The organism is Micromonospora sp. WMMA2032, assembly GCF_002688545.1.
Lineage (GTDB): Bacteria > Actinomycetota > Actinomycetes > Mycobacteriales > Micromonosporaceae > Micromonospora > Micromonospora sediminicola.
On sequence record NZ_CP024052.1, the window covers coordinates 2304963 to 2529142 of the forward strand.

Annotated in this window: 209 protein-coding genes, 24 tRNA genes and 3 pseudogenes (2 of these 236 cut by a window edge); 114 read left to right on the forward strand and 122 right to left on the reverse strand. The window is 73.4% G+C overall.

Annotation, left to right across the window (positions count from 1 at the left end; all coding sequences use genetic code 11):
• Window positions 1-285: the 5' portion of an aldo/keto reductase family oxidoreductase gene (locus CO540_RS09935; protein ID WP_099161818.1), read on the reverse strand. The gene continues 591 nt to the left of window position 1, outside the view; the window shows 285 of its 876 coding nt (coding positions 1-285); it begins with the start codon at window positions 283-285; its stop codon lies beyond the left edge, outside the window.
• Window positions 286-471: 186 nt separating this feature from the next.
• Between CO540_RS09935 and CO540_RS09940 the strand changes: the two genes are divergently transcribed.
• The 3 genes from CO540_RS09940 to CO540_RS09950 are packed head-to-tail and all read left to right on the forward strand — an operon-like array spanning window position 472 to window position 2132.
• Window positions 472-891, forward strand: coding sequence for a PPOX class F420-dependent oxidoreductase (locus tag CO540_RS09940; protein WP_099161819.1), 420 nt, complete (start codon window positions 472-474; stop codon window positions 889-891).
• A gap of 36 nt (window positions 892-927) precedes the next feature.
• Entirely contained in the window at window positions 928-1518 is a 591-nt protein-coding gene (locus tag CO540_RS09945; protein WP_099161820.1) for a DinB family protein, read from the forward strand.
• A gap of 44 nt (window positions 1519-1562) precedes the next feature.
• Window positions 1563-2132 (forward strand): hypothetical protein, encoded by a 570-nt coding sequence (locus tag CO540_RS09950; RefSeq protein WP_157779095.1) that lies wholly within the window; start codon window positions 1563-1565, stop codon window positions 2130-2132.
• On the opposite strand, the gene CO540_RS09955 is transcribed toward CO540_RS09950, so the two are convergent.
• Window positions 2098-2595: a YcxB family protein gene (locus CO540_RS09955; protein ID WP_099161821.1), complete on the reverse strand. Its 498-nt coding sequence runs from the start codon at window positions 2593-2595 to the stop codon at window positions 2098-2100. The two genes, CO540_RS09950 and CO540_RS09955, sit on opposite strands and share 35 nt — an antisense overlap.
• Before the next feature lie 383 nt (window positions 2596-2978).
• On the opposite strand from CO540_RS09955, the gene CO540_RS09960 reads away from it, so the two are divergent.
• Entirely contained in the window at window positions 2979-4274 is a 1296-nt protein-coding gene (locus tag CO540_RS09960) for a cellulose binding domain-containing protein (protein ID WP_099161822.1), read from the forward strand.
• A 143-nt stretch (window positions 4275-4417) separates the two neighbouring features.
• On the forward strand, window positions 4418-4753 hold the full coding sequence (locus tag CO540_RS09965) for a nucleotide pyrophosphohydrolase (protein WP_099161823.1): 336 nt from the start codon (window positions 4418-4420) through the stop codon (window positions 4751-4753).
• Between the two features lie 136 nt (window positions 4754-4889).
• Here the strand turns inward: CO540_RS09965 and CO540_RS09970 are convergent, their stop codons facing one another.
• On the reverse strand, window positions 4890-6767 hold the full coding sequence (locus tag CO540_RS09970) for an AfsR/SARP family transcriptional regulator (RefSeq protein WP_157779096.1): 1878 nt from the start codon (window positions 6765-6767) through the stop codon (window positions 4890-4892).
• Window positions 6768-7038: 271 nt separating this feature from the next.
• Here CO540_RS09970 and CO540_RS09975 point away from each other — a divergent pair, with 271 nt between their 5' ends.
• From CO540_RS09975 to CO540_RS09985, 3 genes are all read left to right on the forward strand, one after another.
• Window positions 7039-8058: a hypothetical protein gene (locus CO540_RS09975; RefSeq protein WP_157779097.1), complete on the forward strand. Its 1020-nt coding sequence runs from the start codon at window positions 7039-7041 to the stop codon at window positions 8056-8058.
• Window positions 8059-8183: 125 nt separating this feature from the next.
• Complete coding sequence (locus tag CO540_RS09980) at window positions 8184-8735, forward strand: RNA polymerase sigma factor (protein WP_099161826.1); 552 nt, start codon at window positions 8184-8186, stop codon at window positions 8733-8735.
• A gap of 68 nt (window positions 8736-8803) precedes the next feature.
• Window positions 8804-9523, forward strand: a complete 720-nt coding sequence (locus tag CO540_RS09985) for a hypothetical protein (RefSeq protein ID WP_099161827.1) — start codon at window positions 8804-8806, stop codon at window positions 9521-9523.
• A gap of 16 nt (window positions 9524-9539) precedes the next feature.
• Here the strand turns inward: CO540_RS09985 and CO540_RS09990 are convergent, their stop codons facing one another.
• On the reverse strand, window positions 9540-10871 hold the full coding sequence (locus CO540_RS09990) for a cellulose binding domain-containing protein (protein WP_371682296.1): 1332 nt from the start codon (window positions 10869-10871) through the stop codon (window positions 9540-9542).
• A gap of 282 nt (window positions 10872-11153) precedes the next feature.
• Between CO540_RS09990 and CO540_RS09995 the strand changes: the two genes are divergently transcribed.
• The 9 genes from CO540_RS09995 to CO540_RS10040 all read left to right on the forward strand — a co-directional run bounded on the left by CO540_RS09995 (window position 11154) and on the right by CO540_RS10040 (window position 20824).
• Entirely contained in the window at window positions 11154-13094 is a 1941-nt protein-coding gene (locus CO540_RS09995; RefSeq protein ID WP_099161828.1) for a GTP-binding protein, read from the forward strand.
• 48 nt (window positions 13095-13142) lie between these two features.
• Window positions 13143-13574 carry a hypothetical protein gene (locus CO540_RS10000; protein WP_099161829.1) on the forward strand — a complete coding sequence of 144 codons (432 nt, stop codon included), beginning with the start codon at window positions 13143-13145 and terminating at the stop codon, window positions 13572-13574.
• 65 nt (window positions 13575-13639) lie between these two features.
• Window positions 13640-14032 carry a hypothetical protein gene (locus CO540_RS10005; RefSeq protein WP_099161830.1) on the forward strand — a complete coding sequence of 131 codons (393 nt, stop codon included), beginning with the start codon at window positions 13640-13642 and terminating at the stop codon, window positions 14030-14032.
• Window position 14033: 1 nt separating this feature from the next.
• On the forward strand, window positions 14034-16466 hold the full coding sequence (locus CO540_RS10010) for a DUF4132 domain-containing protein (protein ID WP_099161831.1): 2433 nt from the start codon (window positions 14034-14036) through the stop codon (window positions 16464-16466).
• On the forward strand, window positions 16463-17995 hold the full coding sequence (locus CO540_RS10015; RefSeq protein WP_099161832.1) for a hypothetical protein: 1533 nt from the start codon (window positions 16463-16465) through the stop codon (window positions 17993-17995). The genes CO540_RS10010 and CO540_RS10015 overlap by 4 nt, the downstream gene beginning before the upstream one ends.
• A 201-nt stretch (window positions 17996-18196) precedes the next feature.
• Window positions 18197-18748, forward strand: a complete 552-nt coding sequence (locus CO540_RS10025) for a hypothetical protein (protein ID WP_157779098.1) — start codon at window positions 18197-18199, stop codon at window positions 18746-18748.
• Between the two features lie 104 nt (window positions 18749-18852).
• On the forward strand, window positions 18853-19389 hold the full coding sequence (locus CO540_RS10030) for a PadR family transcriptional regulator (protein WP_099161835.1): 537 nt from the start codon (window positions 18853-18855) through the stop codon (window positions 19387-19389).
• Entirely contained in the window at window positions 19370-20011 is a 642-nt protein-coding gene (locus CO540_RS10035) for a GyrI-like domain-containing protein (protein ID WP_099161836.1), read from the forward strand. Before CO540_RS10030 ends, CO540_RS10035 begins: the two co-directional genes overlap by 20 nt.
• A gap of 252 nt (window positions 20012-20263) precedes the next feature.
• Window positions 20264-20824 carry a peptidoglycan-binding protein gene (locus tag CO540_RS10040; protein ID WP_157779099.1) on the forward strand — a complete coding sequence of 187 codons (561 nt, stop codon included), beginning with the start codon at window positions 20264-20266 and terminating at the stop codon, window positions 20822-20824.
• A gap of 119 nt (window positions 20825-20943) precedes the next feature.
• Here the strand turns inward: CO540_RS10040 and CO540_RS10045 are convergent, their stop codons facing one another.
• The 6 genes from CO540_RS10045 to CO540_RS10070 form a co-directional block, all read right to left on the reverse strand.
• Complete coding sequence (locus CO540_RS10045; protein WP_099161838.1) at window positions 20944-21753, reverse strand: SAM-dependent methyltransferase; 810 nt, start codon at window positions 21751-21753, stop codon at window positions 20944-20946.
• A gap of 98 nt (window positions 21754-21851) precedes the next feature.
• Entirely contained in the window at window positions 21852-23099 is a 1248-nt protein-coding gene (locus CO540_RS10050; RefSeq protein ID WP_099161839.1) for a DUF6357 family protein, read from the reverse strand.
• A gap of 7 nt (window positions 23100-23106) precedes the next feature.
• Entirely contained in the window at window positions 23107-23478 is a 372-nt protein-coding gene (locus CO540_RS30875; RefSeq protein ID WP_253866595.1) for a hypothetical protein, read from the reverse strand.
• 229 nt (window positions 23479-23707) lie between these two features.
• Window positions 23708-24232, reverse strand: a complete 525-nt coding sequence (coaD, locus tag CO540_RS10060) for a pantetheine-phosphate adenylyltransferase (RefSeq protein WP_099161841.1) — start codon at window positions 24230-24232, stop codon at window positions 23708-23710.
• The gene (locus CO540_RS10065) at window positions 24229-24762 is read right to left on the reverse strand and encodes a DUF6817 domain-containing protein (RefSeq protein ID WP_099161842.1); all 534 of its coding nucleotides are present in this window, start codon (window positions 24760-24762) and stop codon (window positions 24229-24231) included. Before CO540_RS10065 ends, coaD begins: the two co-directional genes overlap by 4 nt.
• A 282-nt stretch (window positions 24763-25044) precedes the next feature.
• Entirely contained in the window at window positions 25045-26046 is a 1002-nt protein-coding gene (locus tag CO540_RS10070) for a hypothetical protein (RefSeq protein ID WP_099161843.1), read from the reverse strand.
• 63 nt (window positions 26047-26109) lie between these two features.
• Between CO540_RS10070 and CO540_RS10075 the strand changes: the two genes are divergently transcribed.
• Both CO540_RS10075 and CO540_RS10080 read left to right on the forward strand, forming a co-directional pair.
• Entirely contained in the window at window positions 26110-26691 is a 582-nt protein-coding gene (locus tag CO540_RS10075) for a TetR/AcrR family transcriptional regulator (RefSeq protein WP_099161844.1), read from the forward strand.
• 29 nt (window positions 26692-26720) lie between these two features.
• Window positions 26721-27506, forward strand: coding sequence for a DUF5984 family protein (locus CO540_RS10080; protein ID WP_099161845.1), 786 nt, complete (start codon window positions 26721-26723; stop codon window positions 27504-27506).
• Between the two features lie 12 nt (window positions 27507-27518).
• Here CO540_RS10080 and CO540_RS10085 read toward each other — a convergent pair whose 3' ends face one another.
• Window positions 27519-27986 carry an NUDIX domain-containing protein gene (locus CO540_RS10085; RefSeq protein ID WP_099161846.1) on the reverse strand — a complete coding sequence of 156 codons (468 nt, stop codon included), beginning with the start codon at window positions 27984-27986 and terminating at the stop codon, window positions 27519-27521.
• A 33-nt stretch (window positions 27987-28019) separates the two neighbouring features.
• Window positions 28020-28601 (reverse strand): hypothetical protein, encoded by a 582-nt coding sequence (locus CO540_RS10090; protein ID WP_099161847.1) that lies wholly within the window; start codon window positions 28599-28601, stop codon window positions 28020-28022.
• A 141-nt stretch (window positions 28602-28742) separates the two neighbouring features.
• Here CO540_RS10090 and CO540_RS10095 point away from each other — a divergent pair, with 141 nt between their 5' ends.
• Window positions 28743-29570, forward strand: coding sequence for a M23 family metallopeptidase (locus CO540_RS10095; protein WP_099161848.1), 828 nt, complete (start codon window positions 28743-28745; stop codon window positions 29568-29570).
• 126 nt (window positions 29571-29696) lie between these two features.
• Window positions 29697-30878 (forward strand): low temperature requirement protein A, encoded by a 1182-nt coding sequence (locus tag CO540_RS10100; RefSeq protein WP_099161849.1) that lies wholly within the window; start codon window positions 29697-29699, stop codon window positions 30876-30878.
• A gap of 97 nt (window positions 30879-30975) precedes the next feature.
• On the opposite strand, the gene CO540_RS30145 is transcribed toward CO540_RS10100, so the two are convergent.
• The 28 genes from CO540_RS30145 to CO540_RS10230 all read right to left on the reverse strand — a co-directional run bounded on the left by CO540_RS30145 (window position 30976) and on the right by CO540_RS10230 (window position 40995).
• Window positions 30976-31059: transfer RNA gene (locus CO540_RS30145), tRNA-Tyr, on the reverse strand.
• A 15-nt stretch (window positions 31060-31074) separates the two neighbouring features.
• Window positions 31075-31146, reverse strand: a tRNA-Val gene (locus tag CO540_RS10105).
• Window positions 31147-31191: 45 nt separating this feature from the next.
• Window positions 31192-31265 (reverse strand) — tRNA-Asn (locus CO540_RS10110).
• 1 nt (window position 31266) lies between these two features.
• Window positions 31267-31340 (reverse strand) — tRNA-Glu (locus CO540_RS10115).
• 6 nt (window positions 31341-31346) lie between these two features.
• A tRNA-Val gene (locus tag CO540_RS10120) sits at window positions 31347-31418 on the reverse strand.
• Between the two features lie 55 nt (window positions 31419-31473).
• Window positions 31474-31545: transfer RNA gene (locus tag CO540_RS10125), tRNA-Lys, on the reverse strand.
• Between the two features lie 52 nt (window positions 31546-31597).
• Window positions 31598-31670, reverse strand: a tRNA-Arg gene (locus tag CO540_RS10130).
• 1 nt (window position 31671) lies between these two features.
• Window positions 31672-31744: transfer RNA gene (locus CO540_RS10135), tRNA-Ile, on the reverse strand.
• A gap of 27 nt (window positions 31745-31771) precedes the next feature.
• A tRNA-Asp gene (locus CO540_RS10140) sits at window positions 31772-31843 on the reverse strand.
• Between the two features lies 1 nt (window position 31844).
• Window positions 31845-31921 (reverse strand) — tRNA-Ala (locus CO540_RS10145).
• A 5-nt stretch (window positions 31922-31926) separates the two neighbouring features.
• Window positions 31927-32000, reverse strand: a tRNA-Leu gene (locus CO540_RS10150).
• 10 nt (window positions 32001-32010) lie between these two features.
• Window positions 32011-32084, reverse strand: a tRNA-Met gene (locus CO540_RS10155).
• A 4-nt stretch (window positions 32085-32088) separates the two neighbouring features.
• Window positions 32089-32161: transfer RNA gene (locus tag CO540_RS30150), tRNA-Leu, on the reverse strand.
• A gap of 6 nt (window positions 32162-32167) precedes the next feature.
• Window positions 32168-32239, reverse strand: a tRNA-Gln gene (locus tag CO540_RS10160).
• Window positions 32240-32293: 54 nt separating this feature from the next.
• Window positions 32294-32366, reverse strand: a tRNA-Gly gene (locus CO540_RS10165).
• A gap of 15 nt (window positions 32367-32381) precedes the next feature.
• Window positions 32382-32454: transfer RNA gene (locus CO540_RS10170), tRNA-Glu, on the reverse strand.
• 40 nt (window positions 32455-32494) lie between these two features.
• Window positions 32495-32567: transfer RNA gene (locus tag CO540_RS10175), tRNA-Ala, on the reverse strand.
• A 189-nt stretch (window positions 32568-32756) separates the two neighbouring features.
• A tRNA-Trp gene (locus CO540_RS10180) sits at window positions 32757-32829 on the reverse strand.
• A 73-nt stretch (window positions 32830-32902) separates the two neighbouring features.
• Window positions 32903-33034 (reverse strand): hypothetical protein, encoded by a 132-nt coding sequence (locus tag CO540_RS31135; RefSeq protein WP_256386035.1) that lies wholly within the window; start codon window positions 33032-33034, stop codon window positions 32903-32905.
• Between the two features lie 92 nt (window positions 33035-33126).
• Window positions 33127-34719, reverse strand: coding sequence for a nucleotidyl transferase AbiEii/AbiGii toxin family protein (locus tag CO540_RS10185; protein WP_099161850.1), 1593 nt, complete (start codon window positions 34717-34719; stop codon window positions 33127-33129).
• Between the two features lie 59 nt (window positions 34720-34778).
• The gene (locus CO540_RS10190) at window positions 34779-35360 is read right to left on the reverse strand and encodes a dihydrofolate reductase family protein (protein ID WP_099161851.1); all 582 of its coding nucleotides are present in this window, start codon (window positions 35358-35360) and stop codon (window positions 34779-34781) included.
• A gap of 64 nt (window positions 35361-35424) precedes the next feature.
• On the reverse strand, window positions 35425-36264 hold the full coding sequence (locus CO540_RS10195; protein WP_253866597.1) for a helix-turn-helix domain-containing protein: 840 nt from the start codon (window positions 36262-36264) through the stop codon (window positions 35425-35427).
• Window positions 36265-36349: 85 nt separating this feature from the next.
• Window positions 36350-37375 carry a hypothetical protein gene (locus CO540_RS10200; RefSeq protein ID WP_099161852.1) on the reverse strand — a complete coding sequence of 342 codons (1026 nt, stop codon included), beginning with the start codon at window positions 37373-37375 and terminating at the stop codon, window positions 36350-36352.
• Between the two features lie 50 nt (window positions 37376-37425).
• Window positions 37426-37935: a DUF664 domain-containing protein gene (locus CO540_RS10205; protein ID WP_099161853.1), complete on the reverse strand. Its 510-nt coding sequence runs from the start codon at window positions 37933-37935 to the stop codon at window positions 37426-37428.
• A 78-nt stretch (window positions 37936-38013) separates the two neighbouring features.
• Window positions 38014-38187, reverse strand: coding sequence for a hypothetical protein (locus tag CO540_RS30335; protein WP_172967820.1), 174 nt, complete (start codon window positions 38185-38187; stop codon window positions 38014-38016).
• A complete protein-coding gene (locus tag CO540_RS10215) occupies window positions 38184-38402 on the reverse strand; it encodes a hypothetical protein (protein WP_098745647.1) in 219 nt (72 codons plus the stop codon). The genes CO540_RS30335 and CO540_RS10215 overlap by 4 nt, the downstream gene beginning before the upstream one ends.
• A 434-nt stretch (window positions 38403-38836) precedes the next feature.
• Complete coding sequence (locus CO540_RS10225; RefSeq protein WP_099161856.1) at window positions 38837-40048, reverse strand: helix-turn-helix transcriptional regulator; 1212 nt, start codon at window positions 40046-40048, stop codon at window positions 38837-38839.
• Window positions 40049-40128: 80 nt separating this feature from the next.
• Window positions 40129-40995, reverse strand: a complete 867-nt coding sequence (locus CO540_RS10230) for an NAD(P)H-binding protein (protein ID WP_099161857.1) — start codon at window positions 40993-40995, stop codon at window positions 40129-40131.
• 90 nt (window positions 40996-41085) lie between these two features.
• Between CO540_RS10230 and CO540_RS10235 the strand changes: the two genes are divergently transcribed.
• The 5 genes and pseudogenes from CO540_RS10235 (at window position 41086) to CO540_RS10250 (ending at window position 45786) form a co-directional block, all read left to right on the forward strand.
• Complete coding sequence (locus CO540_RS10235; protein ID WP_253866599.1) at window positions 41086-41805, forward strand: TetR/AcrR family transcriptional regulator; 720 nt, start codon at window positions 41086-41088, stop codon at window positions 41803-41805.
• 95 nt (window positions 41806-41900) lie between these two features.
• The gene (locus CO540_RS10240; RefSeq protein ID WP_253866721.1) at window positions 41901-44177 is read left to right on the forward strand and encodes a glycoside hydrolase family 44 protein; all 2277 of its coding nucleotides are present in this window, start codon (window positions 41901-41903) and stop codon (window positions 44175-44177) included.
• A 153-nt stretch (window positions 44178-44330) separates the two neighbouring features.
• Window positions 44331-44603, forward strand: a pseudogene (locus tag CO540_RS31305) (nuclear transport factor 2 family protein); the annotation flags it as partial.
• Between the two features lie 58 nt (window positions 44604-44661).
• Window positions 44662-44769 carry a hypothetical protein gene (locus tag CO540_RS31310; RefSeq protein WP_371682297.1) on the forward strand — a complete coding sequence of 36 codons (108 nt, stop codon included), beginning with the start codon at window positions 44662-44664 and terminating at the stop codon, window positions 44767-44769.
• Between the two features lie 132 nt (window positions 44770-44901).
• On the forward strand, window positions 44902-45786 hold the full coding sequence (locus CO540_RS10250; protein WP_099161860.1) for a class I SAM-dependent methyltransferase: 885 nt from the start codon (window positions 44902-44904) through the stop codon (window positions 45784-45786).
• A gap of 56 nt (window positions 45787-45842) precedes the next feature.
• Here the strand turns inward: CO540_RS10250 and CO540_RS10255 are convergent, their stop codons facing one another.
• Window positions 45843-46793, reverse strand: a complete 951-nt coding sequence (locus CO540_RS10255; protein WP_157779100.1) for a hypothetical protein — start codon at window positions 46791-46793, stop codon at window positions 45843-45845.
• 152 nt (window positions 46794-46945) lie between these two features.
• Between CO540_RS10255 and CO540_RS10260 the strand changes: the two genes are divergently transcribed.
• From CO540_RS10260 to CO540_RS10270, 3 genes are all read left to right on the forward strand, one after another.
• Complete coding sequence (locus tag CO540_RS10260; protein WP_099161862.1) at window positions 46946-47869, forward strand: AEC family transporter; 924 nt, start codon at window positions 46946-46948, stop codon at window positions 47867-47869.
• Between the two features lie 136 nt (window positions 47870-48005).
• Window positions 48006-48800: a hypothetical protein gene (locus tag CO540_RS10265; protein WP_157779101.1), complete on the forward strand. Its 795-nt coding sequence runs from the start codon at window positions 48006-48008 to the stop codon at window positions 48798-48800.
• A 143-nt stretch (window positions 48801-48943) separates the two neighbouring features.
• Window positions 48944-49621, forward strand: coding sequence for a hypothetical protein (locus CO540_RS10270; RefSeq protein WP_099161864.1), 678 nt, complete (start codon window positions 48944-48946; stop codon window positions 49619-49621).
• 265 nt (window positions 49622-49886) lie between these two features.
• On the opposite strand, the gene CO540_RS30880 is transcribed toward CO540_RS10270, so the two are convergent.
• The gene (locus tag CO540_RS30880; RefSeq protein WP_253866601.1) at window positions 49887-50426 is read right to left on the reverse strand and encodes a DinB family protein; all 540 of its coding nucleotides are present in this window, start codon (window positions 50424-50426) and stop codon (window positions 49887-49889) included.
• Between the two features lie 229 nt (window positions 50427-50655).
• Entirely contained in the window at window positions 50656-51012 is a 357-nt protein-coding gene (locus CO540_RS10280; RefSeq protein ID WP_099164694.1) for a nuclear transport factor 2 family protein, read from the reverse strand.
• Between the two features lie 224 nt (window positions 51013-51236).
• On the opposite strand from CO540_RS10280, the gene CO540_RS10285 reads away from it, so the two are divergent.
• Window positions 51237-52340: an FUSC family protein gene (locus CO540_RS10285; protein WP_099161866.1), complete on the forward strand. Its 1104-nt coding sequence runs from the start codon at window positions 51237-51239 to the stop codon at window positions 52338-52340.
• A gap of 49 nt (window positions 52341-52389) precedes the next feature.
• Here the strand turns inward: CO540_RS10285 and CO540_RS10290 are convergent, their stop codons facing one another.
• Genes CO540_RS10290 through CO540_RS10300 form a run of 3 tightly spaced genes read right to left on the reverse strand, consistent with a single transcriptional unit; the run spans window position 52390 to window position 54649 of the window.
• Window positions 52390-53361: an ABC transporter permease subunit gene (locus tag CO540_RS10290; protein WP_099161867.1), complete on the reverse strand. Its 972-nt coding sequence runs from the start codon at window positions 53359-53361 to the stop codon at window positions 52390-52392.
• Window positions 53358-54257 carry an ABC transporter ATP-binding protein gene (locus tag CO540_RS10295; RefSeq protein WP_099161868.1) on the reverse strand — a complete coding sequence of 300 codons (900 nt, stop codon included), beginning with the start codon at window positions 54255-54257 and terminating at the stop codon, window positions 53358-53360. Before CO540_RS10295 ends, CO540_RS10290 begins: the two co-directional genes overlap by 4 nt.
• The gene (locus CO540_RS10300; protein ID WP_091579039.1) at window positions 54254-54649 is read right to left on the reverse strand and encodes a GntR family transcriptional regulator; all 396 of its coding nucleotides are present in this window, start codon (window positions 54647-54649) and stop codon (window positions 54254-54256) included. The genes CO540_RS10295 and CO540_RS10300 overlap by 4 nt, the downstream gene beginning before the upstream one ends.
• Window positions 54650-54892: 243 nt before the next feature.
• On the opposite strand from CO540_RS10300, the gene CO540_RS10305 reads away from it, so the two are divergent.
• Window positions 54893-55456: an NYN domain-containing protein gene (locus tag CO540_RS10305; RefSeq protein WP_099161869.1), complete on the forward strand. Its 564-nt coding sequence runs from the start codon at window positions 54893-54895 to the stop codon at window positions 55454-55456.
• A 30-nt stretch (window positions 55457-55486) separates the two neighbouring features.
• Here the strand turns inward: CO540_RS10305 and CO540_RS10310 are convergent, their stop codons facing one another.
• Window positions 55487-55813 (reverse strand): TraR/DksA C4-type zinc finger protein, encoded by a 327-nt coding sequence (locus CO540_RS10310; RefSeq protein WP_091579045.1) that lies wholly within the window; start codon window positions 55811-55813, stop codon window positions 55487-55489.
• A gap of 9 nt (window positions 55814-55822) precedes the next feature.
• On the reverse strand, window positions 55823-56797 hold the full coding sequence (locus CO540_RS10315) for a YafY family protein (RefSeq protein ID WP_099161870.1): 975 nt from the start codon (window positions 56795-56797) through the stop codon (window positions 55823-55825).
• 55 nt (window positions 56798-56852) lie between these two features.
• On the opposite strand from CO540_RS10315, the gene CO540_RS10320 reads away from it, so the two are divergent.
• A complete protein-coding gene (locus CO540_RS10320) occupies window positions 56853-57593 on the forward strand; it encodes an alpha/beta fold hydrolase (RefSeq protein WP_099161871.1) in 741 nt (246 codons plus the stop codon).
• Window positions 57594-57772: 179 nt separating this feature from the next.
• On the opposite strand, the gene CO540_RS30560 is transcribed toward CO540_RS10320, so the two are convergent.
• Window positions 57773-57889 (reverse strand): nuclear transport factor 2 family protein, encoded by a 117-nt coding sequence (locus CO540_RS30560; protein WP_216642359.1) that lies wholly within the window; start codon window positions 57887-57889, stop codon window positions 57773-57775.
• A 286-nt stretch (window positions 57890-58175) separates the two neighbouring features.
• On the opposite strand from CO540_RS30560, the gene CO540_RS10335 reads away from it, so the two are divergent.
• The 4 genes from CO540_RS10335 to CO540_RS10350 all read left to right on the forward strand — a co-directional run bounded on the left by CO540_RS10335 (window position 58176) and on the right by CO540_RS10350 (window position 62071).
• A complete protein-coding gene (locus CO540_RS10335) occupies window positions 58176-58757 on the forward strand; it encodes a TetR/AcrR family transcriptional regulator (protein WP_099161872.1) in 582 nt (193 codons plus the stop codon).
• 78 nt (window positions 58758-58835) lie between these two features.
• The gene (locus CO540_RS10340) at window positions 58836-59924 is read left to right on the forward strand and encodes a Gfo/Idh/MocA family protein (RefSeq protein WP_099161873.1); all 1089 of its coding nucleotides are present in this window, start codon (window positions 58836-58838) and stop codon (window positions 59922-59924) included.
• Between the two features lie 60 nt (window positions 59925-59984).
• Entirely contained in the window at window positions 59985-60944 is a 960-nt protein-coding gene (locus CO540_RS10345; RefSeq protein ID WP_099161874.1) for an NADP-dependent oxidoreductase, read from the forward strand.
• Window positions 60945-61087: 143 nt separating this feature from the next.
• Window positions 61088-62071 (forward strand): zinc-dependent alcohol dehydrogenase family protein, encoded by a 984-nt coding sequence (locus CO540_RS10350; protein ID WP_099161875.1) that lies wholly within the window; start codon window positions 61088-61090, stop codon window positions 62069-62071.
• 700 nt (window positions 62072-62771) lie between these two features.
• On the opposite strand, the gene CO540_RS10355 is transcribed toward CO540_RS10350, so the two are convergent.
• Entirely contained in the window at window positions 62772-63971 is a 1200-nt protein-coding gene (locus CO540_RS10355) for a helix-turn-helix domain-containing protein (RefSeq protein ID WP_253866603.1), read from the reverse strand.
• Entirely contained in the window at window positions 63958-64128 is a 171-nt protein-coding gene (locus CO540_RS30340) for a hypothetical protein (RefSeq protein ID WP_172967821.1), read from the reverse strand. The genes CO540_RS10355 and CO540_RS30340 overlap by 14 nt, the downstream gene beginning before the upstream one ends.
• 138 nt (window positions 64129-64266) lie before the next feature.
• Between CO540_RS30340 and CO540_RS10360 the strand changes: the two genes are divergently transcribed.
• The 4 genes from CO540_RS10360 (at window position 64267) to CO540_RS10375 (ending at window position 70660) form a co-directional block, all read left to right on the forward strand.
• Window positions 64267-65022, forward strand: coding sequence for a helix-turn-helix domain-containing protein (locus CO540_RS10360; protein ID WP_371682276.1), 756 nt, complete (start codon window positions 64267-64269; stop codon window positions 65020-65022).
• 199 nt (window positions 65023-65221) lie between these two features.
• Complete coding sequence (locus tag CO540_RS10365; protein WP_099161876.1) at window positions 65222-65605, forward strand: hypothetical protein; 384 nt, start codon at window positions 65222-65224, stop codon at window positions 65603-65605.
• Window positions 65606-66618: 1013 nt separating this feature from the next.
• Complete coding sequence (locus CO540_RS10370; protein ID WP_172967822.1) at window positions 66619-69867, forward strand: FG-GAP-like repeat-containing protein; 3249 nt, start codon at window positions 66619-66621, stop codon at window positions 69865-69867.
• Window positions 69868-70021: 154 nt separating this feature from the next.
• Entirely contained in the window at window positions 70022-70660 is a 639-nt protein-coding gene (locus tag CO540_RS10375; RefSeq protein ID WP_157779102.1) for an IS3 family transposase, read from the forward strand.
• A gap of 434 nt (window positions 70661-71094) precedes the next feature.
• Here the strand turns inward: CO540_RS10375 and CO540_RS10380 are convergent.
• Window positions 71095-71166, reverse strand: a tRNA-Val gene (locus CO540_RS10380).
• Window positions 71167-71216: 50 nt separating this feature from the next.
• Window positions 71217-71747 carry a TIGR02611 family protein gene (locus tag CO540_RS10385; protein ID WP_172967823.1) on the reverse strand — a complete coding sequence of 177 codons (531 nt, stop codon included), beginning with the start codon at window positions 71745-71747 and terminating at the stop codon, window positions 71217-71219.
• A gap of 273 nt (window positions 71748-72020) precedes the next feature.
• Here CO540_RS10385 and CO540_RS10390 point away from each other — a divergent pair, with 273 nt between their 5' ends.
• Window positions 72021-72452, forward strand: coding sequence for an SsgA family sporulation/cell division regulator (locus CO540_RS10390; protein WP_053653619.1), 432 nt, complete (start codon window positions 72021-72023; stop codon window positions 72450-72452).
• A gap of 84 nt (window positions 72453-72536) precedes the next feature.
• Here CO540_RS10390 and CO540_RS10395 read toward each other — a convergent pair whose 3' ends face one another.
• A complete protein-coding gene (locus CO540_RS10395; protein WP_099161879.1) occupies window positions 72537-73316 on the reverse strand; it encodes a glucose 1-dehydrogenase in 780 nt (259 codons plus the stop codon).
• A gap of 157 nt (window positions 73317-73473) precedes the next feature.
• On the opposite strand from CO540_RS10395, the gene CO540_RS10400 reads away from it, so the two are divergent.
• Together CO540_RS10400 and CO540_RS10405 are read left to right on the forward strand one after the other, a co-directional pair.
• On the forward strand, window positions 73474-74391 hold the full coding sequence (locus CO540_RS10400; protein ID WP_099161880.1) for an AraC family transcriptional regulator: 918 nt from the start codon (window positions 73474-73476) through the stop codon (window positions 74389-74391).
• Window positions 74392-74398: 7 nt separating this feature from the next.
• Window positions 74399-74854 (forward strand): Rrf2 family transcriptional regulator, encoded by a 456-nt coding sequence (locus tag CO540_RS10405; protein ID WP_098745685.1) that lies wholly within the window; start codon window positions 74399-74401, stop codon window positions 74852-74854.
• On the opposite strand, the gene CO540_RS10410 is transcribed toward CO540_RS10405, so the two are convergent.
• From CO540_RS10410 to CO540_RS31315, 3 genes are all read right to left on the reverse strand, one after another.
• On the reverse strand, window positions 74855-75424 hold the full coding sequence (locus CO540_RS10410; protein ID WP_253866605.1) for a flavin reductase family protein: 570 nt from the start codon (window positions 75422-75424) through the stop codon (window positions 74855-74857).
• Window positions 75421-75687, reverse strand: a complete 267-nt coding sequence (locus tag CO540_RS10415; protein ID WP_099161881.1) for a hypothetical protein — start codon at window positions 75685-75687, stop codon at window positions 75421-75423. The genes CO540_RS10410 and CO540_RS10415 overlap by 4 nt, the downstream gene beginning before the upstream one ends.
• 184 nt (window positions 75688-75871) lie before the next feature.
• Window positions 75872-76012 (reverse strand): putative leader peptide, encoded by a 141-nt coding sequence (locus CO540_RS31315; protein WP_371682277.1) that lies wholly within the window; start codon window positions 76010-76012, stop codon window positions 75872-75874.
• A 185-nt stretch (window positions 76013-76197) separates the two neighbouring features.
• On the opposite strand from CO540_RS31315, the gene CO540_RS10420 reads away from it, so the two are divergent.
• Together CO540_RS10420 and CO540_RS10425 are read left to right on the forward strand one after the other, a co-directional pair.
• Complete coding sequence (locus CO540_RS10420) at window positions 76198-76371, forward strand: DUF4236 domain-containing protein (RefSeq protein ID WP_064498970.1); 174 nt, start codon at window positions 76198-76200, stop codon at window positions 76369-76371.
• A gap of 120 nt (window positions 76372-76491) precedes the next feature.
• Window positions 76492-77010 carry a potassium channel family protein gene (locus tag CO540_RS10425; protein ID WP_099161882.1) on the forward strand — a complete coding sequence of 173 codons (519 nt, stop codon included), beginning with the start codon at window positions 76492-76494 and terminating at the stop codon, window positions 77008-77010.
• On the opposite strand, the gene CO540_RS10430 is transcribed toward CO540_RS10425, so the two are convergent.
• Window positions 76976-77872 (reverse strand): hypothetical protein, encoded by an 897-nt coding sequence (locus tag CO540_RS10430; protein ID WP_099161883.1) that lies wholly within the window; start codon window positions 77870-77872, stop codon window positions 76976-76978. The genes CO540_RS10425 and CO540_RS10430 overlap by 35 nt on opposite strands.
• A gap of 48 nt (window positions 77873-77920) precedes the next feature.
• Window positions 77921-78442, reverse strand: a complete 522-nt coding sequence (locus CO540_RS10435; RefSeq protein ID WP_099161884.1) for a VOC family protein — start codon at window positions 78440-78442, stop codon at window positions 77921-77923.
• A gap of 50 nt (window positions 78443-78492) precedes the next feature.
• Between CO540_RS10435 and CO540_RS10440 the strand changes: the two genes are divergently transcribed.
• Complete coding sequence (locus CO540_RS10440; RefSeq protein ID WP_091583884.1) at window positions 78493-78963, forward strand: MarR family winged helix-turn-helix transcriptional regulator; 471 nt, start codon at window positions 78493-78495, stop codon at window positions 78961-78963.
• Between the two features lie 48 nt (window positions 78964-79011).
• Window positions 79012-80568 carry a tetratricopeptide repeat protein gene (locus CO540_RS10445; protein ID WP_099161885.1) on the forward strand — a complete coding sequence of 519 codons (1557 nt, stop codon included), beginning with the start codon at window positions 79012-79014 and terminating at the stop codon, window positions 80566-80568.
• Window positions 80569-80572: 4 nt separating this feature from the next.
• Here CO540_RS10445 and CO540_RS10450 read toward each other — a convergent pair whose 3' ends face one another.
• Entirely contained in the window at window positions 80573-81922 is a 1350-nt protein-coding gene (locus CO540_RS10450; protein WP_099164698.1) for a cell wall metabolism sensor histidine kinase WalK, read from the reverse strand.
• A gap of 38 nt (window positions 81923-81960) precedes the next feature.
• On the reverse strand, window positions 81961-82617 hold the full coding sequence (locus tag CO540_RS10455) for a response regulator transcription factor (RefSeq protein WP_091579106.1): 657 nt from the start codon (window positions 82615-82617) through the stop codon (window positions 81961-81963).
• Between the two features lie 95 nt (window positions 82618-82712).
• Here CO540_RS10455 and CO540_RS10460 point away from each other — a divergent pair, with 95 nt between their 5' ends.
• Together CO540_RS10460 and CO540_RS10465 are read left to right on the forward strand one after the other, a co-directional pair.
• Window positions 82713-83855 (forward strand): sigma-E factor regulatory protein RseB domain-containing protein, encoded by a 1143-nt coding sequence (locus CO540_RS10460; protein WP_099161886.1) that lies wholly within the window; start codon window positions 82713-82715, stop codon window positions 83853-83855.
• 170 nt (window positions 83856-84025) lie between these two features.
• Window positions 84026-86311, forward strand: a complete 2286-nt coding sequence (locus CO540_RS10465; protein ID WP_172968007.1) for an AAA family ATPase — start codon at window positions 84026-84028, stop codon at window positions 86309-86311.
• A 55-nt stretch (window positions 86312-86366) separates the two neighbouring features.
• Here the strand turns inward: CO540_RS10465 and CO540_RS10470 are convergent, their stop codons facing one another.
• Window positions 86367-86789, reverse strand: a complete 423-nt coding sequence (locus CO540_RS10470) for a hypothetical protein (protein WP_172967824.1) — start codon at window positions 86787-86789, stop codon at window positions 86367-86369.
• Between the two features lie 318 nt (window positions 86790-87107).
• Between CO540_RS10470 and CO540_RS10480 the strand changes: the two genes are divergently transcribed.
• Window positions 87108-87443, forward strand: coding sequence for a hypothetical protein (locus CO540_RS10480; RefSeq protein WP_172968008.1), 336 nt, complete (start codon window positions 87108-87110; stop codon window positions 87441-87443).
• 65 nt (window positions 87444-87508) lie between these two features.
• Here the strand turns inward: CO540_RS10480 and CO540_RS10485 are convergent, their stop codons facing one another.
• The 3 genes from CO540_RS10485 to CO540_RS10495 all read right to left on the reverse strand — a co-directional run bounded on the left by CO540_RS10485 (window position 87509) and on the right by CO540_RS10495 (window position 91363).
• Window positions 87509-88477 carry a sporulation protein gene (locus tag CO540_RS10485; RefSeq protein WP_099161889.1) on the reverse strand — a complete coding sequence of 323 codons (969 nt, stop codon included), beginning with the start codon at window positions 88475-88477 and terminating at the stop codon, window positions 87509-87511.
• A 118-nt stretch (window positions 88478-88595) separates the two neighbouring features.
• Window positions 88596-89372: a DeoR/GlpR family DNA-binding transcription regulator gene (locus CO540_RS10490; RefSeq protein ID WP_098745698.1), complete on the reverse strand. Its 777-nt coding sequence runs from the start codon at window positions 89370-89372 to the stop codon at window positions 88596-88598.
• Window positions 89372-91363, reverse strand: a complete 1992-nt coding sequence (locus CO540_RS10495) for a beta-galactosidase (RefSeq protein WP_099161890.1) — start codon at window positions 91361-91363, stop codon at window positions 89372-89374. Before CO540_RS10495 ends, CO540_RS10490 begins: the two co-directional genes overlap by 1 nt.
• Window positions 91364-91592: 229 nt before the next feature.
• Here CO540_RS10495 and CO540_RS10500 point away from each other — a divergent pair, with 229 nt between their 5' ends.
• From CO540_RS10500 to CO540_RS10515, 4 genes are read left to right on the forward strand one after another with little or no spacing between them, the layout of a single operon-like run.
• On the forward strand, window positions 91593-92924 hold the full coding sequence (locus CO540_RS10500; RefSeq protein ID WP_099161891.1) for an ABC transporter substrate-binding protein: 1332 nt from the start codon (window positions 91593-91595) through the stop codon (window positions 92922-92924).
• Between the two features lie 22 nt (window positions 92925-92946).
• Window positions 92947-93903 (forward strand): carbohydrate ABC transporter permease, encoded by a 957-nt coding sequence (locus tag CO540_RS10505; protein WP_099161892.1) that lies wholly within the window; start codon window positions 92947-92949, stop codon window positions 93901-93903.
• Window positions 93900-94784: a carbohydrate ABC transporter permease gene (locus tag CO540_RS10510; protein ID WP_091579130.1), complete on the forward strand. Its 885-nt coding sequence runs from the start codon at window positions 93900-93902 to the stop codon at window positions 94782-94784. Before CO540_RS10505 ends, CO540_RS10510 begins: the two co-directional genes overlap by 4 nt.
• Window positions 94781-97006 carry an alpha-galactosidase gene (locus CO540_RS10515; RefSeq protein ID WP_099161893.1) on the forward strand — a complete coding sequence of 742 codons (2226 nt, stop codon included), beginning with the start codon at window positions 94781-94783 and terminating at the stop codon, window positions 97004-97006. Before CO540_RS10510 ends, CO540_RS10515 begins: the two co-directional genes overlap by 4 nt.
• 3 nt (window positions 97007-97009) lie before the next feature.
• On the opposite strand, the gene CO540_RS10520 is transcribed toward CO540_RS10515, so the two are convergent.
• Window positions 97010-97387, reverse strand: coding sequence for a helix-turn-helix domain-containing protein (locus CO540_RS10520; protein ID WP_099161894.1), 378 nt, complete (start codon window positions 97385-97387; stop codon window positions 97010-97012).
• 79 nt (window positions 97388-97466) lie between these two features.
• Between CO540_RS10520 and CO540_RS10525 the strand changes: the two genes are divergently transcribed.
• From CO540_RS10525 to CO540_RS10535, 3 genes are all read left to right on the forward strand, one after another.
• The gene (locus CO540_RS10525) at window positions 97467-97877 is read left to right on the forward strand and encodes a RidA family protein (RefSeq protein ID WP_099164699.1); all 411 of its coding nucleotides are present in this window, start codon (window positions 97467-97469) and stop codon (window positions 97875-97877) included.
• Window positions 97878-97994: 117 nt separating this feature from the next.
• A complete protein-coding gene (locus tag CO540_RS10530; RefSeq protein WP_253866723.1) occupies window positions 97995-98387 on the forward strand; it encodes a YciI family protein in 393 nt (130 codons plus the stop codon).
• Window positions 98388-98389: 2 nt separating this feature from the next.
• Window positions 98390-99646, forward strand: a complete 1257-nt coding sequence (locus CO540_RS10535; protein WP_216642388.1) for an RNA polymerase sigma factor — start codon at window positions 98390-98392, stop codon at window positions 99644-99646.
• Window positions 99647-99686: 40 nt separating this feature from the next.
• Here the strand turns inward: CO540_RS10535 and CO540_RS10540 are convergent, their stop codons facing one another.
• Entirely contained in the window at window positions 99687-100259 is a 573-nt protein-coding gene (locus CO540_RS10540) for a hypothetical protein (protein WP_099161896.1), read from the reverse strand.
• A gap of 143 nt (window positions 100260-100402) precedes the next feature.
• Between CO540_RS10540 and CO540_RS10545 the strand changes: the two genes are divergently transcribed.
• Window positions 100403-102592 (forward strand): tetratricopeptide repeat protein, encoded by a 2190-nt coding sequence (locus CO540_RS10545; RefSeq protein ID WP_253866725.1) that lies wholly within the window; start codon window positions 100403-100405, stop codon window positions 102590-102592.
• 67 nt (window positions 102593-102659) lie between these two features.
• Here the strand turns inward: CO540_RS10545 and CO540_RS10550 are convergent, their stop codons facing one another.
• Window positions 102660-104048: a cellulase family glycosylhydrolase gene (locus CO540_RS10550; RefSeq protein WP_099161898.1), complete on the reverse strand. Its 1389-nt coding sequence runs from the start codon at window positions 104046-104048 to the stop codon at window positions 102660-102662.
• Window positions 104049-104410: 362 nt separating this feature from the next.
• Here CO540_RS10550 and CO540_RS10555 point away from each other — a divergent pair, with 362 nt between their 5' ends.
• Both CO540_RS10555 and CO540_RS10560 read left to right on the forward strand, forming a co-directional pair.
• Entirely contained in the window at window positions 104411-105373 is a 963-nt protein-coding gene (locus CO540_RS10555) for a TIGR03557 family F420-dependent LLM class oxidoreductase (protein WP_099161899.1), read from the forward strand.
• A gap of 224 nt (window positions 105374-105597) precedes the next feature.
• Window positions 105598-106233 carry a GAP family protein gene (locus CO540_RS10560; RefSeq protein WP_099161900.1) on the forward strand — a complete coding sequence of 212 codons (636 nt, stop codon included), beginning with the start codon at window positions 105598-105600 and terminating at the stop codon, window positions 106231-106233.
• Here CO540_RS10560 and CO540_RS10565 read toward each other — a convergent pair.
• The 6 genes from CO540_RS10565 to CO540_RS10590 all read right to left on the reverse strand — a co-directional run bounded on the left by CO540_RS10565 (window position 106230) and on the right by CO540_RS10590 (window position 111501).
• On the reverse strand, window positions 106230-107024 hold the full coding sequence (locus CO540_RS10565) for an endonuclease/exonuclease/phosphatase family protein (RefSeq protein ID WP_099161901.1): 795 nt from the start codon (window positions 107022-107024) through the stop codon (window positions 106230-106232). The genes CO540_RS10560 and CO540_RS10565 overlap by 4 nt on opposite strands.
• Window positions 107025-107028: 4 nt before the next feature.
• Window positions 107029-108519, reverse strand: coding sequence for a phosphatase PAP2 family protein (locus CO540_RS10570; RefSeq protein ID WP_099161902.1), 1491 nt, complete (start codon window positions 108517-108519; stop codon window positions 107029-107031).
• A 77-nt stretch (window positions 108520-108596) separates the two neighbouring features.
• Window positions 108597-109598, reverse strand: coding sequence for a YihY/virulence factor BrkB family protein (locus CO540_RS10575; protein ID WP_099161903.1), 1002 nt, complete (start codon window positions 109596-109598; stop codon window positions 108597-108599).
• On the reverse strand, window positions 109591-110598 hold the full coding sequence (locus tag CO540_RS10580; protein ID WP_099161904.1) for a diacylglycerol kinase family protein: 1008 nt from the start codon (window positions 110596-110598) through the stop codon (window positions 109591-109593). Before CO540_RS10580 ends, CO540_RS10575 begins: the two co-directional genes overlap by 8 nt.
• 91 nt (window positions 110599-110689) lie before the next feature.
• Window positions 110690-111265, reverse strand: a complete 576-nt coding sequence (locus tag CO540_RS10585) for a Clp protease N-terminal domain-containing protein (protein ID WP_099161905.1) — start codon at window positions 111263-111265, stop codon at window positions 110690-110692.
• Window positions 111265-111501, reverse strand: coding sequence for an HTH domain-containing protein (locus CO540_RS10590; RefSeq protein ID WP_073836364.1), 237 nt, complete (start codon window positions 111499-111501; stop codon window positions 111265-111267). The genes CO540_RS10585 and CO540_RS10590 overlap by 1 nt, the downstream gene beginning before the upstream one ends.
• A gap of 104 nt (window positions 111502-111605) precedes the next feature.
• Here CO540_RS10590 and CO540_RS10595 point away from each other — a divergent pair, with 104 nt between their 5' ends.
• From CO540_RS10595 to CO540_RS10620, 6 genes are all read left to right on the forward strand, one after another.
• Complete coding sequence (locus CO540_RS10595) at window positions 111606-112406, forward strand: PP2C family serine/threonine-protein phosphatase (protein WP_099161906.1); 801 nt, start codon at window positions 111606-111608, stop codon at window positions 112404-112406.
• Window positions 112407-112473: 67 nt separating this feature from the next.
• Window positions 112474-113040: a TetR/AcrR family transcriptional regulator gene (locus tag CO540_RS10600; protein ID WP_099161907.1), complete on the forward strand. Its 567-nt coding sequence runs from the start codon at window positions 112474-112476 to the stop codon at window positions 113038-113040.
• Window positions 113037-113861 carry an oxidoreductase gene (locus tag CO540_RS10605; protein ID WP_099161908.1) on the forward strand — a complete coding sequence of 275 codons (825 nt, stop codon included), beginning with the start codon at window positions 113037-113039 and terminating at the stop codon, window positions 113859-113861. The genes CO540_RS10600 and CO540_RS10605 overlap by 4 nt, the downstream gene beginning before the upstream one ends.
• A gap of 65 nt (window positions 113862-113926) precedes the next feature.
• Window positions 113927-114757: a universal stress protein gene (locus tag CO540_RS10610; RefSeq protein WP_099161909.1), complete on the forward strand. Its 831-nt coding sequence runs from the start codon at window positions 113927-113929 to the stop codon at window positions 114755-114757.
• 128 nt (window positions 114758-114885) lie between these two features.
• Window positions 114886-117288, forward strand: coding sequence for a phosphoketolase (locus tag CO540_RS10615; protein WP_099161910.1), 2403 nt, complete (start codon window positions 114886-114888; stop codon window positions 117286-117288).
• Window positions 117285-118151 (forward strand): universal stress protein, encoded by an 867-nt coding sequence (locus tag CO540_RS10620; protein WP_099161911.1) that lies wholly within the window; start codon window positions 117285-117287, stop codon window positions 118149-118151. The genes CO540_RS10615 and CO540_RS10620 overlap by 4 nt, the downstream gene beginning before the upstream one ends.
• A 200-nt stretch (window positions 118152-118351) precedes the next feature.
• On the opposite strand, the gene CO540_RS10625 is transcribed toward CO540_RS10620, so the two are convergent.
• Window positions 118352-120700, reverse strand: coding sequence for a heavy metal translocating P-type ATPase (locus tag CO540_RS10625; protein ID WP_099161912.1), 2349 nt, complete (start codon window positions 120698-120700; stop codon window positions 118352-118354).
• Between the two features lie 170 nt (window positions 120701-120870).
• Here CO540_RS10625 and CO540_RS10630 point away from each other — a divergent pair, with 170 nt between their 5' ends.
• Both CO540_RS10630 and CO540_RS10635 read left to right on the forward strand, forming a co-directional pair.
• Window positions 120871-121881 (forward strand): nitroreductase, encoded by a 1011-nt coding sequence (locus CO540_RS10630; protein WP_099164701.1) that lies wholly within the window; start codon window positions 120871-120873, stop codon window positions 121879-121881.
• 92 nt (window positions 121882-121973) lie between these two features.
• Entirely contained in the window at window positions 121974-123641 is a 1668-nt protein-coding gene (locus CO540_RS10635; RefSeq protein ID WP_172968009.1) for a GAF domain-containing sensor histidine kinase, read from the forward strand.
• A gap of 27 nt (window positions 123642-123668) precedes the next feature.
• On the opposite strand, the gene CO540_RS10640 is transcribed toward CO540_RS10635, so the two are convergent.
• The gene (locus CO540_RS10640) at window positions 123669-124307 is read right to left on the reverse strand and encodes a response regulator transcription factor (RefSeq protein ID WP_091096280.1); all 639 of its coding nucleotides are present in this window, start codon (window positions 124305-124307) and stop codon (window positions 123669-123671) included.
• Between the two features lie 183 nt (window positions 124308-124490).
• On the opposite strand from CO540_RS10640, the gene CO540_RS10645 reads away from it, so the two are divergent.
• From CO540_RS10645 to CO540_RS10660, 4 genes are all read left to right on the forward strand, one after another.
• Complete coding sequence (locus CO540_RS10645; RefSeq protein WP_091579194.1) at window positions 124491-125465, forward strand: nitroreductase family protein; 975 nt, start codon at window positions 124491-124493, stop codon at window positions 125463-125465.
• Window positions 125466-125521: 56 nt separating this feature from the next.
• Window positions 125522-126373 (forward strand): AfsR/SARP family transcriptional regulator, encoded by an 852-nt coding sequence (locus tag CO540_RS10650; RefSeq protein ID WP_099161914.1) that lies wholly within the window; start codon window positions 125522-125524, stop codon window positions 126371-126373.
• Window positions 126313-128457, forward strand: coding sequence for a tetratricopeptide repeat protein (locus CO540_RS10655; protein WP_099161915.1), 2145 nt, complete (start codon window positions 126313-126315; stop codon window positions 128455-128457). The genes CO540_RS10650 and CO540_RS10655 overlap by 61 nt, the downstream gene beginning before the upstream one ends.
• A gap of 66 nt (window positions 128458-128523) precedes the next feature.
• Window positions 128524-129525: a hypothetical protein gene (locus tag CO540_RS10660; protein ID WP_099161916.1), complete on the forward strand. Its 1002-nt coding sequence runs from the start codon at window positions 128524-128526 to the stop codon at window positions 129523-129525.
• A 161-nt stretch (window positions 129526-129686) separates the two neighbouring features.
• On the opposite strand, the gene CO540_RS10665 is transcribed toward CO540_RS10660, so the two are convergent.
• On the reverse strand, window positions 129687-130688 hold the full coding sequence (locus CO540_RS10665; RefSeq protein WP_099161917.1) for an NAD-dependent epimerase/dehydratase family protein: 1002 nt from the start codon (window positions 130686-130688) through the stop codon (window positions 129687-129689).
• Window positions 130689-131768: 1080 nt separating this feature from the next.
• Here CO540_RS10665 and CO540_RS10670 point away from each other — a divergent pair.
• A pseudogene (locus CO540_RS10670) lies at window positions 131769-132322 on the forward strand (hypothetical protein).
• Between the two features lie 64 nt (window positions 132323-132386).
• Here CO540_RS10670 and CO540_RS10675 read toward each other — a convergent pair.
• The 3 genes from CO540_RS10675 to CO540_RS10685 all read right to left on the reverse strand — a co-directional run bounded on the left by CO540_RS10675 (window position 132387) and on the right by CO540_RS10685 (window position 134363).
• Window positions 132387-134033 (reverse strand): PKD domain-containing protein, encoded by a 1647-nt coding sequence (locus CO540_RS10675; RefSeq protein ID WP_099161918.1) that lies wholly within the window; start codon window positions 134031-134033, stop codon window positions 132387-132389.
• A 173-nt stretch (window positions 134034-134206) separates the two neighbouring features.
• Window positions 134207-134278, reverse strand: a tRNA-Val gene (locus CO540_RS10680).
• 12 nt (window positions 134279-134290) lie between these two features.
• Window positions 134291-134363, reverse strand: a tRNA-Gly gene (locus tag CO540_RS10685).
• A gap of 148 nt (window positions 134364-134511) precedes the next feature.
• Here CO540_RS10685 and CO540_RS10690 point away from each other — a divergent pair.
• Complete coding sequence (locus tag CO540_RS10690; RefSeq protein ID WP_091579214.1) at window positions 134512-134754, forward strand: DUF6458 family protein; 243 nt, start codon at window positions 134512-134514, stop codon at window positions 134752-134754.
• Between the two features lie 86 nt (window positions 134755-134840).
• Here CO540_RS10690 and CO540_RS10695 read toward each other — a convergent pair whose 3' ends face one another.
• Window positions 134841-135659, reverse strand: coding sequence for an isocitrate lyase/phosphoenolpyruvate mutase family protein (locus CO540_RS10695; RefSeq protein WP_099161919.1), 819 nt, complete (start codon window positions 135657-135659; stop codon window positions 134841-134843).
• A 70-nt stretch (window positions 135660-135729) separates the two neighbouring features.
• Here CO540_RS10695 and CO540_RS10700 point away from each other — a divergent pair, with 70 nt between their 5' ends.
• A complete protein-coding gene (locus CO540_RS10700; protein WP_216642360.1) occupies window positions 135730-136710 on the forward strand; it encodes a helix-turn-helix domain-containing protein in 981 nt (326 codons plus the stop codon).
• A 49-nt stretch (window positions 136711-136759) separates the two neighbouring features.
• On the opposite strand, the gene CO540_RS10705 is transcribed toward CO540_RS10700, so the two are convergent.
• The 3 genes from CO540_RS10705 to CO540_RS10715 all read right to left on the reverse strand — a co-directional run bounded on the left by CO540_RS10705 (window position 136760) and on the right by CO540_RS10715 (window position 137025).
• A tRNA-Val gene (locus CO540_RS10705) sits at window positions 136760-136834 on the reverse strand.
• A gap of 13 nt (window positions 136835-136847) precedes the next feature.
• Window positions 136848-136918 (reverse strand) — tRNA-Cys (locus CO540_RS10710).
• A gap of 34 nt (window positions 136919-136952) precedes the next feature.
• Window positions 136953-137025 (reverse strand) — tRNA-Gly (locus tag CO540_RS10715).
• A 276-nt stretch (window positions 137026-137301) separates the two neighbouring features.
• Here CO540_RS10715 and CO540_RS10720 point away from each other — a divergent pair.
• Window positions 137302-137904, forward strand: coding sequence for a TetR/AcrR family transcriptional regulator (locus CO540_RS10720; RefSeq protein ID WP_091583912.1), 603 nt, complete (start codon window positions 137302-137304; stop codon window positions 137902-137904).
• A gap of 60 nt (window positions 137905-137964) precedes the next feature.
• Here CO540_RS10720 and CO540_RS10725 read toward each other — a convergent pair whose 3' ends face one another.
• Entirely contained in the window at window positions 137965-139155 is a 1191-nt protein-coding gene (locus CO540_RS10725) for an alkane 1-monooxygenase (protein ID WP_099161920.1), read from the reverse strand.
• 283 nt (window positions 139156-139438) lie between these two features.
• On the opposite strand from CO540_RS10725, the gene CO540_RS10730 reads away from it, so the two are divergent.
• Entirely contained in the window at window positions 139439-140797 is a 1359-nt protein-coding gene (locus CO540_RS10730) for a glycosyltransferase family 2 protein (protein ID WP_099161921.1), read from the forward strand.
• A 6-nt stretch (window positions 140798-140803) separates the two neighbouring features.
• Here the strand turns inward: CO540_RS10730 and CO540_RS10735 are convergent, their stop codons facing one another.
• Window positions 140804-141646 (reverse strand): hypothetical protein, encoded by an 843-nt coding sequence (locus tag CO540_RS10735; protein WP_099164702.1) that lies wholly within the window; start codon window positions 141644-141646, stop codon window positions 140804-140806.
• 189 nt (window positions 141647-141835) lie between these two features.
• Between CO540_RS10735 and CO540_RS10740 the strand changes: the two genes are divergently transcribed.
• From CO540_RS10740 to CO540_RS10755, 4 genes are all read left to right on the forward strand, one after another.
• Entirely contained in the window at window positions 141836-142504 is a 669-nt protein-coding gene (locus tag CO540_RS10740; protein ID WP_099164703.1) for a methyltransferase, read from the forward strand.
• 9 nt (window positions 142505-142513) lie between these two features.
• Window positions 142514-143677: a cytochrome P450 gene (locus CO540_RS10745; RefSeq protein WP_099161922.1), complete on the forward strand. Its 1164-nt coding sequence runs from the start codon at window positions 142514-142516 to the stop codon at window positions 143675-143677.
• 175 nt (window positions 143678-143852) lie between these two features.
• Window positions 143853-144785 carry an ABC transporter ATP-binding protein gene (locus CO540_RS10750; protein ID WP_099161923.1) on the forward strand — a complete coding sequence of 311 codons (933 nt, stop codon included), beginning with the start codon at window positions 143853-143855 and terminating at the stop codon, window positions 144783-144785.
• On the forward strand, window positions 144782-145603 hold the full coding sequence (locus CO540_RS10755) for an ABC transporter permease (protein ID WP_099161924.1): 822 nt from the start codon (window positions 144782-144784) through the stop codon (window positions 145601-145603). Before CO540_RS10750 ends, CO540_RS10755 begins: the two co-directional genes overlap by 4 nt.
• A 15-nt stretch (window positions 145604-145618) precedes the next feature.
• Here the strand turns inward: CO540_RS10755 and CO540_RS10760 are convergent, their stop codons facing one another.
• The 4 genes from CO540_RS10760 to CO540_RS10775 are packed head-to-tail and all read right to left on the reverse strand — an operon-like array spanning window position 145619 to window position 149811.
• Complete coding sequence (locus tag CO540_RS10760) at window positions 145619-146296, reverse strand: response regulator transcription factor (RefSeq protein ID WP_099161925.1); 678 nt, start codon at window positions 146294-146296, stop codon at window positions 145619-145621.
• On the reverse strand, window positions 146293-147906 hold the full coding sequence (locus CO540_RS10765) for a sensor histidine kinase (protein WP_099161926.1): 1614 nt from the start codon (window positions 147904-147906) through the stop codon (window positions 146293-146295). Before CO540_RS10765 ends, CO540_RS10760 begins: the two co-directional genes overlap by 4 nt.
• A gap of 37 nt (window positions 147907-147943) precedes the next feature.
• Window positions 147944-148669, reverse strand: a complete 726-nt coding sequence (gene bioD / locus CO540_RS10770; RefSeq protein WP_091579249.1) for a dethiobiotin synthase — start codon at window positions 148667-148669, stop codon at window positions 147944-147946.
• Window positions 148666-149811: an 8-amino-7-oxononanoate synthase gene (locus CO540_RS10775; protein ID WP_099161927.1), complete on the reverse strand. Its 1146-nt coding sequence runs from the start codon at window positions 149809-149811 to the stop codon at window positions 148666-148668. The genes bioD and CO540_RS10775 overlap by 4 nt, the downstream gene beginning before the upstream one ends.
• A gap of 144 nt (window positions 149812-149955) precedes the next feature.
• On the opposite strand from CO540_RS10775, the gene bioB reads away from it, so the two are divergent.
• From bioB to CO540_RS10790, 3 genes are read left to right on the forward strand one after another with little or no spacing between them, the layout of a single operon-like run.
• A complete protein-coding gene (gene bioB, locus CO540_RS10780; RefSeq protein ID WP_091579258.1) occupies window positions 149956-150951 on the forward strand; it encodes a biotin synthase BioB in 996 nt (331 codons plus the stop codon).
• 7 nt (window positions 150952-150958) lie between these two features.
• A complete protein-coding gene (locus CO540_RS10785) occupies window positions 150959-151174 on the forward strand; it encodes a hypothetical protein (protein ID WP_099161928.1) in 216 nt (71 codons plus the stop codon).
• Window positions 151175-151177: 3 nt separating this feature from the next.
• On the forward strand, window positions 151178-151684 hold the full coding sequence (locus CO540_RS10790; protein ID WP_098745743.1) for a GNAT family N-acetyltransferase: 507 nt from the start codon (window positions 151178-151180) through the stop codon (window positions 151682-151684).
• Window position 151685: 1 nt separating this feature from the next.
• Here the strand turns inward: CO540_RS10790 and CO540_RS10795 are convergent, their stop codons facing one another.
• The 3 genes from CO540_RS10795 to CO540_RS10805 all read right to left on the reverse strand — a co-directional run bounded on the left by CO540_RS10795 (window position 151686) and on the right by CO540_RS10805 (window position 157882).
• Entirely contained in the window at window positions 151686-152210 is a 525-nt protein-coding gene (locus CO540_RS10795) for a GNAT family N-acetyltransferase (RefSeq protein ID WP_099161929.1), read from the reverse strand.
• 131 nt (window positions 152211-152341) lie between these two features.
• On the reverse strand, window positions 152342-154777 hold the full coding sequence (locus CO540_RS10800) for a non-reducing end alpha-L-arabinofuranosidase family hydrolase (protein WP_099164704.1): 2436 nt from the start codon (window positions 154775-154777) through the stop codon (window positions 152342-152344).
• Window positions 154778-155011: 234 nt separating this feature from the next.
• The gene (locus CO540_RS10805; RefSeq protein ID WP_099161930.1) at window positions 155012-157882 is read right to left on the reverse strand and encodes a glycoside hydrolase family 9 protein; all 2871 of its coding nucleotides are present in this window, start codon (window positions 157880-157882) and stop codon (window positions 155012-155014) included.
• Window positions 157883-158312: 430 nt separating this feature from the next.
• Between CO540_RS10805 and CO540_RS10810 the strand changes: the two genes are divergently transcribed.
• On the forward strand, window positions 158313-159878 hold the full coding sequence (locus CO540_RS10810) for an aldehyde dehydrogenase family protein (RefSeq protein ID WP_099161931.1): 1566 nt from the start codon (window positions 158313-158315) through the stop codon (window positions 159876-159878).
• Between the two features lie 286 nt (window positions 159879-160164).
• Here CO540_RS10810 and CO540_RS30890 read toward each other — a convergent pair.
• Both CO540_RS30890 and CO540_RS10820 read right to left on the reverse strand, forming a co-directional pair.
• A pseudogene (locus tag CO540_RS30890) lies at window positions 160165-160709 on the reverse strand (N-acetyltransferase family protein); the annotation flags it as partial.
• Window positions 160710-161278: 569 nt separating this feature from the next.
• Window positions 161279-161983, reverse strand: coding sequence for an amino acid-binding protein (locus CO540_RS10820; protein WP_098745747.1), 705 nt, complete (start codon window positions 161981-161983; stop codon window positions 161279-161281).
• Window positions 161984-162133: 150 nt separating this feature from the next.
• Here CO540_RS10820 and CO540_RS10825 point away from each other — a divergent pair, with 150 nt between their 5' ends.
• Together CO540_RS10825 and CO540_RS10830 are read left to right on the forward strand one after the other, a co-directional pair.
• Entirely contained in the window at window positions 162134-163207 is a 1074-nt protein-coding gene (locus CO540_RS10825) for a phosphotransferase family protein (protein WP_099161932.1), read from the forward strand.
• Window positions 163208-164419: an acyl-CoA dehydrogenase family protein gene (locus CO540_RS10830; protein ID WP_099161933.1), complete on the forward strand. Its 1212-nt coding sequence runs from the start codon at window positions 163208-163210 to the stop codon at window positions 164417-164419.
• 30 nt (window positions 164420-164449) lie between these two features.
• Here CO540_RS10830 and CO540_RS10835 read toward each other — a convergent pair whose 3' ends face one another.
• The 6 genes from CO540_RS10835 to CO540_RS10860 all read right to left on the reverse strand — a co-directional run bounded on the left by CO540_RS10835 (window position 164450) and on the right by CO540_RS10860 (window position 171085).
• Window positions 164450-165496, reverse strand: coding sequence for a LacI family DNA-binding transcriptional regulator (locus CO540_RS10835; protein ID WP_098745752.1), 1047 nt, complete (start codon window positions 165494-165496; stop codon window positions 164450-164452).
• An 83-nt stretch (window positions 165497-165579) separates the two neighbouring features.
• Window positions 165580-167013, reverse strand: a complete 1434-nt coding sequence (locus CO540_RS10840) for a GH1 family beta-glucosidase (protein WP_099161934.1) — start codon at window positions 167011-167013, stop codon at window positions 165580-165582.
• On the reverse strand, window positions 167010-167906 hold the full coding sequence (locus tag CO540_RS10845) for a carbohydrate ABC transporter permease (RefSeq protein WP_099161935.1): 897 nt from the start codon (window positions 167904-167906) through the stop codon (window positions 167010-167012). The genes CO540_RS10840 and CO540_RS10845 overlap by 4 nt, the downstream gene beginning before the upstream one ends.
• A 9-nt stretch (window positions 167907-167915) precedes the next feature.
• On the reverse strand, window positions 167916-168896 hold the full coding sequence (locus tag CO540_RS10850) for a carbohydrate ABC transporter permease (RefSeq protein ID WP_099161936.1): 981 nt from the start codon (window positions 168894-168896) through the stop codon (window positions 167916-167918).
• A 121-nt stretch (window positions 168897-169017) separates the two neighbouring features.
• Window positions 169018-170331 carry an ABC transporter substrate-binding protein gene (locus tag CO540_RS10855; RefSeq protein WP_099161937.1) on the reverse strand — a complete coding sequence of 438 codons (1314 nt, stop codon included), beginning with the start codon at window positions 170329-170331 and terminating at the stop codon, window positions 169018-169020.
• Between the two features lie 208 nt (window positions 170332-170539).
• Window positions 170540-171085, reverse strand: a complete 546-nt coding sequence (locus CO540_RS10860) for a plasmid pRiA4b ORF-3 family protein (protein WP_172967825.1) — start codon at window positions 171083-171085, stop codon at window positions 170540-170542.
• Window positions 171086-171235: 150 nt separating this feature from the next.
• Here CO540_RS10860 and CO540_RS10865 point away from each other — a divergent pair, with 150 nt between their 5' ends.
• Both CO540_RS10865 and CO540_RS10870 read left to right on the forward strand, forming a co-directional pair.
• Entirely contained in the window at window positions 171236-172021 is a 786-nt protein-coding gene (locus CO540_RS10865) for a pyrimidine reductase family protein (RefSeq protein ID WP_099161939.1), read from the forward strand.
• Window positions 172022-172284: 263 nt separating this feature from the next.
• Complete coding sequence (locus CO540_RS10870) at window positions 172285-172686, forward strand: hypothetical protein (RefSeq protein ID WP_099161940.1); 402 nt, start codon at window positions 172285-172287, stop codon at window positions 172684-172686.
• Here CO540_RS10870 and CO540_RS10875 read toward each other — a convergent pair whose 3' ends face one another.
• Window positions 172687-174318 (reverse strand): hypothetical protein, encoded by a 1632-nt coding sequence (locus CO540_RS10875; RefSeq protein ID WP_099161941.1) that lies wholly within the window; start codon window positions 174316-174318, stop codon window positions 172687-172689.
• A gap of 219 nt (window positions 174319-174537) precedes the next feature.
• Between CO540_RS10875 and CO540_RS10880 the strand changes: the two genes are divergently transcribed.
• The 9 genes from CO540_RS10880 (at window position 174538) to CO540_RS10920 (ending at window position 185241) form a co-directional block, all read left to right on the forward strand.
• Window positions 174538-176286: an ATP-binding protein gene (locus CO540_RS10880; RefSeq protein WP_091579317.1), complete on the forward strand. Its 1749-nt coding sequence runs from the start codon at window positions 174538-174540 to the stop codon at window positions 176284-176286.
• A 12-nt stretch (window positions 176287-176298) separates the two neighbouring features.
• On the forward strand, window positions 176299-177447 hold the full coding sequence (locus CO540_RS10885) for an exonuclease SbcCD subunit D (protein ID WP_098745758.1): 1149 nt from the start codon (window positions 176299-176301) through the stop codon (window positions 177445-177447).
• On the forward strand, window positions 177447-179921 hold the full coding sequence (locus CO540_RS10890; RefSeq protein WP_099161942.1) for an AAA family ATPase: 2475 nt from the start codon (window positions 177447-177449) through the stop codon (window positions 179919-179921). The genes CO540_RS10885 and CO540_RS10890 overlap by 1 nt, the downstream gene beginning before the upstream one ends.
• A complete protein-coding gene (locus CO540_RS10895) occupies window positions 179918-180880 on the forward strand; it encodes a hypothetical protein (RefSeq protein WP_099161943.1) in 963 nt (320 codons plus the stop codon). Before CO540_RS10890 ends, CO540_RS10895 begins: the two co-directional genes overlap by 4 nt.
• Entirely contained in the window at window positions 180880-181737 is an 858-nt protein-coding gene (locus CO540_RS10900; protein WP_099161944.1) for a spermidine synthase, read from the forward strand. Before CO540_RS10895 ends, CO540_RS10900 begins: the two co-directional genes overlap by 1 nt.
• Window positions 181738-181819: 82 nt before the next feature.
• The gene (locus CO540_RS10905; RefSeq protein WP_091579334.1) at window positions 181820-182521 is read left to right on the forward strand and encodes a sigma-70 family RNA polymerase sigma factor; all 702 of its coding nucleotides are present in this window, start codon (window positions 181820-181822) and stop codon (window positions 182519-182521) included.
• Window positions 182518-183300 (forward strand): anti-sigma factor, encoded by a 783-nt coding sequence (locus CO540_RS10910; RefSeq protein ID WP_099161945.1) that lies wholly within the window; start codon window positions 182518-182520, stop codon window positions 183298-183300. The genes CO540_RS10905 and CO540_RS10910 overlap by 4 nt, the downstream gene beginning before the upstream one ends.
• Window positions 183301-183503: 203 nt before the next feature.
• Complete coding sequence (locus CO540_RS10915) at window positions 183504-184157, forward strand: hypothetical protein (protein WP_099161946.1); 654 nt, start codon at window positions 183504-183506, stop codon at window positions 184155-184157.
• Between the two features lie 169 nt (window positions 184158-184326).
• Window positions 184327-185241 carry a DNA-3-methyladenine glycosylase gene (locus CO540_RS10920; RefSeq protein WP_099164705.1) on the forward strand — a complete coding sequence of 305 codons (915 nt, stop codon included), beginning with the start codon at window positions 184327-184329 and terminating at the stop codon, window positions 185239-185241.
• Window positions 185242-185245: 4 nt separating this feature from the next.
• Here the strand turns inward: CO540_RS10920 and CO540_RS10925 are convergent, their stop codons facing one another.
• Window positions 185246-185752, reverse strand: coding sequence for a DUF1990 family protein (locus CO540_RS10925; RefSeq protein WP_253866610.1), 507 nt, complete (start codon window positions 185750-185752; stop codon window positions 185246-185248).
• Between the two features lie 47 nt (window positions 185753-185799).
• Between CO540_RS10925 and CO540_RS10930 the strand changes: the two genes are divergently transcribed.
• Window positions 185800-186285, forward strand: coding sequence for a GNAT family N-acetyltransferase (locus tag CO540_RS10930; protein WP_099161948.1), 486 nt, complete (start codon window positions 185800-185802; stop codon window positions 186283-186285).
• Here CO540_RS10930 and CO540_RS10935 read toward each other — a convergent pair.
• Window positions 186260-186682 (reverse strand): SRPBCC family protein, encoded by a 423-nt coding sequence (locus CO540_RS10935; RefSeq protein ID WP_099161949.1) that lies wholly within the window; start codon window positions 186680-186682, stop codon window positions 186260-186262. The genes CO540_RS10930 and CO540_RS10935 overlap by 26 nt on opposite strands.
• A 112-nt stretch (window positions 186683-186794) precedes the next feature.
• Window positions 186795-187007 carry a hypothetical protein gene (locus tag CO540_RS10940; RefSeq protein ID WP_091579363.1) on the reverse strand — a complete coding sequence of 71 codons (213 nt, stop codon included), beginning with the start codon at window positions 187005-187007 and terminating at the stop codon, window positions 186795-186797.
• A 135-nt stretch (window positions 187008-187142) separates the two neighbouring features.
• Here CO540_RS10940 and CO540_RS10945 point away from each other — a divergent pair, with 135 nt between their 5' ends.
• Together CO540_RS10945 and CO540_RS10950 are read left to right on the forward strand one after the other, a co-directional pair.
• Complete coding sequence (locus CO540_RS10945; RefSeq protein ID WP_099161950.1) at window positions 187143-188255, forward strand: ATP-dependent DNA ligase; 1113 nt, start codon at window positions 187143-187145, stop codon at window positions 188253-188255.
• A 19-nt stretch (window positions 188256-188274) separates the two neighbouring features.
• Window positions 188275-189879, forward strand: a complete 1605-nt coding sequence (locus CO540_RS10950) for an alpha/beta hydrolase (RefSeq protein ID WP_172967826.1) — start codon at window positions 188275-188277, stop codon at window positions 189877-189879.
• A 15-nt stretch (window positions 189880-189894) separates the two neighbouring features.
• On the opposite strand, the gene CO540_RS10955 is transcribed toward CO540_RS10950, so the two are convergent.
• A complete protein-coding gene (locus CO540_RS10955) occupies window positions 189895-191163 on the reverse strand; it encodes a YncE family protein (protein ID WP_099161952.1) in 1269 nt (422 codons plus the stop codon).
• A gap of 172 nt (window positions 191164-191335) precedes the next feature.
• On the opposite strand from CO540_RS10955, the gene CO540_RS10960 reads away from it, so the two are divergent.
• Entirely contained in the window at window positions 191336-192484 is a 1149-nt protein-coding gene (locus tag CO540_RS10960) for a CdaR family transcriptional regulator (RefSeq protein ID WP_099161953.1), read from the forward strand.
• Between the two features lie 7 nt (window positions 192485-192491).
• Here CO540_RS10960 and CO540_RS10965 read toward each other — a convergent pair whose 3' ends face one another.
• The gene (locus tag CO540_RS10965) at window positions 192492-192968 is read right to left on the reverse strand and encodes a potassium channel family protein (protein ID WP_099161954.1); all 477 of its coding nucleotides are present in this window, start codon (window positions 192966-192968) and stop codon (window positions 192492-192494) included.
• A 71-nt stretch (window positions 192969-193039) separates the two neighbouring features.
• On the opposite strand from CO540_RS10965, the gene CO540_RS10970 reads away from it, so the two are divergent.
• On the forward strand, window positions 193040-193492 hold the full coding sequence (locus CO540_RS10970) for a GNAT family N-acetyltransferase (protein WP_099161955.1): 453 nt from the start codon (window positions 193040-193042) through the stop codon (window positions 193490-193492).
• Between the two features lie 18 nt (window positions 193493-193510).
• Here the strand turns inward: CO540_RS10970 and CO540_RS10975 are convergent, their stop codons facing one another.
• The 6 genes from CO540_RS10975 to ligD form a co-directional block, all read right to left on the reverse strand.
• The gene (locus CO540_RS10975; RefSeq protein WP_099161956.1) at window positions 193511-194224 is read right to left on the reverse strand and encodes an ABC transporter ATP-binding protein; all 714 of its coding nucleotides are present in this window, start codon (window positions 194222-194224) and stop codon (window positions 193511-193513) included.
• Window positions 194224-195216, reverse strand: coding sequence for an ABC transporter ATP-binding protein (locus CO540_RS10980; protein WP_091579393.1), 993 nt, complete (start codon window positions 195214-195216; stop codon window positions 194224-194226). The genes CO540_RS10975 and CO540_RS10980 overlap by 1 nt, the downstream gene beginning before the upstream one ends.
• Window positions 195216-197930 carry an FtsX-like permease family protein gene (locus tag CO540_RS10985; RefSeq protein WP_099161957.1) on the reverse strand — a complete coding sequence of 905 codons (2715 nt, stop codon included), beginning with the start codon at window positions 197928-197930 and terminating at the stop codon, window positions 195216-195218. Before CO540_RS10985 ends, CO540_RS10980 begins: the two co-directional genes overlap by 1 nt.
• 40 nt (window positions 197931-197970) lie before the next feature.
• Window positions 197971-201132, reverse strand: coding sequence for an ABC transporter permease (locus tag CO540_RS10990; RefSeq protein WP_099161958.1), 3162 nt, complete (start codon window positions 201130-201132; stop codon window positions 197971-197973).
• A 134-nt stretch (window positions 201133-201266) separates the two neighbouring features.
• Window positions 201267-202016 (reverse strand): hypothetical protein, encoded by a 750-nt coding sequence (locus CO540_RS10995; protein WP_157779105.1) that lies wholly within the window; start codon window positions 202014-202016, stop codon window positions 201267-201269.
• 27 nt (window positions 202017-202043) lie between these two features.
• Entirely contained in the window at window positions 202044-203069 is a 1026-nt protein-coding gene (gene ligD / locus CO540_RS11000; RefSeq protein ID WP_099161960.1) for a non-homologous end-joining DNA ligase, read from the reverse strand.
• A gap of 47 nt (window positions 203070-203116) precedes the next feature.
• Between ligD and msrB the strand changes: the two genes are divergently transcribed.
• The gene (msrB, locus tag CO540_RS11005; RefSeq protein WP_091579416.1) at window positions 203117-203527 is read left to right on the forward strand and encodes a peptide-methionine (R)-S-oxide reductase MsrB; all 411 of its coding nucleotides are present in this window, start codon (window positions 203117-203119) and stop codon (window positions 203525-203527) included.
• Window positions 203528-203533: 6 nt separating this feature from the next.
• On the opposite strand, the gene CO540_RS11010 is transcribed toward msrB, so the two are convergent.
• Complete coding sequence (locus CO540_RS11010; RefSeq protein ID WP_091579420.1) at window positions 203534-203809, reverse strand: isoamylase early set domain-containing protein; 276 nt, start codon at window positions 203807-203809, stop codon at window positions 203534-203536.
• Between the two features lie 153 nt (window positions 203810-203962).
• Here CO540_RS11010 and CO540_RS11015 point away from each other — a divergent pair, with 153 nt between their 5' ends.
• From CO540_RS11015 to CO540_RS11035, 5 genes are all read left to right on the forward strand, one after another.
• Complete coding sequence (locus CO540_RS11015; RefSeq protein ID WP_091579424.1) at window positions 203963-204223, forward strand: Prokaryotic metallothionein; 261 nt, start codon at window positions 203963-203965, stop codon at window positions 204221-204223.
• Window positions 204224-204281: 58 nt separating this feature from the next.
• Entirely contained in the window at window positions 204282-204860 is a 579-nt protein-coding gene (locus CO540_RS11020; protein WP_099161961.1) for a redoxin domain-containing protein, read from the forward strand.
• Between the two features lies 1 nt (window position 204861).
• Window positions 204862-205785, forward strand: coding sequence for a cytochrome c biogenesis CcdA family protein (locus tag CO540_RS11025; protein ID WP_099161962.1), 924 nt, complete (start codon window positions 204862-204864; stop codon window positions 205783-205785).
• A gap of 9 nt (window positions 205786-205794) precedes the next feature.
• Entirely contained in the window at window positions 205795-206241 is a 447-nt protein-coding gene (locus CO540_RS11030) for a GNAT family N-acetyltransferase (RefSeq protein ID WP_099161963.1), read from the forward strand.
• Between the two features lie 114 nt (window positions 206242-206355).
• Entirely contained in the window at window positions 206356-207462 is a 1107-nt protein-coding gene (locus tag CO540_RS11035; protein WP_099161964.1) for a lytic polysaccharide monooxygenase, read from the forward strand.
• A gap of 93 nt (window positions 207463-207555) precedes the next feature.
• Here the strand turns inward: CO540_RS11035 and hemQ are convergent, their stop codons facing one another.
• Genes hemQ through hemE form a run of 3 tightly spaced genes read right to left on the reverse strand, consistent with a single transcriptional unit; the run spans window position 207556 to window position 210760 of the window.
• Entirely contained in the window at window positions 207556-208257 is a 702-nt protein-coding gene (hemQ, locus tag CO540_RS11040; RefSeq protein ID WP_091579442.1) for a hydrogen peroxide-dependent heme synthase, read from the reverse strand.
• A complete protein-coding gene (hemG, locus tag CO540_RS11045) occupies window positions 208254-209660 on the reverse strand; it encodes a protoporphyrinogen oxidase (RefSeq protein WP_099161965.1) in 1407 nt (468 codons plus the stop codon). Before hemG ends, hemQ begins: the two co-directional genes overlap by 4 nt.
• A gap of 8 nt (window positions 209661-209668) precedes the next feature.
• Window positions 209669-210760, reverse strand: coding sequence for a uroporphyrinogen decarboxylase (gene hemE, locus CO540_RS11050; RefSeq protein ID WP_172967827.1), 1092 nt, complete (start codon window positions 210758-210760; stop codon window positions 209669-209671).
• A 173-nt stretch (window positions 210761-210933) separates the two neighbouring features.
• Between hemE and CO540_RS11055 the strand changes: the two genes are divergently transcribed.
• Complete coding sequence (locus tag CO540_RS11055; RefSeq protein WP_091579455.1) at window positions 210934-211500, forward strand: DUF3000 domain-containing protein; 567 nt, start codon at window positions 210934-210936, stop codon at window positions 211498-211500.
• A 78-nt stretch (window positions 211501-211578) separates the two neighbouring features.
• Here the strand turns inward: CO540_RS11055 and CO540_RS11060 are convergent, their stop codons facing one another.
• Window positions 211579-212409, reverse strand: coding sequence for a hypothetical protein (locus CO540_RS11060; RefSeq protein ID WP_099161967.1), 831 nt, complete (start codon window positions 212407-212409; stop codon window positions 211579-211581).
• Between the two features lie 52 nt (window positions 212410-212461).
• Complete coding sequence (locus tag CO540_RS11065; RefSeq protein WP_099161968.1) at window positions 212462-213982, reverse strand: trypsin-like peptidase domain-containing protein; 1521 nt, start codon at window positions 213980-213982, stop codon at window positions 212462-212464.
• 235 nt (window positions 213983-214217) lie between these two features.
• Between CO540_RS11065 and CO540_RS11070 the strand changes: the two genes are divergently transcribed.
• From CO540_RS11070 to CO540_RS11085, 4 genes are all read left to right on the forward strand, one after another.
• Window positions 214218-215540 (forward strand): ribonuclease D, encoded by a 1323-nt coding sequence (locus CO540_RS11070; protein ID WP_099161969.1) that lies wholly within the window; start codon window positions 214218-214220, stop codon window positions 215538-215540.
• Between the two features lie 118 nt (window positions 215541-215658).
• The gene (locus CO540_RS11075; RefSeq protein ID WP_099161970.1) at window positions 215659-216855 is read left to right on the forward strand and encodes a thiolase family protein; all 1197 of its coding nucleotides are present in this window, start codon (window positions 215659-215661) and stop codon (window positions 216853-216855) included.
• Window positions 216852-218915, forward strand: a complete 2064-nt coding sequence (locus tag CO540_RS11080; RefSeq protein ID WP_099161971.1) for a 3-hydroxyacyl-CoA dehydrogenase NAD-binding domain-containing protein — start codon at window positions 216852-216854, stop codon at window positions 218913-218915. The genes CO540_RS11075 and CO540_RS11080 overlap by 4 nt, the downstream gene beginning before the upstream one ends.
• A gap of 184 nt (window positions 218916-219099) precedes the next feature.
• On the forward strand, window positions 219100-219885 hold the full coding sequence (locus CO540_RS11085; RefSeq protein ID WP_099161972.1) for a hypothetical protein: 786 nt from the start codon (window positions 219100-219102) through the stop codon (window positions 219883-219885).
• Between the two features lie 55 nt (window positions 219886-219940).
• Here CO540_RS11085 and CO540_RS11090 read toward each other — a convergent pair whose 3' ends face one another.
• From CO540_RS11090 to CO540_RS11100, 3 genes are all read right to left on the reverse strand, one after another.
• Window positions 219941-220327, reverse strand: coding sequence for a VOC family protein (locus CO540_RS11090; RefSeq protein WP_099161973.1), 387 nt, complete (start codon window positions 220325-220327; stop codon window positions 219941-219943).
• Between the two features lie 226 nt (window positions 220328-220553).
• Window positions 220554-223094, reverse strand: coding sequence for a malectin domain-containing carbohydrate-binding protein (locus CO540_RS11095; protein ID WP_099161974.1), 2541 nt, complete (start codon window positions 223092-223094; stop codon window positions 220554-220556).
• A gap of 207 nt (window positions 223095-223301) precedes the next feature.
• On the reverse strand, window positions 223302-224180 hold the 3' portion of the coding sequence (locus CO540_RS11100) for a cell wall metabolism sensor histidine kinase WalK (protein ID WP_172967828.1). It continues 279 nt past the right edge of the window; the window shows 879 of its 1158 coding nt (coding positions 280-1158); its start codon lies off the right edge, out of view; it ends in the stop codon at window positions 223302-223304.

Here is a 224180-nt window from a genome sequence, read left to right on the forward strand (position 1 = left end):
GTCCCGGCGGGCGCCGACCTTGGTGACGATGTGCAGGTCGTCGGGGTACGGCGCGAGCGCCTCCCGGATGATCTCGTTGGTGACGTGCGGGCCGTAGAAGTCCGCCGTGTCGATGTGCCGGATGCCCAGCTCGACGGCGGTCCGCAGGACGGCGACGGCGGCGTCGCGGTCGCGGGGTGGCCCGAACACGCCCGGGCCCGCCAACTGCATCGCGCCGTAGCCGACCCGGGTGAGGGTGAGGTCCCCGACCTGGTAGGTGCCGCCGGGGAGCTTGTCGCCGGTCATGGGTTCCCTTCCGCGTGCCGGAGTCTCCGGCCGCACCCCGAACGGTGCCCGCCGGCGGCCGGCGCAACCAGGCACCGCCCATCCTGGGACCGGCGGGGCCGGGACGGGCGGCCGCCGCGCATCCCCAGCGGCGGGCTCGACCGGTCCGTACAGTGCGAAGACAGCACCGTCGCGAAGAGGAGAGCCATGTCGAAGCCGCCGCTGCCCGAGCCCGCCGTCGCCATGCTGCGCAAGCCGAACCCCGCCGTCATCGCCACCCTGCGCCCCGACGGTCAACCGGTCTCCGCGGCCACCTGGTACCTGTGGGACGACGGCCGGATCCTGGTGAACATGGACGAGGGCCGTCGCCGGCTGGCTCACCTGCGCAACGACCCCCGGGTCACCCTGACCGTGCTTGACGAGCAGGGCTGGTACACCCACCTGAGCATCATCGGGCACGTGGCCGAGCTGCGCGACGACGTGGACCTGGCGGACATCGACCGACTCGCCCGGCACTACACCGGCAACCCCTACCCGCGCCGCGAGCGGGCCCGGGTCAGCGCGCTGATCGAGGTCGACCGTTGGCACGGGTGGGGTGAGCTGAAGGACAACAGCCAGGTGGGCTGACCCACGGTGTCCGACCCGTGCGCGAGACTGGCGGGCATGGCTGACCTGGGCGACGTGAAGAACGCACTGCACCTCTATCTTCGGGAGACCCGCGAGGACCTGCTCTGGAAGCTCGACGGGCTGAGCGAACGCGACGCCCGGCTCCCCCGCACCGCGACCGGCAACAACCTGCTGGGCATCGTGAAGCACTGCCTCAACGTCGAGGCCGGCTACTTCGGGCCGACCTTCGGCCGGGAGTTCCCCACCCCGGGCGAGCTGGTCCCGATGGAGGCGTACGACGCGGATCCGCAGGCCGACTGGTACGCGCGGGACGACGAGACCAAGGACGGCCTGATCGACCTCTACCGCCGGGTCGCGGCGTTCGCCGACGAGACGATCGACCAGCTCCCGCTGGACGCGCCGGGGCAGGTGCCGTGGTGGCGACCCGGCCGGCAGGCCGTGACGCTGCACCGGATCATCACCCACGTCACCGTGGACCTCGCCCGGCACGCCGGCCACGCCGACATCCTGCGGGAGCAGCTCGACACGGCGATCGGCCTGCGGGAGACCAACACCAACGTCCCCGACGAGTACGACTGGCCCGCGTACGTCGGCAGGTTGACCACGCTGGCGGACCGGTTCGCCTAGGAAATCGGCTGGCGTGCCCGGCGGGGCTGGGTCACTCTGGCGGGGTGATCCTCATCCAGCGGGTTCGGGTCCGGTGGCCGGCCGCGGCGCGCGGCGCGCCGGCCGCGAACGCCCGGCGCGGCCTCAACCAGCCGGTGGCTCTGCCCCGGGAGCTGCCGGAGGCCGAGGTGGTGATCCACGACGTCCTGGTCGACGAGGCGGACGGCTACGCGCCCCGGCACGAGGTGCTGGCCGGCAGCCCGGGTCGCGCGCACGCCGTCGGTCTGTGGCTCAGCCGCCGGGAGGTGACGGTCGGCGTCGACCGGCTGCCCACCTGGACGGCCTACCCGCACCCGCGCGCGTCGAGCCACCTGTTCGCGCTCGCGCCGGGTCAGGTGGGCCGCTACCGGGCCAACTTCCGGTTCACCGGCTGCTCGTGCAGCCCGAGCTGGTACTTCGAGGACTGGGTCGTGCACGTCAGCCACGGCTGGGTGGACCGCGACCACTTCGAGCGGGGCCAGCCGGAGCGCGACCTCGACCACCGCGTGCATCTCTACGGCGGGACGGGCCGCCCGGCACGCCGGCCGTGCCCGCCCGCGCTCACCGGGGTGTCAGGAGCCCTCGTCCGGCCATGAAGGCACGCAACGTCTCGTCGTCGCCGACGGACATCAGCCGGCGCGGGATCACGGTGGCCGGCATCCGGCCGACGTAGACGATCCAGAACTCCGGCGTCTCCTCGACCCGGGCCACGCCGTCCCAGGCGATGCCGCCGGACTCCGAGCCGCTGCGCATCATGATGTTGTCGTCGGTGATGTCGTAGCCGCCCTCGACGGCGTAGCCGGCGGAGCGGCGTCGGGCCCGCCACCGCACCCACGGCGCGTAGAGCATCGACAGCACGCCGCCGACGAGCAGCGCCAGCCAGAGCGTCGAGAACCGGTCGCCCCACCCGGACGTCCGGGCGACGACGAGACCGAGCGCCCCGACCGCCGCCAGCACGGCGCCGATCCGGCCGAACCGGCGCAGCCGGACGCCGCTGAGCACGGCGGCCACGCGGCCCGGGTAGGCGGGGTCGGCCGGGACGGCGAAGCGAATGTGCACGCCCGAACGATAACCGCCCAGCGGGCCGCACCGACCGCCACCCGGATCCTGTTATCGCTCACACCTGCCCTGCTCGCCGCCGGGGCGGTTGAGTATGTTATCGATAACCTGCTATCTTTTGGCGCGGGAGCGCCAGGGCACGCTCCCGGTCACCCGCCACTCGGCACGGCGCTTCGAGGAACCTGCTCTCGCCGCCCGACCGACCGGCCGATGACCAGTCCGGGCCGATCCGCCGTTGCCAGCCGCCACAGGTGGCCGCCGGACGCGTCAGGCCCCGGCCGCACGCCCACGCCTCCACGCCACCTCGCGGGCGATCCCGGCAGCGACGGACACCCCTGCGCGCACCGCCGGCACCACACCACCCCACGGCACGGAGGCAAGCAATGGTGAAACGTACACAGCTCCTATCGTCCCTGGCCGCGGCGGCCGTCCTCCTCGCGGCGACCGCCGGCGCGCTGAGCGGCGGCCTCGGCGGCGCGGCGGAGGCCGCGACGAACGGCACGCTCGCGGCGACCGCGGGCTGCGGCAAGGCCCCCACGCTCACCAGCGGCACCCGCACCATCACCAGCAGCGGACAGAACCGCAGCTACATCCTGCGGATCCCGGACGGGTACGACCGGAACCGCCCCTACCGGCTGATCTTCGGTTTCCACTGGCTGAACGGCTCGGCGAACAACGTCGCCTCCGCCGGCTACTACGGGCTCCTGCCGCTGTCGAACAACAGCACGATCTTCGTGGCGCCGCAGGGCATCGACAACGGCTGGGCCAACACCAACGGCCGGGACCTGACGCTCTTCGACGACATCTCCCGCCAGGTCGAGAACGACCTCTGCGTCGACACGACCCAGCGCTTCGCCCTCGGCTGGAGCTACGGCGGGGCGATGAGCTACGCGGTCGCCTGCGCCCGACCGACAGTCGTCCGCGCGGTCACCGTGCTGTCCGGCGCCAACCTCAGCGGCTGCAACGGCGGCAGCCAGCCCGTCGCCTACTTCGGCATCCACGGCATCTACGACAGCGTGCTGAACATCTCGATGGGCCGGTCCCTGCGCGACACGTTCGTCCGCAACAACGGCTGCACCGCGCAGAGCCCGCGCGAGCCGAGCCGCGGCAGCCTCACCCACGTCACCACCACCTACACCGGCTGCCGGGCCGGATATCCCGTGCAGTGGGCCGCCTTCGACGGCGACCACACGCCCAGCCCGGTCGACGGCTCGCCCAGCCCGAACGACTCCCGGACCTGGACGTCGGCGGAGATCTGGCGGTTCTTCTCCCAGTTCGAGTCCACCACCCCGCCCACCACCACCCCGCCGACGACCACGCCCCCGACCACCACTCCCCCGACCACCACGCCGCCCACGACGCCCCCGCCGACCGGCGGCCCCTGCGCGGCCACGTACCGCAGCGTCAACACCTGGCCGGGCGGCTTCCAGGGCGAAGTCACCGTGGCCAACACCGGCACCGCCACCCTCAACGGCTGGACGGTCCGGCTGACCCTGGCCGGCGGCCAGGCCATCAGCAGCCTCTGGAGCGGCGTCAACACCGGCACCACCGGCACCGTCGCCGTCCGGAACGCGCCCTACAACGGCACGCTCGGCCCGAACGCCTCGACGACGTTCGGGTTCACCGCAACCGGTGACGGCGCCACCGCGCCGAGCGGCCTGACCTGCACCAGCCCCTGAACGTGCCTCGTCCCCGGTGCCCTGCGGGCACCGGGGACGGGTCACCTACCGCTTGGCAGGCCAGAAGACGCGGACCGAGCCGCCCTGTCGGCATCGAGCAGGCAGCAGCACGTCGGCCGGCGTAACCGCTGTAGGTTGCGCAGATGGATCTTGAAAGTCTGCGGCTGAGGGCCGTTGCCATCGCCGACTCCTACGATCGTCACAACATCGCAGCGGGCCGAGCGGTGTGGAACACCGGCGACCTCGCGTTGGGGTTCGTCGGTGACGTCGGTGACCTCGCGAAACTTGTCATGGCTGTCGACGGACGCCGGGAGATCGCCAACGCTCGTGAACGGCTCGGGCATGAACTGGCCGATTGCCTGTGGTCGATCCTCGTCCTCGCGGACCGGTACGGCGTCGATCTGGCCGCCGAGTTCGCTCGAATGACCGCCGGAATCGAGGAGCATCTCGGGAACCGTCGACCGGGCGAATCCGACTAGCGGTACACCCGTCACGGTGCACTCTGGTCGAGCGCCTCGTACTCGGCTAGCGGTCACACCAGTTCCGGGTGCGGGATCCTCCTAGAGTTCGATCCGGACCGAGGCAAGGCCGTCACACCCGGCGGCCCTCTTTCGATCATCGTCCGGCATGCACCTGCGTCGGGTCGACGGTCTGCCGTCCGCGCACGCGAAGCGCCCGCCTTCGACGCCGCCTCCGCTGGACCGACTCGGCACGGTCGTTCGCGTACTGCCGGAGCAGTTCGTGAAAGGTGAACCGGTCGGGCACGTGTTCGTTGATCAGATGGGCCGCAGCCAGTTCGTCCAGCAAGGGTGCCACCTCCGCCGGGGTGGCGGCGCTGAGCGAGGCGGCCACGGCAGCGGCGAAGTCGGTGCCCGGCGCTCGTCCGAGCAAGCGGAACAGGCGTCGGGCTTCGGCGGACACCGACCGGTAGGACAGATCGAAGGCCTCGCTGACCGCCGTTTCTCGGTCCCCGTGCTGCGAGAGGACAGCGAGCCGGTTGCCGTCGCGAAGCTGGGCCACCCGGTCGGCGATGCCAAGGGTCGGGCGGCAGATGAGGTCGGCGGCGGCAACCCGCATCGCCAGGGGTAGATAGGCGCAGGCCTCGGCGAGTTCGGCGGCGGCACCGGCCTCGGCGCGGACACGGTCGTGGCCCAGCAGGCGTTCCAGCAGCATCTGAGCCTCCCCGCTGGTCAGCACGTCCAGGGTGAGGTGATGGGCACCGTCGCGGGCGACCAGTCCACCGAGTCGGTCACGGCTGGTGACCAGCACCAGGCAGCCGGCGCTCCCGGGCAGCAGTGGACGGACCTGGTCGGCCGACCGGGCATTGTCCAGCAGTACCAGCACCCGCCGGCCGGCGAGAACGGAGCGGTAGCGCGCCGTAGCCTCCGCCAGGTCGACCGGCACCTGCGTGCTCGGCACACCGAGCGACCGCAGCAGCTCGCCGAGCGCGCCGATCGCGCGCGTCGGCGGGCCGGCAGCGTACCCCTGCAGGTTCAGGTGCAACTGCCCGTCCGGAAAACGCCCGGCCGCCCGATGCGCCCACTGCACGGCGAGCGCCGTCTTGCCGACCCCGGCGGTGCCGACGACTGCGACCACCGTGCAGGCCGCCGCCTCCCGGGCCGCGAGCGCCACGGCGTTCAACTGGTCGAGGCTCTCCGACCGGCCGGTGAACGCCGCGACCGCAGGCGGGATCTGAGCCGGTCTGGTGCCGGCGGCGGACGGGTGATCGGTCCCGGTCGCGCTCGTCGTGACCGGACCTGCCCGCAGAATGCTCAGGTGGACGGCCTGGAGTTCACCGCCCGGCTCCGTGCCGAGTTCGCCGAGCAGCCGTCGGCGAATCTGGGCGTAGAGGTCCAGCGCCTTCCCGCTGCGCCCGGTGCTGTGCAGGGCTCGCATCAGCGCGGCGAGCAGGGGTTCGTCGAAGGGGTGCTGTGCGACCAGCTCGACCAGCGGGCCGACGACCGGGGCGCCGACGCCGAGCCGCAGCTCGGCGTCCGCCCATGCCACTGTCGCCTCCAAATGCTGCTGACACCAAGCTGCCCGCGTTCGCGCCGCCCACCCACCGCGAAGATCGATCAGCGGCGTTCCCCGCCACAGGTCCAACGCCTCACGCAACACCATCGCCCGCGCCGCAGGGCCGGAGGTGTCCCGCATGCCCGTGGCGACCAACCGCCGGAACCGGTGCACATCCACCAGGTCGGGGTCCACGTCTAGCGCGTACCCCCCTGGACGCCGGACCACCAGGGCGCGTTCCGCGCCGGCGACCGCCGCCCGTTCCAGCACCCTGCGGAGCCGACTGACGTACGTGTAGACGGCATTGCGGGCATCGAGCAGCGCCCCATCGGCCCAGACCCGCTCCGTCAGGTTCGCCACCGTGACCGTGCGTCCCGCCTCGGCCAGGAGAACCGCCAACACGAGCCGCTGCTTCGTCGACCCCAGGTCGACCGCGGAGTCGGCCAGGTGGAGGCCCGACGGACCGAGTAACCGGAACATGCCCACCCCCGTGACGCATCGTCCGTCACCGATACTTTCACACGCGTCCGACACTGTCCGGCCCTTTCGACGGCGACCCGGAGTCGGCTAACCGACCGCGCAGACGTACGCGCGCCGCGTGCAAGGGTCCTGCAAGACGACGTCAAGGCAGCACGTCCACCATGGATCCAGCACGGTCCGACGACAGGGCCCGGACCGGACATCCTCGGCGTCCGCCGCAGCCGAGCAGACCGAAGCGGCGATCACACCCTCTACGGAACGGGGACGAACGATGCTCGAAGCACAGGGTTCCGAACGGCCACGACGGCTCCTCGGCATGGCGGCGGCCACCGCCGTGCTGGTGTCACTCGCCATGGCCGGCTCCGCGCACGCCGACGCCGTCACGGGAGCGGGCGCGACCGTCACACCCACCACGACGATCGACCCGGACCAGCAGTACGCGGACTATCTGGCGACCCGGCGGCCCGACGGTAGCTGGCCGGGTGCGCCCGACCCGGGCGTCAAGGCGAAGAGCCCGGTGACCTCTCTGCACACCTACCCGAAGCTCACCGACCGGCAGCTCGCCGGGATGCGCGGCCGGACGGGCGAGGTGGCGACGATCGATCCCGCGGTTCAGGCCACCGTACAGACCGTGCGGGTCACGAAGGACGCCACGATCGTGCAGACCTACCTGCCGGTGCCCGGGGTCACGCCGGACCAGCTGGCCGCCGGCCTGCGTGCGCAGGGGCACGGCGACGTGCGGGTGACCCGGTCGTCCGACTTCTCGACGACGGCTCCGAGTTCCTGCTCCTACGGTAGTGCCCGGACGGTCACCTGCCCGGTGTCGTTCTGGCGGAACAACGGACACGAGGACCCGATCGTCCGGTTCAACGACCACTCCGGCTCCAGCTGGCCGGTGAGCAAAGCGGTGCCCAAGTGGAACCAGGTGGCGAACATCGACAGCTGGTACTACTGGAACAGCTGCCCGTCCCTGGCCGGCGCCCGGTGCGTCGACGTGTTCTCCGGCAACTACGGCGCCACCGGCTGGGTGGGCCGGGCGACGCGTACCTACCCGTCCGGCGCGACCAGCGGCGCCTTCGCCGAGTCCGGTCACCGCATCCAGCTCAACGACTACTACTCGCCCACGACCTTCACCCGCAACAACGTGGCCACCCACGAGGTCGGACACACCCTCGGCCTGGGTCACAACGTGTTCAGCAACGACGTGCTCTACTACGTCGCGAACACCCGGGAGGACATCGGCGGTGAGAATCCCGTGCTTCTCGCCGGTCTCTACTCCATCACCCGCTGACCGGTCCGTGCGGGCAGGCGCGCGCCGGCCCGCACGTTCGATCCGGGACCGGGGTGTAACGCTCCCGGCGGAACCGGACATCTCACGGTAGGTGCGTCCAGCGAGGGTTGAAGTGAGGCGAGGGCATGCGGGCGACAGACGGTACGGCCAGCCGCGGCAGCCCTCGCCTCGACCGCGCCGGGTTCGAACGCCTCTACGCGGCGCACTACGAGCTGATCATGAGGTACGCGCTTCGCCGTGCGCCGTCCCCCGACGACGCCGCAGACGTGGTGGCCGAGACCTTCCTCGTCGCCTGGCGTCGCCAGGACCAGGCGCCCGACGGGTCCAGCGCGCGACTCTGGCTCTACGGCATCGCGCGTAACGTCCTCGCCAATCAGGCGCGCGGCGCCCGGCGACGCGAGCGGTTGAACGCTCGGCTCCGCGCCGGCGTGGCCAAGAACGGCCACGACGCCCGTCCGGCCTCCGCGATCGCCGGCACCCGGATCGCCATCGCCCGCGCCTTCGGCCGGTTGAGGGCCGACGACCGTGACCTGCTGACGTTGGTGGCGGCGGAGGGTCTGAGCGCGGGCGAGATCGCCCGCGTCCTGGACTGCACCACCACCACCGCCCGGGTACGCCTGCACCGGGCCCGGGCCCGGTTCGCCCGCGAGCTGGCTGCCGAGGGCCTGCCGGTGTAACGCCGCGGCCAGCCCGGACATGAACAGGTGTCGAGGCCGACCGCCCTCGGCGGACAGGAGGGTTCCCGATGACGCGCAGACGCGAGCGCCTGGACGAGTACGTCCGGCAGGCGACCCGTCTCGACAGCGACCGATCCGCGCTGCTCACCGACGAAGAAGCCAAGCAGGCCATGTTCGACAAGATCAGCCGGATGGGTGTCGACGACCGGCCACCAGTCCCCCGCGCCCGGGCTCGGCGCCTCGTCGGCCCGGTGGCCGTCGCGGCGAGCGTCGTCGTCGTGTCCGTGGGGGTTCTCGCATGGAGTGGCCTGACCGGCCCCGACGGCCGAGCGCCGCTGGCGACGTCCGGCCCGTCCCGGTCGACCCAGCAGGCGCCGGCTCCGGCCCGGCAGGGTGACGCGTTCGTGCCCGGTGTGGCGACCTCATGCCTTGAGGCCTACAGCCGGGCGACCCTGGCGGGCCGCGCATTCGCCTTCGACGGCACCGTGCTCGGCGTCGCCGATCGGCCGGCCGACGGCGACGGATCCGACCCGTACGTGTCGGTGACCTTCGCCGTCACCCGCTGGTATCGGGGTGGGCAGGGAGATCGGACCACCGTCGCGATGTTCCCGCCCGACGAGCGCGCCTCCGAATCCGGCAACGGCTACACGATCGGCTCGCGGCTCCTCGTCTCCGGCGAGGACCGCTGGGGCAGTGCCCGGCTGCGCGACCCGGTCGCCTGGGCGTGTGGCTTCACGCGCTGGTACGACCGGGCTGACGCGCGACTCTGGGAACAGGTCTTCCGCTGAGGCTTCCCTCCCGGCGTCAGCAGCCGATCCGGCTGGACCCGACCGCGACGTCGTCGTACCAGAGGGTGTCGGCCCCGCCGCCGTAGCTCTCCCAGCCCAGCTTCAGGTCGGTGAGCTGCGGTCGCCACGTGCGGTTGTACCACTGGCCGTCGATGTCGTGCGTCGGCACGCCGTCGGCGGTCAGCCCGGTGACGGCGGCCCCGTCCAGCCAGGTACGGAGCTGCCCGGCCGCGCCGTCCACCATGAACTCCAGGCAGGCCCACCGGTTGGTGGGCAGCGGGACGCTCTGCGCCACCCCGGCCGGGCTCTGCTCGGGCAGCGTCGCGTCGTCGGACGCGCGGTTCCACTGCAGGGCCCCGTTCTGGCCGCCCATCCGCAGGTCCTTGTTGCCGTCGGCGGCGTCGGTCATCGCGATCATCGTGGTGTGGTCGGTGGGTTGGGCGGTGGTGTGCCGGACCCAGATCCGGCCGTAGCGCACGTTGCCCAGGCCGACGAGGTTCCGCGTCGACCGGATGAAGACGTGGTTGCAGTATCCGGCGGCGCCGGTGATCCGGATCGCCCGGCTGCCGCTGTGCGTGGTGCTCGTGTCGACGGTGGCCGTGCCGGCGCCGGAGCAGTCCGGGTTGACCACGGTCCAGTCGCCGGACGGCGTCGAGCCGGTCTGGGTCTCGAAGCCGTCGCAGAGCACCGCCCCGGCGCACCCGGTCGGCGGCGGGGGCGGCTCGGTCGTGGGCGGGACGGTCGTGGGCGGCGCGCTGGTGGGCGGGGCCGTGGTGGGCGGGGCGGTGGTGGGCACCGTCGTGGTGGGCGCTCCGGTCGGCGTGGGCCCGACGCCGTTGCAGGCCACGCCGTTGAGGGCGAACCCGGTCGGCGTGCCGCCGCCGGTGCCGTAGGTGCCCTGCACGCCGAACTCGGTGGAGCCGCCGGCCGGGATGCTGCCGTTGTAGGACAGGTTGCGGGCGGTGACCGTGGCGCCGGACTGGCTGACCGTGGCGTTCCAGCCGTTGGTGACCCGGTCGTCCCCGGCGTACGTCCAGGTGACGGTCCACCCGGAGACGGCGGTGTCGCCCGGGGAGACCTTGACGGTGGCGGTGAATCCGCCGGGCCACCGGTTGGGGTGTAGTCGACCCGGCAGCCCTGCGCGGCCGAGGCCGGGCCGGTGAGCACCGCCGTTCCGGTCGCGGCCACGGCGGCGGCCAGTGCGGCGACGACCGCCAGGGTCGGGGCGGGGCGGGCGCGGAGAATCGTCATGGGAAGTCCTTCTGCGTCGAGCGGGCGGAGGCGGCGCGGCGGCGCGCGTCCGGCGGGGACGCGGTGCGACGACGTGCCCTGGGTGCGGCGCGGCGATGCGCCACGGCGACTGGTCGGTGCGTACGACCGACGTGCCCGGCTCGGGGTGGACCTGTCAGCCGCCGACGGCCCGGTCACCCGGGCGTCGGCGGCGCCCACCGACAATCTATTTACCGTCGCCTATCGAATCAAGCGGTCGGCTATTTCGGTGGACCGGCGGCGTCCGACCGTGCCAGCCTGACCCGGAGACGGGCCGAACCGACCGACGGGAGCACGGCGATGCGAGGACTCGAAACCTTCCCGCCCATCCGGACGCGAGCTTTCGAGGACCCGTCGACCCATGCAGACCGTCAACCTCGGCATCGTCGCCCATGTCGACGCCGGTAAGACCAGCCTGACCGAACGCCTGCTGCACGCCACCGGCGCCGTCGACCGGCTCGGCAGCGTCGACGCCGGCACGACCCGGACCGACACCGGCGAGATCGAACGTCGCCGGGGCATCACCATCCGCAGCGCGGTCGCCCCCTTCCGGGTACGCGACCGCCAGGTCAACCTGCTCGACACCCCAGGCCACAGCGACTTCGTCGCGGAGGTCGAACGCGCGCTCGGGGTGCTCGACGCGGCCGTGCTGGTGCTGTCGGCCGTGGAGGGGGTGCAGCCGCACAGCCGGCGGCTCATGCGGATCCTCCGGTCACTCCGGCTGCCCACACTGATCTTCGTGAACAAGATCGACCGGGTGGGCGCGCGCACCGACGAGCTGGTCGCGGACGTGCGCCGGCTGCTCACCCCGGCCGTCGCCCCGCTGGGCACGGTCCGCGCGCCCGGCACCCCCGGGGCGACCGTCCGGCCCGACGATCCGGGGTACGCCGACCGCGTCGCCGAGGTCCTCGCCGACCACGACGACGAGCTGCTGGCCGCCCTGGTGGACGACCTGCCGCCCGGGAAGGACCGGATCGACGAGGCGCTGCGGGCGCAGACGGCAGCCGGGCTCGTCCACCCGCTGCTGTTCGGCTCGGCGCTGTCCGGCGCCGGCGTACCGGAACTGTTGGACGCCGTCGTGTCCCTGCTCCCCGCGTCCCCGCCGGCCGAGCCCGCGCCGCGGGCCCGGGTCTTCGCGGTGGAACGCGACGCGGGCGGTGAGCGGGTGGCCTACCTGCGCTCCTACGGCGGGCAGCTGCGGGCGCGGCAGCGCGTCGTCGCGTACCGCCGGGAGCCGGACGGCCGGACCACCGCGACCCGCGCCCGGATCACCCGGCTCGACGTGGCCGGCGCGACCGCCGACCACACGGGGCCGGCCACGCTGACCGCCGGGCACATCGCCCGGGTCACCGGCCTGACCGGGGTACGCCTCGGCGACCAGCTCGGCAGCCCGACCGGCCTGGACGGCCGGTCGCACTTCCCCGCGCCCACCCTGGAGGCGGTGGTCCGACCCCGTGACCCGGCCCGGTCGGTGGCACTGCACGCCGCGCTGCTGGACCTCGCGGACACCGACCCGTTCCTGCGCACCCGGGTGGCCCCGGAGGGCGGCACGAGCGTGCTCCTCTACGGCGAGGTGCAGCGCGAGGTGCTGGCGGCCACGCTGGCCGAGACGTACGGGATCGAGGCGGAGTTCGAACCGGGCCGGATCGTGCACGTCGAGCGGCCCACCGGCACCGGAACGGCGGTGGAGATCATCGGAAACGGCTTCTTCGGCACCGTCGGCTTCCGGGTCGAGCCGGGCGCCGGGGTCGACTACCGGCTGGAGGTGGAACTCGGCTCGCTGCCGCTGTCGTTCCACAAGGCCATCGAGGAGGCCACCCGGGCCGCCCTCGACCAGGGCCGGTACGGCTGGCCGGTCACCGACGTCCGGGTCACCCTCACGCACAGCGGCTACTGGTCGCCGATCACCACGGCCGGGCACTTCCGGGACCTGGCGCCGTACGTCCTGATGCAGGCGCTGGCCGAGGCCGGCACCCGGGTCTTCGAGCCGTGCCGCCGGTTCGAGGCGGAGGTGCCGGCCGACCGGCTCGGCCCGGTCACGTCGTACCTGGGTCGGCTCAGCGCCCGGGTCGACGGCGCCGAGGAGACCGCGGCCGGCTGGCGGATCGGCGGGGTGCTGCCGGCCCGGCTCGAACCGGAGGCGCAGCGGCGGCTGCCGGACCTGTCCCGCGGGGAAGGACTGTGGTCGTCGACGTCCGGCGGCGACCGGCCGGTGTCCGGCGACCCGCCGTGCCGGCCCCGCACCGACGGCAACCCGTTCGACCGGCTGGCGTATCTGCGCTTCCTCGCCCGACGGTCCTGAGTACGCCGACTCATGCCCGTCGCACCCGGACCGTCCAGGCTGGACCGCATGTCCTCGGAAGCGGTCGGCACGGGCCGACGGGGTGGCCCGGTCGTGGCGTTCCTGGTCCTGCTCTGGGTGTGCGCGCTGATCGCGACGGCCGTGTGGTGGGTGGGCATCGGCCTGGAGCAGTGGAGCGTCAGCTACGGCGACCAGCCCGGCGAGTTCCAGGCCCTTCAGCGCCGGGCGAGCCTGGCCCTGCTGGTCGGCGCGCTGGTGGCGACCGCCGGGCCGGCCCTCATCGCGCTCGTCGCCTACCACCTGCGGCTGGTCCGCACCGCGGTCGTCTTCCTGGTGCTGACCGTCGTGATCGCCGTGCCCGCCGTACCGTTCGCCGTGCTCGCCGGCCGGGACCTCGATCCGGCCCCGGCGACGACGCCCGGCCCGCCCGGGCACTGCGTGGAACACAGCGGCGGCGACACCCGCTGCCCGGGCGGCTGACCGGACGTTTTCGTCGGACCCGCGTGCCATGATCCCGCTCACCCCAGGGCGAGGAGCACGGCGCGATGGCCACGGTGACGGTTCGGGACGAGACAGCGACGGGCAGGGCGATCGACCAGTGGCCGTTGACCGGCCTGCCGGAGCGCATCTCCGCGCGGGAGCTGGTGCGGTTGCGCGTCCGCGAGGAGGTCGCGCGGTTCAACGCCGCCCAGGCCGACCTTTTCCGGGGCTTGGTGCGTCCGACCGACGCGGAGACGACGTTGAACGGCTACCGGGTCGGCCGGGGCCGGCGGCTGGACTGGGAACGTCAGGCGGACGCGGCCTGCGCCGCCTTCGCCCGCAACGGCTTCGTGCTGCTGCTCGGTGACCGCCAGGTCGAGGACCTGGACGAGGAGATCGACCTGCGCGCGGATCCCGAGGTGGCCTTCGTGCGGCTCGTTCCCCTGGTGGGTGGCTGAGGTGGCCCGCTGGTCACGGCTGCTTCCCGCGCTGAGCGCGGCGGACCGCCGGACGGTGGAGACCGGCCTGGTCGACGCGGATGCCCGGATCCGGGCGGTGCTCCGGAGGACGGCCACCTACTACTGGGGAGCGTCGGTGACCCGCACATCGGAGTGGGCCGTCACCGAGTCGTGGTCGGCCGAGCGTCGCCGCCGCGCCGCGCTGGCCATGCACCTGGAGGCGGCGACCGGCTCGACTCCGACGGCGCTGAACGACGTCCTGCGGAATCTCGCAGAGGGCGGGCCCGACTGGACCCGGGCGGATCTGCTGTGGTGCCTGGAGGTCGCCGGCCGGGGGCACGGCTATGACGACGGCGCCGACCTGGAGCTGCCGGCGACGATCGCCGCGCACCTGGCCCCCGCCGACCTGGCCGATCTGGTGCCGGCGCTCTCGGCCCTGTTCGACGACCTCACCGCGCGCCACTACCCGGCGGCAGGCCCTCGACGCCGGGTCGTCACGCTGATCGGGGAGGCGCTCGACCGCGCCACCGGTTGTCGCGTGCCGTCCTGGTTGCTGCACCACGGGGACGAGTTCGGCCCGCTCGTGCGTGCCGGCCTGGGCGACGTCATCGCCGCGCCGGGCGTGCCCGAGCTGCTGGCGCACTGCGCCTCGCTGGACAAGCCGGCGGCGTCGGCGCGATGGCTCCGCGTCCTCGACCAGCACCTCAGCACCGCGACCGACGGGAGCGGGGCGGTCCGCGCGATCCTGGAGGCGTTCGCCGCCCACGGGCGGTCCGTGCACGACGACTCGGACCGCCTCCTCCGTGGCCTGGTCTGGGCGCTGTCGCGGGAGTCGGACGAGGCGGCCACGGATCTGCTGGCCGCGGTCACCGCCGCCGCCTCGGCCGCACCCCGCCAGGCGTCCGGGTTCCCGCACGCCCAGCGCACCGCGATCGCGGCCGTGCACCTGCTCGCGGGGCGCGACGGTGAGGCGCCGGTGCGGACCCTGGCGCGGCTCGCGGCGACCGTGAAGAACAAGGCGGTGCGCGCCCGGGTGCAGACCGCGCTGGCCGGCCTCGGCGCCCTGCGGGGATGGTCGCTGAGCGAGGTGATGGAACTCGCCGTCGACGACCACGGGCTGGACCCCGACGGGAGCCGGCGCGTCCAGGTCGGCCCGTACGAGGCAATGGTGCGGGTCGAGGGCGAGAAGGCGCGCCTGACCTTCGCCCGCAGCGGCACCGCGCTCAGGGGCGTCCCGGCGGCGGTCAAGGAGACCCACGCCGACGAGCTGAAGCAGCTGCGCGACCTGGTGAAGGGCGTCAACGCGACGCTGACCGCCGAGCGGCAGCGGGTCGAGGCACTGCTGTCCGAGGATCGCACCTGGGCCCACCCGGACTGGGTGTCCCGGTTCCTGGACCACCCGATCACCGGGACGTACGGGCGGCGGCTGATCTGGGAGACCAGCACCGACGGGAGTGACTGGTCGGCGGGTGTGCCCCGCCAGGACGACGACGGGTGGGCGATCGTCGGTCTCGACGGGCGGCCGGCGCGCGGGGACCGCGTCCGGCTGTGGCATCCCGTCCGCGCCGGAGTGGACGAGACGCTGGCCTGGCGCGAACGGGTGCTCGCGACCGGCCTGACGCAGCCGTTCAAGCAGGCCTTCCGCGAGGTCTACCTGCTCACGCCGGCCGAGGAACGGACGAGCGCCTACTCCAACCGGTTCGCCGCGCACATCCTGCGCTACCGCCAGGCGAACGCGCTCATGCGCGCCCGCGGCTGGCAGGCCGGCTACCTGGGCACGTGGGACGGCGGCTACGACAGCGAGGCCACGAAGCTCTTCAGCGGCGGCGCGTGGCGGGCGTCCTTCCACCACCAGCTGGTCGACACCGACGATCCGCGCGACTACGACGTGCACCACTGCTCCACCGACCAGGTGCGCTTCGCCCGCCACGACGGCACGACCTGGCATGCCGCACCGGTCACGGACGTACCGCCGCTGGTGTTCACCGAGGCGATGCGGGACGTGGACCTGTTCGTCGGCGTCACCTCGATCGCCACCGACCCGCAGTGGGCCGACCGCGGCGCGGACCGGTTCCGGGACTACTGGCACCGCACCGTCGTCGGGGAGCTGACCCCGTCGGCGCAGGTGCGCCGGGACGCCCTGGCCCGACTGCTCCCCCGCATGGCCATCGCCGGCCGGGTCACCCTCGCCGACCGCTACCTGCACGTACGCGGGAACCTGCGCGGCTACCGGATCCACCTCGGCTCGGGCAACATCATGATGGAGCCGAACGACGCCTACCTGTGCATCGTCCCCGCGCGCGGGGGGACCGGGCGGCTGCACCTGCCGTTCGAGGACGATCCGATGCTGTCGACGATCCTGTCGAAGGCGATCATGCTCGCCGCCGACGACTCGATCACCGACCCCACCGTGCTGCGGCAGCTCGCCGCATGACCGCCTGGGCGCGACTGCACGTCGACTACTGCCAGTACCAGGTGATCACCGTGCCGGGTGCGCCCGGTACGCCGATCTACACCGTCGGCGACGACCTCCTGCACGTGGGCGGGCCGCATCAGGTCACCGGCTTCTGCGGCGTCCACACCGCACCGATCGAGGCACGCCTGCGTGTCCGGTCCGGGCCGCCGACGCTTGTCGACTCCGGTTGGGACGCGGTCAGTGAGGCAACGCTCTGGAGCCCGAGCGGCCGGTTGTCGGTCGTCGGCCTGATGGGCGGTGTCGCGGACGCCCTCGTCGACGTCGCCGTTCCGCGCGGGCTGATCCGGGTGCGCATACACGCCCGCCACCGCCTGCACGAGACGGTACGCACCGACGACGACCCGCCCGAGCAGCACGAACTGCACGTCTGGGCGGTCGGCGAGGAGACGCCGTGGCGCACCGTGCGGGCCGACCCCGGCGCGCGCGGCTGGGAGCAGAAGCCGGCGAAGGCCGCCGAGTGGGCGATGCTGTCCCTGGTGCCGCGCCCCTCCACCCGGCCGGCGATCCTGCCCCCGCTCCCACCCGACCCCTACGAGGACGACACCGGCCTGGCCCGGGTGACGGTGGTCCGCCACCGGCCCGGCCCGGTGGACCTGCCGGTCGGCGTGCTCCCCGTCGGTGACCTGGAGGTGCGCCTGGAGCGGATCGACGCGGAGACCCTCCGCTGGTCGTGGGCGAGCGCCGAAGAGCCGATCTTCCCCGAACCGCTGACCACGTTGCCGGACGACGAGCCCACCACCGTACGGCTGACGACCGGCCCCGACGGGGTGACGCTGCGGCACGAGGGAGTGCGGGGCCGGCACGCCGCCGCCCTCGGCCTGATCTGGGACCACCTGCTCGACGGCGACGGGACGTACCCGTGGGTCGAGACGCTGCGGGCGCGGGCCGCCGAGGCGACCGCGCGCGCCGAGAAGCACCGCCGGTTCCGGGCCGCGCAGGAGGCCGAGCGGTGGGGTGGCCCGCCGCCGACGGGTCGTCTCCGCGGCCTCGCCGCCCGGGCGCAACCCCTGGCGCGGATCGACCGCCGGTTGCTCGACCGCCTCGACGCGCTGCCCGCCGCCGGTCAGCGGGAGGCGGCCTGCTGGGCGGCCCGGCACGCGATGCGGGTTGCCGGGCTGGAGCAGCTCGACTGGATCGCCGACGCGCTCGCCGCCGCCGACGCCGGCCGTCCGCTCCCCCCGGCCTTCACCGAGCAGCACGGCGCCGCCGCGTTCCGGCGCATGCTGTCCGACCCCGAGGCGCCCCGCACCACCGTCCCGCTGCGCCCGAACCCGAAGACGTTCGGCGCACAGGGTGTCACCGAGATGCTCCAGCAGGCCGCCGCGCTGCCCGCCCTGACCGCCTTGGCCGACGACGACCCGCTGGCCGCCGCGATCGACGCCTTCTACAACGCGGCGGTCGCCCACGGGGACGACCGGGACCGGTTCCTCGCCGAGGCGCACACCGAGCTGCGGCGGGGGGAGACCGTCGACCGGGCCGACGTCTAGTCCTCGGGGTGCGCCGGCCCGTCGGGGCCGGTGGCTGCCGCGCGGACAGCCTCGGCCTCCGTGTCCTCTACCGCTCCGATGTCGACCGACTCACTCGTCTAGGCTCCGCCTTGATCACCTTTCGAGAGGGGCGCCATCGTGACGACTCACCGAACCGGGACGGCGCGCGCCGCCGGCGTGACCGCCTCCCTGCTCGCCGCCGTGCTCCTGCTGGCCGCCGCCTGCACGTCGCCGGCGCCCGGTACGGACGTCGCGTCGTCGGCTTCCGCTCCACCGGCCTCGGCGAGCGCCTCGCCCTCCCGGAAGCTGTCCGCGCCGACCACGCTCCTCGGTCTCCCCAAGACGACGAGCAGGGGTCTGTACGGCGCCGCCATCCAGCAGTTGGAGCAGCTCAAGCGCGAGGTCGGCCAGGCGACCAGCGCGATCGGCGAGGCCTACGAGGACGGCACGGCCGATGGGGACATCGTCTTCGTCAGCGGAGCGTCCGGAACGATCGGCGATCCGGCCGGCGTCCTGGAAAGGGCGCTCAGGCCGTACCGCATCACCAAGGTCACCGCCGTCGATGCCGGCGCACTCGGAGGTGAGGCACGCTGTGGGCGCGGACGAACCGAGGACGGCAGTTACCTGACCACGTGCGGCTGGGCCGACCGGGAAACGGTCGGCGTGGTGAGCTTCACCTCGTCGGGGCCCCAGACCGACCACACCGCCGACTTCCTCACCGTGCGGGACATCGTGAGCCGCCCGACCGACTGACTGACGACGTCGGCCGACGCCTCCGTCCCCGTCCACTCCGGACGACGCCCCTCGCCTGCCCAGGAGGGCCACGCGAGCCACTATTCCAGTGCTAGAGTATTGGGGTGGAGCTGACCCCCGCCGAGCTGACCGTCCTGGGCCTGGTGGTCGAACGGCCGCAGCACGGCTACGACCTGGAGCGGGTCATCGAGCAGCGGGGCATCCGGCAGTGGGCCGACATCGGGTTCTCCTCGATCTACTACCTGCTCGCCAAGCTGGAACAGCGCGGCCTGCTCCACGTCCCGGAGGCACCGGCCGCCGCCAGGTCCCGCCGCGTCTTCCACCCCACCGACGAGGGCCGCCGGGTCGCCGCGCAGAACACGCTGGCGGTCATCGCCGAGGCACGCCCGCACCCGCAGCCCCTGCTGGTCGGCGTCGCCAACCTGGCCCTGCTCACCCCGCAGCAGTACGAGCAGGCGCTGCGCACCCGGCTGACGCAGCTCGACGGCCGGATCGCCGCGGTCCGCGCGGCGCAGCACGCGCAAGGCTCCCTCCCGCGCGCGGCCCGCGAGGTCTTCTCCTACTCCCTGAGCCTGATGCAGGCAGAGAGGCAGTGGCTCGCCCACCGAGTCCAGGTACCCGATGACGAACCCGACCGCTGAGAAGATCGACTTCAAGAAGACACTCGACGCCTACCGCGCGCCGCAGGGCCGGTTCCGGCTGGTCGAAGTGCCCGACATGCGCTACCTCATGATCGACGGCCACGGCGACCCCAACACGTCACCCGCCTTCACCGAGGCGATCGAGGCGCTCTACCCGACGGCGTACAAACTGAAGTTCGCCAGCAGGCGTGCCCTCGGGCGTGACTACGTCGTCCCGCCCCTGGAGGGTCTGTGGTGGGCCGAGGACATGACGTCGTTCACCACCGCACAGCGGAAGTCACAGTGGAACTGGACGCTGATGCTGATGGTCCCCGACTGGATCGCGCCACAGATGGTCACCGACGCCGTCGAGCAGGCCGGCGCCAAGAACCCACCGGCCCGCCTCGACGACGTCCGCCTCGAAACGCTGTCCGAGGGGCGGTGCGTGCAGACGCTGCACGTCGGGTCCTTCGACGACGAGGCCGAGGTGCTCGACCGACTGCACCACGAGTACGTCCCCGGCAACCGGCTCCGCATGACCGGGAAGCACCACGAGATCTATCTCAGCGACTTCCGCAGGGTCGCACCCGACAGGCAGCGCACCATCCTCCGGCAGCCGGTCGCCCCCGCCCCGGCGAGCTGACCGCCGGAGGTGATCCGCTCGACCGTTGCCCGGGCCGGTTGGCGAATCGATGTGACGCCCCCTTGCGTTCGCCTCCGACGAGAGGAGGACCCTGGTCGCCGCTTGCCGACCCCCGCCATGAACAATAAACATCAACTCGTGCCAATAGGGCATATCAGTGGTATCCATGCTGTGGCGAAAAAGCTGCCCCCCACGCCTTCGGCGGATGCGATAACCTCCGCCACACGCTATACGTCACGAGGGGATGTTTACGTGAGCGTTCTTACCGCCATTCGTCCAAGGAGTATTCGGCTGCTGGCAGCCGCTGTCACCGCGGTCCTGGCCAGTGGCTTGATCCACACCCCAGCGGCCCATGCCTCCGTCTCCTACGGCTACATCTCGGGAGCCAGCACCGTCACCGACGACTTCGGGGACGAAGGCACTCTCAAGCGCGGTGGGAGCTACGCCTACACCAATGCGACCGCGCTGTGGCAGTGGATTCTGTACGCCGAGGGACTCATCAGCAAGAGCGGCATCGACTGCCAGTTCGGGCCGGGCACCGAGACGGCCACGAAGCAGTTCCAGTCTCGCTATGGCCTCTCCGCCGACGGCGTGGTCGGACTCAACACCTGGAAGACGGCAGACAACCGGTTGAGCCTCACCGACTCCTCGTATCCAGAAGCGGACGTGGTCACCTACACCGGCAAGAACGGCGGCAAGGCGGTGTTCAACCGCGCGAAGGCGGGCGAGAGCTACTACTCGTTCCGCGTCGACCCGTACAACTGGGCGGGAGCCGCGTACTTCGCCGCCTCCCGGTACTGCGGCGGATTCTGATCATCGTGGTGCCTGGGGTGTGGGTGTCCCACATTCCAGGCACCACATCATCGCGGACCGGCTTTACCACCGAACGCTGGATATGGACTGCCGCGGCGGCGTGAAGCAGTCCTCTGCGGTCACGGCTTGCGGGCGACCCCGCAGTAGCCGTCCACGACGGCGGTCGGCTCGCTCTCCGGTCGCCACCGGCCGAGCGGAACGACACCCGGCTCGACGAGGTCGAGGCCGTCGAAGAACGCCGCGAAGTCGGCCACCTCACGCAGGTGGTACGGCACGGCGCCGCTCTCGTTGTACTGCCGGTGCGACTCGATCACCCGCTCGCTGGTGGCCGTGCCGTCGGACATCGCCAGGAAGCTGCCGGACGGCAGGGTGGAGACCAGGGCGCCGACGATGGCCCGCGCCTCGGCCGGTTCGCGCACGTGGCCCATGACACCGAGCATCATCAACGCGATCGGCTCGCCGAAGTCCAGCGTCTCGGAGGCGCCCTGGACGATCTTCTCCGGGTCGCGCAGGTCGGCGTCGACGTACCGCGTGGCGCCTTCCTGGCTGCTGGTCAGCAACACCCGGGCATGGGTGAGGACCATCGGGTCGTTGTCGACGTACACGATGCGCGCCTGCGGCGTGATTCCCTGAGCGACCTGGTGGGTGTTGTCGGCCGTGGGCAGACCGGTGCCGACGTCGAGGAACTGGCGGACCCCCGCCTCGCCGGCGAGGTACGTCACCGCGCGGCGCAGGAACGCCCGCGAGTATTGCGCCGCCTCCACGATCTCGGGGAAGACCGCCCGGACCTGGTCGCCGACGGCCCGGTCCGGAGCGAAGTTGTCCTTGCCGCCGAGCCAGTAGTTCCACACCCGCGCCGAGTGGGGCACCGTCGTGTCCAGCTTGGAGGCCAACTCCTCGACGGGCTGGTCGGCTCGCCCCTGCGACATGTCGTTCTCCCCCAATGGCTCGCGGCGTCAGGGCCGTAGCCTAGTGCCCCACCGGCGGGCGGTGGGGGTGTGCTGGTGGCGACGGCCGGTCTCCGGGGCTAACGGGCGTCGCGCCGACGACGCACGCGCTCGAACTCGGCGACGTCCGACATCCAGGGCCCGTGCCGGTCGAGCGCGGCGCAGCCGCCGCGGACGAAGGCGCTCACCATGTTCCGGTATCCGCCGATCCCGTCGACCAGGCTGTACTCGACCTGGTACTGCGGATCCGACCCGGCCTCTCCGGATCGCACGGTCGTGATCCGGGCGACGGAGTCCGCGTAGAAGTGCAGCTGGATCCCCTCACCCATCTCCTCGTCCTCGATGGTGAACACCTCGTTGTCGCCGGCGGAGCGGTCGGCGACGAACTCCCAGAACTCGCCGGAGGCGGTGCGCGGGCCGTCTCGTCGCCACTTCTGCTCGCCGCCCTTGTCGTCGGTGAACGTCAGGGCCGTCTTGGCGCCGTCACCGACGTCGGTGTGGTCCTCGGGGTCGTCCGCCGGGATGCTCCTGGAGCGGTCCGCGGCCTCCGAGCACATCAGAAAGCTCACCGTACGCACCACGTCGTCGACGAGTTCGGGATGTGCCCGGCGCACGGCCGCGTCGACCGTCGCCGCCATCCGATCCCAGTCGCGCTTGTCCGTCACCCGGTGTCCCCGCCTCGGATCGAGGCCGATCCGCATCCCGGCGCACGCCCGCTCCGCCGAGGCGATCACACGCATGACCTGGGGCAGCAGTGCGGGGTCGACGGCATCGGGCATCCGCCGTGGCACCGTCGCGCCGTGCAGGTACTGGCCCGTGTATCTCAGGATCGCCGCGTCGAGCGGCCCGAGGACCGTGCCGTGCGCGGCGCGACGGCGGTTCGCGTGATGTTCCTGGGCACGTCTCTCGTTCGATCCCTCGGTCGCCGCGCGCATCGCCTGGCAGACCTGACCGCGCTCCAGCAGAGCGATGTCGGCGCCATGGGCCACCGGCCGACTCCGGTCCCACGGGATACGCCGGAACAGCGCGTCGACGTCCGCCGGCGCGGCGAGCAGGACCGGGTCCAACAGGGCGACCGCAGCGTCCTCGTCGAGCCGGCCGCGGGTCCCGGCGGCGTCGCACAGCGGAAGGACCGCGCTCCACAGCAGCAGGTGCCGGGCCAGGTCCTCGCGGATCACCGCAAGATGGGCCTCGGAGATCGGGACGGTGAACTCGCGAGGTTCATGGTTGGCGTCGGCGCCGGCGGCGAGCATCAGCTTCAGCTGGCCGTCCTCGTGGATCACCTTCGGAATCCAGCCGCTGCCGCGCGTGAAGACGATGTTCCTCATGATCCGTTCACGCCCACCGGGCGCATTCGGCGTCGAGGCGTGGTTCGGCGCGGACCCAGACCTCGCCGCCGGTGGCCCCGGCCGGGGCGTCGACCCGTTCGAGACCGAGGAACTCGATCAGCTGGAGCAGTTCGGCCCGTTCCGCACGGTCTTCGTCGAGACCGTGCGAGTCGAAGAAGATGTAGAACTGGTCGGTCGGGTCGACGTAGCCCGAATCCGCCCAGATCCGGAACACCTCGTCCATCGCCGCGGCTTCCGTCGTGATCATGGCAGCGCGGGCGGCGCCGCGGGCCTCCGGTGACGCGTCGAGGTCGGAGAGGTCGGAGAGCCACTGGCCGAAGTGGTCGAGGCCGGCGTATCCGTTCTCGAAGAACAGCATCGCGCCCGAAAGGTAGCGGTTGCCCCTGTCCTCCCGGAGGTGTTCCGACCGAGGTGGGTGCCCATCCTCGATCCGGGAGATCACCCCCTGCCCGGGCTTGAGTATCAGACTCTGCCTCGCCGGTTCGTCAGTGATGGTGTAGGTGTCGGACTCTCGTTCCCGGACGAACGCGGCGAACGCCTCGTATGCCTCCTGAGCGTCACCCACCGAGACCTGTTGACTGGCGCCGTCACCGGCGGCGAAGACGAACTGCTTCGGTCCGGGACTGTAGGGGCGGGCCATGTGCGTCCTTCGTTCGCGTGTCCTGGCTCCGCGAGCGTAGTGCTGTCGACGAGACCGCGACCAGTTCGGGCAGCGCGGGCAGAAACACCGTGGGAACGCCGAGCGACTGGTTCATCGCGGCGAGCCGGTACTCGGCCTGGAGGTCGGTGGTGTTGCGCAGGCCGCGAACGATCACCCCTACCTCGTGGCTCCGGCAGTAGGTGGCGGTCAACCCGCTCCAGGCCGCCACGGTGACCGAGGTCCAGCCGGCCGGCAGGGCGGCCCGGACAGCGGCCGCGCGTTCCTCCTCGCTCCGGCCCGGATGCTTGGCGCTGTTGACCGCGACGAGCACCACCAGCTCGTCGAAGAGGTCACGCGCCCGGCGCACCACGTCCAGATGCCCGGGGGTGACCGGATCGAAGCTGCCCGGGTAGACAGCACGCACCCGTACGCGACCGACGCCGGGTGCCGCCGGATGCGGTTCGGCCGTCACGACCCCAGCACCCGCCGCGCGTCGTCGATGACCCGCGCCGAGGCGAGCGGAGCCCAGGAGGCGAACAGGTCGCGGAAGTAGACGCCGTGCCGCTCGGCGATCCCCGGATCCTGCTCGATCACGTCCAGTTCGTTGACGATGCTCAGGTCCACGAGTGCCCGGAGCCGATCCGGATCCGGCGTCCGCACCTGCCCGGTGAAGCGGTCGACCACCTGGCCCGTCTCGGCCAACGTCCGCCAGCTGCGGCTGCGGTCACAGGCGCCGTACAGGTGGACGAGTTCCTCGGCGCCCGGGCCGACCAGGTCCCGCAGCACCGCGCGGTCGGCCCGATCGAGCAGGGCGAGGTCGAACCCGTCGGTGCCGTAGGCGGCGTGGGTGAGGCCCGCGGCCCGGACCTCACCGCCGCGACCGAGCACGGTGAGCCGCTCGCCCACCCGGCACAGATGGGCATAGAGGGTGCCCCCGGGATGCGCGATCCGGTCGGCGCCGCGCCGGCGCAGCCAGTCCCGCACGTCCCTGTCGGTGCTCATGGCCCGACTGTAGGTACCGGCCGTCGGATGCACCGGCCCGGAGCGTGGGCGATACGTCACAGCACCTGGACGACCACGATGTGCGTGCGGGTTAGGGAGTTCTCGTACCGCCTCCGCACGCTGGCACCGTCAGACGAGGGCGGTCAGCTCGGCACGGTGGGGTGGGTCGGCGCCGGCCCGCGTGCAGGTGACCGCCGCGACCCGGGAGGCCCGGTCGAGCACCTGCCGCAGTCTCCCCTCGTTCAGCTCACCGACCGCCGCGGCCGGTGGGCGCCCTCGCGCTCATGCCGCCCGACGGGAGCGTCCGTAATCGGCGAGGGCGTGGAACGCGGACTTGGGGGTCCACGAGCCGTCCGGCAACACCCGCACGATCCCCCGCGCGGCCAGGTCGTAGTCGTGCTCGGGGTCGCCGGTCGTCGGCAGGTGCCGGTTCGCGAACGTGTACACGAACGCCGCCTCCGCCCCGCCGGCCTCGTAGTCGCGCAGCAGGTCGACGACGTAGCGGGCCTGGCCCTCCTCGTCGCGCTCCAGCTTCCGGGTGAGCGCCGCCGCTCGGCCGTGGTCGTCGTAGGTCACCGGCTCCGTCGCGCCCGCGACGTCGGCCGCGCCCCGGTACGTGCAGCAGCCGAACTCCGTCGCGGCGTACGGCTTGCCCTGCCCCACGGCCGCCGCCAGACTCTGCGGGAATGCCTCGGCGTTGGTCGCGTCGCGGTAGCCGGCGTCGCTGGCGATGATGTCGAACGGCGCCCAGTCGACGTCCTCCAGCGGGATCGAGGCGTAGCCGACAGGGCCACCGAAACGCTCGCGGACCGCGGGTACCGCTCGCGCGAGGAAGTGGCGTACCGCGGCCCGGGCGGCCGGGACCGCCTCCCGCATCCGCATCGGGTCGGTGAACAGCGCCATCCGCTCGGCCAGATCACGGCCGGGGAGGAAGCCGTCGGTGAACATGGAGATCTCGGAGCCGGTGAGGTACACGACCGAGGCGCCGCCACGCCGCAGCCGCTCGGCGCGCTCGGCGCCGTCGAGCAGGAACTCCAGGAGCTGGTCGCGGTCGAGCCCGTTGGTGAACGGGCAGTACCACACCTCGAGCCCCGCCTCGGCCGCCAGCCGCGCGGTCAGCTCCAGCCGGTCCTGGACGCCGCCGGTGATCCGTACCGCGTCGCAGTGCAGCTCGTCGCGGATGACCCGCAGGTCGCTCCGTACGGTCTCGGGGTCGAACGGCTCGTGGGTGGTGGACCCGGCGCTCACGAAGCCGGTGTCGTAGTTCATGCCGAAGACGCGCATCAGCCAACCCCTCTCCAAGGTACGCTGCGTACCCTACAAGGTACGGCGAGTACCCTGCAAGACATGAGCACGCGGCGTCGGGGTGAGGAACTGGAACAGGCGATCCTGCGGGCCGCCGCGGAGGTGATGCGCGAGTCCGGATACGCGGGCATGACGATGGACCGGGTCGCCGCCCGCGCCGCAACCAACAAGAACGCCATCTACCGCCGGTGGCCGCACCGGGCGGCGCTGGGCATCGCGGCGTACCGCCACCTGTCCGACGCCGCCCTGCCGAACCCGGACACCGGCACGCTGCGCGGCGACGCGCTGGAGATGTTGCGGCGGGCCAACGAGACGTGGTCGTCGCCGCACGGAGCCATCCTGCGCGGCCTGCTCGCCGCCGCGGCCGACGACCCGGAACTGCTCACCCTCATGCGCGCCCGGTCCGGCGCCGACGCCATGGACCTGGCCTGGATCGCCATGCTCGAACGGGCCGTGACCCGGGGCGAAGCGCCGGCGGCGGCCGTCCGCCCCCGGGTGGCGACCACGCCGATGATGCTGCTCCGCGCCGAGTACGCGATGCGGGGCATCCCCTCGGTCCCCGACGAGGTGCTCGTCGACATCGTCGACGAGGTGTTCCTGCCCCTGGTACGCGGTCGCGGCTGACGCGACGCCGGCCGGTGCATACTGCCTCGGTGATCACGTTCCGGTTCGCGCTGTGCCCCCTGGACGAGGTGTCGCCGTGGGGCGGCGACCGGCCGACACTCCACTGGTTCGGGCTCACCGAGGGCTGGTACTGGCTCGAAGCCGGCGGGCGGGAGCTGCTGCGCCGCACCCGGCACCCGGGACCACTCCCCTACGTCGACCACTACCTGGCCCGGCTCTGGGAGGACGTCATCGCCCTCACCCCCGAGGTACGGGAGCCGGTGCCCGCGGATCTGGTGTCCTTCATCGAGTCCCGTCGCGGGCAGTGGACCCGCGACCCGTTCGAGTTCGAACCGGAGGACCACCGGACCATCGGCGGCGACCCGGACCGGCCCGACCACCCCGCCGTCACGGCGGCGATCTGGCACGGCGAGCACCACCTGGACCTCGGATACCTGCGCAACCCACCCCGGCTCCGGTTCTGGCGCACCCTCCGGGACGACCGCGACGAGGTCACCGTGGACTGGCGGCACGAGGACGACGGTGAGATCGGCTTCAGCGCCGGGCCCGCGGTCCGGCTCCGCGTCCCGACCATCGCGTACCTCGAGGCCGTGCACACCCTCGACCGCGAGCTGATGGACGCCATGGGACAGCGGGTCGAGGAGCTGGAACGCCGCGGTGGGCTACCGGGCGTCGACCTCGACCCCGTCCAGTTACGACGCGAGCACGAGGACCGGCGGCACTGGCTCTCCCGGAACCTCGACCGCCGCCCGACGACCGACTGGGCGGCGGTCCGCCGCGGCGCCCGCCTGCTGCTCGCCGCGCCGCACCCCTGACGTGGGCGGCCGTCACCCGGCGAGGTGGCCGGTCGCCCTCAGCAGCGCCTTGGTGAACCGGCTGAGCTCCACGCCGGGCAACTCGTCCGGGGCGAACCACCGCAGCTCGCTGATCTCGTCGTGATCGGGGACCGGTGCACCCTGCGCGACGCCCGCCCGGTAGACGGCGGTGACGTAGGCGACCCGGTCGCCGTTGGGATAGGTCACCTCGTAGTCGGCGCCGCCGAGCACGTCGAGCAGCCGAGGCTCGCCGATCCGCACGCCGATCTCCTCACGGATCTCCCGCACGGCCGCCTCGACGGGCGATTCGCCGACGTCGACCGCGCCGCCGGGCACCGCCCACCCGTCGTGGTGCCCGGCATGGCGCACCAGCAGGATCCGTGCGTCGTCGTCGACGACGACGATCGACACCGACGGCATCTGGATCAGCTCATGGCCGATCACGGCGCGCAGCCGGGCGAGATACGGGGACATGGCCATTCCGGCACGGTAACCGTCGGGACCCGCCCCGCGTCAGGCGTCGGCCGGGCGGTACTCCACGCCGTCCACGCCCGGCGTGACGACCGCGGCGTACCGCCGGCCGGCGGTGACGTCGTGGTCCTCGTCGACCTCGAAGCCGATGAGCGCCCGGTGGATCGGCACCTCGCCGTGCACGGCCACGGCCACGTCCGCCAACCACCGGTCGAGCGCACCGCGCCACGACAACGACTCCGCGCCACTGGACTCGTCGAAGGGGTAGCCGCCGATGCGATCGTCGACGCGCACCAACGCGCCCAGCGGCAGGTAGAGCTCCAGCGTGTCCACGTTTTCGTACCGGAACAGGAAGCCGCCGCAGACGACCCGGGCACCCGAGGGCAGCGTCAGCGTGGCGAGGAGGTGACCGTGCTCGTGGAGGGCGGCCACGCCGGGTTCGGCCGGCGCGAACCCGAACCCGTCGGCCCGGCGGACGTGGCAGCCGTGGACGCCGGCGGCGCGCCACAGCGCCCGGAGGGCCCGGTCGACGGTGTCGTCGTCGGCCGCGCCGAGAACCAGGCAGAGTTCGTAGAAGCCACCCGTCCAGTTCTCGTCGTCGCTCATGTCGTCCGCGCTCGTCACGCCACCACGATCCCCGATCCGGGCGTCGCCGTCACCCTCGTCACCTCCACCGCTCGGGCCACCGTGGAGCGCCGGGACCGCTCAGGGAGTGATCCGGGAGAAGCCCTTGCCGCTCATCGGGAGGAGCCTTACCTTCCATTGATGGTCATCGGTAGTCAACCGCACGGCCCTCCTCGGGAGGCCGGTCACGGCGAGCTGCGGCCCGAGGACCTCGGCGGCATCGCCTACCTGCGCGGGCTGTCGAGGCGGGGCTTCCTCACCGGCGCCGCGTTGGCGGCGTCCGGGGTGTCGGCCGCCTTCGTCCTGCTGCCCGACTCCGCTCGGGCCGCCGGAAGCTACCTGCGACCCTGCGGCAATGTGCGGATATCGAGCTCGTGGCAGGACCACCGGAACCGGACGCCGCCGTCGGGTGAGCCGGGCACCGACTACGCGGTCGGCACCGGCACTCCCGTCCGGGCCGCGGCGAACGGCACGATCCGCCTGGTGAAGGCCGACACCTCCACCGCGACCGGGCGCGTCGTGGGGATGGCCCACGACGACGGGAACTACACCCGGCACCTGCACCTGTCGACGATCGCCGTCTCCCCCGGCCAACGCGTGTCGCGAGGCCAGACCATCGCCTACTCCGGCGCCTCGGCCAACGGCAGCGACTCCGGGGTCGGACCGCACGTGCACACCAGTCTCTGGCTGAACACCGGCAGCCCGACGAACTTCGGCGCGACGGTGGATTTCGAGAACCACGTCGGCGACGCCCCCAACCCGAGTTCCCCCGACCAGGAGGTAGATGACGTGTTCATCGCGAATGTGCGAGGCAACTGGTACCTCGTCGTCCCCCAGGGCACCGCCAAGCCACGGGCAGTGGTCCTCGGTGGCGACAGCAACGCCGCCGCCTCCGGCCTCCCCGTCCTGAACTTCACCTGGGATCCGTCGATCAACGCGCTCCGGGCGGCGGTCGACGGCATCGGCTGACGCCGCCCGGCACGTCACGGAAGCCACCGCCCTGTCGCACCCGACCCGGCGGGAGGCCCTCAGCAGCCGCTGCCGCATGTCAGAATGCCCCCAAACCTGGAGCAGAGCTGCAGAACGGGCGAGCCGATGACGACAGGCAGGGCGACTGAGCTGCTGCGTAGACCCGGGGGTCCGCAGCGGGCCACATTCCTGGAACTCTTCTTCGACCTGGTGTTCGTGCTCGCGCTCGCCCTGCTCTCCCGCAGCCTGGCCGAGGATCTCGGGTGGAGCGGCGCCTTCCGGGCACTGGTGCTGCTGGGCGCCATGTGGTGGGTCTGGTCGAGCACCGCGTGGCTGACCGACCGGACCGACCCGCAACGACCGGTCATCCAGGCGCTGGTCATCGCGACCATGGTCGGCAGCCTGGTCATGGCGGCCGCGGTCCCCGAGGCGTTCGGCGACACCGGCCTGATCTTCGCGGGCGCCTACGTCGCCGTCCAGCTCAGCCGCGGGATCGTCCTCACCGCCGTGCTGCGCGGCCACGAGCTGCAACGCAACGCCATGCGCGGGCTGTTCTGGTACGGCCTGTCGGCGCTGCCGTGGATCGCGGGGGCGCTGGTGCACGGTACGGCGCGGGGCGCGCTCTGGGCACTCGCGGTGCTCCTCGACCACACGGCCGGCAGAATCGGCTTCCCCACCCCCGGCGCGGGGCGCATCCCCGGCCGTGACCTCGTCATCTCCGGCGAGCACCTGTCCGAGCGCTACCGGCAGTTCTTCATCATCGCTCTCGGCGAGCTGATCCTGGTCACCGGACTGGCGCTGAACGGCAGCGGCTTCGCACCCGCCGGGGCTGCCGCGTTCGCCGTGTCGATCGCGACCACCGTGCTGCTGTGGCGGATCTACATCTACCGCGCCGGTGAGGTCCTGGCGGAGGCGATCGTCGCGTCCGCCGACCCGGTCCGCCTCGCCCGGTCGGCGTCCTACACCCACCTGACCATGGTGGCCGGCGTGGTCGTCACCGCCGTCGGCGGTGAACTCGTCATCGCGCATCCGCTGGGACACACTCCACCGGCCTGGATCGCCGTCCTCCTCGGCGGACCCGCGCTGTACCTGGCCGGGCGCGCCCGCTTCGAACACGCGGTGTTCGGCCGGGTGTCCCGGTCCCGACCGATCGGCGTGCTCGCGCTGGCCGTCCTGGCACCGGCGATGCTCCTCGTGCCGCCGGTCGTGGTCGCGGCCGCCGCCGCCGTCGTGCTGACCGGGATCGCCCTGTCCGACGCGCACCGTGCCCGCGGACTACCACCCGAGCCGCCGTCACCGCCGGACTAGCCGTCGGCGTCGGATACGGCGCTTCGACCGCTCGTCGCGGAGGTGGCGGGTCGGTGCGCCAACAGTGGATGGCCGGGTGGAAGCACCCGCGAAGGCGTGGGAGCGGAGAGATTCGAACTCACTCAGCGCGAACGCACCGGCTTTACAGGCCGGCCCACCTCACCGTCGGTGGCGCGCTCCCTCGGCCGCAGGCCGGTGCCCGCGGAAGGTGTCGAACCTCCGACCCCCTGGATGTGAACCAGGTGCTCTTCCGTTGAGCTACGCGGGCGTACGCGGAAGGGGTGGGATTCGAACCGACGAGCCCCCTCCATCGCTCCGGCGACTGGACTCGAACCAGTACCTGTACGGATCAACAATCCGCTGCCCTACCGTTTGGGCGACGCCGGAATGGTCGCGCGTGCGGGACTCGAACCCGCTTCACCAGCGTGAAAGGCTGGGGGCCTACCCATGACCGAACGCGCGTCCGTGTGCCCCGAGCTGGTGTCGAACCAGCGGCCTTCGGCTTGTCGAGCCGACGCTCTCCCGCTGAGCTACCGGGGCGAGGCGGGATGTCCGGCCCACGACCGACGGCCGGGCGGCGTGGACCACGACGTCGTGCCTCCGGGGAATTCCGACATCCCGACCCGCCGGTTAAGAGCCGGCTGCTCTTCCTCTGAGCTACGGAGGCGTGCGGTGAGGGAGGGAGCCGAACGCCGCCGACCGCGCCTCGTCTCGATGCGTGCCCCCGGCGCGATTCGAACGCGCGACCCCTGGATTCGTAATCCAGTGCTCTGTCCGCTGAGCCACGGGGGCATGGTGTCGTCGGGCGGGCCCGAACCGCCCCTTCCTCATCAGGGAAGCGCTCTGACCAGCTGAGCTACGACGACCTGGCGGCTCGGCCACCTCTGCGTGCGCGCCCCGTGCCGGGATCGAACCGGCGACCCTCCGCTCGACAGGCGGATGCTCTCCCACTGAGCCAACGGGACCTGGTGGAGTCGGGCGGAGTCGAACCGCCGGCCTCTTCGGTGCGAACGAAGCGCTGCTACCACCTGAGCTACGACCCCATGCGTACCCGGAGCGCGATTCGAACGCGCACTGTCCCCGCCCTGAACGGGGTGCCTCCTGCCGTTGGGCTACCCGGGCATGTACTGCGTGCCGACGCCCGGCCTCGAACCGGGGGCCTCTCCGTCATGAGCGGAGCGCTCTGGCCAGCTGAGCTACGTCGGCGCGGTGCCCTCGGCGCGAGTCGAACGCGCACTGGCGACGTCCTCAACGTCGGGCCTCTGCCGTTGGGCTACGAGGGCGTGGCGCTCCCGGGCCAGGATTCGAACCCAGCTCTCCGCATCCAGAGTGCGGCGTCTTGCCGACTAGACGACCCGGGAAGGGTGGCCGGCGGGTCGCGGTCCCGCCGGCCGGTTTCAGCACTGCTTTCCGCGAGCGGCCGGCGGGCATCGAACCCGCTTTTTCGGTTTGGCAGATCGGCGTGTCCGCCGAGTTCACCACGACCGCATGGCATGTCCTGCGTAGGCCGTACGGGACTCGAACCCGTAACCGTCCGGCTGAGAACCGGATGAGCTGCCAATTGCTCCAACGGCCCGTGGAAAACCCTCCCCGGTTGCCGGGAGGGCATCCGAACGTGGAGAAGAGGGGAATCGAACCCCTGACCTCCGCCCTGCCGAGGCGGCGCTCTACCAGCTGAGCTACAACCCCATGGTCCGGGACCAGCGAGTCGAACGCTGTTTCTCCCGCTCCCAAAGCGGGCGGGTTACCGTCTCCCTCGTCCCGGAGGGTATTGCCCCCCGGCCGGCCTGCCTGTACGGGCGCCGGCCGGGGTCTAACCATGCCATCCACTGTGGAATTGAGAATCAACGACGCCTCCGGCCAGGGCCGGGACGAAAGCAGGGGCGACAGGATTCGAACCTGCGACCTTCGGTTTTGGAGACCGGTGCTCTACCAGCTGAGCTACGCCCCTGTGCGGTTGTCCGGGTAACGAAAAAGCCGCCCTGTCCCGGTCGGGGTGGGCGGCTTGTAAGCTTCCGCTGGCGCTATTCGCGCCGCCACCCCGGCTTCCAGTTCTGCTCGCTCGCGCACAGATCGTGGGCTCGCCCGATCGCACGCAGCACGACACCGCCGCGCGGCATGAGCCGCATGGTTTCGGTGGAGGCGTACTGCTGCACGGGGAACTCCTCGGTTCGAGCCGGTTGACCTTGCCGTTTTACGGTAAGGCCGACGTCCGCGGAAGGCAAAGGATATTCCGAAGCGATGCTCATCAACCTCGTGAGGTGCGCGACGCTCGGTCCAGGGCGATGGCCAGGCGGCGTCTCCATGCCTCGGCGTCGCTGGTGACATCGGGATACTCGTCGACGAAGTTGTCCCAGTCGACGTCCCAGGCGAGCACGGAATCGGCCGTGAAGTCGTCGGCTTCGGCCCCGAGTTCCGGCCGCAGCAGGTCGCGTACGAGTTCGAGGTCCACTGCGGTGTGCTCGGCTAGCAGCACGGCGTCGTAGAGATCCTTTCCCTGGGGGTACATGTCGGTGGCGAGCCACATGAGTTTCCACGCCAACGACATCTCGGCACTCGCCGCCCTCAGCGGGCGGTCGACGCCGTCGAGCCGGATCGTGGTGGGTTGCAGGGGAAGGTGTTCGTTGAAGACGAAGTCGGCCTGCACTGATGCGGTCAGGCCGTCGTCGGTGACGCACGGGAGGACCAGGCGTCGTCCGTCGGCGCGTTCGTAGGTCCAGATGTCGCTCGTCTGCACGTGGTCCGGGTCGAGGCCGGCGCCCGGCCGGGCACGCAGGGCGGCAAGGATGCCGGCGAGCATGGCCTCGGCCTCGTCGCTCTGGGCGCTCATCGAGGGTGGGGTCACCACGAAGTCGACGTCGCCCGGCTCCCGGGCGGCGGGTCCGAACCATGCGGACATCGTGACGCTGCCCCGCAGGACCAGGTGGGCCGCCCAGGACGTGTCAGCGATGACGTTGAGCATGTGTCGCATCGCGGTACGACGGGCGGCGTACCACCGTCGACCCGCATCGGGATCGGTGAAGACCGGTTCGCCCGCGCGGTAGGCGTTGCCGTACTGCTTCAGGGCGGGGTCGAACGCGGCCCGTTGCCGTACGCCGGGCCGGACCGGCAACGGCTGGTAGGTGTCGGGATAGCCAGGGGTGCCGGCGGGCGCCGAGCGCATCCTCTCTTCCCTGGCCAGATGCGATGCGCCTGGTCGGGACTGCGTCAGCCAGCCGGCGTCGAGTTCGGTGCGGTCGTCGAACACGACGTACTCCTGCTCGACGGCGAGCACCTCCCAGCCGGAGCCCCGCAGGGCCGCGATGAGAGCGTCCAACCGGGCCCGGGCGCGGTCCCGCCCGATCCGGTGGCACCGCTGGGTGACGAACCGCTCCTGACGTCCGTCGTCGCGTGCGCGGCGGGCGTTGCGGGACAGCCGCGCGCCGTGCTGCTCGGCCACCGCGGTCACTGCCACCAACGTAGGAACGCCTGCGGGAAGCAGTAGCTTGACGTGGTGTTCGAAATACCGCTCAGCGGGCTGCGCGAGCGCCTGCTCGTCGATGACCGGAACGCCGGCGGACCACGGGGCGGCCTCGATCTTCGTCCGCACGATGTGCAGACCGGCTGCCCGCAGCCGTGTCCTCCACCGCTCGGCGGCATCACGCTGCTGGTGCAGAGAACCGGAGCCCACGAGAGTGATCATCGGCTGGGACGCGACGCGGCCCCGGTCCAGCAGGACATGCGTGTACTTCAGCCCGTGGTGCTCGGCGAAGTCCGCCAGCCTGCCGGCGTCTCCCTCGTAGGCGGTGAGGTGGACCTCGAAGTCCCCACTGACGTCGCTGGTGAGACCCGGTTCGGACACGCCGTCACGGTACGCGCACGCCTGCGGTGGCTGCCATCAGGATCCACCCGCTCGGGTCGTCAGCGGCGGACCCGGTAGCGCAGGTGGAGCACCCGGCTGCCCTGCACCACCTCGTCCGGACCCTCCAACAGGTGCTGCGCGTCGACCGACCCGAAGAAGCGTTTGCCGGACCCGAACACGACGGGTACGACGTCCATGCGTACCTCGTCGACCAGGCCCGCGGCGAGCACCTGGCCACCGACGTCACCGGCGGCGACCTCGACCGTGCGCTCCCCCGCCAGCTCCTGCGCCGTGGCCACGGCCGCCTCCACGCCGTCGACGAAGTGGAACGGCGCGTCGGGGTTCCAGCCGTCGGGCGCCGGCCGGTGCGTCACGACGACCACGTGGTCGATCCCACCCGGAGGCTTTCCGTCCCAGCCGTCCGTCAGGTCGAACACGTGCCGGCCGACGACCGTCACCCCGATCCGGTCCCAGTACGGCCGGGTGTAGTCGTAGGACGTCTGCGACACCGTCAGCCCACCGCCGGCGTCCAACGGGACGTCACCACTGGTCAGCCACTCGAACAGCGGCCCGGGCTGGTCGTTCTCGTCCGCGACGAAGCCGTCGACCGACACCGAGCTGTACATGACGACTGTGCCCACGGGGTCTCCTCTGCTCGGGGACGCCTCAACCTAACGTGTCGTGGGCTGCCGCTCTTGTAGGAAATCAATCGGCCGGCAGCGGCCAGCCGTCCAGCACGTGACCGGGATGTTCGCGCAGGAACCGCCGCCGGACCTCGACGTACCGGGTCGGCGTGAGCCCGGTGAACGCCCGGAACTCGTGGCCGAAGTGGGCCTGGTCGAAGTAGCCGGCGCGACCGGCGAGGTCGCCCCAGTCGACCGGTTCGGCGGGGTCGATCGAGAACACGGCGGTGGCGAAACGGTGGGCGCGGGCCAGCCGCTTCGGCGTGACGCCGACGAGGTGCTTGAACCGCTGCGCCAGGTGGGTGCTGCTGACCCCGGCTGCCACGCTCAGGTCGCCGATGGCGACCGCTCCGCCGGCCGCCGCGATGACGCCGCTCGTCCGGCGCACCAGCGCCAGCCCGGCGGTCTCGCCCAGCCGTCGCGTCAGCTCCTCCTCGAGCAGCGTCAGCATCTGCTGCGGCCCGGCCGCCGTGGCCAGCCGGTCTCGCAGCTCCGCGACGGCGGGCCGACCCCAGACCTGCTCGATCGTCACCGGCCGGTCGCACAGCTCGACGGCGGGCATCGGCAGGAACGGCGCCAACCCCCACGGCTTGACGTGCGCGCCGACGGACCGGGTCCGCGGCGGATAGCTGAACTCCAGCGCCCGGGTGGGCGTGGTGACCACGCAGCCGTCGGCGTACTCGGTCGTCTCGATGTCGGCGCCGGCGCGGATGCGGAACGGCGCACCGAGGTTGACGATGAGCAACGCCGCCGGCATCGGCGGCAGCGTCAGCCGGGCGTACGGCGGCGCACCCTCCAGGTAGTAGAGGTCGTCGATCAGCTCGTCCAGCGGCGGTCGCGGCACTCGGGACACGTACTCCACGCCCACAGCATCGCCGACATCGCGCGCCGGGGCGGTCCAGCCGCGCCGCCGCCGGGGCACGTCGTCGCGGGCTGCGGGCGGTCGTTCACGCCTCGGCGAGGGTGACCCGGACGGCGAGCAGGTCCCCGGCTGCGTCGCGATCGACCTGGACCGGGAAGACCCCGTCACCCCAGCTGGTCATCGCGAACAGGATCTGCGCGTCGCCGAGGGCCAGGGTCCCGCTCTCCGTGTCGCTGGCCCGCACCTGGCGCATCACCTCCCAGTGGTGTGAGTGTGGCCGGAAGTCCACGGCCAGCTTGCGACCGGGCTCGGCGTCGCGCCAGGCCTGCACGGTCGTCGCCCGCCGCAGGGCCGAGCGCAGCGGCAGGTCCGTCCAGCCGTAGCTCCCCTCGTCACCCGGTGCGGCCAGCGGTTCGGCGGTGAACTCCCGGGCCGCCGTCGGGGCGTCGACACCCCAGAACGCGACGTCGGCGAGACCGTCCAACGGCTCCTCGTGGCGCCACGACGCGAGTGCGTCGGTGTCGGCGAAGGCCAGCCGAGCCGCGTCGACACCCACCATGCCCACGTCGACCGTGGCGGCGACGGGCGCGTCACGGACCCGGACGATGATCTGGGACCAGCCGTCCCACGGCCCGTCGGAACGTTCCGCCTGCACCGGGACGGTCCCGGCGGGAAGACCGTCCACCGCCACCGCGGGCATCCCGAAGACCCGGAAACCCGGCTGGCGTTCCACCGCGCACCGCCGCGCCCGCTCCCGGTGCGGCACCTGCTGTTGCGCGCGCTCCACCGCAGCCGTCCACCCGTGCTCCCGGCAGTGATCGCCGAACCGTTGCGCCCAGCTGTCGCCGTGTGAGGCGGGGATGTCGTAGTGGTACCGCCCGGGCCGTACCGGGAACGACGCCCCCGCCGGCTCGGCGTCCGGGCCGACCACCTCGTAGTCGGCGGACCCGGCGACCTCAGCCAGCAGGTCCGGATCCTCGAATCCCAGACCGCGCGGGTCGAGCTCGTTCGGCGGCCTGCTTCCCGACCACATGCCCAGCATCCCGCCGTCGATGATGACGAGTTGGCCGGACGGGCACCGAACCTCGCCGAGCGTGACAATCTCTCCCATGGCGCGGCAGTCTATGCAGCCGCCGGCACGAGCAGGGGCGACTGAGCGCGCTACTCGCCGACCGGCCCAGCGGCGAGCTCGGCTACGACGTCGAGGTGCCCGAGGTGACGGGCGTACTCCTGCACGAGGTGGAACAACACGCGTTCCAACGTCGCCGGCGCCGCGCCGTCCCACCTCGGACCGGGAGCGCCCACCGTCGTCAGGTCGTTGCTCGCGACCACGGAGGCGGTGTGTGCGCCCTGGGCGCGGAGCGACGCCGTCAGGCTGTCGCGTGTCTCGTCGGGCGCCACGTGCCACCGGTCCCCGCGCCGGTCGCCCCAGGGTTCGGCGATCTGGTTGCCCTCGAATCCCCACTCGATCCAGCGAAGCTCGACGTAGCGCAGGTGTTTGAGCAGTTCGAGGGGGGTCCACCCGGAGGGAAGCCGGCTGCGCCGCACCTCGTCGTCGGGTAGTGCGTCCACCTTGGACAGGAGGGTCTCCCGGAAGAAGTCCAGGTATCCCAGGAAGACCTCGTCGCGTCCCGATGCGGGAGTCGTCGGTGCGGGAAAGGGCATCGCCATGACGCCATTGTCCGCCTGCCGCGCCTCCGGTGTCGGCGGAGCCGTGGACGATCGCGCCCGTGGCAACGTCTACTGGCGTCAGACGAGCCGCTGGACACGTACCTTCGGCCGCTCGTTGCGGAGGTGGCCGTGCTTGTGCTGGCGTACCTGCTCGTCCCAGACCTCCTGGTCGTAGTCCGGGTCCGGCGGGATCCACCGGTGCGAGCCGTCGCTGTAGTGGAACCGCTCGTCGCCGGCCCGCAGGATGCTCACCGCAGCCACCCCAGGAAGCGGCGGTGCAGCAGCCCGGCCGGCATCCAGTGCAGGTCCTGCGCCGCCCGGGCCAACTGCGCACCCATGTACAACGCCAGCGACACCCGCGCGCCCGCGAACTCCGCCCGCAGTTCCCGCCGCCGCGTCTCGCACGGCCAGGGAGCCGCGCACCCACCACAACTCCACACCGGCAGGACCGGCCCGTGGGTGCTCACCCGCGACCTGCGAGCAGGGTCGCGGTGAGCAGCCGCGCCTGCCGGCTGGTCACCTCCAGGCCCTGCAGGTGTACGCGCAGGATGCGCTGCTCCTGACCCCTCACCGCTCCTCCCCCGGCCAGTGCGCGACACCGATCGGAACGCGGTGCCGGACCCGACACGGCAGTTCGTCGCCACAGCGGCACACCCACCGCCACCGCCGCCACGACCACGCCGGCCGATGCCGCCGCGCGAGAGTCAACGCCGTTGCCGAGAGGTACTCGTCGTACGAGACGCGCCGCACGTAGCCTCCCCGTCGTCACGAGGGCGGCCCTCCGCCCTCGAAGCTGAGAGGGACGCGGCGACCAGGCGACACCCGCACCGCCCGCCGCATCCCGTGAGCAGCAAGCTACGGTGTGTGGCGGGGCGGAACGGGTAGGGTTCGTACCCCTGTGTCAGGACAGGAGCCCGACCTTCACTGCGAGGTCGCGGGCCTCGTCGCGGGTGGGGCGCGGGCCGTCGAGCAGGTCCACGGTGATCTGGCGGGCGTACCCGTTGAAGCGGATCGTCTCCGGGGCCGACTCGTACGCCCGCCGCAGCGTCGCGACGGCCGTCTCCCGGTCGCCCTTGCCGTAGTGCGCCCGCGCGATTTCGATGAGGTGGCGAGCCCGTCGCGGCCGTGACGGGATGGCCGACGAGTCATGGCGGCCGGCCTGCCGCACCGCCTCGCCTGACTTCTGCAGCTCCACCGCGACCGTCACCGCGTGAGCGCCCATGATGACCCGGGAGAACGAGGTCTGCGGCTGGTAGAACTCCTGCGGCAGGCGTTGCGCCACACGGTCGGCGCGATCCCAGTACCGCCAGGCCCGACCCTCCTCGCCGGCACGGGCGGCGGTGTAGGCCGCCTCGAAATTCAGCGCCCCCCACAGAGCCAGCAGGTTCGTGTTCCCGTCGGCGATGCGCGGCTCCAGGGCCGACAGCACGTCCAGCGTCACCGCCGTCGCGGTGTCCCAGTCCCCGGCGTCCCGATGCACCTGGCACAGGAACCACCCCGCGACAGCCAACGCCTCCGGGTCGCCGGACTCCTGCGCCGCCACCATCGACCGGTCCGCGACCCGCCACAGCAACTCGGCAGCGGGCTGGTAGGCGAGGAACATCTGCGTCAGCCCGAATGTCTCCGCCACCAGGGCCTGCGCCTCCCGACGCTCTTCCCCCTCGTACGCCAGGGCGGCGCGCTGCACGTCGCGCAGCAGCCCCGGCAGCAACCCGCCCAGCACCGTACGGTGATCGGACGCCTGGTGGCGGGCCCGCCATGCCGTCGCAAGCCGGTCCCGCAGGCTCGTCAACGACTCCGCGGACGTCTCGCCGGAGAGCACGAAGCGGTTCACCGCGTCCCGAACGGAGGCCAACGCCGGATGCTCCGGCCCGTTGACCACGGCGGACCGGTCGCTCAACTCACCGGCCAGCACCGACACCTCGACCTTCAGGGCGCGCGCGATGCGATCCAGCATGTGGATGCGAGGCGGCAGGATGCGATCGGTCTCCACCGCCTTGACCCACTCGGCGCTGCGGCCCACCAGGCCGCCGAGCACCGCGCGGGTCTTCCCGGACCGCTCCCGGTAGACCTTCAACCGCTGCCCGAAGGTCAGTTCCGGCAAGGATTCCATCCTGGACCTCCTCGTCGCGCGCACGCGCCAACGGCACCCGGGCGCCGTTCACCAACGCTACCCGACCGGTCGTCCAACCCTCAGGGGCGAGCGGCGAGCATGCGCCGCAGCGCGGCGCGGACGGACTCGGCCGGGCGGTCGATCAGCGTCTCCAGCGTGGGATCGGTGACCATGAACTCGCCACGTCGCGCCGCCCGGAACATGCCGAGGTTGAACTCGGCGGCGGCGCGCGGCATGCCCCGGGACACCGCCGCCCGTACCCATTCCTCGTCGTCCACGACGACGCGGGTCACCTCCCGGCCGGTGACCTCGCTCGCGACAGCGGCGACCGCCGCGAAGTCGAGCGTCGACGGGGCCGTCAGCGGCGCGGTGGGGCCGGCCGCGACGGAGTCGTCGGTGAGCAGGACGGCGGCCGCCGCCGCGAGGTCGTCGTGGCCGGTCCAGGAGACGGGCCCGTCGGCCGGGAGGGCCAGTCGGCCGGTGGCCGGCGCCTCGTCGAGGTAATAGCGGAGGGTGCTGGAGTAGAAGCCGTTGCGCAGGGCGACGTGGGGGATGCCGGTGGCGGCCAGGTGCTCCTCGGTGCGCGCGTGGGTGATCATCGGCGGGAACAGCGAGTCGGTCGACGCGCCCTGGTGGCTGGTGTAGAGGATGCGCTGCGCTCCGGCCGCCGTCGCGGCGTCGATCGCGGCGATGTTGGCCCCGGTCGCGGCGGCCCCCCGGATCGCGGCACTGACGATCAGGACCTGGTCAGCACCCTCGAAGGCGTCCACGAGGGTGGCGGGGTCGGTGAAGTCGCCGCGGCGCACCCGGACGCCGCGGGCCTGCAGTGCGGTGGCCTTCGCGACGTCGGTGACGCTGACCCCGACGGCGGCGGCGGGAACCCGCCGCAGGACCTCCGCCACGATTCGTGAGCCCAGGTGGCCGGTGGCGCCCGTGATGACGATCATGCTTGCTCCCAGGAGGGGTTTCCGTTGCTAACAGGGATGACGGTAGCAGAGATAACCTCAACGCTAACAGGTCGCTGTTACCATTGGTACGTGGAGCTTGCCGAGAGGACCGACGCCCGGTCCCGGATCGTCACCGCGGCCGCACGGATCCTGCGGGAGCAGGGGGCCCGCGCCGTGACCACGCGCGCCGTCGCGCAGGCGGCGCAGGTGCAGGCGCCGACCATCTACCGCCTGTTCGGCGACAAGGACGGCCTGATCGATGCCGTGGCCGAACACGTGATGGCCACCTGGGTGGCGGCGAAGGCGACCGGCGGGCCGCACCACGACCCGGTGGTCGACCTGCGCGCGGGCTGGCGGGCACAGATCGAGTTCGGGCTGGCCAACCCCTGGCTGTACGAGCTGATGACCAACCCCGCGCGGGCGGAGCAGTCCCCGGCCACCACGGAAGGCATCGAGGTGCTGCGTGCGAAGGTGCACCGGCTCGCCGCAGCCGGGCTGCTGCGCGTGGACGAGCCGCGAGCGGTCGCGATGATCCACGCGGCCGGCACCGGCACCGTACGCGCACTGCTCGGCATGCCACCGGACCGACGCGACCTCGGCCTGGCCGACCAGATGTTCGACGCCGTCGCCGCCAGCATCCTGACCACCGCCCCGGCGGCTCCGGCGAACGACGTGGGCGCCATCGCGGTCACCTTCGCCACCGCGCTACCCGGCCTGCCCGGCCTCACCGACGCCGAGCGGGCGTTGATGGGCGAGTGGCTCACCAGGGCCCTGACGACACTCCATCAGGGACAGCACCGGGCCAGCTGATCGGGCGCCCGATCACGGCATTGACTCGGGGCCGGGAAGGCGCAAGCCTATGGAAGCGCTCCCATCGTCGAGCTTCTATTCGCGTGAGGGAAGGAATGCTCGTGCGTCCCACCACCGCACTGCTCCCGGTCGTGCTGGCCACGGCCCTCGGCGGCCTGGCCCTGCCGGAGCCCGCCCTGGCCGCGGCCGGCCCGGCGCTGGCCGTCGACACCACCGCCAACCGGCACCCGATCAGTCCGTACGTCTACGGCATGAACTTCGCCGACGAGGCCCTCGCCCGGGAGCTGCGGCTGCCGGTGCACCGGTACGGCGGCAACGCCACCACCCGCTACAACTTCCGCAACGACACCACCAACCGGGCCTCGGACTGGTACTTCGAGAACATCCCGAACGACAACCCGGACCCGGGCAGCCTGCCCAAGGGGTCGGAGAGCGACCGGTTCGTGCAGCGGAACAAGGCCACCGGCGCCGCCACGGTCATGACCGTGCCGATGCTCGGGTGGATCGCCAAGGACCGGGCGAAGGCGTGCGGCTTCAGCGTGGCCACGTACGGGCCGCAGCAGTCCACCGACCCGTGGGCGCCGGACTGCGGCAACGGCAGGAAGCCCGACGGCAGCCTGGTCACCGGGAACGACCCGGAGGACACCAGCGTCGCGGTCGGTCCGGAGTACGCCACCGACTTCGTCAACCACCTCAAGGGGCAGTTCGGCGCCGCCGCCGACGGCGGCGTCCAGTTCTACAACCTGGACAACGAGCCGGACCTGTGGCACTCCACCCACCGCGACGTCCGCCCGACGGGCCTGGGCTACGACGAGCTGCGCGACCGCACCTACGCGTACGCCGCCGCGATCAAGGCGGCCGACCCCGGCGCGAAGACGCTCGGTCCGGTCGGCTGGGGCCTGAACTCGATCTTCTACTCGGGGCTGGACCAGGACACCTGCTCGCGCACCGGATGCTGGTCGAACCCGCCGGACAAGGCCGCGCACGGCGGCCAGGACCTCGGCCCGTGGTACCTGGACCGGATGCGCGAGTACGAGCAGCAGCACGGCGCCCGGATCCTCGACTACTTCGACATTCACCTCTACCCGCAGCAGTCGGGTGTGTTCGGTGACGCCGCCGGCGACGCCGACACCCAGGCGCTGCGGCTGCGCTCGACCCGCCAGCTCTGGGACCCGACGTACGTGGACGAGAGCTGGATCAACCAGCCGGTCCGCTTCATCCCCCGGATGCGGGAACTGGTCGACCAGCACTACCCGGGCACGAAGATCGCGATGACCGAGTACAACTGGGGCGGCCACGGGTCGCTCAACGGCGCGCTGGCCCAGGCCGACGTGCTCGGCATCTTCGGCCGCGAAGGGCTCGACCTGGCCACCCTCTGGACCGCACCCGGGGCCGACCAGCCGGTGGCGAACGCCTTCCGCATCTACCGCGACTACGACGGCAGGGGCGGCGCGTTCGGTGAGACCTCCGTCAAGGCGACCAGCGCCGACCAGGGCAAGCTGGCCGTGTACGCCGCCGAGCGCGCCGCCGACAAGGCACTCACCCTGGTCGTGGTCAACAAGACCGGCGACGACCTGACCAGCCCGCTCACGCTCACCGGCGTCTCCGCCGACACCGCCCAGGTCTACCGCTACAGCGGGGCCGACCTCGCCGGCGTCGTCCGGGAGGCCGACCAGCCGGTGACCGCCGGCGGCCTCACCGCCACCTTCCCGGCCAACTCGATCACCCACCTGGTGCTGCCGCGCGGCACCACGCCCGGCGACACCACCGCGCCGACCGCCCCCGGCAGGCCGACCGCCGGCACGGTCACCGCCGACAGCGTCGCCCTGACCTGGACGCCGTCCACCGACGACACCGGCGTGACCGGCTACGACGTGCACCGGGTCGACGCCACCGGCACGGTGAAGGTGGGTGGCGCCACCGGCACCTCGTACACCGTGAGCGGGCTGACCCCGGACACCTCGTACACCTTCGTGGTCACCGCGCGTGACGCGGCGGGCAACGTCTCGACGGCCTCGCCCGGCCTGACCGTGCGGACCGCGCCCACCGCCCCGACCGGCCGCTGCACGGTCGGCTGGACGGCGAACAGCTGGCCCGGCGGCTTCACCGCCACGGTCACCATCAGAAACACCGGCGCCACCGCCATCGACGGCTGGAAACTCGCCTTCGACTTCCCCACCGCCGGCCAGAAGATCGGCCAGGGCTGGTCGGCCACCTGGAAGCAGAACGGCACCAGCGTCACCGCCGAGAGCATGACCTGGAACGGCAGGCTCGCCCCCGGCGCCACCACCAGCATCGGCGTCAACGGCACGTGGAGCGGCACCAACCCGGCGCCCGCCGCCTTCACCCTCAACGGTCAACGGTGCGGCTGACCTGAGACGACTCTGCTCCGCCGGCGCTACCGGCGGAGCAGAGTCGGGCGGGCCCGACTCCCGGCCCCGAACGCCGAAGATCGACATCGGCTGCTGCCTCCCCGGGTGGGTGATCCGGGTTAGCGCTGCTCACGGCCCGGGTACGACGAAAAGATGACGACCGACCAGGCGAAGCAGGATCTGCGGGAGCTGATCGAGGAGCGCGTGGCGGCAGTGGCGCGCCGGGACGCCGAGGCGCTTGCCGCCCACCAGGCCGCGGACGTGCTGGCCTTCAACGTCCTGCCGCCGCTGCGACTACGAGGTGCCGACCAGGTGGCGCCCCAGACCCGGGCGTGGTTCGACGCATACGCCAGCGGCCCGGGCTACGAGGTCCGGGACCTCCAGGTCGACGCCGACGGCGACCTCGGCTACTGCGCCTTCCTCTACCACGTCACGGGACGGTTGCAGGCGGGCATGGACGTCTCCATGGGTACGCGCCACGCTCGTGTGCCGCCGGCGCGACGGGCGGTGGGTGGTCGTCCACGACCACGAGTCGATTCCGTGGGACCCGGAGACAGGTCAGGGTCTGGCCGGCCTCGATCCCGACGCGTGACGACGCGCTCGGCACCCTGCCATCGACCCAACCGCCAGGTCGCGGCCGAGACCCACCGGACCGGTACGCACGCCCGGCCAGCCGGGTGGGCACGGGCCGGTACGACACGTGGTCCGGCACTATCGTGACCCGATGACGACCGACAGGTGGGCCCGGTGGCTGTCGGCGCGCCGAGACGGCGGCGACGCCACCCTGCGCGCCCGGCACGCCACCGACCTCGCCGGGTTCCGCGACGGCGTTCTCGACCGGGCCGACCTGAAGCCCGACGACGTCCTCCTCGATGTCGGATGCGGCACCGGACTGATCGGGTTCGGTGCGCTCGACCGTCTCGGCCCGGACGGCCGGGTCATCTTCAGCGACGTCTCGCCGGACCTGCTCGACCAGTGCCGGCGGACCGCCGACGGCGACGAGCGGTGCCGCTTCGTCCAGGCGTCGGCCGAAGACCTCGCCGGCGTCGCCGACGCCTCCGTCGACGTCGTCACCACCCGGTCGGTGCTCATCTACTCCGACCGCAAGGCCACCACGTTCGTGGAGTTCTTCCGGGTGCTGCGGCCGGGCGGAAGGCTCTCCCTCTTCGAGCCGATCAACCGCTTCGCGCTTGAGCACCGCCCGGAGGATCTGTTCGGCTGGGGTGGCACGCCGGTCGACGACCTGGTGGCCAAGGTCAGCGACGTCTACCGGGGTCGGGCCGCAGCGGCCGAGCGGCCGATGGTCGACTTCGACGAGCGCGACCTCGTCGCCTGGGCGCGGGCCGCGGGTTTCGAGGCGATCGAGCTGGACTACCGCGCGCAGCTCGACGTGCCCGGCGAGCCGATCGGCGACTGGGAGGCGCTCAAGCGGACGGCCCCCAACCCCCTGGCCCCCACGTACGGCGAGGCCATTGCCGCCGCACTGAGCGGCGACGAGCGCGAGCGCCTCGACGCGTGCATGACCGCCCTGGCGGCGGCCGACACGCCGACGCGGCGCACGGCGGCCACGGCGTTCCTCCGCGCACGGCGTCCCGACCGGAACCGCTGAGACATCCCGCGCGTCACACCGCACCCACCGACCCGACCGACAGGGGCGGACACCTGTCAGTCGCGGCGCCCGTCGGTCAGGTGCACGTGACGTAGTCCCGGGCCGAAGGCGGCCACATGCCCGACGGTGCCGTGGTGCGGTTGCGACGGCGTGAAGCGGCCCTCGTCGACGGCGATGTCGTAGGCGCCCCCGATGGCGTACTCGGCCAGGGTCCCGGTCAGCCGGTGCCCGCCCGCCCACGCGAGTCCCGCGTCCAGGGTGTCGAACACGCCGGAGGCGTATCGGGCGCGGTCACCGTGGAAGACCCAGACGGTCGACCGGAGTCGGCCCAGCTGGTCGTCGGTCGGCCTGCGGCGCAGTCCCTCGGGGGTGAACGAGAACGAGTCGGGGAAGCTGCCGGACCGGTGACGTACGGCGAGGAGCACCGGTTCGGGGTGTACGCCTTTGAGCCCCTCGCTGCTGGGGACCTCCGCGAAGGCGTTCCACAGGTGGAAGCAGATCAGCTCGTGGGCGGGATCGGCAGTGGTGTAGGCGAGCGTCTTGGCGAAGAAGGGGTTGGCTCCGCCGATCCACAGCGACGGCGGCCCGAACGTCTCGACGACCTCGGACAACGTCCGGTCCCGCGTGACCCAGTCGCCGACATCCGTACCCAACCGCCGGAACTCGGCCTCGGACAACGCCCGGTCCAGTTCGAGCCAGCCGAGGCGGTCGGCGATCTCCGCGTAGACCGAGGCCGTGGCGTCACGCAGGGCATCGGCCGGAAGGACACCGCTGTAGGCGCCCCGGACACCCGTCGGGGCGAACGCGTCGCGGTCGCGCAGTCCGTCGCACTCCGCCCACCATCGATCCAGGCAGCCGTCCACGGCGGCCATCGCCTCCAGCAGAAGCCGTTCGGCCATCTCGTCCCTGCCGTACATGCCGGGGCGACGCAGGACCCCGTTCACCTGCGTCAGGTGGTGTCGCCGTGCCTCGTGGAGGCCGGATCCGTAAGCTTCCGCGCTGCTCATCGTCGCCGATCATGACACCTCGACGAGGTCCGACCACGCGTCGGTCGGCAGGTCGATGACATCCTCGCCCGGGTGGAGACTGCCGCCTGCTTCCTCGACCCGTACGCCCGCCGGTCCCCGGGCCCGCGCGACGCCCGCCCGACGGTGACCGCATGAGCCTGGTGTCGGCGTTCGTACCGATCTGGGTCCTCACCGCGATCGGTTGGGCGGCCTGTCGGTGGGGCCTGCTGGGTGAGGCGGCCGCGTCGGTGCTCGGCCGGTTCGTGTTCCATCTGGCGATGCCGTCCGCCCTGTTCCTGGCGCTGTCCCGGATGCCGCTCTCCGGGTTCGCCAACCGCTCGCTGCTCGCTTTCGCGGTGAGCACGGTCGCGGTCGTCGGGCTGGGGTGGGTCGGCGCGAGCCGGCTGTTCGGTCGCACGCCCGGCGAACGGCCGATCTGGGGCATGGCCGCCGGGTACGTGAACTCCGCGAACCTCGGCATCCCGATCGCCACGCAGGTTGTCGGCAGCGTGTCGTTCCTGGCGGAGGTGGTGCTGCTGCAGGTGCTGGTGGTGACGCCGGTGATCCTGGTCGCCCTGGACCGGCACAGCGACCCGGCCGGGCGGGTACGGGTCCGTCGTATCGCCTCCCTGCCGGTACGCAACCCGGTGATCCTGGCGTCGCTGCTCGGCGTCGTGTGCTCGGCTGCCGGCCTGCGCCTGCCGTCGGCGGCCGACGCGTCGCTGACCCTGCTGTCGGGCGCCGCGGTCCCGGCTGCCCTGGTCGCGCTCGGCGCGTCGCTGCACCGCCCGGCGCCGTCGCGGGCCGAGCCGGCCCAGCCCGCCGAGCTGGCCGTGATCGCCGCGCTGAAGCTCGTCGTCCAGCCGGTCATCGCGTACGCGGCCGGGCTGGCCCTGCACCTGTCCGCGCCGCAGATGCTCGCCGTCGTGGTGTGCGCCGGCCTGCCGACAGCGCAGAACACGTTCATCTACAGCCAGGAGTACGGCGTCGGCGAGGCGGTGGCCAACCGGGCGGTGGTGGTGACCACGACGCTGTCGCTGGCCACCCTGGCCGCGGCGGCGTCACTGCTCGGATAGGTCCGGCAGCGGCCGTCCGGACGACGGAGCCGACCCGACCGTGGCGACCGCCTTGCCCCACGCCGGCCGGGACGGGCAGGCTTGGCAGATGTCCGCCGTGATGGCAGGCCGCCGTCTGCCGACCCTCCGGCGTACCGTGACGCACCCTGCTGTCTGGTCGGTGCCGGCGATGGCGCTGTTGGTGTTCGTGGCGATGCCGTTCAACGACGGGTTCTACAGTTTCTGGGTCAACTACGACGCGCAGGGCGACGCACAGCAGTACGAGCTGCTTCACACCACGCGCATCTTCCGATACACCTCCGGCGTCCTGTGTGGGCAGGCGTTGGCGTTACTGGCCGGCGCCGCCCTCGCCGTCCGGAACACGCAGGCGAGAGCGCTGGCGGTGGCAGTCCCGCTCGCGGTGCTCCTGGCCGGGGTGGCCGCCGCGGTCGCGTACCCGCTCGCCCGGGCCCGCGAGGGCATCTTCTTCACGACCGGTGCGCTCGACGACCCGGTCCTGGTGCGGGCCCTCCTGGGCGAGGTGGCCGCGTACCCGCTCTACGCCGCCGCCGGCGTCGGCCTCGGCACGCTGCTCGGGAGACGCCTGCGCCGACCCGCGACGCGCTGGCCGCTCGTGCTGCTGTTCCTGCTCGGCTGGTTCGCCGCCACCCTGACGGGGCTGCTGCAGGACGACCGGTTCGACGCGCCGTCCGGGCTGTTGTGGGTCGTCCCGCCGATCGCGGCCGGCACGGCGGTCGCACTGGCCGGACTGTCGACGGATGTCTGGGCCGTACCTCCGGTGGTGGTGGGCGATGGGGGGCGCGGCGCCGGCGTCGCGCTGCTGGTGAGCGCCGCCGCGTACGCCCTGGGGTTGAACCTGTTCGCCCGGTGGGCCCGTCGACGGGCGTTCGCGCGGACCGACCGGCTCCCCCCACGGCAACCGGACCACTGATCAACGAACGGGCCGACCAGCCGTTATCAGTGGCGCCCGCGGAGCGACCCCACGGGGTTGACGGCTCGGCAGCTCGATGCGCACGAGTCCCGGTCCGAACAGGGCCACGAGGTCGGCGGGCGGGGACGGTACTCTGCGGCCTCGTGAACGCCTTGCTGCGACGGTTCGTCGAGCTCGTCGAAGCCGACCTGACAGCCGCCGGCTTCGTCCGCCGAGGGCTGGTCTTCCGGCATTTCCACCCAGAGGGCAACGGGATTGCGCTCGACATCCAACGCACCGCCGCGCTGGGGGGTGAGGTCGAGTTCTTCATCAATGTCGGGGTGCTGCTCGCACCGCACCTGCGGTACTTCTTCGGAGCGGACGATCCGCTCCGCGACGCGACGCCGCACCACGGCGTCTGGCGTCATCGCCTGGTGGCGACCGACGACGGCGCGGCGATGCCCGACCACAGGTTCTCGCTGTCCGCCCAAGCCGACGTGGAACGTGCCGCCGCCGTCGTGCAGACCTGGCTGGCGCGGAACCTGCCCCGCATGGAGAGCTGGCTCGGCGACGTCGAGGCGATGCTCGCCGCCATCGAGGAGGACCGCGAACGAGCCGCCCAGGCCCGCGCCGAGCAACTCGCCTCCGGCCGGTGGCGGGCCGGCCGTTGGCCGGACGGGACGTGGAGCGGCGCCGTCATCCGCGCCTACGCGCACGCCGAGCGCGGCGACGTGGACGCAGTCGCGGCCGAGACCGCGAGCTGGCGCGTCGGCGGCCCCGACTCGTTGGCCGCCGACGCGCTGGCGATCGCCCACCGGCGTCGTGCCGATCGGCAGGGATGACCGTCGACGTCGGATGCGGGACCCCCCGCCGACGGCGATGAGCCGTGCAGCTTCATTCAGGCGCCGCCCGAGGACCCTGCCGGCGTCACCCCGCATCCACCGTCGAGCGGCGATCGCGGTACGGGCGGACGCCTGTCAGTCGCGACGGCCGTCGCTCAGGTGCAGGTCGGCGGCGTGACGATGCTCGATTCTGCTTCACCGCCGTTCCTCGCGGTGAGGTCGCACCCGGACGGCGCTCCTTTCGCTGACCCACCGCCCCGATGGGTCACAGGCCGGTTCGCCCATCGATGCACTCGCGCAGAAGGTCGGCGTGGCCAGCGTGCCGCGCATACTCCTCGATCACATGAAGAAGTACGTCGCGCGTGGCGTGGCTGCCACCGTCGGCCGGTACCTCGCGGCCCAGGTCGGCCTCCTCGAGGGCGTCGAGCCATTCATCCGCCTTGGCGATCTCGGCCTTCCAGGTGGCGAAGGCGTCCTTCACCACCGCCGGGTCGGGGTCCGCGCCCCCGAAGTCCCAGTCTGGGTCGTCCTCGTGCTGGTAGAGGCACGGTGCGTCGGTCCGCCCTTGCAGCACACGCTGGAACCAGTGGTTCTCCATCTGAGCCAGATGGCGGACCAGGCCGAGCAAGCTCAGGGTGCTGGGCGGCACCGAGCGTCGACCGAGCTGCTCGGCGTCCAGTCCGTCGCACTTCATCTCTATGGTGAGACGGTAGTTGCCGAGGTACTCCCGGTAGGTCGCCTTCTCGCCGACGGGCTCACCGAAAGTCCTGGGATCGTCCCCGGGGGCGGTCCACAGTTTACTCACGGCGCCACCCCATCGTGAGCGGACCGCACCGGTCAAGCGAGTTGCGGTGCACCAACCTCGACAGCCGTTGAAGGAACCGATCGCCGCTCGCTCATCGCTGGAAGCGGCCTCGTCGTGCCGCGTGCGCCGGCGGAGCTTGATACTTCCTTCTGGAGGAAACACAGCAAAACATGATTCGCTGCCCAGTGAGGGCAACGCCGTGGCCACACCGAGGACCCGCCGAACAGGCTCACCGGACCGGGGCGAGGGTGGCGGCCAACACCCGCCAGTTGCCGTCCTCACGCACCCACAGCCGGGTGTAGAGCAGCCGCGCGGACACCACGGCACCGCCCTGCACCGCATCGACCACAGCGACCGTGCGGGTCACCCCGGTCTCACCGTCTTCCTGGACGTCGAGCGACTCCTCCACCAGGTTGGTGATGCGCAGGGCCCCCGAGCGATAGCTCTCCAGGTCATCGTCCTTCGAGAAGATCGACCCGTCCGGTCCCGCAGCCACGACCCGGGGGTGCAGGAGCGCGTCGAGGGAATCGACATCGCCCCCGCGCTGAGCGGCTTGCAGCTGCCGTTCCGCAGCATGGAGATCCATCGACCGATCCTCTCCAGCGCCCCGCACCGGGACAAGGGGTTCGCTCGCGGCAGAACGCCACCGCGTCATGATCAAACACGGCGCGTTCGCCACCACGGGGTGCGCGGCCGGTCGGCCGCCCGCCGCCTGAGCGATTGAGCAGGTCACGGGCGGGGTAGTGGGCTTCCTCGCAGAAGATCGATCGGCGGCCGGTCCCGGTCCGCCCGGCGAGAGGACCACCACCGGTGCGGACATGGGGGCGCGACGCCGTCGCGCGGTTGCGGGGCGACGGGATGACCGTGATCGAGCTGACCAGCGCCGCGGTGGTCGCCTGGATCGTGGCGGCGGTGGTGATCCGTCACCCGGACCCGTTCTTCGCCCCGACCGCCGCGCTCGTCGTGCTCGGCGAGTCCCGCGGGCGACGGCTGCGGCAGACCGTCGAGATCCTGCTCGCCGTGGCCGCCGCCGTGCTCGCCGCGGAGCTGCTGGTGTACGCGCTGGGCCCGGGCACCGGCACGGTCCTGCTGGTGCTGGTGCTGACCACCACGACGCTCGTGGTGATCGGGGCCCGACGTGCCCTCGTCGTGCAGGCCAGCGTCTCGGCCATGTACCTGGTCGTGGTCGCCGCGCCCAGCGGGACGCTGATGCCGTTCCGCTTCGTCGACGCGCTCATCGGCGGCGCGGTGGCGCTGGCCGCCAGCCAGGTGATGGCCGCCCGTGACCCGCTGGAGCCGCTGGTGGCGCAGGCCCGGCGCAGCTACACCGACCTGGCCGACCTGCTCGACCAGGTGAACGCGGCGCTGCGGAGCTGCGACGAGGACGCCGCCCGGGACGCGCTGGACCAGGCCCGGCAGGTGGACGACTGCGTCGCCCACCTGCAGTCCGCCGTGCTCGCCACCGGTGAGACGCTGCGGCTGGGACTGCGCCGCCGGCACCTGGGCAAGCTCGTCGAGGTGGAGGCGACGCTGCGGCAGCTCGACTACGCCGCCCGCAACATCCGGGTGCTGGCCCGCGCCGGCGTGACCCTGACCCGCCGGCACACCGCCACGCCGCCGGAGCTGGCCGCCGCGATCGGCGCGCTGACCGCCGCCGTACGGTCGGCCGGGGAGGCTCTGGCCCGCGACCTCAGCGGCGCCGACGCGGACCGGCACGCGCAGCAGGCCGACGCGGCGGCCCTGGAGGCGGTCCGGATCGCCGCGGGCCTGCTGCGGACCGACCCGCCGCTGCCGGTCACCATGATCGTCGGACAGATCCGGGCAACCGCGATCGACCTGCTGCGCGGCGTCGGCCACGACGACACGACGGTGCTGGACCGGGTGGACGAGGCGCTCGGTCTGAGCCGGGCGTGACACCCGGACGCTGGGTCAGGCTTCCCCGGAGCGATCCTCGGTCAGGGCACTAGACCATGCGGCGCCGCACCCGCCACGCCACCACCCCGATCAGGACCGCGGCGACGGCGACGAACAGGGCCGCCTCGATGAGCTGGAACGTCCAGAACCGGTCGGCCGGGTGGTAGACCCCGAACTGCTGGATGCCCCGCTCGTGCAGGAACTGGTTGAGGTTGGTGCCGGCCCGGTCGGCGGCGCCCTCCAGTTCGGCGTACTCGGTGCCGCTCAGCCTGCGCCCGGTCGCGTCCGCGTAGCCGTGGTCGATGGTCCAGTCGGCGAAGCTCGGCAGGTGCCCCGCCCGGTCCGTCGCGCCGCCGACGGGGACCGGCTCCATGCTGGTCAGCGGCGTGGCGTACGCGGGACGGGCCAGCAGCGCCACCGACATCCGGGCGGCGAGGAACGCCCCGAACGCGACGCCGAACGCGGGCAGGCTGCGCCGCAGGATCGCCCCGGCGGCGGTGGCGACGCCGAAGGCGAACAGCGCGTACGCCACCGGGACGACTCCCTCCAGGTCGAAGGCGTCGTACTGGAACCGCCCCTCCCACGCGTCGAACGGCTGACGGAACCAGGTGAGCACCGCGGTGAACATCCCGGTGAGCGCGACGGTGACGCCGGCCAGGGCCGCGAGCTTGGCCGCCAGCCAGCGCATCCGCGGCACGGCCTGCGTCCAGGCGAGCTGCCAGGTGCCGTCCTCCAGCTCCCGCGCGAGCAGCGGCGCGCCGAGGAACGCACCGATGACGACCGGGACCAGGTAGAAGGCGGCCAGGAGGTTCTCGACGTAGCCGTACTCCTCGTCGAGCCGGCGGAAGGAGGCCGCGCAGGCGTCGGTGCCACCGGCCTGTCCCGCACAGCGGGCGGCACCGCCGGGGAACAGGTCGTGGGCCTGCGTCCCGAGCACGAGCAGGGCGATGCCGAACACGCCGACGAGCAGACCCAGGACGCAGACCTCGGTCCGGTGCTGGCGCCAGATCAACCACGTCACGCCGCCACCTCCGAGGTGACCGGGGCGCTCGGCCCGGACGGCCGGCGCAGGTACGCCAGCACCAGGTCCTCCAGCGCGACCGGTCGGGCCTGCCAGCCGGGCGCGGTCGGGAGCCCACCGTCGCGTACCAGCAGGGTCGTGTGCCGGTCGCTGTGGACGGCCTCCACGACGGCGCCGGCCCGGTCGAGGTCGGTGGCCGTGCGCGGACCGACGAGCAGCCGGTGCTCGGCGAGCAGGGTGTCGATGTCACCGGTGAGCGTGACCCGGCCCTGGTTGAGCACCACCAAGTGGTCGCAGACGCGCTCCAGCTCGTGCACGACGTGGGAGGAGAACAGGACGGTCACCCCGCCTTCGGCCACCGCGCCCATGAGGACCTGGAGGAACTCGTGCCGGGCCAGCGGATCGAGGCTGGCCACCGGCTCGTCGAGGACGAGCAGGTCCGGGCGCTTCGCCAGGGCCAGGGCCAACGCGACCTGCGCCTGCTGCCCGCCGGAGAGCGTGCCGGCCCGGCGGTCGAGCGGGATGCCCAGCTTCGCCAGCCGGCGCTCGGCCAGCCCCTGGTCGAACCGCAGGTTGCAGGCCCGGCCGAAGCGGAGCAGCTCGGCGACGGTGAAGCGCCTGTACAGCGGGTGGTCCTGGGCCAGGAACCCGACCCGGGACAGCGTCTGCGGGGTGCTGGCGGTGACGTCGTGGCCGAGGACCTCCACCGTGCCGGTGCTCGGCGCCAGCAACCCGACGACCAGGCGCAGCAGCGTGGTCTTGCCCGCGCCGTTCGGCCCGACCAGGGCGATCACGCCGCCCGCCGGCAGGGCGAGCGTGCAGTCGCGCAGCGCCCAGCCCTTCCGGTACCGCTTGCCCACGCCGTCGGTGCGCAGCGCGAACCCGGTCGCTGTCACGCCACGTCCTCATTCCTGGTCTGCTGGTGGACGGACGTGAAGATCGCGTTGACCGCCTGCTCGTCGAGGCCGGCCGCGTAGGCGCGGCGCAGCCAGGCCGCCAGGCCGCGACGCAACGACGTGTACGTCGACGCCGGCATCGCGGCGGACTGCTGCTCGTTGACGAACGTGCCCTGGCCGGGCCGGCCGGTGACCAGGTTCTCCTGCTCCATCTGGCGGTAGGCCTTGGCGACGGTGTTCGGATTGATCGCCAGGTCCTCGACCACCTCGCGGATGAGCGGGAGGCGGTCACCGGGCTGGAGGAAGCCCAGCAGCACCGCCTGGCGGACCTGCTGGACGAGTTGCAGGTACGGCGGCACGCCGGAGTGGGTGTCGAGCCGGAAGACGAACACGGAACCCCCTACTGCTTTACTAGCACCATAGTAAAGCAGCAAATGGCAGGTCAAGGGGGGCGACGTACCCGCACCGCGGACCAGGAGGGCCGAACCTGCGGCGCGCAACGAGTGGATCGGCGGATGCTGTCTGCCGGCCGGATCGGCAGGCCATACCCTTGACCATGAGCACGGCATCCTCCGGCACGTCAGACGCTCGGGCTCGACCGGTCCACGCTCGTTGCTCGACTCGAAAGGCACACCATGCCCGGCACCACCGCACCCGTCACGTACCTCATCGTGGACGGGGAGAACATCGATGCCACTCTCGGCAACAGTGTTCTGGAGCGCCGGCCGGCCCCGGCGGAACGACCCCGGTGGGAGCGTCTGCGGGACTTCGCGCAGGACACCTGGCAGCAACCGGTGAAGGCGCTGTTCTTTCTCAACGCCTCGGGCGGCGGTCTGCCGATGCCCTTCGTCCGGGCCCTCCTGAGCTTGGACTACCGGCCCGTTCCGCTCGCGGGATCCGCGGATCAGAAGGTGGTGGACATCGGCATCCAGCGGACGTTGGAGGCTATCGCCCGGCGCTCGGGCAATGTGATGCTGGCCAGCCACGACGGCGACTTCCTGCCGCAGATCGACGACCTCCTACGAAGTGATCACCAGGTTGCGGTCGTCGGGTTCAAGGAGTTCCTCAACGCCGGCTTCGCCGACCTGCCGGGCCTGCAGGTGTTCGACATCGAGGAGGACGCGGGCTGCTTCACCAACGTCCTTCCCCGGGTTCGCATCATCGACCTGGACAGCTTCGATCCGGAGCGCTTCCTGTAGGCCGGACGGCATCCGCGGACCCTTGACGGCTTACGCGCATTTGATGCAGAAGCGGGCGAACGGCCGCGCGGCGAGCCGTTCCTCGCCGATCGGCTGCCCACATCGCTCGCAGACGCCGTAGGTCGCCGCGTCCACCCGACGCAGCGCGTCGTCGACGTCGGCGATCCGCTTGCGCGCCCCGGCCAGCAGCGCGGTCAACTGGGCGCGTTCGAAGCCGATGGTGGCGCCCTCCGGGTCGTGCTCGTCGTCGGCATTCGAATCCCGCGACGCCAGGAACAGCGCCTGCAGATCCTGGGCCAGCGTCGCCGCCTCGGCCTCCGCCCTGGCGCGCAGCCGCAGCAGTTCGTCCCGGACCATAAGGGCAGCCTAACGACCACCGGCCCGCACGTCGTCGGCGTCGGTGAGCAGTCGGGCGGCCAGGGCGCGTACCTCGTCCCTGAGTTCCTGCGGCCGGTCGATCGTGAACGGCCAGCCGAGCCCGGCGAGCATCTGCGCTGCCCCGTCGAGCCGTTCGACCCGGGTGGTGAGGCGCGCTCCGCCGGGCACCTCGGTCAGCGCGCCGACCGACGGCGGGATCCGTCGCCGCGCCTCCTCCAGGCTGGTGTGCAGGACCACGGAGATGTCGTGCGCGTACGGCACGGCCGCCAGACCGGCGAGTACCTGCGTGGTGGGATCGAAGCCGGCCGGGACGTCGAACCTGCCCTGGGTGGGGCGGGCCGTCCCGATCCGGTCGAGCCGGAACGTCCGCACGGCCCCGCGGTGGTGGTCGTGACCGGTGACGTACCACCGGCCGGCGTGGAAGACCAGCCCGTACGGGTCGAGCTGCCGCTCGCCGGACCGGCCGCGCCAGCTGGTGTAGGTGATGCTCACCGGTTGCTGGTGTCGGGCCGCTTCGGCGAGCACCAGCAGCACCTCGATGCCGGGCGGGGCGGACCTGGGGATCGGTGCGGTGAAGTCCACGGTGCCCAGCAGTGAATCGATCCGCCGGGCGAGGACGGCCGGCAGCACCCGGCGGATCTTCGCGGTCGCGCTCTCGGCGGCCGCGCCCTCCGTGGTGACCAGCCCCGCCCGGGTGGCGGCGACGAGCCCGAGCATGACGGCGACCGCCTCCTCGTCGGTGAGCATCAGGGGCGGCAGCTTGTATCCGGGCGCGAGCCGGTACCCGCCGTAGCGACCGCGCCGGGCCTCGACCGGGATGCCGAGGTCGGCGAGGTGCGCGGCGTAGCGGCGGACCGTGCGCTCGTCGACGCCCAGCCGACCGGCCAGGTCAGCGACGGTGAAGCCGCCACCCGCCTGGAGGATCTCCAGCAGCGCGAGCACCCGCGCGGTGGGCCGGGCCAAGTTCGACTCCTCATCCGGGCGGAATCTGTCCGGTATTGATCGTAGCGTGGCACGCATGACGACATTCGTACTGGTTCCCGGGTTCTGGCTCGGCGCGTGGGCCTGGCGCCCGGTCGCCGCCGCCCTGCGTGGGCAGGGCCACGAGGTGTATCCGCTGAGCCTGACCGGCCTGGGCGAGCGCGCCCACCTGGCCCGCCCGGACATCGACCTCGACGTCCACGTCACCGACGTGGTCAACCTGCTGCGCTACGAGGACCTGCACGACGTGGTCCTCGTCGGGCACAGCTACGCCGGCGCGGTGGTGACGACCACCGCCGCCGACCGCATGACCGACCGCATCGCCCAACTGGTCTTCGTCGACACCGGCCCGTTACCCGACGGGGCGGCGAACGACGACTTCAACCCACCCCAGGAGCGTGACCGCAACGCGGCGCTGGTCGCCGAGCACGGCGACGGCTGGCGGCTGCCACCCCCGCCGTGGGCCCAACTGGCGGCGGCAGCAGGTGTGGACGACTCGGTCGTCGCGCTGCTCGACGAGCGGTCGGTGGCCCAACCGTGGGCGACCGCCACCAGCCCGGTGCGGCTCACCGGGGCGTGGGAGAAGCTGCCCCGCCTCGGCGTGCTGTCGAGCTTCACCGCCGAGCAGGCACGCGGGATGGCCGGCGCCGTGCCGCTGTGCCGACACATGGCCGGCGACTCGTGGCGCTACGAGGAACTGCCGACGTGGCACTGGCCGATGCTCAGCCGACCGGCCGAGCTGGCCCAGATCCTGCACGACGCCAGGCCGACGGCATAGCCTGCGCGTGTCGTCCCCCAGAAGGTTGCGGCCCGTGGCCACGAGACCCGGCGGCGGGTTCGCGGCCACGGGCACGTGGGTGGGTCAGCCGCTGACGAGCTTGCTGGCGTACTGCGGATTGGTGCAGTCCCGCCAGGCGGCGATCTTCCCGTCCCGGATCTCGTAGATCGCCATGTTCATCACCGGCGCCAGTTGAACACCACGTCGGGGTGCAGGTACGGGGCGAGGCGGTCGGCGTCTCTGGTGTTGAACGCCTCGACGAACTCACGAATGAGGGTGCCGTTGTTCGGTGCCATGTCGAGTTCCTTCACTACTTGGCGGGGTGGGTGGCGCCGTTGAACACCGGCGGGGCGTAGCCGGCGGGCTTGTCGCCGATACCGAGGCCGGGGCTCACCACCCAGGACCGGGCTCATGTGGCGCTGGCAGAAGGCGATCACCGACGGCATCCGGCACATGCAGTCGACCGGTGACATCGCCCCGGACCTACGCGCCGGCGCACCCACCAACTGAGGGTCTGGCGGCCAAGGGTGGGCGGAGCCACAATTCTTTGTCGGTCGTTCCAGTTTCCCGTACGGTTGGCGCATGGCTCGCACCCGGGAGTTCGACGTCGACGCGGCGGTGGCCGCGGCCATGGAGGCGTTCCGGCGCCACGGCTACGAGGGGACCTCGATCCGCGACCTGAGCGAGGCAACCGGCCTGGGCAGCGGCTCGATCTATGCCGCCTTCGGTAGCAAGGAAGGGTTGTACCTGGCCGCGCTCGACCTCTACCGGCAGCGGTACGCGACGCCCCTGATCGACATGCTGCATTCGGGCAACAACGCCCGGGAGGTGATCCGCGAGGTTTTCGTCGCCGCCGTGGATGAGATCGCCCGGGACGGGAAACACCGGGCATGCCTGATCGTCAGCGCCACGGTCGAGCGGGCCCGCGACGACCTGCGGGTCGCCGAGCGGCTCCGGTCGACCACCCGTTCGCTGGAGTCCGCCCTCTTCGACGTGCTCGCCGAGGGACAACTGCGGGGTCAGATCCGCGCCGGACGCAGCGCCTCGGACCTCGCCGCCTTCCTGGTCACCAGCCTTCAGGGCCTACGGGTGATGGGCGGGATCAACCCCGACCGGTCGGCCCTGATGCGTTCCGCCGAGGTCGCGCTGAGCTGCCTGGACTGACCCAGTCAGGGACAGGTGTCCCTTTTTCATGGCCGAATTCTGTAACGATCACTCAAGATAGTTGATGGAGGATAGAGGATGAAACAGACAGGTGTGGGCATCATCGGGCCCGGCGCGTGGGCGTCGGTCTCGCACCTGCCGGCGATCGCGGCGTCACCGTCCTTCGACCTGCGCGCGGTCAGCACGTCCCGGCGCAGCTCGGCGGAGGCCGCGGCGGCCAGGTACGGGGTGCCCGGATACGACGACCACCGCGACCTCATCAACCACCCCGGAGTGGACCTGGTGGTCGTCGCGGTGCAGGTCACCCAGCACTTCGAGCTGATCTCGGCGGCGCTCGAGGCGGGCAAGATGGTCTACAGCGAGTGGCCGCTCGCCAACGGCCTGGCCGAGGCCGAGCGCCTCGCCGAACTGGCCCGCCAGGCCGGCGTCCGTACCGTGGTCGGGCTTCAGGGACGCTACGCCCCCGAGGTCCGGCACGCCCGTGACCTGATCCGGGACGGATACGTCGGCGAGGTGCTCGGCACCACCCTGGTCGGCTCCGGCATGGTGTGGGGCGGGGTGGCCAACCGCAGCCAGGCGTACTGGTTCGACAACACCAACGGCGCCACCCCGCTCACCTCCGCCACGCTGCACGCCCTCGACCCGGTGCACGTCGTCCTCGGTGAGTTCGACAAGGTCGCGGCCAACCTCGTGGTGGCGCGCAAGGAGACGACGATCGCCGAGGACGGCACCCGGATCCCCGTCACAGTGCCCGATCAGGTCGCCCTGATCGGCACACTCACCTCCGGCGCGGCCGCCTCCGTCTTCTACCGGGGCGGCGCGTCGCGCGGCGACAACCTCCGATGGGAGATCAACGGCAGCGACGGCGACCTCGTGCTGACCTCGGACTGGGGCAACATGCAAGTCGCCCAGCTCACCCTCGCCGGTGGCCGCGGCGCGGACACCACCGCCACCACCATCGAAGTCCCCGCGTCCTACTCGGACGGGATCCCCGCGGATCTCGCCCGCACCCCGGCCGGAAGCGTCGCGCGGCTCTACGCGCAGTTGGCCCGCGACCTGGCCGACGGCACCCACACCGTGCCCGACTTCGCGCACGCCCTCAACCGGCACCGACTCATCGACGCCGTCGAGCGCTCGTCGGCCACCGGCATCGCCCAATCCCTGTAGCGACCACCCGGCGGCCAGCACCCCGAGGCGCCGGCCGCCTCCAGATCTGGAGCCAATGACATGAGAGCGATCGGACTGCTACGGCACGGCGGACCGGACGTACTGGAGGTCGTCGGACGGCCCACCCCGCACGCCGGACCGGGCGAGGTCCGGATCCGGGTACGCGCCGCGTCCGTCAACCCCGCCGACACTCTGATCCGGGCCGGCGTCACGCCCATCCGGCAACGCGGAACCGAGCCGGTCATCCCCGGCCTGGACGTGGCCGGCACCATCGACCAGATCGGTCCCGGCACCGACACCCGCCTCGCCGTCGGCGACCGGGTGATGGCGATGGTCAACCCCACCCGCCCCGCCGGCGGCGGTTATGCCGAGTGGGTCGTACTTCCCGAGTCGTGGGTCGTCCCGGCACCGGTCGGGGCGAGTCACGCCGAGGCGAGCACCCTCCCGATGAACGGGCTCACCGCCCTGCACGCCCTGGACCAGCTGCACCTGGCGGAGGGCAGCACGCTCGCCGTCACCGGCGCGGCCGGGGCGGTCGGCGGCTACGCCGTACAACTGGCCAAGGCCGCCGGACACCGGGTTCTGGCCGACGCCGCCCCACGGGACGCCGATCTCGTCGCGTCGCTGGGCGCCGACAGCGTCGTCGCCCGCGGGCCGGGGGTCGCCGATCGCTTCCGCGCGCTCACCGCCGAGGGCGTCGACGCCGTCGTCGACGCCGCTGTCATCGGCGCGCCGCTGCTCACGGCCGTCCGCCGCGGCGGCTCTCTGGCGTACGTACGCGGCGGGCCGGACCAAGCGGCGTTCGAGCGGGCGGCCGCGACGAGCGGCGTCACCCTCGTCCACGCCCACGTGCACGATTACGACGGGCGACGCGACAAGCTCGACCTGCTCCGCCGGCTCGCCGACGAAGGACAGCTCAGCCTCCGGGTCGCCGACACCTTCCCGCCGGAGCAGGCGGCGCAGGCCCATCGGCTCCTGGCGGCCGGCGGCGTCCGAGGCCGGCTCGTCATCGAGTTGTGAGCCGGCCGGCGAGTTGGTCGGCGCGGCCCCGGACCGGTATCGCATTCCGGTGGCAGACCTCCTGGGCGCCGGTACTGTTCGTGCGTACCCTGCCCGACGCCGCCGGCGCACCCCCATCAGGAACTGGAAGGAGAGGTAGCAACATGCGCGCGGTAGTGCTCAAGGAATTCGGCGCCCCGCTGGTCCTGACGGAGATCGAGAAGCCGGTACCAGGTCCCGGACAGGTACTGGTCCGGGTCGCGGCGAGTGGCGTCAACCCGCTGGACACCAAGATCCGAGCTGGAAAGGCCGCCCATGCCCGGGTGCAGCCGCCGGCCGTACTCGGTCTGGACCTGGCCGGTGTCGTGGCGGAGGTCGGCCCGGAGGTCACCGGCTTCGACGCCGGTGACGAGGTGTACGGGCTGACCGGTGGCGTGGGTGATCTTCAAGGGTCGCTCGCCGAGTACGTCGCCGTGGACGCCCGGTTGCTCGCCCGAAAGCCGGAGTCGCTGAGTCTGCGCGAGGCGGCAGCTCTGCCGCTGGCCGTCATCACCGCCTGGGAAGGGCTGGTGGACCGGGCGCGGGTCACGGCAGGCCAACAGGTACTGGTGCACGGCGGCGCCGGCGGCGTCGGGCGGATCGCCCTCCAGCTCGCCCGCGCCCGCGGCGCCGAGGTCTTCGCCACCGGATCGACCCGAAGCTTGGAGACCATCGCTCGGCTCGGGGCGACTCCGATCGACTACACGAGCACGACGGTCGAGGACTACGTCACCGAGTACACCGGCGGCGAGGGCTTCGACGTGGTCCTCGACACCGTCGGCGGCGCTGGCCTGGACCTGTCTTTCACCGCGGTACGCACCTACACCGGCCGTGTCGTCAGCATTCTGGGGTGGGGTACGCACAGCCTCGCGCCGCTGTCGTTCCGTGGTGCCAGCTACTCCGGAGTCTTCGCCCTGCTGCCGATGCTGACCGGCAAGGGACGCGAGCACCACGGCGAGATTCTGCGCGAGGCGGCCGTCCTGGCTGACCAGGGAGCGTTGCAGCCGCTCGTCGATCCACGGCGGTTCACCCTCGCCACGGTGGCCGACGCCCATGCCATCGTGGAGGGCGGCACAGGTACCGGCAAGATCGTGATTGACGTCGGGTGACGAGGCGCCTCGAACTCTTGACGTCGGATTGACGTGACCCAGCGGATCACCACACGATCGGCTTCGCCTCGACCGCCGCCGGGGTGGTCGACAGCGTCGATCGCACCGGCCGGCGCGCCGTCGTCACCGGTGGCGGAGCGGGCATCGGGATCAAGACCCGACGGGCGTTGGCCAGTGCGGGCGGCAGCGATGGTCCTGGCCGTGCGCCGTACCAGTGCGGGCGAGCAGGCCGCCGCCGAGGTCACCGACAGCACCGGACCTGGCCGACCAGGATTCGGTACGCCACTTCGTGGCCGGCCAGTACGGCAGCCGCAGAGACGCACTCAAACGCCTCGGCGACTCACTCGGCCGCTGACGGAACTGCTGTACGCAAGCAGAAAGGCCACCGCCCGAAGCTGGGAGGTGGCCTTCGACCTGCGTGGGCGATACGGGGATCGAACCGGTGACCTCTTCGGCCGAAGAAAAGCCAGCCCGCAGGCGGCAGGTGTGAAGCGAGCGACCCCGACCACCGCCTCGAAGATCCTGGCTGCAGACCATGATCTCCGGCCACCATGAAACAAGTCGGTGTGAACTCTCGGCGAGCAGATTGGATCGGGCTCGATGCGAGGTCAAACGGCCTGCTGAGGCGCTTTTCGGCCTGGTTCGGCTGGCACGGTTGCTGTACTTCACTGCTGTACTCCTCATCCGCGTGTAGCGCTGCTCAGCCGACCCCGAGCGTGGCGGCGAGCTTCGCGATCGTGGTCGGCGCGCGCGGGTCGCGGGCGACCTCGGCGAGAATGTCCCGGGCGACAGGCCGGTGCGTGATCTCGGCCGGCGCGGTGCGCTCGGCCTCGGTCAGCATGCGAGCCGCGTTGCCCACGTCCCCGGCATGCAGGTGGGCCCGGGCGATGCCGAGCAGGTGCGCGGCGCGGTGTTCGGCGGGTAGCCACCGCCAGCCGGAGCGCGTGGCGGCCTTCTCGTGCCAGGCGATCGCCTCGTCGGTGTCGCCGTTCTCCACGGCCACGGCGGCGCGAGCCAGGTCGACGGCGGTAGGCCCGAATCCGGTGCGGTAATGGTCGTACCCGTCGCCGACCCGCTCGGCCATACCGGCGGCCTCGTCGAGAAGTTCGCCGGCTGCGGACTCGCTGCCGTCCTGCGCCGCGGCCAGACTGGCCTGAATGAGCAGGGTCCCGCACAGGGACAACTCCGCCGGCGTGCCGTGCTCGATCACGGATGGAGCGATCCGGTACGCGGCACTGAGCATCACCGACCTCGCCGCCCGAGCCCGCCCGAGCGCGCGCAACACCTGCCCGAGCTGGACGGCTGCGGCGGCCACCAACTCCCGGTCGCCGGTGGCGGCGAGCATCGCCCGGTCGGCGGCCAGCCACGCCAGCTCAACGTCACCGAGCTTGACCAGCAGCGCGGCGGTGATCCGATAAGCCTCCACCAACGATGCCCGGCCCGCTTCCGGGGCCTCGGCGTGGGTGCGCTGCGCGTTGACAAGCAGGGTGGGCGCCAGGTCGATCACCTGCGGGTACCGGGCGTACTGAAACGTCGTCCACGCGTACCCCACATCCCGCAGCATCCGATCCACCGGCACCACCGGGCCGCCCGCTGGCTTGCCCAACGGGATCTCGTAGCGGGACAGCGCCGCCCTGATCCGCTCGACGCCGTCGCCGCGACCCGTCGCCTGGGCCGGGGCGCCCTCCTGGCCGACAAGCGCGGCGGTGTCGATGCGGAGCACGCGGGCGATCTCCTGGAGCGTGGACAGCTTGTCCAGCGACCGGACGCCGCGCTCGACCTTGTCGACCCAGCTCTTCGACTTGCCGAGCCGGTCGGCGAACACCTGCTGCGACAACTTCCGCCGACCCCGCCAGTACGCCACCCGCCGCCCGACCGGCAACAACTCAACGCTGCCCACGACGCCACCGCCGATCCGGTACGGCTCGCGTGGTCTCCTCCACCGGAGTTCGGTCCACCTCCGCCTCGGCCAGTAGCCGCCGCTTCGCCGCCTCCCGCTCGGCCGCCTGGATCTGCTCGCCCCGGCTCACCGCCGACTCGTCGCCCTTACGCGGCATCCCCACTCCTCCGCCAGTAGAAGCGGCGGCACGTCGACCGTCGCGAATCCACAATGACGTCGAGATGTCATCTACTGCGACGGCACAAGAGCCGACAATCAGGTCACTTAGCCGGCGACATTAGGACGACACAGCGCTATGGTGGCAGTCATGGCCGCCCCCAACACCGCCCTGCGGGCCGTCCGCACCGGGATGCGCATGAGCCAGGACGACTTCGCTCGCGCTCTCCAGGCCGCCGGCCACCGCGTCGGCGAACCCAACGACGCCAACAAGAGACTCGTCCAGCGATGGGAGTCCGGAGCAATCGCCGCGCCCCGCCCCGTCTACGCCCGCGCCCTGGAGGTGGTTACCGGGCTACCCATCTCACTGCTCGGCTTCGACGCGGTGCCCGGCGGGCATGTCGCCGACGACGACCACGGCGGCCACGATCTGACCTCGCCCGTGTCCAGCCTGGCCACCCCGACAGCCAAGCCCACGACGGTCCATCAGTCCTACGAAGGCGTGTGGCTCAGCCGTTACCAGTACTACTCCAGCGGGCGGGGAGACTCCTTCGCCGGACAACACTTCGTGGTGCTGCTCCAGCACGGCGATCGGCTCACCGCGCGCAGTCTGCCTGGCTCGGCGTCATCGTCTCTCTCGCTGGACCTGACCGTGGACGGTGCCGTCGTCACCGGCACCTGGGTAGAGCAGACCGACCCCACCGGCTACTACCGCGGCGCGCGATACCACGGGGCAATCCAACTCATCGCCGAACCGACCGGTCGACGGATGGCCGGAAAGTGGATCGGCTTCGGCAAAGACATGGACGTGAACACCGGCCCGTGGGAACTCGTCTTCCGCGACGTCTCGACGTCCAAGGCGACACTTGATCGCTACAACACGACGGCGACGTAGGTCACTGCTGATCCGGGAGCCCTTGGCCTCTCGCTTCTAAGTCCTGGGCGCATCGTCCGGGCTGGTTCGCATGTGTCTGTGACCTCGGGCAGAGGTCTGCCGCTGTCCTACTGAGTCCCTTTACGTCCGGCCCGGTTGCTGTCGCCGTTGCTGTCGAGCGCAAGAAGGCATCCGCTGTTGCGGCCGGTAGCCTCCGAGCGTGCGATACCTCAGCCGGTCCTTCCTCCTTGGCACGCTTCAGCGCAGGAAGGAGGTCGAGCAGTTCCTCGGACCCGCCACGCTGAAGGGCATCGAAGGCATCCGCTGGGTCTCGATCTGGCCGTGGCAAGGCGGCTACAACCTGTCAGTCCATGACGTGCAGGACCTGGACGACGAAGACTCCCGGGACCTGTCGGTGTTCCCGCCGCTTGACCCAGAAGGCGAAGACGACCCCGGACCTGGCCGCATCATCGGGCACGTGCAGGACCCGGCCGAAGCGCTGGAACTGGCAGAGCGCACGACCGGGGCGTCGCCGCACCGTTGGGTCAACCACGGGGTTGCCGGAGAGGACTATGCGGACTTCGTCCGAGCCAGGAAAACCTGACTCAGACGTTGAAGCGGAACTGAGATGCAGTCTCCCGTGACCTGCGCCGACCCCGCTCCGCCATGCTGGCCTCGTGCCGTCTCGGGCTCACGTCATAGGTCGTTGATTGCCGACGTTTCACGCTTGTCAACGCTGTCTTGCGCCCCGTGTGTGTCCCAAGGCCGAGGAGTGGTACGTCCTCCAACGGCGGAAGCCCGCCGCGGCCATCCCCCCGCCCACCGCGCCCAGCATCGCCTCGTTGAAGGGCCCTGGCTGCGCGACGTATCCCAAGGCGACCATGAGTCCGGTCCCTGCCGCCGTCACGCCCGCAGCCAGCGAGGCGACGCAGAGAAGGAGTCGGGCACGCATCCCATCAGTAGAGCGGGTCATCACGACCTCGCTGCAAGCCCGCTGCCCTCGCCCCGGCCGCTTGCTGTCGCCGCTGCTGTCGATGACCTGTAACGGCCCACGCCCAGCCAACCCCGGGGTGGCCCGTCTCCCTGTTGCGGCCATTTGAGCAAGAAGCCGGCGAGCGGCCCTCGCTCTGTCCAATCATCGCGGACAGGGCTAGCAACTCCATGGCTTCCGCTGCAGCTCAGCCATGCTGGGGTCAAGATCCTATGCTTACGACCATTTGATTGATCTTGTCGGACTTTAGCCGCTTCTCGTCTTCTCTGAACCATTCTCTGGCGCTTTCATATGGCAATCTGCCCGGATACATCCGTAGTCGCGGTTCAGCTAGGCAGAGGGGCCAGACCCAAGCGTGGATTACCCACCCACAGGGGCAGCGAACGACAAATTTGACTGCTACAGTCCGCGTCCAGATCGTGGTTGCACCGACCAAGGGACGAGATATGAGAGCTAGAACCCCGCAGCTTTTCGCGGTGGCGGCTTTTGCAGTTTCACTGATTGGGCTGACACCGCCGTCATCAGCCTCCGCCACGCCTACACCCGGAAATGCTAAGGCGAAGGGCTGCAGCAAAAAGGGTGGAGCCGCTGGAAAGGCCACTTCGGCTGCGAACCTCAGCGCCGCCATGGCCAAACTCGCCACCGCCGGTGCACCGGCCAGTGAAATCCTCCAATCGCTGGCACAAGACTGGTGTCTCGAGCAACTTGCAATGCCGAAGGCCGAGTCACGCAGCATCCAAGGGGACGTTATGATCAATAGCGTTTCCTTGTGGTTCGATCGCCAAACGATTCCCAACCGATACTATGCAACAGCCAGTTACACATGGCGGAATATCGGCTACGCCGACGATGAATATGACTGGGATTGCCGGGGCGACAGCGTTGGCAACGCAGACGGCTTCGCGCTCCGAATCGACAATCCGGACGGAGAAGGAGGATATGCAAATTTCACAAGCTCCGCAACCATTTGGGGCAACCCGAATTTAGACCATTATATCGACGATTACGGGTTCAAAGCACTTGATGCGAACGGCGGGGATCCGCTCGAAGCTGACGTATACGGGCGCGCCTGGTACTGGCAGGATTTCAACCGAGCCGTACGTGACGAACTAGGCCACTGCCTGGGGAACCCACTGCCCGTCGATCTTGAATATGTTGACCATAACTCGTACGGCGGCAACATCGTCAACGGATTCGATCTGCCGAGCGGGGATTGTCGGCGCGCCAGTGCCAGAGCTCGAATGACGCATACCCGAGACGATGCGAACATTAACGGTTTCGGCCTGAGTGCTCCATTTGGATTTCAAGTGAGCATTGCCAACCAGAGCAATTCTATCGGCGCCGAGCAGCAATCTAGCGAGATTGTAATTTGCCCGAACGGCAACGGTGGCGGGGGCGGGGGCGGCGGGGACGGCGGCGGCGACGGCGGAGGAGGTGGCAGCGATCCGCCGCCGGTTCGGGGTGATTTCGACGGCGACCGCCGAGTGGACATCATCGCCCGCCACGCTCAAAGCAAGGACCTACACCTGTATAAGGGCAACGGAGCCGGCGGCTTCCAGTCCGGCACCGGCAGCGCCTTCAGCAACGACTGGAAGGCCTTCGACACCATCTTCTCCCCCGGCGACTTCAGCGGCGACGGCAGGCCAGACGTCATCGCCCGCAACGCCCAGACCAAGAACCTGCACCTCTACAAGGGCAACGGAGCCGGCGGCTTCCAAGGCGGCACCGGCGGGGTCTTCAGCAACGACTGGAAGGCCTTCGACACCATCTTCTCCCCCGGCGACTTCAGCGGCGACGGCAAGCCAGACATCATCGCCCGCAACGCCCAGACCAAGAACCTGCACCTCTACAAGGGCAACGGAGCCGGCGACTTCCAAGCCGGCACCGGCGGGGTCTTCAGCAACGACTGGAAGGCCTTCGACACCATCTTCTCCCCCGGCGACTTCAGCGGCGACGGCAAGCCAGACATCATCGCCCGCAACGCCCAGACCAAGAACCTGCACCTCTACAAGGGCAACGGAGCCGGCGACTTCCAAGCCGGCACCGGCGGGGTCTTCAGCAACGACTGGAAGGCCTTCGACACCATCTTCTCCCCCGGCGACTTCAGCGGCGACGGCAAGCCAGACATCATCGCCCGCAACGCCCAGACCAAGAACCTGCACCTCTACAAGGGCAACGGAGCCGGCGACTTCCAAGCCGGCACCGGCGGGGTCTTCAGCAACGACTGGAAGGCCTTCGACATCATCGGCGAGGGGGGTCGAAGCAGTCGCGACGATTTCGACGCCGACGGAAAAAATGACATTATCGCGCGCACCGCGAGCACCAAGAACATGCACCTCTTTGCCGGCGACGGATCCGGCGGATTCCTGCCAGACACCGGCACCGTGTTCGGGAACAACTGGTACGGCTACGACACCATCTTCTCCCCAGGCGACTGGAACGGCGACACCAAGCCAGACATCATCGCCCGCAACGCCAGCACCAAGAACATGCACCTCTTCGCCGGCAACGGATCCGGCGGATTCCTGCCAGACACCGGCACCGTGTTCGGGAACAACTGGTACGGCTACGACACCATCTTCTCCCCAGGCGACTGGAACGGCGACACCAAGCCAGACATCATCGCCCGCAACGCCAGCACCAAGAACATGCACCTCTTCGCCGGCAACGGATCCGGCGGATTCCTGCCAGACACCGGCACCGTGTTCGGGAACAACTGGTACGGCTACGACACCATCTTCTCCCCAGGCGACTGGAACGGCGACACCAAGCCAGACATCATCGCCCGCAACGCCAGCACCAAGAACATGCACCTCTTCGCCGGCAACGGATCCGGCGGATTCCTGCCAGACACCGGCACCGTGTTCGGGAACAACTGGTACGGCTACGACACCATCTTCTCCCCAGGCGACTGGAACGGCGACACCAAGCCAGACATCATCGCCCGCAACGCCAGCACCAAGAACATGCACCTCTTCGCCGGCAACGGATCCGGCGGATTCCTGCCAGACACCGGCACCGTGTTCGGAAGCAACTGGTACGGCTACGACCTTATCGGGGGCGGTGGACGTCTGAGTGCTATCGATTGGAGTGGCGACACCAAGGCCGACCTCATCGCCCGCAACGCCACCACCACGAATCTCCACCTCTTCGCCGGCAACGGCAGCGGAGGCTTCCTGCCCGGCACCGGCACCGAGTTCGGCTTCAACTGGGGCGCCTACGACACGATCGTCGCCGTAGGCGACTGGAACGGCGACACCAAGGCCGACCTCATCGCCCGCAACGCCACCACCACGAATCTCCACCTCTTCGCCGGCAACGGCAGCGGAGGCTTCCTGCCCGGCACCGGCACCGAGTTCGGCTTCAACTGGGGCGCCTACGACACGATCGTCGCCGTAGGCGACTGGAACGGCGACACCAAGGCCGACCTCATCGCCCGCAACGCCACCACCACGAATCTCCACCTCTTCGCCGGCAACGGCAGCGGAGGCTTCCTGCCCGGCACCGGCACCGAGTTCGGCTTCAACTGGGGCGCCTACGACACGATCGTCGCCGTAGGCGACTGGAACGGCGACACCAAGGCCGACCTCATCGCCCGCAACGCCACCACCACGAACCTCCACCTCTTCGCCGGCAACGGCAGCGGAGGCTTCCTGCCCGGCACCGGCACCGAGTTCGGCTTCAACTGGGGCGCCTACGACACGATCGTCGCCGTAGGCGACTGGAACGGCGACACCAAGGCCGACCTCATCGCCCGCAACGCCACCACCACGAACCTCCACCTCTTCGCCGGCAACGGCAGCGGAGGCTTCCTGCCCGGCACCGGCACCGAGTTCGGCTTCAACTGGGGCGCCTACGAAAAGATCGCCAGCTAGCCGAAGGAAGAGCGACGTCCCCGTCCAGCTGAGAAAGCTGGACGGGGACGTCCTGCTGTTAGCGACGTTTATGTGTGTCATGCCTCCGCTGTCCAGACGCGGCGTATCGGTCGGCTTTTTTCGCCTCGGAACTCGACCCGACCCGGCGACGGTCGTGACGCTCGTCGACGAGCTGAAAGACCGCTTCGGGGTCGAGCCCGTCCTCCGGGTCCTCAACATCGCGGTGTCGACCTACTACGGCTGGCTCGCCCACACCGCGAACCCGTCCGCGCGGCGACGCGAGGACGCCGACCTGGCGGTCGAGATCGCGGAGACCCATGACGTCTCCGGCGGCACCTACGGCAGCCCAAGGGTGCACGCGATGCTGCGCCGCCAAGGCCGACACGTGGACCGCAAGCGGGTCGAGCGGTTGATGCGCGACGCTGGCCTGCAAGGGGCGTTCCTGCGCAAGAAGTGGCGCATCCCGTCCACCCGGTCGAACCCGAGGGCGACACCGGCTCCGGACCTGGTGAACCGGCAGATCACGGCTGCGGCGCAGAACCGGTTGTGGGTCGCTGACGCCACCCGCATCCCCTGCGGTGTGGGTGTGTTCTGGCTGGCCGCGGTGCGGGATGTGTTCTCCAACCGCATCGTGGGCTGGCGGTGCTCCGACCGCTGCGACACCGACCGATCCTCGGCGCCCTCGAATATGGCATCTGGTCGCGCGACGTCCGTGACGGCCAGGGGGAGGACTACGCGGACTTCGTCCGGGCCAGGCACTCCTAACTCAGACGTTGAAGCGGAGCTGGGATGAGTCCTCCCGTGACCTGCGCCGGCCCGTTCCGCATGCTGGTCCCGTGCCGTCTTGGGCTCACGTCATTGGCGGTTGGTTGCCGACGTTTCACGCTGTCTTGTGCCCCGTGTGTGTCCCAAGGCCGAGGAGTGGTACCTCCTCCAACGGCGGAAGCCCGCCGCGGCCATCCCCCCGCCTACCGCGCCCAGCATCGCCTCGTTGAAGGGCCCTGGCTGCGCGACGTATCCCAAGGCGACCATGAGTCCGGTCCCTGCCGCCGTCACGCCCGCAGCCAGCAAGGCGACGCAGAGAAGAAGTCGGGCACGCATCCCATCAGTAGAGCACTCAAGCGCCTCGGCGAATCCCTGAGCCGCTGACGAGAACTGCTGCGCAAAGCTGCTGTACGCAAGCAGAAAGGCCACCTCCCGTTGCCGGGAAGTGGCCTTTGACCTGCGTGGGCGATACTGGGATCGAACCAGTGACCTCTTCGGTGTGAACGAAGCGCTCTCCCGCTGAGCTAATCGCCCTCAGCGCGCATGACTCTACCCGATCGAGGGCCCGGACCAAAAACCGGGTCTCAGTGCGTCGCGAGGTAGTGCATCGCCCGCGCCACCACGTCGATGCCGAGGCTGTACTTGAGCGACAGCCACACCACCACCGACACGAAGACCAGGCCGACGGCGCCGAGCACGAAGCGGACGCCGAGCGACCTGCTGGTCACCCAACGCGTCCAGGAGTTGACGTGTCGGCGGGTGAACGCGAGCAGCCGGCGGGCCCAGTGGAACTCGACGGCCCAGACGCCGAGGCCGGCGATGACCAGCAGCCAGCCGGGGCCGGGCAGCGGGATGAGGGCGATGCCGACGGTGACCACGAGGGCGCCGAGGATGCCGATGAAGACCTTGAGGGCGACGCGGCCGGTGGGGTTGGCGCGGATCAGCTCCAGGGTGGTGTGCAGGCGGCCTCGCCAGCCCCGCCTGCGCTCCGCCAGAGCGCCCTGCGAACGCCCGTCGACCGACACCTCGTACCCCCGCCTTTTGGCTGCTCGGGCCGCACCTTTCGGCGATTCGGCCCTGGTCCGCGCCGTCACCGAGGATCCCCTCGTGACCATTTCCACCCCCAGTGTCGCCCGGGACCGTCACCCCTGCTGACGACTGGACGTTACCGGAGTAAGTCGACGACTGAACCACCCGTTGCCGGGCGGGACGACGGAGTGGGCGGAACCGGAAATCCTACAAGGGTTCTCACGTTCCCGAAGGCTTTCCGACCCCCTTCCCACCACTGGGTGAAGTCAGCGTATGGCGGAGCGTAGCCAGGAGCAGCACCTGAGTATGGGAAAAGCGGGACACGCGCGTTCCGCAGCGGTGCCGGGGGGAGAACGTCCATGAGTGTCATCCGACCGACGACCGTAGAGGTCGAGACGTCGCTAAGGCTCGTCGCGCCTGACGCCACCGCCTTGCCGGTGCGTGCCAGCCTGCGTTACGACCCTGCTGACCCGTATGCGGTCCATGTCCTGTTCCATGCCGAGTCCGCCGGCGGCGAGGCGGTGAGCTGGTCGTTCGCCCGCGAACTGCTGGTCACCGGGCTCGACGAGCCGGCCGGCATCGGCGACGTCCGGGTCTGGCCGTGGGCCACCCCGCGCGGCGACTTCGTCGCGCTCGCGCTGTCGTCCCCGGACGGCAACGCCCTGTTCGAGGTCCCGCGCAGCGTGCTGGTGCGCTTCCTGCGCCGGACCTACGTCGTCGTCCCGCGCGGCCGTGAGGCCGAGCACCTGGACGTCGACACCGCGGTGACCCGGCTGCTCGCCGGGCGCTGACACGGCAACCACCCGGGGCCGCGCGGATCTGCCGAGTCCGCGCGGCCCCGGGCCGTCTCACCCCGGGGGTACGCCGCCGCGCGCTCAGCCGTGCGTGGTGATCCCGCCGTCGACCGGGATGACCGCGCCGGTCAGGTAGGCGCCGGCGCGCGACGCGAGGTAGATCGCGGTGCCGGCCATGTCCTCGGGGCGCCCGATCCGGCCCAGCGGCACCTGCTGCTCGATGGCCGCGCGCGACTGCGGGTCGTCCAGCGCGAACGCCATCATCTTGCTCTCGAACGGGCCGGGCGCGATCGCGTTGACGGTGATCCGCTCGCCGGCGAGCTGGTGGGCCAGGCTGCGGGTGAGCATGTGCACGGCCGCCTTGGTGGCCGAGTAGGCATACACCTCCATGAACGGCACCCGGATGCCGTCGATGGACCCGATGTTGATCACCCGGGCCGGGTCGTCGTCGGCGGCGGCGGCGGCGCGCAGTTCGGGCAGCAGCGCGGTGGTGAGCCGGAAGACGGCCTTGACGTTGACCGCCCAGAGCTTGTCGAACGCGCCTTCCGGGTATTCCTCCAGCGGCGCGCCCCAGGTGGCGCCGGCGTTGTTGACCAGCACGTGCACCCGGTCGTGGCGCTGCCGCACTGCCTCGGCGAGGGCGAGCGCGCCCTCGTCGCTGCCCAGGTCCGCCGGGATGGCCTCGCAGTGGCCCTCGGCGGAGAGTTCCTTGGCCACCGACTCGCACACGTCGGCCTTGCGCGAGGAGATGACGACCCGGGCGCCGGCCCGGACGAAACCGCGGGCGATCATCAGCCCGATCCCCCGCGAGCCGCCGGTGACCACCACCGTCTTGCCGTCGACCGAGAACAGATCCGTCATGCGCATCCCATCGCCGTCGCCCGGGCCGCGGACCGGTCCCCCGGCCCGGGCCTTACCGATCGGTAACCTAACCGCCGGGCGTGCGCGCCGACAAGAGCGGCCCGAGCGGGGCGAAAGCGTCGAGATGCAACGTGCCGCCGGGCCGGTTACCGTCGGGATGATGGTCACTACCGGTCAGCCCTCCCCGGCCACCCGCACCGGCCTGTCGGAGCCCCGCCTCGGCACCGACGAGATCGTCACCGGCGCGCTCGACGACCTCACTGCCGACCGCGGCTGGCCCCGGCCGGTCCTGCTCGACCGGGACGTGTTGATCCTGGTCACCCACGGACACGGCACCGCCGAGCTGGACTTCCGGGCCGTGCCCTGCCGGCCGGGCACGCTGCTGCGCGCCCACCCCGGCCAGGCGCTGCGCTGCGTCGGCACGCAGCTGGACGCGACGGTGGTGAGCTGGGGGCCGGACGCGCTGCGCGGCCTCGACGTCGACCCGGACGCGGTGCCGACCCACCGGCAGCTCGCCGGCGAGGACGAGGACGCGGTGATCGGCGAGGTGAGCCAGCTGGCCGTGGACGCCGACCGGCACGCGCTGGTGCCCGCCGCCGCGGCGCTGCTGCGCCACCAGCTCGCCGTGCTGCTGCTGCGGCTGAGCCTGCTGCCGCACCCCGACCGGTCGCCCGCGCCACGGGCCGAGGCGGAGACGTTCCGGCGGCTGTGCCGGGAGGTGGAACGCGGCTACCGGGACACCCGCCGGGTCGAGGACTACGCCGCCCGGATCGGCTGCTCGGTGCGTACCCTGACCCGGGCCTGCCTGGCGGTGACCGGCCGCAGCGCGAAGCAGGTGGTGGACGAGCGGGTCGCGTTGCAGGCCTGCCGGCTGCTCGCCGCCACCGACGAGCCGATCGCCCGGATCGGCCGGCGGCTCGGTTTTCCCGAGCCGACCAACTTCGGGCGCTTCTTCACCCGCGAGGTCGGGGTGAGCCCGGGCGCGTTCCGGGCCGGCCGGGAACGGCCGCTGCCCGTCCGTCTGGTGCGTCCCCGCCCGCCCGCCGACTCCCCCGCGCCGGCCGGCCGGGCATGATGGCACTGTGCAGATCTCCGCGCGCGGCGACTACGCGGTCCGGGCAGCCCTGAGCCTGGCCACCGCGTACCCCACCCTGCTGTCCACCCAGGCCATCGCGGCGGAGCAGGACATGCCCCGCAAGTTCCTCGAAGCGGTCCTGGCCGACCTGCGCCGGGCCGGGATCGTCCGGGCGCAACGCGGCGCCGAGGGCGGCTACACCCTCGCCCGCCCGCCGCGCGAGACCACCATCGGGCAGGTGTTGCGCGCCGTCGACGGCCCGCTCGCCGGGGTCCGCGGGCTGCGCCCGGAGGAGACGCGGTACGAGGGAGCGGCGGAGAACCTGCCCCGGCTCTGGGTGGCGGTGCGCGCCTCGGTGCGCCGGGTGGTCGACGAGGTGAGCCTGGACGAGCTGGTCAGCGGCCGGCTACCGGCGCACGTGCGCAAGCTGACCGCCCAGCCGGACGCGTGGGAGCCCCGCTGATCACAGCGTGCTGACCACCTCTTCATAGGGCAGCCGGGGCAGCCGCTCCCGGCAGGCGTCCGGCGGTTGGGCGCCGTGCTCGCCGGCGCCCAGCGCGAGCGGTTCGCCGAGCAGGATGGTGTGGTCGCCGGCCTCGATCCGCCGGACCACCCGGCACAGCAGCACGGCGAGCGCGTCGCCGATCAGCGGCACGCCGAACGGCCCGGTGGTCCAGCCCGGGTGGGCGGTGAACCGGTCGATGCCGCTGGTGGCAAAGATCTGCGCGATCTCCTGCTGCCCGGAGGCGAGCAGGTGCACGGCCACGTGCTCGGCCTGCTCGACGGTGGGCCAGCTCGACGACGTGCGGCCGAGGCAGACCGACACCAGCGGCGGGTCCAGCGACACCGAGGTGAACGAGGTGGCGGTGAAGCCGGCCGGCGGCAGGTCCGCCCGCATCCGGTTGCCGCGCAGGCCGGGCGTGGTGACCACGGTGACCGTGGACGCCTGCCGGCGCAGCAGGCCGCGGAACGAGTCGACGTCCACCGGGCGCAGCTCGACGGTGCCGGCGTCGGGGCGGTCCACGGTGGTCACGACGCCACCAGCTCTCGGGTGACGTGGACGCTGGCCGGTCGGGGCAGGCCGTAGTGCTCGCGCAGGGCGCGCCCGGTGTATTCCGATCGGAACAGCCCGCGTCGGCGCAGCAGTGGTACGACGTGATCCACGAAGGCCTCCAGTCGGTGGGGTAGCAGCGGTGGGATGACGTTGAAGCCGTCGGCGGCGCCCTGGGTGAACCTGCGGGGTGAGCCGTTCCCGGCGGGCCGGCCGGAGAGTTGGGCGAGGGCGTGCTCGGGCACGATCAGCGCCTCCAGTTCGTCGGCGAGGGCACGGGCTTCGGACTCCGTACCCCCGATTACCGGTGCGATACCGGGCCGGACCTTGACCAGATCGGGGCGTTGGCGGCGACGAGGGGACGCCGGGGTGTGGCGAGGGAGAGCGTGGTGAGGTCGGCCGGCGGAGAGGGAACGACGAGCGCTCGGCTCAACAGAGCGCGCTCGCGTGCCGGACCAGGTCGACGTGCACGCGAGCGGTGAGGAGAAGCTCGTTCCGCTGCGACATGTCCTCATGCTGCCGGCCGCTCTCTCCGCCGGTCAACGCCCTTCCAGTCAGTGAGACTTTCATCGCTGGCTTTGTTACGAGCCGTCGCCACCAGCATTTACCACCCCTTAACACCTACCCGTTAAATAGAGATTGTGCCGGGCGGTGGGCCCCACCGTCCAGAGCGGATCCGACCGGGTTTCGCGGAACGTCGATCCGGGCATGTTCGATGCCGCAGAGGCAGGGAGACGAAGAAGGAGGCACCCCCGATGGGCGTCCAGTTCCGCAAGCGCAAGAAGTACGGACCGCTGATCCTCCACTTCACCCAGAACGGGTTCTCCTCGTGGAGCATCAAGATCGGCCGTTGGTCCTGGAACTCGAACACCCGCGCCCACCGCGTGGACCTTCCGGGGCCGCTCTCCTGGAAGCAGGACAAGGCCTGACGGTCCGCGGACCGTTACGACGAAGGGGACGCCGGCGGTTCGCCGGTCGTCCCCTTCGTCGTCCGGGCCGGGTTCGCCGTTCGGCCGCCGACGAGGACCCCCCGACGGAACAATCTCGACATGGCGGATCTGACCCTGCGGCGGATGCGGCGGCGGGCCGTCGCGGCCTGCGTGCTGATGCTGGTCGGCTACTTCCTGGTGCCGGTCGAGGCGGACCCGAACGGGCTGCGGCTGGCCCTGCGGTCCGCCGGCACGCTGCTGCTGGTCGCCGTGGTCGCGTTCCTGGTCACCGGCCAGGTCCGCCGCCAGCTCACCCGCGAGCAGCCGACCGGCCGGGAGGAGGACCGGGCGCTCACCCGGCTCGCCGTCGCGCTGATCGCCGGGCTGCTGGTCTTCGCGTTGGCCGACTACGTGGTGGCGGACACCCGGCCCGGTGAGTTCGTCGGGCTGCACACCCGGATCGACGCGCTCTACTTCGCGCTGGCGACGCTCACCACGATCGGCTACGGCGATGTGCACGCCCAGGGGCAGATCGCCCGGGTGGCCGTCTGCGCCCAGATGGTCTTCAGCATCGGCGTGGTCGCCACCGGCGCGTCCGTGGTGGTCAGGCAGATGACCCAGCGGGCCGGGCGACGCTGACCCGCACGTCGCCGCCGAGCCGGCCGTGCTCCGGGTCGCGGGTCACCGCGCCGGCGGCGAGCATCGAGGCCAGCGCGCGGTTGGCGTCGGCGGGCCGGTAGACCGTGTCCGTCGCGGCGAAGCGGCGCAGCTCGCTGACCGTCAGCGGGCCGGAGCGCTCCAGCTCGGCCAGCAGCTCGCGCCGCAGCGGGCCGGGCTCGGGCTCCAGCGAGATGTCGAGCAGCCGGCCCTGCGGATCGGCCGGGTCGCGGTAACGCACCCCGGCGTATTCGTCGACCGCCCAGAGCGCCTCCTTGACCGCCTCCAGGCCCCGGTCGGAGCCGGTGGCGTAGCCGAGCAGCCGGGCCGGCCCGTCCCCCACCAGCTCGACCTCGGTGACCAGCGGGAAGCCGGCCGCGGCCAGCGCCGGGCGCAGCGACCGGCCGGGCGCGGTGACCAGCAGCAGCTCGGCCGGGCGGCCGGACGCGGCGGCGGCCAGCAGGGCCGGGTCCGGCTCGGCGCCGTCGACGAGGGTGAACAGCGGCGCGCCGGCCGCCCCGGCCGCCTTGAGCGCCACCGGCAGCCGGTCCGGCGAGCCGGGCACCACGTGCACGGCGACGTCGCTCGGCAGGTCGACCTCGGCGGCGCCGAGGCGCGCCGGCAGGTCCGGGTCGGCGTCCGCCAGCACCAGCACGGTCAGCCGCCGCCCGCGCAGCCGGTCGGCGAACTCGGCCACCACCCGCAGCGCCGCCTCCGCGCCGACGGCGGAACCCCCGGCGTACGCGAGCGCGAGCGTGGCCCGCCGGGCCCGGTGCAGCGCCGCGGGGAGCCAGTGGTCGAGCTGGCGGACGAGCAGCTCGCGCAGGACGGCGTCGGTCGACATGGTGCCGTTTCTACCGCACCCGGGCGGCGTGGTGGCCGCGTACCCCGGTCAGGCCGGGACGGAGATGCCCACGCCGCCGCGGGTCTGGCCGCCGTAGCGCTGCCGCTCGCGGTCCAGGTCGAGCCGGCCGATCCGCTTGCGGGCGGTGAGCGCGGCGTCGTCGAGCAGGGCGGCCGGGACGATCCAGACGATCTCGAACTCCAGCCCGTCCGGGTCGCGACCGTAGAGACTCTTGGTGGTGCCGTGGTCCGACGTGCCGACCAGCGCGCCGGCGGCGGCCAGCCGCTCGGCGGTGGCGCCCAGCTCGTCGAGCGTGTCCAGCTCCCAGGCCAGGTGGTAGAGGCCGACGGTGGCCCGGCCGGCCTGCGACGCCCCGGCCGCCGCGCCGATCTCGAACAGCCCGAGGTCGTGGTCGTTGGTGGAGTCGGGCGCCTGGAGGAAGGCGGCGCCGCGGAAGCCGTCCGGCGTCATCGGGACCCGGCGGAAGCCCAGCACGTCGCGGTAGAAGGCGACGCTGCGCTCCAGGTCACTGACGTAGAGGACGGCGTGGTTGAGCCGGTGGATTCCCATGGCTCCGACGGTACCCCGGTTTGGTTGAGCGTTCAACAACCGGCGTTATGATGGTCGTCATGACCCGGTGGCTGGAACCCGACGAGCAGCGGACCTGGCGCGCCTTCCTCACCGCCTCCCGGGCGCTGATGGAGACGCTCGACCGCGAGCTGCAACGCGACGCCGGCATGCCGCACGCCTACTACGAGATCCTGGTCCGGCTCTCCGAGGCCCCCGACCGGCGGCTGCGGATGAGCGACCTGGCCGACGCCACCGGCTCCTCGCGCAGCCGGCTCTCGCACGCCGCCGCCCGCCTGGAGGCCGCCGGCTGGATCCGCCGGGAGGACTGCCCCACCGACCGACGCGGCCAGCTCGCCGTGCTCACCGACGACGGCTTCGCCACCCTGGCCGCCGCCGCCCCCGGCCACGTCGAGGGGGTACGCCGGCACCTGTTCGACGCGCTCAGCCCGGCCCAGGTCGACCAGCTCCGCCGGATCAGCGAGACGCTCGCCGCCCACCTGACCGGATCGGGACCAAACTGATCCACTCCGGGGGTTGTACTTACCGTCGCCGGATGAGCACGATGGGGCGTGTCCTCCGGCTTCGCTGACCTGACCGTCCAGGCGCACCACCTGGTGTCCGAAGGCGACCTGACCGGCGCGCAACGGCTGCTCGCCGAGGCGCTCAGCGACGCCGACCCCCGCCCCGCCAACGCCTCCCCCGAGCTGGCCGACGCCGCCGGCTTGCAGGCCCGGCTGCTGGTCGCGCTCGGCGAGCCGCACTCCGCCCGGGGCTGGGCCGCATTCGCGTACGCGGCAACCACCCGGCTGTTCGGCCGATCCGACGAGCGCACCGTCACCGCCGCCGCCACCCTGGCCGCGGTGCTGCACCGGGTCGGCAGCGACGCCCGGGCGGCCCGGCTCTACTCCGACGTCATCATCGAGCTGACCGCCCGCGACGGGCCGGAGTCCCAGCGGGTGCTGGCCGCCCACGCCGACCTGGCCACCGTCGAATACGCGCGCGGCCAGTGCGAGGTGGCCCGCGACCGGCTCCAGGACGCGTGGGAGCTGCACCGCGAGGTCTACGGCGACGGCCACCCCAGCGGCATCAAGATGCTGGCCAAGCTCGGCGCGATGGAACGCGACTGCGGCCGGTACGCCGACGCGCACGAGCACCTGGCGCTCGCCGAGGACCTGTGCCGGGCCCACCTGGACTCCGACGACCCGCTCGCCGGGCAGGTGGCCGGGCTGGCCCGGGCCGCCGCCGACCCGGACCACGTCTGCCCCGCGCCCGAGCCGCCCGCCCCGGAGACCCCGGTGGTGCCCGCCGCCCGCGTCCCCCCGCCCACCGAGGGTCCCCCCGACCTGCCGCCCTACACCCCGCCCGCGCTCGACGACCCGGTCCGGACGCCGCTCTACCACCCACCGGGCCGGGGCGCCGACGCGGCGCACGTGCCCACGCCCCGCACCCCGCCCGAAGCCGACGGCGACGCGTTCGACGACTACCCGTGGCCGCCGGAGGACCCGGTCGACCAGCCGTGGCGGCCCGGCGAGGACGCGCTGCCCCCGACCGTGGTCGGGCTCACCGACGACCCGCCGCCGGGCGTACGCCGGGTGCCGCCGGCCGACCCGCCCGGGCCGCCGTCGCGCTACCTGCCGGTGCACGTGCCCCGGCCGCCCGCCGCCGAGCCGCGCGCCCGGCCCTGGCTGCCGCTGGCGGTGCTCGGAGTGGTGGTGGCGCTGCTGCTCGGCACCATCGCGGTGATCGCCGGGGTGTCCCGGGTGGACGACGCCCGCGACACGCCGCCGCCCGCGTCGAGCGGCCCGCCGGCACCGAGCCGGCCCGCCCCGACCACGCCGCCGGCCGCCTCCCCGGGCACCCCGCCCGGGCGGCTCGCGCTCACCGACCGGCGCGACAGCATCGTGCTGAGCTGGACCTACCCGACCGGCGCGGAGGGCCCGGTGGTGATCGCCGGGGGCCGCTCGGGCCAGCCGCAGGGCACGTTCGCCACGCTGCCGGCCGGCTCCACCGACTACATCGCCTACGGCCTCGACCGCACCACCGACTACTGCTTCACCGTGGCGCTGGTCTGGTCCACCGACAGCGTCGCGCGGACCGGGCCGGTCTGCACGAAACGGCGCCGCTGACGCCTCACTCCGGGTCCGGTTCGGCCAGCGCCGGCAGGCGTACCGTCGCCCGCAGCCCGGGCGCGACGGCGCCCGGCGTCGCGTCCGTCAGCTCGACCGTGCCACCGGCCCGGCGCACCAGCTCGCGCACGATGGCCAGGCCGAGGCCCGCGCCGCCGGCGTCGCGGGCCCGCGCGTCGTCCAGCCGGGTGAACCGGGCGAACACCCGCTCCCGGTCCGCCGCCGGGACGCCCGGCCCGTCGTCGGTCACCGTGACCAGGTGGTACGCCCCGGCCGGGCCGGTCACGGCCAGCTCCACCGCGCCGTGCGCGTGCCGCAGCGCGTTGTCCACCAGGTTGACCAGCACCCGGCGCAGCTCCCCCGGATCCCCCTCGACCCACCACGCCCCGTCCGGCACGACCAGCCGCACCGGCGGGGACGGGTAGCGGGCGGCCACCGTGCGCAGCAGCCCACCCAGCTCCACCGGACCCACCGGCGACGGTCGCGCCGCCTGCTCGTCCAGGCGGGCCAGCAGCAGCAGGTCGTCGACCAGGCGGCCCAGCCGCTCGGTGTCGGCCAGCAGGTCGTCGGCCACCGCCGGCCAGTCGGTGTCGCCGCCGAGCCGGCGGGCCACCTCCAGCTCGGTCCGCATGTTGGTCAGCGGGCTGCGCAACTCGTGCGCGGCGTCGGCGACGAACGCCCGCTGCCGGTCCCGGGACGCGGCCAACCGGTCCAGCATGTCGTTGAGCGTCACCGCGAGCCGGTGGATCTCGTCCTGCCCGGCCGGCACCGGCAGGCGTTCCGTCCCCGCCCGGCCGGTGATCTCGGCGGCGCCGCTGCGCAGCTCCTCCACCGGGCGCAGCGTCGCGCCGACCACCCGCCACGCCACCACCGCCAGCCCGGCCACCAGCAGCGGGAAGCCGACCAGCAGCAGGTTGCGCACCACGTGCAGGCTGTGCCGGACGTCGGAGAGCGACTTCGCCACCAGCACCGTGCGCGGCTCCTGGGGCGTGCCGGCCGGCACCGTCACCACCCGCACCGGCCCGGACATGCCGACCCGCTGCCCGTCCACCACCAGCCGCTGCCGCTGCCCGGGCCGCAGCTCGTCCGGGCCGAGCATCGGCACCAGGCGGTCCGCGTCGATCGACGCGGCCCGGATCCGGGCCTGCCCGTCGACCACCTGCACCCGCAGCTGCCCGCCGGCCACCGGCAACGGGTCCGGCAGCGCGTCCTCGGCGGTGAGCAGGGCGACCGCGTCGGCGGTGCGCAGCGCCTCCTCGTCCACCGACCGTTGCAGCGTCCAGCCGAGCGCGCCGAGCAGCAGCGCGCCGCCGAGCGCGAACCCGAGCACCAGCCCGAGCACGCCCAGCGCCAGCAGCCGGGCCCGCAGTCCCAGGCGGCGCAGCGGGCGGATCACGTGGCCAACCGGTAGCCGGCGCCCCGGACCGTCTCCAGCCGCTCCCGGCCGATCTTGCGGCGCAGGTAGCCGACGTAGACCTCCACCGCGTTCGGCGCGGTGTCGACCGAGGCGTCCCAGACGTGGTCCAGCAGCTCGGTCTTCGACACCACCTCGCCGGCCCGGCGCATCAGGTAGTCGAGCAGCGCGTACTCGCGGCTGGTCAGCACCACCTCGACGTCGTCCCGGGTGACCCGCCGCCGGGCCGGGTCCAGGCGCAGGTCACCGACCGTCAGCACGGCCGGCCGCCGGGGCGCGCCGCGGCGCAGCAGCGCCCGCAGCCGGGCCAGCAGCACCACGTACGAGAAGGGCTTGGTCAGGTAGTCGTCGGCGCCGCAGTCCAGCCCGTCGGCCTGGTCGTACTCGCCGTCCTTGGCCGAGAGCATCAGCACCGGCAGCCAGCGCTGCTCGGCGCGCAGCCGGCGCACCACCTCGTAGCCGGAGAGGCCGGGCAGCATCACGTCGAGGATCATCGCGTCGTACTCACCGTGCCGGGCCGCGTCCAGCCCCTCCGGGCCGGTGCCGGCCACGTCGACCACGAAGCCCTCCGCCGACAGGCCCCGCCGCAGCGCCGCGGCGAGCCGCGTCTCGTCCTCCACCACCAGCAACCGCACCGGTCCAGGGTGCCACCATGGGGTCACCCGTAGGGGATCTCCTCAGCGTCGTCACAGCGACGATCGCGCAGCATGGAGCGCAGGAGGTGCACACTATGTCCGTGATGAAGAACCGCGCCGTGCTGCGCTGGCTGGTCCCGGTGACCGCGGGGGTCGCCGTGATCGGTGGTGGCGCGGCCGTCGGCACGTTCGCCGCCGGCGCCGACCCGGCCCTGCCGCCGCGCAGCGCGGCCCAGCTGCTGGAAGACCTGCGTACGTCCCGCCTGGACGGGCTCTCCGGCACCGTGGTGCAGCGCGCCGACCTCGGTCTGCCGCCGATCGCCGCGCTCGCCGGCCAGGCCACCGGCAACCAGCTCGCCGGCCTGGTCTCCGGCACGCACACGCTGCGCGTCTGGTACGGCGGCGAGGACCGGCAGCGGCTCGCCCTGGTCGACACGCTCGGCGAGCAGGACGTGCTGCGCAACGGGCGCGACGTCTGGACCTGGAACAGCCGGGAGAACACCGCCGTCCACCGGAAGCTGCCGGCCGACGGCAAGGACCTGGCGTCCGCGCCGGCCACCCCGGCCGACGCCACCGAGCAGGCGCTGGCCGCGATCGACCCGACCACGGCGGTGACCGTGGGCCGCTCGGCCACGGTGGCCGGTCGGGACGTGTACGAGCTGGTGCTCACGCCGCGCGACAAGGCGTCGCTCGTGCACCAGGTGCGGATCGCGCTGGATGCCAAGGAGCACGTGCCGCTGCGCTTCGAGGTGCTCGCCGACGGCGCCGACGAGCCGGCGTTCGAGGTGGCGTTCACCCAGGTCGACTTCCGGACCCCGGACGCCGACCAGTTCCGCTTCAACCCGCCGCCCGGCGTCAAGGTCACCGAGGCGCCGGCCGACGAGCGGCCCGGGCCGGCCGGCCGGATGCCCGGTGCGCCGGGGGCCGGCAAGGCCACCGGCGGGGCGGACGCCGACCGCCCCGACGTGCGTACCGTCGGCACCGGCTGGACCACCGTGGTGGTCGCCAAGCTCGACGAGGCGCTCGGCGCGGGCGCCGGCGGCGCGAAGGCCGGCAAGGACGCGCCGGACGCGGAGATGCTGGGCCGGGTGCTCGGTGACCTGCCGAAGGTCAGCGGCGACTGGGGTAGCGGCCGGCTGCTCAGCGGCAAGCTGTTCAGCGTGCTGCTGACCGACGACGGCCGGGTGCTCGCCGGGCTGGTCACGCCGGAGCGGCTCTACCAGGCGGCCAAGGGCTGAACCGCCGCGCTCGGGGCCCGGTCGGCGGACGTCGACCGGGCCCCGAGCCGTGTCCGGGCTTGGTCGGGTGGCGGGCGACGCGCTATCTTTCTCAGTTCAGGCACAAAAAAGGAATGGCTTTTGAATGCCATTCCTGCGGCAATTTTAGTCAATGAGGAGCCGGCTTGTCAATGCACTCCGACGTGGCGGGTGACCTGCACCAGGACGACGAGATCGGTCGCGAGCAGGAGTACGTCTCGATGCTCTACGACCGGCTGGACGGCATGCGGGACCAGGCCGCCCGCCGACTCGACGAGGAGTTGCGCCACACCGGCGGCACCCAGCAGGCGCGGTCGCAGCGCGACGCCACCGTCGCGATGTACGCCGACCAGGTCGAGCAGTTCTCCGCGGTCGAGTCCGGCCTCTGCTTCGGCCGCCTCGACGGCGACGACGGCACCGCCCGCTACATCGGCCGGATCGGCATCTTCGACACCTCCGGCGACTACGACCCGCTGCTGATGGACTGGCGCGCCCCGGCCGCCCGCCCGTTCTACCTGGCCACCGCCGCCAACCCGCAGGGCGTACGCCGGCGGCGGCACCTGCGTACCCGCGAGCGCAAGGTCACCGGGCTCAACGACGAGGTGCTGGACATCACCGCCGCCTCCCCCACCGCCCACGAGGAGGTCACCGGCGAGGCGTCGCTGCTCGCCGCGCTCAACGCCGGGCGTACCGGCCGGATGCGCGACATCGTCGAGACGATCCAGGCCGAGCAGGACCGGATCATCCGCGCCGACCTGCCGGGCGTGATGGTGGTACAGGGCGGGCCGGGCACCGGCAAGACGGCGGTGGCGCTGCACCGGGCCGCCTACCTGCTCTACACGCACCGGCAGCAGCTCTCCACCCGGGGCGTGCTGCTGGTCGGCCCGAACGCCACGTTCCTGCGCTACATCTCCCAGGTGCTGCCGGCGCTGGCCGAGACCGGCGTGCTGCTGCGTACCCAGGCCGATCTCTTTCCCGGGGTGCACGCCCGGCGCGTCGAGCCGGCCACCACCGCCGCGCTCAAGGGCCGCGCCGTGCTGACCGAGGTGCTCGCCGCGGCGGTCCGGGACCGGCAGTGGGTGCCGGCCGAGCCGATCGCGATCGAGCTGCCCCAGCGCGAGGTGCTCACGCTCGACCCGGAGACGGTCCGCCAGGCCCGCGACCGGGTCCGCCGCACCGGCCGGGCGCACAACCTGGCCCGCGCGCTGTTCGACATCGAGATCGTGCACGCGCTCGCCGACCAGGTGGCCGAGCGCATCGGCGCGGACCCGCTGGGCGGGGAGAACCTGCTCTCCGAGGCGGACCGGGCCGAGATCCGCCGCGAGCTGCGCGAGGAGCCGGAGATCCGGGCCGCGCTGGACGAGCTGTGGCCGGTGCTCACCCCGCAGCGCCTGCTCGCCGACCTGTTCGCGTCGCCGGAGCGGATCGCCGCCGCCGCGCCGATGCTCACCGACGCCGAGCGGGCCGCCCTGCACCGGGAGCCCGGCGGCTGGACGCCGGCCGACGTGCCGCTGCTGGACGAGGCCGCCGAACTGCTCGGCGAGGACGAACGCGCCGCCGCCGCCCGCCGGGAACGGATCCGCGCGATGGAACGCGAGTACGCCGAGGGCGTGCTGGAGATCTGGCGCGGCTCCCGCTCGATCGACGTGGAGGACGAGGCCGACGGCGGTGAGATCCTCGGCGTGACCGACCTGATCGACGCCGCCCGGCTCTCCGAGCGGCAGGAGGAGTCCGACCGGCTCACCACCGCGCAACGCGCCGCGGCGGACCGGACGTGGGCGTTCGGGCACGTCATCGTCGACGAGGCGCAGGAGCTCTCGCCGATGGCCTGGCGGCTGCTGATGCGCCGCTGCCCGAGCCGGTCGATGACCGTCGTCGGGGACGTCGCGCAGACCGGCGCGCTGGCCGGCACCCCGTCCTGGGACGAGGCGCTGGCGCCGTACGTGGCGGACCGGTGGCGGCTGGAGGAGCTGACCGTCAGCTACCGCACCCCCGCCGAGATCATGGCGGTCGCCGCCGACGTGCTCGCCGAGATCGACCCGGCCCTGCGCCCGCCCCGCTCGGTACGCGCCACCGGCGTACCGCCGTGGGACCGCACCGTCGCGGCGGCCTCGCTGGTCGACGCGCTGGTCGAGGCGACCGCGGAGGAGGCGTCCGGGCTGGGCGACGGGCGGCTCGGCGTGATCGTGCCGACCGGGCGGGTGACCGAGCTGGGGGCCGCGGTCGTCGCGGCGCTGCCCGAGGCGACCGTCGGCGAGCAGCCGGAGCTGGCGAACCGGGTGGTGGTGCTGACCACCGAGCAGGCCAAGGGGCTGGAGTTCGACTCGGTGCTGGTGGTGGAGCCGGAACGGATCGTGTCCGAGTCGCCGCGCGGGCACAGCGACCTCTACGTCGCGCTCACCCGCGCCACCCAGCGCCTCGGCGTCCTGCGGACGTAAGGAAGGGCCCCTCCTTAACGCATCCGGTAGAGGAGGGGCCCCTTCTTAACAACTGTCAGCCCGGGTTGGCGCCCTCGTCGGTGAAGTTGCCGACCTGGGCGCCGCTGGCCGAGGCGTCACTGGTGGAACCGCCGGACGGGGTGCTCATCCCACCGGTCGTGGCGTCGCCGGTGGTGGTCGGCGCCACCTTGCCCGGGTGCCGCTCCGGCTGCCGGGCCACCCGCCGCACGCTGGCCGGGCCGGCGGTGCCACCGGTCGTGGTGACCGCGCCCTGGCCCCGGGTGGGGCCGCCGTCGCGCAGCACGGTCGGGTCGACCGGAACGTGCGCCGGGTCGTCCGGATCCGACTCCTGGATCATCCGCTCCACGTCGGTCTGCGGCACGGTGACCTCGTCGAGCGCGCCCTCGCCGTACACGCCGCCGGCGACCCGCTGCTCGGCCTGCCGGGCGGCGTCCTGCCGCATGTCGTCCTCACGCACGTCAACCACCTCGTCGCTCCGGTGTCGGGTGTCAGTGATGCGTGCCCGAGGGCCGGTGGCTGAAACCGGCCCACCCCCGGTGGCGCCGGATATACGCCCCGCTGTCCGGTTCCCCGCCGGGGCGACGACGGCCGGGCACCCGGCGGTTAGCTTGTCTCCGGGGTCGGGTAGTCGGAGGGTGCCCCCGCCACAGAGCGCGAACCGTGCCGTGGCCGACCTGCGGTAGCGGGGCGAGGGTGTGCAGGTAACGACTCATCAAATCCTGAGGAGGACCAGATGAGCACGCAGGCTGCATCCACCAGGCCGATGAACCGGCCGATGTCCGACGTCCAGAACCGGTCGAGCATGCAGGACACGTCGACCCGTCAGATGCCGTCGATGCACGACGGCCACCGGGAGCAGATGCCCAGCCCCGGCACCGAGACGAAGCAGGCGTTCCTCACCACCGAGTTCTGGGTGTACGCCGCGGCCGTCGCGGTCGTCGTGATCGCCGCGTTCTGGCGGGGCGCCGCCACCAACGGCCTGAACATCAACAACCCGAACCAGGCCTGGTGGTACCTGACCGCGCTGACCGGCGCGTACCTGGTCAGCCGGGGCCTGTCGAAGGCGGGCAGCGCGCGTCGCTCCGGCAAGGAGCGTCGAGGCCGGCACTGACCCGCACGGTCACGCCAACGGCGACGCCCCCGGGACCTGCGTCCCGGGGGCGTCGTCGCGTGCCGTCACTCCTCGCCGAAGTCCCCGCCGTCGTCGCCCTCGAAGGCGTCCTCGAGCATCTCGCCGGCGACCAGACCGCCGGCCATACCGAGCGCGGCGCCGGCCATCATGCCGCCCATCCCGGAGCCCCGGTGACCGTGGTGTCCCGGGTAGCCGTGGTGGCCGTGCGGAGCGCCGAAGCCCTGGGCGCGCAGGCCGCCGTAGCGGGACGTGGTCTCGCGCAGCCAGCCGTCGACCACCTGGGTCCAGTCGGTACGCGCGGCGTCGCTGTGCGGGATCGAGTACCGGCCGAAGGCGTCGTGCCCGGCGCTGAGGAAGCCGCCGCGCTTGTCGCACTCCAGGATCACCTCGACGCCCTGCTGGCTGGTCACGAACGTCAGCTCGACCTCGTTGACCGTCTGCGCGTACTGCGGCGCGGCGAAGAACTCGATCTCCTGGTAGAACGGCAACGTCTGCGGGACCCCGTGGATGTGGCCGCGCTCCAGGTCGGCGTGCTTGAACCGGAAGCCCAGCGCCTGGAAGGCGTCCAGGATCCGCTCGTGGATCGGCAGCGGGTGCACCGACACCTGGTCCAGGTCGGACTTGTCCACCGCCCGGGCCACCGCCAGCTCGGTGCGCAGGCCCATGGTCATGCCGCGCAGCCGCTGCCCGTAGACGTCGGTGACCGGGGTCTCCCACGGCACCGGCATCTGGAACGGGATGGCGAGCTGCTGCTTCGGGGCCAGCTCGAACGCGCCGCTGACCGGCATCCGGTGGAACTCCATGACGCCGGCGTACTCGGTGTCGCCGCCCTCGATCTCGACCCGGGTGACCAGGCCGAGGGTGATCTGCTCGATCCGCGCCGGAGCGTCGCCGCCGACCAGGTTGACGTGCCCGTCCAGGGCCAGGCCGGGCCGGGTGTTCGGGTTGGTCAGCACGGTGTCGACGCTCGGGCCACCCACGCCGAACGCGCTCAGCATCTTCTTGAAGACCATCGCAACTCCGCTTCCGCCGTAGGCGCGCTCCACCCTGGAGCACGCGGGCCGTGCAGGGCACCCTAAATGGGACGGCTGAGAAGTGCCTGAAAGCGGACGGGACGCGCCGCCGGGACGCTCAGTCGGTGGGGACGACGATCAGTTCGCCCACCTGCTCGCCGAGTTGACGGCGGGCCTCGACCGGGAGCCCACCGTCGGTGATGAGCACGTCGGCCTCCTCCAGCGGGGCGATGGTGGCGATGCCGATGGTCTCCCACTTCGTGTGGTCGGCGAGTACGACCAGCCGGCGGGCGGCGCCGATCAGGCGGCGGTTCACCGCCGCCTCCAGCAGGTTGGGGGTGGTGAAGCCGGTGCGCTGGCTCATCCCGTGCACGCCGAGGAAGAGCAGGTCGACGTTGAGCGCGGCGATGGCGGACTCGGCGACCGGGCCGGTCAGCGCGTCCGACGGGGTCCGGATACCGCCGGTGAGCACGACGGTCTGGTCGGCGCGGGGATTCTGGTAGAGCGCGTCGGCGACCGGGATCGAGTTGGTGACCACGGTCAGCCCGCGTACCTCGGCGAGCCGGGCGGCCAGCGCGGCGGTGGTGGTGCCGGCGGAGAGCGCCACGGCCATGCCCGGCTCGACCAGCCCGGCGGCCCGCTCCACGATGGCCTGCTTCTCGGCCCGCTGTCGGGCCGACTTGGCCGCGAAGCCGGGCTCCTCGGTCGAGCCGGGGCCGGCCAGCGTGGCCCCGCCGTGCACCTTGTCGACCAGGCCGCGTTCGGCGAGCACCTCCAGGTCCCGCCGGATGGTCATGTCCGACACGCCGAAGCGGCTGACCAGGTGGCTGACCCGGACGCCGCCGCGCTGGCGGATCAGTTCCAGGATGGCGCTCTGCCGTTGCTGGGCCAGCATCAGACCTCCACCTCGCGGACCACCGCCACCTCCCCCGCCGGCACCACCAGCTCACCGTCGCACCGCTCGCCGCTGAGCAGCTCGACACCGGTGGCCGGCAGCCGGGCCGACCCGTCGGTGTGGTTGACCACGAACAGCCAGCTCCGCTCGGCCGAGCGGCGGCGGACCACCTCCACCCCGGCCGGCGCGGCCACCGGTGGCCGCACGCCGGCCTCGGCGAGCAGCCGGGCCACCAGCCGGTCGGTGGCCGCGTCGTCGAGCCGGGTGCCGACGTACCAGGCGGCGCCCGCGCCGACCGCGTGGCGGGTCAGCGCCGGCACGCCGGGCAACGGCCCGTCGGCGTACGCGGCGAGCACCTCGGCGCCCTCGGCGTGCAGCCACTCGGTCCACACGTCGGCGCGGGCGCCGTCGTCGAGGCGGACCGTCTCGCCGGCGCGCAGGGGGAAGAACTCCTCGGTGCGTACGCCGAGCAGGTCGCGGAACGCGCCGGGGTAGCCGCCGAGCCGGATGTGGTCGTGCTCGTCGACGATGCCGCTGAAGTAGGTGACCAGCGCGGTGCCGCCCGCCTCGACGAAGCGGCGCAGCGCGTCGGCGTCGGCGTCGCGGGTCAGGTAGAGCGTGGGCGCCAGGACGAGCCGGTAGCGGGACAGATCCGCCGACGGGTGCACCACGTCGGCGGTGACCCCGGCCCGCCAGAGTGCGCCGTGCAGCGCGGCCAGCCGGTCGGTGTAGGTGACGTCGACGCTCGGGTGGGAGTCGAGTTCCGCGCCCCACCAGGCCTCGTAGTCGAACAGCAGCGCGACGTCGGCGTCGACCCGGCTGCCGCGTACCTCGGCCAGCGCCCGCAGGTCGGCGCCGAGCCGGCGGACCTCGCGGAACACCTTGGTGTCCGGCCCGGCGTGCGGGACCAGCGCGGAGTGGAACTTCTCCGCGCCGGCCCGGGAGGCGCGCCACTGGAAGAAGAGCACCCCGTCGGCGCCCCGGGCCACGTGGGCGAGGCTGTTGCGCCGCATCTGACCGGGCGTCTTGGCGATGTTGCGGGGCTGCCAGTTGACCGCGCTGGTGGAGTGCTCCATCAGCAGCCACGGCGCGCCGCCCGCCACGCCCCGGGTCTGGTCGGCGGCGAGCGCGAGGTTCACCTGCGGTTGCGGGTCGGCGGCGGTGAGGTAGTGGTCGTTGGCGACCACGTCCACGTCCGACGCCCACGAGTGGTAGTCCAGGTACTTGATGCCGGTGCCGATCATGAAGTTGGTGGTCACCGGCTGCGGGACGAGCCGGTTCAGCAGCTCCCGCTCGGCGCGTAGCTGGGCGCGTTGCTCGTCGGAGGAGAAGCGCAGGAAGTCCAGTTGCTGCGTCGGGTTGGCGAACGTCGGCGCGGCGCGCGGCGGGTTCACCTCGGCCCAGTCGTGGTAACGCTGGCTCCAGAACGCGGTGCCCCAGGCGGCGTTGAGCGCGTCCAGGTCGCCGTAGCGCTCGCGCAGCCAGCGCCGGAACGCCTCGGCGCTGACGTCGCAGTAGCAGTGCACGTTGTGACAGCCCAGCTCGTTGGAGACGTGCCAGAGGACGACCGACGGGTGTGCCGCGTAGCGCCGCGCCACCGCCTCGACCAGGCGGAGCGAGCGGTCCCGGAACACCGGTGAGCTGGGGCAGTACGCCTGCCGGCCGCCGGGCCAGAGCACGGTGCCGTCGGCACGCCGGGGCAGCGTCTCCGGGTTCCGGTGGGCCAGCCACGGTGGCGGGCTGGCGGTGGCGGTGGCCAGGTCGACCCGGATCCCGCCGGCGTGCAGCAGGTCGAGCGCGCGGTCGAGCCAGCCGAACTCGTACCGGTCCGGGGCGGGTTCCAGCAGGGCCCAGGAGAAGATGCCGACCGACACCAGGTTGACCCCGGCCTGGCGCATCAGCGCGACGTCCTCGGCCCACACCTCCTCGGGCCACTGCTCCGGGTTGTAGTCGGCGCCGTACCAGATGCCCTCGCCGTGCCAGTTCCGCATGACAGCAGAGCGTGCCCCCGGCCGCGACCCAAGTCAACACTTTCCAACATCGACAAAAGTTACAACGTTTACCGACTCTTTCCCCTGCCACAGCTCGGTTATCGCCGTCCGTTTGCCCTCTTGACAGCGCCGAGCCAAGGGGTAGCTTCAACCGCCACCGGCTATTTCTGTTCGGACATGTGGATTCTCGGTGAATCTCGTAGCGCACCTCTTCCACGCAGGAGGCACAATGTCCCGTCCCCGCTCGCAGGCCGAGTACCTCGCCCGGCTCGTACCCCCCTCCGTCGCCGGCCTGAACCGGCGCTCCCTGCTGGCCGGCGCGGCCGGCGCGGGCGCGCTGCTCGGCACCGGCCTGCTCGCCGGCTGCGGCGACTCCGACTCCGGTTCCGGCGGGGACGCCAAGAGCGTCTCGCTCGGCTCGAACCAGTCGGACCCGAAGCCCAAGGACGTCGTCGCCAAGGTGATGGACGGCTTCAAGACGTCCTCCGGGGTGACCGTCGCCGTCAACACGGTCGACCACAACACGTTCCAGGAGAACATCAACAACTACCTGCAGGGCAAGCCGGACGACGTGTTCACCTGGTTCGCCGGCTACCGGATGCGGTTCTTCGCGGCCAAGGGCCTGGCCGGTGACCTCAGCGACGTGTGGGGCAAGCTCGACGGCTACTCCGACGCGTTCAAGAAGGCGTCGACCGGCGACGACGGCAAGCAGTACTTCGTGCCGGCGTCCTACTACCCGTGGGCGGTCTTCTACCGCAAGTCGGTCTGGCAGCAGCGTGGTTACCAGGTGCCCAAGACGCTGGACGACCTGAACACGCTCGGCGCGCAGATGAAGAAGGACGGGCTGAACCCGATCGCCTTCGCCGACAAGGACGGCTGGCCGGCGATGGGCACGTTCGACGTCCTCAACCTGCGGATCAACGGCTACCAGTTCCACATCGACCTGATGGCCGGCAAGGAGGCATGGACCTCCGACAAGGTCAAGAAGGTCTTCGACACCTGGGCCGGCCTGCTCCCCCTGCACCAGCCGGACTCGCTCGGCCGCACCTGGCAGGAGGCCGCCCAGTCGCTGCAGCAGAAGAAGAGCGGCATGTACCTGCTCGGCCTCTTCGTCGGCCAGCAGTTCAGCGGCGCCGACCTGGAGGACCTGGACTTCTTCACCTTCCCCGAGATCGACTCCACGATCGGCGCGAAGGCCCTGGACGCGCCGATCGACGGCTACATGATGGCGCGCAAGCCGAAGTCCAAGGACGCGGCCACCAAGCTGCTGACGTACCTGGGTTCGAAGGACGCCGCGAACATCACCGTGAAGAACGACCCGAGCACGCTGGTCGCCAACAGCGGCGCGGACACCGCCGGCTACACCGCGCTGCAGAAGAAGGCCGCCGAGCTGGTCGGCTCGGCCACCGAGATCGCCCAGTTCCTCGACCGGGACACCCGGCCGGACTTCGCCTCCACCGTGATCATCCCGGCGTTGCAGCAGTTCATCAAGGACCCGAAGGACATCAGCGGGCTGCTCACCAGCGTCGAGAACCAGAAGAAGTCGATCTTCACCAGCTGACGGCGGAAGGGGGAAGGACATCATGTCCGACCTGCCCCTGATCCAAGCGGATCGCGCCGTGCCGCCGCCGGCCGCGACCACCACCACCGGTGGTCGCGGTCGCCGGCTACGGCTCCTGTCCCGCACCGACCGCGTGGTGATCACGCTGATGGTGCTGGTGCCCCTGCTGCTCGTCACCGCCCTGGTATGGCTGCCGGCGGTGGCGACCGTGCTGCTCTCCGGCACGGACTGGGACGGCATCGGCCCGATCGGCGAGATCGACTGGGTCGGGTGGAAGAACTACGACGACGTGGTGAACATCTACCCGCCGTTCGTCCCCGCGGTGCAGAACAACCTGCTCTGGCTGGCCGCGCTGTTCGTGGTGGCCACCCCGTTCGGCATGTTCCTCGCCGTGCTGCTGGACAAGGAGCTGCGCGGCAGTCGGTTCTACCAGACCGCGCTCTACCTGCCGGTGGTGCTGTCGCTGGCGCTGATCGGCTTCGTCTGGCAGCTCATCTACAGCCGGGACCAGGGCCTGCTCAACGGCGTGTTCGGCGGCGACACCGACTGGTACGGCGACCCGAACGTCAACATCTGGGCGGTGCTGGTGGCCGCCGGCTGGCGGCACGTCGGCTACATCATGTTGCTCTACCTGGCCGGGCTCAAGGGCGTCGACCCGTCGCTGCGCGAGGCCGCCGCGGTGGACGGCTCCTCCGAGACGAGCACGTTCTTCCGGGTCGTGTTCCCGGTGATGCGCCCGATCAACATCATCGTGCTGGTGGTGACCGTGATCGAGTCGCTGCGCGCGTTCGACCTGGTCTGGGTCATCAACAAGGGCCGCAACGGGCTGGAGCTGATCTCCGCGCTGGTGACCCAGAACGTGGTCGGCGAGGCGAGCCGGATCGGCTTCGGCTCGGCGCTGGCGACGATCATGCTGATGGTCTCCCTGGTCTTCATCACCATCTACCTCTGGACCGTGATGCGGGAGGACAAGCGATGACCGCCGCCGTCTCCACCGGGCGCCGCCGGCCGCTGCGGCCGGCCCGGGTGGTCCTGCACCTCTTCCTGGGTACGGTCGCGATCGGCTGGCTGTTCCCGATCCTCTGGGCGGTGCTGACGTCGTTCCGCTCCTACGAGTACACCGCCGCCAACGGCTACGTCTCGCTCGGCGGGTGGACGATCGACAACTACGTCACCGCGTGGCGGACCGCCGAGTTCGGCAAGCACTTCCTCAACTCGGTCTACATCACCGTCCCGGCGGTGCTGCTCACGCTCTTCCTCGCCTCGTGCGTGGCGTTCGTGATCGCCCGGTTCAGCTGGAAGCTCAACATCGCGCTGCTCGGCCTGTTCACCGCCGCGAACCTGCTGCCGCAGCAGGCCCTGCTCATCCCGCTGTTCCGGATGTTCACCGAGATCCCGCTGCCGGCCTGGATGAGCGACTCGGAGCTGCTCTACGACAGCTACTGGGGGCTGATCCTGGTCAACGTCGCGTTCCAGTGCGGCTTCTGCGTGTTCGTGCTGAGCAACTACATGAAGGCGCTGCCGCACGAGCTGTACGAGGCCGCGATGGTCGACGGGGCGAGTGTGTGGCGGCAGTACTGGCAGGTGACCATGCCGCTGTGCCGGCCGGCCCTGGCCGCGTTGGCCACGCTGGAGGTGACCTGGATCTACAACGAGTTCTTCTGGGCCACCGTGCTCATGCGTACCGGCGACAAGTTCCCGGTGACCAGTTCGCTGAACAACCTGCGCGGCGAGTTCTTCACCGACAACAACCTGGTCTCGGCCGGCTCGGTGCTGGTCGCGGTCCCCACCCTGGTGATCTTCTTCCTGCTCCAGAGGCAGTTCGTCCGGGGCCTGACGCTGGGAGCTTCCAAGGGATGACGATCGTCCACCTGCGCCGCGCGCGGACCAGCCTCGTGCTCGACGCGCGCGGACCGGGCCTGCCCCGGGTCGTGCACTGGGGCGTCGACCTCGGGCCGCTGCCCGCCGAGGACCTGCCCGCGCTGGTCGACGCCACCGTGCCGCCGGTGGTCCCGAGCAGCTTCGACGCGCCCACCGTGCTGTCGCTGCTGCCCGAGGCGAGCGCCGGTTGGAGCGGCCGGCCCGGCCTGGCCGGTCACCGCGACGGCCGGGACTGGTCCACCTCGTTCCGCCTGGTCGACCTCGACGTACGCGACGAACGCGCGACGCCACCCCCCGGCGGCACCGCGGCCGTCGGGCCCGAGCTGTTAGGAGGGGCCCCTTTACCTGCACCAGGCGTTAACAGGGGGCCCTTCCTTTCCACCGTCGAGGTGCGGGCGGTGGACCCGGGGGCGGGGTTGCGCCTGACCGTCGAGATCGCGCTGGACGCGGCGGGGCTGCTGACGCTGCGACACCGGCTGCGCAACGACGGCGACGGACGCTACGAGCTGCGCGAGCTGACGCCGGTGCTGCCGGTGCCGGCGGTCGCCACCGAGCTGCTCGACCTCACCGGCCGCTGGTGCCGGGAACGCGCGCCGCAGCGGCACCCGTGGCCGATGGGCGCCTGGGTACGCGAGGGACGGCACGGACGCACCGGGCACGACGCCACGCTGCTGCTGGTCGCCGGCACCCCCGGCTTCGGCTTCGGGCACGGCGAGGTGTGGGCGGTGCACACCGCCTGGAGCGGCGACCACGTCACCGTGGCCGAACGTCGCCCGACCGGCGAGACCACGCTCGGCGGCGGCGAGCTGCTCGCCCCCGGCGAGATCGTGCTGGGGCCGGGCGAGGAGTACGCCTCTCCCCTGCTCCACGCCGCGCACTCGGCCGACGGGCTGGACGGGCTCAGCGACGTGCTGCACACGCACCTGCGGGCCCGGCCGGAGCACCCGCGCACGCCGCGACCGGTGACGTTGAACGTGTGGGAGGCGGTCTACTTCGACCACGACCTGGGCCGGCTGCGGACGCTCGCCGACCGGGCCGCCGAGGTGGGGGTGGAACGCTTCGTGCTCGACGACGGCTGGTTCCGCGGCCGGCGCCACGACCTCGCCGGGCTCGGCGACTGGTGGGTCGACGGCGAGGTCTGGCCGGACGGGCTGCAACCGCTGATCGACCACGTCCGCGCGCACGGCATGCAGTTCGGGCTCTGGGTCGAGCCGGAGATGGTCAACCCCGACTCCGACCTGTTCCGGGCCCACCCGGACTGGCTGCTCCAGGCGCCCGGCCGGCTGCCGCCGGAGTGGCGGCACCAGCAGGTGCTCGACCTGGTCAACCCGGACGCGTACGCGTACGTGCTCGGCCGGCTCGACGCGGTGCTGCGCGAGCACGACGGCATCGCGTACCTGAAGTGGGACCACAACCGGGACCTCACCGAGGCCGGGCACGCCGGCCGGCCCGGGGTGCACGCGCAGACCGTGGCCGTCTACCGGCTGCTCGACGAGCTGCGCGCCCGCCACCCGGGCCTGGAGATCGAGAGCTGTTCGTCCGGCGGCGCCCGGGTCGACCTGGAGATCCTGCGCCGCACCGACCGGGTCTGGGCGAGTGACTGCAACGACGCGCTGGAACGGCTGTCCATCCAGCGCTGGACCGGCCTGCTGCTCCCGCCGGAACTGATCGGCACGCACATCGGGCCGGAGCGCTCGCACACCACGCACCGCGTGCACGACCTGGGTTTCCGGGCGGTCACCGCACTCTTCGGCCACCACGGCATCGAGTGGGACATCACCGCGATCGACGCGACCACCCGCGCTGAACTCACCGCCTGGGTGGCGCTGCACAAGCGGCTGCGTCCGCTGCTGCACGGCGGCCGGGTGGTCCGGGTCGACCACCCCGACCCGGCCGTGCAGGCCCACGGCGTGGTCGCCCACGACCGCTCCGCGGCGGTGTACGCGGTCAGCCGGCTGGCCACCTCCGCGGCCCAGGTGCCGGGTGCGGTGCGGTTGCCCGGGCTGGACCCGCACCGGCGCTATCGGGTCCGCCCGCCGGCCGGGGTGCCGGAGCCGGCGCTGCTGGAGCTGACGCCCCCGGCCTGGCTGGCGTCCGGCGCGGGGGTGACGCTGAGCGGGTCGGTGCTGGCGTCGGTCGGTCTGCAACTGCCCGCCCTGCACCCGGAGCAGGCGTTGCTGTTGGAGGCCGTCGCCGCCTGAGCGTCAGTCCTCCGCGGCGTCGAACGCCTGCCGGGCGTTCTCGATCTGCGGCATGTGCGCGTCGGCCCACTCGAGGAGGGCGTCGACGGGACCGCGCAGCGTCTTGCCCAATGGGGTGATCCGGTATTCCACCGCGACCGGGCGGGTGGCCACGACGCGGCGTTCGACGATGCCGTTGCGTTCGAGTCGGCGCAGCGTCGCGGTCAGCGACTTCTGGGTCACGGCCGGAACGGCGCGGCGCAGCTCGTTGAAGCGGCACGGCCGCTCGCACAGCTCGTTGAGGATGCTGAGCGACCACTTGTCCAGCACCTGGTCGAGCAGGTCGCGGTGGGGCGCGTCGATCCGCAGCTCACCGGCCCGAGGGGCGGTGGTATCGCGCATGAAACCAGGTCTCCTTGAAGTGTCCTTCGTCAACTAGGTATCAATGGTAAACCTCAGCGATTCCACCAGAGGAGACATGATGCCGGTCATCCGTTTCAGCCCCGAGGGTCTTCAGCCGCACACGCCCTACCACCACGTGGCGGTGTCCACCGGGTCGCGCCACATCCACGTCAGCGGTCAGGTCGCCCGACGGGGCGACGGCACGCCGGTGGCGCCGGACGACCTGAGTGGGCAGGTCGCGCAGGTGCTGCGCAACACCGGCCGCGCCCTCGCCGGCGCCGACGCCTCCTTCGCGGACGTGGTCCGGCTGACCTTCTACGTCACCGGATGGACGCCCGAGCGGATCGGGCCGTTCATGGCCGGGATCGAGTCGGTCGCCGAGGAGCTGGATCTGCCCCGCCCGCTGCCGCCGGCCTCGCTGATCGGCGTGGAGCACCTCTTCGAGCCCGACGTGCTCGTCGAACTGGAGGCGACCGCGATCACGGGGTGACCGGACCTCCCCGAACTTCTTCGGCGGCGGATGTCGAGAACCGGGGTGGCGGCTTCTACCGGAGGGTGCAGGCACCGACAATCGGTGCTCGGGCGTGAGGAGCGAGACGTGAAGTACATGCTGCTGATGCAGTTCAGCGCCGCCGGGGCCGAGTTCCCGTCCGTCGACACCTGGACGACGGAGGAGTTCCGGGCCCACATCGACTTCATGGGCGAGGTCAACGCCAAGCTCGTGGCCGACGGGGAGTTCGTGCAGGGCGAGGGGCTGGGCGGGCCGCAGCAGGCCCGGATCGTGCGGGCCGGCGCGAACGGCGCGCCGGTGGTCACCGAGGGCCCGTTCGCGGAGACCAAGGAGTTCCTGGCCGGCTTCTGGATCGTCGACTGCGAGACCCCGCAGCGGGCGGCCGAGATCGCCGCGTTCATCTCCACCGCGCCCGGCCCGGGCGGACGGCCGCTGAACATGCCGATCGAGGTGCACCCGGTGATGTCCGGCCCGCCGCAGGAGATGTGACGCTGACCGACCACGCCGTCGAGGACCTGCTGCGCGAACTGGCGCCGCAGGTCCTCGGCGTGCTCGCCCGCCGGTTCGGTGACTTCGCCACCGCCGAGGACGCGGTGCAGGAGGCGTTGCTGGCGGCGACCCGGCAGTGGCCCGCCGAGGGGATGCCGGAGCATCCGCGCGGCTGGCTCACGCAGGTCGCGTACCGGCGGATGATCGAGCTGGTGCGGGCCGAGACGGCCCGGCGCGACCGGGAGGAACGCGCGGCCCGGCGCTCCGGCGGCGACCGGCGGACCGCGCCGGCCGCCGACGAGCCGCTGACCGGCGAGCGGGACGACACGCTGGTGCTGCTGTTCCTCTGCTGCCACCCGACGCTGAGCACCCCGTCGGCGATCGCGTTGACCCTGCGCGCGGTGGGCGGCCTGAGCACCGCCGAGATCGCCCGGGCGTTCCTCGTCCCCGAGGCCACCATGGCGCAGCGGATCAGCCGGGCCAAGCAGCGCATCCGCGACTCCGGGCTGCCCTTCCGGATGCCCGAGCCGGCGGACCGGCAGGCACGCCTGGCCGCCGTGCTGCACGTGCTCTACCTGATCTTCACCGAGGGGCACACCGCCAGCCTCGGCGACGACCTGCGCCGGGTCGACCTCTCCGAGGAGGCGGTCCGACTGACCCGGGAGATGCGCCGGCTGCTGCCCGACGACAGCGAGGTGGCCGGGCTGCTCGCCCTGATGCTGCTCACCGACGCGCGCGCCGCCGCCCGGACCGGCCCGTCGGGCGAGTTGATCCCGCTGGCCGAGCAGGACCGCTCCCTTTGGGACGCCGCCGCGATCGCCGAGGGGACGGCGCTGGTCACCGCCGCGATGGCCCGGGGGCCGGTCGGGCCGTACCAGCTCCAGGCCGCGGTCGCCGCGCTGCACGACGAGGCACCGAGCGCGGCGGACACCGACTGGCCGCAGATCCTCGCGCTCTACGGCGTGCTGGAGCGCCTCACCGGCAGCCCGGTGGTGGCGCTCAACCGGGCCGTCGCCACCGCCATGGTGCACGGCCCGACCGCCGGCCTGGACGCGCTCGCCGGCCTGGCCGGTGACTCCCGGCTGGCCGGCTCGCACCGGCTCGACGCGGCCCGCGCCCACCTGCACGAGATGGCCGGCGACCGCGACGCCGCGGTGACCCACTACCGCGCCGCCGCCGCGCGGACCACCAGCCGCCCCGAGCAGGAGTATCTCCAGATGCGCGCCGCCCACCTGGCCACGCCAACCCCTCGGCGCTGATCCAGGAGTTCGCGTCGGGCCGCAACGAACTCCTCGAGCGTCAGGCCGTGGGGCGGGGGGTGGTGGCGTCGCGCAGGGCCAGGGCGACGGTGGCGAACAGGGCCGCGCCGCAGCCGACGCCGGAGACCAGGGCGACCGTGGCGGCGCTGCCGCCGAGCGCGTGGACCAGGAAGCCGGCGATGCCGAGCGCGGTCATCACGGCGCCCAGCCAGTGGTAGCGCGGCATCCGCCAGACCGCGGCCAGGCCGAAGAAGTGCACACCCACCACCACCGCGACCCAGGCGACCGCCACGGCGGGCCGGTCCAGCACGTTGTTGATCACGGCCAGGCCGCCGAAGAGGGCGACCGCCTCCAGCGCCACCACGAGCCAGTAGCGGCGGTCCATGAAGCCCGCCGCCTCCTGTGCCGGGGCGGGCGTCTCCCGGCGGGCCACCCGGAACAGGCCGACCAGGAGCAGCGCGGCCACCAGCAGACCGGCCACCCGCACCACGAGCGGCCACGGCGCGGGCAGACCACCGCTGTTGACCAGGACGAAGACGGTCCCGAACGAGATCGCCACCAGCGAGCCGATCACGAGCCCCGACGGTCGTCCCCTGGTCCCCGGCGTGCTCATCGTGTCCCCTCCCGACGATCGCGCCGGCCGGTCGGCCCGGCGCGCGGCAGATCGTACGGCAGGCCGTGCCCCACACCCGCATCTGCGACCCGAACTCCTCGATCACACCGCTTGGGAGCGGTGGGTACGGTGCGGTGGTGTCCATGCACTGGGGACGGTGGTTGCGGCGAGGGCTGCTGGTCGTGGTGGTCGGGTCGACGGCGGCGCTCATCGGCTGGTCGCTGGTGGCCGACGGCAAGACGCCGGTCGCGGTGGTCTCCGGTGCGCTGGCCGCGCTGGCGACGATGTTCGTGCCGCCCCTGGTGACGGCGCTGAGGCCCGGCCGGACGTCGCACCGGAGTGGTCCCGCGCCGTCGCGCGTGTTCGGCGCGGTGCCTCGGGTGGCATGGCACTTCCAGCCCCGGCCGGCGGAGGTCAGGGCGTTGCGGCGGGCGCTGAGGAGCCAGGGCCGGGCGGCGTTGGTGGCGCTGGCCGGGCAGCGCGGGGCGGGCAAGTCCCAGTTGGCCGCCGAGTACGCGCGGCAGTGCGTCGCGGACGGCTACGACCTGGTGGCGTGGCTCAACGCCGAGGGCGGCGCGACGGTCGAGCTGGCCCTGCTGGCCGAACATCTCGGGCTCCGGACCGGGGCCGAGCAGACGCCACCCGAGTTGGCCACGGCGGTGACCCGGTGGCTGGGCGACGGCGACCGGGCCCGCCGGTTGGTGGTGTTCGACAACGTCGACGACCCGGACGCGGTCGCGCCGTTCCTGCCCGGACCGGGTGGTGCGACGGTGTTGATCACGAGCAACCGGCAGGAGTTCGCGGCCATGCCCGGCGTGACCGTCGTCCCGGTGGGACTGTTCAGCCCCGAGCAGGGGCGGCGTTTCCTGCACGAGGCGACCGGGCTGCCGGACGGCGGGGACGCCGGCGAGGTCGGTGAGCAGTTGGGCTGGCTGCCGTTGGGCCTCGCGCAGGCCGCCGCGTACATCGTGCGCAACCGGCTCTCGTACCGCCGTTATCTGGCGGCGTTGGACGGGCAGGATCTCGACGCCACGCTGCGCCGGCAGGCCGGCACCGACCATCCCGGGGTGCTCAGGGCCACGCGGTTGAGCGTGGCCGGGCTGACCGTCGACGATCCCGACGGAGACGCGGTACGCCTGTTGACCGTACTGGCGCTGCTGTCGCCGGACGGCGTCAGCCGGGAGATGCTCGTCGCCGGCGCCGACGGGCTGGGCCTGACCGGAGGGGTGGGGCGGGCCCTGGACCTGCTCGCCGGGGCGTCACTCGTCACGCTCGGCGGTGTGGTGGAGGACGAGCGGGGTCGCGACCGCGTGGTCGTGACCGTCCACCGGTTGACCGCCCGGGTGATCCGCGAGCTGGCCAGCAGGGCGGATGCCACCCCACCGCTGGCGGACGCGGTCGCCGCCGCGACCGGCCTGCTGGACCGGCTCACCGGAGCCCTGCCCTCGGTGCAGGTCGCGCGCCGCCGGGCCGAGGTCGACGAGCTCGTCGCGCACACCCTGGCGCTGCGCGAGCACGCCACCGACGTCCCGCCGCTGAGTCAACTCGGCTGGGCGGCCGGTGCGTTGCAGGCCGCCGGCGACCTCGTCCGTGCCGTGACGCTGTCGGAGCAGCTGCTCGCCGACCACGAGCGCGTTCTGGGCGCGGAACACCCGGACACCCTCAGGTCCCGTAACAGCCTCGCGATCGCCTACCGGGTGGCCGGCCGCATAGACCTGGCCGTCGCCGCGCACGAGCGGAGCCTCGACGAGGTCGAGCGGATCCTCGGCCGGGACCACCCCGAGGCCTGGGCTTCCCGCAACAACCTCGCCGTCAGCTACCGCCTGGCCGGCCGCGCCGAACAGGCCGTCACCCTGCTCGAGCAGACTCTCGACGAATTCGACCGGATCCTCGGACCCGACCATCCGAACACCCTGAAGGCCCGGGGCAACCTCGCCAACGCCTACGGATCGGCAGGTCGCATCGAACAGGCCGTCGCGATGCACGAGCGGAACCTCGCCGAGGCCGAGCGGATCCTCGGACCCGATCACCCGGACACCCTGAAGTCCCGCAACAACCTCGCCAACGCCTACCGGGCGGCGGGCCGCGCCGAGGAGGCGATCGTCCTGCACGAGCAGACCCTCGCGGACCGCGTCCGGGTCCTCGGACCCGATCACCCGGACACCCTGAAGTCCCGCAACAACCTCGCCAACGCCTACCAGAAGGCGGGCCAGGTGGATCGCGCCGTCGCCCTGTACGCGCAGACACTCGCGCACTGCGAGCGGGTCCTGGGACACGACCACCCCCTGACCGCCACGGTTCGTCGCCGGCTCACCCGGTTGAGGCGACGTTAGCGCCGCCCTCGCCCACCGGACCGGTGGCCGGGCCCGTGCGGGCCCGGCCACCGGCGTACCGAGTCGGTCAGCTCGCGGCGCAGGTCACCGCGGGCACGGCGTTGGTGCCGTTCCAGCTGGCGATGAAGCCGAAGCTGGTGCTGGCGCCGGCGCCCAGCCGGCCGTTGTAGTCCACGTTGCGGGCGGTGTACGCCGACCCGCTGTTGCTGACCGTGGCGTTCCACGACTGGCTGACGGCCTGGCCGTTGGCGAACGTCCACTTCGTGGTCCAGCCGGTGATCGCGGCGGACCCCGCGGTCACCTTGACCTCGCCCTGGAAACCGCCCTGCCACGAGTTGACGACGGTGTACGTGGCGGTGCAGCCACCGGCCGGCGGGGGCGTGGTGGTCGGCGGCGTGGTCGGGCTGGGGCTGGTGGTCGGGCTGGGGCTCGTGGTCGGGGTCGGGCTGGTGGTCGGGGTGGGCGAGCTGCCGGCGAAGACGGACGCCTCCCGGGCGGTCGCGGCGATGCCGTTGGCCCCGTTGAAGATGCGCTGACCCCAGCTGGTGAGCTGGGCCGGGTTGAAGCCGGTGGTCATGTCGAGGTACTCGACGCCGCCGCCGTTGCCGCTCCAGGACCAGCCCAGGTAGCCGATACCGTTGGCCTGGCTGTAGGACATGATCGCGTCCTCGTCGGGGTTGCCGTCGGAGTGGTTGAACCCGAACTCACCGACCACGATCGGCAGCCCGGCGGAGCGGAACCGCCCCAGGTAGTCGCTGATCTCGGCGGCGGTGTCGAAGACGCCGTACATGTGGATGGAGAAGACGGTGTTGCGCTGCGGGTCGGCGTTGAACACGGTGCCGGCGTTGTCGCGCATGGTGAACGACCAGTCCTGGCCCCAGTTCGGCCCGTCCACCATGATCGTGTGGGTGAGGCCGCCGGCGCGCAGCCGCTTGATCGCGTTCGAGGTGTCGGTGGTCCAGGCGCTGTAGCCCTGGTTGCCGAACGGCTCGTTGCCGATGTTGACGATGACGTACTTCTCCTGGCCCTTGAGCACGTCGGCGATGCTCAGCCAGTAGTCGGTGGCCCGGGCCAGCGTGGTGGCGGCGCCGTCCTCGCCGTAGCCGGTGGTGTCGTGCACCTCCAGCACGCAGATCAGCCGGTTGGTCTTGCACAGCGAGATCACGTTGGCCACGTCAGCGGCGCTGTTCTTGGTCCAGCGGTCGCCGCTGCCCAGCACCACCCGGACCGTGTTGGCGCCGAGCGCCTTGATGTTGGCGAACGAGCTGGTCTGCTGCGGGTACCAGGTGTGCGCGTGGTTGACCCCGCGCATGACGAACTCGGTGCCGTTGGCGTCGTAGAGCCGCCCGTTCGAGACGGAGAAACCGGCGGCGGCGTGCGCCGGCTGCCCGAAGGCGAAGACGGCGGCGAGGGCCGTCAGCAGGGCGGCGCCCGCGACGGAGAGCATCTTCTTCATGGCTGTCCTCAGGGGAAGGTGTCACCCCGTGCCCGAGCGGGGGTGCGGTGATGGTGACGAGGCGGTGGCGGCTGAGCCCGACAGCCGCGCCCGTGACTCCCGGCGGACGCCGGCATCAGCGTAGGCCGATGGGACGCGGAAGGCAACCGGTTAAGTCCTGCGGCGACCCGTGCCGTCACGGGCCGCCGCAGGGGCGGTCATCCCCACCACAGGATGGTGCGCCGTCCCGGTCTGAACCGGTTAAGCCGGACTGTAGGCAGCATCCGACGCGGCGTCAAGACGGTCGCCCGGGAAGCGGACACCCGGGTTGATCCGCCTGAGGCGGGGTATCCGGAGACGATCCACCCGGAAGGAGATGCGCCATGGTGAACGTCGGCTACACCCTGATGTGCGAGCAGGCCGGCCCGAAGGAGCTGGTGGACCACGCCATCCGCGCCGAGGCCGCCGGCTTCGACCACTTGGTCATGTCCGACCACTACTACCCCTGGCTGGAGTCGCAGGGCCACTCGCCGTACGCCTGGTCGGTGCTCGGCGCGGTCGCGCACGCCACCAGCCGACCCGAGCTGCTGTCGTTCGTCACCTGCCCGATCCGGCGCTACCACCCGGCGGTGGTGGCGCAGAAGGCCAGCACCATCGGGGTGCTCTCGGACGGTCGGTTCACGCTCGGCCTCGGCGCGGGCGAGAACCTCAACGAGCACGTGGTGGGCGGGTGGCCGCATGTGCAGCAGCGGCACGAGATGTTCGAGGAGGCGCTCCAGATCATCCGGCCGCTGCTCAACGGCGAGACGCTGACGTTCTCCGGCAACCACTTCGACGTGCCCGACGCGTACGTCTGGGACCGGCCGGAGCGCCCGGTGCCGATGGCGGTGGCCGCGTCCGGTCGGCAGTCGGCGACGCTGGCCGCCGAGTACGCGGACGCCATGATCGCCACCGACCCGCTGTCCCACCTCGTCGACATGTACGACGAGGCCGGCGGCGCGGGCCGTCCCCGCTACGGGCAGGTCGCCATCTGCTACGGCCCGGACGAGGCCGAGTGCCGCAAGATCGTGCACGACCAGTTCCGCTGGTTCGGCATGGGTTGGAAGGTCAACGCCGACCTGCCCGGCCCGGACGCGTTCGCCGCGGCCACCCAGTTCGTTCGCGAGGAGGACGTGGCCGAGGGCATCTCCTGCGGCCCGGACGTCGACCGGCACGTCGAGGCGTTCAAGAAGTTCGTCGACGCCGGGTTCACCCACGTGGCGCTGGTCCAGGTGGGCGGCGACAGCCAGCCGATGTTCCTCGACTGGGCGCAGGAGGAACTGCTGCCCCGGCTGCGCGAGCTGTGACCCGCTCGGGCGTTGCCGCGGCACTCGCGGCAACGCCCGAGCCTGCTGCGAGGAGCTGATGTCATGCGTATCGGAAACACCGAGATCCGACCCGCCGGCGGCGGGTTCGGCTGCCTCCTGATGATCCTCTTCTCGATCGTCGCGTCGGTGGTGCTCACCATCCTGCTCAACCTGGTCCTGTAGAAGCTCCCGCTCCGGCCCGGCGGCGGCCACAGAATGTGGTCATGAACCTGCTGAGCGTGCTGCCGCTGGCCTTCGTGATGGTCGCCGGGCCGCAGGTGGTGAGCGCGATCTTCCTGGCCGCCAGCCGCGATCCACGCCGCAGCTCGGTGGCCTACCTGGCGGGCGCCACGCTGGGCATGCTGGTCGCGCTGACCGTCTGGTACGGCGTGTTCCGGCTGGTGCGACACAGCGCCGGCAACGGGACCAGGGACAGCGGCAGCCGGCACCTCATCGACTGGATCGTGCTGGCGCTGCTGCTCGTCCTCATGGTGATCACGTTCCTCCGGCGGAAACGGAACCAGCCGCCGGGCTGGATGCGCAGGCTGGAGGACCCGAAGCCCGCGTTCGCGTTCGGCCTGGGCGTGGTGCTCTTCCTCGCCATGCCCAGCGACGAGGTCACCATGGCCTCGGTCGCGGGCAGCCTGGCCGGGCACGACAGGCCGTGGTGGCACCTGCTGCCGTTCCTGGTGCTGACCGTGCTGCTCCTGGCGCTGCCGCTGCTCGCGCTGGTGCTGCTCGGCGGCCGCGCCGAACGGATGCTGCCGAAGGTCCGCGACTGGTCCGACGCCCACTCCTGGATCATCAGCGAGCTGGTCATCCTGATCTTCGTGGCGATCGTCGGGTCCGACCTGGCCTAGGGGTCCAGGTCCAGCTCGACCACCACCGGGTAGTGGTCGGAGGCGGCGTCGGCGTCCCCGCCGCGCACCACCCGCACCGCGTGCACGCGCCCGGCCAGCGCCGGCGTGGCGAGCAGGTAGTCCAACCGCATCCCGGCGAACTCCGCGCCGCCGTGGCGCGTCGGCACGGTCCACCCGCCCGGCTCGTCGCCGCCGGATCGCGGCCAGAGGTCGACCAGACCGCCGTCGAGCAGCCGGGCCACCGCCCGGGTGTCGACCGTCCGGCCGTCGCGGCGCAGGTGCCGCCGCCGGTACGGGGTGGCGAGCCCGGCCAGCCGTGCGGTGTGGTCGACGGCCGGTTCCAGCGTGTTCAGGTCACCGGCGAGCAGGGCCAGCGCTCCCCCGGTGCGCCGCACCGCAGCCGCCAGCCAGTCCGCCTCCATCCGCCGCCGGCCGCCCGAGTAGGGGTCGAGGTGGGTGCTGAACACGGTCAACGGCCCCGCCCCGGTGGCCACCTGGACCCGGGCGGCGGCGTGGTGGAACGGTCGGCGCACCCGACCCGAACGCAGCACCCGCAGTGGTGGCCGGACCAGCACCGCCACCGGCTGGCCGAAGCAGGACCGGGCCAGGTACGGCGCCAGGCCCATCCGCTCCGCCAGCCCGGGCAGGGTCCGGTCCAGGCCGCGCAGCTCCTGCAGCGCCAGCACGTCCGGGCGTTGCGCGGCGACGACCGAGACGATCCGGTCCCGGCGGTCGGTGCCGTCGCGGTCCCGACCACCGGTCCGGATGTTCCAGGTCATCACCCGCAGCATCGGGTCAGTCCGGCCGGCCGGCCTTGGCCAGCTCGTCGTCCAGCTCGTCCACCTGCTCGGACTCGATCGCCGGCCGGTTGCCCTCGTGCACGTCGGCGTTCGGCCGGATCACCCAGTAGAGCAGCGACAGCCAGAGCGTGCCGAGCAGGATCGCGCCCATGAAGTCCGTCGGGTGGTGCATCCCCCGGTACATCCGGGAGGTGGCCACCCCGACCGGCATGATCACGGCCATCGCCACGAACAGCCACCGCCACCACCGGTCGGTGCGCGGGAACACGATGATCGCCATGGCGACCCAGAGACAGATGGTCGCCGCGATGTGCCCGGACGGGAACGACGAGGTGGGCATCTGCCCGTCCAGGTTCTCCACCGGCGGGCGCGGGCGCTCGACCACCCGGGCGGTGGCCAGGAAGAGGCTCAGCTCACCGAACATCGCCAGCACCACGAAGAGCACCGGTCGCCAGCGCCGCCACACGGCCAGCACGATCGGGCAGAACACCAGCGAGACCAGCAGGATGGCGTGGGTGTCGCCGAACTTGCTCCACCACCAGCTCAGCCCGGTGAGCGCGTCGGTGTGCCGGGCGGCGAACCAGCGCGGCACCTCGGTGTCGAGGGTGGCGAAGAAGGTGCCCTTGGCGTGGTAGCTGACGTACATCCCGAACGCGTACAGCGCGCCGAAGACGATCACCCAGCCGACCAGCAGCTCGGCCACCGCCGAGCGGGGGTGCTCCAGCACCTTCTCCTCGGCCGGGGCGGGCGCGATCTCCTCGCCGGCCTCCGGCTCCAGGCCCTCGGTCAGCGGCGGCACCGGCCGGCCGCGCTCGCGCCGCCAGAGCCGGAACGCGTACGCGGTGACGCCCAGCCAGGCCGCGCCGAGCAGCCAGCCGCCGAACACGTCCGAGACGAAGTGCACGCCCAGCGCGATCCGGGTCAGCCCGACCAGGAAGATCAGCACGGCGGCGATGGCGATGGCCGGCTTGCGCCACCGCGGCGACATGGCCGGCAGGAACACCAGCAGCAGCGCGCCGTACGCGACGAACGAGCCGAGCGCGTGACCGCTGGGGAAGCTGTTGCCGGGGGCGCTGGCCACCGGTACGTCCACCACCGGGCGCAGCCGCCCGACCAGCGCCTTGAGCGACGGGTCGAGGATCAGGCCGCCCACGCCGGTGACGATCAGGTAGACCGCCAGCCGCGACTGGCGGCGGATCAGCAGGCCCACCACGGCGATGGTGATCAGCCAGATGAGCACCGGTCGGCCGCCCAGGTCGGTGATCGCCTGGAGCACGGTGACCAGCGGGCCGTGCGGCGCCACCAGGTTGTTGAACCACTCGGCCGCCTCGTGGTCGGCGTGCTGGAGCGGGCTCCAGCGGAACCGGACGAGCATGAGCAGCACACCGAATGCGACTCCCGCGCCGGCCACCGCGAGCAGGCCCACCAGGCTCCGCTCGGCGAAGTGGCCGAGCGGCCGGCGCCCGGTTTCCTTGACCGCGGTCACACCGCACCTCCCTCGTTCTTCTGCGAGGCGCGCTGTACCCGATCCGCGTGCCTCGTACACGCCGCACCGGCGCGGCGTCAGAGCGCGGTCATCTCACCGGTGTCGAGCAGCTCCTCACGCTGCGCCTCCGGCTCCCACAGGTCCGGCTGGGCCGGCTCCTCGACCCCGATCCGCATCGCCTCCAGCTGGGCGGCGAAGGCCAGCCCGCCGAAGAGCGCCATCCCGGTGAGGTTGGCCCAGAGCAGCAGAGCCATCATGCCGGTCAACGCGCCGTAGGTCTGGCCGAATCCGCCGCTGTACTTCACGTAGGCGGCGAGCAGCAGGCTGGCCAGCCACCACAGCGCGATGGCGATGCCGGCGCCGAAGAAGAGCCAGGACAGACCGGGCTGCTTGCGCCGGGGCGCGTGCCGGAACAGCACCGCCACGGCGAGCACGGTCAGGCCGAGGCTGAGCGGCCACCGGACCACGTCCCACACCACGGTGGCGACGTCGCCCCACTCGTAGTGGCGGCGCACGGAGTCGCCCAACGCGCCGCCGCCGACCAGGATCAGGAAGCCGAACAGCGCGGGTACGCCGGCGAGCAGTGCGAGCACTGTGGCGCGCACGTACTTGGGGAAGGCCGGGCGGTCCCGCTCGACGCCGTAGATCCGGTTGGCGCCGCGCTCGATCTGCGCCATGGTGGTGGTCAACGCGACCAGCCCGGTGAGCAGGCCGAGGGTCAGCGCCAGCTCACCGGCGTCCTCGGTGCGGTCGGTGTCGGCCAGCAGCTCCTGCACCATCGACTCGCTCTGGCCGGGCGTGATCGCCAGCACGGTGTCGGCGACGACCTTCCCGCCCTCGTCCACACCCAGGTCGGTGATCAGGCCGGTGAGCGCGATCAGGAACGGCACCACGGCCAGGCAGAGCTGCAACGCCAGGGCGCGGGAGTGGCTGAAGCCGTCGCCGTAACGGAACCGGATGAAGGCGTCGCGCAGCAGGCACCAGCCGCCGTGCCGGCGCAGCGTGTGCCAGGCGTCGTCGGCGGAGAGCTCGTCGGAGGTCATCAACCGGGTCTCGGGGACCAGCTTGGTGCTACTCACGGCGCGCCTCCTCGATCAGCTGCTCACCGCGTTCCGCCGCCGCGTCGGCGTCCACCGCCAGGTCGGGGTCGTCCGCCGGGCGCGGCACGCAGAGCCAGAGCGACTCGGGCCGGATGGTGGCCGTCAGCGAACGGCCCGGATCGATCAGGTCGCCGTCGAGCTGCCGGGGCTGCGGACGGTTGCCGGCGATCTCGACGGTGCGGGCCCGGAACACCTCCATCCGGGGCACGCTGCCCCGCCGGCGCACCAGCGCCCAGCCCATGGCGAGCCAGTGGCCGAGCGTGCGCGGCGTCAGCACCGCCACGTCGAGCCAGCCGTCGTCCGGCTCGGCGTCGGTGAGCAGGCGTACGCCGCCCTGGAGGCGGCCGACGTTGGCGACCAGGACCGAGCGGGCCCGGCGGCGCAGCGGCGGGCGGCCGTCGATGCGCACGGAGACCCGCATCGGCCGGTCCCGCAGGTGTCGGGCGGCGCCGACCAGGTAGGCCGGCCAGCCGATCCGCTTCTTGGTGGTCTCGGAGGTGGAGTCGAGCATCTGGGCGTCGAAGCCCATCCCGGCCATCACCGCGAAGCACTGGTCGCCGACCACGCCGACGTCGAGGCGGCGCATCCCGCGCTCGACGGCGACCTCCAGCCCGGCGGCCAGGTCGTTGGAGAGGCCGAGGTTGGCGGCGAGCAGGTTGCCGGTGCCCTGGGGCAGCACGGCCAGCGCCACGTCGGTGCCGGCGAGCGCGGTCACGCAGGCCATCACGGTGCCGTCGCCGCCGCAGGCGAAGACGACCTCCGCCCCGGCCTTGACCGCCTCCTCCGCCTGGCCCCGACCCGGGTCCTCGACCGTGGTCTCGTACCAGGTCGGCGCCGGCCAGCCGGCGGCGTCGAGCGCGCCGTCCACGATCCGCCGGAACTCGTCCAGGTCGGCCACCTTCACCGGGTTGACCACCACGGCCGAGCGCGGCGTGCGGTTCTCCGCGGTCACCGGGCGCTTGTCGTCTGCACCGTCCACGGCGCCAGTGTGCAGGACGCGGGGCGCGGCGGCGACCCGGCGGAGGCGGACGTTGCGAGGACCGCAAACAGGTTTGGGATCCGGCCCGGCCTCAGGCCGCCTCGCGCAGCGCCGCCTCGACCCGTCGCCGCAGGTCGTCGAGGTCGACCCCGGCCTCGGTCAGGGTCAGCGCGGCCAGTCCGTCGCCCTCCCGGAGCAGGCCGAGCAGGATGTGCTCGGTGCCGATGTGCCGGTGGCGCAGTCGCAGCGCCTCACGCAACGACAGCTCCAGCACCTTCTTCGCCCGGGGCGAGAACGTGCCGACGTGGGGCCGGCGCCGCCACCAGCGGCGCGGGCGCGGGGCCGCCGCACGCAGCGCGTCGGGGCCGAAGGACTCCTCGATCCGGGCCACGATCGCGGCGAGGTCGATGCCGATCTCGCGCAGCGCCGCCGCGTCCGCCGCGCCGAGGCCGTCGACGCCGTGCGCCGCGTGGCGGGCCACGGCCGCGCGCAGGTCGTCGGCGGTGACGCCGGCGGCGGCGAGCAACCGGACCGCCAGGTTGTCGCGGTCGGCCAACACCCCGAGCAGCAGGTGCTCGGTGCCGACGGGGCGCCGGCCCTCGGTCCGGGCCTCGTCGATTGCGTGGTGCACGACCGCGCGGGCCCGGTCGGTGAATCGTTCGAACATCACGCCTCCCAGCTTCCGGGCACCGCCGGTCGACCGGCGTGCTTCTTGTGGACCGCCTGCCGGCTGACCTCGAGGGCGTCGGCGATCTCCTGCCAGGACCAGCCCTGTCGTCGGGCGTTGTCGACCTGGACCACCTCGAGCCGCTCGAGCAGCCGGCGCAGGGCGAGCACGGCCCGCAGGCCGACCTTGGGGTCGGTGCTGCCGGCTGCCGCCGCGAGTTCCGTCGCCTGACTCATGCTGTCAATGTAGGTTGACAACCCGCCCCGTGTCAACCCTGGTTGACGGATGACACGGCCGCGACCTGCCCATCCGCGACCCGGGCCGGTGCTACCGTCCGCTGGTGTTCCGCCGCCGTCCGCTGGACCGGCCGGTCGAGGCCGCCCGCCGGCTCACCGCCGGGCGGCTCACCCTGGAGATCGCCGGGGGCAGCGTGGTCGGGCACCGCTACCCGGAGAACTACGACGTGCTGCACCTCGACCCGGAGCTGCCGCTGGCCGTGGTCTGCGACGGCATGGGCGAGGGCGAGGGCAGCCGGGTGGCCGGCACGACCACGGCGGAGACGTTCGTGGCCCAGGTCCGCGCCGGGTGGCCCGCCGTCGACGCCGCCGGGCTGCGCGCCGCCGTCGCCGAGACCCAGCGGCGGGTACGCCGGGCCGGCGCCGGTCGACCCGGGCTGACCGGGTGCACGCTCACCGCGCTGGTGGTCGAGCCGGACGGCAACCAGGGCTGGCTGGCGCAGCTCGGCGACTCCCGGGCGTACCGGCTGCGCGACGGGCTGCTGGAGCTGGTCACGGTGGACCACACGATGGCCTGGCTGGGCCTGCTGCACGGGTGGTGGCCGGCGGACTCCCCCGAGGCGGCGCGGGCCCGCTACCAGCTGCTGCGCTACGTCGGGCACCCGGACCGGCCGGAACCGGACCTGCTCGCCGTGCCGCTGCGGCGGGGGGACACCTGGCTGCTCTGCACCGACGGGGTGAGCGACCAGCTCGGCTACCACCGGCTGCGCGACCTGCTCGCCGCCCGCCGGGACCCGGCACGGACCGTGCGCGCCCTGCTCGCCGCCACCCTGGACGCGGGTGGCGACGACAACGCCACCGCCGTGGTGCTGCGCGTCCACCCCGCCCTGCCCGCGCCGCGCTGATCCTCCCCACCCCGGCGTGACCGGGGACACGTGTGACGGCCTGACATTCTGTGCAAGACTTGTCAGCATGTCGAACGACCGGCTGGAGACGATCCTGACCGCCGCGTACGAGTGCTTCACCCGGCACGGGATGCGGCGCACCACCATGGACGACATCGCGGCGGCCGCCGGGATGTCCCGGCCGGCGGTCTACCAGTACGTGCGCAACAAGGACGACGCCTACCGGCGGCTGGCCGAGCGGCTCTTCGCCGACTCGCTCGACCGGGCCCGGCGGGTGGCCGACGCGCCCGGCGGCGACCTGGCCGAGCGGGTGCACGACGTGCTCGCCGCCAAGCTGGAACTCACCCTCACGCTGCACCGGGAGAGCCGGCACGCCACCGAGCTGCTCGACGCCAGCGGCAAGCTCACCGGCGACCTCGTCGACGCGTACACCGCCGAGCTGACCGACCTGGTAGCCGCCACGCTGGCGGACGCCGCCGGGCCGCGGGCCCGCGCGGTGGCCGACGTCCTCGTCGCGCTCACCCGCGGCCTGGAGGCCGACCTCACCGACCCCGACCTGCCCCGACGGCGGCTGCGCGACGGCGTCGCGCTGGTCGTCGCGGGCCTGCCCCGACCTCAGGGAGACCACAGATGACCGCCGTCCTGATCACCGGCACCTCCTCCGGCATCGGCCGGGCCACCGTCCGCCGGCTCGCCCGCCGCCCCGACCTCACCGTGTACGCGACCGCGCGCAAGGTCGACGCGATCGCCGACCTGGCCGACGCCGGCGCCCGGCTCCTCCCCCTCGACGTCACCGACGAGGCCTCCATGCGCGCCGCCGTGGCCGCGGTGGAGGCCGCGCACGGCCAGGTCGACGTCCTGATCAACAACGCCGGCTACGGCGAGTACGGTCCGGTCGAGGAGACCCCGATGGACCGGGTGCGCGCCCAGTTCGAGACCAACGTCTTCGGGCTCGCCCGCCTCACCCAGCTCGTGCTGCCCGGCATGCGCCGGGCCGGCCGGGGCCGGATCGTCAACGTCAGCTCCATGGGCGGCCGGCTGGTCTTCCCCGGCGGCGGCTACTACCACGCCAGCAAGTACGCGGTGGAGGCGCTCTCCGACGCCCTGCGGCAGGAGGTGCGCCCGTTCGGCGTGGACGTGGCGATCATCGAGCCGGGTCTGATCCGCACCGGCTTCGGCGCGGTGGCCGCGTCCTCGCTCGGCGCCGGCGCCGACAAGACCGGCCCGTACGGTCGGATGGTCGCCGCGGTGGACGCGGCGATGGCGAAGTCCTACCGCAACCCGCTGCTCGCCGCGCCGCCGGAGGCGGTGGCCCGGGTGATCGAGCGGTCCGTCGTCGCCCGCCGCCCGCGCACCCGCTACCTGGTCACCGCCGCCGCGTGGGCGATGGTGCACACCCGCCGGCTGCTCGGCGCCCGGCTCTTCGACGCGGTCAACCGGCTCCAGTTCCGCTGACCCGGTCCGGCCGGCCCGGCCCCACGACTACGGTGGGGAAAAGCGCGGTCGGGAGGTGAGCCGGGATGGCCGCACCGAGCCACGGCGCGGTGGTGGTCGGCGTCGGCCGGTCGGCGGAGGACCTGACCGTGGTCCGGACGGCCGCCGGCGAGGCCGCGGCCCACGACCGGCCGCTGCACCTGCTGCACGCGTTCAACTGGGCCGCGTCCACCGGACCGGCGCCGGCCGGCGGCACCCGCGTCGACGCGGAGAACCTGCTGGAGAAGGCCGGGCAGGTGGCCGCCGACGCCGCGCCGGACGTGCCGGTCAGCGGCGAGATCGTCGAGGGCTCGCCGGTCGAGGCGCTGCTGCGGGCCGCCGACGCCGCGTTCCTGGTGGCGCTCGGTGACGGCGGCATGGCCAGCTGCCCCACCTGCGTCCCGGCCGACGCCCCGGCGGTGGAACTGGCCTCCCGGGCCGGCTGCCCGGTGCTGGTCGGGCGCACCGAGGCGGCGCCGCCCGGGCCGCTGCTGGTCGGCTACGACGGCTCCCCCGGCTCGCGGGCCACACTCCGCTACGCCTTCGACTGCGCCGAACGCCGGGGGGCCCGGCTGCTCGCCGTCCGGGTGGTCGAGACGGACCGGCACGACGGCGACGACGGCCTGCTGGAGGAGGCGGTCAACCGGCACGCCGTACGGCATCCCCGGGTGGCCGCCGCCTGCCAGACCGTCCGCGGCGATCCGGGCGAGGTCCTGCTCGACCGGTCCCGGTCGGCGCAGCTCGCACTGGTCGGCGCGCGCGGCGACGGGCCGGTACGGTCCACACTGGGCGCGGTCAGCCAGGCCCTGCTCTACCACTCGCCGGCCCCGCTGATCGTCGTACGGGGTGTCGGCGACGACGCCGGGGACGGGCCATGACGCCCGCGCGAGGCGGGACCAACGGCCCTGACCGTCCACCCCGGCGGAGGGCCAGGCTGGACCCGCCGGGGACGACGATCCCGTCCCCGAGTGGCAGACGACCCCGAGCCACGAGAGGCCAACGCAGCATGGACACCGCTCTCGACCTGCACAGCCCCCTGACCGAAGACGAGCTGCGCCGGCTCGACGCCTACTGGCGGGCGGCCAACTACCTCACCGTCGGGCAGATCTACCTGCTCGACAACCCGCTGCTCCGCGAGCCGCTCAAGCCCGAGCACATCAAGCCGCGCCTGCTGGGCCACTGGGGCACCAGCCCCGGTCTCAACCTGCTCTACACGCACCTCAACCGGGTCATCGTCGACCGGGACCTGTCCGCCATCTTCGTCACCGGCCCCGGCCACGGCGGCCCCGCGCTGGTCGCCAACACCTGGCTGGAGGGCACCTACAGCGAGCTGTACCACCACATCCCCCGGGACGAGGCCGGCATGCAGCGGCTGTTCCGGCAGTTCTCGTTCCCCGGCGGCATCCCCAGCCACGTGGCGCCGGAGGTGCCAGGTTCGATCCACGAGGGCGGCGAGCTGGGATACGCGCTGAGCCACGCCTACGGCGCCGCGTTCGACAACCCGGACCTGCTGGTCGCCTGCGTGATCGGCGACGGCGAGGCGGAGACCGGCCCGCTCGCCGGCAGCTGGCTGTCCACCGTGTTCCTCAACCCGGCCCGGGACGGGGCGGTGCTGCCGATCCTGCACCTCAACGGCTACAAGATCGCCAACCCGACGGTGCTGGACCGGATCCCCACCGACGACCTGCTCGACCTGATGCGCGGCTACGGCCACCAGCCGTACCTGGTGGAGGGCGACGACCCGGTGGCGGTGCACCAGTTGCTCGCCGCGACGCTGGACCGGGCGGTCGACGAGATCGCGGAGATCCAGCGCCGGGCCCGCTCCGGCGGCGAGGTCGAGCGTCCCCGCTGGCCGATGATCGTGCTGCGGACGCCGAAGGGCTGGACCGGCCCGGCGGACGTCGACGGCAAGCAGGTCGAGGGCACGTTCCGTGCCCACCAGGTGCCGATCGCGGAGGTGCGCGACAACCCGGCGCACCTGGCCGAGCTGGAGCGCTGGCTGCGTAGCTACCGCCCGGAGGAGTTGTTCGACGCCACCGGCGGCCCGGTGGCCGAGCTGGCCGCGCTGCCCCCGACCGGTGACCGGCGGATGAGCGCCAATCCGGTGGCCAACGGCGGCAAGCTGCTGCGCGACCTGGACCTGCCCGACTTCCGGGACTACGCGGTCGAGGTGGAGGAGCCCGGCGGCACGGTGGCCGGGGCGGCCGGCGCGCTCGGCCCGTGGGTGCGCGACGTGATCGTCCGCAACCCGCAGACGTTCCGCCTGTTCGGCCCGGACGAGGTCGCCTCGAACCGGCTCGGCGCCGCGTTCGAGGTCACCGACCGCGCGTTCGTCGGCCGCCGGCTGCCCGGCGACGACCACCTCTCCCCCGACGGCCGGGTGATGGAGGTGCTCTCCGAGCATCTCTGCGAGGGTTGGCTGGAGGGCTACCTGCTGACCGGCCGGCACGGCCTCTTCACCAGCTACGAGGCGTTCATCCACATCGTCGACTCGATGGTGAACCAGCACGCCAAGTGGCTCAAGGTGACCCGCAAGATTCCCTGGCGGGAGCCGGTGGCCTCGCTGAACTACCTGCTCTCCAGCCACGTCTGGCGGCAGGACCACAACGGCTTCTCGCACCAGGACCCGGGCTTCATCGACCACGTCGTCAACAAGAAGGCCGAGGTCGTCCGGGTCTACCTGCCGCCGGACGCCAACACGCTGCTCTCCACCATGGACCACTGCCTGCGCAGCCGGCACTACATCAACGTGGTGGTGGCCGGGAAGCAGCCGGCGCCGAACTGGCTGACCATGGACGAGGCGGTCCAGCACTGCCGCCGCGGCCTGGGCATCTGGGACTGGGCCAGCACCGACGACGACGCCGAGCCGGACGTGGTGCTCGCCTGCGCCGGCGACGTGCCGACGCTGGAGACCCTCGCGGCGGCCGACCTGCTGCGCCGCCACCTGCCCGACCTGAAGGTCCGGGTGGTCAACGTGGTCGACCTGATGCGCCTGCAACCGCCGTCGGAGCACCCGCACGGGCTGCCGGACAACGAGTTCGACACCATCTTCACCCGCGAGCGGCCGGTCATCTTCGCCTACCACGGCTACCCGTGGCTGATCCACCGGCTCACCTACCGCCGGGCCAACCACGACAACCTGCACGTGCGCGGCTACAAGGAGGAGGGCACCACCACCACGCCGTTCGACATGGTGATGCTCAACGACCTGGACCGCTTCCACCTGGTCATCGACGTCATCGACCGGGTGCCCGGGCTGCGTTCGCGCGCCGCGCACCTGCGTCAGGAGATGGTGGACACCCGCCAGGCCTGCCGCGACTACACCCGCCGCTTCGGCGAGGACGACCCGCGGGTCGCCGAGTGGCGTTGGATCCGGGAGACCGACCCCGCGGTGCGGAGTGCCGAATGAGCGACGACGAGATCCTGGTCGGCTACGACGGGTCCACCGACGCGTCGGTGGCGCTGGACTGGGCGCTGGACGAGGCGGGCCGCTCCGGTCGGCCGGTGCGGCTGGCGTACGTCTTCGAGTGGTTGACCGTGGCCGGGTGGATCGGTCCGGGCGTGGCCCCCGGGGTCTGGCCGGACGAGACGGCCCGCCGGCAGGTCGAGGAGCTGGTCCGCAAGGCGGCGGCGGACGCCGCCGCCGAGCGGCCCGGCCTCACCGTGCACGGCGAGGTCTTCGACGGGCCGCCCGCGCTGGTGCTCCAGGAACGCTCCGCCGAGGCGGGGATGCTGGTGCTCGGCAGCCGGGGGCACGGCGGGTTCGGCGGACTGCTCGCCGGCTCCACCGCGGTGTCGGTGACCGCGCACGCCCACTGCCCGGTGGTGGTGGTGCGCGACGGCCAGGCCGCCACGTCGGGGCCGGTGGTCGTCGGCTCGGACGGCTCCCCCTCGGCGCTGCGGGCGCTCGGCTTCGCCGTCGAGCGGGCCGCCCAGCGCGACGTGCCGCTGCGGGTGCTGCGGGCCTGGGAGCCGCCCGGCGACCGCTGGGTGCCGCCGGACTTCGACCCGGAGGAGATCGCCGCGACCGAACGGGCCGCCGCCGAGGCGGAGCTGGCCCCGTGGCGGGAGAGCTTCCCCGACGTGCCGGTGGAGATCGAGGCGGTGCCCGGCAGCGCGGCCGCGCTGCTGGTGGAGGCGAGCCGGCCGGCGCAGCTGGTGGTGGTCGGCAGCCGGGGCCGGGGCGGGCTGCGCGGCATGCTGCTCGGCTCGGTCAGTCAGCAGCTCATCCAGCACGCGCACTGCCCGGTGGCGGTGGTCCGCGAGCCCTGATCCGCCGGTGCTCGGACCCGGGACGGTGCCCGTGGGCACCGTCCTCACCGTGCGTGCGGCCCGAGCGGGGGGACGGCCCTTCTCAGCGATATGACTGTGAGGCATGAATATGACCAGCAGTCATATCGCTCGCGGGGCGTGCCCTCTCCGCGCGGACGGCCGCGTGCCGGGACGGCCACGCCGCACCGCCGGGGTGACCGTCAGCGGTCGGGGGACGCCTCACCGTCGGACGGGTTGAGGGAGAAGTAGTCCTCCTCCTCCTGGGCCAGGTGCAGCCGCAGCACCGCGTCCAGGCCGTAGAGCGCGGCCAGCAGGTCGGTCACCTCCTCGCGGCGCAGCCGGCCGTCCGGCGACGCCGCGAGGTGCCCGCCGATCCGCTCCACCAGCCGGGCGATCTCGATGTGTGCGCGGCTCATCGTCGAGGTCGCCTCGTCGCTGCCCAGCGGCCCGGCCAGGGCCGGGTAGAGCTGCCGTTCCTCGGCCGCCTCGTGCGGCAGCACCTCGTCGACCAGGCGTCGGTGCACGTCCCGCAGCGCCGGCACGCACCCCGGGTCGTCCGGGCGGGTGGCGACCAGGTCGGCGGTGTCCCGCAGCCGGGCCAGCACGTCCCGGACGCCGCCGTGCTCGCCGGAGTACCGGTCGAGCAGTTCCCGGGTGTGCGGGGGGACCTCGCGCCGCCGCAGGCCGCCACCGAGAGCGCGCAGCGCGTTGAGGATCACCAGCACGTCGATGCCCTCCTGGAGGAACGCGCCGGCGACCGGGGGCAACCGGCCGGCGGCGGCCACCAGCATGGCCAGCACGGCCAACCCCATCCCGACGGTGGCGCTCTGCACCGCGATGCGGCGGGCGTACCGGGCGATCTCCACGGCGTCGGCGAGCCGGTCCAGCCGGTCCACGGTGAGCACCGCGTCGGCCACGTCGGCGGAGGCGGTGGCCCCGGTCGCGCCCATCGCCACCCCGACGTGCGCCTCGGCCAGCGCCGGGGCGTCGTTCACGCCGTCGCCGACCATCACGGTCACCGCCCGGGCGGACTCCTCGCGTACCCGTTGGGCCTTCTCCCCCGGCGAGCAGCGCGCGATCACGTCGTCGACGCCCACGACCTGCGCCACCTGGGCCGCGGTGCGCGGCCGGTCGCCGGTCACCATGACCAGCCGGCTCAGCCCCGCCTCGCGCAGCCGCCGCACGGTCCGCCGGGCGTCCGGGCGGACCGGGTCCTCCAGCAGGATCGCGCCGAGCGGACCGCGCTCGTCACTGACCCAGACGGTGGACAGGCCGGCCCGCTCGGCCCGCTCCCGGGCCCGGTCCGCCCACTCCGGCGGCTCGCCGGCGAGCTGGCCCACCCGGACCAGGCGGCCGTCGACGTGCCCGGTCACCCCGCGCCCCGGTTCCTCGGTCACCCCGGTCGGCTCGGCCAGCGGCACCCCCCGCTCGCGGGCCTGCCGCACCAGCGCGGCGGCCAGCACGTGCGGGGAGAGCTGCTCGACCGAGGCGGCCAGCCGCAGCACCTCGTCCCGGTCGCCGCCGGGCGCCACCACCGTCTCCGCGGCCCGGGGCCGCCCCGCGGTCAGCGTGCCGGTCTTGTCCAGCAGCAGGGTGCGGGCACGACCGAGCTGCTCCAGCGAGCCGCCGTCGCGCACCAGCACGCCCCGGCGGGCCACCCGGGACAGCCCGGAGACCACCGCGATCGGGGTGGCCAGCAGCAGGGGGCACGGGGTGGCCACCACCAGCACCGCCACCGCCCGGACGAACTCGCCGGAGAGCAGCCACGCCGCGCCGGCCAGCAGCAGGGTGAACGGAACGAACGCCGCCGCGTACCGGTCGGCGAGGCGCACCATCGGAGCCTTGCGGGCGGTCGCCTCACCGGCCAGGCGGACGATGCCGGCGTACGTGCTCTCCGCCGCGTTCCGACGGGCCCGCAGCCCGAAGCCGGCGCCCGCGTTGACCACGCCGCTGGCCACCTGCTCGCCCGTCGCCCGACCGACCAGCCGCGACTCGCCGGTCACCACGGACTCGTCGAGCGTGGCGGGCTCCTCCACGGTGCCGTCCACCGGCACCACGTCGCCGGGACCGACCACCAGGCGGTCACCGGCCCGTACCGCGTCCAGCGGGACCACCTCGATCCCGCCGTCGGCGGTGCGGCGGCGGGCCTGCCGGGGCGCGCGTTCCAGCAGCGCGCGCAGGTCGCGGGTGGCCCGGCGCCGGGCGTACTCCTCCAGCGCCTGCCCGGTGGCGACCATCACGGCGATCACCGCGCCGGCCAGGTACTCCCGCACCAGCAACGCGCCCAGCAGCGCCAGCACGGCGATGACGTCGACGCCGAACTGCCGGCGCCACAGCTGCCGCAGCGTGGTCCAGACGGCCGGCGCCAGGGCGACCACGGTGACCGCCGCCCACACCAGCCGGGCCGCGCCGGGCGCCCCGGCGAACCAGAGCGCGACCCCGGCCAGCACGGCCAGGGTCAGCAGGGCCAGCGGGGCCCACTGCACCCAGGCCCGCCGCCGGGCCCGGGCCGGCCGTTCGGGTACGCACTCGGGCGCTTCGGTCCCCACGTGCCGATCGTCTCAGCGTCGGCGCGGGCCAGGTAGGGCGAACCGGGCGATCCGACAGGTCGAAGGGCCCCGTGCGGGCCGGCCGGGCATGACCGAGGATGGAGCGGGCAACCCCACCCGGGCGTCCCGGGTGTCAGGCACGATGGGGAGAGACAGGAAAGGTCGTGACGATGAGCCACGAGACGCCGGCTACCGATCGCCCGCTGACCACCGCGCTCGCGGAGGCCGCCGGAATGGCCGGCCACGCCCCCTCGGTGCACAACACGCAGCCGTGGCACTGGACGGTCCTGCCCGACGCGCTGGAGTTGCGGGTGGTCCGGGAACGGCACCTCAGCGCGATGGACCCGGAGGGCCGCCTGCTGGTGGTCAGCTGCGGCGCGGCGCTGCACCACGCCCGGACGGCGCTGGCCGCCGAGGGCTGGACCCCGGTGGTGGAGCGGCTGCCCGACCCGAACCAGCCCGACCTGCTGGCCCGGATCACCGGGCTGCGGCACACCGGCGCCGACCCCGACGCCATGCACCTCGTGCAGTGCATGCGGGTGCGGCACACCGACCGGCGGCCGGTCAGCGACGAGCAGATCCCCACCGCCGCACTTGGCGACATCGACCGGGCCGCCACCGCCGAGGGCGTCAACCTGCAACTCCTCGACGACATGCAGAAGATCGAGCTGGCCGGCGCCGCCCAGCAGGCCGCCGCCGTCGAGGCGGACAGCCCGGAGCTGCGCGAGGAGCTGGCCTACTGGGTCAACCGGGCCGGCACCGGCACCGGGCTGCCGCCGGAGGTGCTGCCCGACCAGCCGGCGCAGACCACCGTGCCGGGCCGCGACTTCGGCCACCCTGGATCGCTGCCGATCGGCCCCGGCCACGACAAGGCCGCCGTCTACGCCATCCTCTGGGGCGCCGAGGACGAGCCGCTGAGCTGGTTGCGCGCCGGCGAGGCGCTCTCCGCCGCCTGGCTGGCGGCCACCCGCCACGGGGTGTCCCTGGTGCCGCTGTCCGGCGTGGTGGAGGTCGACGGCACCCGCGAGGTGCTCCGGCAGATGCTGGCCGGGCTCGGCTTCCCCTACCTGAGCATGCGGCTCGGCGTGGCCGACCCGACGCACGCCGGCCCGCCGCACACCCCGCGCCTGGAGGCCGCGCAGACCGTCGACACCTCGGCGGTACGCGACCAGCTGTCCTGACGGGCTCGTCGGCGTACGTCACCGGGCGATAGCATCGCCCGGTGACCGCCGCACCGAACCCCCGGCACGAGCACGTCACGCCGTCGCTCGGGCTGACTCCGCTGTCCCGGGTCCGCCTCGACGAGCTGCTCCAGGAGATGCTCGACCGCGTCGGCGAGGTGGTGACCAGCCGGGAACGCCTGCGTGCGCTGCTCGACGCGGTGGTGGGCATCGGCTCCGACCTCGACCTGCGCAGCACCCTGCAACGGATCGTGCAGTCCGCGTGCGACCTGGCCGGCGCCCGCTACGGCGCGCTCGGGGTGATCGGCCCCGACCGGATGCTGCACGACTTCATCGTCCACGGGATCAGCCCCGAGCTGCACGCGAAGATCGGCGAGCTGCCGCACGGCCGGGGCGTGCTGGGCCTGCTCATCGACCACCCGAAGCCGGTGCGCATGCCGGACATCACCCAGCACCCCAACTCGTACGGCTTCCCCCCGCACCACCCGCCGATGCACAGCTTCCTCGGCGTCCCGGTGCGCATCCGCGACCACGTCTGGGGCAACCTCTACCTGGCCGAGAAGCAGGGCGCCGCCGAGTTCACCGACGACGACGAGGAGATCGTGGTCGCGCTCGCCGCCGCGGCGGGCGTGGCGATCGAGAACGCCCGCCTCTACGCGCTGGCGCACCGCCGCGAACGCTGGCTCGCCGCCGCCGCCGAGATCACCTCGGTGCTGCTCGGCGAGGTGCGCCGCACCGACGCGCTGACGCTGGTCGCCCGCCGGGCCCGCGAGGTCGCCGAGGCCGAGCTGGCCCTGGTGCTGCTCTACGACGAGGACGAGGCGCAGTTCACCGTCGAGGTGGTCGACGGCACCGACCCGGTCGCCCGGGAGTTGGTCGGCACGGTGCTGCCGGCCGACGAGACCAGCTTCGCCGGGGCGGTCACCGAGGGCCGGCACGAGCAGGTCGACGACCTGGCCGCCGCGGCGCCCTGGCCCCGGCCGGTGATCGCCGGCCCGGCGGTGGTGTCCCCGCTGGCCGCCGCCGACACGCTGCACGGCGTGCTGGTGATCGCCCACCGGCCCGACCACGGCCCGGCCGCCGACGACGACCTCGCCCTGCTGGCCAGCTTCGCCGGGCAGGCCGCGCTGGCCATGGAACGGGCCCGCGGGCAGGAGGAACGGGAACTGCTGGTGGTCCTGGAGGACCGCGAGCGGATCGCCCGCGACCTGCACGACGTGGTCATCCAGCGGCTGTTCGCCACCGGCCTGCAACTGCAGAGCGGGGCGATGAACGCCCGCCCCGAGGCGGCCAAGCGGATCAACCAGGCGGTCGACGACCTGGACGCCACCATCCGCGACATCCGCCGCACCATCTTCGAGCTGCGCACCCCGATGAGCGCGGCGCTGCGCACCGAGATCCGCGAGGCGATCGAGGTGGCCGCCGAGTCGCTGGGGTGGCGACCCGAGCTGGAGCTGGTCGGCCCGATCGACAGCGCCGTCCCGGACGAGCTGCGCCCCGAACTCACCGCCGTGCTGCGCGAGGCGCTGTCCAACGCCGTCCGCCACGCGCACGCCGACCGGGTGGCGGTGCGGGTGGCGGTGGACGCCGGCCGGGTCGACGTCACGGTCACCGACGACGGGGTCGGCTGCGACCCGGAGGCGGCCCGCAGCGGCCTGGTCAACCTGCGGGAGCGGGCCGAGCGGCTGGGCGGGGAGTTCACGCTGCGCCGGGCGGAGCCGCACGGCACCGAGCTGCGCTGGGGCGTCCCGCTGGACTGACCGGGGCGTCCCGCCGGTTGACCGGGGTCAGTGGGTCTTGCCGAGCAGCCGGGTGGCCAGCACCGCCGCCTGGGTGCGCCGCTCCAGACCCAGCTTCGCCAGCACGCTGGAGACGTAGTTCTTCACCGTCTTCTCGGCCAGGAACATCTTGCCGGCGATCTCCCGGTTGGTGAGCCCCTCCGCCACGTACTCCAGGATCCGGCGCTCCTGCTCGGTGAGCGACTTCAGCTCCCGCGGCTGCTCCACGCCGCTGCGGATGCGCTCCAGCACCCGGGTGGTGATCGCCGGGTCGAGCAGCGACTGTCCGGCCGCCACCCGGCGGACGGCGTCCACCAGGTCGGTGCCGCGGATCTGCTTGAGCACGTAGCCGGCGGCACCGGCCATGATCGCCGCGAACAGCGCCTCGTCGTCCTCGTACGAGGTGAGGATCAGCCCCTTGATCGACGAGTCGACGGCCCGTACGTCCCGGCAGACGTCGATGCCGTTGCCGTCGGGCAGCCGGGCGTCGAGGATCGCCACGTCGGGGCGGAGCGCGGGGATGCGCCGCGCCGCCTCCTGGGCGAGGCCGGACTCGCCGACCACCTCGATGTCGCCGCTGCTCTGCAGCAGGTCGGCAAGGCCACGACGGACGACCTCGTGGTCGTCGAGCAGGAACACCCGGATCATCCGTCCTTTCTACCGGCTCCCCCGCACCCGCGCATGGGTCGAAGGTCCCGACCGTCCCGCGTCGCCGGGCCGGTCGGACCTCCTCAGGTGGGGACCTCCGGCCCTGCTCACGGCCCACGGCGGTGACGCACCGTGGGGGTGGACCGACCGGCCGGCCGGGCACCGCACGGAGGGAGCACGACCATGACGACCGGATACACCGTCCCGCAGCTGCGGGCCGCGGTCGCCGACGCGGTACGCGCGCCGTCGCTGCACAACACCCAGCCGTGGCGGTTCCGGCTGCACGACGGCGGCATCGAGGTCGCGGTCGACCCGCTGCGCGGGCTGCCGGCCACCGACCCCAGCGGCTGGGGCGCGCGGATCGCCTGCGGGGCGGCGCTGTTCAACCTGCGGCTGGCGCTCGCCGTGGCGGGCACCCCGGCCACGGTCCGGCTGCGCCCGTACCCGGCCGACCCCGACGTGGTGGCCCGGCTGGTGCCCGACGTGCCGCGCCGGCCCACCCCGACCGAGCAGAGCCTGTACGCGGCGATCGGCCGCCGGTTCAGCAACCGGGCCCCGTTCTGGCCCGACCCGGTGCCGGCCGAGGCCCGCTGGCGTCTCGGCGAGGCGGCCCGGGCCGAGCAGTGCTGGCTGGAACTGGTCATCGGCACCAGCGCGGTCAACGCGCTCGCCGAGGTGGCCCGCAGCGCGCACCGGGTGCTGGAGCGCGACCCGGCGTACGTGGCCGAGCGGGTGGAGTGGATCCGCTCGGAGCCCTCGCCCGACGGGGTGCCCGCCGTGGCCGGCGGGCCGCAGAGCGAGCCGCAGGACCTGCTGCCGCAACGCGGATTCGGCGGCCGCAACCGCGCCCCGGGCCGGGACTTCGAGCCGGAGCCGCTGGTCGCCGTGCTCGGCACCGCCGGCAACACCGCCACCGACCAGGTCGTCGCCGGGCAGGCGTTGCAGCGGGTGCTGCTCACCGCCACCGACGCCGGGCTCAGCGCCTCGATGCTCTCCCAGCCGATCGAGGTCCCGGCGGCGCGGGAGGCGCTGCGGCTGTCCCTGGGCCGCTTCGGCACCCCGCAGATGGTGATGCGGGTCGGGTACGGCCAGCCGGGCCGCGCCACCCCGCGCCGCCCGGTCGAGGAGGTGCTCGACCTGCCGGTCGTGCCGGCCTGACCCGCGCCACCCGACCGCAGCGACAGCGGTCGATCCGGTGGTACGGTGACGCCGGCATGGTCAGTTATCGGATCCTGGGCCCGCTCGAGGTGACCCGGGCCGGGCAGCCGGTCCCGCTGCGCAGCCCCCGACAGCGGACGGTCCTGGCCGTCCTGCTGGTGCACGCCGGCCGCGTCGCCTCGCTGGACGTGCTGCTCGCCGCGCTCTGGGGCGACGACCCGCCGGAGACCGCCGTCGGCCAGGTGCAGACGCTCATCTGGCGGTTACGCGGCGCGCTCGGCGACGCCATCGACACCCGACCCGGCGGCTACCGACTCACCGTCGCCCCCGGCGACCTCGACGCGACCGTGTTCACCGCCACCGCCGCCGAGGCCGCCGCGTTGGCCGCCGCCGGGCAACCGGCCGAAGCGTCCCGCCGCTACGGCGACGCGCTCGACGCCTGGCGCGGGCCGGTGCTGGCCGACGTGCGACTGCCCGCCCACCCGGGGGTCGCGGGCTTCCACGCCGCCGTGGCCGAGCTGACCGAGCAGCGACTCGCCGTCGAGCGGGACCGGATCGACGTCGAGTTCGGCCTCGGCCGGCACGTCGAGCTGATCCCCCGGCTGCACCGCATGGTGCGCGACGAACCACTCCGGGAGGAGCTGCGGGAACGACTGATGCGGGCGCTGCACCGGGCCGGCCGGCGGGCCGAGGCGCTGGAGGTCTACCGGCAGGGTCGCGCCGCCGGTGTCGCCGCCCTGGGCCTGGAACCCGGCCCGTCGTTGCGGGCGCTGCACGGGCGCATCCTCGACGGGGACCCGCTGCCCGACGACGCCGGCCCGCCCCCACCCCCGCCGCCCAGCTGCCGATGGACGCTCCCGACTTCGTCGACCGGGGCGAGGTGGCCGCCGGCCTGGTGGCCCGGCTGACCGCCGAGCCGGGCACCGCGCCGCGGGTCGTCGCCGTGTCCGGCGTCGCCGGCGGCGGCAAGACCACCCTCGCCGTCCACGTGGGACACCGGGCCCGGGCGGCCTTCCCCGACGGGCAGCTCTTCGTCGACCTGCGTGGCGGCGGCGAGCCTCTCGACCCGGGCGCGGTGCTCGGCCGGTTCCTCCAGGCGCTCGGCGAGGAACCCCGCGCCGTGCCCGCCGGCACGGACGACCGGGCCGCGCTGTTCCGCGCCCGCACCGCCGGGCGACGACTGCTGGTGGTGCTGGACAACGCGGCCGGCGAGAACCAGGTCCGCCCCCTGCTGCCCGCCGAACCGGCCTGCGCGGTGCTGATCACCGCACGCCGCCGGCTCACCGCCCTGCCCGGCGCCGTCCACGTCGACCTGGGCATCTTCACCCCCGAACAGGCCGTGGACCTGCTCCGGCACGCCCTTGGCCCGGCCCGGGTGGCCGCCGAGCACGCCGACTGCCTGCGCGTCGCCGAACGCTGCGGCCACCTGCCGCTGGCCATCCGCATCGCCGCCGCCCGGCTCGCCGCCCGCCCGCACTGGCCGGTACGGCGGCTCGCCGACCAGCTCGCCGACGAACGCGCCCAGCTGGACGTGCTGCGCACCGGCGACCTGGCCGTCCGGTCCAGCCTGGCCACCAGCTACCAGGAGCTGACCGCCGAGGAACGCCGGCTGCTGCGCCTGCTCGGCGCGGTCAACCTGCCCCGGGTGCCACCGTGGGCCGCCGCCGCCCTGCTCGACCTGCCGCCGGCCGCCGCCGAGGAACTCACCGAACGGCTGGTCGAGGCGCGGCTGGTCGACGTCGACCCGACCGGCTACCGGCTGCACGACCTGGTCCGGGCGTACGCCGGAGAACTCGGCGCCGTGGAGGAGCCGGCCGAGGTTCGGCGGGCGGCGCTGGGCCGCCTGGTCGGCGGCTGGCTCACGCTGACCGACGAGGCGTACCGGCGTACCCCTGGCGGTTTCCGGCGCGGCGCGGCCGGCACCGCCCCGCGCTGGTCCGGATGGACGCCGGCCGGCCTGGAGGTGTTGCTCGCCGACCCGGTGGCCTGGTTCGAGGCGGCGCGCGGCCACCTCACCGGCGCGGTCCGCCGGGCCGCGTCCGCCGGGCTCGACGAGGCCGCCTGGAACCTGGCGAACACCCTCGGCCGCTTCCACGAACTGCGGGAGCACCTGGACGACTGGGACGTCACCACCCGCCTGGCCCTCGACGCGTGCGAGGCCGCCGGCAACGAGACCGGACGGGCCTGGCTGCTCCGCGCCCGCGGCGAGCGACATCTCAACCTGGACCGGCTGGACGACGCGCTGGACTGCCTCGACACGGCGCTGGCCGGCTTCGAACGGCTCGACGAACGGGCCGGGCAGGCGTTGGCGCTCCGCGCCGCCGGCACCGCGCACCGGCTGCGTCACGACGACGCGGCGGCGATGACCGCGCTGGGCCGGGCCGAGACGGTCACCGTCGAGCTGGGCGACCTGACCGGGCAGGCGCAGGTCCTGTTCGGACTCGGTGCCGCGCACCGGGTGGCCGGGCGCGCCGGCGCGGCCGAGAGCGCCTTCCGTGCCGCGCTGGGCCTGTTCCGCCGGCTCGACGACCGGTTCGGTGAGGCGTACACCTCCACCAGCCTGGCCCTGGTCCTGGGTCGCGACGGCGCGGACGCGGACGCGGCCCGCCTGCTGCGCCGGGCGCTGGCGCTCTGCCGGGAGCTGGGCTACCGGCGGGGCGCGGCCATCTCCCTGGGCCACCTCGGCGACCTGCACCTGCGCACCGGCGAGTACGACCGCGCGGTGACCGAGCTGACCGAGGCGGTCGCGGGCAGCCGGGAGGTCGGCGACGGCATCGGCGAGCTGATCGCGCTGCGCCGCCTCGGGGCGGCCCACCTCGCCCTGGGCCGGCTTCCGGCGGCCCGGTCGGCGCTGCACGGCTGCCTGGCCCTGTGCCGCGAGCACGGCGAGGACCAGGAACGCGAGCGGGCGCTGCGGCTGCTCGGTGAGGCCGGGGCCCGAACCGGGGACGGCGAGGCGGAGCGGAGCGCGAGCGCGGTGAGAGCGGGGTGAGAGGACCAGGCGGCCGGCGGACGGCACGGTGAGGGCCGAACCGCATCGGACCAGGGGAGGCTCCCGATGACCGACCGCATCACCACAGCACCGGCCGACGCGACCGGGATGTCCCGTCGTCGGTTCCTCGGCGGCGTCGGGGCGTCCGCCGCCGCGCTGGGCGCCGGCGGCGTGCTCGGCGCCGCCACGCCGGCGTCCGCCGCCTACTACATGAAGTGGGGCGCGGTGGTCTCGCCGGGCAGCGCGACCAACAACATCGACTTCGCCCGCAAGGTGGACCTGCTACGCCGGATGCGCCCCCAGACCGCCCGGATCTCGATGTTCTGGGGCGACCCGAACCGCCGCCAGTTCAGCGACGGGCAGCTCGACGCGCTGCGGGGCACCGGCCTCACCGAAATGATCATCCAGTCCTCGGAGGATCCCGACCCGGGCCTGGCGCGCCGCCAGTTGGACCTGCTGCTGCCCTACGTGGACGCGCACCCGGACACGCTCTTCGTCTGGGAGATCGGCAACGAGCCGGACTGGCACCAGCCCGACAACCCGTGGCTGGCCCGGTGGAACCGGCTGGCGACCATCCGCGACAACAAGCCGGCCCAGGACCGGGGCAACCTGCTCTGGGCGATCAACATGCCGGCCGGGCGCTGGAACGGCGACGGCTCCGGGTTCACCTTCGGCAGTTCCGGACGCTGGTTCGACGCGTTCGTCCGGGACACCGGCGACGGGCTGGGCGCGCTGCTCACCGGCCCGTACCGCCCGGACGTGGCCACCGTGCACTGCTACAGCTCCAGCTATCTGACCCGGGGCGCGGACGGCGGCGGCGAACGCAACCCGTACAAGATGATCGACTACGTCCGGGGTTGGAACCCGGGCATCAGCATGAAGATCACCGAGGCGGGCATCGACGGGGCGAAGTCCGACCGCGGCTACCGCTACGTCAACTTCGGCTCGTCCGTGGCGAACGAGACGTCCGGGCAGGTGGACAGCGTCTGCTTCTACGGCCTGCCCCCGGCCGAACGGGAGTACGGCATCTGGGAGGCCGAGGCCAGCCAGGTCGGCACCCACCCCTAGCGGCCGTGTCACGGGCCGGCCGCGGACCGGCCGGCTCCGGTGACACGGACCCCGGGGCGCGCCGCCGGGTGCGACGGCGGCGTGCGGGGAAGCGGCGGGGCCGCCGGGACCCGGCCCCGCCGCACCCGGCCCCTCGACCCGGGGTGACCGGCAGGTGCGCGTCAGACCGCCGGGGTGGCCAGCAGCGCCGCCTCCCGCTCGGGAGCCAGACCCACCGGCGCGCGCGCCGGCCGACCCGCCCGGGCCGGGACCCGGCCGACCTCGCGCAGCCACCGCCAGGTGTCGGCGACGGTCTCGGTGACCGGCCGGCAGACCAGACCCGCCGCGTACGCCCGCTCGACGTCGCGCTCCTGCAACCAGCGGTACTCGTGCCCGCGCGGCACCCAGATCGGCAGGTCGTTCCACGGCTCCACGCCCGCCGCCAGGATCGGCTCCGGCCGCGTCCAGCGCAGCGTCGCGCCCGACCCGGTCACCGCCACCGCCGCGTCGAGCAGCTCACCCATCGTCGCGTGCCCGGTGCGACCGACCACGTTGTACGCCCCGCCGACGCCCTCGACCCCCCGATCCAGCATCCACACCGCCAGGTCGCGGACGTCGACGTACTGCACCGGGAGGTCCCGCGGCCCCGGTGCCAGCACGTCGCCGCCCCGCGCCACCCGGTGCAGCCACCACGGCAGCCGTCCGATGTCCTCCCCCGGGCCGAGGATCAGGCCGGCCCGCACCAGCAGCGCCCGGTCCCCGAACACCCGCACCGCGGCCCGCTCCCCGCCGGCCTTGTTCCGCGGGTAGTCGCCGTCGTCCGCGTCCGGCTCGGCCGCCACGGTCGGCGCCTCCTCACCGGTGCCCAGTCCCACCGGCGGCGCGTACACCGAGCCGCTGGAGACGTAGACGTAGTGCGGCACCGCCCCGACCAGGGCCCGCGCCGCGTCCCCGACCGCCCGGGGCGCGCCGTCCCAGGTGTCCACCACCAGGTCCCACTCGCCGCCGGCGAGCGCGGCCAGACCGTCCGGCGCGGTGCGGTCACCCCGCAACCGGTGCACGCCGGCCGGCACGTCCCCGTGGATCCCCCGGTTGAACACGGTCACCGACCAGCCCCGGCGCACCGCCTCGGCCACCACCGCTCCACCGACGAATCCCGTACCACCCAGCATCAGCAGTCGCATGCGTCCCAGCCTGCCCGCCGGTCCCCCGTTCCGGACAGCGCGTCTGCCAACGGCAGAACAGGGGATCACGCCCTCCACCCACGCCCACCGGACGGTGACCTTGCCCGGTCCGGGCGGCGTGCATCCCGGGGGCCTGCGGCACCGGCACCTGCCGGCCGTCCGCCCGGGACGTCTCCGCACACGTCTGCGCCCCCTTCCCTCCCACCGCCCGGCGAGGGCGGGACGCCACATCCCCGCCCCGCCGAGATCTTGGAAGGAAACGGCCCCCAGAGGGGCCCCGAACTTCCAAGATCTCCCGCAGAAACGGACACCCGCACACAAGTCAGCGCCCGTGGGCACGGATGGGCCGCCAGGTCGGGGAGGTAGAGGGGTCGGTGGGGCCGTGATGCCGCCACCTCCCCGCGATGGAGTCGATCAACCCAAGCATGAGGATCGGAAAGGGTGCGTCGGTCAGGAGACGGCGCCGGTGGAAAGGAGTGGGTGTCTCCCGGGCCGGGACACACCACGTGGCGTTCCACTAACGGGGTTGGCGGGCGGTGGGTGGCACGTGGTGGGTGTCTGCGGAGCCGGGACACACCCATGCTGTTCCACTCGTGAGGTTGGCGTGCGATGGGTGGAACGTCATGGGTGTCTGCGGGGGCGGGATGGACCCATGGGGTTCCACCGACGGGCTCGGCGGGCGGTGGGTGGAACGTCATGGGTGTCTGCGGGGTCCGGATGCACCCGTGATCTTCCACCCGCGCGGCCCGGGTGGGGTGGGGTGTCCGGTTCGGTGGTGGTGGGCGGCACCCTGGGCGCGGAATCGTCGTGGGCTGGGTGGCGTTGTAGACGGGTGAACGACCGAGCAGGCGACCCCCCGAGCCGCCCTGCCCCCGGCGGGGAATGACGGCGGGCCGCCGGTCGTTACACATCATCCCGGCGCCGCGACGAGGCCCCCGCCCCGCGAGCCAGCCGGACACCCCGGCCCCCGTGAGCAGGCCCCCCGGCCCCGCGAGCGTGCCGGACCCCCCCAAGACTTTTTCGAGCGCCTGACGGTGCCCACACCCCCCGGTGTGTTGACCCCCGAATGGAGCCCCTCTGATGAACACGATCCTGCGTAAGAGCGTTCTCGGTATTGCTGGTCTGGCCTTCACCGGTGGTGTGTTCGCCGGTCCGGTCGCCGCCCACGCCGACACCCCGCCCACGCCGCCGCCGGTAAGCCCGTCGCGGTTGCCAGCGTGCAGGGTGAGCAGTCCCGCATCACTCTGAACGACGAGCAGACCGCCAACGCCAAGGCGATCATCGCCGCGACGAAGAAGGCCGGCCTGCCGGAGCGGGCCGCGGTCATCTCGATCGCCACCGCACTGCAGGAGTCGAAGCTGGAGAACCTCGGGCACCTCGGCGACAAGAATGACCACGACTCGCTGGGCCTGTTCCAGCAGCGCCCGTCCTCGGGTTGGGGCACGCCGGAGCAGATCACCGACCCCGAGTACTCCACCCTGGCCTTCCTCAAGGGCCTGAAGCAGGTCGACGGCTGGGACAAGATGCCGCTGACCGAGGCCGCGCAGACCGTCCAGGTCTCCGCCTACCCCGACGCCTACGCCCAGTGGGAGAAGCAGGCCACCGACATCGTGGCCCAGCACTGGACCAAGTAAGACCAACGCGAAAGGCCGGCACCCCGAACCCGGGGTGCCGGCCTTCGCGCGTACCGGAAACGGGTCAGGCCGGCGGCAGGACGAACGTCCACGTGGTGGTGGTCGTGCTGGCGGCGGCGGCCGTGGCGGTCAGACCGCCGTAGCTGCCCACCGGCACGCTGCTGCCCGAATCGGCGAGCAGCCCGGTCACCCGGCCGCCGCCGCTCTGCGAGCTGTTGCTGCGGACCGCGACGCCGGCCGGCGGAGTGAGGCTGGTGGAGGTGCCGTCGCCGTGCAGCCAGTACGACACGGCCCAGCTCTGCGCGACGGTCACCGGCGCGTACGGGGTGATCCGGCTGGCGCTGCTGGCCGGGTCGGTGGCCCGGGCGAAGACCGGCGCGCCCGGCCGGACGCCCCGGTAGGCGGCCACCACCAGGTTGCCCTTCGCCTGGCCGTCGAGTGTCACCTTGACCGGCGTCCCCGCGTCCCCGGCGACCGCGGTCTTCGACCAGGCGGTCGTGGTGGCGAAACCGCCGTCGAGCCGGTCCAGACGGGTCCAGCCGGTCACGCCGGTCGGCTCACCGGTGCCGGTGTGGGTGTTCTGGCTGAGCAGGAGCAGCAGCGTGTCACCCGGCTGCACCGACGCCGGGACGGTCACCGTGTGACTGGTCCAGTTGGTGTTCGCGGTGGCCTGGCCGACGAAGGAGATCCGCTCGGCGACCGGTGCGACGGTGACGTCGACGGTCGCCGTGCCGGTGGCGCCCCGGTCGTCGGTGACCGTGAGCGTGACCGGGTAGGTGCCGGCCGTCGCGTACGTGTGGGAGGTGGTCGGCACGGAGACGGTGTCAGCGGTCCCGCCGTCGCCGAAGTCCCAGCGGTGGTCCTGGATCGCGCCGTCGGCGTCGGTGGAGCCCGCGCCGGAGAACGTGCACACCAGCCCGGAGCAGGACGGCGCCAGGTCGGCCACCGGCGCCTGGTTGGCCGGACCGCCGGAACCCTTCAGAATCTTGATGTAGTCGATGTCGCCGGCGAAGTAGTCGCAGGTGACCTTCGTACCGTCGCACTGGCTCTTGCCGCCGACGGAGACCTGCCACGTGTTGGCGATGGTGCCGGTCGGCCCGTTCAGCCGGCTGGTGCGGACACCGTCGACGTACATCTCCACGTACGCGGACGTGCGGTTGCAGGTCACCGTGTGCCACTGGCCGTCGGCGATCGACACTCCGGTGTAGCCGGTGCGCGAGGCGCCGTCACCGCCCCGGAACAGGCACCTCGGCTTGCCGGCGGGCGCCTCGAACTTCCAGTAGCCGCCGACCGCGTTGCCCTGTCCCTTCTGGAGGATGTTGCCGAAGGAGTGGGTGGTGCGGTAGCGGATGGTCACCGAGAAGTCCCCGGCGTCGGGGTTGAAGTCGGTGCTGTGCGGCACCAGGTCCACGTGCTCCGGCACGTACTCCTGGTCGGGCGGCAGGTGGGTGGCGAACCGGTGGGCGGTGGCGCCGGCGTAGAGCGCGCCGGTGACGACCTCGCCGCCCACCGCGCCGTGCCGGCCGTTGCCGCTGCTGTCCCTCAGCACGGTCGACGACGCCGGCTCGTCCATGCTCCAGAACGCCACGGTGCGGGTCGCGGTGGCCTGCGCCGGCGCGGCCCCCACCGTCACCCCGGCCGCCGCGACGACCACCGCCACGCCCAGCCGGGCGGCCGTGCGCCGCCATCGTCCCTGCCCGATCGTCCCCATGTGACCGCCTCCCTGCGTATCGGGCCTCACCCTGACACGCGGCGGTCGAGCGCTCCATAACCCGCACGGTGGACCCGTACCGGGTCCTCGGTGGGATGGGGTGACCGATGTGGCCGGTCTTGTCCGGCCGGTGGGAGATGTCCGCCGGTCGAGCGGCGGTTGGGGAGAACGAGTGGGCGATACTGGGTTTGAACCAGTGACCTCTTCCGTGTCAAGGAAGCGCGCTCCCACTGCGCCAATCGCCCGGGCGGTTCGCGAGCGGACGACGGGATTCGAACCCGCGACCCTCACCTTGGCAAGGTGATGCGCTACCAGCTGCGCTACGTCCGCGTCGTCACCGGCTGCGCCGGCGACGGAGGAAACTCTACCCGATGCCAAGATCGCCCTGCGGCAGCCCCCCGGCCGCGGTGATTGCGCTGCTCGACCCCGGGGTACTGGGCGATGCGACAGCACAACCATCCCCCCGAAGGAGGCTGTCATGGGTATCGGTACGAGCATCTTCCTGATCGCGGTCGGCGCGATCCTCACCTTCGCGCTCAACGCCAACGTCGGCGGGGTCGACCTCGACGTCGTCGGTTGGATCCTGATGGCGGCCGGCGTGCTCGGCCTCATCATGACCACGCTGGTCTGGGGCCGGCGCCGCCAGGTGGTCACCACCACCGAGCAGCCGGTCGAGTACCGCCGGGTCGAGGAGCGCCGGGACGTCGCCCCGCCGATGTGAGGCGAGCCGGGGGCCGACGGAGCTGATCGGTCCCCGGACCGGCCCGGACGGGGGCGCCAGGTGGCGCCCCCGTCCGCGTGCCGGGATCAGTCCCGCATCAGCTCGTTGATCGTCCCGTAGTCGAGCGCATCGGCCAGCGCCCCGTACGTGCCGTCGCCGAGGGCCTCCACGGCCGCGCGCCGGGCCACCGCGTACGCCGCCTCGGCCACCGCCGAGCCTAGGCTGACCCGGGCCACCCCGAGACGCGCCAACTCCGCCACCGGCGGCGCGCCCGGCCCGGCCAGCACGTTCAGGGGCGCGGGGATTGCCGCCACCAGCGCCGCCACGGTCTGCGGGTCGACCGTCCCCGGCACGAAGACACCGTCCGCGCCGGCGGCCAGGTAGGCCTCGGCCCGCGCCACGGTCTCCGGCACCCCGCCGACGCCCCGGAGGAAGGTGTCCACCCGCGCGTTCAGGTACAGCGGAACGCCGGCGCGGTCGGCCGCGGCACGGACCGCGGCGAGCCGGGCGCACTGCTCGTCGACCGGGCGTAACGCCCCACCCCCATCGTGCCGGGCGTCCTCGACGTTGACTCCGACGGCGCCGGCCGCGAGCACCGCGGTGACGGTCTCGGCGACGTCGTCGGGGCGGGCGCCGTACCCGGACTCGATGTCGGCGGTGACGGGCAGGCGCACCGCGGCGGCGACCCGGCGGATCACGTCGACGGCGGTCTCCCGGGCGAGCGCGTCGCCGTCGGGCGCGCCGCGACTCCACGCCACGCCGGCGCTGGTGGTGGCGACCGCGCGGGCGCCGGCGGCGGCCACGATCCGGGCGCTCGCCGCGTCCCAGGCGTTGACCAGGACCAGCGGCTCGCCGGGTACGTGCAGGCTGCGGAACTGTCGGGCTCGGATGTGCTGTTCGTTCACCCGGTCAGTCTCGGTCGGGGTCGGCCGGTCGCCGTATTGTTTCAGTCCTGGCTGAAACGAAGGGGGCGGTGTGGTCGCGATCGGCCTGTCGGCGGGCGCCGTGGCACGGGTCCGGTTCGCGCTGTCCGGCCTGTGGGAGGTGATGGCCGGCGTCCGGGTGCTCCGCGATCCCGGCCGGCACGCGATCCACCTGCCCTGGGCCGCCCGGGTCCGGCCGCGGTTGGCCGACGCGGGGCTGCTCGACCCGGAGGCCGGCCTGCTGTGGCGCCTGGTGCCGGCGGCCCCGGGCTACCTGCCGGACTTCCTCACCCCGCCGCCGGCCGGCCTGGACCCGGACCTGGCCGAGGAGCTGGCCACGCTGCGCGCCACCCGCCCCGAGGTGGTCCGCGCCCACCTGGACCTGCTGCCCGGTCCCCGCCCGGCGGTGGTGGCCGCCCTGTACGCCGATCCGGTCGCCGGGCTGGCCCGGCTGGCCGCCGAGATCGACGCCTACTGGCGGCTGGCCGTCGCCGACGACTGGCCCCGGATCCGGGCGGTGCTCGACGCGGAGGTCTTCCACCGGGCCCGCCGGATGGCCGAGGACGGCACCGCCGGCCTCCTGAACGACCTGCACGAGTTGGTCCGCTGGGAGGGCGACGCGCTGCTGGTCAGCCAGCGACACTGCCCGGCGCCGGACGTACCCGAGGGGGGTGGTCTGGTCCTGGTGCCCTCGGTGTTCGTCTGGCCGTCGGTGCTGAGCATCGCGGCCGGGGACGTCTCCCAGCTGGCCTATCCGGCGCGCGGTGTCGGCACGCTGTGGGAGACCCCGGTGCGCGCGCCGGACGCGCTGGGCGCGGTGCTGGGCCGGGGCCGGGCGCGGCTGCTGGCGGCGCTGGACGCGCCCCGGTCGACGACGGAGCTGGCCCGACGGACCGGGCTCTCCCCGGCCGGGGTGTCGCAGCACCTCACCGCGCTGCGGGCCGCCGGCCTGGTGGTGACCCGGCGCCAGGGCCGGTCGCTGCTGAGCAGCCGGACCCCGGTGGCGGAGGCGTTGCTGGGCGCGTCGGCCTGACGGAGGGAACGAGAAAGGCCGTGTCGAGTGTTCGACACGGCCTTTCCGATGGTGGGCGATACTGGGTTTGAACCAGTGACCTCTTCCGTGTCAAGGAAGCGCGCTCCCACTGCGCCAATCGCCCTCGTCAACTGCCGAGGTGGAGACGGGATTTGAACCCGTGTACACGGCTTTGCAGGCCGTTGCCTCGCCTCTCGGCCACTCCACCGAGGTTGCCCCCGACATGCGTGGCGGCATCTCCGAGCGGACGACGGGATTCGAACCCGCGACCCTCACCTTGGCAAGGTGATGCGCTACCAGCTGCGCTACGTCCGCACGCCCCCGGTTGTTTTCCGGTGACGGATGAGAACTTTAGCCGAGCCCGGGAACGGTTGCCAAATCGGGTCCCCTCCCGGCGCGTCCGGGCGGTGAGCACCGAACTTCCCATAGAGCTTCCTAGGAGCCTGGGCAATCAGCCGCGGAGTCGGCCGAGAAGCGCGTCCACCTGCGGATCCAGGCCGGCGGGTGGAGTGTCCGGCATCCGACTGTCCCACCGCCGACCGGCCGCTCCGGTAACTCCTCGTGGTCATTCGGATGGGTTACGGTAACCGCGTGACGAGACGTGCCGCCGAGATCCGCCTGGACGCGCTGCTGCGCACGGCCTGCGAGGTGATCGCGGAACGAGGGCTCGCCAACACCCGCACCGCCGACGTGGCCGAGGCCGCCGGGGTGAGCCAGGCGCTGGTGTTCTACCACTTCGCGACGAAGGACCGGCTGCTCGCGCAGGCCTTCGCGTACGCGGTGGAGCAGGACCTGGCCCGGCTGGACGCGGTGCTCCGCTCCTCCGCCCCACCGCTGGCGAAGCTGCGGCGGATGCTCCGGCTCTACGCGCCGACCGGCCGCTCCACCTCCTGGTCCATGTGGATCGACGGCTGGTCCGAGTCGCTGCGGACGCCGGAGCTGGAGAAGCTCTCCCGCCGGCTGGACCTGCGGTGGCGTCAGGACCTGGCGTCGGTGATCAGCGACGGGGTCGCTGACGGCACCTTCGACTGTCCCGACCCGGCCGGCGCCGCCTGGCGGATCAGCGCGGTGATGGACGGCCTGGCGGTGCAGCTCGCGGTGCACGAGCGGGTGATCACCCGCCGGCAGATCGCCGAGTGGATCCGCCTGGTCGCCGCCCGCGAGCTGGGCCTGGAACCCAGCCAGCTCGACTGAGTCGCCCAGACCCCGAGTTCGCGTCCGCGTCACACCGGAACGCGGACGCGAACTCCCCGGTCACCCCTGGGAGCGCGGGGCGGGCGCGGGGGGTTCCGGGAACGCGGGGCGGGCCGAGGGCCGGGAGAGACGGGCGCGGGCCGGCGGGTGGACGTTGGCCGCGGAGAGGTCGCCGTCGTAGTGGGCCAGCACGCGGTGGTCCATGATCCGGCGCCAGACCGGGGGCACCAGCGCGGCGACCACCATGGTGGCGTAGCCGGCGGGCAGCTGCGGCGAGGCGTCGAAGCTGCGCAGCGTCTGGTAGCGGCGCAGCGGGTTGGCGTGGTGGTCGCTGTGCCGCTGGAGCTGGAACAGGAAGACGTTGGTGACCGTCCGGTCGCTGTTCCAGCTGTGCCGGGGATCCACCTTCTCGTAGCGGCCCGCGGCGGTGCGCTGCCGGGCCAGCCCGTAGTGCTCCAGGTAGTTGACCACCTCCAGCAGGGAGAAGCCGACCACCGCCTGGAGGACGAGGAACACCAGCACGCCGGGGCCGAACGCCACCGCCAGCACGGCGTAGAGCAGCACGGTCATGGCCCAGGCGTTGAGCACGTCGTTGCGCCACGTCCACGGGTTGCGGCCACGCAGGCGGAACCGCCCGGTCTCCAGCCGCCAGGCCGAGCGCAGGCTGCCCCAGACCGTACGCGGCCAGAACGCCCAGAAGGTCTCACCCAGCCGTGAGCTGGCCGGGTCCTCGGGGGTGGCGACCCGGGTGTGGTGGCCGCGGTTGTGCTCGACGTAGAAGTGCCCGTACCCGGCCGGCGCCAGGGCGATCTTGGACAGCCAGCGTTCCGCCCGCTCCCGCTTGTGCCCCAGCTCGTGCGCGGTGTTGATGGCGATGCCGTCCACCACCCCGACGGTGGCGACCAGGCCGGCGGCCGCCCACCAGGAGAGCCCGCCGCCGGCCCACACGGCGCAGCACAGCACCAGGGCGGCGTACTGGGCGGGCAGGTAGAGGTAGGTGAGCCAGCGGTAGTAGCCGTCCGCCTGCAACGCCGGCACCGCCTCGTCCGGCGGGTTCTCCCGGTCGTCGCCGATCAGCAGGTCGATCACGGGGATGAGGCCGAAGACCACGGCGGGGGTGAGCCACCAGGCCCACCCCGCGTCCGTGGCGTGCCAGACCGACCAGGCCACGAACGGCAGCACGGGGACGAGCAGGGCGAGCGGCCAGAGCGGCTTGCGGGTGTCCCGCCACGGAACGGTGTCGGTGCGCATCAACGGACTCCGATCGGTCGACTCCTGAACCGACTGTGGCAGCCGTCACGCATTTTTACAAGAGCGAGTTTTTTGTAAAGCGGATCACCCCTAGCGACCCCTACCTTCAGTGACGGTTAACTATGCGTACGGTTATCGTCGGACCATCCCGGAGAGCGCTCCCGGCCCCACCCCACGGCCGGCCCTTCCCGCACGCCCGCGCCGGCGGCCCGCAACGTACCCGCCGCGCCCGTGGCCCCGGCGGCGCACGCCCGCCGCGGTCCGACGAACGGAGACCGAACGCATGTCGCTGCAGACCACCGGCACCCCCGAGCTGAGCGTGGTGATGCCGACCTTCCAGGACCCGCACTGCCTGGAGCTGACCCTGCGGGCGCTGGCCCGCCAGACCCTTCCGCCGGACCGCTTCGAGGTCGTCGTGGTGCGCGACGGCGGATCCCCCGACGGCTACCCGGAGGCGCTGGCCGCCGGCGCGGGCCTGCGCCTGCGGCTGGTGGAACTCGCCGAGCGGCGCGGCCGCGCGGGCGTGCGCAACGAGGGCGTCCGGCACGCCGCCGCGCCGCTGCTCGTCTTCCTCGACGCCGACTCCTGGTCCCTGCCCGACCTGCTGGAACGGCACCTGGCCCACCACCGGGAGCCGGGCCACCCGGAGGTGCTGATCGGGCGCCGGGACGACATCGGGCTGGCGCACCTGCCCGCCGTGCTGCGCGACGACCCGGCCGCGATCCCCCGCCTCTCCCCGCACGGCGGTGACATGCGGTTCCCTCCCGACGGCGTGCCGGACCAGCGGCGGGACTGGCTGGAGGTGGGCTGGACCGTCGCGTACACCCACAACATCTCGCTGAGCCGGGAGCTGTTCGACCGGGTCGGCGGCTTCCGCGAGGAGTTCGCGCTGAGCTACGGCATGGAGGACATCGAGCTGTTCTACCGGGTGGACCGGGCCGGGGTGAGCTTCGGGTACGACGACGACGCCCGCGTCGTCCACCTGCCGCACCACCGCAACATGGGTCGCAACTGGGCCGAGATGATGGCGAACACGCGCTCGATCACCGCGCTCTACCCGTGCCTGGAGTGGGAGTTCCTCAGCGTCATCGTCGGCCCCGAGGCGGTCAAGCGGATCCTGCTCTTCCGCTCGCTGGTACGCGACTGCGTCGAACAGTCGACCTGCGCGATCGGACCCGCCGTGGCCCGGCTCGCCGACCGGCTCCCCGGCCCCCGGGTGCTCTGGGTGGGCACCGGGTCCGCCGACGCCGGACTGAGCGCGTCCGCGATGACCTTCGACTACGCCGCGCCGGTCGGCCCGACCAACTTCCACCTGATCGGCCTCGCGCCGCCGCTCGCGCCGGGCAGCCTCGACGCGGTGGTCAGCGTGGACTTCTGGCGCTACCTGCTCTGGCCGGAGCTGTGCCAGTTCGTCAACTCGTCGCTGCTGCTGGCCGGCGAGGTGCACCTGGTCGCCACCGACGCGAGCGCGCCGCAGATGTGCGCCACCGACGCGGACACCCTGGCGTACCTCGGTCGGTCGCTGGCCGCCGAGTTCGCCGTCGAGCGGCAGGAGGTCGCGGGGCTGGGCACGGTGCTGTCGCTGCGGCCGGCGGCGACCGTCGGCGCGCCCGCGTACGCCGGGGCGGCGGCGTCCGGCTGAGGCCGGTCAGCGCCAGCGTCGTCGGGTCCGCCGCCGCTCGAACGACGGCGGCAGGTCCTCCTCCACCCCGTCGGCGGTACGCAGCAGGCGGCGCATCCGCAGCAGGAGTCCGGCCCCGAGGAAGAGCAACAGGCCACCGAGCAGGAAGGCGGCCTGCACCACGCCGAACCCTCCGGTGGCGGCGACCGGACGGCCGGCCGCGCCCGGCGGTGGCGGCTCGACCACCGCCGCGTCGGTCGGCTCCTCCGTCACCGGCTCCTCGGTGGCCGGCTCCTCGCTGGGCGGGTCGGTCGGCTCGGCGCTCGTCGGGGTCGGCTCCGGCGTCGGCTCGGCCGCCTCGCCCACCACCTGGCGCGAGGCGGTCCGCCGGGCCAGCAGCCGCGCCTGCGGGTCGTACACCTCCGCGGCGAAGCTGACCCGGCCGCGCCCGACGTCCTCGGCGAAGGCCACCCGGTAGCGGGCGGTCACCGTACGCCCCGGACAGAGCACCCCCGGATCCAGCTCCCGGTCGGTCAGCCGGGCGGTGTCACCGTCGGCACGGATCTCCAGCGGGAACGAGCCGGTCTCCTCGACCCGGTCCACCTTCACCTGGTCCAGCCGCAGGCCGTCCACCCGCAACAGCATCGACCAGCGCACCTTGACGCACTCCGAGCGGGCGCCCCGGTCGGACCGGGACACCACCGCGGAGAGCGTCTCCACCCGGTCGCCGGCGGTGAACTCGTCGGGCAGGCCGCTCAACTCCGTGGAGAACGCGGCCGCCGCCCGTGCCGGCGCCGCCCCGCCGTAGCCGGCTCCCGCCAGACAGGTCAGCACCAGCCCGATCCGCAGCGCGTGCCGCCACCCGCTCACCACGCCTCCCTCACCTCGGTCGTATCCACCCGCAACGCTAGGAGCGGGCCCGGCCGGCCGGTAGACGGGCGTGTTCGCACCGGTCGTCAACATCGAGGGTCCCTTTCACCGAGGGTGGTGAACCGGTCACCGTCGACCGGCGACACGCCCGGGATCGGCGCGTCGACCGCGGTGGGACACAATCGGTCGGTGTCCGAACTGTCCGCCGCGTTCGTCCGGCTGCACGCCCGCCTGGCCCCGGTCGCCTTCGTCCCCGAGGTGCGGTTGCACCAGGCCGACGAGCCGATCGGCCTCTGGGAGCTGACCGAGGGCGAGTTCCGCAGCGCCCAGCCGCCGCCGTTCTGGGCCTTCGCCTGGGCCGGCGGCCAGGGCCTGGCCCGCTACGTGACCGACCACCCCGAACTGGTCACCGGCCGCCGGGTCCTCGACCTGGCGTCCGGCTCCGGCCTGGTCGCCATCGCCGCCGCCCGGGCCGGCGCGGCCGCCGTCCGGGCGGTCGAGGTGGACGAGCGGGCCGTCGCGGCGGTCGCGCTCAACGCCGAGGCCAACGGGGTACGCGTCGACGCCGAACTCGGCGACATCCTCGACTCCGACGCCGGCGACGCCGAGGTGGTGCTGGCCGGGGACGTCTTCTACAGCGAGGCGATGGCCCGCCGGATGCTGCGCTTCCTGCTCCGGGCCGCCCGGGCCGGAGCGCGGGTGCTGGTGGGCGACCCGGGCCGGGCGTTCCTGCCCCGCGAGCGTTTCCACGAACTGGCCGCGTACGACGTGCCGGTGTCCGAGGCGCTGGAGAGCGTGCGGGTGAAGCGCACCACCGTCTGGGAGCTGGACCCGAAGCCGCCGGGAGCGCGCCGGTAGCGTCGGCGCGTGCTGTTCCGGGGCTGGGGGAGGTCCGTCGACGGACCGTGGCCGGACCTGGCCACGGTGGTCGACCACGTCGGCGTGCCGCACCTGGTGGTGACCCGGCACGCGCTGGTGCGCCGGGTGCTCGCCGACCCGGTGACGTTCCGGCCGGACAACGCGCTCGACGCGGTGACCCCGATCCCGGTGGCCGCGCTGCGGGTGCTCGCCGGGCACCGGTTCCGGTTGCCGCCGACGCTGGCGAACAACGGCGGCGCCAGCCATCCGGAGATCCGGGGCATCGTCGCCGACGCGCTGCACCCGCACCGGGTGGCCGCCCAACGTCAGTGGCTGACCGCGCTGGTCCGCGAGCGGGTGGCCGGGCTGACGGCCGCACTCGACGCCGGCCGGCCGGTCGACCTGTACGCCGACCTCGCCGCCGACCTGCCGCTGCTGGTGCTGGCCCGGCTGGTCGAGCTGCCGGACGCGCCGGTCGGCGCGGTCAAGGACTTCGCCCGGGCCGCGCTGGAGCTGTTCTGGGCGCCGCTGGACGCCTCCCGACAGCTCGCGCTGGCCGCCGAGGTGGGCCGGTTCCACACCGTGCTGCGCGGGTTCGCCGCCACCGGGGGCGGGCTCGCCGCGCGCCTGCGTACCGCCGGGCACTCCCCCGACGTGGTGGTCGGCGCGCTGTTCTTCCTGCTCGTCGCCGGCCAGGAGACCACCTCGCAGTTCCTCACCCTGCTGCTGCACCGGCTCGCCGGCGAACCGGCGGTACGGGCCGGGCTGCGCGCCGGCGAGATCGGCGTGGACGACGTGGTCGAGGAGGGGCTGCGGCTGGAGCCACCGATCGTCACCTGGCGGCGGGTGGCCGCCGTCGACACCTCGCTGGGCGAGACGCCGGTGCCGGCGGGCACCAGCGTGGTGGCCTGGCTGGCCCGCGCCGGCCGGGACCCGGCAGTGGTCGCCGCGCCCGGCGAGTTCCGCCCGGGGCAGCCCGGTTCCCGCCGACACCTGGCGTTCGGCGCCGGCCCGCACCGCTGCGTCGGCGCCCAACTGGCCCGGATGGAGGCCGCCGTGGTGGTCGCCGAGGCCACGCCGCTGCTCGACGGTGTGACAGTGGTCCGTCCACCGTGGTGCCCGGACAACCTCACCTTCCGGATGCCGGACGCGTTCGTGGTCCGCCGCGCCTGACCCTGCGGCGTTCCGCGCCTGACCCTGCAGCGTTCCGCGCCTGACCCCGCGGCGTTAAGAGGGGGCCCTTCCTCTACCGGAGGCGTTAAAAGGGGGCCCTTCCTTACAAAAGTCAGGGGGCGCCCCCGTCCTTCGACAGCGGCGCCGCTCCGCCGCCGCCGCATAGCGTCCCCGCATGATCACACTTCGTGGGTTGACGAAACGGTTCGGCGGGGTGACCGCCGTCGACGGCCTGACCGTCGAAATCCGCCCCGGCCAGGTCACCGGGTTCCTCGGCCCGAACGGCGCCGGCAAGTCCACCACCATGCGGATGGTGCTCGGCCTGGACCGGCCCACCGCCGGGACGGCGCTGGTGAACGGCCGGGACTACCGCACCCTGCGGCACCCGCTGTACGAGGTCGGCGCGCTGCTCGACGCCACCGGCGTGCACCCGGCCCGGTCCGGCGCGGCGCACCTGCGGGCGATGGCGCGCAGCAACGGCGTACCGGCCCGGCGGGTGGCCGAGGTGCTCGACCTGGTCGGCCTGGACGACCGCGCCGCCGGCAAGCCGGGCCGGGCGCTGTCGCTGGGCATGGGGCAGCGGCTCGGGATCGCCGGCGCGTTGCTCGGCGACCCGCCGGTGCTGCTGCTCGACGAGCCGGTCAACGGGCTCGACCCGGACGGCGTGCGCTGGATCCGCGGGTTCACCCGGCGCCTCGCCGACGAGGGGCGCACCGTGCTGATCTCCAGCCACCTGATGAGCGAGATGCAGCAGACCGCCGACCGGGTGGTGGTGCTCGGCCGGGGTCGGCTGGTCGCGGACGCGCCGCTGGCCGAGCTGATCGCCGCGCGACCCGCCGCCGCGGTCCGGGTACGCGGGCCCGAGCCGGCCGCGCTCGCCGCGCTGGGCGAGCGGCTGACCGCCGAGGGCGCCACGGTCACCACCGACGGGGACACGCTGACCGTGGCCGGCAGCACCGCCGGCCGGGTCGGCGACCTCGCGTACGAGCGGGGGGTGCGGCTGCACGAGCTGACCCCGATCGCGCCCTCCCTGGAGGAGGCGTTCCTGGAGCTGACCGCCGACAGCGTGGAGTACGCCGCCGGCCCGACCGGAGGCGGAACCCGATGACCACGCTGCCCACGCTCGACCCGACCCGCCCGGCGTCCCGACCGGCCCCGGCCGGCCACCCGCTCGCCGGCGCGGTGGCCGCCGAGTGGACGAAGCTCTGGTCGGTCCGCTCCACCTGGTGGACCCTGCTGGCGGCGGCGCTGACCATGGCGGCCACCAGCGCCCAGCTCGCCATCTACGCGGTCAACGCCAACACCGACGACGACCCGACGGTGAACCCGGGGGTGCTCGACGTCGGCGAGGTGGTGGCCGGCTCGCTGGAGCTGACCCAGTACGTCGTGCTGGCCCTGGGCCTGTTCGCGATCACCAGCGAGTTCGCCACCGGCACCATTCGCACCACGCTGCGCTGCACCCCGTCCCGGGGCCGGGTGCTCGCGGCCAAGGCGCTCGTGGTCGGCGCGGTGACGTTCGGCGTCGGGCTGCTGCTCGGCGTCCTCGGCGCGGTGGTGGCCCGGCCGGTGCTGGGCGAGTGGGGCCGGGCCCCGCTCGGCGGCACCGTGGCGGACGTGTTCGCCTGCGCCGCGTACCTGGCGTTGCTGGGTGTGCTGGCGCTCGGGCTGGCCGCGGCGCTGCGCGGCGCGGTGCTGACCCTGACCGTGCTGTTCGCCGCGCTGATGATCGTGCCGCTGTCGTTGCAGGAGCCGGAGATCACCGTGCTCACCCGGATCGCCGACGCGTTCCCCGGCGTCGCGGGCAACCACTTCCTGGCCGGGGACACCGAGCCCTACCCGGCGGCCGTGGGGCTGCTGCTGCTCGCCGGCTGGGCCGCCGCCGCGCTGGCGCTGGGCCGGTGGGCGCTGGCCCGACGCGACGCCTGAGCGGGGCGGGGCTGGTCAGCCGGACGGCGGGACCAGCCCCGCCTCGTACGCGAGGATCGCCGCCTGCACCCGGTTGCGCACGTCCAGCCGGGTGAAGACGCTGGTCAGGTAGCTCTTCACGGTGCCCTCGACCAGGTGCAGCCGCCGGGCGATCTCGGCGTTGGACAGGCCCGCCCCGACCAGCGCGAGCACCTCCCGTTCCCGGTCGGTCAGCCCTGCCAGCCGGTCCCGCGCGTACGGGGCGCGGGCGAGCCGGCCGCCGCTGAGCTCGATCACCCGGCGGGCCACCCGCGGCGACAGGTACGCCCCGCCGTCGGCGACCGCCCGGACGCCGGCCAGCAGCTCCCTCGGGTCGCCGGACTTGAGCAGGAACCCGGCGGCGCCGTGGCCGAGCGCCCGGGCGATCAGGTCGTCGTCGCCGAACGTGGTGAGCATGACCGCGGCGGTCTCCGGCACCAGCCGGCGGATCTGCGCCGCCGCGCTCAGCCCGTCGCAGCGCGGCATCCGGACGTCCAGCAGCGCCACCCGGGGGCGGTGCGCGCGGACCAGCTCGACCGCGGCGTGGCCATCGCCCGCCTCGCCGACCACCTCGATGCCCGGATCAGCGGCCAGGATCGCCCGGACCCCGGCCCGGACCATCGCCTCGTCGTCGGCGAGCACCACCCGCAGCGGGCGCCCGTGGTCGTCGCTCATTCCTCGATCCGCTCCTTGCTGGTCAGCCGCCCGTCGGTGAAGCAGAGTCGCCAGGTCGCCTCGGCGAACGGGAAGTTCCCGTCGGTGTAGAACTCGCAGCCCGGGGCGGCGCCGGTCGCCGGCGGGTCGGCCTGCCGGCGGGGCAGCCCGAGCGTGTCGCGCTGCTCGCCCAGCCGCAGCCGGTCGTAGCCGGACCGGTCCAGCACCGCGCCGGCCGTGGCCATCGGGTAGTAGACCAGCGCGAGCGCCAGGGCCAGCCCGGCCGGCACGCCGATCGCGACGAGCAGGCTGCGCCGCAGCCGCCGGCGCGCCTCCCGCAGCCGCGACGCCGCGTCGCCGGGCCGGTCGTGCCGGTGCGGCCCGTCGACCGCCGCGCCGCCGACGTCGCCCTCCCGCCGGCCGTCGTCGAGCCGGGCGGCGGTGGGCACCGGGCCTCCGGTCGGCGTGGCATCGGTGACCGGGTGGGCGGTGGGCGGGGCGGCCGAGGTCAGCGGGAGACGGGCGGTGACCGCCCACCCGCCGTCGCGGGAACCGGCGTCCAGGAGGCCACCGGCGAGGCGGACCCGCTCGCGCAGCGCCAGCAGCCCGGAGCCGTGCGACGCCGGTCCGGGCAGCGCGGCGGCCGGCGGCGGCGGGTTGACCACCACGACGGTCACCGTGTCGACGCCCCGGTCCACCGTCACCGTGACCGGGGCGCCCGGGGCGTAGCGGGCGGCGTTCGTCAGCGCCTCCCGGACCACCCGGTGCACGGCGTGCGCCACCAGCGGCGGCAGGTCGGCGTCGGCGGGCCCGGCGCGCAGGTCGACGGTCATGCCGGCGTCCCGGGCGCCGTCGACCAGGTCGGTGACGGTCTCCCCCGGCGGACGCAGCGGGCCGGGCCGGTCCTCCCGCAGCAGCCCGATCACCTCGTGCAGCCGCTCGGTGGCGGCGGCGACGCTGGCCCGCAGCTCCCCCGCCGCCGCCCGGTGGGCGCCGGGCAGGTCCGGCGCCAGCTCCAACGCGCCGGCCCGCAGCGCGATGAGGCTCAGGTCGTGCCCGAGCGAGTCGTGCATGTCCTGGGCGATCCGGGCCCGCTCGCGCAGGCGTACCCGCTCCACCGCGGCCCGCCGCTCGTCCTCGGCGTGCCGCCGCCCGGCATCGGCGAGCGCCCGGTGCTGCCGTCGCAGCCGACCCAGCAGCCAGGGGAACACGCCGGCGAAGAGCAGCACCGAGGCGAGCTGGAACCAGACCGCCGGCTCGGTGCCGAGCAGCCCGAGGTTGAGCCCGGTGCCGGTGACCGCGATGGCGGCGAACACGACCGCCGCCGGGGCCGCCCGGGCGCTGCGCCGCCCGGCCAGGTAGCCGAAGACCGGGATGGCGAACACCACGTTGCCGTCGACCAGCGAACCGGCCACCACCGCCAGCACCGCCACGAGCGGCCACCGGCGAGCCACCACGACCGAGCCGGCGAGCAGCGCAAGCACGACGGCCAACAGCGGCACGTCGTACGGCTGCCATGGCGGGCTGAGCCGGGCCGACGTCGCCGGCGCGGCGAGAACGGCCCAGAGCAGCAGGTCACCGGCCCGGCGTCGGGCCGCGGGCGACAGCGGGCGCGGTTCCACGGCGGTCACGCTACCCACCGCTGGGAGGCCCGGACACCGACGAAGGTCAGGTCTCCTCGGCCCACGCCCGCCAGTCGTCGAGCACGCCGTAGAGGGCGGGGGTGAGCCAGCCGGGGGCGGACCGGCGGAACACGCCGGGGTCCATGCCGCCGGCGCCGGCCGGGACCGCGCCGAGCAGGTTCGGCACCAGCTCGGACAGGTTGAGCCAGTGCACCAGCTCCGGCTCCGCCGGCCAGGCGCCGATCACCACGCCGGCCGGGACGGCCCGCCGCTCCAGCGCCTCCAGCGTCAACGCGGTGTGGTTGAGCGTGCCCAGGCCGGCCCGGGTCACCACCACCGCCGGCGCGCCGAGCGACACGGCCAGGTCGGCCACCGTCCAGGGCTCGCCGGACGGGCGCAACCCCATCGGTACGAGCAGCCCGCCGGCGCCCTCGACCAGCACCAGGTCGTGCTTGTCGGCCTCCTCGCGGATCGCGTCGACGGCGGTGTAGAGCTCCAGCGGCGGCAGCTCGGCGACCCGGGCGGCGGCGAGCGGGGCGAGCGGGTCCGGGTAGCTGGCCAGCGTCCGGCCGGTGAGCGGGGCGGCGAGCCGGGTCACCGAGTCGACGTCGCCGGGCTCACCGGTGGCCGTACCGGTCTGGCCGGGCTTGACCACCGCGACCCGCAGGCCGGCGGCCTGCGCGGCGGCGGCGACGGCCGCGGTCACCACGGTCTTGCCGATCTCTGTGTCCGTGCCGGTCACCAGCACCGGTCCGGTCCAGCCGTCGCTCATGAGACCTCCCGCGCACACGCCACGATCACGTCCAGGGCCCGGGCGAAGTCGGCCCGGTCCACCCCGGCGCCGATGGTCAGCCGCAGCCGGGACCGGCTGTCCGGCGTGGACGGGGGTCGGAAGCAGCCGACCGCCACACCCCGGTCGCGGCAGGCGGCGGCCCAGGCGGTGGCCGCCTCCGGGCCGGGCGCGGTCACCGACACCACTGCCGCGTCCGGCGCGGAGACCGACAGGCCCGCCTCGCCCAGCACCCGCACCGCGAGCGCGGCCCGGTCGGCCAGCTCGGCGCGGAGCGCGTCCCCGGCCCGGGCCAGCCGCACCGCGGCGCGTACCCCGGCCGCCACCGCCGGCGGCAACGCGGTGTCGAAGATGAACGTGCGCCCGGTCTCCACCAGGTGCCGGACGAACTCGGCCGGCCCGGCGACCACGCCGCCCGCCCCGCCGAGCGCCTTGGACAGCGTCGCCGTGACCACCACGTCCGGCGCGCCGGCCAGCCCGGCGGCGGCCACCCCGCCGGCCCCGGCCGGACCGGTGACGCCGAGCGCGTGCGCGTCGTCGACCAGCAGCAGCGCGCCGTGCCGGCGGGCCACCGCGTGCAGCCGCGCGAGCGGGGCCAGGTCGCCGTCGACCGAGAAGACCGACTCGGTCACCACCACCGCCGGTCGGCCCGGCGCGGCGGCCAGCGCCGCCTCCACCGCCGCCACGTCCGCGTGCGGCGTCACCACCGTCTCCGCGCCGGAGATGCGGCAGCCGTCGATCAGCGAGGCGTGGTTGTGGGCGTCGGAGACGAGCAGCGTACGCGGCTGCGTCAGGCCCCGGACCGCGGCGAGGTTGGCCAGGTAGCCGGAGGAGAACACCAGCGCCCGGTCGACGCCGAGCCAGCCGGCCAGGTCGTCCTCCAGCGCGTGGTGCAGGTCGGTGGAGCCGCGCACCAGGCGCGACCCGGTGGCGCCCAGCCCGTACCCGGAGAGGGCCCGCGCGGCGGCGGCGGTGACCTGCGGGTGGGTGGCCAGGCCGAGGTAGTCGTTGCCGGCCAGGTCGACCACGGCGTCGTCGGCGGCCCGCGGGCGCAGCGTGCGGGTCAGACCGGCCCGGGCCCGCAGCTCGGCCCGGCGGTCCAGGGCCGCCAGCCAGTCCGCCACCTGCCGTCCCCTCCCGCCGACTCCCCGCCCCGCCGGGCGCTTCCGCGGGGCGAAGTTACCACCCGGGCGGACCGCCCCGGCGTGGCGCGGTCCCGGCTCGCCAGCGGTTTCCCGGTGTCTCGGCGGCCTGTTAGGTTACGAGCCATGCCAGAGATCCTCGACCAGGCCCGGACCCGGGTGCTGGAGAACGGCGTCGGCCTCGACGAGGCCGGCATCCTCGCCGTGCTGAACCTGCCCGACGAGCACCTGCCCGCCGCCCTCCAGCTCGCCCACGAGGTCCGGATGCGGTGGTGCGGCCCGGAGGTCGAGGTCGAGGGCATCGTCTCGCTCAAGACCGGCGGCTGCCCGGAGGACTGCCACTTCTGCTCCCAGTCCGGCCTGTTCACCTCGCCGGTGCGCTCGGTCTGGCTGGACATCCCGGCGCTGGTCGAGGCCGCGAAGCAGACCGCGGCGACCGGGGCGACCGAGTTCTGCATCGTGGCCGCCGTGCGCGGCCCGGACGCCCGGCTGATGACGCAGATGCGCGAGGGCGTGGCCGCCATCCGCGCCGCCGTCGACATCCAGGTCGCCGCCTCGCTCGGCATGCTCACCCAGGAGCAGGTCGACGAGCTGGTCGAGATGGGCGTGCACCGCTACAACCACAACCTGGAGACCTGCCGCTCCTACTTCCCCAACGTGGTCACCACGCACTCCTGGGAGGAGCGCTGGGAGACGCTGCGGATGGTCCGCGAGTCCGGCATGGAGGTCTGCTGCGGCGGCATCCTCGGGCTCGGCGAGACGGTCGAGCAGCGTGCCGAGTTCGCCGCCCAGCTCGCCGAGCTGGACCCGCACGAGGTGCCGCTGAACTTCCTCAACCCGCGTCCGGGCACGCCGCTGGGTGACCGCCCGACGGTCGAGGGCAAGGACGCGCTGCGGGCCATCGCCGCGTTCCGGCTGGCCATGCCGCGCACCATCCTGCGCTACGCGGGCGGCCGCGAGCTGACCCTCGGTGACCTCGGCACCCGCGAGGGTCTGCTCGGCGGCATCAACGCGGTCATCGTCGGCAACTACCTGACCACGCTGGGTCGGCCGGCGACCGACGACCTGAAGCTGCTGGAAGACCTGAAGATGCCGGTGAAGGCGCTCTCGGCGACCCTGTGAGGCAGCGGTGACCGAACCCTCCCCCGCCACGGCCCTCCCCGCCGCGCTCTGGTGCGACAGGTGCGGCGAGTCGGTCGCGGCCGGCCCGCACCCGGCGTGCGCGGCGGCCCGGGCGCTGGAGCCGCCGCGCTGGTGCGCGTCCTGCCGGCGGCGGATGAAGGTGCAGGTCGTGCCGACCGGCTGGTCGGCGGTCTGCGTCGAGCACGGCGAGCGGCGGGGCTGAGGCGTGCTGCGGGGACGGGCGGTGACGCTGCGACCGGCGACGGACGAGGACGTGCCCGCGCTGGCCGCGATCCGGGCCACCCCGGAGGTGCGCCGCTGGTGGCGCGGCGGGGACGACCTGGTCGAGGCGGTCCGCGCCGACCTGGCCGACGAGGCGCTGACCGTCTACGCGATCGAGCACTCCGGCCGGCTGGTCGGCGCGATCCAGTGGTACGCCGAGACCGACCCGGACTACCGCCACGCCAGCCTGGACATCTTCCTCGACCCGGCGGCACGCGGCGCCGGGCTGGGCGGGGACGCCGTGCGCACGCTGGCCCGGCACCTGGTCGACGAGTACGGCCACCACCGGTTCACCATCGACCCGGCGGCGGCGAACACGGCGGCGATCCGCGCGTACGCGAAGGTGGGGTTCCGCCCGGTGGGCATCATGCGCCGCTACGAGCGCGGGGCGGACGGGCGTTGGCACGACGCGCTGCTGATGGACCTGCTCGCCGAGGACCTGCCCGGCTGAGTCAGCGGGTGGCGATCCAGTACCGGCGCAGCCGGCCCAGTTCGGTGTCGCGGACGTCCTCCAGCACCCCGCCGTGCCGCTCGATGGTCCGCGCCGAGGCGGTGTTCTCCACGTCGCAGGTGACCAGCACCGGGTCGATGCCGCGCCGGGCCGCCTCGGCGAGCGCGGCGCCGAGCGCGAAGGTGGCCAGCCCGCGCCGCCGGGCCGAGGGGCGCACCCCGTAGCCGATGTGGCCGCCGGCCCCGCGCAGGAAGTCGTTGAGGCGCAGCCGCAGCGAGATCGCCCCGAGCACCTCGTCCTCCTCGACGATCCACCAGTAGAGCGCCGGCACCATGCCCTCTGGCAGTCGGGACTCGTCCTCCCCGGCGCGCAGCCCGTCCACCCATGCGGCGAAGCCGGCCGGGGTGTCGACGTCGTCGGTGGGGCGCAACCCCGCGCCGTCCTGGTGCACGCCACGCCCCCACTCGTCCCGGGCGGCCAGCCAGGACCGGTGCAGGCGGATGGTCGGGGTGATCAGCTCGGGCATGCCGGGAGGCTACCGGGGTGGCCGGTCGGCGATCGCCCCGAATTCGGCCGTCCGGCCGGGACGTCACCCGTCGGACAGCGTGCCCGGCACCGCACGGGTGCCGGGCACGCTGTCCTCGGACGGTGTGGCACCTAGCGCTGGAGGGTCAGCACCGCCGGCCGCCACGGCAGCAGGTTGTAGTCGCCGCCCGCACTCGGGTTCTTGCCCTGGTACAGCAACTGCAGGTTGCAGGCGTCGACGGTCTTGGTCTGGTCGGGGTTGGTGCGGACCAGGTCACCGTGGCTGATGTCGTTGGTCCACGTCGCGCCGCTGTTGGCCTTGCCGGCGAAGGGGTTGCTCTCGCTGGCCGCCTGCGGGGTCCACGTGCCGCTCAGGCTGCTGGACGTGAACGACCGGAAGTAGCGTCCCTGGCTCCCGATCGCCTCGACGATCATGAGGTACTGGTTCTGGCCCGCCACCTTGTAGACCTCGACGCCCTCGAACAGGTTGTTGGTCGAGTCGGTCATGATCGTCGTGTAGCTCGAACCGAAGCTGCCCGGGAAGTTCCCGAGCGGCATGCTCGACCGGTAGATCTTGCCGTTGTCCCCGGCGAAGAACAGGTACATGTTCTGGTCGTCGCCGATGAGCGTCTGGTCGATCACGCCGTACGGGGCGTCGGGGAGGGTGGCGGTGGAGAGCGTCTGCGCCGAGGACCAGCCGTTGGCGTTGGTCGGGTCGCTCGACGTCTTGTAGCTGAACGAGGTCGGTCCCCACTGGTACGCCAGCACCCAGATGTTCTTCGGCGCGAAGTAGAGCAGCGTGGGCGCCACCGTGCCCTGGCTCATTCCGGTCTGGCTGGCCGAGGCCATGTCGGACCAGTTCGTGAACAGGCTGAAGTTCATCGAGCCGTACTGGCCGCTGCTGTTGACGTTCGACCCGTAGACCAGGTGCTTGCCGTTGTAGACCACGTTGGTGAAGTCCTTGAGCGAGACCCAGCCGTTCTGCGGGTTGGTCAGCGCGCCGGTCGACGACCACCGGTAGGTCGACGGGAGCGCGCAGCCGCCCGGCGGGGGCGAGGACGGCGGCGGGGAGGACGGCGGCGGCGTGGTGCCGCCGAAGTCGGTCCGCCACTGCTGGTTGGATTGCCCGTGGCAGTCGTAGAGCTGGATCTGCTGGCCGTTGCCGGTGCCCCAGACGTCCAGGCACCGGCCGGACTGCACCCCGCTGATGGTGCCGTTGGCGTTGACGTTCCACTGCTGGTTCGACTGGCCGTTGCAGTCCCAGATGATGATTCCGGTGCCGTTCCCGGTGGCCGCGCCGTTCGCGTCGAGGCACTTGCTGCCGTAGACCATCAGCTGCTTGCTGGAGGTGTACGTCCACTGCTGGTTGGACTGACCGTTGCAGTCCCAGAGCTGGACGCGGGTGCCGTTGGTCTGGGTGGCGTTGGGCACGTCGACGCACCGGCCCGACTGCGCTCCGACGATCCGGCCGGCGCCACCGCTCGGCGGCGGCCCGGTGGTCGGCGTCGTGGTCGGTCCGGAGGTCGGTGCGGCGGCGTTGAGGGCGTTGAGGACCGAGGTGTACGCGGCCTTCTTGTTGCCTCCGCCGTCGAACAGCAGCGGGTTCTCGCCCGAGCGCCAGGAGTCGCTGTCGCGCACGCCCCACACCGTGATGCCGATGCAACGCGGCACGTTCAGGCACGCCTGGGTCAACCCGGCGTACTGCGAGGTGGAGGCGTTGGTGACGTCGACCTCGGTCAACGCCACGTCCACACCGAGCGCGGCGAAGCTCGACAGCGTGGTCTGGAAGTTGCCCGGCAGGGAACTACCGCCGGTGAAGTGGGTCTGCAACCCCACACAGTCGATCGGCACACCACGGGACTTGAAGTCCTGGACCATCCGGTAGACACCCTGCGTCTTGCCGTACGACCAGTTCTCGATGTTGTAGTCGTTGTAACACAGCTTCACCGACGGATCCGCCGCCCGCGCCGTACGGAACGCCACCTCGATCCAGTCGTTGCCCGTGCCCTGCAGATTCGAGTTCCGACGACTGCCGTCCTCGTTGAACGCCTCGTTGACCACGTCCCACGCGGCCAACTTGCCCCGGTAGTGACCCATCACCCCGTTGATGTGGTCGATCATCGCCTGACGCAGGTTGCCACCGCTCAGACTCTGCATCCACCCCGGCTGCTGCGCATGCCACGCCAGCGTGTGACCCCGCACCTTCAGACCACGCTGCGTCGCCCAGTTGTAGATCTGATCCCCGGAGCTGAAATTGAACTGACCCCGCTGCGGCTGCGTCGCGTCCGGCTTCATCTCGTTCTCAGCCGTGATCATGTTGAACTCACGACCCGCGATCGTGCTGTACGTCGAATCGTTCAACCGACTCGCCGCGATCGCCGTGCCGAAGTAGCGACCCGACTGCGCCGCCGCCGCACCCAGCGTGCTCGCCGCGGCGTTCGCCGACGGCATGACGACCGCGACCGCGGCGGTTGTCACGACGCCGACCACGCCGGCGAGCAGCGCTCTGACGGCGGGCGACCGCCGCCGCCTGTTCCCGCCACGGGGAACGAATGGGCTGATTGCCACCTTGGCCTCCTCACTGGCCCGCACCCGGGCCGTCGGAGTGCCTACGACCGGACGCCCTGGTTAAAGATCGATTAACATCGATGCTTACATCGGGTCCCGGTCCAGGACAACAGGTTTCGGAAAAGTTTCGGAAAGGTGTGCGCCGGGCCCCCGGTCCCGCGCCGCAGGACAGGCGGCGTGGCGTGGTCGGCCACCCGGAGTACGGTGAACCGACCACGCTCGCCGGGCCGGCGCTCAGGAGACGGCGCAGGCCGTCCCGTTGAGGGTGAAGGCCGACGGCCTCGGGTTGGTGCCGGTGTGGGTGCCGTTGAAGCCGAAGCTCGTCGACGCACCCGGCGCGAGGGTTCCGTTGTAGGACAGGTTCGACGCCGTCACGGCCGCCCCGGTCTGGGTGACGTTCGCCGACCAGGCCTGCCCGGCCTTCTGCCCGCTGCTCGGGAACGTGAAGGCCAGCGTCCAGCCGTTGATCGCGGTGGTGCCGGTGTTGGTGACGGTGATGTTCGCGGTGAACCCGGTGTCCCAGGTGTTCGCCGTCCAGGTCACCGCGCAGCCGCCGCCGGTCGGCGGGGCCGTGGTGGTGACCGTGACCGGCGGCGAGGCCGGCGAGATGTTGCCGGCCGCGTCCACCGCGACCACGGTGAAGGTGTACGCGGTGGAGGCGGTCAACCCGGTCACCGCCAGCGTGGTGCCGGTGGCGGAGCCGACCAGGACGGTCCCGCCCCGGTAGACGCGGTAGCCGGTGACGCCGACGGCGTCGGTGGCCGGGCCCCAGGTCAGTGTCAGGCCGGTCGGGCCGATCGCGGAGGCGGTGGGCGTGCCGGGCGCGGTCGGCGGGGTGGTGTCCGGCGCCGGGGCGGCCGGCGTGGTGACGGTCAGCGCCGCCGACGACGCGGACCGGTTGCCGGCGCCGTCGAGGGCCCGCACGGTGAACTGGTACGTCCGCTCCGGCAGCAGCCCGGTCACGGCCAGGGTGTTCGTGGTGGCGGTCCGCAGCACCAGCGCGTCGCTGCCGGTCTGGGCCTGGGTGACCTCGTAGCCGGCCAGGCCGCTGCCACCGGTGTCGGTGGAGGCGGGCCAGGTCAGGGTGAGGCCGGTGGACGTGACGGCGGAGGCGACCGGGGTGCCGGGGACGCTGGGCGCGGTGGTGTCCGGAGTGGCCGGGCCGGGCTCGTCACCCCAGACCCGCACGCCGCCGGACCAGAGCGGAACCTTGCGGTTCGGCCCGGCGGTGGCCTGGTACGACGGGTCGTTCGTCGGGTCCCAGGTGCCACCCTCCGGCACGCCGATCTTGAACTGGACCTCCATCCGGTGCTGCGACTGCCCGGCCGGCGCGATGGTCCAGCCGGTGCAGTCGACCTCGACGTACCAGATGTCGCCGGAGAACTGCTTCGCGGTGGACGGCGACGGGCAGCCCTGGGTGTAGCCGGGCGTGACGGTGACCGGTCCGGTGCCGTCGGGCCGGAAGTAGTAGCGGAACTTTCCGGTGGTGAGCGCCCGGGCCGGGAACGCCGACTTGTTGTAGACGATCGCCTTCAGCCCGGTGGCGCGCGGCTCGGCCTGCATCACCGTGGTCTCCACGGTCAGCTCGTCCAGGTCGGGCGTCTCGGCGGACGGGAAGCCGGCGCGCGGGCTGCCGCCGTACTCGTTCGTCAGCCGGGCCAGCGCCGAGGTGAAGCCGGCGTTGTAGTCGGTGGCCACCTCGTTCATCACGTAGTCCGACCGGCTGTCGGTGTACGCGTCGTTGGCCGCCGACGGGCCGCCGACCAGCGCGCCGTAGAGCACGTGCCGGGTCTCGGTGGGCACGGTCTGGCTGTCCCACCAGGAGCCGTGCGCGGTGCGGTGGTGCGGGTTCTTCGGCGCGTTGTTCCCGAACCCGATCATGTAGCTGGAGTTGCGCGGGTTGTCGCCGAGCGCGTAGTTGACCTGCCGCACGGCGAAGTCGTGGTAGCGCGCCTTGCGCGTGGTGTCGGTGGTCCGGTCGCTGTAGACCAGCGCGGCGAACGCGGTGTTGGCGGCGTAGCGCAGCGCGCCCCAGGAGTCGAGCACCGCCATCCCGCCCGGCGAGTACGGCACCTTCTGCCCGTTGACGCCGACGGTCCAGTAGTCGAGCCACCGGTTGGCGTCGTCGACGTACTTCTGCTTGCCGGTCAGGTTGGCCAGCAGCACGTACGCGCCGAACTGCTTGTTGTCCCAGGCGATGGTCCACTTGTAGGAGCGGGTGGTGGACTGCGGCTCGGTGCCGAGCCGGTCGTACTCGCTCTCCGCCTTGGCCAGGTAGGTGGCGTCACCGGTGGCCCGGTAGAGCCAGATCGCGCCCCAGACCAACTCGTCCTGGTAGCCGCTCCACGACCGGTAGAAGCTCGTCGCGTCGGTGATGCACTCGTGGTAGCTCTTGCGCACCGTGTCGGCGAACGTGTAGAGCTGCTTGGCGTGGCCGAGCAGCTTGTCCGCGTAGGCCGCGTCGGTGGACCGGAAGACCATCGACGAGGCGGCCATCGCGGCCGCCGTCTCCCCCGCCAGGTCCGCGCCGCCACAGCTCGCATCGATCTTGTACGCGGGCCGCGCCATCGGCATCACCTCGGCCGGACCCCACCACTTGTGGTCGTCGTCGCCCTTGCCCACCTGGCCGTAGAGGACGTTCGGCGCGGGGTGCGCCTTGACGAAGTAGTCGTTGACGAAGCGCAGGTTGTTGAGCAGGTGCGTCAGCTGGCCGGAGGCGACGTACCCGTCGCGGTACTCGACCGCGCCCCAGGCGAGCATGGTGGCGCTGAACGCCATCGGGAAGCCGAACTTCACGTGGTCGCCGGCGTCGTACCAGCCGCCGGTCAGGTCGACGCCGACGTCGGCGCCGTCGGTGAGCCCCGAGTCGCCTCGCCAGGAGACCCGGTTCCAGGAGGGCTTGCGGCCGGACTGCTGCGCCTCGTAGAAGAACAGCGACTTCTGCAACGCCTCGGCGTAGTTGAACGCGGGCGCGGCCTGCGCGGCGGCGGGCGCGGCGGCGGCCGGGAGCGGGGCGACGGTGGCCAGCGCGGCCACCAGCGCGGCGCCGGCGGCGAGCCACCGGCGGGACGGGCGACCGCGCGGCGGCGGGGTCGGTCGAAGCATGGCGAGCTCCTGTGGAGGATGCCGCACGGCGGCCCGGACCGGCGGGGACGTGCCGGCCGGACCGCCGCGCAGTGGTGGTGGTGGGGTGGACCGCGGAGGCGCGGGAGCGCTCCCATGGATAAGCGACAATGTAACGGCGTGCGCGGCGGTTTGGGAAGACGGACGGCGGCGGACCCCGGCCGCCCTACCCGTCGGTAACCCCGATGGAGATGAATCACATCATCGATGTCCATGATTGGGTTGCAGGCGTATCCGCAGCTCAGAGTCAAGCCGGCGACACCCGCGCCGAGCGCGGAGACCGACGGGAGGGGGCCTCGCGTCCTGGCATACGAGCGTACGGTTGCCCGCCCGATCGGCCCCGCGGGACAGTACGCGTCACCAGCGGTGCCATCGACGCCGCCGCTCCCCCGGACAACCTGAGGAGATCGCGATGGCCCTTCGACTCGCCGACGGCACCTCCTGGTCCGACACCCTCGCCCGGGCCGTGGCCGCCACCCCCGAGGCCTTCGACACGAGCGCCGACGGCGGCGCCACGCTGCACAACCTCGTGGAGGGCCAGTGGCGGGCGCTCGGCACGCCCACCGCGGTCCGCAGCCCGGTCGACAACACCACGCTGGTGAACCTGGCCCGGCTCGACGCCGACGCCGCCCGGGCCGCGGTCGCCCACGCCGCCACCGCGCACCGGGAGTGGGCCCGGACCCCGCTGGCCGAGCGCAGCGCCCGGGTCACCGACGCGCTCGACGCGCTCACCGCGCACCGCGACCTGCTCGCCCTGCTGCTGGTCTGGGAGATCGGCAAGCCGTGGCGGCTCGCCTGCGCCGACGTGGACCGGGCGCTCGACGGCGTGCGCTGGTACGTCGGTGAGATCGAGCGGATGCTCGCCGACGGCCGCGAGCCGCTGCCCGGCCCGGTCAGCAACATCGCCTCCTGGAACTACCCGATGAGCGTGCTCGTGCACGCCGAACTGGTGCAGCTCCTGGCCGGCAACGCGGTCATCGCCAAGACCCCGTCCCAGGGCGGCGCGGTCTGCCTCACCGTCGCGCACGCGCTGATGCGCCGGGCCGGGCTGCCCGCCACCCTGGTCTCCGGCAGCGGCGAGGAACTGTCCGAGGTGCTGGTCCGCGCGCCCGAGATCGGCGCGGTGGCGTTCGTCGGCGGGCGCTCCAACGGCGGCAAGGTCGCCGCGGCGCTGCTCGACTCCGACAAGCGGCACTTCATCGAGCAGGAGGGCCTCAACGCCTGGGGCATCTGGAACTTCTCCCAGTGGGACACGCTCGCCGCGCACCTGAAGAAGGGCTTCGAGTACGGCAAGCAGCGCTGCACCGCGTACCCCCGGTTCGTGGTCCAGCGGGACCTGGTCGACGAGTTCCTCGACATGTACCTGCCGGTCGTCCGCTCGGTCCGCTTCGGCCACCCGCTCGCCGTCGGCGACGACTGGTCGGCCGGCGACCCGCTGCCGGAGCTGGACTTCGGCCCGCTGATCAGCGCGGCCAAGGCCGACGAGCTGCGGCGCAAGGTCGACGAGGCGGTACGCGGCGGCGCCGTGCCGCTGCACCGGGGCAAGCTCGACGGGGCGCCGTTCCTCGACGGGCAGGACACCTCGGCGTACGTGGCCCCCGCCGTGCTGCTGGCCCCGCCCGGCCGGTCCCGCCTGATGCACGCCGAGCCGTTCGGCCCGGTGGACACCATCGTCGTGGTGGACACCACCGACGAGCTGCTGGCCCAGATGAACGCCTCCAACGGCGCGTTGGTCGCGTCGCTGGCCTGCGACGACGAGGAGCTGGCCGGCAAGCTGGCGGTCGACCTGCAGGCGTTCAAGGTGGGCATCAACAAGCCCCGCTCCCGGGGCGACCGGGACGAGCCGTTCGGTGGCCGGGGCGCGTCCTGGAAGGGCGCGTTCGTCGGCGGCGACCTGCTGGTCCAGGCGGTCACCGTGGGCGGCGACCGGCGCCTCTACGGCAACTTCCCGGACTACAGCAGCTACCCGGCCACCTGAGCCGTCCCGACACACGAACGGGGCCCCCGCACCGGGGGCCCCGCCGTGTCACCGTCCCCCGCATCGGGAGTCGGTCCGGGTGGCGCACTGGGCGCCGGTTGCGGCCGTCCGGTCGGGCCCCTCGGGCGTGCCGCGCCGTTGCGGCTCACCTCCGTGGTCGGACCGGACGACCGTCAGCTCAATCCGACCGCTGCGCCGGCACGACCGCACCGGCGCCCGCGCCGCGACCGGCCGTCGCCGGTCCGCCGGTCACCGCGCCCGCCGTACCGCCGGGCGCCGGCCACCCGGCCGTCGCCGGGACCAGCGGGAGCGTCGCGGTCAGCACCGCGCCGTCGCGCTCCACCGCCACCGGCCGGTCCAGCCGGCGCAGTGTCCGCAGCATCGGGGTGTTCTCCGCCTGCACGTGCAGCAGCACGGCGGCGTAGCCGGCCCGCTCGGCGTGCCCGACCAGGCGGCGCAGCAGCGCCGAGCCGAGGCCCCGGCGCTGCCAGTCGTCGCGCACCAGCAGCGCCGCCTCGGCCTCGTCCCCCTCGCCGAGCAGGTTGGCCATGGCCACGACCGGCTCCGCCGCCCCGCCGGAGCCCGCCGTGGCGAGCACTGTCACCCCCGGGCCGGCTCCAGCAGTCGGCGCAGCCGCGCCGGCGACGGGTCCGCCGCCCCGCTCAGGTAGCGCCGCTGCCGGCTCCGCGCCGAGCAGGCCGCGTGCAGCTCGCGTACGGCCGGCACGTCCTCGACGGTGGCCGGCCGCACCGTGACCTCCGCGCCGTCCGGCAGCACCAGCGTGACCCGGTCGACGTCCCGACGGGCCAGGGTCGCCGCCAGCTCGACCAGGGCCTGCGCCCGGGCGTACTCGGCCGGGGTGAAGCTCGGCTCCCGGCGGCGCAGCTCATAGCCGCCGCCCGCCGGGTCGGTGAGCAGCATGGTGGTGCCGCCCACGCCGCCGGGCGCGGCGGCCGGGGTCGGGCGCCAGGTCACCGCGTCGGCGCCGAGCAGCGTCCGCAGCGTCGCGCCGGCCGCCTCCGGGTCGCGCACCAGCCGGCCGGCCAGGCCGAGCACCCGGGTCGGCTCGTCGGCCAACCCGCGCGCCTCGCTGCGCGCCACCCAGCAGTCCCGGCCCCGACCGCGCTCCACGGCGGCCCGCAGCTCGGCCTCGGTGACCTGCTCGGGCGCGTCGACCAGGAAGTCGTCGACCGCGCCGACCTCGGTGGTGTGCACCTGCACGGTGAGGATGTTGACCCCGCGCAACGCGAGGCTCGCCGTGAGCACCGACAGGTAACCCGGCCGGTCGTCCACGGTGGCTCGGATCCGCCAGAGCGCCATGGTTGTCTCCCTTCCTCACCCCCGACCCTGCCGGCCGCCTGTTGCGCCCCCGTTGCCCCCGGGTGACGCGGCGCGACCGGTCAGGTGATGGTGGTCACCGGCGGCGCGCCGACCAGGTCCAGCCGGTCGCCGAGGATCACCGCGCTGGCGCGGACCAGCTGGGCCAGCCGGTCCACCTCGGTGGAGTGGAACCCGGCGGCCGCGAGCGGTTCGCTGTGGTCGCGGGCGACCACCAGCACCAGGCCGGCCCGACCGAACGGCGCGACCGCGTAGTGGTGCCCGTCCGGCGCGGTCAGGGCGCGGGCCCGCAGCGGGGTCACCTCGGGCAGCCGGGGCGGGCTCGGGGCCCGCCAGCTCGCGTGCCCGACCGTGGCCGTGCCGCACTCGCCGCTGCGCGAGGCCCAGTCCAGCGGGACCACGGCGGCCACCGCCCAGTCCGCCGCGAGCAGCCCGGGCACGGCGTCCACGAGCGTGGCCACCCCGTCGGTCGGGTTGGCCGCCACCTGGGCGAGCAGCTCGGCGTCCTGGCCGGTGGTGGTGGGCGCGCCGATCGCCCGCCACACCCCGTCCACCCGGACACCGGGGATCGCGGCCAGCCCGGCGAGCAGCCGCTCCACCCGCGCCGCGCCCGGCCAGACCACGGTGAAGTCGTCGACCGCCCGCCCGCCGAGCCGTTCCAGGACCACCACCTGCACGATGTCGGCGCCGGAGACGCCGAGCGTCCGGGCCACCTGGCCGAGCGTGCCCGGTCGGTCCGGCAGGGTCACCCGAACTCTCAGCAGCATGTCTGATCCCCTCCGCTCGGCGGGCCGGCCCGACGGCCGGCAGGCTGGGGCCCAGCCTGCCGGCTGACCATTTCGCCCCCGTTGCAGCGGCATGTCCCGGCGGGAAAATCCGACCTTGACAAGAAAGCTGAGCTGCCATCAACTATTCGGATGACCGATCCGGCCGTCGACGCTGCCCGGCCCCCGACCGGTCCGGCCCCACGCGGGCTCGACCTCGACCGGCTCGCCGCCCACCTCGCCACGCACCGGCCGGATCTGGCTGGGCCGCTGTCGGCGCGGCTGATCGCCGGCGGCAAGTCCAACCTGACCTACCTGCTGCGCGCCGGTGACCGTGAGGTCGTGCTGCGCCGGCCGCCGCTCGGGCACGTGCTGGCCACCGCGCACGACATGGCCCGCGAGCACCGGGTGATCTCGGCGCTCGCCCCGACCGGGGTGCCGGTCCCCGAGGCGCTGCTGCTCTGTCCGGACGACAGCGTGATCGGCGCGCCGTTCTACCTGATGGCGAAGGTCGACGGTGAGGTCTACCGGCGGCGCGAGCAGACCGACGCGCTCACCGCCGACCAGCGGCGTGACCTGGCCATGGCGATGATGGACACGCTCGCCACCCTGCACCGGGTGGAGCCGGCCGAGGTCGGGCTGGCCGACTTCGGCCGACCGGAGGGCTACCTGGCCCGGCAGGTGCGCCGCTGGGCCGGCCAGCTCGACCGCTCCCGCAGCCGCCCGCTGCCCGGCATCGACGAACTGCGCGACGCGCTGGCCGGCAGCGTGCCGGAGGGCGCGAACGCGGGTCGGATCGTGCACGGCGACTACCGGCTGGACAACCTGCTCGCCACCGTCGACCCGGTGGCGGTGCGGGCCGTGCTCGACTGGGAGATGGCCACGCTCGGCGACCCGCTCGCCGACCTCGGCCTGCTGCTGACCTACTGGGACGTGCTCGGCGACAGCGAGCAGGCCGAGGGCAACCCGGTGGCCGACGGCATCGGCCCCCGGGCCGGCTTCCCCACCGGCGCCGAGTTGATCGAACGCTACGCCGGCCGCAGCGACGTGGACGTCGGCCCGCTGCACTGGCACGTGGCGCTCGGCTGTTTCAAGCTGGCGGTGATCTGCGAGGGCATCCACTACCGGCACACCCTCGGGCAGACGCTCGGCGAGGGGTTCGACCGGATCGGCGAGATGGTGGCGCCGCTGGTCGCGCACGGTCTGCACGCGGTGAGGGAGAAGTAGATGGAGTTCGCGTACGACGACCGGACGGTCGAGCTGCGGCAGCGGCTGGAGGCGTTCCTCACCGAGTGCGTCCACCCGGCCGAGCCGGTGCACCACGAGCAGGTGCTCGCGGCCGGCGACCCGTGGGCCCGCCCGCCGGTGATGGACGAGCTGAAGGCCGAGGCGCGGGCCCGGGGGCTGTGGAACCTGTTCCTGCCCGACGCCCGTTACGGCGCCGGCCTGACCAACCTCCAGTACGCGCCGCTGGCCGAACTGACCGGCCGCAGCCCGCACCTGGCCCCGGAGGCGCTCAACTGCGCCGCGCCGGACACCGGCAACATGGAGCTGCTCGCCGAGTTCGGCTCGGACGCGCAGCGGGAGCGCTGGCTCGCGCCGCTGCTGGCCGGCGAGATCCGCTCCGCGTTCTGCATGACCGAGCCGGAGGTCGCCTCCTCGGACGCGACGAACATCGCCACCCGGATCACCCGCGACGGCGACCACTACGTGGTCGACGGCCGCAAGTGGTGGTCGTCCGGGGCGATGGACCCGCGCTGCGAGATCTTCATCGTGATGGGCAAGACCGACCCGGACGCCGACCGGCACCGCCAGCAGAGCATGATCCTCGTCCCCCGGGACACCCCGGGCGTGACGGTACGGCGCGGGATGACCGTCTTCGGCTACAGCGACGCCCCGCACGGCGGGCACGCCGAGATCGACTTCACCGGCGTCCGGGTGCCGGCGGAGAACCTGGTCGGGGCCGAGGGCACCGGTTTCGCCATCGCCCAGGCCCGCCTCGGTCCCGGCCGGATCCACCACTGCATGCGGCTGGTCGGCATGGCCGAGCGGGCCCTGGAGCTGCTCTGCCGGCGCGCCCTCGACCGGGTGGCGTTCGGCCGCCCGCTCGCCGAGCAGGGCGTGGTGCGGGAGTGGATCGCCGAGTCCCGGGTCCGGATCGAGCAGGCCCGCCTGCTGGTGCTCAAGACCGCCTGGCTGATGGACACGGTCGGCAACAAGGGCGCGCACACCGAGATCCAGGCCATCAAGATCGCCACCCCGGCCATGGCCGAGTGGGTGATCGACAAGGCGATCCAGGCGTACGGCGGGGCCGGCGTCAGCCAGGACACCCCGCTCGCCGCGCTCTGGGCCCAGGCCCGGACGCTGCGCCTCGCCGACGGCCCCGACGAGGTCCACCGGGCCTCCCTGGCCCGCCGCGAACTGCGCCGCTGGTCCTGACCGCCCCGGCCGCCCGCGCGGCGGTCGGGGTCAGGCGGAGGCGCGGTGGATGAGCTCGGTGTCCAGCAGCACGTGCGGCGAGGGCACCTCGTCGCCCCGGATGCGGGAGACCAGCAGGCGGGCCATCTGCCGGCCCATCTCCTCCACCGGCTGGAACACCGTGGTCAGCGGCGGCTCGGCCTGGCGCGCGATCGGGGCGTCGTCGAAGCCGATCACCGCCACGTCCTCGGGGACCCGCCGGCCGGCCTCGCGCAGCGCGCGCAACGCGCCGAACGCCATCAGGTCGGAGGCGACGAAGACGGCGTCCAGGTCCGGGCACGTCTCCAGCAGCCGGCGCATGGCGGCGGTGCCGCTGCCCTCGCTGAAGTCCCCGTACCCGATCAGCCCGGGGTCGACGGTGCCCCCGGCGGCCCGCACCGCCTCCTGGTAGCCGGAGAGCCGCGCCAGGCCGGCGCCCATGTCCTGCGGGCCGGCGATGGTGGCGACCCGGCGGCGCCCCTGGGCGAACAGGTGCTCCACCGCCTGCCGGGCCCCGCCGACGTTGTCCACGTCGACGAACCACGCCGGCTGCGCGTTCGGGTGCAGCATCCGGGCCGGCCGGCCGCCGAGCACCGCGGGCAGGCCACGCTCCTCCAGCAGCGTGGGCAGCGGGTCGGAGTCGTGCAGGGAGAGCAGCAGCACGCCGTCGACGTGCTGGTTGGTCAGGTGGTGCTCGACCCGCTCCCGCTCGATCGGCGACTGCACCATGGCCAGCCAGAGCTGCATGGGCGTCTCCACCAGCCCGGAGCTGACGCCCCGGACGATGGCCGCGAAGAACGGCTCGGTGAAGACCCGCTCCCCGGACTCGGAGACGACCAGCGCCACCGAGTCGGTCCGCTGGGTGACCAGCGCCCGGGCGGCCCGGTTGGGCACGTATCCCAGCTCGGCGATGGCCTGCTGGACGGCGGCCCGGGCCTCCGGGCTGACCTGCGGCGAGCCGTTGACCACGCGGGATACCGTGCCGCGCCCGACGCCGGCGCGGGCCGCGACCGCGTCGAGGGTCGGGCGCCCGAGCGAGCGGGTGCGCTGCGTTGTCATCGTCTGTGCTCCTCCGACGGTCGGGCTGGCCCGGCACCGATTGAGGCGTCGGTGCCGGGCCGCCCGTTACTGGCTGGCCCAGCTTATTGTGCGGCCAGGCCGTTGCGTCGGATCACGTCGGCGTACCACCTGGCGCTGGACTTCGCGATCCGGGCCTGGTTGTCGTAGTCGACGTAGACCATGCCGAACCGCTTCGTGTAGCCCCAGGCCCACTCGAAGTTGTCCATCAGTGACCAGGCGAAGTAGCCCTTGAGCGGCACCCCGGCCTCGATCGCGGCGTGCGCCGCGCGCAGGTGCGAGGCGAAGTAGGCCAGCCGGTCCGGGTCGTCCACCTCGCCGTCGGCCACCGTGTCGACGAACGCCGACCCGTTCTCGGTGACGTAGAGCGGCAGGTCGGTGTACTCCCGGTGCACCCGCTCCAGCGTCTCCACCAGGCCCGGGGCGTCGATCTCCCAGTCCATGTCGGTGACCGGCACGCCACGGGTGACGAACCGCACGTCCTCGCTGCCCGGCCAGCAGGACGGCGCCCGCCAGTAGGGCTCCGGCTCCGCGCCCTCGACCGGCGCGGCGACCACGTGCCGGCTGTAGTAGTTGACGCCGACCATGTCCAGCGGGGTCGAGATGGTCGCCAGGTCGCCGTCGCGGACGTGCCCGAGGTCGGTGATCCCGCGCAGGTCGGCGACCAGGTCCGCCGGGTACGCGCCGCGCAGCACCGGGTCCAGGAAGAACCGGTTCGCCAGCGCGTCGATCCGGCGGGCCGCGTCGGCGTCCGCCGCCGACCCGGAGGCCGGGGTGACCGGGTAGAGGTTCACCGTGATGCCGAGCTGCGCCTGCGGGCGGGACGCCCGCACCGCCTGCACGGCCAGGCCGTGCCCGAGCATCAGGTGGTGCCCGGCCCGGACCGCGTCCCCGCCGTCGCTGCGGCCCGGCGCGTGCACGCCGGAGCCGTAGCCGAGGAACGCCGAACACCACGGCTCGTTCAGCGTGGTGAAGTACGTCACCCGGTCGCCGAGCGCGTCGGCGACCAGCTGCGCGTACTCGGCGAACCGGCCGGCGGTGTCGCGGGCCGGCCAGCCGCCGGCGTCCTCCAGCGGCTGGGGCAGGTCCCAGTGGTAGAGCGTCACCCACGGCTCGATGCCGTGGCCGAGCAGCTCGTCGACCAGGCGGTGGTAGAAGTCCATCCCCTCCTGGTTGACCCCGCCGGCGCCGCCCGGCTGCACCCGGGGCCAGGACACGGAGAAGCGGTAGGACCGCAGCCCCAGGTCGGCCATCAGCCGCACGTCGTCCGGCATCCGGTGGTAGTGGTCGCAGGCCACGTCGCCGGTGTGCCCGGCCACCGTCCGACCCTCGGTGTGGCTGAAGGTGTCCCAGATCGACGGCGTACGGCCACCCTCCGCCGCGGCGCCCTCGATCTGGTACGCGGCGGTGGCCGCGCCCCAGAGGAAACCGGGCGGGAAGGTCAGGGCCGGGCCCCCGTCGAGGACGCCGACGGCGGGCGGGCTGGCTGGGTTGCTCACGACTTGACGGCGCCTTCCATGATGCCGCCGATGATCTGGCGGCCGAACAGAACGAACACGACGAACAGGGGCAGGGTCGCGATCAACGTACCGGCGAAGATCTGCGAGTTGTCGGCGAAGTAGGCGGTGTTGAGGCTGCGCAGCGAGATCTGGACGGTGGGGTTGGACGGGTCGGCCAACACCACGAACGGCCAGAAGAACTGGTTCCACTGTTCCATGAAGGTGAGCAGGCCGAGCACCGCGGCGGCGGGCCGCAGCGCGGGCGCCACCACGTGCCAGTAGACCCGCCAGGTGGAGCAGCCGTCCACCCGGGCGGCCTCGATCAGCTCGTTCGGGACCGCCTGTTCGGCGTACTGGCGCATCATGAAGATCCCGAAGCCGCCGATGAGGAACGGCACGGTCACCGACGGCATGGTGTTCAGCCACTCGAGCTTGGCCATCAGGATGTAGAGCGGGAGCACGCCGAGCTGGATCGGCACCATCATCGAGGCGAGGATGATCAGCAGCAGCGCGTTCTTGCCCCGGAAGCGGAGCTTGGCGAACGCGAAGCCGGCCAGCGAGCCGAAGAAGACCGTGGCGACGGTGATCGTCCCGGAGACCAGGAACGAGTTCAGCAGCCCCTTGACGATGTTGGCGTCGCCGTTGGCGAGCACCCGCTCGATGTTCTCGCCGAGCTTTCCGCCGGGCAGGAACGGCGGCGGCCAGGAGTTGGCCGCGTCGTTCGTCCGGGAGGCGATCACGATCATCCAGTAGAACGGGAACAGCGACAGGATCACGCCGAGGACCAGGCCGAACCAGGTGAGCGGGCTGGCCTTCCAGAGCCGCTCGGCCTGGTGGGTGGCCTTCGCCGGCGCGGTCGGCCGGGTGGGTGGGCGAAGCGTGGTGGTCGTCATCTCGTCACCTCACTTGTCGGAGCTGATGCGGCGGGCCAGCAGGTAGTTGACCGTCGACATCAGCGCGATGAGCACGAAGAGCACGAGCGCGACCGCCCCGGCGTACCCCCACCGGAAGCGCTGGTTCATCACGTCGAGCAGGTACATCGTGATGGTCTGGAACTGCCCCTCCGAGCCGCCGGAGAGGCCGCCCGAGCCGCTGGTGAACAGCAACGGCTCGGTGAAGAGCTGGAGCCCGCCGATGGTCGAGATGATCAGCGTGAAGATGATCGTCGGACGCAGCTGCGGGACGGTGATCGACCAGAACTGGCGCCGCCGGGAGGCCCCGTCCAGCGCCGCGGCCTCGTACATGTCCTTGCTGATCGACTGCATGGCGGCCAGGTAGATCAGCGCGTTGTAGCCGACCCAGCGCCAGTCGACCATGGTGGAGATGGCGAACCAGGAGGCGAAGCGGTTCGCCCGCCAGTCGATCGGGTCCAGGCCGATGCTGTCGAGCAGCCAGTTGACCAGGCCGAAGTCCTTGGCGTAGATCATCGAGAAGATCAGCGCGACCACCGCGGTCGAGGTGATGATCGGCATCGCGATGGCCATCCGGAAGAACGTCTGCGCGCGCAGCTTCCGGTTCAGCGCGTTGGCCAGCATCAGCGCCAGCAGCAGCTGAGGCACGGTGGAGAGCACGAACATGCCGAACGTGTTCACCACCGCGTTCCAGAACTGCGGGTCGTCGGTGATCAGTTCGACGAAGTTGTCCAGCCCGACGAACGAGATCGTCGAGTTCAGCGGGGACCGGTCGGTCAACGCGATCCAGACCGTGTACGCGATGGGATACGCGCTGAACACCGCGAAGATCAGGAAGAACGGCAGGACGTACAGGTAGGGCGAGTACTTCAGGTCCAGCTTGGTCGCGGAGGCGGCGCGACGGTGCGCGGGACGGGCGGCGCGCGGCGGACCGGGCTCGGGCGGCGCCGTGGCGTGCAGGTCGAGGCTCATGGGGAGTCCTTCTCCTCGGCCGGCGTCACCCGCCACACGGGCGACGCCGGGCTCTGCGGGCACCGCGGGTGGCGCCGGCAGCGCGGGGCTGCCGGCGCCACCCGCGGGCGGCTCAGCCGGGTCACTTACCGGCGGCCGCACCGTTCTTCAGGGCCGCCTGCCACTGCTCGTCGGCCGACTTGCCCTGCTCGACGGCGCGCAGCGTGTTCTCCACGGCGGTGCGGACCGCGTTGTTCTTCGGGCCGAGGTAGACCGGCTTCAGGTCGGTGGCGCCGGCGGCGAAGATCTTGCCGACCGGGGCCTTGCTGAAGTAGTCGTTGGTCGAGTCGGCCACGGCCGGGTCGGTCAGCGCCTGCGGGTTCGACGGCAGGTTGCCGACCGCCTTGAACGCGCCGATCTGGCCCTGCGCGCTGGTCAGGAACTTGGCCAGCTCGGCGGCCTCCTTCTGGTGCTTGCTCGACTTCGGCACGCCGAGGAACGAACCGCCCCAGTTGCCGCCGTTGCCCGGGGCCTTGGCGACGTCCCACTTGCCGGCCGCCGCGTCACCGGCCTGACCCTTGATGACACCGGTCATCCACGCCGGGCAGGCGATGGTGGCGAAGGTGCCGTTCTTGAACCCGGCGTTCCACTCGTTGGAGAAGGACTGCAGGTTGTTCGACAGCCCGGCGGCGATCATCTTGGTGGTCAGCTGGTAGGCCGCCTGCACGTCCGGGTTCTGGTCGATGACCATCTTGTTGCTCTTGTCGTAGTACGTGTAGCCGGTGCCCTGGCCCGCGATCTGCATCAGCACCACGTTGTAGAAGTTGGTCGCCGAGTCGACGAACTTGTGCTTCTTGTCGGCGGCGGCGAACTTCTGGCCGGTGGCGATGAACTGGTCCCAGGTGGGCCAGAGGGCGCCGACCTGCTCGCGGTCGGTGGGCAGGCCGGCGGCCTTGAACAGGTCGCTGCGGTAGCACAGCGCCATCGAGCCGACGTCGGTGCCGAGGCCCAGCACCTTGCCGTCGGGGGTGGTGCCCTGCTCCCACTTCCACGGCAGGAAGTTGCCCTTGAGGTCGTTCGCGCCGTGGTCGGCGAGGTTCACGAACTTGTCGGCCTGCGCGTAGAACTGGACGATGGTGCCCTCCTCCAGGGCCACCACGTCGCCGGCGCCCGACCCGGCGGTGATCTGCTGGGTCAGGCGGGTGTTGTAGTCACCCAGGCCGAGGCCCTTGCCGCGCTCCTGGATCTTGACGTTCGGGTGGTCGGCTTCGTACTGCTTGTACAGCTCTTCGTAGCCGAAGCCCTGATCGCCGAAGACGTCGACGACCAGGGTCACCGGACCGCTGCTGTCGCCGCTGTCCGACGAGTCGTCGCCGCAGGCGGTGGCGGTGGCGAGCACCGCGACGGACGCGAGCGCGATGGCCGCGAGCTGCCGACGGCGGATTGGGACGCTCATCCGAGACCCCTCTTTCGGTGGTGAGGCGATATCTGTGTGGTGGGGGGTGCGTGTCGCGCGAACCGGAGGAGGCAGGGATGAGACCGACGCCACTCGCGGGAGCGCTCCCATGAGATTGCCGGCAGGTGTCAGGGGTGTCAATAGACCGGTGGGAGCGTTCCCATTTCGTTACCGCGTCATCCCCCGGGCCGGAATCCCGGGGGCGCGGTCAGCAGCAGCGGCGCAACAGGACGGTCGCGCGGTCCGGGTCGAACCCGGCCGGATCGAACGCCGGACCGGCCCACTCCCGCATGGCCGGGTGCTCGGGATGTGCCGGATCGGCGAGCGCGGCCAGCAGGACGGCATAGCCGCCCGGGCCGCCCACGTCCTCCGGCGGGCAGGCCCGCTCCCCGTCCAGACAGACCGGGTAACGCTCGTCCGGGTCGGCGGCGCAGACGTCCTCCACCACCAGGTCGTGCTCCCACCAGTCGCCGAAGTCGTAGGTGTAGCGGAACCGGTCGCCCTTGCCCACCACCGCGTCCAGCCGGACGTCCAACTCGTCGCGCAGCGCCAGCTCGCCGTCCGGATCGGGCTCGCCGTACTGCCGCCCGTCGACGTCGAACGAGTGCAGGTGGCAGTCGCGCCAACCCATCGCGTGCTGGAGCACCCGGTGCAGCCGGTCCAGGGTGTAGCCGCCGGGCACGAGCACCCGCCGCCACACCGGCGGCCGGACCCCGGCCAGCGACACCATCAGCTGGAAGATCTGACGCGACACGCGGTCCCATCCTTCCTCGGCATAGGCTGCCGGCATGATCTGCCGAGCCTGCCGGGAGCGGCGGCACGACGACTGTCCTGGCCGGAAGTGGTGCGACTGCCAGCACCGTACCCCCGAACCCACCCCGCCGGTCACCGGTCCGGCCGGCGAATGAGCGTCGGAAGCCCGATCGAACGGATCTGGCCCGCACCCGTCACCGGCGCGCTGACCGACCCGCAGCTCACCGCGCTCTACGGCCGCGCCGACCACCCGCACCTGCGGGTCAACTTCGTCGCCAGCGCGGACGGGGCGGTCACCCTGGACGGCTACTCGGCCGGGCTCTCCGGCGAGCCGGACAAGCGCGTGTTCGGGCTGCTGCGGATGCTCTGCGACGGCCTCCTGGTGGCCGCCGGCACGCTGCGCCACGAGGGCTACCGCGCGGTCCGGCTGAGCGCCGAGCGACGGGCCTGGCGTCGCGAGCGGGGGCTGGCCGAGTTCCCCACCCTGGTGGTGGTCTCCGGCTCGCTCGACCTCGACCCGGCCCAGGCCTGCTTCGCCGACGCCCCGGTCCGGCCGCTGGTGCTCACCCGCTCCGGCGCGGAGGCACCGGCCGGACTGACCGAGGTGGCCGACCTGCTGCGGTGCGGCGACGAGCGCGTCGACCTGGCCGCCGGCCTGGCCGAGCTGCGCCGTCGCGGCCTGGGGCAGGTGCTCTGCGAGGGCGGACCGCACCTGTTCGGCGCGCTCACCGCGGCCGACCTGGTCGACGAGCTGTGCCTGACCGTGGCGCCGCTGCTCGCCGGCGCCGGACCCGGCCGGATCACCGCCGGGGACGGCAGCGTCCCGCGCCACCTGCCGCTGCGCCACGTGCTGGCCGCCGGCGACGGCACGCTGATGCTGCGCTACGCCCGCGACCCGGGCGACCCGCCGCCCGCCGGGGCCGCACCCGCCGCCTGAACCCGGCCCGCCGCCGGGCCGGGGCCTGCTCGGGGACGAGGCGCTGACCGCGCCCACGGACGGGAGCGGCCCGCCACGTCCGCACCGGGCGCCCGCGCCGGCCCGGGTACGACGAGGTGGCGGGCGCAGCCGGACGGCCCCGGTGATCCGCACCGGCCGCGGGCACACTCCCGGGGAACCGGCCGGCACCGCCCGGACCCGGGGGCGCCGGCGGGTGCCCGGACCTGCCACCCGGCCGGCCGTCCCGGCCCTAGCCTGGGGCGATGGGGGTCACGGAGCGACTCGACGCCGGTCCGCCGGGCCGACCGCTGCTCGCCGCCGGGCTGCTCACCGCCGCCGGCCTGGTCGACGCCGTGTCGGCCTGGGTGCACACCGGCCACGCCCGATTCGCGGTGACCACCGCCGACGGGGTCTACCAGGTCGACCTCGGTGGCTGGGCCGAGGCACACCTCGCGGTCGGCGCGGCGGTGCTCCTCGCCGGGCTGGCCGTGTTCACCGGGCAGCGCTGGACGGTGCCGCTGACCATCTGCTGCGTCCTGCCCGCGGTCGCGGTCGACCTGCTGCTCCTGCCGTACGCGCCGGTCCGGACGGTCGTCGTGGTCGCGCTCGACGGGGCCGCGCTCCGGCTGCTGCTGCGCCACCACCGGATGCCGCGGACCGGGTGATCAACGCGGTTGGCAGACCCGGCCGGTCCGCGCCGGGTCCCCCTCCCGGGTGGCCGACCACACCGGGTTGTCGGTGAGCAGCAGCGACGGCGCCTGCCAGGCCGCGCCGAGCCGCTGGAGCAGGTCGTACTCCCGGCGTGGGTGGTCGACCGGTTCGCCCGCCAGGAACCGGATCACCTGGTCCTGCACGGCCCGCTGACCGACCAGCCCGCCGTGGAACGCGGGTTGCTGGTAGACCGGCACGTGGGTGTACTCGCCGGGCGGCGCCTCCGCGGCGCTCACCGTGGGCAGGAAGGCGATCATCCGGACGCCCGGCACCGGGCAGAGCGTGCGGTTGCGGTAGAACGCGGCGTCGACGAGCATCGACCGGACGAACTCCTCGTCCGGGTAGTCCTTCACCGGTCGGGGCAGGTTGGCCAGCCAGAACAGCGCCCGCAACTGCCAACCGGTGGCCACGCCCCAGCCCTCGTACCCCGGGGGTGGGTAGTAGGTCCGACCGGCCTGCACCAGCGGGCTGAACATCACCACGGCGGTCACCGGCCCGCGCGGCAGCTTGTCCAGGAAGGCGCGGGCCACCATGGCGCCCTCGCTCTGCCCGACCAGCGCGATCGGCCGACGCGTCCGGCGGTGCAGCGCCTCGACGTGCGCCGCGAGCAGCGCGGCACTCGCGTCCAACGACTGGTGGGTCGCCTCCGGCCGGTACGGCAGGGGCCGGCCGGAGCGATCCAGCCCCCGGTAGGAGAAGCGCTCCACCCGAGGGTCGGCCGCCGGTTCCCCGTCCCACCGCGAGTCGTGCCCGCCGAGCACGATCACCGCCTCGCGCACCCGGTCGGGCAGTCGCTGGGACAGGACCGGCGGACGCCACGGGCCCCGCCCGCCGGCGGCGACGCCGATGAACGACTCGGCCCAGACCGCGCCGACCACGGCCAGGGCGATCGCGATCGGCGCGGCCGGGAACCGGGGCAGGTGGACCCGGGCGGGCAGCGCCGCGGCGGCCACGGTCCGCAGCCAGAGCAGCCCGTTCGCCACCCCGGCCAGCCCCGCGAGCGGCACCGCCCACCAACCGGGGACGCTGGAGATCAGCGCGCCGGCCAGGGTGAGCACCGCGAAGTTCAGGGTCGACCAGCCGAACAGCTCGATCGTCGGCAGCCCGCGCCACCAGCGGTCCACCACCCCGGCCCGGGCCAGGAAGGGCGCGGTGAGCAGCATCGGGCCGAGCGAGGCGAACAGGTACCAGGACAGCGCCACCGCGGAGAACGCGACCGAGAGCGCGGCCCAGGGCGACACCACCGCGGCGGCCACCACGGCGACCTCCAGGTTGCGCCGCAGCAGCCAGCGCCGCGACGGTCGCGGCGCCGTGTCCGGCCAGGCCAGCCACGTCAGCAGCGCGGAGAGCAGGCCACGGAGCAGCACCAGGGCGACCAGCCCGGCCCAGAAGGTCAGCCACGAGTCGTGGTAGACCAACAGCCACCGCAGGTCGTGGTACGAGTCGTACGGCCAAACGGCGGTGACCTGCGGCGCCATCCCCCGGGCGGCGTGGAACCGGACCGCGACCAGGACCGCCTCCTCGACCGCCGGCAGGGACACGGCGAGCGCGAGCAGCCCGACCACCCGCCGTCGCGTCGACCACACGTCCGCTCCCCCGCTCTGCCGCTCCTCTGCAGGATCTCCCGCCGATCGGCGGGGTGGGGCGGGAATGGCACGCACCGTGGTCGGCCGGATCCGCGTGGCTACCGCCGGGCGCACAGCCGGCGTGGCGTCCGCCGCGTCGCGTGGCAACCTGTCGCATCCCTCAGGCAGGATGCACGACGTGCACCGCCAACGGTACGACCAGCCGACCGGAGACAGCCGATGACCGACGACCAGCTCGACGGGCCCGGCGAGGGGGTCGGCCGGGTGCTCGGCACCGCCGACGCCACCCCGCTCACCTTCTGGACGGCCGTCGCCCCCGGCAGCTACCTGCAACTCGACGACGTGGTGGTGACCCGCCGCGAGCTGCCCGACCGCGAGCCGGTGACCATCGCCGGGGTGGTGACCCAGGTGCGCGCCCGGCACGAGGGGGCGCAGTTCGACTCCGACGTCTTCGCCATCGCCGACGGCACGCTGCCGGCCCAGGTGCAGGAGGCCGCCGAGGTCACCACCACCCGGGTCGACCCGGAGTTCTACGTCCCGCCGACCCCCGGCGCGGTGGTGCACCGGGCCGAGGGTGACGCCCGGGCCCGGGCGCTGCACTTCGACCGGATGGAGCGGCGGATCCCGATGGGGATGGGCCGTGACGGGGTGCCGGTCTACCTCAACGCCGACTTCCTCGACGGCACCCGGGGCGCGCACGTGTCGATCTCGGGCATCTCCGGTGTCGCCACCAAGACCAGCTTCGCCACCTTCCTGCTCTACTCGGTGTTCCGCTCCGGTGTGCTCGGCGGCGACGCGGTCAACGCCAAGGCGCTGATCTTCAACGTCAAGGGCGAGGACCTGCTCTTCCTCGACCACCCGAACAGCCGGCTCGACGACCCGACCCGCGCGGCGTACGCGAAGCTCGGCCTCGACGCCGGCGCATTCCCGGACGTGCGGGTCTACGCGCCGCCCCGGGTCGGCGACTCCTCCGGCACCCCCGACGTGAGCAGCCGGCTCACCGGCGTGGACAGCTTCTACTGGACGCTGACCGAGTTCTGCGCCGACCGCCTGCTGCCCTACGTGTTCGCCGACGCCGACGACGAGCGCCAGCAGTACACGATGGTGGTCCACTCGGTCGCCGCCCACCTGGCCCGGTACGCCCAGCCGGCCGACGGCGGGGTGAGCATCGACGGGGTGCGGCTCGGCTCCTACGCGGATCTGGTCGACCACGTGGTCGAGCAGCTCAACGACGACGAGACCCGGGGCGACTGGGCCGGCAGCGCGGTCGGGCTGGGCACCGTCAACGCGTTCGCCCGCCGGTTGATCGGCAGCAAGAAGGACCTGGGCAGGCTGATCCGGGGCGACCTGGCCACCCGCCGCCCGCACTCGATCAACACCGCGGAGAGCGCCCAGGTCACCGTGGTCGACCTGCACAACCTGCCGGACCGCGCGCAGCGCTTCGTGGTCGGCGTGACGCTCAAGAGCGAGTTCGAGCGCAAGGAGAAGGCCGGCACCGCCAAGCCGTTGCTCTTCGTCGTGCTCGACGAGCTGAACAAGTACGCCCCGCGCGAGGGCTCGTCGCCGATCAAGGAGGTGCTGCTCGACATCGCCGAGCGGGGCCGCTCGCTGGGCGTGATCCTGGTCGGCGCGCAGCAGACCGCCAGTGAGGTCGAACGGCGGATCGTCACCAACTCGGCGATCCGGGTGGTCGGCCGGCTCGACCCGGCCGAGGCGTCCCGCCCGGAGTACGGCTTCCTCCCGCCCGCCCAGCGGCAGCGGGCGCTGCTGGCCAAGCCGGGCACGATGTTCGTCAACCAGCCCGACATCCCGGTGCCGCTCTGCCTGGAGTTCCCGTTCCCGGCCTGGGCCACCCGGGTCTCCGAGGCGGGCCGCGCCCCGTCGGAGACGCTACGGTCGATCACCCAGGCCGCCGACCCGTTCGCGGTGGTCGGTTCCGGCTCCTCCGACGACGACATCCCGTTCTAGGCGGCACCCACCATGAAGATCCTGCACACCTCGGACTGGCACGTCGGCAAGGTCCTGAAGGGGCAGTCCCGGGCCGAGGAGCACACACAGGTCCTCGCCCAGGTGATCGACATCGCCCGGGACGAGCGGCCCGACCTGGTCATCGTCGCCGGTGACCTCTACGACACCGCCGCGCCGACGCCGGAGGCGACCCGACTGGTGACCCGGGCGCTGACCGCGCTGCGGCGTACCGGGGCCGACGTGGTGGTGATCGGCGGCAACCACGACAACGGCGCGGCGTTGGACGCGCTGCGGCCGTGGGCCGACGCCGCCGGCATCACGCTGCGCGGCAGCGTCCGGGAGAACCCGGCCGAGCACGTCGTCGACGGGGTGACCCGCGACGGCGAGCGGTGGCAGGTCGCCGCGCTGCCGTTCCTGTCCCAGCGCTACGCCGTCCGCGCGGTGGAGATGTACTCGCTCACCCCCGCCGAGGCCAACCAGACCTACGCCGACCACCTCGGCCGGGTGCTCGGCAAGCTGGCCGAGGGGTTCACCGAGCCGGACCGGGTGCACCTGGTCACCGCCCACCTCACCGTGGTCGGGGCGAGCACCGGCGGTGGCGAGCGGGACGCGCACACCGTGCTCGGCTACGCGGTGCCGGCCACCGTGTTCCCCGGCAACGCGCACTACGTGGCCCTGGGCCACCTGCACCGCTCGCAGCGGGTCGTCGGGCCCTGCCCGATCCGCTACAGCGGCAGCCCGCTCGCTGTCGACTTCGGTGAGCAGGAGAACGTCGGCTCGGTGACGATCGTGGAGGTGACCGCGACGACCGCCGCCCGGATCCGGGAGGTGCCGGTGCCCGGCGCGGTGCCGCTGCGCACGGTGCGCGGCACCCTCGCCCAGCTCGCCGAGATCGAGCCGCCGGAGGGCTGGCTGCGCGTCTACGTCCGGGAGCAGCCCCGGGCCGGGCTGCGCGAGGAGGTGCAGGAGCTGCTGCCCCGGGCGCTGGAGATCCGGATCGACCCGGAGCTGGTGCCGACGCCGGGCAGCGGCACCCGCACCGCCCAGCGGGCCGGCCGCTCGCCGCGCGACCTGTTCGCCGACTACCTGGGCAGCCGCGGGCACGCCGACGAGGACGTCCGGGAACTCTTCGACGAGCTGCTCGAGGAGGTCGACCACTGATGCGCCCGATGCGACTGGACATGGCCGGCTTCACCGTCTTCCGCGACGAGACCACCGTCGACTTCACCGACGCCGACTTCTTCGCGCTGGTCGGCCCGACCGGCTCCGGCAAGTCCACGGTGCTCGACGCGATCTGTTTCGCCCTCTACGGCACGGTCCCCCGCTGGGGCGGGGCGCGGGGGCTGGCCAACGCGCTGGCGCCGTCGGCGACCGAGGCGCGGGTCCGGCTGGTCTTCGAGTCCGCCGGCGACCGCTACGTCGCCACCCGGGTGGTCCGTCGCGACGGCCGGGGCACGGTGAAGACGGCCAACGCCGGGCTCCAGCTCATGCCGCCGGGGTTCGACGTCACCAAGCTCGACACCGGGCTCAGCCCGGAGGACCTGGGCGAGGTGGTGGCCGGCACCCCGGCTGAGATGGAGCAGGCGGTGCTGGACGCGGTCGGGCTGCCGTACGAGCAGTTCACCTCCTGCGTGGTGCTGCCGCAGGGGCAGTTCGCCGACTTCCTGCACGCCAAGCCGGCCACCCGCCAGCAGATCCTGGTCAACCTGCTGGGGCTGGGCGTCTACGAGGAGGTCCAGAAGAAGGCGGTCGAACGCGCCGGGCAGGCCGAGGCGAAGCTGGAGGCTGTCGACAAGATGCTCGGCGGGCTCGCCGACGTCGACGACGACAGTCTGACCGCCGCCCGGGAGCGGGTGGACGCGATGCGGGAACTGGCCGCCGCGGTCGCTGCCGCCGTACCCGAATGGGAGCAGGCCCGGGCCACGGCGGGTGAACGGGCGGCGGCGCTGGCCGCCCTCGACGCCGAGCTGGGTGTGCTGGCCGGGGTGCGGCCGCCGGACGGCACCGCCGAGCTGGCGCGGGCGGTGGCGCAGGCCCGGGTCGCCGCCGACGAGGCGGCGGCCGCGGTCGGGCTGGCCGAGGAACGCGAGGAGAAGCTGCGCGGGGAGCTGGCCGCCGCCGGTGACGAGAGCGCGCTGCGGCTGCACCTGAAGGCGTACGCGGACCGGGACCGGCTGACCGCGGAGGCGGCGACGGTCCGCGCGGCGGTGGACGCGGCGCGGACCGAGCACGACGCGGCGGTGGCGGCGCTGGCGGCGGCGCGGGCGGACGCACAGCGGGCCGAGACGGAGCTGGAGTCGGCGTTCCGCGCGCACGAGGAGGCGAAGGCCGCCGACCAGGCGGTGGCGCTGCGGGCGCACCTGGTCGGCGGCGCGCCGTGCCCGGTGTGCGAGCAGACGGTCACCACGGTGCCGGCGGTGCCGAAGGGTTCGGCGGTGAGCCGGGCGATCGAGGTGGGCAAGGCGGCGCGGGCGGCGAGCGAGGTGGCCAAGCGGGTCGTGCAGGACCGCGACACCGCGGCGCGTGATCTGGATCGGGTGCTGCTGCGTGCCCGGACCCAGCACGACCAGCTCGGCGCTCGCCTCGCCGAGCTGGACGAGCAGCTCACGGACGCGCCGGCGCCGGAGCGGTTGCGCGAGTCGCTGGCCGAGCACGCGCGGCTGCGGACCGCGTTGGAGGAGGCGGCCGGTGCGGTGCGGGCCGGCCGGGAGGCGGCCCGGCGGGCGCGGGGTGCGCTCGACGCCGCGCAGGAGCGGCTGCGCCGGGCCTGGCGTGACTTCGACGCGGTCCGCGACGGGCTGGCCCGCTTCGGGCCGCCGGCCGCCGACCGGGACGACGTGGCAGCGGCGTGGGCGGCGCTCGCCGGTTGGGCGGGCGAGCAGGCCGACCGGCGGCGCGCCGACCGGGCCGGGCTGGCCGCCTCGGTGGAGGCGGCGCAGCGGGCCGCGGCCGAGGTCGCCGACGGGATCGCCGCGTTGTTCACCGCGGCCGGGCTGGACGCACCGCAGGACGCACCGCGCGACGTGGCGGTGGCGGTGGAACGGGCCGAGGCGGAGGTGCGCCGGCTCATCGAGCGCCGCGAGCAGGCCGCCGACCTGCGCGAGCAGCGGGCCGGCCACGAGCGCCAGGCGCGGGTGGCCCGCGCGCTGGCCGGGCACCTGCGGGCCAACAACTTCGAGCGCTGGTTGCTCACCGAGGCGCTGGACCTGCTGGTCGACGGCGCGTCGCGGATCCTGCGGGAGCTGTCCGGCGGGCAGTACGACCTGGTCCACGACAAGGGCGAGTTCTTCGTGGTCGACCATCACGACGCCGGGCTGCGGCGCGGCGTGCGGACGCTGTCCGGCGGGGAGACGTTCCAGGCGTCGCTGGCCCTGGCGCTGGCGCTGTCGGAGCAGCTGGCCGGCATGTCGACCAGCGCCGCGAGCCTGGAGTCGATCGTCCTGGACGAGGGCTTCGGCACGTTGGACGCGGCGACGCTGGACACGGTCGCGGCGACGCTGGAGAACCTGGCCGCCCGGGGCGACCGGATGGTGGGGGTGGTCACCCACGTGCCGGCCCTGGCGGAGCGGATCCCGGTCCGCTTCGAGGTCCGCAAGGACGCGCGCACGGCCCGCGTCGAGCGGACCGGCCTGTGACCCCGAAGTTCTTCGTCGACACGTGGGACCCGGCGTACGGCGCGTCGTTCGAGGCGGCGGGTGGGTCCGGTCCGGCCGCGCCGAGCAGCGCCCAGGTCGACGCGGACGTCGAGCTGCCGGCGACGGACTGGCGGGCGATCGACGCCCGCCCGGACGTGCGCGCGCCGGACGTGGTGCTGCTGGTCGACGGCGTGCGCCGGATCGACGCCAGCGTGTGGACCGCCGAGGAGGACGGCGGCTCGTTCCCCGGCATCGCCGCCTCGTACGCCGCCGGGGTGGTCCGCTGCGACCTGGACCGGGGCGCCGCCGAGCTGGCCGGCGCCCGGGTGGGCCGGGGGCTGTTCACGGCCAGCCCGTCGGCGCAGGACGTGGTGGCCGGGGCGATCCGCTACCCGGTGCACCGGGTCTCCGGCACCGGCGAGCTGAGCAAGCTGCCGGCCGCGGTGCAGGCCCCGCTCACCGCGCTGGAGGTGGCCGTCTCGGACGCGGTCCGCACCGACGGCGACCTGCTGGTGGTGGACGGCCCGCTGCGCAGCCGGCGCAACCTGCCGCGCACGCTCGGCTACATCAAGACCCAGCACAGCCAGTACCTGGACGCCCGGCTCACCGCGGTGGTGACCGGGCTGGCGCCGGGCCAGCGCTGCCCGGTGTTCCGGCTGGGCACGGCGTGGGGCGGCTGGTCCTGGTACCTGCGGCTGCCGGTGGCCGCCGGGGCGCCGTGGGCGGGCATCGTGCGGATGGAGTGCTCGGCCGACCTGACCGTCCCGGAGGCGGTAGCGCTGGCCGACCTGTCGCTGGTCACGCTGCCCCGGTTCGCGTCCACCCCGTACAAGGACCCGCGCGCCCCGCAGAACCTGGTGCCGATCGCCGGGCTGGAGCGCCGGCTGCGCGGGATGCTCGGCGACGCCCGGCTGCTGCACCGGGTGCTCACCGCGGCGGCGCGCGGGATCCGGCGCTGATGGGCCGGCGACGCGACGACGACCGGGTGGTGGCCGACGTCGACACCGGCCGGGCCGAGCTGGTGCCGGACCGGGACCGCCCGGGCTCCTGGACGCTGCTGCTGGACGGCGCGCCGCAGTCCCACGTGGACCTGGACGACCCGACCCACCTGGAGTTCGAGTACGTCCGGCGACTGGCCGCCGCGCTCGACGTGGTGGCGCCGGCGGGCGCGCCGCTGCGGGTGCTGCACCTGGGCGGCGGCGCGCTCACCCTGCCCCGCTACGTGCAGGCCACCCGGCCCGGCTCGACGCAACGCGTGTCCGAGGTGGACGGCGCGTTGGTGGACCTGGTCCGCCGTGCCCTGCCCTGGCCGTCCGACCCCCGCCTGAAGGTGCGGGTGGCGGACGCCCGCGCGACGCTGACGTCCAGCCGGGACGGGGCGTACGACGTGATCGTGGCGGACGTGTTCGCCGGCGCCCGCACCCCCGCGCACCTGACCTCCGTCGAGTTCGCCGCGCAGGTGGCCCGGGTGCTCGCGCCCGACGGCTGCTACCTGGCGAACATCGCCGACGGGCCGCCGCTGCGGCATGCCCGTGGGCAGGTCGCCACCGTGCGTACCGTGTTGCCCCGGGCCTGCCTGGTGGCCGACGCGGCGGTGCTGCGCGGCCGGCGGTACGGCAACCTGGTGCTGGTGGCGTCCCGGGTGGAGCCGCCGGTGCCGGAGCTGACCCGACGCGCGGCCGGCGACTGGTTCCCCGGCCGGGTGGTGGCCGGCGCGGACCTGGACCGGTTCTCCGGCGGCGTCGCGGTGGTGCGCGACGCGGACGCCGTCGACTCCACTCCGCCCCCGCCGGGAATTTTTTCGGTCGATCGTTGATCCGATCGGCGGGTCGCTGCGTATCACCGGGCGGCCATGCCCGTGGGGGGCCGGCTGATGTCATTGGACACCGGAGGTCTGCATGCATGCGGTGGCGGCCGGCTGGCACGGCGAGGTGGCGAGGCCCGAGTGGATGTTCGCCCGGGCGCAGCCACACTCGCGCGCGTCGCGCTCGGGACGGGGGGTCGACGCCCGTCCGGCGGATCGCCAGAATGACCCGGTGCCGCCGCGACCCGCCCCCGGACGCCACCAGGCGACCTCCGCCGAGGCCAGCCACTCGGACCAGCTGATCCGGCTGCTCTACGCGGAGCACGCCGGGCCGCTGCTGATGTTCGTGATGCGGCTGACCGGCGGGGACCGGCAGCGCGCCGAGGACATCGTGCAGGAGACGCTGCTGCGGGCCTGGCGCAACGCGCACCGCCTCGGCGTGCAGGGTGGTCAGGGCTCGCTGCGGCCGTGGCTGGTGACGGTGGCCCGGCGGATCGCGATCGACGAGCACCGCAGCGAGCAGGCCCGGCCGGCGGAGACGTACGACCGGGACCTGACCGCGTTCGCGGAGGCGGACAGCACCGACCGGGTGTTGCGCACGATGACCGTGGCGGACGCGCTGCGTACGCTGAGCCAGTCCCACCGGGAGATCCTGGTGGCGACGTACTTCCGGGGTCGTACCGTGCCCGAGGCGGCCGAGGAGCTGGGCCTTCCGCTCGGCACCGCGAAGTCGCGGGTCTACTACGCGCTGCGCGCGCTGCGCACGGCTCTGCAGGAGAGGGGGGTGACGGAATGAGCCGGGCCGACCACATGGACGTCGCCGCGTACGCGCTCGGCGTGCTGGACCCGCAGGACACGGAGCGGTTCGAGGAGCACCTGGCCACCTGCTGGGCGTGCGCGGCGGAGCTGGAGACGATGGTCCCGGTGGTGGGGATGCTCTCCGGCATCGACGGCGAGGCGATGGCCGCGCTGGAACAGACCCACACCGACCCGGCGCTGCTGGACCGCACGCTGGTGGCCGTGCGGCGGGACCGCCGGCGTACCCGGGTCCGGCAGTTGCTGGCCACGGCGGCGGCCGTGGTGGTGTTCGGCGGCCTGAGCGGTGTCGCGGCCGGGATGCTCGGCGACGACTCGCCGTCCGTGCCGCAGGCCGGGCCGACGCCGCCCGTGCCGACCGCCGCGCCGAGCAGCGGCCCGGCCGACCCGAACGCCCCGGGCGTCGGCGGCGACAAGGAGATCGAGGGCGACGAGCACCGCGCCACCGACCCGGGCACCGGTGTGCAGACCACGATGTGGCTGGCGAAGAAGGAGTACGGCACGCAGATCGCGGTGCAGCTCGGCCGCCTGCCCGGGCCGCGCACCTGCCGGCTGGTGGTGGTGCGCAAGAACGCCACGAGCGAGGTGGTGAGCACCTGGTCGGTGCCGGGCAACGGCTACGGCACCAACCAGAACCCGCTCACGCTGCAGTTGAGCGCGTCCACCTCGGCCCCGCTCGGCGACATCGAGAAGGTCCAGGTGCAGTCGGTCGACGTCAACGGGGTGGCGAGCCCGCTGGTGACCGTCTCCGACCTCTGAGGTGACCGCGCCGACGGCGCCGGGCGGCCTGGCCGCCCGGCGCCGTCGCGTCGTTTCCGCCACCTCCCCCTCGCGGTGCCGCACGCGCGGCGGTGCGGAACGGTTCAACCGGTCCACTGTGAAATGGACCACCCTTTCGACTTCAACCTTGACAGCGCCGCCGCCCGTACTACTCGGCGAACTGCCAGAATCGAGGAGGGCACGTGGCACACCACAAGCGGACGACCGTCATCGTCGCGAGCGCGATGGTCGCACTGACGGCCTGCGCCCCCGCGGGCTACAACGGCGCGAACTCGGGCGCGGCGGAGCCGGTGGCCGTCGCCGCGGCCGAACCGACCGCGGCGGCCGAACCGGAGGCGTCGGCGGCACCCGAGGCGCCCGCCGCCGACCAGGCGCCCCCGTCCGACGTGAAGCTCACCGACGAGCTGGTCGGCAAGAAGCTACCCCGGATGGGCCAGGTCGTCACCGACCAGGACGGCTGGGTGCTGTACCGGTTCGACAAGGACTCGGATGACCCGGCGCAGTCCAACTGCGTGGACAAGTGCGCCGAGGTGTGGCCGCCGGCGTTGACCGACGGCAACCCGCAGCTGCAGGGCGTCTCGGACGACAAGGTCGGCACGGTCACCCGGCAGGACGGCACCCGGCAGATCACCATCGGGGGCTGGCCGGTCTACCGCTACATCGGGGACAAGAAGCCGGGCCAGTGGAAGGGCCAGGGCGTCGGCGGCACCTGGTTCGTGGTCGACCCCAACGGCAAGAAGAACCTGACCTGCCTGCCGACCGGCACGCCGAAGGCGGTCGCCCCGCCGGCGTCGGGCGGCGGCGACTCGGGTGGCGGGTCGACCTACTCGTACTGACGCACCTGGTCACGGTGACCGGTCGCCGCCGGGGAGGGCGCGGCCGGTCACCGTCGTGGACCCGGAAGGCGGGGCGTACCGGCATCGCCCCGCCTTCCGGCACGAGCACCGCCGCGCCCCGCGCGGCGGTGTCGGCCGTCACGGCGGGGCGGCGTGGCAGAGTGGCGGGGTGACCTCGCCCACCGCCCGCCGGACGCTGCGCCCTCCGGCCGGCTACCGACTGGCCGCCTCGGTGCGGGCGCTGACCTTCAGCCCGTACGACCCGTGCGCGCGGATCGCCGCCGGGAGCTTCTGGTGGGCCACCCGCACCCCGGACGGGCCGGCCACCCTGGCGCTGCGTCCGGAGGCCGGCGACCTGGTCGCCGAGGGGTACGGGCCGGGCGCCACGTGGGTGGTCGAGCGGGCCGACCGGGTGGCCGGGCTGCGCGACGACCTGACCGGGTTCGCCGCGCTGGCCGCCGCGCACCCGCTCGTCGCCCGGCTGGCCCACGAGCACCACGGGCTGCGGATGCCCGCCACCGGCCAGGTCTTCCCCCGGCTGCTGCGGGCGGTGTTCGAGCAGAAGGTCACCGGCAAGGAGGCCTACCGGGCGTACGCGGCGACCGTGCGGCACTTCCGCGAGGCGGCGCCCGGCCCGCTGCAACCACTGCTGCTGCCGCCCGAGCCGGCCGCGGTGGCGGCCACGCCGTACTGGGTCTTCCACCCGTTCGGGGTGGAGCAGCGGCGGGCCGACACGCTGCGCCGCGCCGCCGCCGTCGCGGACCGGCTGGAACGCTGCGCCGACGCGGCCGAGGCGACCCGCCGGCTCACCGCCGTCCCCGGCATCGGCCCGTGGACCGCCGCCGAGGTGGTGCGGATCGCGTACGGGGACCCGGACGCGGTCAGCGTCGGCGACTACCACGTGCCGAACACGGTGGCCTGGGCGCTGGCCGGGGAACCGCGCGGCGACGACGCCCGGATGCTGGCGCTGCTGGAGCCGTTCCGGGGGCACCGGGGTCGGGTGTGCGTGCTGCTGGAGGCGGCCGGGATCCAGGCGCCGAAGTACGGCCCCCGCGCCCCGATCCGCTCCTTCGCCCGCTACTGACCGCTCACCGGCGGGCGCACAGTCGGCGCAGCGTGCGCCCCAGCCACCAGGCGTACCCCAGCTGGAAGCCCCGGGTGACCGGGCCGGCGGCGCGCACGTACCACCGGGCCGGCCGGCTGAACGCGGTCACCTCGAACCAGGTGCCGTCGGGGCCCCGGGTGACCAGGAACGCCTCCTCGCCGATCTCCGGGTGCCCGGGCAGGGTGCCGTAGCCGAACCCGGCCCGGTCCGGCTCGTCCACCGCCCAGACCACCTCGGTCGGCCCCCAGACCCGCGCCGGGCCGACGCCCAGCCCCGGGGTGACCCGGACGCCGGGGGCGGCGCGCGGGGCGTCGGTGCGCATCACCACGCCGGCGGCGCGGTGCAGCCGCCAGCCGAGCACCGCGTCCGCCGCGAGCGGGAAGCCGCCGTCGGGCAGCCGGACCCGGTGGCGCAGGTGGTGGTAGCCGGCCGGCAGGTCGCCGCCGCGGGTCGCACCCACCTCGGCGTACGTCAGTTCGGGCCTCTCCACACCCGCCAGGGTACGACCGCCCGGGCCGGTTGTGGTGAGCTGAGCCGGTGACCGACGTGACCATCGCCCCCGCCGTCGTCGCCGACGCCGGCGAGATCCTCACCGTGCAACGCGCCGCCTACCTGGTCGAGGCGCAGCGCTACCGGGACGTGTTCCTGCCCCCGCTCACCGAGACGCTGGACGAGGTCCGGGCGGCGCTGACCGGCCCGGACGTGGTGCTCGCCGCCCGCCGCGGCCCCCGCCTGGTCGGCTCGGTGCGGGCCCGCATCGACGGGGACACCGCCCACGTCGGCCGCCTCTCGGTCGCCCCGGACCAGCAGGGACACGGCGTCGGCGGCCGGCTGCTCGCCGCGGTCGAGCAGGCCTGCGCCGGCCGGGTGGCCCGGTTCGCGCTGTTCACCGGCGCGCAGAGCGCGGAGAACCTGGGGCTGTACGCCCGGCGCGGCTACCGGGTGGTGACCCACCGCCCGGACGAGAACGGCAACCGCCTGGCGGTGCTGGAGAAGCTCAGCCCCGCTCGCAGCGACGCCTGAGCCCGTCCGCCTCCTGCCGCAGGTAGCGGCGCATCGTCGAGCCGCCGAGCAGCCCGACCAGCGCGGCCAACGGGCCGCTCTGGGTCAGCGTCAGCTCGGCCCGGGTCCGCCCGTCGTCGAGGCGCACCAGGCGGTGTTCGCCCCGACTGCGCACGCCCGGGCTCGTGGACTCCCAGACGAACGCGTACGGCGGGTCGATCTCGGTGACCCGCCAGACCGCCGGCCGCAGCCAGGGCTGGGTCAACCGGGCGGTCGCACCGAGCGCGAGCGGGCCGGGCTCCAGGCGACGGGCGGCGGTGACCGAGGGCGTCCACTCCGGCCAGCGCTCGACGTCGCTCTGCACCGCCCAGACCTGGTCGACGTCGGCGGCGATCTCGACGGACTCGACGAACCGCATGGCGTCCCTCCCCCATGGACAGTCCACCCCACCCTACGCCGCCCACTCGCACGCCGGATCCCGCACGGCCGAGGCCGGGAGCGCGCGGCGACAGCCCGGGGCGGTGGGCGGGTCAGGCGGCCTCGTGGAGGTCGGCCAGGCCGACCGGGGCGTACCGGCGGAGCAGCCGTTCCAGCTCGGCCACCGAGCCGACCTCGCCGACGACGTTCGCGCCGCCGCCGTGCTCCGGCGGGTAGCGGTGCGCCAGCCGGTAGCGGTAGCGCCCGCGCACCAGCTCGACGCTGACCCGCCAGCGCCCGCAGCATCCGCAACTCCACTCCGGCACGCCGCGACGGTAGCTCTGACCTGCGGTTTCATCATCCGGTCGGCGGGGACGAAAGGGGCCGGGGCGGGACACGCCGCCCGGCCCGGGCGGTGATCTGGCTCACCAGCGTCGGTGGGGTCTGGTTGACTGGTCGCCGTGGACCTGCCGATCAACCCGCCGGTCGAGCCGATGCTGGCCAAGAGCGTGGCCGAGCTGCCCACCGATCCCGGTCTGACGTACGAGCCGAAGTGGGACGGCTTCCGCTGCATCATCTTCCGCGACGGCGACGAGGTCGAGCTGGCCAGCCGGGGCGGGAAGTCGATGACCCGCTACTTCCCCGAGGTGGTCGAGCAGGCGCTCCGTCAGCTCCCGCCCCGGTGCGCGGTCGACGGCGAGCTGATCGTGATCCGCCGGGACGGCCCCGGCGGGCAGCCACGGCTCGACTTCGAGCTGCTGGCCCAACGGATCCATCCCGCCGCCTCCCGGGTGAAGCTGCTCGCCGAGACCACCCCGGCCGACTTCGTCGCGTTCGACCTGCTCGCCCTGGACGACGAGCTGCTCACCGACCGGCCCTACCCGCAGCGCCGGGAGCGGTTGGAGCGGGCCCTGGCCGGGGTCCGCCCGCCGGTGCACGTGACGCAGGTGACCACCGACCCGGAGACCGCCCGGCGCTGGTTCGAGGTGTTCGAGGGCGCGGGGCTGGACGGTCTCATCGTCAAACCGGCCGACCTGCCCTACGAGCCGGGCAAGCGGTTGATGGCCAAGGTCAAGCACGCGCGCACCATGGACGCGGTGGTGGCCGGCTTCCGCTGGCACAAGTCCGGTCCGGTGGTGGGCTCGCTGCTGCTCGGCCTCCACGACGACGACGGGGTGCTGCACCACATCGGCGTCAGCTCCTCGTTCACCATGGCCCGGCGCCAGGAGCTGCTCGACGAGTTGGAGCCCTACCGCGAGGTGGGCGGCGGCCACCCGTGGGTGCACGGCGACCACGAGCGGGGGCAACGCATCCCGGGCGGGGTGAGCCGGTGGACCGGCGGCAAGAACCTGGAGTGGGAGCCGTTGCGACCCGAGCTGGTGGTGGAGGTGGCCTACGACGCGATGGAGGGCGACCGGCTGCGGCACACCGCGCGGTTCCTGCGCTGGCGGCCCGACCGCGACCCGCGCTCCTGCGGCTACGGCCAGCTCGACCGGCCGATCCGCTACGACGTCGACGAGGTGCTGCGCGGGAATCCGGCGGCGACGGTGAGCGACGCCCACGGCCGGGCGTAGCCTGGCGGTCGACACGATCATGGAAGGCGCCCACGTGACAGGCTTCCCCGACCGGACCCGCCGGTTCCGGCCCACAGTGGCCGCGTTCGTGGCCGCGGTGGTCCTCACCGCCGGCTGCACGCTGCCGGCGTTCGCCCCGCGCGCCGAGAGCGAGGGCGAGGCGGCCCCGCCGGGCAGCGCGCCCACCTGGCGGTCCTGCCCGGAGGTGCCCGACGAGCTGGTCGGTCGGGGCGCGGCCGACATGCGTTACGAGTGCGCCCGGATCGCCGTGCCCCGCAACTGGGGCACCGGCGCGACCACCGGCGCCACCGCCGGGCCGGGCACCGGCGAGACGTTCGAGATCGCGCTGATCCGGATCCGCTCCACCAAGCAGCGCGACCGGATCGGGTCGCTGGTGGTGAATCCGGGCGGCCCCGGCGCGTCCGGCGTCGACACGGCGGTCTATCTCTCCTTCGGCCCGGCGTTCGGCGGTCTGCCGGCGGCGGTCACCGACCGGTTCGACATCGTCGGCTTCGACCCGCGCGGGGTGGCCCGGTCCAGCCCGGTGAAGTGCATCCCCGACGCCGACCTGGACGCCAGCTTCGGCTACGACCCCGATCCGGAGAGCCAGGCGTCCTTCGACGGCTTCGTCGACCTCAACCGGCGCATCGGTCAGCGGTGCGGCGCCAAGTACGGCGACCAGCTCCGGCTCTACGGCACCGAGCAGGCCGCGCGGGACATGGACGCGGTGCGCGCGGCGGTCGGCGACGACAAGCTCACCTACCTCGGCTACTCCTACGGCACCCTGCTCGGCGCCACCTACGCCCAGCTCTACCCGCAGCGGGTGCGGGCCCTGGTGCTCGACGGCGCGGTCGACCCCCGGCAGAAGCTGATCGCCGGGTCGGAGAGCCAGGCGAAGGGCTTCGAGCGGGCGTTCGACAACTTCTCCCGGTGGTGCGCGGCGAACGCCGGCCGCTGCCCGATCGCGCCGGACGCCCGCGGCGCGGTCACCGCCGCGATCGACAAGGCCACCACCTCCCCGGTACGCGGCCAGGGCGGCCGGGAGGCCACCGCCGGCTGGGTGTTCTACGCGGTGATCTCCTCCCTCTACACCGAGCAGGGCTGGCAGGAGCTGGCCCGGGCGATCGACGACCTGCAGGGCGGCGACCCGGACGGGGTGTTCAAGCTGGCCGACGCGTACGCGGGTCGCGAGGACGACGGCCACTACTCCAACCTGTTCGACGCCAACATGGCGGTCAACTGCGCGGACGAGACCGAGAAGCCGACCCGGGAGCAGGTGCGGTCGTTGCAGTCGCAGTGGCGCCAGAAATACCCGCTGTTCGGTCCGGCGCTGGCCGTGGGGATGCTCGGCTGTGTGGAGTGGCCCGGCGGGCGCGACCCCTACCCGACCGGGCGGGCGACCGGCGCGCCGCCGATCCTGGTGGTCGGCACCACCGGCGACCCGGCCACGCCCTACGAGCAGACCGCCGCGCTGGCCTCGATGCTGGGCGTCGGTCGGGTGCTCACCTGGGAGGGCGAGGGGCACACCGCCTACCCGCAGACCTCGTGCGTGACCGCGGCCGTCGACGCGTACCTGATCTCGCTCACCGTCCCCCGGGAGGGGCTGCGCTGCCCCGCCCGGTGACGGCGTGGCGGCCGGTCAGCCGGCCGCCGGCGGGGTCCAGCCCTCCGGCAGGTGCCCGATGCGGACCCGCTGCGGGTGGTCGCCGACCGGGACGCTGGCCACCTTCTGCCCGGTGGCGAAGGTGATCGCGGTGACCCGGTCCGCGCCGGACTCGGAGATCACGCAGTCCCGGCCGTCGCCGCTGACCGTGGCCCAGTACGGCTTGCTGGCCGGCACCAGCGGGCCCTCCCGCAGCGTGGCCCGGTCCACCACCGTCGCGTAGTCGTCCATGGTGCCGGCGACGCAGAGCCGCGTGCCGTCGGGGCTGACCGACAGGCCGTGGTGCCGCGAGTCGTTCACCCAGGTGGTGCGGTCGTCGCTGGTCGCCGGGTTCTTCGGCAGCGTGGTGACCCGGGTGATCCGGTCGGTGGCCACGTCGTACTCGACCAGGCCGTTGAAGAACGAGACCTGGAAGTAGAGCGTGCCGCCGTCCGGGGTGAACACCGCCGGGCGGACCGCGTCGGAGAGGTCCCGGCGGCCCGCGGCGTCCAGCCGGTCACGCATGTCGATCACCTTGACCACCTGGTACGTGGTGGCGTCGGCGACGGTGATCCGCCGGTCACCCTTGGTCCAGTCGAGCCAGGGCGCGTCCAGGTCGGTGTTGACCTCGCCGATGGACATGTTCCACAGCCGCCCGTCGCGGGTGAAGACGTTCTCGTGCGGCTTGTCGCCGGTGCCGAACGAGCCGAGCTGCGCCCCGGTGCGGATGTCCAGCACGTGCACGGTGTTCGAGGTGGAGGCGGAGACCGCGACCCGGGTGCCGTCGGGCGAGACGGCCATGTGGTCGGCGCGGTAGCCGGAGACCGGGAACCGCCAGCGGATCGCGCCGGTGGCCAGGTCGATCGAGACCACGTCGGCGAAGCTGGGCCGGGACACCACCAGGGCGGTGCCGTCCGGGGTGGTGTACATGTCGTCGACGAACTGGTCGTGTCCCTCCCCCGGTCCCTGCCGGATGCCGAGGAAGAACGCCAGCCGGATCGGGTTGAGGTAGATCTCGCGCAGCCGCGCGGCCCGGTCCGGGATCACGTTGATCCGGCCGAGCCTGGCGTAGTCGCCCCGGGAGCGGATGACGTCGGCGGTGCCGTCCCAGTTGTTGCCGACGAACATCACCTCCTGGAGCGCGGCGGCAGCGGCGGGCGTGGGTGCCGCCACCAGCGGGCTGGGCGCGGCGAGGGCGAGGGCGGCCAGCGCGGCGAGGACGGCGCGGCGGCGGGATCGGGACGGGCGGGGTGGCACGGGGGTCATGGACGCCTCCTGGCAGCCGGTGCGACATCGACGTTTCTCAACGGCTCGATCGGTGTTACCTTTCGGTAACAACCAGGAGAGCAACCGGACGGCCGGCCCGGCTAGGCACCGGACGCCAACGCCCGACCGGCCCGGTTGTGCCGCGACGACAACGGGAGGACGGCGGGCGCCGATGACCCGGACCGGAAGCGCCCCCGCGTTCGGCGCGCTGCTGCGCCACCTGGCCGCCGACGCCGCCGCCGTGGACGAGGTGGCCCGGGCCGCCCGGGCGAACTCCCCGGAGGTGGACCGCCTCCCGGCCGCCGAGGTCCGCCGGCAGGTCGTGCTGCTGTTGAGCAGCGGGTTGGGCGCGTTGGAGCGCCGCGAGGACCCCGCCGGCCGGGACTTCACCGAGGCCCGCCGGCTCGGCGCCGACCGGGCGGCGCAGGGCGTCTCCGTCGCCGGCCTGCTGCGCGGCGTGCAGGCCGGGCGGGACCGGGCGGTGGAGCTGGTGGTCCGGCACGGCCGCGACGCCGGCATCCCCGACGAGGTGCTCGTCGAGGGACTGCTCACCATCGGCCGGTACGCCGCCGCGGTGGAGCGGGCCGTGGTCGACGGGCACCGGGAGGCCGAACGGGAGCTGGTCCGCGGCGGCCCGGCCGCCCGGGCGCACCTGCTGCGCCGGTTGCTGATCGACGGACCCGACGACACGCCGGCGGCGGAGCTGGCCCGGTTCGGGCTACGACCGGACGGGCGCTACCACTGCCTCGTCGCCGCCGCGCCGGATCCGGTCCGCGCGCACGCGTTGCACCGGCAGCTCGCCCGGCACGGCGGTCTGCTCGGCGCCGTCGAGGACCGGCTGGCCGGCCTGCTCCCCCGGCTGCCCGGCGCCGCGCCGGCCGACCTGCTCGCGCTGGTGACGCCGGCGCAGCCGCTGGCCCGCGCCCCGGCGATGTACGCGCTCTGCCTGGCGGCGCTGCGTACCGCCACGCACCGGCGGCTGCGCGGGCTGCGCCAGGTGACCGACCTGGCCGGGGAGACAGCGCTGGCCGCCCAGCCGGCCCTGGCCGAGCTGCTGCGGGCGACGCTGCTCGGCCCGCTCGACCCGGCCGACGAGTTCCACCGGGAGCTGGCCACCACCGCGCTCGCCTGGCTGGATCACGGCCAGCGACTGGACCAGACCGCCGCCGCGCTGCACGTGCACCCGAACACGGTGCGCTACCGGTTGCGCCGGCTCCGGGAGGTGACCGGCGGCCCGCCGGTCGAGGAGGGGGCGCGGTGCACGGTGCCGCAGACCGTGCACTGGTGGTGGGCGCTGCGCAGCTGGCTGGACGGGTGCTGAGGCCGCCTCACCGGCGGCGGCGCCGGCGGCGGTCGCCGGGCGCGACCTCGGGCACCGGACGGGGCGGCTCGGGCAGCACGACGCCCTGCCGGGCGGCCATCTCCTCGACCAGGACCCGCAGCCGCCGCACGTCCGCCTTCAGCTCCTCCTGCTCGGCGTGCTCGAACGCGTCGTCGTCGACGATCAGCCGGCTGGCGAAGTGCGCGGTGATCAGCGGGATCACCAGCAGCACCATGGTGGAGATGAGCAGCGCGGCCAGGACCCGGCCGCCGAACGTGGTCGGGGAGATGTCGCCGTACCCGACGGTCGACGCGGTCACCACCGCCCACCAGACCGAGTCCGGGGCGCTCTTGTGCTCGAAGTGGCTGTAGAGCACGCCCGCCACCACGATCATCAACAGGTACGACGTGATCAGCGTGCGCGGCGAGTTGGCGAACCAGACCAGGCCCCGGTAGATCCAGCGGAACGGCAGCAGGAGGTCCATGGCGTCATGCTGCCCGGTGCCGGCAAGCGCCGCATTCCCATCGCCCGGTGTCGCTGTGCCAGGCTGCCGGGGTGACCGATGTGATCTTCCGGGAGGCCACCCGGGCCGACCTGCCGGCCGTGCTCGCCCTGCTCGCCGACGACGTGCTGGGCCGCGACCGCGACCTGCCCGAGGTGGACGCCGCCTACGAGAGGGCCTTCGCCGACCTCGACGCCGACCCCCGTAACCACCTGGTCGTCGCCGAGGTCGACGGCGAGCCGGCCGGCTGTTTCCAGCTCACGTACATCCCCGGGCTGGGCCGGCACGGCGCGGAACGGTGCCTGATCGAGTCCGTGCGGGTCCGCTCCGACCTGCGCGGCCGGGGGCTGGGCCGGGCCATGATGCGCTGGGCGATCGACCAGGCTCGGGCGCGCGGCTGCGCGTTGGTGCAGCTCACCACCGACAAGCGGCGCGCCGACGCGCACCGGTTCTATCGCGGCCTCGGCTTCGTCGCCAGCCACGAGGGCATGAAGCTGGCGCTCTGACCCGCCCGGCCGGACGGATCAGTCGACCACCAGCCGGCCGTCGCGCAGCGTGAGGGTCCGGTCGGCCATCTCGATCAGCGCCGGGTCGTGCGTGGCGACCAGCGCGGTCATGCCCCGGGCGTGTACCACGGCCCGGAGCAGGTCCATGATCGAGCGGCCGGTCTCGGAGTCGAGCTGGCCGGTCGGCTCATCGGCGATGAGCAGGTCCGGCTCGTTGGCCAGTGCCCGGGCGACCGCCACCCGCTGCTGCTGCCCGCCGGACAGCTCGTACGGGCGCTGCGCGGCGTGCCCGCCCAGCCCGACCAGCTCCAGCAGCACCGCCACCCGCTGCTCCCGCTCGGCCGCCGGCACCTTGGCCAGCCGCAGCGGCACCCCGACGTTCTCGGCCGCGGACAGGATCGGCACCAGCCCGAACGTCTGGAAGACGAAGCCGACGGTGCCCCGGCGCAGCGCCAGCAGCTCCTTCTCCCCGGCGGCGGTGACCTCGTGCCCGGCCACCTCGATCCGCCCGGCGTCCGGCCGGTCCAGGCCGCCGATCAGGTTCAGCAGCGTGGTCTTGCCGGCCCCGGAGCGGCCGCGCACCGCGACCAGCTCGCCGCGCCCGGCGGTGAACGACACGTCCCGCACGGCGTGCACCGCGTGCTCGCCCCGGCCGAAGGTGCGACTCACCCCCTCGACCCGCACCACGTCCTCGACGCTCGTCGCCGGCAGCACCACGGTCCGCTCGGTCATCACTCACTCTCCTCGGCGTGCGTCCGGTCGCCGGGCCGCACCTCGACGTGGTCGGGCTCCAGGTTGAGCCGGACCCGGTCCCGCAGCGACAGCGCCTCCACGAACGGCGCCGGCAACTGCATCCGGCCGGTCCGGTCGAGCACCGCGTACTCCTCGCTGACCAGCTCGGTGCCGCCGTCGGCGGTGGCCCGCGCGGTCCGGCGTACCTCGGAGGCGGTCCGCCCGTCGCGGATGGCGACGGTCCGGCGGACCTGCCCGGCCACGGCGTGGTCGTGGGTGACCACCACGATGGTCACCCCCAGCTCGGCGTTGATGGTGCGCAGCGCGGCGAACACCTCCGCGCCGGTGGCCTCGTCCAGCTCGCCGGTCGGCTCGTCGGCGAAGAGGATCTCCGGGTCGTTGGCCACCGCCACGGCCACCGCGCACCGCTGCTGCTCGCCGCCGCTCATCTGACCTGGTCGACGGTCCGCGCAGTAGCCGACCCCGACCAGGTCGAGCAGCCGGCGTGCCCGCTCCCGCCGCTCCCGCCGGCCGCCGTGCCGCCCGGCCAGCTTCATCGGCAGTTCCACGTTCTCCACCGCGCTCAGGTACGGCAGCAGGTTGCGGCCGGTCTGCTGCCAGATGAAGCCGACCATCTCCCGCCGGTACGCCAGCCGCTTCTTGTGCGACAGCGCGAGCAGGTCGTAGTCGGCGACCCGGGCGATGCCGGCGGTCGGCGTGTCCAACCCGGACAGGATGTTCAGCAGGGTGGACTTGCCGGAGCCGGAGGCGCCGACGATCGCGACCAGCTCACCCCGGTCGATGACCAGGTCGAGTCCCTGCAGGGCGACGACCTCCACGCCCTCGGTCTTGAAGATGCGGACCAGGCCGTCGCAGACGATGTGCCCGCGCAGGCGGTCCTCTCCGCCGGCTCGCTCGGCCGCCCGGCGGGCGGCCTGCCGCTGGAGCGCGGCCAGGTCCGGCACCGCCGCGGTGCTCGCGGTAGTGGTCATCAGCTCTCCTCTCCGAGCCGGAGCGCCTCGCCGAGGCGCGTCCGACGGTTGTTCAGGGCCTCGACGACGATCGCGAAGCCGAGGGCGACCGCACCGAGCACGACGACGCCGACGACCAGGCGTGGTTCGAACGCCACCTCGACGGGTGCGCCGCCGGTGAAGGCGGACAGGCCGAGCACCGGATTGAGCAGGAGCGGCAGCAGCGCCCCGACCACCGCGCCGGTGACCACCGCCACGCCGACCAACGGACCCAGCTCCACCAGCAGCAGCCCACGCGACTGGCCCCGGGACAGGCCCAGCGTGCGCAGCTGGGACAGCGCCTGCCCCCGGGCGCGGGCGCCGGCCAGCACCACGAACGCGACGGCCAGCAGGCCCAACGCCGTCCCGACGACGGCGCCGGCGGTGAAGCCGAAGCCGAGGACCGCGTTCACCCCGCCCTCGCCGACCTGCCGACGCGCCTGCGTCCAGGTGGTCACCTCGACGTCGAGCGGTTGTTCCCGTCCGACGATCGTCCCGCCCCGCGCGAAGCGGCGCTGCCCCTCGTTGCCGACCCGGCGCAGCTCCGACACGTCGAGCCGGTCGCCGGCCACCAGGAAGCCGGTCGGCGTCACGTCGGTCGTCCGGCGGGGCAGCTGCTGCCACGGCAGGACGACGAACCGGGTCGTCTCGCCGCGCAGCAGCGGGAAGCTGTCCGCCCGCGCGGCCACCCGGAACTCGTACCGCTGCCCCTGCACACCGACGAAGGCGGAGCCGTCGCGGCCGGCGGCGGCCAGATCCGCCGCGACCGCCGGCGACACGACCGCCGGCAGCGGTCCCGCGTCGCCGCTGCCGAGCAGCGCGTCCGGCACCCCGACCGGCACGTCGGCGTCCCGGACCAGGGCGTCCAGCTCCGGCCCGTTCACCAGCAGCACGCTCACCTCACCGACCCGCAGGTCGGTGCCGTCCTCGTCGGTGGCGAGCCGCTGGCCCGCCTCCTGCAGGATCGGGGAGGCCCGCCGTACGCCCGGCAGCCGCGCCAGCTCCGCACCGGTGTCCGGGGCGAGCCGCTCACCCCGGATCAGCCCGTCCGCCGGCACCTGCCGCGCGGCCACCCGGTCCCGGCTCGCCTCCACCCCGGCGGCGACCACACCGCAGAACGCGGCGCTGGCGACCGCCAGCACCACGACCACCAGCGGTGTGGTGACCACGGCGCGGGCGCCGCGCGCGGAGCCGAGGAAGGCGACGCTGCCCCGGGTCCGGGCGGCCAGTCGGCCGAGCAGTCGCAGCGGCCACGGGTACAGCCGGATCGTCAGCACCGCCGCGGCGACCGCGAGCAGCACCGGAACCGACACCAGGAGCGGGTCCACCACGCCGGGTACCAGACCACGCCGGCGCAGCAGCAGCACGCCGATCACGGCGAGCAGCACCAGCCCGGCCTCCATGGTGATCCGTCGTGCCGACGGACGCATCGTCACCAGGTCCCGCCGCTGCGCGACGCCGGTCGGCAGGGCGAGGGTCGCCAGCGGCAGCGCCAGGACGATCAGCAGGGTGGCGGCCACGGCGGCGGCGGGCGCCGACTCCGCGGCCGGGCCGGGCGCGAGGTTCCCGAGCGCGAAGCCGGCGCCGGCTGCCGGCAGCAGCACCAGCAACGACTCGGACAGACTGCGCCGGGCTCCGACGAGGGCGGTGCCGCCGCGCGCCCGCAGCAGGGTGAACTCGGTACGCCGGCGGCGTACGGTCAGCCCGGCCGCCAGGATCACCAGGCCGGCCAGCGCACCCAGCGCGCCGGTGGCGGACACCGCGAGGACCGTACGGACGGACGCCACCTGGTCCTGGAACTGCCGCAGCGGGATGTCGAGTCCCTGGGTGAACGCGCGGCCCTGGGCCTGCCGGCCCATCCGGTCGACGTCGCCGATGAGCCGGTCCGCGTCCACCGCGTGGATCCCGCTCGCGCCCATCCGGTAGCGCCAGGCGAACCGCAGGCCCCACCCGTCGGCGGAGAGCCGGTCCAGCGTCGCCGGGTCGACCACGCCGAGCGCGACGAAGGGCTCCGCGTCGCCGGTCGGCTCGATGACGCGAAGTGCCTGGGGCAGCCCGTCCCAGAACCCCCCGGCGCGGTCGCGGGGCTCGAAGACGCCCACCACCAGCGCCCGGACCGGATCCGGGGCGCCCTCGGGGGTCGCCGACTGGGGCCCGGCGAGGGTGAGTGTGCTGCCGACCCGCAGGTTCAGCTTGCCGGCCACCTCGGCGGCCAGCGCGACCTCCACCGGGTCCTCGGCGGTCGCCGCCGGGTCCGGCCAGCGCCCGCCGGTCAGGCGGCCCGCCTCGGCGACGCCCGGCATGCTCCGCAGGCTCAGATCGACCAGGAGGTTCCGCGCGGCGAGGTCCGGCCCGGTCAGCCGGCCCGGATCGGTCTCCGCGGTGAACCACCGCCGGTCGACCAGCGCCCGCACCGGCGGCGGCATCTCGTCCTGCAGCCGCGGCAGGTCGGCCGCGAACGCCTCCATCAGGGACGTGCCGTTACCCGCGTTGAAGATCGTGTCGGTCGCGTACGTCACGTCGCGGACGGTGGCCGGCTGGCTCCGCAGGAAACTCTGCAGGCCCGCCTCGGTGCGTCCGTTCACCAACCGCGGCACGCCGGCGATCAGCGCCAACGTGACCGCCGCCAGGGCGGCGAGCAGCAGGAACTGTCCGCCGTACGCACGGACCCGGCGGACGACCGCGCCGATGCTCATCGGGCCTCCTCCACGTCGCGGGCCGCCCTGCTCCAACCGGTCACTGGTCTCCCCCGATTCGCAGCTGTGCCGCCGCCACCCGCTGCCGGATGCCGAAGGCGATGAACGCGCTGAAGGCCAGCGCCGCCAGCAGGAGGCCCGCCGCGGTGAGCCCGACCGGCAGCCACGGCAGGACGAAGGCCGCCTCGGGCACCGGCCGGGTGGCCGACGGGGTGAGGATGACCAGCGGGGCCATCGTCACGCCGACACCGGCCCCGAGCAGCAGCCCGACGCCCACCCCGATGCCCGCCAGAAAGGTCTGCTCGGCCAGCAGCGCCCGGGCCAGCAGGCGGGGCGTGGCGCCGAGCGTGTGCAGGACGGCGAACTCGCCCAGGCGACGCCGGGCGGTGGCCCACACGTCCACGAGCAGCCCGACGAGCGCCAGCAGCACCGCGCCCAGCGCCGCGACGAGCAACCCCGTGCGGGCCCCCTGCCAGTACGGATCGGCCGCGGCCCGGTCGGCCGTCTGGCGCCGGTCGAGGACGCTCACGCCGTCCAGTTCCCCGGCCGCCTGCCGGGCGCCGTCGTCGTCGGCGCCGAGCCACCACTCCTGCACCGGCCGCACGGCGCCGCTCTCGCGGATCAGCCAGTCGGTCGCCGCCGGCATGTCCAGCAGCACGCCCTCGCCGGTGGCCGACGGCACGGCGTCCACCTCGCCGGCCACGGTCACCGGCAGCGACACCCCCGACAACGAGAGGGTGACCGTCTCCCCCGGGCGCAGGCTGAGCGCCTCGCGCACCCCGGGGGTCAACAGCGCGGGAACCGGACGGGCCTCACCCGTCGGCACCACGGCGAAGCGTGAGGACTCCTGGTACGCGAACTGCCCGCCGGCCACCAGCACGACGTCGTTCTCGACGGTGAGGCCGGTAGCCGTGGCGTCGACCCTGGTCCTCGGGCCGGCCGCCGCCCCGATCGCCTTCCAGTCGGCGCCCAGGGACAGCGGCCGGGCCGTGCCGGCGGCGTCGACCACGCGCAGGTCGTTCACCCCGAGTCGGTACGCGGTCCCGGCCACGTCCCCGCCGTCGACCTCGAAACCGGCCAGCCGCAGCTCACCGGCGGCGGGGAGCGGGATGCGGAACGGCACCCGTCGACCCGACTCGTCCCCGGTGCCCACCGGCAGCCGCAGGGCGAGTCCGTCCGCGCGGGTCACGAGCAGCCAGACCTGCACCCGCTGGGGGGCGACCGCGTCGCGTACCCAGGTGCGGACGGAGCCGGTGATCGACCGGGCGTCCTCGGGCAGCACGACGCCGGCAGCCGGGCCGCGCGACCGGACCATCCGGTCGAACAACGCCGGCACCGGCTCGGTGACCAGCCGGTCGTCCAGGCGCACCACGCCCGCGGCGCCCGCCGCGTCGAGGCTGACCACCGTGGCGGGCAGGTCCGCCCGGCCGACCCGGATCTCGTCCCGCCACCCGGGAAGGGCCGCCCGCACGCCCGGCAGCGCCGCGACCTCCGCCGGCCGACCGGGCGGAGCGACCCCGCCGCGCTCGGTCAGCCGCAGATCGGCGCCGACCACGTGGTCGGCCTGGTCGACCTGGGAACGCTCGCCGGTGGCCACCAGCGACCAGGCCAGTGTGCTGCCGCCGACCGCGAGGGCGAGCAGCAGCACCGGACCGGCGTGCGGGCGGCGGCCCGCCTGCCACATGCCCAGGATCGTCGCGGTCCACAGCCGGCGGTCGACGAACCGTTCGGCGAAGCGGGTCGCGGGTGGCAGCAGCCGCAGCGCCACCACGGCGCCGGCCAGGACGCCGAGTGTCGGCGCGGCGACCAGCAGCGGATCCATGCCCAGTCGTCCGGCCGCGCCCGAGATCGGCGAGGAGTACTGCCGCAGCTGGGTCCAGGCGAGCACCGCGAAGCCCACCAGCACCAGATCCAGACTGGCCCGCTGCACGGCGGCGGACCGGGTGGGCCGCGACCGGGCCGCCATGTCCGCGACGTAGGTGCCGGTGCTCCGCAGCGTCGGGGCGACCATCGCGACCAGGCATCCGGCCCCGGTCAGCGCGGCCGCCAGCCAGAGCGCCGTGAGGCCGCCGTCGGCGGACGCGCCGACCCGCTGCAGGGCGGCGTCGGCGACCAACGGGCCGACCACGGCCGCCGGCAGCACGACGAGCGCCGCCTCCCGGGCCGCGAAGCCGGCCAACTGGTGTCGGGCGGCGCCACGGGCCCGGAGCAGGGCGGTCTGGTTGCGCCGGTCGGCGTGCAGGAGCGCGGCCACCAGGATCAAGGCGTACCCGCCGAGCACCACGATCAGCAGGACCGGCGTGGCCAGCGAGGACCGGCCCACCAGGTCGGCGCCGGCCGCCCGCCCGAGCAGCCGGTCCATCGCGGTGACGACCTGGGCGGAGTCGCCGAGCCCGGCCGCCGCCGGCACTCCGGTGACGGCCGCCGGTAGCGCGTCCCGGACGTCCAGCAGCCGGCCCTGTCCGGCCACCGCGGGGAGGTCGGGCCGCACCACCCACCACGCGGACACCAGGCTCGGAAAGGTCCTGGTGAAGTCCGCCGGGTCCAGCACGAACGGGCCGTACGAGGTGTCCGAGGCCGGGGCACTGCCGGCGCCGACACCGGGCGCCAACTGCCAGTAGGCCTCCGTGGCGTCGCGGGGCCGCCAGGTGCCGACGAGCACCACCTCGCCGGCCCGGTCGGTGCTCCGGTCGAGCATCGGCACCCGGTCACCGACGGCCATGCCGAGCGCGCCGGCGACCTTCTCCGGCAGCGTGACCTGGAGCGGGCGGGCGCCGGCCGCCGGCCAGGCCCCGGCGGTCAGCTCGGCGTGCGCCGCGAGGTCGTCGAGGGTGGCCAGGTTGGCGAAGACGAGATCGTCGTCCTGGGGCCTCGGCCCGAGATCGCCGGTGAGTTGCCGCCCCGAGCCGTACCGGGCCCCGTACACGTCGACCCGGGCGCCACCGAAACCGTCGGCGAAGCCGTCACGGACCTTCCGGTCGCGCTCCGCCGCCTCCGCGGCGTCGCGTCCGGCGGGACCGGTCAGCAGCAGGCTGCGCTCCTCCAGCGGGGCGCCGTTGAGCAACGCCTGCTGGCCGGCCTCGACCGCCCTGCGGTTGTACTCGGTGAGACCGGCCACCAGGGCGATCGCGACCAGCGCCGCGGCGATCGCGGCGACCAGCAGCCCCCGCGCCGCCCTGGCCCGCCTCCATACCAGTCTCATCCGACCCCTCCCGTGGCCCCCGACGGGCCGATGACCAGGAAGAGCGGTGAAGGGCCGGAAAAGGTTCGCGCCCGTTACATGATCGTTACCCCTGCCACCTCCGCCCACCCCACCCGTCGTGCGGTCGGGTCCGGTCAGTCGGTGACGAGCGTGGCGATGTCGTCCCCGGCGCGGAGCCGGTCGATCAGGTCGAGCACGGCCCGCGGCCCGCCGTGCGCAATTACCCACCGGTGGACCCGGCAGGCGGCCCGGGCGTACACCTGCTCGTCCGCCCCGGCGGCCCGCAACCAGGCGTCCAGCGTCTCCGGCAGCGGCCCCGGCGAGGCGTCGCGGCAGCGGTCCGGCTCGGTGGGCGGCAACAGGTAGCGCCGGTCGTCGGCGACGAGGACGGCGAGACCCTCGTCGAACCACTGGGGAACGTCGCCGGCGCGGGCGCCGAGCCGTACGTGCAACTCGACGTGCGACAGTTCGTGCGCGGCGATCACCGGGTCGATGCCGCGGGGCGAGAGCATCAGCGCCTGGTCGAGGATGGCGATCCCCCGCTCGCCACCGCCACCGATCCGCTCGTAGCAACCGGGGGTGAAGCAGGCGAGCACCGTCGGGTCGCTCCGGCGCCCCCGGTAGAAGTCGTCGACCCGCCGGGTCGCCGCGTCGTACACGTCGACGAGCCGCTGCCGGTCGGCGTCCGACCGGCCGGGTTCGACATAGAGGCGGTCCCGCACCGGCACCATCCCGTAGCAGCGGGGGCAGGTGGTCGCGGCGACCGAGGGGTAGGCCCGGACCAGCACCGCGCCCGCGACGAGCAGCAGGACGACCACCCCGGCCAGGGCCCAGGGCCAGCGTCGCCGTCGTCGGCCCGGCGCTCCCGTTTTCACGGCTCTCATCGGCGGCCTCCCTCGTCGACGGGCGGCTCAGGGGCGCGGGCGGTCGCGGTCCTTGGAGGGTTGGACCCGTTTCGGCTCGCCGGGCATCTTGGGGTATTCCGGAGGGTAGGGCAGGTCGCCGAGGCCGTCGGCGGCGTCCCGCTCGGCCCACTCCAGCAGCGGGGTGATGTCCCACGGCGCGTCGTCGATGCCGGCGTGCGGGTCGCCCCGCTCGGCGAACCGGGCCGGCACGGTGCCCAGGTGGAAGTCGTCCGGGTCGACCTCGGGCAGCTCGTCCCACTCGACCGGGGTGGAGACGGTGGCGCGGGCGTTGGCCCGCAGCGAGTACGCGCAGGCGATGGTGCGGTCGCGGGCGGTCTGGTTGAAGTCGACGAAGACGCGCCGGCCCCGCTCCTCCTTCCACCAGGCGGTGGTGACCAGCTCGGGCCGGCGTCGTTCCAGCTCGCGGGCCAGCGCGATGGTGGCCCGGCGCACCTCCACGAACGTCCAGCGCGGCTGGATGCGCAGGTAGACGTGCACGCCCCGACCACCGGAGGTCTTCGGCCAGCCGGGCACCCCCAGCTCGTCGAGCAGCCCGCGCAGTTCCCCGGCGGCGGTCACCGCGTCGGCGAAGTCGGTGCCGGGCTGCGGGTCGAGGTCGACGCGCAGCTCGTCCGGCCGGTCGGTGTCGGCGGCGCGCACCGGCCACGGGTGGAACACGACCGTGCCCATCTGCGCTGCCCAGGCGACGTGCGCGAGGTCGGCCGGGCAGAGCTCGTCGGCCTTCCGGCCGCTGGGGAAGCTGATCTCCGCGGTGCGGATCCACGGGGGTACGCCACGCGTGGGCACCCGCTTCTGGAAGAACATCTCCCCCTCGATGCCCTCGGGGAAGCGCTGGAGCGTGGTCGGCCGGTCCCGCAGGGCGCGGCTGATCCCGTCGCCCACCGCCAGGTAGTAGCGGAAGACGTCGGCCTTGGTGAAGCCACGCTGGGGAAAGATCACCCGGTCGGGGCTGCTGAGCCGGACGGTGTGCCCGGCGACCTCGATCTCCTCGACCGCACTCCTGCCCGCCATCCCGCGACCATATGCGATGGCACCGACAGCCGACGTACCGTTGACGGGTGAGTCTTTCCGACAACGAACTGCCCCGCACCGAGGACGAGTGGCGCGTCCGCCTGAGCCCGGAGGAGTTCCGGGTGCTCCGGGAGGCCGGCACCGAGGCGCCCTGGACCGGCGAGTACGTCGACACCAAGACCCCCGGCGTCTACCACTGCCGGGCCTGCGGGCTGGAGCTGTTCCGCAGCCAGGACAAGTTCGACTCGCACTGCGGCTGGCCGAGCTTCGACGACGCCATCCCGGGTGCGGTCAAGGAGATCCCCGACAACACGCTCGGCATGCGGCGCACGGAGATCCGCTGCGCCCGGTGCGACAGTCACCTGGGGCACGTCTTCGAGGGTGAGGGCTTCACCCCGAAGGACACCCGGCACTGCGTCAACTCGATCTCGGTGCGGTTGGAGCCGACCGGCGGCTGACCGCGCTCAGAGCCGCAGCAGGCCGCCGGCCTCGTCCACCTGGTCGGCGGCCTCGTCGTCGAGCCAGACGCCACCGGTGGCGAGGTAGCGGAAGCGGTACTCCCCCGGGCCGAGCCGCACGGTCACGGTCCGGGTGCCGTCGCGGCGCGGCACCAGCTCGTGCCGGCCCGGCTCCCACCCGTTGAAGCAGCCGACCACGCTGACGGTGCCGGCCGGGGCGTCCCGCGGGAGGGAGAAGGTCACCCGGGTCTGGTTGCCGAAGAGCTTGTTGCGCTTGATCACGGATCCTCCGGATTTGCAGCGGTCACCACTGTCAACGCACGACACGCCGGGAGCGACTCGCCGTCGGGCCGGACCAGGTTCGCCCGTTCCGGTTGCCCTGGTGTGTCGATCACGCGACCCTGGGGTGACAGGTCCGTTTTCGGGGGGTTTCGCATGGCTACCTGTGAAGTTTGCGGCAACGACTACTGGATGGCGTTCGAGGTGCGCACGGTCGACGGGTCCCGGCACACGTTCGACTGCTTCGAGTGCGCGGTGCACAAGATGGCGCCGGTGTGCGAGCACTGCCAGATCAAGATCGTCGGGCACGGCGTCGAGGTCTCCGGCCGCTTCTTCTGCTGCGCCCACTGCGCGCGGGCGGTCGAGGGCGACCAGGGCGCCGAGATCCGCGACGCGGTCGGCGCCCGCCCCGCCTAGACGAGCCGTAAGTGAGCAGTAAGGGTCGCCGCCGGTCGGGCCTGGTTAGCATCCGGCCATGCCCGCCACCGGATCGTCGCTGCTGCCACTGACACTGACCGCCGTTCTCGCCCTCGCCGGCTGCGCCGGGGCCGACCGCCCGGCCGCCGAGTCGGCCCCGGCCACCCCGACGTCGGCGCCCACGACACCCGCCGGGACGACCGCCGCGCCCACCGGCTCCGCCGCCGCGCCGGTCCCGGCCGTGCTGGACTTCACGGTACGCACGATCGACGGGAAGCCCTTCGCCGGCAGCGCCCTGGCCGGGAAGCCGGCCGTGCTGTGGTTCTGGGCGGCCTGGTGCGGCCGCTGTCGGGGCGTCGCCGGGGACGTGGCCGCGCTGCGCCGGGACCACGCCGACCGGGTCAACCTCATCGGGGTGGCCGGGCTGGGCAGCGGCGACGAGGCGATGCGACGGTTCGCCGGCGACACCGGCATCGCGGAGTTCCCCAACCTGGCCGACGACGAGGGCGAGGTGTGGCGCCGGTTCGGTGTCCGCAGCCAGGAGTGGTACGTGCTGCTGGACTCCGCTGGCCGGGTGACGCACTCCGGCGCGCTGTCCCAGGCGGAGCTGCGCCGTCGGGTCGCCGGGCTGACCTGACATGCCCGACGCCCCCTACGGCCTGGCCCTGGCCGCCGGCCTGCTCGCCGCGGTGAACCCGTGCGGCTTCGCGCTGCTGCCCGCGTACCTGTCGGTGCTGGTGTCGGGCGAGGGCCCGGCGGCCGCCCGGGGGCCGCTCGCGCCGGTGGGCCGGGCGCTGGCCCTGACCGCCGCGATGACCGTCGGCTTCGTCGCGGTCTTCGGCACGTTCGGCCTGCTCGCCGGCCCGGCCGCGGACGCGGTGGCGCGTCGCCTGCCCTGGGTGTCGGTGCTGATCGGGGTGGCGCTGGTGGCGGCCGGCGTCTGGCTGTTCACGGGCCGACAACTGCCGGCGTTCACCCCGCGTCCGGCGGCCGGTCCCGCGGTACGGGCCCGGTTCGGCTCGATGGCCCTCTTCGGCGCGGCGTACGCGGTCGCGTCGCTCGGGTGCACGATCGGCCCGTTCCTGGCCGTGGTGGTCGCCGGTTTCCGGGCCGGCAGTCCGCTCGCCGGCATGGGCCTCTTCGTGGCGTACGCCCTGGGCATGGGGTTGGCGGTCGGCGCCGCCGCGCTCGCCGTGGCGCTGGCCCGGGAGTCGCTGGTCCGGCGCACCCGCCGCGCCGCGCCGCTGCTCGGCCGGCTCGCCGGCGTGCTGCTCGTGCTCACCGGCGGCTATGTGGCCTGGTACGGCTGGTACGAGGTGCGCCTGTTCGCCGGCGGCGGCGCGGACGACCCGGTGATCGCCGCGGCCGGCCGGGTGCAGGGTTGGGTGAGCGACGGGTTGGCCCGCCTCGGACCGTGGGGGGTGGCCGCCGTGGTCGCCGCCCTGGTGGCGGTGGGCGTGGTCGGCACGGTGGCCCGCCGCGTCGGCGCCGCCCGCTCCGCCGGGGTCGCCGCGCCGGCGCGCCCCGACGTCGAGTCCACCGCCGAGGTGGACGCGACCTAACATCGCGGGATGCCGCCGTCCGTCGACTCACACGTCGCGGCGTTCACCGAACTGGACGCCCGCACCTTCCACGACCTGCTCCGGCTGCGCATCGACGTGTTCGTGGTCGAGCAGTCCTGCCCCTACCCGGAACTCGACGGCCGGGACGTCGAGCCCGGCACCCGCCACCTCTGGCTGACCCGCGACGGCGCCGTGCTGGCGTACCTGCGGATCCTGGCCGACCCCGCCGGCGTGGCCCGGATCGGGCGGGTGGTGGTGGCGCCGGCCGCCCGCGGCGCGGGCCTGGCCGGCGCGCTGATGACCGGGGCGCTGGCCGAGGTGGGCGAGCGGCCGTGCGTGCTGGAGGCGCAGACGCACCTGGTGGCGTTCTACGCCGGGCACGGCTTCGCGGTCGACGGCCCCGGCTACGTGGAGGACGGCATCCCGCACACCCCGATGCGCCGGAATCCCAACTAATTGACGTCTGTCGCTTCATGTGGCACCGTGCGGACGGAGCCGCCACGCGGGAGAGGGCAACTCCCGACAGTCCGGGCGTCGGGCACCGACATCCCACCACCCCGGAGGCTTCACATGTCCACTCCGTACCGCCGTCGCGTCCCGCTCGCGGCGGCGATCCTCGGCGTCTGCGCGGTCGTCGCGGCGCTGCTCACCACCGCGTTCTCCGGCCCGGCGTCGGCGCACGGGTCGGTGGTCGACCCGGCGTCGCGCAACTACGGCTGCTGGCAGCGCTGGGGCGGCGACTTCCAGAACCCGGCGATGGCCACCCAGGACCCGATGTGCTGGCAGGCCTGGCAGGCCGACCCGAGCGCCATGTGGAACTGGAACGGCCTGTTCCGCGAGGGCGTCGCCGGCAACCACCAGGGCGCCATCCCGGACGGCCAGCTGTGCAGCGGCGGGCGCACCTCCGCCGGCCGCTACAACGCGCTCGACACGGTCGGCGCCTGGAAGACCACGTCCATCTCCAACAACTTCCGGATCAAGCTGTTCGACCAGGCCAGCCACGGCGCCGACTACATCCGGGTGTACGTGACCAAGCAGGGCTTCAACGCGTTGACCACGCCGCTGCGCTGGAGCGACCTGGAGCAGGTCGGCCAGATCGGCAACACCCCGGCCAGCCAGTGGACCCCGGAGACCTCGGGCGTGTCCATCCAGGTGCCGGCGAACGCGCCGGGCCGCACCGGCCGGCACATCGTCTACACCATCTGGCAGGCCAGCCACCTGGACCAGTCCTACTACCTGTGCAGTGACGTGGACTTCGGCGGTGCCGGCCCGTCGCCGACCAGCACGCCCACCGCGTCGCCCACCTCCTCGCCGACCACCTCGCCGACGGGCGGTCCGACCACGCCGCCGAGCACGCCGAACCCGGCCGGGGGCTGCACCGCGACCTACCAGATCACCGGTCAGTGGGGCGGCGGCTTCCAGGCCGAGGTGAAGGTGACCAACGGCAGCGGGTCGCCGATCCGCGGCTGGTCGGTGAGCTGGAACTACCAGAACGGGCAGCAGGTCAGCTCGGCGTGGAACGCCACGGTGACCACGAGCGGGACCCTGGTCACGGCCCGCAACGTGTCCTACAACGGTGCGCTGGCCCCGGGGGCGAGCACCTCGTTCGGCTTCACCGGCACCACGACCGGCACCAACCCGGTGCCGGGCATCCTCTCCTGCACCACGTCCACCTGACCACCCCGCATCAAGGAAGGGCCCCTTCTTAACACGTCGGTGTTAAGAAGGGGCCCTTCCTCTACCGGAGGCGTTAAAAGGGGGCCCTTCCTTTCACACCAGGCAGGTGACGATGTCGGCGACCGGGCGGCGCCGGCCGGTGTAGAACGGGATCTCCTCGCGGACGTGCCGGCGGGCCCCCGAGGCCCGCAGGTCGCGCATCAGGTCCACGATCCGGTGCAGCTCGTCGGCCTCGAACGCGAGCATCCACTCGTAGTCGCCGAGCGCGAACGACGCGACCGTGTTGGCCCGCACGTCCGGGTAGCCCCGGGCCATCTTGCCGTGCTCGGCCAGCAGCTCGCGCCGCTCGGCGTCGGGCAGCAGGTACCACTCGTAGGAGCGGACGAACGGGTAGACGCACAGGTAGGCGCGGGGCTCCTCGTCGGCCAGGAACGCCGGGATGTGGCTCTTGTTGAACTCGGCGGGCCGGTGCAGCGCCATCTGCGACCAGACCGGGGTGAGCGCCCGCCCCAGCGTGGTGCGACGGAACCGCAGGTACGCGTCCTGGAGCGCGTCGCTGGACGACGAGTGCCACCAGATCATCAGGTCCGCGTCGGCGCGCAGCCCGGCCACGTCGTAGGTGCCCCGGATCGTCACGTCCTTGCCGGCCAGCTCCGCGAAGAGCGACTCGACCTCGTCGACGACGTTCTCCCGCAACGAGGGCAGCGGGCTGGTGGCCCGGTACACCGACCACATGGTGTAGCGGATGGTCTCGTTGAGCTCCCGCAGCCGCGCCGCGTTGGTCTGCTCGGTCATGCTGCCGATCCTCCCAGTGCCGTGATGATCTCTTCGGCCGCCGTCTCGCCGGAGCGGACGCAGACCGGGATGCCGACGCCGTCGTAACCGGCGCCGGCCACTGCCAGCGTCGGGTGGGCGCCGCGCAGCGCCGTCCGGACCGCCGCCACCCGGTCGGCGTGCCCCGGGGTGTACTGCGGCAGCGCCCCGCCCCACCGCTGCACGTGCCGGGCCACCGGGGTGGGCAGCGGCGCGCCCAGCACCGCCGACAGTTCCCGGTGCACGGCCGCGGCCAGGTCGTCGTCGGTGAGCTGGAGCGACGTCTCGTCGCCGTAGCGACCCACCGAGGCGCGCACCAGCGCCAGCCCGTCCGGTCGGCGCAGGTGCCCCCACTTGGTGGTGAAGAACGTGGACGCCTTGATCAGCAGGCCCTCGGCGGCCGGCACCAGGAAGCCGGACAGCTCCGGCAGGTCCGGGCCGGGCAGCGCCAGCGTGACCAGGGCGACGCTGGCGTAGTCCAACGCGCCGACGGTGTCCGCCTCGGCCGGCGCCGCGCCGGCGAGCAGCCGGGCGGCCGGTCGGGCCGGCACCGCGAGCAGCACCGCGTCGGCGTCCACCTGTTCGGCGTCGCGGGTCGGCCCGACGGTGAGTTGCCAGCCGGTCGGGGTGCGGCGCAGCTCGCGTACCGCCGCGTCCCGGCGGATCGTCGCCCCGCTCGCCCGCGCCGCGGCCTCGACCAGCGTGCTCAGCCCGCCGGCGAGGGTGCCGAAGACGGGGGCGCCGGGGGCGCGCGGCGCGGCGGCCTGCGCCGCGCGTACCGCACCGACGAGCGTGTGCTCGGCGCGGGCCGCGCGGGCCAGCGCCGGCATGGTGGTGACCAGGGAGAGGTCGTCGGCCCGGCCGGCGTAGACGCCGCCGAGCATCGGGTCGACCAGCCGGTCCACCACCGCGTCGCCGAGCCGCTCGCGGACCAGCGCCCCGACCGCGACGTCCTCGTCCGGCGCCAGCAGCGGGCGGCCCGCGTCGCGGTCGGCGTCCGCCGGCCGCGCCACCGCCGCCACCTTCTCCAGATCCCCGGGTACGCCGACGAGCGTGCCGCCCGGCACCGGGCGCAGCCCGCCGTCGACCAGCAGGGCGGCCTGCCCGACGGTCGGGTGCACGATCGAGGCGTCCAGCCCGAGCCGGCGGGCCAGGGTGACCGCCGCCGACTCCCCGCCGGCCGGGTCCCGCATCAGGAACGACTCGGCCCCGAACTCGACCGGACCACCGGCCAGCTCACCGGTGCGCAGCTTGCCGCCGAGGCGGCCGGACTGCTCGTACACGGTGATCTCGGTGCCGGCGGGCGCGCGGTCGCGCAACCGGACGGCGGCGGCCAGCCCGGTGATCCCGCCACCGACGATCGCCACCCGCCACGGTCGCGCCACGGCTCCTCCTAGCGGGCCGGTCGCGCGGACAGCTCGTGCACCAGCGCGACCACCCGGGTCAGCACGTCGGGGTCGGTCTCCGGCAGGACGCCGTGGCCGAGGTTGAACACGTGGCCGGGGGCGGCCCGGCCCTGCTCGACGATGCGCCGCACCTCGGTCTCCACCACCGGCCACGGGGCGAGCAGCACGGTCGGGTCGAGGTTGCCCTGCACCGCCTTGTCCGGCCCGATCCGCTCGGTGGCCACGTCCAGCGGGGTCCGCCAGTCCACGCCGACCACGTCGGCGCCGGCCTCGCCCATGGCGCCGAGCAGCTCGCCGGTACCCACCCCGAAGTGGATCCGGGGCACGCCGGCATCCGCCAGGCCGCCCAGCACGTACGTCGAGTGCGGCAGCACGAAGCGGCGGTAGTCGGCCTCGGAGAGCGCGCCGGCCCAGGAGTCGAAGAGCTGCACCGCGGAGACGCCGGCGTCGATCTGGACCCGCAGGAACGACAGCGTCACCTCGGCCAGCCGGGCGCAGAGCGCGTGCCACAGGTCCGGGTCGCCGTACATCAGCGCCTTGGTCTTCGCGTGGGTGCGCGACGGCCCGCCCTCGACCAGGTAGCTGGCCAGCGTGAACGGCGCCCCGGCGAAGCCGATCAACGGGGTGTCGCCCAGCTCGACGACGAGCTGCCGGACCGCCTCGTCCACGTAGGACACCTCGTCGCGGCCGATCGGGGAGATCCGTTCGACGTCGGCGGCGGTCCGCACCGGCTCGGCCACCACCGGCCCGGTTCCGGGCACGATGTCCAGGTCGATCCCGGCCGCCGCCACCGGCACCACGATGTCGCTGAACAGGATCGCCGCGTCCACCCCGTGCCGGCGGACCGGCTGGAGCGTGATCTCGGTGACCAGTTCGGGCCGGCGGCACGACTCCAGCATCGGCACGCTGGCCCGGATCTCCCGGTACTCCGGCAACGACCGGCCGGCCTGGCGCATGAACCAGACCGGGGTGTGCGGGCCCGGCTCGCGCCGGCAGGCGCGCACGAAGGGCGAGTCGGCCGGCCCGCCGCGGCGGGGTTCTCCGTCTCGGGCGGCAGTGCCCGTGGTGTCGGTGGTCATCGCGGCAATCGTGCCACGCGCCCCGTCCGCGCCCACGCTCACCATCCGCATTTGTGACGTAGAAGGAAGGGCCCCCGCTTAACGCCTGCGGTAGAGGAAGGGCCCCTTCTTAACCGTCGATCACCCGGCGCGCCGTCACGCGCGGCACGGCGGGGGCGGCATAGGCTGCCCGCATGGCCCCCCCGATCGCGCTCCCGGAAACGTTCGCTCGCGCGGTCGCGGGGCTGCGGTCGGCGACACCCCGCCCGGAGATCGTGCTGGAGGAGGTCGGCGCCCCGCAGCGCCTGGCCCCGTACGCGTTCGCGCTCTCCGCCGCGGTGCTGCGCGACGACGACGAGGTGGCCACCGGCCGGCTGATCCTGCTGCACGACCCGGCCGGGCACGAGGCCTGGCAGGGCACGCTGCGGCTGGTCACCTACGTCACCGCCGAACTGGAGGTCGACCTGGCCAGCGACCCGCTGCTGCCGAGCGTGGGCTGGACCTGGCTGACCGACGCGCTGGACGCGCAGGGCGCCGGCCACCGGGCGATCGGCGGCACGGTCACGCAGACGCTCTCCACCCGGTTCGGCGAGCTGGCCGGGCCGCCCGCCGCCGGCGACATCGAGATCCGCGCCTCCTGGACGCCGCTGCGCGCCGACCTGGCCCCGCACCTGCTCGGCTGGTGCACCCTGCTGGCCTCCACCGCCGGCCTGCCGCCGCCCGGCGTCACGGCGCTGCCCCGCCGCGCCGGCGCCGCCTGACCCGTCGACCACGAGGTCGACGGCGATCCCGGAGATCCAGAACGCCGCCCACCTCGTGATCGACCGGGTGAAGCGCGGTCAGAGGTAGTTCTCGGCCTCGTCGCAGACCTTGTCGAGGCCCTTGTTGGCCGCCTCGAAGCCGGCCTTGTCGCCGCGGGACGCCGCCGTGATCGCGGTGGTCAGCTTGTCCAGGCAGTTGGCGATGACCTTCTTCTGCCGGGCCTGCTCGTCCCGGTCGTTCTTGGTGCCGGTGAGGTCCTGCTCGGTGTCGGCGAGCCGCTCCTGCACCGTCTTCAGCTCACCCTTGAGCTTCTCGATCTCCTGCGAGTTGGCCGCGATCGTGCCGTCGCGCTGGCTGACCTGCCGCTCGGCCTTGTCCAGCTTGCCGTTGGTGGTGACGTAGAGGCCGGTCATCACGCCGCCGAGGACCAGGAGCAGGCCGGCGACGATCCCCAGGATCAGCGCCGTCCGTCCCCGGCCCCCGCCGGCCGGCGCGCCCGCCGGCGGACCGAACCCGGTCGGGGCGTACGGCGGCACGGTGCCGGGCGGCCCGGACATGGGCTGCGGCCCGTACCCGGGTCCGGAGACCGGCGGGGCCGACATCGGCGGGTAACCCGGGCCGGAGACCGGCGGCGCGGACATCGGCTGCGGGCCGTACCCGGGTCCGGAGACCGGCGGCGCCGACATCGGCTGGCCGGGGGCCGGGACCGGGGCGGCGCCCGGCGCGTACTGGCCCGGAGCGGCCTCCGGCGCGTACTGGCCCGGCACGGGCGGCTGGGGTCGGGTCGGGTCGGGCTGGGCCGGCCCGTACGACGGGGGCGTGGCCTGGCCCCCGTACGGGTTGCCGTAGACCGTGCCGCCCGGCGGCGGGGGCGGGTTGTCCCCCGCTCCGATCGGTGGCTGGGACATGTCGTTCCTCCAGATGTGCTGAGCCCCCCGTGGGGCGACCCGGACCGATCGGTCAGCAGAGCTTGAACCGGTCGCAGGCGGTCTTGATCGGCACCGCCAGACCGATGCCCTCGGCGTCGCGGGCCTTGGCCGTGGCGATGCCCACGACCTCCTTGGAGCCGTTGATCACCGGACCGCCGGAGTTGCCGGGGTTGATCGGCGCGTCGAACTGGATCACCGGGCCGGAGCCGCCCTCGTCCTTGCGGAACGCGCTCACCACGCCGGTGGTGACGCTGTCCTGCAGACCGAGCGGCGCGCCGACCACGACGATCTGCTGGCCGGACTTGACCGGCGTCCGCGCCGCGACCAGGCCGCTGAACTTCGCGGTGGTCCGCAGCTGCGCCAGGTCCTTCTCCTTGTCCGTGGCGACGATGGTCGCCTCGAACCGCTGGTCGGTGCGCTCCAGGAACACCTTGCGCTCGCCGGCGGTGAAGACGGCCTCCACCACGTGGAAGTTGGTGAGCAGCGTGGTGCCGCCGCCGGCCGGCGCCTTGCCGACCGCGAACGCGGTGCCGGTGAACTGCCCGGCCCGGACCCGGAACACGCTGGGCAGCACCGCGCTCGCCACCGCCTCCGGGTTGAAGGCGGCGCCGGCCTGCTTCTCCAGGCTTCCGGCGCGCTGCTCCAGCCCGTCCAGCCGGCGGGCGTCGGCCCCCTGCGCCTCGGCCGTCCGCCGGTCGGCGGCGGCGAGCCGGTCGTCGAGCCGGTGGATCTGGTACGCCTGCACGCCGGTGACCACGGCCAGCACACCGGCCAGGACCAGCGCCACCACCGGCAGCCGGCCGCGCCGGCCGGACCGGTCCGGGTGCGCGACGGGCGGCACGCCGAACCCGCCGGGCGCCTGACCCGGGTACGCCGCATACCCCGGCCCCGACGCCGACTGCCCCGGATACGCCGACGCGGAGGCGGGCTGGCCCGGATACGCCGGGCCCGAGGTCGGCTGCACCGGATACGCCGAACCCGACCCCGACTGCCCCGGATACACCGGGCCTGACGTCGGCTGCCCCGGATAGGCCGGGACCGACGTCGGCTGAGCCGAGTGGGCCGGGCCTGACGACGGCCCGCCCGCGAAGACCGGCCCCGACGTCGGCTGCCCCGGGTAGGCGGGCCCGAAGGCCGGCTGGGTCGACGAGGAGGACCCCGGGCTCGGCTGCCCCGGGTAGGAGGCGCCGGTCGGGTGGGGCGCGGCCGGGGTCGGTTGGACCGGCACGACGGAGGCCGCCGCGCGGGCCGACGGGTGGGCCGGACCCGGGAGGTCGGGCCGGCCGGGATACGTCCCACCGGCGGGCCGGTGACCGGCGTCGTGTCCGGGCTGGCCCGCCGGGTCCGGGTAGGTGGCGGCGGACGCCGGCCGGTATCCGGCGGCCGCGTCCCGGGCCGGATCGGGACCGGCGGTCGCGGGATGCGGGGCCGGAGGTCCGGGGAACGGGGCCGCCGCGCCGGGCGGGGCCATCCGCGGGGGCAGCGGCCCCGGCCGGTCGGCCGTGCCGTCACCGTCCCGCCCCGGCTCGCCGGTTCCGTACCCGCCTGCCATGATCGTCCGTCCTCCCCGTCGGCTCCGCCGACGACCCCCCGACCGCCCGTCCGGCGGCCATGCGCCGCTCACGGCCCGATGGACCGTACCGGCGGGAACGGGGTTTGTCTCCCCCGTTGTCCGACCCTCTCACGTGCGCGCAAGGCGGCCCGTTCCGGACACCTGACGGACATCCCGCCGACACGCGCCCGACCGGCTGCGCACACCGGATCGTCCGGCCTACTAGGGTTGTCAGGTGACCGACGAACCACCCCTGCGCCGTCGGGCCGCCGAAAGCCGTACGGGAGAGGTGTCCCCACATCCGTCGTCGGCCGTGCCGGAGCCGGCGGACGCGGGGACCGAGACCGACACGGGCGCAGCCGTCCCGCTGACCGCCCCGCGTGAGGGCACGCCCGCCCCGGTGGCCACCCCGGCCGAGCTCGACGAGGTCGTGGCCCGCTTCGCGGCGGGCACCGGCCCGGTGGCCCTGGACGCCGAGCGCGCCTCCGGATACCGCTACAGCCAGCGGGCCTACCTGGTGCAGTTGCGCCGCGAGGGGGCCGGCACCGCGCTGGTCGACCCGCTGCCGCTGCCCGACCTGTCCGCGCTCGACGCGGCCATCGCCGAGGCCGAGTGGGTGTTGCACGCGGCCAGCCAGGACCTCGCCTGCCTGGCCGAGGTGGGGCTGCGCCCGCGTCGGCTGTTCGACACGGAACTGGCCGCCCGGCTGGCCGGGTTCGAGCGGGTCGGCCTGGCCGCGCTGACCGAACAGCTGCTCGGCTTCAGCCTGGAGAAGCACCACTCCGCCGCCGACTGGTCCAGCCGGCCGCTGCCGGAGTCCTGGTTGACGTACGCGGCGTTGGACGTGGAGCTGCTGGTCGACCTGCGCGACGCGCTCGACGAGGAACTGGACCGACAGGGCAAGTCCGGCTGGGCGGCGGAGGAGTTCGCCGCACTGGTGCGGGGCGGCGCCCGCCCGGCCCGGGTCCGCGCCGAACCGTGGCGCCGCACGTCGGGCATCCACCGGGTCCGCGGCGCCCGCGCCCAGGCGCGGGTGCGGTCCCTCTGGTACGCCCGGGACCAGATCGCCGCCCGGCGGGACGCCGCCCCGGGGCGGGTGCTCCCCGACTCGGCCATCGTGGCCGCCGCCGAACTGGACCCGAAGGACGAGAAGACGCTGCTGACGCTCCCCGGCTTCGGCGGGCGGTCGGTGCGCCGGCTGGCGCGTACCTGGTTGGCGGCGTTGGACGACGCACGCCAGCTGCCGGACGACGCGCTGCCGGTGAGCCCGGCGGTCGAGGGCCCGCCCCCGCCGCACCGGTGGGCGGAGCGCGACCCGGTCGCGGCGGGCCGGCTGGCCCGCTGCCGGGAGGTGGTGGTCGGCACCGCGTCGGCGCATCGGCTGCCGGCGGAGAACCTGGTCGCGCCCGACTCGATCCGCCGGTTGGCGTGGCAGCCGCCGGAGGAGATCACCGACGCGACCGTGGCGGAGACGCTGCGGACGTTCGGCGCTCGGGAGTGGCAGCTCGGCCTGCTTCTGCCCGCGCTGACCGAGGCGCTGCGCGTCCCGTCGTCCTGACGTCGCGCCCCCGTGCGGCCCGGCCGGGTGTGGGACGGGCCACACGGGGGGTGGTGACGCGCTTGGTTACTGGCGAGTAGCATCCGGGGAAATGCCAGTGCCGGTCAGGAGGCTCCAAGTGCCCCGTGAAGTTCGGGATGTCGTCTTCGTCGACGGCGTCCGTACCCCGTTCGGCAAGGCGGGTGGGATGTACACCAACACCCGCGCCGACGACCTGGTGATCCGATGCATCCGTGAGCTGATGCGCCGCAACCCGCAGCTGCCGCCGGAGAAGGTGGAGGAGGTGGCCATCGCCGCCACCACCCAGATCGGCGACCAGGGCCTGACCATCGGCCGCACCGCCGCCCTGCTGTCCGGCCTGCCCAAGACCGTGCCCGGCTTCGCCATCGACCGCATGTGCGCCGGCGCGATGACCGCCGTCACCACGGTGGCCGGCGGCATCGCCATGGGCGCCTACGACGTGGCCATCGCCGGCGGCGTCGAGCACATGGGCCGCCACCCGATGGGCGAGGGCGTCGACCCCAACCCGCGGATCGTCGCGGAGAAGCTGGTCGACCCGTCCGCCCTGGTGATGGGCTCCACCGCGGAGAACCTGCACGACCGGGTCCCGCACATCACCAAGGAGCGCACCGACGCGTTCGCGCTCGCCTCCCAGCAGAAGACCGCCAAGGCGTACGCCAACGGCAAGCTCCAGGGCGACCTGGTGCCGGTGGCCGTGCGCGACGCCGAGGGCGGCTGGGGCCTGGCCACCGTGGACGAGGCGCCCCGGGACACCTCGATGGAGAAACTGGCCGGCCTGAAGACCCCGTTCCGGCCGCACGGCAAGGTCACCGCGGGCAACGCGGCCGGCCTGAACGACGGCGCCACCGCCGCGCTGCTGGTCGCCGAGGAGACCGCCCGCGAGCTGGGCCTGCCGATCGGCATGCGGCTGGTGTCGTACGGCTTCGTCGGCGTGGAGCCGGAGGTGATGGGCGTCGGCCCGATCCCCTCCACCGAGAAGGCGCTGCGCATCGCCGGCCTGAGCATCGACGACATCGGCCTGTTCGAGCTGAACGAGGCGTTCGCGGTGCAGGTGCTCGCGTTCCTCGACCACTTCGGCATCGCCGACGACGACCCGCGGGTCAACCCGTGGGGCGGCGCGATCGCCATCGGCCACCCGCTCGCGTCCTCCGGCGTCCGGCTGATGACCCAGCTCGCCCGGCAGTTCGCCGAGCACCCCGAGGTCCGCTACGGCCTCACCGCCATGTGCATCGGCATCGGCATGGGCGGCACCGTGATCTGGGAGAACCCGAACTGGGAGGGTGGAGACAAGTGAGCCTCGCCGCACCGAACGAGGTCGTCACCAAGGCGCTGCTGCGCGCGGTGAACGTACCGGGACTGGACCGGCCCGCCGCCCTGATCACCCTGGACAACGGGTTCGACCACACCAAGCCGAACAGCTTCGGCCCGGGCGGCCTGACCAGCCTGGACGAGGCGATCACCGCCGCGCTCGCGGCGGAGCCGTCGTTCATCGCGGTCACCGGCAAGCCGTACATCTTCTGTGTCGGCGCGGACATCACCAGCCTCCCCCAGCTGGCGGACCGCGACCAGGCGCTGGAGGTCGGCCGGCTCGGCCACCGGGTCTTCGCCCGGCTCAAGGACAGCGCCGTACCCACCTTCGCGTTCGTCAACGGCGCGGCCATGGGCGGTGGCCTGGAGCTGGCGCTGCACTGCCACTACCGGACGCTGTCCGCGGGCGCGGCGGCCCTGGCGCTGCCCGAGGTCTCGCTCGGCCTGGTGCCCGGCTGGGGCGGCACCCAGCTGCTGCCGAACCTGATCGGCATCCCGGCCGCCACGCAGGTGATCCTGCAGAACCCGCTGATGCAGAACAAGATGCTCAAGCCGAAGCAGGCCGCCGAGATGGGCATCGCGGACGTGCTGCTGGAGCCGGCCGACTTCCTGGAGCGGTCCCTGGAGTGGGCCGCCGGCGTGCTCCGGGGCGAGGTCACCGTCACCCGGCCCGAGGTCGACAAGGACATGTGGGCGGGCGTGCTCTACTTCGCCCGGCAGACCCTCGACCAGCGGCTGCACGGCGCGGTCCCGGCCGCGTACAAGGCGCTGGACCTGCTGGAGACCGCGAAGGACGCCGACTTCGCCACCGGCACCGCCGCCGAGGACGAGGCCCTCGCGGACCTGGTCTTCTCCGAGGAGCTGCGCAGCGGCCTGTACGCCTTCGACCTGGTGCAACGGCGGGCCAAGCGCCCGGCGGGCGCGCCGGACAAGGGCCTGGCCCGGCCGGTCACCAAGGTGGGCATCGTCGGCGCCGGCCTGATGGCCAGCCAGCTCGCGCTGCTGTTCGCCCGGCGGCTCCAGGTGCCGGTCGTGCTGACCGACCTGGACCAGTCCCGGGTGGACAAGGGCGTCGGCTACGTGCACAGCCAGATCGAGAAGGCCGTGAGCAAGGGCCGGATGGACAAGGGCACGGCCGCCAAGCTGTACGGCCTGGTCAGCGGCTCGGTCGACAAGTCGGTGTTCGCCGACGCCGACTTCGTCATCGAGGCCGTGTTCGAGGACCTGGGCGTCAAGAAGCAGGTCTGGGCCGAGCTGGAGAAGATCGTCAAGCCGGAGGCGGTGCTCGCCACCAACACCAGCTCGCTGTCGATCACGGAGATGGCCGCCGAGCTGGAGCACCCGGAGCGGGTCGTCGGCTTCCACTTCTTCAACCCGGTCGCGGTGCTGCCGCTGCTGGAGATCGTCCGCGGCGAGCGGACCGACGACGCCACCCTCGCGACCGCGTTCGCGGTCGGCAAGCAGCTGAAGAAGTCCAGCGTGCTGGTCAAGGACGCCCCGGCGTTCGTGGTCAACCGACTGCTGACCCGCTTCCTCGGCACCGTCTTCGCCGCCGTCGACGCCGGCACCCCGCTGGACGTGGCCAACAGCGCGCTGGACCCGCTGGGTCTGCCGATGCGTCCGCTGGCGCTGCTCCAGCTGGTCGGCCCGGCCGTGGCCTACCACGTGGGCGGCACGCTGCACGCGGCGTTCCCGGACCGGTTCGGCGTCAGCGAGAACCTCAAGCGGATCGCCGACTCGGGCCAGCCGATCGTGGTCGACGACCAGATCAACGACGAGGTCGCGAAGCTGCTCGTGGTCGGCGACCAGCCGCTCACCGCCGAGCAGGTCCGGCAGAACGCGCTCGACGCGCTCGCGCAGGAGATCCGGCTCATGCTCGACGAGGGCGTCGTCGCCGAGGCGCAGGACATCGACCTGTGCATGATCCTCGGCGCCGGCTGGCCGTTCCACCTGGGCGGCGTCACGCCGTACCTGGACCGGACCGGCACCTCCGAGCGGGTGACCGGCAAGCGGTTCCTGCCGCGCGGCGCGGCCAGCCTGCGCTGACCGACCGGAACATCGATCGCGGTGGTCGGGCCGCCCCTCGGGGCGGCTCCGGCCACCGCGATCGGCGTTGCGGGCCCGGTCACGGCTGGGTCCCGGTTTCGTCACACCGGCCTTGGGCGGACAGCGGCACGTCGGTGGTCATGGCTACCATCACGCGTCCAGAATCTTCACAGGAGCTGCCTTCATGTCCCAGCCGCCGTCCAATCCCTACCCCGGCAACTACCCCCCTCCCCCGCAGCAGCCCGGCGGCTACCAGCCGCAGCAGCAGTACGGCGGCGGCTACCCGCCGGCTCCGCAGCAGCAGCCGCAGTACGGCGGTGACTACCCGCAGGTCCCGCAGCAGCCGCAGTACGGCGGCGACCAGCTCGGTGCCCCGGTGCCGCCGAAGAAGAAGTCCGGGGTCGGCAAGATCCTGCTGATCGTCCTCGCCGTCGTCCTGGTGCTCTGCGTCGGCGGCGGCGTCGCCTTCTGGCTCGCCGCGGGTGACGACGTCAAGGACGTCGTCACCGCCACCAAGACCCGGGTCGTCGAGCCGACGACGCTCGGCGGCCGGCCGAAGGTGAGCCAGCCCGAGCTGCAGAGCGCCGCGCTGCAGATGAAGTCCGAGTTCAGCAAGGACGTGCCGAACGCGACCAGCACGGCCGGCGCGTTCTACGGCGACCCGGCCAAGAAGGACCTGGTCATGATCGCCGGCGTCTCCGGCGTCATCGCCGACCCGAAGAAGGAGATGGCGGACGCCATCACGGCGATCACCCCCGAGCTGGGCGCCAAGGAGTTCAAGACGGTCGACGCCGGCCCGCTGGGCGGCGACGCCAAGTGTGGCGACGGCAAGACCGAGGGCATCCCGGTCGGCGTCTGCATCTGGGTCGACAAGGGCAGCCTGGGCATGGTGGTGATCTACTTCAAGTCCGCCGCCGAGCTCCAGTCGGAGTTCGTCTCGCTGCGCGGCGAGATCGAGAAGCAGGACTGACACCGCTCGCACACCGGGCCCCCGCCGACGGCGGGGGCCCGGTGCCGTTTCCGGGTCAGGCCGACGCGGCCCGCTCCGCCGGGCTGCGGCAGACGCAGAACTCGTTGCCCTCGGGGTCGGCGAGCACGACCCAGCCGGTGCCGTCCGGTCGGCGACGGTCGGCGACCACCGTGGCGCCGAGGTCGCGCAGCCGCACGACCTCCTCGTCCCGGGTGCCCTCGGCTGCGTGCAGGTCGAGGTGGAACGCGCCCTTGCCGTGGCGCTCCTCGGCCCGGACGAAGAGCAGGTCGGTGCCGTGCCCGTCGGGCGCCACGAGGACCGCCTCCGGGTCACCGGGGTGGTCGTCGTCGTGCAGCTCGCGGTCGAGCACGCGGCCCCACCAGCTGGCCAGCGCGTACGGGTCGTCGGATTCGACGGTCATGCAGTGCATCCGTGCGCTCACGGTGCATCCTCCAATGGGGAGTGCGCCCCGCCGGAGTGCGAGGTCAGCGGGGAACGCGGGGCGCGGGACGGTTCGGAACGGACATCACCACACCCCCTTCCACACCCGGCTGACGTCATGATCCTTCCACCCTCCACCGCCCCTGACAAGGAGGGGCCCCTTGTTAACACCCGGGTGTTAACAAGGGGCCCCTCCTCTACCGGAGGCGTTAACAGGGGGCCCTTCCTTACGGGCCGACGAAGACGGCCTTCGCCCGCCAGTCGACGCCGTCGACCGCCGGACCGCTGCGCACCGTGAACGTCGCGGTCGGCGCGCCGTTCGCCCAGTCGGTGGCCGACAGGTCGCCGGTGTTGCGGTTGACCTTGTAGAGGGTGCTGCCCGAGACGAAGACCCCACCGGCGTCGACGAGACCGCCCGACCCGGCCACCGTGAACCGGTCCGCGCCGACCACGCCGCTGTCCGGGGTGAACCAGCGCCAGAACAGGCCGCTCTGCCCGGCGAGCGTGTAGTAGAGCCGCCCGTCGAGGTGGAACATCCCGGTCACGTTGGGGATTTCCGCGTAGAAGCCGGTGGTCACCCCGACGTACGTCTGCCCGGCCGGGCCGGAGTCGGTCTCCACCGTGTCCCAGTAGGCGTCGTGGTAGGGGTCGACCAGCGCCGGCGCGCCGAACGTGGTCCCGTCGAACGTGCGTCGCCAGAGCGCGCCGTTCAGGCCGTAGAAGAGCGTGCCGCCGACCCAGAACGCACCCTTCACGGTGGACCAGGCGGTGGCGTCCGGGTTCGCCACCGGCGTCGCCGCACCGACGGTGGTGGCGCCGTCGTACGGCCGGGCCTGGACCTCGTCGCCGGTGCCGGCCGGCGGCGCCCCGGTCTTGACGATCTCGACGCCGTCGACCAGCGGGTTCTCCACCACGTGCCGGAACTCCAGGTCCACCGTGCCGTCGCTGACCACGGTGAACTCCCGCATGGTGCCGACGTTGTGCCCGACGCTGGCGGACAGGTCCAGGTCGTCGAGGACGGTGGCGCCCTCCAGCGCCACGTCGAACACGCGCTTGCCGGCGGTGCCGGTGCCGTCGTAGCGGTTGGCCAGGTAGAGCCGTACCCGCACCTCGGTCCCGGCGGGCACCGGGAACTGCCAGGTCATCTCCGGGGCGGCGGCCGGGTCGTACCGCTCGTCGCTGTAGAGCGCGGCCGGGGTGCCGGCCGGCACGGTCGCGTCCAGCGTGCCGACCGGCGCGAAGCCGGCGGTGGCGCTGCCACTGTTGTGGTACGGGCTCGGGTTGCCGCCGTCGTCGGCCGCCCAGTCCGGCCCACCGTCGGTGGCGGTGACCGCGGGGCCGCCGGCGTTGACCCGGTAGAGCACGTTCGTCGGCTTCGGCACGCCGGCCTGGTAGACCCGGCCCGGCAGGGTCGCCGAGGTGGTCGGGTGCGGGGCCGCGCCACCGGCCAGCGGGAAGAACGCGATCCGCTCCCGCCGGTACTGGAAGTTGCCGATCCACGAGGTGTCCCCGCCTATCCAGAGCCCGGTCGGGGTCACCAGCATCTCGGTGGCCCCGACGCCGCGCGGGTGCCGGCCCGGGTTCCAGGACAGCGGCAGGCCGGTACGCGGGTCCAGCGCGGCGATGCTGGCCCGGCCGACCGCGCCGGCCCGGGCGTTGTCGGCGCCGGTGCTGTTGTTCAGCCAGCGGAAGTGCCCGCCGACGTAGACCGCCTGTTCGCTGACGCCGACCGACAGGAACGTGTCGCCGCCGGTGTAGTCCACCCAGGTCGGTTGCTGGTCCGGGCCGGTCGCGGCGGCCTCCCACCGCGCCGCGGCGTCGCAGAGCGTGCCGCCGTACGGCGAGCCGGTGGTGACCACCACGAAGTAGCTGCTGTCCGGGGCGAACGCGATGTCCCGCATGTACGAGTCGAACGCCTGCCACTTGCAGCGCGGCGTGTAGCGGCTGGTGTTCCAGTCGGCCACGGTGGCGGCGGTGGCGCCCAGGTCCAGCTTGACGATCTGGTCGTGCAGCACCCCGTCGGCCTTCTTGAAGTTGCCGATCACCACGAGCGTCGTGCCGTCCGGGGAGACCGCCAGCTTCTCCGGGCCGACCCCGGCGTTGGACCCGCTGACCCCGTCGTAGTTGTGGTGCTCGGTCAGCGCGGTGGTGAGGTAGCTGTCGAGCGCGCCGGTGGTGGCGTTGAGCGAGGCCAGGCCGCCGCGCGGGTTGCTGTTGCCGGCCGTGGTGAAGATGCCGCCGACCAGCAGCCGGTTGCCGACCAGGGCGATGTCGTTGACCAACCCGTTGAACGCCGGACCGGTGAAGCTGGTGACCAGCGCGCCGGTGGCCACGTCGAGCAGGGCCACCTTGCGCCGGGTGACGCCGTTGACGGTGTTGAACTTGCCGGCGACGTAGACCGTACCGGCGGTCGGGCCGGCGACGACCGCGTACACCTCGTTGTCGACCACGGGCACGAACGCGGTGTCCACGGCGCCGGTGGCCTTGTCGAAGGCGAGCAGGTAGTTGCGGGTGATGTCGACGTCGGACCCGCGGTTCTGCACCGTGGTGAACGAGCCGGCCGCGATGATCTTCGTGCCGGCGTCGTGGATCGCGTCGACGCTGCCGTCCACGATGTCCGGCGAGGCGGTGGAGGGGACGGCCTTGACCACGGCGGTGTGGTCGGGCGCGGCGTTCGCGGGGGCGGCGGGGGCCAGGCCGGCGGCGGTGAGCGCGACCGCGGCGAGGGCCGCGAGGGCCCGGCGGCGCGGGGCGGAGGGGTGGGTCACTGGCAGCTCCGTGAGGTGAGCGGGGTGAGGCGTGTCGCTCCGCTCACCCTGGGCCACCGCTCAGCCGTCGTCCAGCGCCGGGCAAGCTTTCTGACCGACCACCGCGTCGCCACGGCCGAGCACCCGTCGCGGGCGGGCGGGACAGCCGGGCCGGGCCGCACGAAAAGGTGGGGAGCCGTGGCCGGGCGGGCGGCGCGGGATCGGCGGTCAGGTGGCCGCGGGCGGGTCGGCCGACGGAAGGGTGACCGTCACCTCCAGGCCGCCGCCGGACTGGGCGACCGCCGTCACCGTGCCGCCGTGCGCGTCGCAGACGGCCCGCACGATGGACAGGCCGAGGCCGGAGCCACGGGCGCCGGTGCGTTCCTGGCCGCCCCGCCGGAACGGCTCGAACAGTCCGGGCACCTCGGCCGGGGCGACCTCGAAGCCGGTGTTCCCCACCACCAGCCAGGACCGCTGCCCGTCGGTGCCGGTGCGCACCCACATCCGCCCGTGCAGGTGGTTGTAGCGGACCGCGTTCTCCACCAGGTTCCCGGCCAGCCGGTCGAGCAGCCCCGGGTCGCCGACCACCGGCGCCGGCCGCAGCGAGGTCTGCACCCGCAGGCCGATCCGCTCGACCTCCCGGGCGACCGCGGAGAGCGCGTTGGCGGCGCCCACGGCGAGGTCGCTCTCCGCGCGCCGGGCCAGCCGCCGGCCGGTCTGCGCCTCGCTGCGGGCCAGCACCAGCAGCGCGTCGACCAGGCCGTTGGCCCGCTCCGACGCCTCCCGCACCACGCCGGCCATCCGCCGGTACTCGGCCAGGTCGGCGTCGTCGTCGCTGAGCGTCACGTCGATCTCGGTACGCATCACCGCGAGCGGTGTGCGCAGCTCGTGCGAGGCGTTCGCGACGAACCGCTTCTGCGCCTCGAAGGCGGCGGTGATCCGGTCCAGCATCGCGTCGAACGTCTCGGCCAGCTCGGCCACCTCGTCGTCCGCGCCGGACCAGCCGATCCGCTCGTCCAGCGTGGTCTCGCCGAGCCGGCGGGCGGTGGCCGTGACCTGGTGCAGCGGGCGCAGCGCCCGGCCGGCCACCAGGTACGCCCCGGCCAC

What these genes read in the sequence shown, in the direction of transcription:
- CO540_RS10645 (WP_091579194.1), top strand. Translation starts at nt 124,491, where the DNA reads ATGACGACCGGATACACCGTCCCGCAGCTGCGGGCCGCGGTCGCCGAC.
- CO540_RS10205 (WP_099161853.1), bottom strand. Translation starts at nt 37,935, where the DNA reads ATGGCGATGCCCTTTCCCGCACCGACGACTCCCGCATCGGGACGCGAC.
- CO540_RS10835 (WP_098745752.1), bottom strand. Translation starts at nt 165,496, where the DNA reads ATGACAACGCAGCGCACCCGCTCGCTCGGGCGCCCGACCCTCGACGCG.
- CO540_RS09960 (WP_099161822.1), top strand. Translation starts at nt 2,979, where the DNA reads ATGGTGAAACGTACACAGCTCCTATCGTCCCTGGCCGCGGCGGCCGTC.
- CO540_RS10955 (WP_099161952.1), bottom strand. Translation starts at nt 191,163, where the DNA reads ATGACCCCCGTGCCACCCCGCCCGTCCCGATCCCGCCGCCGCGCCGTC.
- CO540_RS10640 (WP_091096280.1), bottom strand. Translation starts at nt 124,307, where the DNA reads ATGATCCGGGTGTTCCTGCTCGACGACCACGAGGTCGTCCGTCGTGGC.
- CO540_RS10395 (WP_099161879.1), bottom strand. Translation starts at nt 73,316, where the DNA reads ATGACGGATCTGTTCTCGGTCGACGGCAAGACGGTGGTGGTCACCGGC.
- CO540_RS10200 (WP_099161852.1), bottom strand. Translation starts at nt 37,375, where the DNA reads ATGGGAGAGATTGTCACGCTCGGCGAGGTTCGGTGCCCGTCCGGCCAA.
- CO540_RS10045 (WP_099161838.1), bottom strand. Translation starts at nt 21,753, where the DNA reads ATGTCGCAGGGGCGAGCCGACCAGCCCGTCGAGGAGTTGGCCTCCAAG.
- CO540_RS10810 (WP_099161931.1), top strand. Translation starts at nt 158,313, where the DNA reads ATGGCCCTTCGACTCGCCGACGGCACCTCCTGGTCCGACACCCTCGCC.
- CO540_RS10960 (WP_099161953.1), top strand. Translation starts at nt 191,336, where the DNA reads ATGACCCGGACCGGAAGCGCCCCCGCGTTCGGCGCGCTGCTGCGCCAC.
- CO540_RS10980 (WP_091579393.1), bottom strand. Translation starts at nt 195,216, where the DNA reads ATGACCACTACCGCGAGCACCGCGGCGGTGCCGGACCTGGCCGCGCTC.
- CO540_RS10805 (WP_099161930.1), bottom strand. Translation starts at nt 157,882, where the DNA reads ATGCTTCGACCGACCCCGCCGCCGCGCGGTCGCCCGTCCCGCCGGTGG.
- CO540_RS10615 (WP_099161910.1), top strand. Translation starts at nt 114,886, where the DNA reads ATGGACACCGCTCTCGACCTGCACAGCCCCCTGACCGAAGACGAGCTG.
- CO540_RS10015 (WP_099161832.1), top strand. Translation starts at nt 16,463, where the DNA reads ATGACCGCCTGGGCGCGACTGCACGTCGACTACTGCCAGTACCAGGTG.
- CO540_RS10370 (WP_172967822.1), top strand. Translation starts at nt 66,619, where the DNA reads ATGGCCAAACTCGCCACCGCCGGTGCACCGGCCAGTGAAATCCTCCAA.
- CO540_RS10590 (WP_073836364.1), bottom strand. Translation starts at nt 111,501, where the DNA reads ATGAGTCAGGCGACGGAACTCGCGGCGGCAGCCGGCAGCACCGACCCC.
- CO540_RS10820 (WP_098745747.1), bottom strand. Translation starts at nt 161,983, where the DNA reads ATGCTGCTGAGAGTTCGGGTGACCCTGCCGGACCGACCGGGCACGCTC.
- CO540_RS10435 (WP_099161884.1), bottom strand. Translation starts at nt 78,442, where the DNA reads ATGGGAATCCACCGGCTCAACCACGCCGTCCTCTACGTCAGTGACCTG.
- CO540_RS10630 (WP_099164701.1), top strand. Translation starts at nt 120,871, where the DNA reads ATGAGCCACGAGACGCCGGCTACCGATCGCCCGCTGACCACCGCGCTC.
- CO540_RS10655 (WP_099161915.1), top strand. Translation starts at nt 126,313, where the DNA reads ATGGACGCTCCCGACTTCGTCGACCGGGGCGAGGTGGCCGCCGGCCTG.
- CO540_RS10230 (WP_099161857.1), bottom strand. Translation starts at nt 40,995, where the DNA reads ATGATCGTCATCACGGGCGCCACCGGCCACCTGGGCTCACGAATCGTG.
- CO540_RS10350 (WP_099161875.1), top strand. Translation starts at nt 61,088, where the DNA reads ATGCGCGCGGTAGTGCTCAAGGAATTCGGCGCCCCGCTGGTCCTGACG.
- CO540_RS10240 (WP_253866721.1), top strand. Translation starts at nt 41,901, where the DNA reads ATGCTCGTGCGTCCCACCACCGCACTGCTCCCGGTCGTGCTGGCCACG.
- CO540_RS10910 (WP_099161945.1), top strand. Translation starts at nt 182,518, where the DNA reads ATGAGCCGGGCCGACCACATGGACGTCGCCGCGTACGCGCTCGGCGTG.
- CO540_RS09980 (WP_099161826.1), top strand. Translation starts at nt 8,184, where the DNA reads ATGCGGGCGACAGACGGTACGGCCAGCCGCGGCAGCCCTCGCCTCGAC.
- CO540_RS10825 (WP_099161932.1), top strand. Translation starts at nt 162,134, where the DNA reads ATGACCGATCCGGCCGTCGACGCTGCCCGGCCCCCGACCGGTCCGGCC.
- CO540_RS10990 (WP_099161958.1), bottom strand. Translation starts at nt 201,132, where the DNA reads ATGAGACTGGTATGGAGGCGGGCCAGGGCGGCGCGGGGGCTGCTGGTC.
- CO540_RS10465 (WP_172968007.1), top strand. Translation starts at nt 84,026, where the DNA reads ATGCACTCCGACGTGGCGGGTGACCTGCACCAGGACGACGAGATCGGT.
- CO540_RS10320 (WP_099161871.1), top strand. Translation starts at nt 56,853, where the DNA reads ATGACGACATTCGTACTGGTTCCCGGGTTCTGGCTCGGCGCGTGGGCC.
- CO540_RS10480 (WP_172968008.1), top strand. Translation starts at nt 87,108, where the DNA reads ATGTCCGACGTCCAGAACCGGTCGAGCATGCAGGACACGTCGACCCGT.
- CO540_RS10075 (WP_099161844.1), top strand. Translation starts at nt 26,110, where the DNA reads ATGAGCACGCGGCGTCGGGGTGAGGAACTGGAACAGGCGATCCTGCGG.
- CO540_RS10260 (WP_099161862.1), top strand. Translation starts at nt 46,946, where the DNA reads ATGAGCCTGGTGTCGGCGTTCGTACCGATCTGGGTCCTCACCGCGATC.
- CO540_RS10035 (WP_099161836.1), top strand. Translation starts at nt 19,370, where the DNA reads ATGACGAACCCGACCGCTGAGAAGATCGACTTCAAGAAGACACTCGAC.
- CO540_RS10425 (WP_099161882.1), top strand. Translation starts at nt 76,492, where the DNA reads ATGGCGGATCTGACCCTGCGGCGGATGCGGCGGCGGGCCGTCGCGGCC.
- CO540_RS10675 (WP_099161918.1), bottom strand. Translation starts at nt 134,033, where the DNA reads ATGGGGACGATCGGGCAGGGACGATGGCGGCGCACGGCCGCCCGGCTG.
- CO540_RS10660 (WP_099161916.1), top strand. Translation starts at nt 128,524, where the DNA reads ATGACCGACCGCATCACCACAGCACCGGCCGACGCGACCGGGATGTCC.
- CO540_RS10600 (WP_099161907.1), top strand. Translation starts at nt 112,474, where the DNA reads ATGTCGAACGACCGGCTGGAGACGATCCTGACCGCCGCGTACGAGTGC.
- CO540_RS10560 (WP_099161900.1), top strand. Translation starts at nt 105,598, where the DNA reads ATGAACCTGCTGAGCGTGCTGCCGCTGGCCTTCGTGATGGTCGCCGGG.
- CO540_RS10865 (WP_099161939.1), top strand. Translation starts at nt 171,236, where the DNA reads ATGAGCGTCGGAAGCCCGATCGAACGGATCTGGCCCGCACCCGTCACC.
- CO540_RS11015 (WP_091579424.1), top strand. Translation starts at nt 203,963, where the DNA reads ATGGCTACCTGTGAAGTTTGCGGCAACGACTACTGGATGGCGTTCGAG.
- CO540_RS09975 (WP_157779097.1), top strand. Translation starts at nt 7,039, where the DNA reads ATGCTCGAAGCACAGGGTTCCGAACGGCCACGACGGCTCCTCGGCATG.
- CO540_RS10725 (WP_099161920.1), bottom strand. Translation starts at nt 139,155, where the DNA reads ATGCGCACCGACACCGTTCCGTGGCGGGACACCCGCAAGCCGCTCTGG.
- CO540_RS10000 (WP_099161829.1), top strand. Translation starts at nt 13,143, where the DNA reads ATGTCCTCGGAAGCGGTCGGCACGGGCCGACGGGGTGGCCCGGTCGTG.
- CO540_RS10985 (WP_099161957.1), bottom strand. Translation starts at nt 197,930, where the DNA reads ATGAGCATCGGCGCGGTCGTCCGCCGGGTCCGTGCGTACGGCGGACAG.
- CO540_RS09965 (WP_099161823.1), top strand. Translation starts at nt 4,418, where the DNA reads ATGGATCTTGAAAGTCTGCGGCTGAGGGCCGTTGCCATCGCCGACTCC.
- CO540_RS10440 (WP_091583884.1), top strand. Translation starts at nt 78,493, where the DNA reads ATGGTCGTCATGACCCGGTGGCTGGAACCCGACGAGCAGCGGACCTGG.
- CO540_RS10305 (WP_099161869.1), top strand. Translation starts at nt 54,893, where the DNA reads ATGCCCGGCACCACCGCACCCGTCACGTACCTCATCGTGGACGGGGAG.
- CO540_RS10250 (WP_099161860.1), top strand. Translation starts at nt 44,902, where the DNA reads ATGACGACCGACAGGTGGGCCCGGTGGCTGTCGGCGCGCCGAGACGGC.
- CO540_RS10885 (WP_098745758.1), top strand. Translation starts at nt 176,299, where the DNA reads ATGAAGATCCTGCACACCTCGGACTGGCACGTCGGCAAGGTCCTGAAG.
- CO540_RS10065 (WP_099161842.1), bottom strand. Translation starts at nt 24,762, where the DNA reads ATGAGCACCGACAGGGACGTGCGGGACTGGCTGCGCCGGCGCGGCGCC.
- CO540_RS10515 (WP_099161893.1), top strand. Translation starts at nt 94,781, where the DNA reads ATGACGATCGTCCACCTGCGCCGCGCGCGGACCAGCCTCGTGCTCGAC.
- CO540_RS10665 (WP_099161917.1), bottom strand. Translation starts at nt 130,688, where the DNA reads ATGCGACTGCTGATGCTGGGTGGTACGGGATTCGTCGGTGGAGCGGTG.
- CO540_RS10965 (WP_099161954.1), bottom strand. Translation starts at nt 192,968, where the DNA reads ATGGACCTCCTGCTGCCGTTCCGCTGGATCTACCGGGGCCTGGTCTGG.
- CO540_RS30875 (WP_253866595.1), bottom strand. Translation starts at nt 23,478, where the DNA reads ATGCTGTTCTTCGAGAACGGATACGCCGGCCTCGACCACTTCGGCCAG.
- CO540_RS10430 (WP_099161883.1), bottom strand. Translation starts at nt 77,872, where the DNA reads ATGTCGACCGACGCCGTCCTGCGCGAGCTGCTCGTCCGCCAGCTCGAC.
- CO540_RS10830 (WP_099161933.1), top strand. Translation starts at nt 163,208, where the DNA reads ATGGAGTTCGCGTACGACGACCGGACGGTCGAGCTGCGGCAGCGGCTG.
- CO540_RS10540 (WP_099161896.1), bottom strand. Translation starts at nt 100,259, where the DNA reads ATGAGCACGCCGGGGACCAGGGGACGACCGTCGGGGCTCGTGATCGGC.
- CO540_RS10100 (WP_099161849.1), top strand. Translation starts at nt 29,697, where the DNA reads ATGACGACAGGCAGGGCGACTGAGCTGCTGCGTAGACCCGGGGGTCCG.
- bioB (WP_091579258.1), top strand. Translation starts at nt 149,956, where the DNA reads ATGCCAGAGATCCTCGACCAGGCCCGGACCCGGGTGCTGGAGAACGGC.
- CO540_RS11060 (WP_099161967.1), bottom strand. Translation starts at nt 212,409, where the DNA reads ATGTCCCAGCCACCGATCGGAGCGGGGGACAACCCGCCCCCGCCGCCG.
- ligD (WP_099161960.1), bottom strand. Translation starts at nt 203,069, where the DNA reads ATGGCGGGCAGGAGTGCGGTCGAGGAGATCGAGGTCGCCGGGCACACC.
- CO540_RS10905 (WP_091579334.1), top strand. Translation starts at nt 181,820, where the DNA reads ATGCATGCGGTGGCGGCCGGCTGGCACGGCGAGGTGGCGAGGCCCGAG.
- CO540_RS10755 (WP_099161924.1), top strand. Translation starts at nt 144,782, where the DNA reads ATGACCACGCTGCCCACGCTCGACCCGACCCGCCCGGCGTCCCGACCG.
- CO540_RS10855 (WP_099161937.1), bottom strand. Translation starts at nt 170,331, where the DNA reads ATGAGCGTCCCAATCCGCCGTCGGCAGCTCGCGGCCATCGCGCTCGCG.
- CO540_RS10950 (WP_172967826.1), top strand. Translation starts at nt 188,275, where the DNA reads ATGGAAGGCGCCCACGTGACAGGCTTCCCCGACCGGACCCGCCGGTTC.
- CO540_RS10340 (WP_099161873.1), top strand. Translation starts at nt 58,836, where the DNA reads ATGAAACAGACAGGTGTGGGCATCATCGGGCCCGGCGCGTGGGCGTCG.
- CO540_RS10845 (WP_099161935.1), bottom strand. Translation starts at nt 167,906, where the DNA reads ATGACGACCACCACGCTTCGCCCACCCACCCGGCCGACCGCGCCGGCG.
- CO540_RS09995 (WP_099161828.1), top strand. Translation starts at nt 11,154, where the DNA reads ATGCAGACCGTCAACCTCGGCATCGTCGCCCATGTCGACGCCGGTAAG.
- hemE (WP_172967827.1), bottom strand. Translation starts at nt 210,760, where the DNA reads ATGACCACCGACACCACGGGCACTGCCGCCCGAGACGGAGAACCCCGC.
- CO540_RS10525 (WP_099164699.1), top strand. Translation starts at nt 97,467, where the DNA reads ATGCCGGTCATCCGTTTCAGCCCCGAGGGTCTTCAGCCGCACACGCCC.
- CO540_RS30340 (WP_172967821.1), bottom strand. Translation starts at nt 64,128, where the DNA reads ATGCCGCGTAAGGGCGACGAGTCGGCGGTGAGCCGGGGCGAGCAGATC.
- CO540_RS31315 (WP_371682277.1), bottom strand. Translation starts at nt 76,012, where the DNA reads ATGAAAGTCTCACTGACTGGAAGGGCGTTGACCGGCGGAGAGAGCGGC.
- CO540_RS11055 (WP_091579455.1), top strand. Translation starts at nt 210,934, where the DNA reads ATGGCCCCCCCGATCGCGCTCCCGGAAACGTTCGCTCGCGCGGTCGCG.
- CO540_RS11025 (WP_099161962.1), top strand. Translation starts at nt 204,862, where the DNA reads ATGCCCGACGCCCCCTACGGCCTGGCCCTGGCCGCCGGCCTGCTCGCC.
- CO540_RS10690 (WP_091579214.1), top strand. Translation starts at nt 134,512, where the DNA reads ATGGGTATCGGTACGAGCATCTTCCTGATCGCGGTCGGCGCGATCCTC.
- CO540_RS10730 (WP_099161921.1), top strand. Translation starts at nt 139,439, where the DNA reads ATGTCGCTGCAGACCACCGGCACCCCCGAGCTGAGCGTGGTGATGCCG.
- CO540_RS10280 (WP_099164694.1), bottom strand. Translation starts at nt 51,012, where the DNA reads ATGGATCTCCATGCTGCGGAACGGCAGCTGCAAGCCGCTCAGCGCGGG.
- CO540_RS11085 (WP_099161972.1), top strand. Translation starts at nt 219,100, where the DNA reads ATGTCCCAGCCGCCGTCCAATCCCTACCCCGGCAACTACCCCCCTCCC.
- CO540_RS10385 (WP_172967823.1), bottom strand. Translation starts at nt 71,747, where the DNA reads ATGGTCACGAGGGGATCCTCGGTGACGGCGCGGACCAGGGCCGAATCG.
- CO540_RS10565 (WP_099161901.1), bottom strand. Translation starts at nt 107,024, where the DNA reads ATGCTGCGGGTGATGACCTGGAACATCCGGACCGGTGGTCGGGACCGC.
- CO540_RS10890 (WP_099161942.1), top strand. Translation starts at nt 177,447, where the DNA reads ATGCGCCCGATGCGACTGGACATGGCCGGCTTCACCGTCTTCCGCGAC.
- CO540_RS10495 (WP_099161890.1), bottom strand. Translation starts at nt 91,363, where the DNA reads ATGCGGAACTGGCACGGCGAGGGCATCTGGTACGGCGCCGACTACAAC.
- CO540_RS10760 (WP_099161925.1), bottom strand. Translation starts at nt 146,296, where the DNA reads ATGAGCGACGACCACGGGCGCCCGCTGCGGGTGGTGCTCGCCGACGAC.
- CO540_RS10510 (WP_091579130.1), top strand. Translation starts at nt 93,900, where the DNA reads ATGACCGCCGCCGTCTCCACCGGGCGCCGCCGGCCGCTGCGGCCGGCC.
- CO540_RS10880 (WP_091579317.1), top strand. Translation starts at nt 174,538, where the DNA reads ATGACCGACGACCAGCTCGACGGGCCCGGCGAGGGGGTCGGCCGGGTG.
- CO540_RS10360 (WP_371682276.1), top strand. Translation starts at nt 64,267, where the DNA reads ATGGTGGCAGTCATGGCCGCCCCCAACACCGCCCTGCGGGCCGTCCGC.
- CO540_RS10070 (WP_099161843.1), bottom strand. Translation starts at nt 26,046, where the DNA reads ATGCGCGTCTTCGGCATGAACTACGACACCGGCTTCGTGAGCGCCGGG.
- CO540_RS10310 (WP_091579045.1), bottom strand. Translation starts at nt 55,813, where the DNA reads ATGGTCCGGGACGAACTGCTGCGGCTGCGCGCCAGGGCGGAGGCCGAG.
- CO540_RS10460 (WP_099161886.1), top strand. Translation starts at nt 82,713, where the DNA reads ATGTCCGTGATGAAGAACCGCGCCGTGCTGCGCTGGCTGGTCCCGGTG.
- CO540_RS09940 (WP_099161819.1), top strand. Translation starts at nt 472, where the DNA reads ATGTCGAAGCCGCCGCTGCCCGAGCCCGCCGTCGCCATGCTGCGCAAG.
- CO540_RS10530 (WP_253866723.1), top strand. Translation starts at nt 97,995, where the DNA reads ATGCTGCTGATGCAGTTCAGCGCCGCCGGGGCCGAGTTCCCGTCCGTC.
- CO540_RS10995 (WP_157779105.1), bottom strand. Translation starts at nt 202,016, where the DNA reads ATGAGAGCCGTGAAAACGGGAGCGCCGGGCCGACGACGGCGACGCTGG.
- CO540_RS10050 (WP_099161839.1), bottom strand. Translation starts at nt 23,099, where the DNA reads ATGAGGAACATCGTCTTCACGCGCGGCAGCGGCTGGATTCCGAAGGTG.
- CO540_RS10485 (WP_099161889.1), bottom strand. Translation starts at nt 88,477, where the DNA reads ATGGTCTTCAAGAAGATGCTGAGCGCGTTCGGCGTGGGTGGCCCGAGC.
- CO540_RS10870 (WP_099161940.1), top strand. Translation starts at nt 172,285, where the DNA reads ATGGGGGTCACGGAGCGACTCGACGCCGGTCCGCCGGGCCGACCGCTG.
- CO540_RS10550 (WP_099161898.1), bottom strand. Translation starts at nt 104,048, where the DNA reads ATGAAGAAGATGCTCTCCGTCGCGGGCGCCGCCCTGCTGACGGCCCTC.
- CO540_RS30560 (WP_216642359.1), bottom strand. Translation starts at nt 57,889, where the DNA reads ATGGCACCGAACAACGGCACCCTCATTCGTGAGTTCGTCGAGGCGTTC.
- CO540_RS10750 (WP_099161923.1), top strand. Translation starts at nt 143,853, where the DNA reads ATGATCACACTTCGTGGGTTGACGAAACGGTTCGGCGGGGTGACCGCC.
- CO540_RS11030 (WP_099161963.1), top strand. Translation starts at nt 205,795, where the DNA reads ATGCCGCCGTCCGTCGACTCACACGTCGCGGCGTTCACCGAACTGGAC.
- CO540_RS10610 (WP_099161909.1), top strand. Translation starts at nt 113,927, where the DNA reads ATGGCCGCACCGAGCCACGGCGCGGTGGTGGTCGGCGTCGGCCGGTCG.
- CO540_RS11065 (WP_099161968.1), bottom strand. Translation starts at nt 213,982, where the DNA reads ATGGCAGGCGGGTACGGAACCGGCGAGCCGGGGCGGGACGGTGACGGC.
- CO540_RS10585 (WP_099161905.1), bottom strand. Translation starts at nt 111,265, where the DNA reads ATGTTCGAACGATTCACCGACCGGGCCCGCGCGGTCGTGCACCACGCA.
- CO540_RS09985 (WP_099161827.1), top strand. Translation starts at nt 8,804, where the DNA reads ATGACGCGCAGACGCGAGCGCCTGGACGAGTACGTCCGGCAGGCGACC.
- CO540_RS10335 (WP_099161872.1), top strand. Translation starts at nt 58,176, where the DNA reads ATGGCTCGCACCCGGGAGTTCGACGTCGACGCGGCGGTGGCCGCGGCC.
- CO540_RS11020 (WP_099161961.1), top strand. Translation starts at nt 204,282, where the DNA reads ATGCCCGCCACCGGATCGTCGCTGCTGCCACTGACACTGACCGCCGTT.
- CO540_RS09945 (WP_099161820.1), top strand. Translation starts at nt 928, where the DNA reads ATGGCTGACCTGGGCGACGTGAAGAACGCACTGCACCTCTATCTTCGG.
- CO540_RS10400 (WP_099161880.1), top strand. Translation starts at nt 73,474, where the DNA reads ATGATGGTCACTACCGGTCAGCCCTCCCCGGCCACCCGCACCGGCCTG.
- CO540_RS10255 (WP_157779100.1), bottom strand. Translation starts at nt 46,793, where the DNA reads ATGAGCAGCGCGGAAGCTTACGGATCCGGCCTCCACGAGGCACGGCGA.
- CO540_RS10345 (WP_099161874.1), top strand. Translation starts at nt 59,985, where the DNA reads ATGAGAGCGATCGGACTGCTACGGCACGGCGGACCGGACGTACTGGAG.
- CO540_RS10085 (WP_099161846.1), bottom strand. Translation starts at nt 27,986, where the DNA reads ATGGCCATGTCCCCGTATCTCGCCCGGCTGCGCGCCGTGATCGGCCAT.
- CO540_RS10900 (WP_099161944.1), top strand. Translation starts at nt 180,880, where the DNA reads ATGGGCCGGCGACGCGACGACGACCGGGTGGTGGCCGACGTCGACACC.
- CO540_RS10005 (WP_099161830.1), top strand. Translation starts at nt 13,640, where the DNA reads ATGGCCACGGTGACGGTTCGGGACGAGACAGCGACGGGCAGGGCGATC.
- CO540_RS10850 (WP_099161936.1), bottom strand. Translation starts at nt 168,896, where the DNA reads ATGAGCCTCGACCTGCACGCCACGGCGCCGCCCGAGCCCGGTCCGCCG.
- CO540_RS10225 (WP_099161856.1), bottom strand. Translation starts at nt 40,048, where the DNA reads ATGGAATCCTTGCCGGAACTGACCTTCGGGCAGCGGTTGAAGGTCTAC.
- CO540_RS10605 (WP_099161908.1), top strand. Translation starts at nt 113,037, where the DNA reads ATGACCGCCGTCCTGATCACCGGCACCTCCTCCGGCATCGGCCGGGCC.
- CO540_RS10545 (WP_253866725.1), top strand. Translation starts at nt 100,403, where the DNA reads ATGCACTGGGGACGGTGGTTGCGGCGAGGGCTGCTGGTCGTGGTGGTC.
- CO540_RS10390 (WP_053653619.1), top strand. Translation starts at nt 72,021, where the DNA reads ATGAGTGTCATCCGACCGACGACCGTAGAGGTCGAGACGTCGCTAAGG.
- CO540_RS10520 (WP_099161894.1), bottom strand. Translation starts at nt 97,387, where the DNA reads ATGCGCGATACCACCGCCCCTCGGGCCGGTGAGCTGCGGATCGACGCG.
- CO540_RS10420 (WP_064498970.1), top strand. Translation starts at nt 76,198, where the DNA reads ATGGGCGTCCAGTTCCGCAAGCGCAAGAAGTACGGACCGCTGATCCTC.
- CO540_RS10095 (WP_099161848.1), top strand. Translation starts at nt 28,743, where the DNA reads ATGGTCATCGGTAGTCAACCGCACGGCCCTCCTCGGGAGGCCGGTCAC.
- CO540_RS10650 (WP_099161914.1), top strand. Translation starts at nt 125,522, where the DNA reads ATGGTCAGTTATCGGATCCTGGGCCCGCTCGAGGTGACCCGGGCCGGG.
- CO540_RS10505 (WP_099161892.1), top strand. Translation starts at nt 92,947, where the DNA reads ATGTCCGACCTGCCCCTGATCCAAGCGGATCGCGCCGTGCCGCCGCCG.
- CO540_RS11035 (WP_099161964.1), top strand. Translation starts at nt 206,356, where the DNA reads ATGTCCACTCCGTACCGCCGTCGCGTCCCGCTCGCGGCGGCGATCCTC.
- CO540_RS10555 (WP_099161899.1), top strand. Translation starts at nt 104,411, where the DNA reads ATGGTGAACGTCGGCTACACCCTGATGTGCGAGCAGGCCGGCCCGAAG.
- CO540_RS10935 (WP_099161949.1), bottom strand. Translation starts at nt 186,682, where the DNA reads ATGCGGTTCGTCGAGTCCGTCGAGATCGCCGCCGACGTCGACCAGGTC.
- CO540_RS10490 (WP_098745698.1), bottom strand. Translation starts at nt 89,372, where the DNA reads ATGCTGGCCCAGCAACGGCAGAGCGCCATCCTGGAACTGATCCGCCAG.
- CO540_RS10795 (WP_099161929.1), bottom strand. Translation starts at nt 152,210, where the DNA reads ATGCCCGAGCTGATCACCCCGACCATCCGCCTGCACCGGTCCTGGCTG.
- CO540_RS09970 (WP_157779096.1), bottom strand. Translation starts at nt 6,767, where the DNA reads ATGTTCCGGTTACTCGGTCCGTCGGGCCTCCACCTGGCCGACTCCGCG.
- CO540_RS10500 (WP_099161891.1), top strand. Translation starts at nt 91,593, where the DNA reads ATGTCCCGTCCCCGCTCGCAGGCCGAGTACCTCGCCCGGCTCGTACCC.
- CO540_RS10975 (WP_099161956.1), bottom strand. Translation starts at nt 194,224, where the DNA reads ATGACCGAGCGGACCGTGGTGCTGCCGGCGACGAGCGTCGAGGACGTG.
- CO540_RS10620 (WP_099161911.1), top strand. Translation starts at nt 117,285, where the DNA reads ATGAGCGACGACGAGATCCTGGTCGGCTACGACGGGTCCACCGACGCG.
- bioD (WP_091579249.1), bottom strand. Translation starts at nt 148,669, where the DNA reads ATGAGCGACGGCTGGACCGGACCGGTGCTGGTGACCGGCACGGACACA.
- hemQ (WP_091579442.1), bottom strand. Translation starts at nt 208,257, where the DNA reads ATGACCGAGCAGACCAACGCGGCGCGGCTGCGGGAGCTCAACGAGACC.